Source organism: Streptomyces kunmingensis, from assembly GCF_039533535.1.
GTDB lineage: Bacteria > Actinomycetota > Actinomycetes > Streptomycetales > Streptomycetaceae > Streptomyces > Streptomyces kunmingensis.
In genome coordinates, this window is sequence record NZ_BAAATS010000040.1 from 1 (window position 1) to 207610 (window position 207610).

Annotated in this window: 183 protein-coding genes and 4 pseudogenes; 96 read left to right on the forward strand and 91 right to left on the reverse strand. The window is 71.5% G+C overall.

Features of this window, described 5'->3' with window-relative positions:
* Positions 1 to 280: 280 nt before the first annotated feature.
* On the reverse strand, positions 281 to 787 hold the full coding sequence (locus ABD366_RS37090) for a flavin reductase family protein (protein WP_324768757.1): 507 nt from the start codon (positions 785 to 787) through the stop codon (positions 281 to 283).
* A 173-nt stretch (positions 788 to 960) separates the two neighbouring features.
* Entirely contained in the window at positions 961 to 1305 is a 345-nt protein-coding gene (locus tag ABD366_RS37095) for a thioredoxin family protein (protein WP_411293696.1), read from the reverse strand.
* Between the two features lie 239 nt (positions 1306 to 1544).
* On the opposite strand from ABD366_RS37095, the gene ABD366_RS37100 reads away from it, so the two are divergent.
* Positions 1545 to 2273: a lysophospholipid acyltransferase family protein gene (locus ABD366_RS37100; protein ID WP_324768760.1), complete on the forward strand. Its 729-nt coding sequence runs from the start codon at positions 1545 to 1547 to the stop codon at positions 2271 to 2273.
* A gap of 11 nt (positions 2274 to 2284) precedes the next feature.
* On the opposite strand, the gene ABD366_RS37105 is transcribed toward ABD366_RS37100, so the two are convergent.
* The 5 genes from ABD366_RS37105 to ABD366_RS37125 form a co-directional block, all read right to left on the reverse strand.
* On the reverse strand, positions 2285 to 2971 hold the full coding sequence (locus tag ABD366_RS37105; protein ID WP_324768762.1) for a B3/B4 domain-containing protein: 687 nt from the start codon (positions 2969 to 2971) through the stop codon (positions 2285 to 2287).
* A 23-nt stretch (positions 2972 to 2994) separates the two neighbouring features.
* On the reverse strand, positions 2995 to 3594 hold the full coding sequence (locus ABD366_RS37110; protein ID WP_324768763.1) for a transglutaminase-like domain-containing protein: 600 nt from the start codon (positions 3592 to 3594) through the stop codon (positions 2995 to 2997).
* 86 nt (positions 3595 to 3680) lie between these two features.
* Positions 3681 to 4751, reverse strand: coding sequence for a threonine aldolase family protein (locus ABD366_RS37115; protein ID WP_324768764.1), 1071 nt, complete (start codon positions 4749 to 4751; stop codon positions 3681 to 3683).
* 11 nt (positions 4752 to 4762) lie between these two features.
* Positions 4763 to 5548 (reverse strand): SDR family NAD(P)-dependent oxidoreductase, encoded by a 786-nt coding sequence (locus ABD366_RS37120; RefSeq protein WP_411293697.1) that lies wholly within the window; start codon positions 5546 to 5548, stop codon positions 4763 to 4765.
* On the reverse strand, positions 5545 to 6954 hold the full coding sequence (locus ABD366_RS37125) for a DUF6421 family protein (RefSeq protein ID WP_324768766.1): 1410 nt from the start codon (positions 6952 to 6954) through the stop codon (positions 5545 to 5547). Before ABD366_RS37125 ends, ABD366_RS37120 begins: the two co-directional genes overlap by 4 nt.
* A 238-nt stretch (positions 6955 to 7192) precedes the next feature.
* On the opposite strand from ABD366_RS37125, the gene ABD366_RS37130 reads away from it, so the two are divergent.
* Together ABD366_RS37130 and ABD366_RS37135 are read left to right on the forward strand one after the other, a co-directional pair.
* Positions 7193 to 7738 carry a nitrobindin family protein gene (locus tag ABD366_RS37130; RefSeq protein ID WP_324768767.1) on the forward strand — a complete coding sequence of 182 codons (546 nt, stop codon included), beginning with the start codon at positions 7193 to 7195 and terminating at the stop codon, positions 7736 to 7738.
* Positions 7739 to 7961: 223 nt separating this feature from the next.
* Positions 7962 to 8645, forward strand: coding sequence for a glycerophosphodiester phosphodiesterase (locus tag ABD366_RS37135; protein ID WP_324768774.1), 684 nt, complete (start codon positions 7962 to 7964; stop codon positions 8643 to 8645).
* Positions 8646 to 8648: 3 nt separating this feature from the next.
* On the opposite strand, the gene ABD366_RS37140 is transcribed toward ABD366_RS37135, so the two are convergent.
* Positions 8649 to 9200 carry a GNAT family N-acetyltransferase gene (locus ABD366_RS37140; RefSeq protein ID WP_324768768.1) on the reverse strand — a complete coding sequence of 184 codons (552 nt, stop codon included), beginning with the start codon at positions 9198 to 9200 and terminating at the stop codon, positions 8649 to 8651.
* A gap of 140 nt (positions 9201 to 9340) precedes the next feature.
* Between ABD366_RS37140 and ABD366_RS37145 the strand changes: the two genes are divergently transcribed.
* The gene (locus tag ABD366_RS37145) at positions 9341 to 9733 is read left to right on the forward strand and encodes a VOC family protein (protein WP_324768769.1); all 393 of its coding nucleotides are present in this window, start codon (positions 9341 to 9343) and stop codon (positions 9731 to 9733) included.
* A 142-nt stretch (positions 9734 to 9875) separates the two neighbouring features.
* A complete protein-coding gene (locus ABD366_RS37150) occupies positions 9876 to 11288 on the forward strand; it encodes an NAD(P)/FAD-dependent oxidoreductase (RefSeq protein ID WP_324768770.1) in 1413 nt (470 codons plus the stop codon).
* A gap of 14 nt (positions 11289 to 11302) precedes the next feature.
* Here ABD366_RS37150 and ABD366_RS37155 read toward each other — a convergent pair whose 3' ends face one another.
* Both ABD366_RS37155 and ABD366_RS37160 read right to left on the reverse strand, forming a co-directional pair.
* Positions 11303 to 11839 carry a MarR family winged helix-turn-helix transcriptional regulator gene (locus ABD366_RS37155; RefSeq protein ID WP_324768771.1) on the reverse strand — a complete coding sequence of 179 codons (537 nt, stop codon included), beginning with the start codon at positions 11837 to 11839 and terminating at the stop codon, positions 11303 to 11305.
* Positions 11840 to 11873: 34 nt separating this feature from the next.
* The gene (locus ABD366_RS37160; RefSeq protein WP_344443270.1) at positions 11874 to 13574 is read right to left on the reverse strand and encodes an FUSC family protein; all 1701 of its coding nucleotides are present in this window, start codon (positions 13572 to 13574) and stop codon (positions 11874 to 11876) included.
* Positions 13575 to 13728: 154 nt separating this feature from the next.
* On the opposite strand from ABD366_RS37160, the gene ABD366_RS37165 reads away from it, so the two are divergent.
* From ABD366_RS37165 to ABD366_RS37185, 5 genes are all read left to right on the forward strand, one after another.
* Positions 13729 to 14280 carry a DUF5134 domain-containing protein gene (locus ABD366_RS37165; RefSeq protein WP_324772957.1) on the forward strand — a complete coding sequence of 184 codons (552 nt, stop codon included), beginning with the start codon at positions 13729 to 13731 and terminating at the stop codon, positions 14278 to 14280.
* Between the two features lie 114 nt (positions 14281 to 14394).
* Positions 14395 to 15330: a M56 family metallopeptidase gene (locus ABD366_RS37170; RefSeq protein ID WP_324772955.1), complete on the forward strand. Its 936-nt coding sequence runs from the start codon at positions 14395 to 14397 to the stop codon at positions 15328 to 15330.
* 34 nt (positions 15331 to 15364) lie between these two features.
* Positions 15365 to 16036 (forward strand): phosphatase PAP2 family protein, encoded by a 672-nt coding sequence (locus ABD366_RS37175; RefSeq protein ID WP_324772953.1) that lies wholly within the window; start codon positions 15365 to 15367, stop codon positions 16034 to 16036.
* A gap of 33 nt (positions 16037 to 16069) precedes the next feature.
* Entirely contained in the window at positions 16070 to 16765 is a 696-nt protein-coding gene (locus ABD366_RS37180) for an HAD family hydrolase (protein ID WP_324772951.1), read from the forward strand.
* A gap of 227 nt (positions 16766 to 16992) precedes the next feature.
* Positions 16993 to 17706 (forward strand): TetR/AcrR family transcriptional regulator, encoded by a 714-nt coding sequence (locus ABD366_RS37185; RefSeq protein ID WP_324772949.1) that lies wholly within the window; start codon positions 16993 to 16995, stop codon positions 17704 to 17706.
* Here ABD366_RS37185 and ABD366_RS37190 read toward each other — a convergent pair.
* Positions 17694 to 19229 carry an LVIVD repeat-containing protein gene (locus ABD366_RS37190; RefSeq protein WP_411293828.1) on the reverse strand — a complete coding sequence of 512 codons (1536 nt, stop codon included), beginning with the start codon at positions 19227 to 19229 and terminating at the stop codon, positions 17694 to 17696. The genes ABD366_RS37185 and ABD366_RS37190 overlap by 13 nt on opposite strands.
* Positions 19230 to 19273: 44 nt before the next feature.
* Here ABD366_RS37190 and ABD366_RS37195 point away from each other — a divergent pair, with 44 nt between their 5' ends.
* A complete protein-coding gene (locus ABD366_RS37195) occupies positions 19274 to 19942 on the forward strand; it encodes a DUF305 domain-containing protein (protein ID WP_324772945.1) in 669 nt (222 codons plus the stop codon).
* A gap of 100 nt (positions 19943 to 20042) precedes the next feature.
* Positions 20043 to 21392 (forward strand): ferredoxin--NADP reductase domain-containing protein, encoded by a 1350-nt coding sequence (locus ABD366_RS37200; RefSeq protein ID WP_324772944.1) that lies wholly within the window; start codon positions 20043 to 20045, stop codon positions 21390 to 21392.
* Between the two features lie 16 nt (positions 21393 to 21408).
* On the opposite strand, the gene ABD366_RS37205 is transcribed toward ABD366_RS37200, so the two are convergent.
* Entirely contained in the window at positions 21409 to 21783 is a 375-nt protein-coding gene (locus tag ABD366_RS37205) for an ArsR/SmtB family transcription factor (protein WP_324772943.1), read from the reverse strand.
* Positions 21784 to 21883: 100 nt separating this feature from the next.
* Between ABD366_RS37205 and ABD366_RS37210 the strand changes: the two genes are divergently transcribed.
* Positions 21884 to 22963, forward strand: a complete 1080-nt coding sequence (locus ABD366_RS37210) for an NADH:flavin oxidoreductase/NADH oxidase (protein WP_324772942.1) — start codon at positions 21884 to 21886, stop codon at positions 22961 to 22963.
* A 30-nt stretch (positions 22964 to 22993) separates the two neighbouring features.
* Here ABD366_RS37210 and ABD366_RS37215 read toward each other — a convergent pair whose 3' ends face one another.
* Genes ABD366_RS37215 through ABD366_RS37225 form a run of 3 tightly spaced genes read right to left on the reverse strand, consistent with a single transcriptional unit; the run spans position 22994 to position 25364 of the window.
* Positions 22994 to 23236, reverse strand: a complete 243-nt coding sequence (locus ABD366_RS37215; RefSeq protein ID WP_324772940.1) for a non-oxidative hydroxyarylic acid decarboxylases subunit D — start codon at positions 23234 to 23236, stop codon at positions 22994 to 22996.
* 45 nt (positions 23237 to 23281) lie between these two features.
* Positions 23282 to 24709, reverse strand: a complete 1428-nt coding sequence (gene vdcC / locus ABD366_RS37220) for a non-oxidative vanillic acid decarboxylases subunit C (protein WP_324772938.1) — start codon at positions 24707 to 24709, stop codon at positions 23282 to 23284.
* Positions 24710 to 24764: 55 nt separating this feature from the next.
* Complete coding sequence (locus ABD366_RS37225) at positions 24765 to 25364, reverse strand: non-oxidative hydroxyarylic acid decarboxylases subunit B (RefSeq protein WP_324772936.1); 600 nt, start codon at positions 25362 to 25364, stop codon at positions 24765 to 24767.
* A gap of 83 nt (positions 25365 to 25447) precedes the next feature.
* On the opposite strand from ABD366_RS37225, the gene ABD366_RS37230 reads away from it, so the two are divergent.
* The 4 genes from ABD366_RS37230 to ABD366_RS37245 all read left to right on the forward strand — a co-directional run bounded on the left by ABD366_RS37230 (position 25448) and on the right by ABD366_RS37245 (position 29072).
* Positions 25448 to 26353, forward strand: coding sequence for a helix-turn-helix transcriptional regulator (locus tag ABD366_RS37230; protein ID WP_324772934.1), 906 nt, complete (start codon positions 25448 to 25450; stop codon positions 26351 to 26353).
* A 37-nt stretch (positions 26354 to 26390) separates the two neighbouring features.
* The gene (locus tag ABD366_RS37235) at positions 26391 to 26834 is read left to right on the forward strand and encodes an RrF2 family transcriptional regulator (protein ID WP_324772932.1); all 444 of its coding nucleotides are present in this window, start codon (positions 26391 to 26393) and stop codon (positions 26832 to 26834) included.
* Between the two features lie 74 nt (positions 26835 to 26908).
* Positions 26909 to 28117 (forward strand): globin domain-containing protein, encoded by a 1209-nt coding sequence (locus ABD366_RS37240; RefSeq protein ID WP_324772930.1) that lies wholly within the window; start codon positions 26909 to 26911, stop codon positions 28115 to 28117.
* 127 nt (positions 28118 to 28244) lie between these two features.
* Complete coding sequence (locus ABD366_RS37245) at positions 28245 to 29072, forward strand: transporter substrate-binding domain-containing protein (protein WP_324772928.1); 828 nt, start codon at positions 28245 to 28247, stop codon at positions 29070 to 29072.
* A gap of 31 nt (positions 29073 to 29103) precedes the next feature.
* Here the strand turns inward: ABD366_RS37245 and ABD366_RS37250 are convergent, their stop codons facing one another.
* Complete coding sequence (locus ABD366_RS37250; RefSeq protein WP_324772926.1) at positions 29104 to 30669, reverse strand: M81 family metallopeptidase; 1566 nt, start codon at positions 30667 to 30669, stop codon at positions 29104 to 29106.
* Positions 30666 to 31898, reverse strand: coding sequence for an ROK family transcriptional regulator (locus ABD366_RS37255; RefSeq protein ID WP_324772924.1), 1233 nt, complete (start codon positions 31896 to 31898; stop codon positions 30666 to 30668). Before ABD366_RS37255 ends, ABD366_RS37250 begins: the two co-directional genes overlap by 4 nt.
* A gap of 247 nt (positions 31899 to 32145) precedes the next feature.
* Between ABD366_RS37255 and ABD366_RS37260 the strand changes: the two genes are divergently transcribed.
* From ABD366_RS37260 to ABD366_RS37280, 5 genes are all read left to right on the forward strand, one after another.
* Complete coding sequence (locus ABD366_RS37260) at positions 32146 to 33987, forward strand: peptide ABC transporter substrate-binding protein (RefSeq protein WP_324772922.1); 1842 nt, start codon at positions 32146 to 32148, stop codon at positions 33985 to 33987.
* Positions 33984 to 34934: an ABC transporter permease gene (locus tag ABD366_RS37265; RefSeq protein ID WP_324772920.1), complete on the forward strand. Its 951-nt coding sequence runs from the start codon at positions 33984 to 33986 to the stop codon at positions 34932 to 34934. The genes ABD366_RS37260 and ABD366_RS37265 overlap by 4 nt, the downstream gene beginning before the upstream one ends.
* Positions 34931 to 35833 carry an ABC transporter permease gene (locus tag ABD366_RS37270; RefSeq protein WP_324772918.1) on the forward strand — a complete coding sequence of 301 codons (903 nt, stop codon included), beginning with the start codon at positions 34931 to 34933 and terminating at the stop codon, positions 35831 to 35833. Before ABD366_RS37265 ends, ABD366_RS37270 begins: the two co-directional genes overlap by 4 nt.
* A 31-nt stretch (positions 35834 to 35864) precedes the next feature.
* Positions 35865 to 37898 carry an ABC transporter ATP-binding protein gene (locus ABD366_RS37275; RefSeq protein WP_324772916.1) on the forward strand — a complete coding sequence of 678 codons (2034 nt, stop codon included), beginning with the start codon at positions 35865 to 35867 and terminating at the stop codon, positions 37896 to 37898.
* 92 nt (positions 37899 to 37990) lie between these two features.
* Positions 37991 to 39079, forward strand: a complete 1089-nt coding sequence (locus ABD366_RS37280) for a WD40/YVTN/BNR-like repeat-containing protein (protein WP_324772914.1) — start codon at positions 37991 to 37993, stop codon at positions 39077 to 39079.
* A 21-nt stretch (positions 39080 to 39100) separates the two neighbouring features.
* On the opposite strand, the gene ABD366_RS37285 is transcribed toward ABD366_RS37280, so the two are convergent.
* Positions 39101 to 39778, reverse strand: a complete 678-nt coding sequence (locus tag ABD366_RS37285) for a uracil-DNA glycosylase (protein WP_324772912.1) — start codon at positions 39776 to 39778, stop codon at positions 39101 to 39103.
* A 151-nt stretch (positions 39779 to 39929) separates the two neighbouring features.
* Here ABD366_RS37285 and ABD366_RS37290 point away from each other — a divergent pair, with 151 nt between their 5' ends.
* Positions 39930 to 40931 carry an N-acetylglucosamine kinase gene (locus ABD366_RS37290; RefSeq protein WP_344443277.1) on the forward strand — a complete coding sequence of 334 codons (1002 nt, stop codon included), beginning with the start codon at positions 39930 to 39932 and terminating at the stop codon, positions 40929 to 40931.
* Between the two features lie 330 nt (positions 40932 to 41261).
* A complete protein-coding gene (locus tag ABD366_RS37295) occupies positions 41262 to 42197 on the forward strand; it encodes a sirohydrochlorin chelatase (protein ID WP_324770033.1) in 936 nt (311 codons plus the stop codon).
* Positions 42198 to 42339: 142 nt separating this feature from the next.
* On the opposite strand, the gene ABD366_RS37300 is transcribed toward ABD366_RS37295, so the two are convergent.
* The 5 genes from ABD366_RS37300 to ABD366_RS37320 all read right to left on the reverse strand — a co-directional run bounded on the left by ABD366_RS37300 (position 42340) and on the right by ABD366_RS37320 (position 48568).
* A complete protein-coding gene (locus tag ABD366_RS37300) occupies positions 42340 to 43374 on the reverse strand; it encodes a lactonase family protein (protein ID WP_324770032.1) in 1035 nt (344 codons plus the stop codon).
* A gap of 135 nt (positions 43375 to 43509) precedes the next feature.
* Entirely contained in the window at positions 43510 to 44775 is a 1266-nt protein-coding gene (locus ABD366_RS37305) for a nitric oxide synthase oxygenase (protein ID WP_324770030.1), read from the reverse strand.
* A gap of 245 nt (positions 44776 to 45020) precedes the next feature.
* A complete protein-coding gene (locus ABD366_RS37310; RefSeq protein ID WP_324770029.1) occupies positions 45021 to 46520 on the reverse strand; it encodes an FUSC family protein in 1500 nt (499 codons plus the stop codon).
* A 285-nt stretch (positions 46521 to 46805) separates the two neighbouring features.
* Positions 46806 to 47588: a DUF3152 domain-containing protein gene (locus ABD366_RS37315; protein ID WP_411293731.1), complete on the reverse strand. Its 783-nt coding sequence runs from the start codon at positions 47586 to 47588 to the stop codon at positions 46806 to 46808.
* A 113-nt stretch (positions 47589 to 47701) separates the two neighbouring features.
* A complete protein-coding gene (locus ABD366_RS37320; protein WP_324770034.1) occupies positions 47702 to 48568 on the reverse strand; it encodes an NAD(P)H-binding protein in 867 nt (288 codons plus the stop codon).
* Positions 48569 to 48787: 219 nt separating this feature from the next.
* On the opposite strand from ABD366_RS37320, the gene ABD366_RS37325 reads away from it, so the two are divergent.
* A complete protein-coding gene (locus ABD366_RS37325) occupies positions 48788 to 49495 on the forward strand; it encodes a TetR/AcrR family transcriptional regulator (RefSeq protein ID WP_324768678.1) in 708 nt (235 codons plus the stop codon).
* 140 nt (positions 49496 to 49635) lie between these two features.
* Here ABD366_RS37325 and ABD366_RS43700 read toward each other — a convergent pair.
* Positions 49636 to 49766 (reverse strand): annotated as a pseudogene (locus ABD366_RS43700) (MerR family transcriptional regulator); the annotation flags it as partial.
* A 247-nt stretch (positions 49767 to 50013) separates the two neighbouring features.
* Between ABD366_RS43700 and ABD366_RS37330 the strand changes: the two are divergent.
* Positions 50014 to 51312: an SGNH/GDSL hydrolase family protein gene (locus tag ABD366_RS37330; RefSeq protein ID WP_324768677.1), complete on the forward strand. Its 1299-nt coding sequence runs from the start codon at positions 50014 to 50016 to the stop codon at positions 51310 to 51312.
* Between the two features lie 63 nt (positions 51313 to 51375).
* Here ABD366_RS37330 and pulA read toward each other — a convergent pair whose 3' ends face one another.
* On the reverse strand, positions 51376 to 56706 hold the full coding sequence (gene pulA, locus ABD366_RS37335; RefSeq protein ID WP_411293691.1) for a pullulanase-type alpha-1,6-glucosidase: 5331 nt from the start codon (positions 56704 to 56706) through the stop codon (positions 51376 to 51378).
* 270 nt (positions 56707 to 56976) lie between these two features.
* Between pulA and ABD366_RS37340 the strand changes: the two genes are divergently transcribed.
* The gene (locus ABD366_RS37340) at positions 56977 to 59049 is read left to right on the forward strand and encodes a carbohydrate-binding module family 20 domain-containing protein (protein WP_324768676.1); all 2073 of its coding nucleotides are present in this window, start codon (positions 56977 to 56979) and stop codon (positions 59047 to 59049) included.
* A gap of 58 nt (positions 59050 to 59107) precedes the next feature.
* Here the strand turns inward: ABD366_RS37340 and ABD366_RS37345 are convergent, their stop codons facing one another.
* The 4 genes from ABD366_RS37345 to ABD366_RS37360 all read right to left on the reverse strand — a co-directional run bounded on the left by ABD366_RS37345 (position 59108) and on the right by ABD366_RS37360 (position 64137).
* Complete coding sequence (locus tag ABD366_RS37345) at positions 59108 to 60769, reverse strand: glycoside hydrolase family 13 protein (RefSeq protein WP_324768675.1); 1662 nt, start codon at positions 60767 to 60769, stop codon at positions 59108 to 59110.
* Positions 60770 to 60831: 62 nt separating this feature from the next.
* On the reverse strand, positions 60832 to 61752 hold the full coding sequence (locus tag ABD366_RS37350; RefSeq protein WP_324768674.1) for a sugar ABC transporter permease: 921 nt from the start codon (positions 61750 to 61752) through the stop codon (positions 60832 to 60834).
* A gap of 19 nt (positions 61753 to 61771) precedes the next feature.
* Positions 61772 to 62764: a carbohydrate ABC transporter permease gene (locus tag ABD366_RS37355; RefSeq protein WP_324768673.1), complete on the reverse strand. Its 993-nt coding sequence runs from the start codon at positions 62762 to 62764 to the stop codon at positions 61772 to 61774.
* A 98-nt stretch (positions 62765 to 62862) separates the two neighbouring features.
* Positions 62863 to 64137, reverse strand: a complete 1275-nt coding sequence (locus ABD366_RS37360) for an extracellular solute-binding protein (protein ID WP_324768672.1) — start codon at positions 64135 to 64137, stop codon at positions 62863 to 62865.
* A gap of 391 nt (positions 64138 to 64528) precedes the next feature.
* Here ABD366_RS37360 and ABD366_RS37365 point away from each other — a divergent pair, with 391 nt between their 5' ends.
* The 7 genes from ABD366_RS37365 to ABD366_RS37395 all read left to right on the forward strand — a co-directional run bounded on the left by ABD366_RS37365 (position 64529) and on the right by ABD366_RS37395 (position 70892).
* Positions 64529 to 65563 (forward strand): LacI family DNA-binding transcriptional regulator, encoded by a 1035-nt coding sequence (locus ABD366_RS37365; protein WP_324768689.1) that lies wholly within the window; start codon positions 64529 to 64531, stop codon positions 65561 to 65563.
* Positions 65564 to 65693: 130 nt separating this feature from the next.
* Positions 65694 to 66047, forward strand: a complete 354-nt coding sequence (locus ABD366_RS37370; protein WP_324768671.1) for a hypothetical protein — start codon at positions 65694 to 65696, stop codon at positions 66045 to 66047.
* A 184-nt stretch (positions 66048 to 66231) separates the two neighbouring features.
* Positions 66232 to 66717, forward strand: coding sequence for an Lrp/AsnC family transcriptional regulator (locus tag ABD366_RS37375; protein WP_324768669.1), 486 nt, complete (start codon positions 66232 to 66234; stop codon positions 66715 to 66717).
* Positions 66718 to 66760: 43 nt separating this feature from the next.
* A complete protein-coding gene (locus ABD366_RS37380; RefSeq protein WP_324768668.1) occupies positions 66761 to 67486 on the forward strand; it encodes an HAD family hydrolase in 726 nt (241 codons plus the stop codon).
* 80 nt (positions 67487 to 67566) lie between these two features.
* Complete coding sequence (locus ABD366_RS37385; protein WP_324768667.1) at positions 67567 to 68568, forward strand: Ppx/GppA family phosphatase; 1002 nt, start codon at positions 67567 to 67569, stop codon at positions 68566 to 68568.
* 111 nt (positions 68569 to 68679) lie between these two features.
* Positions 68680 to 69537: an AAA family ATPase gene (locus ABD366_RS37390; protein WP_324768687.1), complete on the forward strand. Its 858-nt coding sequence runs from the start codon at positions 68680 to 68682 to the stop codon at positions 69535 to 69537.
* Positions 69534 to 70892 carry a VWA domain-containing protein gene (locus ABD366_RS37395; protein ID WP_324768666.1) on the forward strand — a complete coding sequence of 453 codons (1359 nt, stop codon included), beginning with the start codon at positions 69534 to 69536 and terminating at the stop codon, positions 70890 to 70892. Before ABD366_RS37390 ends, ABD366_RS37395 begins: the two co-directional genes overlap by 4 nt.
* Here ABD366_RS37395 and ABD366_RS37400 read toward each other — a convergent pair.
* Positions 70889 to 72145, reverse strand: coding sequence for an amidohydrolase (locus tag ABD366_RS37400; RefSeq protein ID WP_324768664.1), 1257 nt, complete (start codon positions 72143 to 72145; stop codon positions 70889 to 70891). The genes ABD366_RS37395 and ABD366_RS37400 overlap by 4 nt on opposite strands.
* 277 nt (positions 72146 to 72422) lie before the next feature.
* Here ABD366_RS37400 and ABD366_RS37405 point away from each other — a divergent pair, with 277 nt between their 5' ends.
* Entirely contained in the window at positions 72423 to 72902 is a 480-nt protein-coding gene (locus ABD366_RS37405) for a response regulator (protein ID WP_324768663.1), read from the forward strand.
* 30 nt (positions 72903 to 72932) lie between these two features.
* Here the strand turns inward: ABD366_RS37405 and ABD366_RS37410 are convergent, their stop codons facing one another.
* The 5 genes from ABD366_RS37410 to ABD366_RS37430 are packed head-to-tail and all read right to left on the reverse strand — an operon-like array spanning position 72933 to position 78327.
* Positions 72933 to 73502, reverse strand: coding sequence for a hypothetical protein (locus tag ABD366_RS37410; RefSeq protein WP_324768662.1), 570 nt, complete (start codon positions 73500 to 73502; stop codon positions 72933 to 72935).
* A gap of 35 nt (positions 73503 to 73537) precedes the next feature.
* Positions 73538 to 74659, reverse strand: coding sequence for an XdhC family protein (locus ABD366_RS37415; RefSeq protein ID WP_324768661.1), 1122 nt, complete (start codon positions 74657 to 74659; stop codon positions 73538 to 73540).
* Positions 74652 to 76787: a xanthine dehydrogenase family protein molybdopterin-binding subunit gene (locus ABD366_RS37420; RefSeq protein WP_324768659.1), complete on the reverse strand. Its 2136-nt coding sequence runs from the start codon at positions 76785 to 76787 to the stop codon at positions 74652 to 74654. The genes ABD366_RS37415 and ABD366_RS37420 overlap by 8 nt, the downstream gene beginning before the upstream one ends.
* Positions 76784 to 77776: an FAD binding domain-containing protein gene (locus ABD366_RS37425; RefSeq protein WP_324768658.1), complete on the reverse strand. Its 993-nt coding sequence runs from the start codon at positions 77774 to 77776 to the stop codon at positions 76784 to 76786. The genes ABD366_RS37420 and ABD366_RS37425 overlap by 4 nt, the downstream gene beginning before the upstream one ends.
* A complete protein-coding gene (locus tag ABD366_RS37430; protein WP_324768656.1) occupies positions 77773 to 78327 on the reverse strand; it encodes a (2Fe-2S)-binding protein in 555 nt (184 codons plus the stop codon). The genes ABD366_RS37425 and ABD366_RS37430 overlap by 4 nt, the downstream gene beginning before the upstream one ends.
* A gap of 206 nt (positions 78328 to 78533) precedes the next feature.
* Between ABD366_RS37430 and ABD366_RS37435 the strand changes: the two genes are divergently transcribed.
* Entirely contained in the window at positions 78534 to 79154 is a 621-nt protein-coding gene (locus ABD366_RS37435) for a TetR/AcrR family transcriptional regulator (protein WP_324768654.1), read from the forward strand.
* Positions 79155 to 79166: 12 nt separating this feature from the next.
* Here ABD366_RS37435 and ABD366_RS37440 read toward each other — a convergent pair whose 3' ends face one another.
* Entirely contained in the window at positions 79167 to 79955 is a 789-nt protein-coding gene (locus tag ABD366_RS37440) for a LysR family substrate-binding domain-containing protein (RefSeq protein WP_324768652.1), read from the reverse strand.
* Positions 79956 to 80023: 68 nt separating this feature from the next.
* On the opposite strand from ABD366_RS37440, the gene ABD366_RS37445 reads away from it, so the two are divergent.
* Positions 80024 to 80425 carry a DUF5997 family protein gene (locus ABD366_RS37445; protein ID WP_324768651.1) on the forward strand — a complete coding sequence of 134 codons (402 nt, stop codon included), beginning with the start codon at positions 80024 to 80026 and terminating at the stop codon, positions 80423 to 80425.
* On the opposite strand, the gene ABD366_RS37450 is transcribed toward ABD366_RS37445, so the two are convergent.
* Both ABD366_RS37450 and ABD366_RS37455 read right to left on the reverse strand, forming a co-directional pair.
* Positions 80422 to 81648 (reverse strand): MFS transporter, encoded by a 1227-nt coding sequence (locus ABD366_RS37450; RefSeq protein ID WP_324768650.1) that lies wholly within the window; start codon positions 81646 to 81648, stop codon positions 80422 to 80424. The genes ABD366_RS37445 and ABD366_RS37450 overlap by 4 nt on opposite strands.
* A gap of 43 nt (positions 81649 to 81691) precedes the next feature.
* On the reverse strand, positions 81692 to 82261 hold the full coding sequence (locus tag ABD366_RS37455) for a helix-turn-helix domain-containing protein (RefSeq protein WP_324768649.1): 570 nt from the start codon (positions 82259 to 82261) through the stop codon (positions 81692 to 81694).
* Here ABD366_RS37455 and ABD366_RS37460 point away from each other — a divergent pair.
* Positions 82260 to 82781, forward strand: a complete 522-nt coding sequence (locus tag ABD366_RS37460) for a GNAT family N-acetyltransferase (protein WP_324768648.1) — start codon at positions 82260 to 82262, stop codon at positions 82779 to 82781. The two genes, ABD366_RS37455 and ABD366_RS37460, sit on opposite strands and share 2 nt — an antisense overlap.
* Positions 82782 to 82820: 39 nt before the next feature.
* Here ABD366_RS37460 and ABD366_RS37465 read toward each other — a convergent pair whose 3' ends face one another.
* Positions 82821 to 83108 (reverse strand): ANTAR domain-containing protein, encoded by a 288-nt coding sequence (locus ABD366_RS37465; RefSeq protein WP_411293690.1) that lies wholly within the window; start codon positions 83106 to 83108, stop codon positions 82821 to 82823.
* Between the two features lie 227 nt (positions 83109 to 83335).
* On the opposite strand from ABD366_RS37465, the gene ABD366_RS37470 reads away from it, so the two are divergent.
* Together ABD366_RS37470 and ABD366_RS37475 are read left to right on the forward strand one after the other, a co-directional pair.
* The gene (locus ABD366_RS37470) at positions 83336 to 84295 is read left to right on the forward strand and encodes an AraC family transcriptional regulator (protein ID WP_324768646.1); all 960 of its coding nucleotides are present in this window, start codon (positions 83336 to 83338) and stop codon (positions 84293 to 84295) included.
* A gap of 48 nt (positions 84296 to 84343) precedes the next feature.
* Entirely contained in the window at positions 84344 to 84781 is a 438-nt protein-coding gene (locus tag ABD366_RS37475; protein WP_324768645.1) for an ANTAR domain-containing protein, read from the forward strand.
* A gap of 7 nt (positions 84782 to 84788) precedes the next feature.
* On the opposite strand, the gene ABD366_RS37480 is transcribed toward ABD366_RS37475, so the two are convergent.
* From ABD366_RS37480 to ABD366_RS37520, 9 genes are all read right to left on the reverse strand, one after another.
* The gene (locus tag ABD366_RS37480; RefSeq protein ID WP_324768685.1) at positions 84789 to 85982 is read right to left on the reverse strand and encodes an MFS transporter; all 1194 of its coding nucleotides are present in this window, start codon (positions 85980 to 85982) and stop codon (positions 84789 to 84791) included.
* A 67-nt stretch (positions 85983 to 86049) separates the two neighbouring features.
* A complete protein-coding gene (locus ABD366_RS37485; RefSeq protein ID WP_324768644.1) occupies positions 86050 to 86634 on the reverse strand; it encodes a GNAT family N-acetyltransferase in 585 nt (194 codons plus the stop codon).
* Positions 86631 to 87809, reverse strand: a complete 1179-nt coding sequence (locus ABD366_RS37490; protein WP_324768643.1) for a type III PLP-dependent enzyme — start codon at positions 87807 to 87809, stop codon at positions 86631 to 86633. The genes ABD366_RS37485 and ABD366_RS37490 overlap by 4 nt, the downstream gene beginning before the upstream one ends.
* Positions 87806 to 89134: a DUF6271 family protein gene (locus ABD366_RS37495; RefSeq protein ID WP_324768642.1), complete on the reverse strand. Its 1329-nt coding sequence runs from the start codon at positions 89132 to 89134 to the stop codon at positions 87806 to 87808. The genes ABD366_RS37490 and ABD366_RS37495 overlap by 4 nt, the downstream gene beginning before the upstream one ends.
* Positions 89116 to 90192 carry a phytanoyl-CoA dioxygenase family protein gene (locus ABD366_RS37500; RefSeq protein WP_411293689.1) on the reverse strand — a complete coding sequence of 359 codons (1077 nt, stop codon included), beginning with the start codon at positions 90190 to 90192 and terminating at the stop codon, positions 89116 to 89118. The genes ABD366_RS37495 and ABD366_RS37500 overlap by 19 nt, the downstream gene beginning before the upstream one ends.
* Positions 90193 to 90590: 398 nt before the next feature.
* Entirely contained in the window at positions 90591 to 91625 is a 1035-nt protein-coding gene (locus tag ABD366_RS37505) for a hypothetical protein (protein ID WP_324768641.1), read from the reverse strand.
* Positions 91622 to 92893, reverse strand: a complete 1272-nt coding sequence (locus ABD366_RS37510) for a CHAT domain-containing protein (protein WP_324768639.1) — start codon at positions 92891 to 92893, stop codon at positions 91622 to 91624. Before ABD366_RS37510 ends, ABD366_RS37505 begins: the two co-directional genes overlap by 4 nt.
* A gap of 5 nt (positions 92894 to 92898) precedes the next feature.
* Complete coding sequence (gene fxsT / locus ABD366_RS37515) at positions 92899 to 98391, reverse strand: FxSxx-COOH system tetratricopeptide repeat protein (protein WP_324768638.1); 5493 nt, start codon at positions 98389 to 98391, stop codon at positions 92899 to 92901.
* Positions 98392 to 98944: 553 nt separating this feature from the next.
* Positions 98945 to 99370, reverse strand: coding sequence for a YjbQ family protein (locus ABD366_RS37520; RefSeq protein ID WP_324768637.1), 426 nt, complete (start codon positions 99368 to 99370; stop codon positions 98945 to 98947).
* Between the two features lie 143 nt (positions 99371 to 99513).
* Between ABD366_RS37520 and ABD366_RS43705 the strand changes: the two genes are divergently transcribed.
* The 5 genes and pseudogenes from ABD366_RS43705 (at position 99514) to ABD366_RS37540 (ending at position 102756) form a co-directional block, all read left to right on the forward strand.
* The gene (locus ABD366_RS43705; RefSeq protein WP_351373514.1) at positions 99514 to 99597 is read left to right on the forward strand and encodes a putative leader peptide; all 84 of its coding nucleotides are present in this window, start codon (positions 99514 to 99516) and stop codon (positions 99595 to 99597) included.
* A 155-nt stretch (positions 99598 to 99752) separates the two neighbouring features.
* Positions 99753 to 100049 (forward strand): annotated as a pseudogene (locus ABD366_RS37525) (ABC transporter permease); the annotation flags it as partial.
* Positions 100050 to 100054: 5 nt separating this feature from the next.
* Positions 100055 to 100405, forward strand: a pseudogene (locus ABD366_RS37530) (ABC transporter substrate-binding protein); the annotation flags it as partial.
* A 4-nt stretch (positions 100406 to 100409) separates the two neighbouring features.
* Complete coding sequence (locus tag ABD366_RS37535) at positions 100410 to 101573, forward strand: LLM class flavin-dependent oxidoreductase (RefSeq protein WP_324768636.1); 1164 nt, start codon at positions 100410 to 100412, stop codon at positions 101571 to 101573.
* Between the two features lie 61 nt (positions 101574 to 101634).
* Entirely contained in the window at positions 101635 to 102756 is a 1122-nt protein-coding gene (locus tag ABD366_RS37540) for an NAD(P)-binding domain-containing protein (RefSeq protein ID WP_324768682.1), read from the forward strand.
* Between the two features lie 50 nt (positions 102757 to 102806).
* Here ABD366_RS37540 and mltG read toward each other — a convergent pair whose 3' ends face one another.
* Positions 102807 to 103646 carry an endolytic transglycosylase MltG gene (mltG, locus tag ABD366_RS37545; protein WP_324768635.1) on the reverse strand — a complete coding sequence of 280 codons (840 nt, stop codon included), beginning with the start codon at positions 103644 to 103646 and terminating at the stop codon, positions 102807 to 102809.
* A 75-nt stretch (positions 103647 to 103721) separates the two neighbouring features.
* Positions 103722 to 105533 carry an ABC transporter ATP-binding protein gene (locus ABD366_RS37550; protein WP_324768634.1) on the reverse strand — a complete coding sequence of 604 codons (1812 nt, stop codon included), beginning with the start codon at positions 105531 to 105533 and terminating at the stop codon, positions 103722 to 103724.
* A 113-nt stretch (positions 105534 to 105646) separates the two neighbouring features.
* Here ABD366_RS37550 and ABD366_RS37555 point away from each other — a divergent pair, with 113 nt between their 5' ends.
* The 3 genes from ABD366_RS37555 (at position 105647) to ABD366_RS37565 (ending at position 110814) form a co-directional block, all read left to right on the forward strand.
* Complete coding sequence (locus ABD366_RS37555) at positions 105647 to 106114, forward strand: MarR family winged helix-turn-helix transcriptional regulator (RefSeq protein ID WP_324768633.1); 468 nt, start codon at positions 105647 to 105649, stop codon at positions 106112 to 106114.
* Between the two features lie 105 nt (positions 106115 to 106219).
* Positions 106220 to 109141, forward strand: a complete 2922-nt coding sequence (locus ABD366_RS37560; protein ID WP_324768631.1) for an FAD-binding and (Fe-S)-binding domain-containing protein — start codon at positions 106220 to 106222, stop codon at positions 109139 to 109141.
* Between the two features lie 221 nt (positions 109142 to 109362).
* Positions 109363 to 110814, forward strand: a complete 1452-nt coding sequence (locus ABD366_RS37565; protein ID WP_324768630.1) for a Gfo/Idh/MocA family oxidoreductase — start codon at positions 109363 to 109365, stop codon at positions 110812 to 110814.
* A gap of 346 nt (positions 110815 to 111160) precedes the next feature.
* Here the strand turns inward: ABD366_RS37565 and ABD366_RS37570 are convergent, their stop codons facing one another.
* On the reverse strand, positions 111161 to 111895 hold the full coding sequence (locus tag ABD366_RS37570) for a L,D-transpeptidase family protein (RefSeq protein ID WP_324768628.1): 735 nt from the start codon (positions 111893 to 111895) through the stop codon (positions 111161 to 111163).
* A 228-nt stretch (positions 111896 to 112123) separates the two neighbouring features.
* On the opposite strand from ABD366_RS37570, the gene ABD366_RS37575 reads away from it, so the two are divergent.
* Together ABD366_RS37575 and ABD366_RS37580 are read left to right on the forward strand one after the other, a co-directional pair.
* Positions 112124 to 114034, forward strand: coding sequence for an ABC transporter ATP-binding protein (locus ABD366_RS37575; protein ID WP_324768627.1), 1911 nt, complete (start codon positions 112124 to 112126; stop codon positions 114032 to 114034).
* Entirely contained in the window at positions 114031 to 115830 is a 1800-nt protein-coding gene (locus ABD366_RS37580) for an ABC transporter ATP-binding protein (RefSeq protein ID WP_324768626.1), read from the forward strand. Before ABD366_RS37575 ends, ABD366_RS37580 begins: the two co-directional genes overlap by 4 nt.
* Before the next feature lie 29 nt (positions 115831 to 115859).
* Here ABD366_RS37580 and ABD366_RS37585 read toward each other — a convergent pair whose 3' ends face one another.
* A complete protein-coding gene (locus ABD366_RS37585) occupies positions 115860 to 116654 on the reverse strand; it encodes a metal-dependent hydrolase (protein WP_324768625.1) in 795 nt (264 codons plus the stop codon).
* 157 nt (positions 116655 to 116811) lie between these two features.
* Here ABD366_RS37585 and ABD366_RS37590 point away from each other — a divergent pair, with 157 nt between their 5' ends.
* Positions 116812 to 119325, forward strand: a complete 2514-nt coding sequence (locus ABD366_RS37590) for a DEAD/DEAH box helicase (protein ID WP_324768624.1) — start codon at positions 116812 to 116814, stop codon at positions 119323 to 119325.
* Between the two features lie 82 nt (positions 119326 to 119407).
* On the forward strand, positions 119408 to 120280 hold the full coding sequence (locus tag ABD366_RS37595) for an acyl-CoA thioesterase (protein WP_324768623.1): 873 nt from the start codon (positions 119408 to 119410) through the stop codon (positions 120278 to 120280).
* 77 nt (positions 120281 to 120357) lie between these two features.
* On the opposite strand, the gene ABD366_RS37600 is transcribed toward ABD366_RS37595, so the two are convergent.
* Positions 120358 to 121242, reverse strand: coding sequence for a DUF6397 family protein (locus ABD366_RS37600; protein WP_324768622.1), 885 nt, complete (start codon positions 121240 to 121242; stop codon positions 120358 to 120360).
* Positions 121243 to 121386: 144 nt separating this feature from the next.
* Positions 121387 to 121809, reverse strand: a complete 423-nt coding sequence (locus tag ABD366_RS37605; RefSeq protein WP_324768620.1) for a roadblock/LC7 domain-containing protein — start codon at positions 121807 to 121809, stop codon at positions 121387 to 121389.
* A gap of 118 nt (positions 121810 to 121927) precedes the next feature.
* Here ABD366_RS37605 and ABD366_RS37610 point away from each other — a divergent pair, with 118 nt between their 5' ends.
* A complete protein-coding gene (locus ABD366_RS37610; protein ID WP_324768618.1) occupies positions 121928 to 122356 on the forward strand; it encodes a PPOX class F420-dependent oxidoreductase in 429 nt (142 codons plus the stop codon).
* A gap of 146 nt (positions 122357 to 122502) precedes the next feature.
* On the opposite strand, the gene ABD366_RS37615 is transcribed toward ABD366_RS37610, so the two are convergent.
* From ABD366_RS37615 to ABD366_RS37635, 5 genes are all read right to left on the reverse strand, one after another.
* Positions 122503 to 123102, reverse strand: a complete 600-nt coding sequence (locus tag ABD366_RS37615; protein ID WP_324768616.1) for a GTP-binding protein — start codon at positions 123100 to 123102, stop codon at positions 122503 to 122505.
* The gene (locus ABD366_RS37620) at positions 123083 to 123499 is read right to left on the reverse strand and encodes a DUF742 domain-containing protein (protein ID WP_324768681.1); all 417 of its coding nucleotides are present in this window, start codon (positions 123497 to 123499) and stop codon (positions 123083 to 123085) included. The genes ABD366_RS37615 and ABD366_RS37620 overlap by 20 nt, the downstream gene beginning before the upstream one ends.
* 164 nt (positions 123500 to 123663) lie before the next feature.
* Positions 123664 to 124101, reverse strand: a complete 438-nt coding sequence (locus tag ABD366_RS37625) for a roadblock/LC7 domain-containing protein (protein WP_324768615.1) — start codon at positions 124099 to 124101, stop codon at positions 123664 to 123666.
* On the reverse strand, positions 124098 to 126599 hold the full coding sequence (locus tag ABD366_RS37630) for a sensor histidine kinase (protein WP_324768614.1): 2502 nt from the start codon (positions 126597 to 126599) through the stop codon (positions 124098 to 124100). Before ABD366_RS37630 ends, ABD366_RS37625 begins: the two co-directional genes overlap by 4 nt.
* An 84-nt stretch (positions 126600 to 126683) precedes the next feature.
* On the reverse strand, positions 126684 to 127457 hold the full coding sequence (locus ABD366_RS37635; protein ID WP_324768613.1) for an MHYT domain-containing protein: 774 nt from the start codon (positions 127455 to 127457) through the stop codon (positions 126684 to 126686).
* 215 nt (positions 127458 to 127672) lie between these two features.
* Here ABD366_RS37635 and ABD366_RS37640 point away from each other — a divergent pair, with 215 nt between their 5' ends.
* The 4 genes from ABD366_RS37640 to ABD366_RS37655 all read left to right on the forward strand — a co-directional run bounded on the left by ABD366_RS37640 (position 127673) and on the right by ABD366_RS37655 (position 131262).
* The gene (locus ABD366_RS37640) at positions 127673 to 128272 is read left to right on the forward strand and encodes a class I SAM-dependent methyltransferase (protein ID WP_324768612.1); all 600 of its coding nucleotides are present in this window, start codon (positions 127673 to 127675) and stop codon (positions 128270 to 128272) included.
* 140 nt (positions 128273 to 128412) lie between these two features.
* Positions 128413 to 128751, forward strand: coding sequence for a hypothetical protein (locus ABD366_RS37645; RefSeq protein WP_324768611.1), 339 nt, complete (start codon positions 128413 to 128415; stop codon positions 128749 to 128751).
* Between the two features lie 156 nt (positions 128752 to 128907).
* Complete coding sequence (locus ABD366_RS37650; protein ID WP_324768610.1) at positions 128908 to 129756, forward strand: hypothetical protein; 849 nt, start codon at positions 128908 to 128910, stop codon at positions 129754 to 129756.
* A gap of 111 nt (positions 129757 to 129867) precedes the next feature.
* Positions 129868 to 131262 (forward strand): tannase/feruloyl esterase family alpha/beta hydrolase, encoded by a 1395-nt coding sequence (locus ABD366_RS37655; protein ID WP_324768609.1) that lies wholly within the window; start codon positions 129868 to 129870, stop codon positions 131260 to 131262.
* On the opposite strand, the gene ABD366_RS37660 is transcribed toward ABD366_RS37655, so the two are convergent.
* Together ABD366_RS37660 and ABD366_RS37665 are read right to left on the reverse strand one after the other, a co-directional pair.
* Complete coding sequence (locus ABD366_RS37660; RefSeq protein WP_324768607.1) at positions 131259 to 131441, reverse strand: hypothetical protein; 183 nt, start codon at positions 131439 to 131441, stop codon at positions 131259 to 131261. The two genes, ABD366_RS37655 and ABD366_RS37660, sit on opposite strands and share 4 nt — an antisense overlap.
* A 169-nt stretch (positions 131442 to 131610) precedes the next feature.
* Positions 131611 to 132678 carry a fatty acid desaturase family protein gene (locus tag ABD366_RS37665; RefSeq protein WP_324768606.1) on the reverse strand — a complete coding sequence of 356 codons (1068 nt, stop codon included), beginning with the start codon at positions 132676 to 132678 and terminating at the stop codon, positions 131611 to 131613.
* A 346-nt stretch (positions 132679 to 133024) separates the two neighbouring features.
* Here ABD366_RS37665 and ABD366_RS37670 point away from each other — a divergent pair, with 346 nt between their 5' ends.
* Both ABD366_RS37670 and ABD366_RS37675 read left to right on the forward strand, forming a co-directional pair.
* Entirely contained in the window at positions 133025 to 135820 is a 2796-nt protein-coding gene (locus tag ABD366_RS37670; protein WP_324768605.1) for a DEAD/DEAH box helicase, read from the forward strand.
* On the forward strand, positions 135817 to 137184 hold the full coding sequence (locus tag ABD366_RS37675) for an SWIM zinc finger family protein (protein WP_324768604.1): 1368 nt from the start codon (positions 135817 to 135819) through the stop codon (positions 137182 to 137184). Before ABD366_RS37670 ends, ABD366_RS37675 begins: the two co-directional genes overlap by 4 nt.
* Before the next feature lie 65 nt (positions 137185 to 137249).
* On the opposite strand, the gene ABD366_RS37680 is transcribed toward ABD366_RS37675, so the two are convergent.
* Positions 137250 to 138476: an acyl-CoA dehydrogenase family protein gene (locus ABD366_RS37680; RefSeq protein WP_324768603.1), complete on the reverse strand. Its 1227-nt coding sequence runs from the start codon at positions 138474 to 138476 to the stop codon at positions 137250 to 137252.
* 163 nt (positions 138477 to 138639) lie between these two features.
* On the opposite strand from ABD366_RS37680, the gene ABD366_RS37685 reads away from it, so the two are divergent.
* Positions 138640 to 139293 (forward strand): TetR/AcrR family transcriptional regulator, encoded by a 654-nt coding sequence (locus ABD366_RS37685; protein WP_324768602.1) that lies wholly within the window; start codon positions 138640 to 138642, stop codon positions 139291 to 139293.
* Between the two features lie 29 nt (positions 139294 to 139322).
* Here ABD366_RS37685 and def read toward each other — a convergent pair whose 3' ends face one another.
* Complete coding sequence (def, locus tag ABD366_RS37690; protein WP_324768601.1) at positions 139323 to 139859, reverse strand: peptide deformylase; 537 nt, start codon at positions 139857 to 139859, stop codon at positions 139323 to 139325.
* Between the two features lie 139 nt (positions 139860 to 139998).
* On the opposite strand from def, the gene ABD366_RS37695 reads away from it, so the two are divergent.
* The 7 genes from ABD366_RS37695 (at position 139999) to ABD366_RS37725 (ending at position 146510) form a co-directional block, all read left to right on the forward strand.
* Positions 139999 to 141237, forward strand: a complete 1239-nt coding sequence (locus tag ABD366_RS37695; RefSeq protein WP_324768600.1) for a MurT ligase domain-containing protein — start codon at positions 139999 to 140001, stop codon at positions 141235 to 141237.
* 36 nt (positions 141238 to 141273) lie between these two features.
* Positions 141274 to 142005: a type 1 glutamine amidotransferase gene (locus ABD366_RS37700; RefSeq protein WP_324768599.1), complete on the forward strand. Its 732-nt coding sequence runs from the start codon at positions 141274 to 141276 to the stop codon at positions 142003 to 142005.
* Between the two features lie 164 nt (positions 142006 to 142169).
* Entirely contained in the window at positions 142170 to 143195 is a 1026-nt protein-coding gene (locus ABD366_RS37705; RefSeq protein WP_324768597.1) for a 6-phosphofructokinase, read from the forward strand.
* A gap of 119 nt (positions 143196 to 143314) precedes the next feature.
* Positions 143315 to 144268, forward strand: coding sequence for a cytochrome c oxidase assembly protein (locus ABD366_RS37710; protein ID WP_324768596.1), 954 nt, complete (start codon positions 143315 to 143317; stop codon positions 144266 to 144268).
* Between the two features lie 98 nt (positions 144269 to 144366).
* Entirely contained in the window at positions 144367 to 144525 is a 159-nt protein-coding gene (locus ABD366_RS37715) for a hypothetical protein (RefSeq protein WP_324768595.1), read from the forward strand.
* A gap of 132 nt (positions 144526 to 144657) precedes the next feature.
* Positions 144658 to 145374 (forward strand): lysophospholipid acyltransferase family protein, encoded by a 717-nt coding sequence (locus ABD366_RS37720; RefSeq protein ID WP_324768593.1) that lies wholly within the window; start codon positions 144658 to 144660, stop codon positions 145372 to 145374.
* Between the two features lie 101 nt (positions 145375 to 145475).
* A complete protein-coding gene (locus ABD366_RS37725; RefSeq protein WP_324768591.1) occupies positions 145476 to 146510 on the forward strand; it encodes an NAD-dependent epimerase/dehydratase family protein in 1035 nt (344 codons plus the stop codon).
* A gap of 75 nt (positions 146511 to 146585) precedes the next feature.
* Here the strand turns inward: ABD366_RS37725 and ABD366_RS37730 are convergent, their stop codons facing one another.
* The 8 genes from ABD366_RS37730 to ABD366_RS37765 form a co-directional block, all read right to left on the reverse strand.
* The gene (locus ABD366_RS37730) at positions 146586 to 148202 is read right to left on the reverse strand and encodes an alpha/beta hydrolase (protein ID WP_324768590.1); all 1617 of its coding nucleotides are present in this window, start codon (positions 148200 to 148202) and stop codon (positions 146586 to 146588) included.
* A 159-nt stretch (positions 148203 to 148361) separates the two neighbouring features.
* Complete coding sequence (locus ABD366_RS37735) at positions 148362 to 149141, reverse strand: urease accessory protein UreD (RefSeq protein WP_344443296.1); 780 nt, start codon at positions 149139 to 149141, stop codon at positions 148362 to 148364.
* Positions 149129 to 149824, reverse strand: coding sequence for an urease accessory protein UreG (gene ureG, locus ABD366_RS37740; RefSeq protein ID WP_324769858.1), 696 nt, complete (start codon positions 149822 to 149824; stop codon positions 149129 to 149131). Before ureG ends, ABD366_RS37735 begins: the two co-directional genes overlap by 13 nt.
* Before the next feature lie 101 nt (positions 149825 to 149925).
* Positions 149926 to 150600, reverse strand: a complete 675-nt coding sequence (locus tag ABD366_RS37745) for an urease accessory protein UreF (protein WP_324769860.1) — start codon at positions 150598 to 150600, stop codon at positions 149926 to 149928.
* A gap of 11 nt (positions 150601 to 150611) precedes the next feature.
* Complete coding sequence (locus ABD366_RS37750; RefSeq protein WP_324769862.1) at positions 150612 to 152333, reverse strand: urease subunit alpha; 1722 nt, start codon at positions 152331 to 152333, stop codon at positions 150612 to 150614.
* Positions 152326 to 152637, reverse strand: coding sequence for an urease subunit beta (locus ABD366_RS37755; RefSeq protein WP_324769863.1), 312 nt, complete (start codon positions 152635 to 152637; stop codon positions 152326 to 152328). The genes ABD366_RS37750 and ABD366_RS37755 overlap by 8 nt, the downstream gene beginning before the upstream one ends.
* A 16-nt stretch (positions 152638 to 152653) precedes the next feature.
* Entirely contained in the window at positions 152654 to 152956 is a 303-nt protein-coding gene (locus tag ABD366_RS37760) for an urease subunit gamma (protein WP_324769865.1), read from the reverse strand.
* A 287-nt stretch (positions 152957 to 153243) separates the two neighbouring features.
* Positions 153244 to 153534: a type II toxin-antitoxin system Phd/YefM family antitoxin gene (locus ABD366_RS37765; RefSeq protein WP_324769867.1), complete on the reverse strand. Its 291-nt coding sequence runs from the start codon at positions 153532 to 153534 to the stop codon at positions 153244 to 153246.
* 95 nt (positions 153535 to 153629) lie between these two features.
* Here ABD366_RS37765 and ABD366_RS37770 point away from each other — a divergent pair, with 95 nt between their 5' ends.
* The 3 genes from ABD366_RS37770 to ABD366_RS37780 all read left to right on the forward strand — a co-directional run bounded on the left by ABD366_RS37770 (position 153630) and on the right by ABD366_RS37780 (position 155589).
* Positions 153630 to 154265, forward strand: coding sequence for an ATP-dependent Clp protease proteolytic subunit (locus ABD366_RS37770; RefSeq protein WP_324769868.1), 636 nt, complete (start codon positions 153630 to 153632; stop codon positions 154263 to 154265).
* A 7-nt stretch (positions 154266 to 154272) separates the two neighbouring features.
* On the forward strand, positions 154273 to 154581 hold the full coding sequence (locus ABD366_RS37775; RefSeq protein ID WP_324769869.1) for a hypothetical protein: 309 nt from the start codon (positions 154273 to 154275) through the stop codon (positions 154579 to 154581).
* A gap of 534 nt (positions 154582 to 155115) precedes the next feature.
* Positions 155116 to 155589, forward strand: a complete 474-nt coding sequence (locus ABD366_RS37780; RefSeq protein ID WP_324769870.1) for a C40 family peptidase — start codon at positions 155116 to 155118, stop codon at positions 155587 to 155589.
* 91 nt (positions 155590 to 155680) lie between these two features.
* On the opposite strand, the gene ABD366_RS37785 is transcribed toward ABD366_RS37780, so the two are convergent.
* A complete protein-coding gene (locus ABD366_RS37785) occupies positions 155681 to 156139 on the reverse strand; it encodes an ATP-binding protein (RefSeq protein WP_324769871.1) in 459 nt (152 codons plus the stop codon).
* Between the two features lie 285 nt (positions 156140 to 156424).
* Here ABD366_RS37785 and ABD366_RS37790 point away from each other — a divergent pair, with 285 nt between their 5' ends.
* Together ABD366_RS37790 and ABD366_RS37795 are read left to right on the forward strand one after the other, a co-directional pair.
* Entirely contained in the window at positions 156425 to 157276 is an 852-nt protein-coding gene (locus tag ABD366_RS37790) for a helix-turn-helix domain-containing protein (RefSeq protein WP_324769873.1), read from the forward strand.
* Between the two features lie 64 nt (positions 157277 to 157340).
* A complete protein-coding gene (locus tag ABD366_RS37795) occupies positions 157341 to 157574 on the forward strand; it encodes a DUF397 domain-containing protein (protein ID WP_324769875.1) in 234 nt (77 codons plus the stop codon).
* Here the strand turns inward: ABD366_RS37795 and ABD366_RS37800 are convergent.
* Positions 157555 to 158727: an 8-amino-7-oxononanoate synthase gene (locus ABD366_RS37800; protein WP_344443303.1), complete on the reverse strand. Its 1173-nt coding sequence runs from the start codon at positions 158725 to 158727 to the stop codon at positions 157555 to 157557. The genes ABD366_RS37795 and ABD366_RS37800 overlap by 20 nt on opposite strands.
* A 143-nt stretch (positions 158728 to 158870) precedes the next feature.
* On the opposite strand from ABD366_RS37800, the gene bioB reads away from it, so the two are divergent.
* From bioB to ABD366_RS37845, 9 genes are all read left to right on the forward strand, one after another.
* Positions 158871 to 160007, forward strand: a complete 1137-nt coding sequence (bioB, locus tag ABD366_RS37805; protein WP_324768435.1) for a biotin synthase BioB — start codon at positions 158871 to 158873, stop codon at positions 160005 to 160007.
* A complete protein-coding gene (locus tag ABD366_RS37810) occupies positions 160000 to 161286 on the forward strand; it encodes an adenosylmethionine--8-amino-7-oxononanoate transaminase (RefSeq protein WP_324768434.1) in 1287 nt (428 codons plus the stop codon). Before bioB ends, ABD366_RS37810 begins: the two co-directional genes overlap by 8 nt.
* Before the next feature lie 5 nt (positions 161287 to 161291).
* Positions 161292 to 162017 carry a dethiobiotin synthase gene (bioD, locus tag ABD366_RS37815; RefSeq protein WP_324768433.1) on the forward strand — a complete coding sequence of 242 codons (726 nt, stop codon included), beginning with the start codon at positions 161292 to 161294 and terminating at the stop codon, positions 162015 to 162017.
* A 258-nt stretch (positions 162018 to 162275) separates the two neighbouring features.
* Entirely contained in the window at positions 162276 to 162974 is a 699-nt protein-coding gene (locus ABD366_RS37820) for a class I SAM-dependent methyltransferase (RefSeq protein ID WP_324768432.1), read from the forward strand.
* Between the two features lie 108 nt (positions 162975 to 163082).
* A complete protein-coding gene (locus ABD366_RS37825; protein WP_324768431.1) occupies positions 163083 to 163877 on the forward strand; it encodes an ABC transporter ATP-binding protein in 795 nt (264 codons plus the stop codon).
* Between the two features lie 2 nt (positions 163878 to 163879).
* Positions 163880 to 166453 carry an ABC transporter permease gene (locus ABD366_RS37830; RefSeq protein WP_324768430.1) on the forward strand — a complete coding sequence of 858 codons (2574 nt, stop codon included), beginning with the start codon at positions 163880 to 163882 and terminating at the stop codon, positions 166451 to 166453.
* An 81-nt stretch (positions 166454 to 166534) separates the two neighbouring features.
* Positions 166535 to 166999: a GNAT family N-acetyltransferase gene (locus ABD366_RS37835; RefSeq protein WP_324768429.1), complete on the forward strand. Its 465-nt coding sequence runs from the start codon at positions 166535 to 166537 to the stop codon at positions 166997 to 166999.
* 184 nt (positions 167000 to 167183) lie between these two features.
* Positions 167184 to 168518 carry a hemolysin family protein gene (locus ABD366_RS37840; protein WP_324768427.1) on the forward strand — a complete coding sequence of 445 codons (1335 nt, stop codon included), beginning with the start codon at positions 167184 to 167186 and terminating at the stop codon, positions 168516 to 168518.
* The gene (locus tag ABD366_RS37845; RefSeq protein ID WP_324768425.1) at positions 168515 to 169528 is read left to right on the forward strand and encodes a hemolysin family protein; all 1014 of its coding nucleotides are present in this window, start codon (positions 168515 to 168517) and stop codon (positions 169526 to 169528) included. The genes ABD366_RS37840 and ABD366_RS37845 overlap by 4 nt, the downstream gene beginning before the upstream one ends.
* A 101-nt stretch (positions 169529 to 169629) precedes the next feature.
* Here the strand turns inward: ABD366_RS37845 and ABD366_RS37850 are convergent, their stop codons facing one another.
* Complete coding sequence (locus tag ABD366_RS37850) at positions 169630 to 169893, reverse strand: holin (protein WP_324768423.1); 264 nt, start codon at positions 169891 to 169893, stop codon at positions 169630 to 169632.
* 117 nt (positions 169894 to 170010) lie between these two features.
* Here ABD366_RS37850 and ABD366_RS37855 point away from each other — a divergent pair, with 117 nt between their 5' ends.
* Complete coding sequence (locus ABD366_RS37855; RefSeq protein ID WP_324768421.1) at positions 170011 to 170784, forward strand: SGNH/GDSL hydrolase family protein; 774 nt, start codon at positions 170011 to 170013, stop codon at positions 170782 to 170784.
* A 30-nt stretch (positions 170785 to 170814) separates the two neighbouring features.
* Here the strand turns inward: ABD366_RS37855 and ABD366_RS37860 are convergent, their stop codons facing one another.
* Positions 170815 to 171393, reverse strand: coding sequence for a Dps family protein (locus ABD366_RS37860; protein WP_324768420.1), 579 nt, complete (start codon positions 171391 to 171393; stop codon positions 170815 to 170817).
* Between the two features lie 266 nt (positions 171394 to 171659).
* Between ABD366_RS37860 and ABD366_RS37865 the strand changes: the two genes are divergently transcribed.
* Positions 171660 to 172640, forward strand: a complete 981-nt coding sequence (locus ABD366_RS37865; RefSeq protein WP_324768419.1) for an alpha/beta hydrolase — start codon at positions 171660 to 171662, stop codon at positions 172638 to 172640.
* Positions 172641 to 172698: 58 nt separating this feature from the next.
* Positions 172699 to 173421: an alpha/beta fold hydrolase gene (locus ABD366_RS37870; protein ID WP_324768418.1), complete on the forward strand. Its 723-nt coding sequence runs from the start codon at positions 172699 to 172701 to the stop codon at positions 173419 to 173421.
* A gap of 52 nt (positions 173422 to 173473) precedes the next feature.
* Here ABD366_RS37870 and ABD366_RS37875 read toward each other — a convergent pair whose 3' ends face one another.
* Both ABD366_RS37875 and ABD366_RS37880 read right to left on the reverse strand, forming a co-directional pair.
* Entirely contained in the window at positions 173474 to 174436 is a 963-nt protein-coding gene (locus tag ABD366_RS37875; protein WP_324770317.1) for an AraC-like ligand-binding domain-containing protein, read from the reverse strand.
* A 240-nt stretch (positions 174437 to 174676) separates the two neighbouring features.
* On the reverse strand, positions 174677 to 176947 hold the full coding sequence (locus ABD366_RS37880; RefSeq protein WP_324770316.1) for an ATP-binding protein: 2271 nt from the start codon (positions 176945 to 176947) through the stop codon (positions 174677 to 174679).
* Between the two features lie 182 nt (positions 176948 to 177129).
* Here ABD366_RS37880 and purB point away from each other — a divergent pair, with 182 nt between their 5' ends.
* Together purB and mug are read left to right on the forward strand one after the other, a co-directional pair.
* Complete coding sequence (purB, locus tag ABD366_RS37885; protein ID WP_324770314.1) at positions 177130 to 178569, forward strand: adenylosuccinate lyase; 1440 nt, start codon at positions 177130 to 177132, stop codon at positions 178567 to 178569.
* A complete protein-coding gene (gene mug / locus ABD366_RS37890; protein WP_344443333.1) occupies positions 178566 to 179150 on the forward strand; it encodes a G/U mismatch-specific DNA glycosylase in 585 nt (194 codons plus the stop codon). Before purB ends, mug begins: the two co-directional genes overlap by 4 nt.
* Positions 179151 to 179195: 45 nt before the next feature.
* On the opposite strand, the gene ABD366_RS37895 is transcribed toward mug, so the two are convergent.
* The 4 genes from ABD366_RS37895 to ABD366_RS37910 all read right to left on the reverse strand — a co-directional run bounded on the left by ABD366_RS37895 (position 179196) and on the right by ABD366_RS37910 (position 182332).
* On the reverse strand, positions 179196 to 180002 hold the full coding sequence (locus tag ABD366_RS37895; protein ID WP_324770453.1) for an SAM-dependent methyltransferase: 807 nt from the start codon (positions 180000 to 180002) through the stop codon (positions 179196 to 179198).
* Between the two features lie 205 nt (positions 180003 to 180207).
* Complete coding sequence (locus tag ABD366_RS37900) at positions 180208 to 180627, reverse strand: hypothetical protein (protein ID WP_324770452.1); 420 nt, start codon at positions 180625 to 180627, stop codon at positions 180208 to 180210.
* A 44-nt stretch (positions 180628 to 180671) separates the two neighbouring features.
* Positions 180672 to 181412, reverse strand: coding sequence for an ABC transporter permease (locus tag ABD366_RS37905; RefSeq protein ID WP_324770461.1), 741 nt, complete (start codon positions 181410 to 181412; stop codon positions 180672 to 180674).
* Complete coding sequence (locus tag ABD366_RS37910) at positions 181409 to 182332, reverse strand: ABC transporter ATP-binding protein (RefSeq protein WP_324770450.1); 924 nt, start codon at positions 182330 to 182332, stop codon at positions 181409 to 181411. The genes ABD366_RS37905 and ABD366_RS37910 overlap by 4 nt, the downstream gene beginning before the upstream one ends.
* A gap of 108 nt (positions 182333 to 182440) precedes the next feature.
* Here ABD366_RS37910 and ABD366_RS37915 point away from each other — a divergent pair, with 108 nt between their 5' ends.
* From ABD366_RS37915 to ABD366_RS37925, 3 genes are all read left to right on the forward strand, one after another.
* The gene (locus ABD366_RS37915) at positions 182441 to 183658 is read left to right on the forward strand and encodes a sensor histidine kinase (protein ID WP_324770449.1); all 1218 of its coding nucleotides are present in this window, start codon (positions 182441 to 182443) and stop codon (positions 183656 to 183658) included.
* 26 nt (positions 183659 to 183684) lie between these two features.
* Positions 183685 to 184335 carry a response regulator transcription factor gene (locus tag ABD366_RS37920; RefSeq protein WP_324770448.1) on the forward strand — a complete coding sequence of 217 codons (651 nt, stop codon included), beginning with the start codon at positions 183685 to 183687 and terminating at the stop codon, positions 184333 to 184335.
* 130 nt (positions 184336 to 184465) lie between these two features.
* Entirely contained in the window at positions 184466 to 185623 is a 1158-nt protein-coding gene (locus tag ABD366_RS37925) for an ROK family transcriptional regulator (protein WP_324770447.1), read from the forward strand.
* A 269-nt stretch (positions 185624 to 185892) separates the two neighbouring features.
* Here the strand turns inward: ABD366_RS37925 and ABD366_RS37930 are convergent, their stop codons facing one another.
* Both ABD366_RS37930 and sigJ read right to left on the reverse strand, forming a co-directional pair.
* Positions 185893 to 186654, reverse strand: a complete 762-nt coding sequence (locus tag ABD366_RS37930; RefSeq protein ID WP_324770445.1) for a GntR family transcriptional regulator — start codon at positions 186652 to 186654, stop codon at positions 185893 to 185895.
* Between the two features lie 303 nt (positions 186655 to 186957).
* Complete coding sequence (gene sigJ / locus ABD366_RS37935; RefSeq protein ID WP_324770443.1) at positions 186958 to 187839, reverse strand: RNA polymerase sigma factor SigJ; 882 nt, start codon at positions 187837 to 187839, stop codon at positions 186958 to 186960.
* Between the two features lie 153 nt (positions 187840 to 187992).
* Between sigJ and ABD366_RS37940 the strand changes: the two genes are divergently transcribed.
* On the forward strand, positions 187993 to 188823 hold the full coding sequence (locus ABD366_RS37940) for an alpha/beta fold hydrolase (protein WP_324770442.1): 831 nt from the start codon (positions 187993 to 187995) through the stop codon (positions 188821 to 188823).
* 84 nt (positions 188824 to 188907) lie between these two features.
* Here the strand turns inward: ABD366_RS37940 and ABD366_RS37945 are convergent.
* Positions 188908 to 189696 (reverse strand): annotated as a pseudogene (locus ABD366_RS37945) (DMT family transporter); the annotation flags it as partial.
* An 82-nt stretch (positions 189697 to 189778) separates the two neighbouring features.
* On the opposite strand from ABD366_RS37945, the gene pdxR reads away from it, so the two are divergent.
* The 3 genes from pdxR to ABD366_RS37960 all read left to right on the forward strand — a co-directional run bounded on the left by pdxR (position 189779) and on the right by ABD366_RS37960 (position 194337).
* Positions 189779 to 191194 (forward strand): MocR-like pyridoxine biosynthesis transcription factor PdxR, encoded by a 1416-nt coding sequence (gene pdxR, locus ABD366_RS37950; RefSeq protein WP_324770441.1) that lies wholly within the window; start codon positions 189779 to 189781, stop codon positions 191192 to 191194.
* Positions 191195 to 191361: 167 nt separating this feature from the next.
* Entirely contained in the window at positions 191362 to 192945 is a 1584-nt protein-coding gene (locus ABD366_RS37955; protein WP_324770439.1) for an alkaline phosphatase D family protein, read from the forward strand.
* Between the two features lie 141 nt (positions 192946 to 193086).
* A complete protein-coding gene (locus ABD366_RS37960) occupies positions 193087 to 194337 on the forward strand; it encodes a GNAT family N-acetyltransferase (protein WP_324770438.1) in 1251 nt (416 codons plus the stop codon).
* Here ABD366_RS37960 and ABD366_RS37965 read toward each other — a convergent pair.
* Positions 194270 to 195505: a trans-sulfuration enzyme family protein gene (locus tag ABD366_RS37965; RefSeq protein ID WP_324770437.1), complete on the reverse strand. Its 1236-nt coding sequence runs from the start codon at positions 195503 to 195505 to the stop codon at positions 194270 to 194272. The genes ABD366_RS37960 and ABD366_RS37965 overlap by 68 nt on opposite strands.
* 59 nt (positions 195506 to 195564) lie before the next feature.
* Between ABD366_RS37965 and ABD366_RS37970 the strand changes: the two genes are divergently transcribed.
* Complete coding sequence (locus tag ABD366_RS37970; RefSeq protein ID WP_324770436.1) at positions 195565 to 196056, forward strand: Lrp/AsnC family transcriptional regulator; 492 nt, start codon at positions 195565 to 195567, stop codon at positions 196054 to 196056.
* A gap of 19 nt (positions 196057 to 196075) precedes the next feature.
* Positions 196076 to 197776 carry a DUF885 domain-containing protein gene (locus ABD366_RS37975; protein WP_324770434.1) on the forward strand — a complete coding sequence of 567 codons (1701 nt, stop codon included), beginning with the start codon at positions 196076 to 196078 and terminating at the stop codon, positions 197774 to 197776.
* 279 nt (positions 197777 to 198055) lie between these two features.
* Here the strand turns inward: ABD366_RS37975 and ABD366_RS37980 are convergent, their stop codons facing one another.
* Positions 198056 to 198568, reverse strand: coding sequence for a rhodanese-like domain-containing protein (locus ABD366_RS37980; RefSeq protein ID WP_324770432.1), 513 nt, complete (start codon positions 198566 to 198568; stop codon positions 198056 to 198058).
* A gap of 134 nt (positions 198569 to 198702) precedes the next feature.
* On the opposite strand from ABD366_RS37980, the gene ABD366_RS37985 reads away from it, so the two are divergent.
* Positions 198703 to 199170, forward strand: a complete 468-nt coding sequence (locus ABD366_RS37985; protein ID WP_324770430.1) for an Lrp/AsnC family transcriptional regulator — start codon at positions 198703 to 198705, stop codon at positions 199168 to 199170.
* A gap of 5 nt (positions 199171 to 199175) precedes the next feature.
* On the opposite strand, the gene ABD366_RS37990 is transcribed toward ABD366_RS37985, so the two are convergent.
* The 5 genes from ABD366_RS37990 to ABD366_RS38010 all read right to left on the reverse strand — a co-directional run.
* Positions 199176 to 199490: a hypothetical protein gene (locus ABD366_RS37990; protein ID WP_324770428.1), complete on the reverse strand. Its 315-nt coding sequence runs from the start codon at positions 199488 to 199490 to the stop codon at positions 199176 to 199178.
* 43 nt (positions 199491 to 199533) lie between these two features.
* Entirely contained in the window at positions 199534 to 202974 is a 3441-nt protein-coding gene (locus tag ABD366_RS37995; RefSeq protein ID WP_324770427.1) for an AAA family ATPase, read from the reverse strand.
* Positions 202971 to 204134 (reverse strand): exonuclease SbcCD subunit D, encoded by a 1164-nt coding sequence (locus ABD366_RS38000; protein ID WP_324770425.1) that lies wholly within the window; start codon positions 204132 to 204134, stop codon positions 202971 to 202973. The genes ABD366_RS37995 and ABD366_RS38000 overlap by 4 nt, the downstream gene beginning before the upstream one ends.
* Before the next feature lie 86 nt (positions 204135 to 204220).
* Complete coding sequence (locus tag ABD366_RS38005; protein ID WP_324770424.1) at positions 204221 to 205507, reverse strand: ThuA domain-containing protein; 1287 nt, start codon at positions 205505 to 205507, stop codon at positions 204221 to 204223.
* A 24-nt stretch (positions 205508 to 205531) separates the two neighbouring features.
* Positions 205532 to 207610: RICIN domain-containing protein (locus ABD366_RS38010; RefSeq protein ID WP_344443314.1), on the reverse strand; the 2079-nt coding region annotated here is incomplete at its 5' end.

Genomic DNA, 207610 nt, shown 5'->3' on the forward strand with positions numbered 1-207610 from the left:
GGCGTCGGGCACGTACTTCACGGTGACAACGATCCTCAAGCTCACGCCGGCTCTCCTACTGCAATCGTCTTTTACTGGGCGGCTCTGCTGCTGCGGCTGACAGCGCCTTCTAGCAGGCAGCATAGGCGCCTGAAGCGGACTCCTCCGGTCGGGGCGGCCCGCGCTCCGAACAGAATATTACTCGTCAGTACATCCACTTCTTGCCCACTGAGCAAGCGCTTTGAACTGTGACCTTGCCAACGCTGAGTAATCGTCCGGAGCAGGAACTTTCAGGGGCTCTTCAGTCCCGCAGCCCATTGAAGCGGCCCTGGTGGTAGAGGAGCGGGCGGCCCGCTCCCGCCGGGTCGCCGCAGACCGCCTCCGCGAGCACGATCCGGTGGTCCCCGGCGGGCACCCGCGCGATGACCTTGCAGACGAGCCAGGCCAGGACGCCGTCGAGGACGGGGACGCCCTCGGGGCCCTCGAACCAGCGGGTGGGGGCGCCGAAGCGGTCGGCTCCGCTACGGGCGAACGTGCCGGCGAGATCGGCCTGGTGCTCGCCGAGTATGTGCACGCCGATGTGGTCGGCCTCGGCGACGGTGGGCCAGCTGGAGGCACCCAGGCCGATACCGAACGAGATCACCGGAGGTTCGGCGGAGACGGAGGTGAGGGAGGTGGCGGTGAAGCCCACGGGGGCGCTGCCGGCCGCCGTGATCACCGCGACACCGGCGGCGTGCTGCCGGAAGACCGAGCGAAGCAGTTCGGGGGTGGCGGGACGGGCGGTGCGCAGGTCGGGCGTGGCCGTCATGGAGTTGTCCTTCTGCCGGGGGGTTCGAGCGGGGGCCGTGGCTGCGTCAGGAGACGGGACAGCGCGCGCTCGAACAGCGGGCCAGGTCGACATGGACCCGCTGGTAGAGAAGGAGTTCCGAAGGCATACGGTCAGACTGACGATACGTGCTGCGTGCAGTCAAGTGCGTTCCGTCATCTGGAAGGCGTCGCACGGAAGGTGACCGCTTCACCGAGAGCGGCGATGATGTCCGCCTTGCGCGGTTGTCCGGCCGCCCGTCGCACCTCACTGCCGTCCGCCGCGAGGACGAGCACGGTCGGTGTCCGCACGACTCCGCTCCGGCGTACGAGGTCGAGTCTGGCCTCGGCGTCGATCTCGACATGGGAGACACCGGGCACCATGGCGGCGACCTCCCCGAGGACCCGCCGGGTGGCCCGGCAGGGCGCGCAGAACGCGCTGGAGAACTGCACGAGCGTGGCCCGCTTCCCCAGGTCATGGCCCAACTGCTCGGCGTCGAACGTCATTTCACCCACCGTCATCCTGTGCCTCCCGGATCCTCCGCTTCCCGTGCAGCGCCGGAGCGCTCCGGCGTATTCCCGGACCACGTGACGAGGATTACGCGCACGGCCGGAACCAGGACTGGTCACTCGGCCGTTCTTGGGGCACGATCTGCGCAAGCCGGAAAACCTACGGCTGCGTAACTTACCGCTGGGAGCCACCTCCTCCGGAATCCTCCGGAAGAAACTCCCCACGGCAATAAGAAGGGTCCACCCCCTCCATGGCAGAGCTCGTCTACCGTCCGGTCATCGGCGCCGCTAAAACGATGTTCAAGGCGCTCGACCTGAAGATCGACTGCAAGGGCTCGGAGAACATTCCGCGCTCGGGCGGAGCCGTCCTGGTCAGCAACCACATCAGCTACCTGGACTTCATCTTCGACGGCCTCGCAGCCCTGCCCCAGAAGCGCCTTGTCCGCTTCATGGCGAAGGAGTCGGTGTTCCGGCACAAGATCTCCGGGCCGCTCATGCGCAGCATGAAGCACATCCCGGTGGACCGCGCGCAGGGTGAGCACGCCTACCAACACGCCCTGCAGTCGCTGCGCTCGGGCGAGATCATCGGGGTCTTCCCCGAGGCGACGATCTCCGAGTCGTTCACACTCAAGAGCTTCAAGACCGGCGCCGTGCGCCTCGCGCAGGAGGCCGGGGTCCCGCTGATCCCCATGGCGCTGTGGGGCACCCAGCGCGTGTGGACCAAGGGCCGTCCGCGCAACTTCAAGCGGCAGCACCTCCCGGTCACGATCCGGGTGGGCGAGGCCATGGAGGCGCCGCGCGACCAGTTCGCCGGGGCGATCACCCGCCGGCTCCGCGACCGGGTGCAGGAGCTCCTCGAAGCGGCGCAGCGCGCCTATCCCGTACGCCCCAAGGGGCCGGACGACACGTGGTGGATGCCCGCGCACCTCGGCGGGACAGCCCCGACCCCCGAAGAGGTCAAGGCCGCCGAGGCCCGCTGACCCCGCTCGTCTCAGACCGCCGGGTGGACGGTGAGCCGTGCGCCGGGGCTGAACTTCCGCAGCAGTTCGGCCAGTTCGGCGCCGGCCGCCTCCAGGCCCGCGTGCGCGCCCATGCCCTCCAGGAGGAACAGGGCGTCGACGGAGCTGTCGGTGAGGCGGGTGCGGGTGCCCTGGCGCCAGTTCCACCGGCGGCAGGTGACGCCCTCGTCGTCGCACCAGACGACCTCGCCCGCGTCCGGGTGCTCGACCGTCTCCTCGCCGGAGGCCACGGTGACGAAGTCCTCGGCCCCCGTGGCCCTGATGAGCCGCATGCCGCCCTTGATGTGGCCGAGGTCCTCGCCGCCGACCGGGATCAGATGGGCGACGCTGATGGCGTTGTAGACGTCCACCAGCGTGTTGATGCGCGGCAGGCCGCCGTCGGCGAGGGCCCGCTTGGCGAGCGCCTCCGCCGAGTTGCGCGTGCGGTTGGGCTTGGCGCCGAAGGCCGTGTACGCGGCGCGCCAGGCCACCATGTGCGGGTCCTCGTGCGGGGCGCGCCCGTCCAGGCGCTCGGCCAGGCGCCGCGCGGCGTCGTCGAGGAGGGCCGACGTCTCCGGTGTGCTGGGCGTGTTGACGAGTCCGTACGCCTCGATGGCGATGTGGTGGAAGTCCGGGGCGATCGCCCGGACGTCGTCGGAGACGGTGAGCTGGAGGGGCATGGGCTGCCTTACGGGTCGAGCGGTCACAGATCGAGCGAGTCGGGGAGGTTCTCCCAGAGGTACGGGCGGTCCGGGACGCTGCGCATAACGTCGAGCACCGCCGGATGCGGTACATCAAAGAGTACTGGATAGTCCATCTCACTGGACTCGACGTCGGGTATCCAGGCGAGCCGCTCCCCGTCGAGCGAGAACTGGGCGTCGACGCCCGGCTTGTTGCCCCGCACGTCCTGGCGGTGCCACGAGCCGTGGAAACGTACGGCGACCAGCCCGTGGACGCACCAGCCGGTGCCCGCGTCGTACGCGAGCCGCTGGTAGCAGAGCGCCGTGGGGATGTCCTCGGCGCGCAGGAGCGCGGTCAGCGCGTGGGCTTTCGCGTGGCAGATCCCGGTGCGCTTCTCCAGGACGTCCGACGCCCGCCAGGTGACCCGCAGGTCCCCGCTGTCCGCGGAGTGCGGCACGGTGTCACGGACGAACTCGTAGGCGGCGCGAGCGTATGCATATGAATCGACGGCGTCCTTCGCGAGGCGCGCGGCCGTCTCCCGCACCAGCGGGTGATGATGGTCGATGACGTCGTCCGCGGCCAGATAGGCCGACAGATCCGGGTTCTGCTGGATCAGCTGCATGATTCGGAAGCATAGAAATGCGACCGGCCGTGGTCAATGGATTTACGGCCGATCGCATATCTATGCAGACTTTGCTCGGTAGGCGGCTAGCGCGCCATCTCCTCCTTGAGCGCCGCCACGAACCCGTCGACGTCCTCCTCACGGGTGTCGAAGGCACACATCCAGCGGACGTCGCCGGCCGTCTCGTCCCAGAAGTAGAAGCGGTAGCGCTTCATGAGGCGCTCGGAGACGTCGTGCGGGAGGCGGGCGAAGACGCCGTTGGCCTGGACCGGGTAGAGGATCTCGACGCCGTCGACGGCGCGGACGCCCTCGGCGAGGCGCTGGGCCATCTCGTTCGCGTGGCGCGCGTTGCGCAGCCACAGGTCCTTGGCGAGCAGCGCCTCCAGCTGCACCGAGACGAAGCGCATCTTGGAGGCGAGCTGCATGGACAGCTTGCGCAGGTGCTTCATGTGGCGGACGGAGCTGTGGTCGAGGACGACGACGGCCTCGCCGAACAGTGCGCCGTTCTTCGTGCCGCCGAGCGAGAGGATGTCGACGCCGACCGCGTTCGTGAACGTACGCATCGGCACGTCGAGGGAGGCCGCCGCGTTGGCTATGCGCGAGCCGTCGAGGTGCACCTTCATGCCGCGCTCGTGCGCGTGGTCGCAGATCGCGCGGATCTCGTCGGGCGTGTAGAGCGTGCCCAGTTCGGTGGACTGCGTGATCGAGACGACCTGCGGCATCGCGCGGTGCTCGTCGTCCCAGCCGTACGCCTGCCGGTCGATGAGGTCGGGGGTGAGCTTGCCGTCGGGGGTCGGGACGGTGAGCAGCTTGAGGCCGCCCATGCGCTCGGGGGCGCCGCCCTCGTCGACCTGGATGTGCGCGGACTCGGCGCAGATCACCGCGCCCCAGCGGTCGGTGACCGCCTGGAGCGCGACGACGTTGGCGCCCGTGCCGTTGAAGACCGGGAACGCCTCGGCGGTCGGGCCGAAGTGGCTGCGGATGATCTGCTGGAGATGGTCCGTGTAGTCGTCCTCGCCGTACGCGACCTGGTGCCCCCCGTTGGCCAGGGCCAGGGCGGCCATGATCTCCGGGTGGGCGCCCGCGTAGTTGTCGCTGGCGAAACCCCGGATCGTGGGGTCGTGGTGCCTGCGGGCATCGGTCCTGGGCGGATTCACGGCTTCGCTGTCTACTCTGCCAGCCACAGACGGGTCCCGTTCACTTCGGCGGCGGGCTTGTTCCAGACGTCGGCGATGGCGTCGGCCAGCTCCTTGACGTCGGTGAAGCCCGCGAACTTCGCGTTGGGGCGTTCGGCGCGCATCGCGTCGTGCACCAGTGCCTTCACCACCAGGATCGCAGCCGCCTGGCGGGGCCCCGCGTCACCCCCCGCCTTGCGGAAGGCGTCGCCGAGGGCGAGCGTCCACGCCTCGGCCGCGGCCTTGGAGGCGGAGTACGCGGCATTGCCCGCGGTCGGCTTGCTCGCACCGGCGGCGCTGATCAGCAGGTAGCGGCCGCGGTCCGAGCGGCCGAGCCCCTCCTGGAAGGCGAGCGAGGTGTGCTGCACGGTGCGGATCAGGAGCTTCTCGAGCAGGTCCCAGTCGGCGAGGTCGGTCTCGGCGAAGCTCTTGCTGCCGCGCCAGCCGCCCACGAGGTGGACCAGGCCGTCGATGCGGCCGAAGTCCTTCTCGACGCGGCCGGCCCACTCGCGCGTGGCCCCGAGGTCGAGCAGGTCGACGGTGTCACCGATGACGGTGGCGCCGCCGTGCGCGTACCGCGCCTCGTCGACGGCCTCGGCGAGCCGCTCGGCGTCCGCGTCGGCGCCGACGACCGTGGCACCCGCCTCCGCGAGCCGCTTCAAAGTGGCGCGTCCGGCGGGCCCGGCGGCTCCGGCGACCGCGATCACGGCGCCGTCGAGGGAGTCCCTAATGGCGTCGGTGTCAGTCATGGCAGTCGCCTCCTGTACGGAATTGCTCATGCGGCGGTCCGCTCCGGGGCCGCCGCCCGGATGCCTTTGGTCGAGGCGACCACGGACTTGAGCTTCTTGGACAGGGCCTCATAGAACATGCTGAGCGGGAACTCGTCCGGAAGCACGTCGTCCACGAGTTTGCGCGGCGGCAGGCTCATGTCCAGGGCATCGGGGCCCTTGGCCCAGCGGGAGCCCGGGTGCGGGGCGAGGTAGGTCGACACCAGGTCGTACGCGGCGAACCAGTGCACCAGCTTCGGGCGGTCGATGCCGTCGCGGTACAGCGTCTCGATCTCGGCGCACAGCTGGTTGGTGACCTCGGGGGCGCGCTGCCAGTCGATGTGCAGCTTGTTGTCCGTCCAGCGCACGACGTCGTGCTTGTGTAGGTAGGCGAAGAGCAGCTGGCCGCCCAGACCGTCGTAGTTCTTGACGCGGTCGCCGGTGACCGGGAAGCGGAACATCCGGTCGAAGAGGACGGCGTACTGCACGTCGCGCGCCTGCGGGACGCCCTCGGCCTCCAGCTTCACGGCCTCCTTGAAGGCGGTGAGGTCGCAGCGCAGCTCCTCCAGGCCGTACATCCAGAACGGCTGGCGCTGCTTGATCATGAACGGGTCGAAGGGCAGGTCGCCGTGGCTGTGCGTGCGGTCGTGGACCATGTCCCACAGCACGAACGCCTGCTGGCAGCGGTCCTGGTCGCCGACCATCTCCGCGATGTCCGCGGGCAGTTCGACCCCCAGGATGTCGACGGCCGCCTCGGTGACGCGGCGGAAGCGGGCCGCCTCGCGGTCGCAGAAGATGCCGCCCCAGGAGAAGCGCTCGGGGGCCTCGCGCACGGCGATCGTCTCGGGGAAGAGCACCGCCGAGTTCGTGTCGTAGCCCGAGGTGAAGTCCTCGAACGTGATGCCGCAGAACAGCGGGTTGTCGTAGCGCGTGGCCTCCAGCTCGGCCAGCCACTCGGGCCAGACCATGCGCAGCACGACGGCTTCCAGATTGCGGTCCGGGTTCCCGTTCTGCGTGTACATCGGGAAGAGCACCAGGTGCTGGAGGCCGTCCTCGCGGCGGGCCGCGGGCTGGAAGGCGAGCAGCGAGTCCAGGAAGTCGGGGACCCGGTAGCCGTCGTCGGCCCAGCGGCGCAGGTCGCGGACGAGCGCCTCGTGGTACGCGGCGTCGTGCGGCAGCAGCGGGGCGAGCTGCTCGACCGCGGCGGTGACGCGGTCCAGGGCCAGGTCCGCGGCGGCCCGCGCGGGGGCGCCCTCGGCGTCGAAGTCGATCGACCCGTCCTTCTGCTGCCAGGTCCTGATCTCCTCCACGGCGTCCTTGAGCGCGGGCCACGCCGGGTGGTCCACCACCCTGTCGCCGCCCGTCCGAGCCGAAGGAACGATTCCCTCCGCGCCCGCCTGCACAAGAATTTCCGTCATGTCCCATCCTCCACGGGAGAACCTCGCGTCAGCCCACCGTATGCGCCCCAGGTTCTCCAGGACAAGGGGGTTCTCGGGAAATTATCCTGCGCACCCCCCGGTAGCACCGCTGTTTTTCCTGTCCCTCGCGCTTGAAACGATGACCTGTGCCACATGCTTCCGGGCCCGGCCCGGACGTCCCCCAGGGGCCGGGCCCCTAGGCTGTGCTCCCCGGCCACCCCGACCCCTGGAGCGCCCCGTGTTCGACCCCGTACCGGAGTACCCGTACCGCGACAGCGAACGGGCGGACGGAGCGCCCGCGGCGCACGAGCTGCTCACGCCCGTGCTCGGGCTGCTGGGGAGCTGGCACGGGCGCGGGCGCGGTGGATATCCCACGATCGACGGGGAGTTCGCGTACGCGCAGGAGGTCACCTTCCAGCACGACGGGCGTCCTTTCCTGCGGTACGACGCCCGGGCCTGGCTGCTCGGCGAGGACGACACACCGCTGCGCCCCGCGGCGCGGGAGAGCGGCTGGTGGCGGCTGCGGCCGGACGGCATCGTTGAGGCGCTGATCACCCAGCCCACCGGCATCGCGGAGATCGCGGTCGGACGCGTGGGCGACGGCACGATCGACCTCGCGACCGACAGCGTGGCGCTCACGCCCACGGCCAAGAAGGTCGAGGGGACCCGGCGCTGCTACACCCTCACCGACGCCGACACGTTGGCTTTCGAGCACGATCTGGCCGCGGTCGGACAGCCGTTGCAGCACCATCTGTCGGCGCGGCTGCGGCGCAGGACCGCGTGAGCACGCACGCGTCAACTCCCGCCGAAAAGGCGCCCTGACGAGTGATCCGGCGGCGCCTCCACCGCGCCTGCGCACGCACCGGGCGCCGCTCACCAGCGCGGAACAGAGCCGGGTCCGCAACGTGCGTCCCGACCCGCCGGACAGGCTCTAGGCTCGGACACCTGTCGCGTGTGTGACGCGTGCGCGCGGCAGCCGAGTCGCCGTCGACGGAAGCGAGACCACCTTGAACTTCCTCACCATCGGGCATCGCGGAGCCATGGGTGTCGAACCCGAGAACACTTTGCGTTCCTTCGTCGCCGCCGAGCGGGCGGGACTCGATCTCATCGAGCTCGACCTGCATCTGAGCAAGGACGGCGCGCTCGTCGTCATGCACGACGCCGACGTGGACCGGACCACGGACGGCAAGGGCCCGATCGCCGAGAAGACCCTCGACGAGCTGCGCACGCTCGACGCCGGACGCGGCGAGCGGGTGCCGGTCTTCGAGGAGGTCCTCGACGCGGTGGACTCCCCGCTCCAGGCGGAGATCAAGGACACGGCGGCCGCCCGGGCGCTCGCCGAGGTGCTGCTGCGCCGCGATCTCGTCCACCGGGTCGAGGTGATCTCCTTCCACGACGAGGCCGTGGCGGAGATCGCGCGGCTCGTGCCGGGGGTCCGTACGGCGCTCGTCGCCAGCCGCTACGGCACCGATGTCGTGCAGCGGGCCGTGGCCGTCGGCGCCACGACCCTCGTGCTGAACATCCGGCGTCTGACGCAGGAGATCGTGGAGCACGCCCGCAAGGCCGACCTGCGGATCATCGGCTGGGTCGTGAACACCCAGGACGATCTGCGGCTCGTCCGCGCGCTCGGCCTGGACGGCGCGACCACCGACTACCCGGAGATCAAGCGGACCGGTCGCTTCACCGCGTAGGGCTCACACCAGCGGCTTGACCAGCAGCTCGAACTGCAGGTCGGTCCGCTGCGGAATGCCGAAGCGCTCGTCGCCGTACGGGAAGGGGCTCATCTTTCCCGTACGGCGGTAGCCGCGGCGCTCGTAGAAGGCGATGAGCTCCTCGCGTACGGAGATCACCGTCATGTGCATCTCGCGCACGCCCCACGTCTCGCGCGCCGTGCGCTCCGCCTCCGCGATGATCACCTTGCCGAGTCCGGCGCCCTGGAGGGCGGGGCTGACCGCGAACATGCCGAAGTAGGCGTGATCGCCGCGGTGCTCCAGCTGGCAGCAGGCGACGACCGTGCCGTCGCGCTCGACGGTCAGCAGACGGCTGTCGGCGGCCTCGATGACGTCGAGCACGCCCTGCGGGTCGGTCCGCTGCCCCTGGAGGATGTCCGCCTCCGTGGTCCAGCCGGCCCGGCTGTCGTCCCCGCGGTAGGCCGACTCGATCAGCGCGACGAGCGCGTCGACATCGGCCTCGGTGGCCTCGCGAAAGCTCAGGCCATCGGTGGCGGGGTGCGGGGCGGCGGTCATGGGCGGCTCTCCGATCTCTTACGGGTACGGGTCCCGTACGGGGACGGTTCGCATACGGCTACGGGTCGCAACGTGTCGCCTACGGGTACGGGCCTGTCGGCGCCGTCGAGGTTAACCCGGTCGCAGTACTCTCCGTCGTCATGGTTCACGTACTGAGCAGCAGGGTCCTCATCAGGCCCGGTGACCCCGAGCGGTCCCGGGCGTTCTACGGCGAGGCACTGGGCCTCGCCGTCTACCGCGAGTTCGGGACCGGCCCCGAGCGGGGCACGGTCTACTTCCTGGGCGGCGGTTTCCTGGAGGTGGCGGGGCGGGCCGAACCGCCCGTGAAACCGGGGCTCCAGCTGTGGCTCCAGGTGGCGGACGTGCACGCGGCGCACGAGGAGCTGTCGGCGCGGGGCGTGACGGTGCTGCGGGAGCCGCTGACCGAGCCGTGGGGTCTGGTGGAGATGTGGATCGCCGATCCGGACGGCACCCGGATCTGTGTGGTGGAGGTGCCGCAGGAGCATCCGATCCGTTATCGGCCGGGCATCTGACATGCGGTGACGCCCGGTGCGACGCAGGATGGCGCGGGACAGGCCTTGTGTCAGGGGATTCGGCGGCGCTGATCCGGATACATGTCCGGGGCAACGCTCCTCGCCTGTCCGCACACCGTCCAGCCCAGGAGAGATCCGAACCATGACCGCTCCCCGTACCTCGACCGTGCCCCGGATTCTGATCATCGGCGGTGGGTTCGCCGGGATGGAGTGCGCCCACAAGCTGGAGAAGGAGCTGAAGCCCGGCGAAGCGGTGCTGAAGCTCATCAGCCCGATGGACCATCAGCTGTATCTGCCACTGCTGCCCCATGTGGCGTCGGGTGTCCTCACCCCGCAGTCGGTCGCCGTGCCGCTGCGCCGGATGCTGCGGCGCACCTCGATCATTCCCGGCGGCGCCATCGGCGTGGACCCGAAGGCGAAGGCCGTCGTCGTCCGGAAGATCAACGGCGAGACCGCCGTCGAGCACTACGACCAGCTGGTCCTCACCCCGGGCAGTGTGACGCGGCAGTTCGACATTCCCGGCATCGACGAGCACGCGGTGGGCGTCAAGACGCTCGCCGAGGCGGCCTGGATCCGGGACCACGTCATCTCGCAGCTGGACCTCGCGGCGGCCAGTTCGGATCCGGCCGAGCGGGAGGCGCGGCTGCAGTTCGTGGTGGTCGGCGGCGGGTACGCCGGTACGGAGACGGCGGCGTACTTGCAGCGGCTGACGACCTCGGCTGTGAAGCGGTATCCCGGGCTCGATCCGCGCGGGATCAAGTGGCACCTGATCGACGTGGCGCCGAAGCTGATGCCCGAGCTGGGCCCCCGGCTGGGTGACAAGGCGATGGAGATCCTGAACAAGCGCGGGGTCCATGTCTCGCTCGGGGTGTCCGTGGCCAAGGTCACCGAGGACCGGGTGACCTTCACCGACGGGCGTGAGCTGCCCTGCCACACGCTGATCTGGACGGCGGGCGTCGCGCCGAGCCCGCTCGTCGCGACGCTGGAGGCGGAGACGAACCGGGGCCGCCTCGTGGTCACGCCCGAACTGACCGTGCCGGGGCTCGACGGCGTCTTCGCGCTCGGCGACGCCGCGGCGGTGCCGGACCTCGTCAAGGGCGGCGACGCGATCTGCCCGCCGACGGCGCAGCACGCGATGCGGCAGGGCTGGGCGGCGGCGCGCAATGTGCTCGCGGCGGTCCGCGGGACGCCGATGACGCCGTACCGGCACAAGGACCTCGGGCTCGTCGTCGACCTCGGCGGCATCCAGGCGGTGTCGAAGCCGATGGGCATCCAGCTCACCGGGCTGCCCGCCCAGATCGTGGCCCGCGGTTACCACCTGGGGGCGCTGCGGACCCTGACGGCGCGCTTCCGTACGGCGGCGAACTGGGGGCTGAACGCGCTGGCGGGCGACGACTTCGTGCGCACCGGCTTCCAGCGGAACCGGCCCGCCACGCTCAAGGACTTCGAGATGACGGACGCGTATCTGTCGCCCGAGGAGATCCGCGCGGTGATGGCCTCGCAGGTCGCAGGGCGCTCGATGACGCCGGAGAAGCCGGAGCTTCCGATCAACTGACGCGCGCAAACGCTTCAGGCTCGGGGGCCGCCCAGGCGGCCCTCGAGTTGGGAGAGCAACTCTCCGAGCAGGGTGCTGAGTTGCGTGTCGCGGCCCTGGTCGAGGCCGGCCAGCACCGTCGACTCGTACGCGAGCTGGCGCGGCAGGATGTCGTCGACGAGGGTCCGGCCCTCCTCCGTGAGGCTCAGGTGCGACACCCGCCGGTCCCGGGTGTCGCCGCGGCGGGCCACCAGGCCCCGCTCCTGCAACTGCTTGAGCCGCTTCGTCACGGCCGCGCCGGACGAGAACGTCTCCCGGGCCAGATCGCCGGGGGTGAGTTCCCGTCCCGTGCGGCGCAGGGTGCCGAGCAGGTCGAACTCGGGCCGGGTCAGTCCGGCGTGCCGCAGAGGCGCGTCCTCGGCCTGCTGGAGCAGCGCCGCGCACCGGTTGATGCGGCCGATGATCTCCATCGGTCCGGTGTCGACGTCGGGGCGCACAGCCTGCCACTGCTGTACGACCGAGGACACGGTGTCGGGCGGCCGCGCTGCCGCCGTCTCGTCCTGCGTGCTCATGCTGCCCTGACCGGACCTTCCTCGAGCGATGCCGCTATCCGCGGGCGCCGCTGGGGTCGCCCGCCGTGTCACCAGTGTCCTCGACGGCGGCGGGCGACCCGAGCGCCTGCCTGCGGACCGTCGCCGCGAGCGTACGGTGTCCGCTCCGCTCGGCCGCGACCACCCGGTCCTCCGGCAGGGCGCGCTGCCACCATTCGCCGGCCGCGGTGTCGGCGGCGGAGCGCAGGTCCACCAGGGCCGCGGCGAGCGAGCGCCGGGCCGTCTCCAGGGCGGCGGGCCCGGGCGTGGCCGAGGCGAGGGTCCGCTCGGCGGCCTCGCGGGCGGCAGCGACGCGGCCGAGGGCCTTCTCGATGTGGTCGCCGGCGCGCCGGTTCGTCACGGCGACGGCGGCGACGACCCCGAGGAGCGCTCCGACGAGCGTGTCCACGACCCGGTCGGTGATCAGCTCGCCGGGTTCCTGGAACCGGGCGAACTCGGTGACGAGCAGCGCCATGGGCGTCACGCACAGGCTGCCGAGCCAGTAGTTGCGGGTGATGAGCGCCTCGGCCCCGAAGCTGAAGGCCATGCAGCACAGCACGAGCGCGACGGAACTGAGGTGCGCGAGCGGGACGACGGCGGCGAAGACGAGCACCCCGGCGAGGTTGCCGACGACGCGCTGGACGCCCCGGTTCCAGGTCAGCGTCACGTTGGCCTGGTAGAGCGAGGCGGCGGTGACGAGGGCCCAGTAGGGCCGTCCGATGCCGAGGGCGAGCGAGGCGTATCCGGCGAGGGCGCAGCCGACGAAGGTGCGCAGGGCGACCGGGAGCAGGGGTGAGCCGGGGCCGAGGCGCCGCCACAACGACGGGGTGCCGTCGGCGAGTTCGGCCTCGATGCCGAGCAGTTCGTCGTCGATCCCGGCGATCCGGGCGGGCCGCGGTACGGCTCCGGCGCCGCGCAGTCCGGCGGCCCAGGCGCGCAGTTGCGCCGCGTCCGCGTCGCCCGGCGCGGCGAGGGCCACCTCCGCCCGTACGACGAGCCGCTCCAGGGCGCGCCGCGCGGCGGTGCGGGCGCCGGTGGCGAGCAGGGACTGCCAGGCGGCGTGCACGGCAGCGGCGGCGGCGCCGCGGGCGGGGGTGTGCTCGGGCCGCTCCGCGTAGGCGGCGGCCGCGTTCAGTGCGCGCGCGGTGGCCCGGCGCTCGGGGCCGTGGGGGCGTACGAGCGCGGGGGCCATGCCGACGAGCCAGGCGACGGCGCCGGCGCCGAGAGTGAGGGCCAGATGGCCCGGTACCTGGCCGATGCTCTGGGGCGCGAACAGCGACGCGGAGCTGATGAACGTGAAGATCAGGTGCCCGGGCGGGCCGATCCTGGTGGCGTCGCAGAGCGTCTTCTGGGCTGCGGCGAGCACCGCGCCGATCGCCACGAGGGCCGCCGGGGACGAGAGGAGCGAGGCGGCGACGAGGGCGATCGCGATGCTCGCGAACATGCCGAGCACCACGCCGGCGAGGGCCCGGGCCCTGGCCGCGTAGGGCAGGTTGTGCCCGTACAGGGCGCAGAAGCTGCCGGCCATCGTGTACATCATCAGGTCGAGCCGGCCGAGGGCGAGCAGCGTCAGGTTCGGGAGCGCGGCGGAGACGACGACGCTCGTCGCCGGTTTGAACCAGATGTCCGACGGTTTGTTCGGACGCAGCACTCCTGCCAGCGGGAGCCGGCGGACGCTGGTGCGCGGGGAGGGAGGGGCCGGAGGTGTACTGCTCATATCTAAAACCTTAACAGGTGTTTTACTCGTAAACGATATCGGCGGTACGGGGCGCCTCCGCGCGGCTGCGCTACCGCCAGTGCTCCCCTGCGCCGCCATAAGCTCCCGTGTGCCCGGGCATCTCCACGAGAGCCGCAGAAGAGGGGGACCCGGGGTGCACGGACCGCTGTCGGCCGCCTGGCTGCTCGTCGCGCTGTGCGCGGCGACCGGCGCGTACTGCCTGCTGCGCATGCGCAGCAGGGTCGAGGAACAGCGCCGCACGGCCGGTGACGAGGCGCTCATGGGGTTCGGCATGGCGTTGATGGCCCTGCCGGCCGCGGTGCTCACACCGCCGCCCTGGGCCTGGCTGCTCTACGCGACCGTGTTCGGGGCCGCCGCCCTGCGGGCCCTGTGGGCGGCGCGCCGCGGGGCGCGCCATCTGCACCACCTGGTGGGCACGTTCGCCATGGCGTACATGGCGGTGGAGATGGCGGCGCGTCCGGCGGCGCACGCGGAGCACGGCACGGCGGGCACCCCGGCGCTCACCGGAGTGCTGCTCGGATATTTCGCGGTGTACGTCCTCTGGTCGGGGGCCCGCCTAGTGCCTGCGGCGACCGGCGCCGTGGGCGGCCCCTCGCTCGGCGGCTGGGGCGACCGGCCGGAGCTGGCGCGGGCCTGCCGGCTCTCGATGGGGATCGGCACACTGGCGATGCTGCTGACGATGTAGAGCGGGCGGGACCGCGTTCCGGACGCCACCGGGCCCCGCGCGAAACCGTGTCGTAGGTCACTTGGGACGCCAGGTCGTATCCCTGGCGTGGACCTGCCTCATAGGCTGACGACCATGACGGTCCCCGTAGCGCTGTTGCTGCTCGGCACCCTTCTCGCTGTTGTCGCCCCGCGCCTTCTCGCGCGCGCCGACTGGCCGGAGCGGGAGCCGATCGTCGCGTTGTGGGTGTGGCAGTGCGTCGTGGTGGGTGTGCTGCTCTGCTGCACCCTGTCGATGGTGCTGAGCGCGGCCTCGGCCTGGCAGGCGGTGCGCGGCCATCTGTTCGCGCCCGCCCCGCACGGGGTCGTGGACGCCTACGCGCTGCGCACCACCGGGCCCTGGGCGGCCACGGTCGCCGTGGTCCTCGCGCTCGGCGGGGCCTGGACCGCCGCCATGCTGGTCCGCGAGGTGCGCCGGGCGCGGACCCGGCGCAGGCAGCGGCGGACCGAACTGCAGGTGCGCGCACCCCTGTTGCCCGGCGAGGAGCCCGGTTCGGACCGGCTCGTGGTGCTGGAGGGCGAGCGGCCCGACGCCTGGTGGCTGCCCGGCCAGACGCCTCAACTGGTCATCACCACGGCCGCTTTGCGCCGCCTGAAGGGTCGTCAGCTCGACGCGGTGCTCGCGCACGAGGAGGGACACGCGCAGTGGCGGCACGACTGGCTGCTGCACTCCTCGGGCGCGCTGGCCGCCGGATTCCCGCAGGTGCCGGTGTTCGCCGCGTTCCGCGACCAGATGCACCGGCTGGTCGAACTGGCCGCCGACGATGTGGCCTCGCGCCGCTTCGGCCGCCTCACCATCGCGCTGGCCCTGGTCGAACTCAACGAGGACCGCGGGGTGTTCGGGCCCTGCCCGACCCCGCACACGCACGTTCCGCAGCGCGTGCACCGGCTGCTCACGCCGCCGTCGCGGCTGACCCCGGCCCGCCGGCTGCGGCTGACCGCGGCCGCCGCGCTGGTGCCTCTCGCCCCGCTGCTGGTGACGTTCATGCCGGGTCTGCGCGCGTTGGGATAGTGTGCGCGGCCCGTTTCGGGTGAGGATCACAAGCATGCACCCGGCGCGACTCGACTCCCCGTCCCGGCCGCGCGCCCCGCTCACGGCGGCGCTCGCGACCGCCTGCCTCCTGCTGCTGCTTCTCGTGGCGGCCGGCTGGAGCCCGCTCCTGGACCTGGACGGCTCCATCGTCCGGGCCCTGCACCGCAGAGCGGTCGCCGACCCCGGGCTCACCCACACCAACCGCATCCTCTCGGACTGGGTGTGGGATCCCTGGGCGATGCGGGCCGCGTGCGCGGTGATCGTGGCGCTCTTGGTGTGGCGGCTGCGCGACCGGGTGCTCGGGATGTGGCTGCTGGTGACCTGCGCGCTCGGCACGCTCGTCCAGCAGGCCCTCAAGGCGGCCGTCGGCCGGCCCCGGCCGGTGTGGAGCGATCCGGTGGACTCGGCGCACTTCGCGGCGTTCCCCTCGGGGCACGCGATGACGGCGACCGTCGTGTGCGGCCTCGCGCTGTGGCTGCTGCGCCGGTACGGGGCCGGGCCCGTCCTGTGGGGCGTGGCCCTGGCCGTCTCTGTGGTGTCGGTGCTCGGCGTGGGCCTGACCCGGCTGTGGCTCGGGGTGCACTGGCCCTCGGACGTACTGGGCGGCTGGCTGCTCGGGGCGCTGACCGTGGCCCTGTCCACCACCGCGTACGAGAAGTGGCGTGGCCCGAACAGCCGCCCTTGACCAGTGACTTCGCCGCCGCGCAGGATCGGACGCATGACGATCAAAGCGGTGCTCTTCGACTTCTCAGGGACGCTCTTCCGTATCGAGTCCACCTCCTCGTGGCTGCGCGCGGTGCTCGACGAGACCCGGCTGACGCTGCCCGAGGCCGAGTTCACGCGCGCGGCGCAGGGGCTGCACGACGCCGGGGCGCTGCCCGGCGGCACGACGACCCACGTCACCGTCCCCGAGCACCTCGCCGAGCTGATGGCGGTGCGGGACGTGGACGCCACCCGGCACCGGGCCGCGTACACGGGCCTGGCCCGCGAGGTGCCGCTCCCCGACGAGCGGCTCTACGACGCCCTGTACGAGCGCCACATGCTCCCGGCCGCCTGGCACCCCTACCCCGACGCGCTCGACGTGCTGTCGGCGCTGCGCGAGCGCGGGATCCCGGTGGCCGTCGTCAGCAACATCGGCTGGGACCCGCGCCCCGTCTTCGTGGAGCACGGGCTGGACCGTTACGTCGACGCGTACGTCCTGTCGTACCGGCACGGCGTCACGAAGCCGGACCCGCGTCTGTTCACGGCCGCGTGCGAGGCGCTGGGCGTGACCCCGGGCGATGCCCTGATGGTCGGTGACGACCGGCGGGCGGACGCCGGTGCCGCGGCGCTGGGCTGCGCGGTGCACTTCGTGGACCATCTGCCGGTGGACGAGCGGCCCGATGGACTGCGTCCGGTGCTCGACCTGCTCTGAGCGCCTGCCTTCGAGGCGGCCGAGCGTCCGGCACGCGAAAAGCCGGCCCCCGGGCAGCGCCGACACTGTCCGGAGACCGGCGGTCAGCTCTGTGACACGGCCGTATCGGACGATCCCCCGCGTCGCCCGATACGACCGGCCCACCCGTGCACACCGCACCCAGAAGGCCGACGGCCGGGAAGCGCTGAGTATAGTTGGCTGCGAGCCAGTCAACGCAGGAGTCAAGGATGTCCCCCCGAAGCGCATCGGTCAATGAGGAGTTGCGCCGACGTTCCCGCGAACGGCTTCTGCAGGCGACTCTCGAACTCGTCGGGGAGCACGGGTACGACGCGACGACCCTCGGCGACATCGCGGACCGCGCCGGTTCCGCACGAGGTCTGGTCTCGTACTACTTCCCGGGCAAGCGCCAGTTGCTGCAGTCCGCGGTGCACCGGCTGATGCACCGCACCCTCGAAGAGGCCCTGGAGCGCGAGCCGCGCACGCAGGACGGGGACGAGCGCCTCGCCAGGGCCGTCGACGCGATCCTGGGTCTGGCCAGGGACCAGCCGGTGCTGATGCGGACGCACATGGCGGGGATCCTGCAGGCCGAGGGGTTCGTGCAGTGTCCGGAGCAGCAGCGGCTCGCGGCGCTGCTGCGCGACACCGTCCTGCGGCACGGCACGCTCGACGTCGACCGGGACTATCCGCTGCTGCGCGCCGTACTGATGGGCGCGGTGTTCGCGATGCTGGTGCCGGGTGCGCCGATGCCGATGGTGGCGCTGCGCACCGAGCTGTTCAAACGCTACGAGCTGGGCTGGGAGCAGGGTTTCCCGCCGGACGACAGCGACGAGGAGTCGCCCGGTGGAAGTCCCGCGCACGGCCGGCCGGCCGATTTCTCCCGCTACTTCGAGCGGTTGCGGCCGGCCGCCGACAGCGACGGTCCGTCGACTCAGTCGAAGTAGTCCGGCTGCGTCTGGACGTTGAGCTCGTCCATACGGATCCGCTTGGCCGGATCCGTCCGCTTGTCGCTGAGCTTCAGGACGTCGAAGCCCTTCTGGATGTCGTTGGAGTAGATGTAGCCGTTGTAGTAGTACGCCGACCACGAGCCGCCGAGGGTGAGCGTGTCGGTGCTCACCGGGCCGCGCTCGAAGTACCCGATCTCCTTGGGCTTCGAGGAGTTCGTGAAGTCCCAGACCGAGACGCCGCCCTGGTACCAGGCCTGGACCATGAGGTCCTTGCCCTTGACGGGGATCAGCGAGCCGTTGTGCGCGACGCAGTTCTCGGTGTCGGCCTGGTGGCGCGGGATCTTGAAGTAGCTGCGGAAGACGAGCTTGCGCTTGTCGCCCTTGCCGACGATGTCGTAGATGCCGTCCGCGCCGCGGTCCTGGCCGATCTCGGCGTTGCAGGTGGCCGCTCCGCCGCCGCCCAGCTCGTCGGTGAACACAACCTTGTTCGCCTTCTGGTTGAAGGTCGCCGAGTGCCAGAACGCGAAGTTCACGTTGTCCTGGACCCGGTCGATGACCTTCGGGTTCGCCGGGTCCTTGATGGAGAACAGGATGCCGTCACCCATGCAGGCACCGGCGGCGAGGTCCTCGGAGGGCAGCACCGTGATGTCGTGGCAGCCCGTGGTCTTGGAGACGCCGGGGTTGGTGGGCGCACCCGGGTTGCCGCCGCCGTCCGCGCCCTCACCGGGGAACAGCACGGGGAAGTTGACCACGGCCGCCTTCTGCGGGGCCTTGCGCGGCACCTTGATGACCGAGATGCCGTCGTGCGGCGGCTGACAGTCGGGGAACGAGGCGCTCGGCGAGTACGAGGAGACGTAGACGTAGACGTCCTTCTTCTCCGGCACCAGGGTGTGCGTGTGCGAGCCGCACGCGGTCTCGACGGCGGCGACGTACTTCGGGTTCCGCTTGTCGCTGATGTCGAAGACCTTCATGCCCTCCCACGACGACTTCTCGGTCGCGGGCTGGGTGGTGGAGGCGCAGGAGTTGTCGCTGCGGGAGCTGTCCGTGGACAGGAACAGCAGGTTCCCGGAGACGGAGATGTCGTTCTGCGAGCCCGGGCACAGGACCTGCGAGACGGTTCTGGGAGCCTTCGGGTTGCTGATGTCGAAGATGCGGAAACCGTCGTAGTTCCCGGCGAAGGCGTACTTGCCCTGGAACGCGAGGTCCGTGTTGTAGTTGGGCAGCGCGTCCTTGGGCAGGTTGGCGAGGTGCTGGATGTTGTCCGAGTGGACGATCTCGTCCTGGCCGGGTATCTCACCGGCGGCGATCGCCGCCTCGGCCTCGGTCTCGGCGCTCTTCGAGACGCTCTTGGGCGCCGTGGAGCGGTCGCCCGGGTCGGGCGTCGCCGACACCGGTCCCGCGGCCAGAAGTGCCGCGAGGAGTCCGGCGGCGGCCGCCCCGACTCCCAGGCGTCTGCGGCGCGTTCGGGTGGAGTCCTGCAACAGGGTCACTGTTGTCTCCCTGACTGACGATGACGTCATTGATACGTGAACGGTTCACGGATCCCCCGAGTATCGTCTTCATCATGCTCAGATCAACAGATGGCAACAGACTCGTCATCAAAGTTGCTGTTCCCGCGCTGCTCGCGGCGCTCGCGCTGGGTTTGACCGGGTGCGACTCGAAAGGGGCGGAACAGGCCAACTCCGCCGCGTCCAGTGGCCCTTCGGTCATCGCGCCGGGCAAACCCGGCGAGGCCGCGGAGACCCTGTCGGCGCAGGACGCGCAGCGGCGCGGCGCGGACGACAAGCCGAATTCGGCCGATGTCCGCTACGCGCAGATGATGATCCAGCACCACGAGCAGGCCCTGAAGATGACCGGACTCGCCCCTGAGCAGGCCGAGTCGGGCGCGCTGAAACGGCTCGCCGAGCGGATCGCCGCCGCCCAGGGACCGGAGGTCGCCGTGATGCGCGGCTGGCTGAAGCAGCACGGGCGCGGCGCGGAGCCCGAGGGTCACGACGGGCACGAGGCGATGCCGGGGATGGCGAGCGAGGCGCAGCTCAAGAGCCTGCGGGCGGCGCGGGGCAAGGCGTTCGACACGTTGTTCCTGAAGTTGATGATCACCCACCACCAGGGCGCCGTGACGATGGCCACGGACGTGAAGAGCCAGGGGAACGACGTGCAGGTGGAGGAGATGGCGGACGACGTGATCGCGCAGCAGACGACGGAGATCAGCCGGATGCGCGACATGTCCTGAACGGCGGCGGTTCGCGCGGAGATGGCGTCCGGGATCTCCCCGGAGGCGGCCGCCGGTGTCATGCTGGAAAACAGCAGCGCACCTGCGGAAGGAGCCGCCTGTGCCGCACATCGCCGTGGTCGGATCAGGGCCGAGCGGGGTCTACACCGCGCAGAGCCTCATTCAGCAGAGCAGTCTCCCCGCCGTCCGTGTCGACGTGCTCGACCGGCTGCCGTGCCCGTACGGACTGGTGCGCTACGGCGTCGCGCCCGACCACGAGAAGATCAAATCGCTCCAGGGCACGCTGCGGACGGTGTTGCAGGACGAGCGGATCCGCTTCCTGGGCGGCGTCGAGGTGGGCCCCGCGCTGCCCCCGGCGAAGCTTCTGGAGCTGTACGACGCGGTCGTCTACTGCGTGGGGGCCGCGGCCGACCGGCGGCTCGGAGTGCCCGGCGAGGAGCTGCCCGGGAGCTGGTCGGCGACCGACTTCGTGGCCTGGTACAGCGCGCACCCGGACGCCCGCGACGACGGCTTCGTCACCGGCGTGCGCACGGCCGTCGCGATCGGTGTGGGGAACGTGGCGGTCGACGTGAGCCGCATGCTGGCCCGCGGCGCCGCCGAGCTCACGCCCACCGACATACCGCAGGCCGCGCTCGGGACGCTGGCCACGAGCGCGGTGCGGGACGTGTACATGGTGGGCCGGCGCGGCCCGTCGCAGGCCCGCTTCACCACCAAGGAACTACGGGAGCTGGGCGCCCTCCCGGGGGTCGGGATCGTCGTGGACGAGGCCGAGCTGGCCCTCGACGCCGGTTACCGGGACCCCGCCGCGATGCCCGCCGCGGTCCGGCGCAACGTGGAAGTGCTGCGCGACTGGGCCGTCCGGCCGCGCCACAGTGCTCCCCGCCGGATCCATCTGCGGTTCTATCTGCGGCCCGTCGAGATCGTCGAGGGGCGTGGGCGGGTCGCGGGGGTGCGGTTCGAGCGGACCCGGCCGGACGGGCTCGGGGGCGTCGTCGGCACGGGCATGTACGAGGAGATCGGGGCGCAGCTGGTGCTCCGGTCGGTGGGTTATCGCGGGGTGCCGCTGGAGGGGCTGCCGTTCGACGCGGTCTCCGGGACGGTGCCGCAGGCGGCGGGCCGGGTGCTGCGCGCGGGCCGGGTCTCCCCCGGCGAGTACGTCGCGGGCTGGATCAAGCGCGGCCCGACCGGTGTCATCGGTACGAACCGGCCCTGCGCCAAGGAGACCGTGACGTCCCTGACCGCCGACCTCCGCGCTTTCGCGGGCACGGAAGCCGGCCGGGATCCGCTGGACGGGCTGGTCGCCGCCGGAGTCCGGCCCGTGGAGTGGGACGGCTGGCAGGGGATCGAGCGGGCCGAGGCGGCGCTCGGGCGCTCGCTGGGACGCGGCTCCGTCAAGATCGCCGACTGGGCGGGCCTGCTGGACGCGGCGCGCGGCGCGCCGGAAGCGTGAGGCAGGCTGTTGCGGATCAGTGCTCGCTGAGCCGGTCGGCCTGGCGGGTGGCCGCGTCGAGGACGCTGTCGAGCAGGCCGGGGAAGAGCGCGTCCAGATCGCCCCTGCGCAGGCCGTTCAGCTTCGCCGTCCCCCGGTAGACCTGCTCGATCACACCGCTCTCGCGCAGCACCCGGAAGTGGTGCGTGGACGTGGACTTGGTGACGGGCAGGTCGAAGTGCGAGCAGGACAGCCCCGGGGAGTCGGGCCCCTGGGACGCCGCCATCTCACGGACGACCGCAAGACGCATCGGGTCGGACAGCGCGTGCAGCACCGCTTCGAGGCGGATCTCCGCCCGCTCGGGGTGCGCGAGGGCGCGGCTGCCGGTGGTGTGCGCTGCGACGGTCGTCATGCGGCTCATTGTACGAGATCCCTCGTAGTTTGACAGCTGCCGTACTACGGTGCCTATCGTACTAGGAGAGAATCCGAGCCCCGTACGAATGGAGTCCGCCGTGAGCGCGCTGTTCGAGCCGTACACCCTGCGGTCGCTGACTGTCCCGAACCGCGTCTGGATGCCGCCGATGTGCCAGTACAGCGCCGCCCCCGAGGGCCCGCTGACCGGTGCCCCCACGGACTGGCACCTCCAGCACTACGGCGCCCGGGCGGCCGGCGGCACCGGCCTGATCATCGTCGAGGCCACCGGGGTCAGCCCCGAGGGCCGGATCTCCCCGTACGACCTGGGGATCTGGAACGACGAGCAGGTGGACGCGTTCCGTCGGATCACCTCGTTCCTGCGGTCCCAGAACACGGTGGCGGGCATCCAGCTCGGTCATGCCGGGCGCAAGGCGTCGACCGAGCGTCCCTGGAAGGGCGGCGCGCCCCTCGGCCCCGAGGAGCACGGCTGGCAGGCCGTCGCGCCCAGCGCGGTGCCGTTCGACGACCGGCACGCGGTGCCGACCGAGCTGACGGTCGAGGGCATCTCCGAGATCGTCCAGCAGTTCGCGGACGCGGCACGACGGTCCCTCGACGCCGGGTTCGAGGTCGTCGAGATCCACGGCGCGCACGGCTATCTGATCGGCGAGTTCCTGTCGCCGCACAGCAACCGCCGCACCGACGCGTACGGCGGCTCGTACGAGAACCGCACCCGGTTCGCGCTCGAGGTCGTCGACGCGGTGCGCGCGGTGTGGCCCGACGGGCTCCCGCTGTTCTTCCGTATCTCCGCCACCGACTGGCTGGAGGAGAACGGCTGGACCGCGGACGACACCGTGCGCTTCGCCGCCGAGTTGCAGGCGCACGGCGTGGACCTGATCGACGTGTCGACGGGCGGCAACGCCGCGGGCGTCCGCATCCCGGTCGAGCCCGGTTACCAGGTCCCGTTCGCGGCGCGTGTGCGCGGCGAGGCCGGCGTACCGGCCGCCGCCGTCGGTCTGATCACGGAGCCGCAGCAGGCCGAGAAGATCATCGTCGACGGTGAGGCCGACGCGGTGCTGCTCGGCCGCGAGCTGCTGCGCGACCCGTCGTTCGCCCGCCACGCGGCGCGTGAACTGGGCGCCGACGTGCACGTCCCGGACCAGTACCACCGGTCCGTCTGAGACGCGGGGCCGTTGCGGGTCGCGCTGTCCTCAGACGGCCCGCAGCGGCGGTATCGCCGGCACCTCGATCGCGCTGTCGATGTCGTCCTGCGTCAGCTTGAAGAGGTCCGGGTAGGCGTCGCGCCGGGTCCGGCGGGCGGGTTCGATGGTGCGCCACGTGTAGAGGCAGCGGTCGCACTGGAGCACGTCCCAGACGCCGGGCACGGGCGAGGTGGCGAGCCTGCCGACCGCCTCGAAAGCACAGCGGGGGCACTCAAGGTGCTGATCGTTCACGGGAGTTGACCTTCCTGAAGACGGTACGGGTACAGAGACAGGCCCTCAGTGGCGGGCCGCGATGAGGCGCTGGAGGCGGGCCGCCCACTCGGCGGTCTCGGGCAGGTCCTTGGCCGGGGTGGAGAAGTTGCCGCGGATGTCGGGGGCGACCGGCGTCGTCGCGTCGATGATCATCTTGCTGGTGATGCCGGCGGGCTGGGCGGCGGGCGCGAGTTCGAGGACCGACAGGTTCGGGATGACGACGACGTCGTCCTTCGGGTTGACCTTCGCGGACATCGCCCACATGACCTGCGGCAGGTTGAAGGGGTCCACGTCCTCGTCGACGAGGATCACCTGGGAGACGTAGCCGAGTCCGTGCGGTGTCGTCATCGCGCGCATGCCGACGGCCTTGGCGAAGCCGCCGTACCGCTTGGCGGTGGAGATCACCACCATCAGGCCGTGGGTGTACATGGCGTTGACGGCCTGCACCTCGGGGAACTCGGCGCGCAGCTGCTTGAGCAGCGGGACGCAGGTGTTGGGGCCGACGAGGTAGTCGACCTCGGTCCACGGCATGCCGAGGTAGAGCGACTCGAAGACGGGGCTCGTCCGGTACGAGACCCGGTCGACGCGGATGACCGGCATCTTGCGGCCACCCGAGTAGTGACCGGTGAACTCCCCGAAGGGGCCCTCTATTTGGCGCGTGCGGGACTCGATGACGCCCTCGATGACGACCTCGCTGCCCCAGGGCACGTCGAAGCCGGTGAGCGGCGCCGTGGCGATCGGCGCAGGCGCGCCGCGCAGGGCGCCGGCCATCTCGTACTCGCTCTGGTCGTACGCCATCGGCATCCCGGCGACGATCGCCATCACGGGGTCGTTGCCGAGGGTGATCGCGATCGGCAGGTCCTCGCCGACCTCCTCGGCCTTGCGCAGGTGCTGGGCCACGTCGTGCATGGGGACGGGCTGGAAGGCGAGGCGGTCCTTGCCGATGACCTGGATGCGGTAGGTGCCGACGTTCTGCTTGCCGAAGTCGTCCGGGTCCTCGGGGTCGCGGGAGACGACGGCGGCCTTGTCGAGGTAGAAGCCGCCGTCACCGTCGTTGAGGCGGAAGAGCGGCAGGACGGAGAAGAGGTCGACGTCCGCGCCCTCCTGCGTGTTCTCGCGCCAGGGCGCGTCCTCGCGGCGTTCGGGCGCGACGGGGAAGGCGTCCCAGCGGCGGGCGAACTCCTCGACCTGCTCCTTGACCGGCGTGTTCCTCGGCAGTCCGAGGGCGAGCGCGTGGTTGGCCCAGGAGCCGTGCACGTTCAGGGCGATCCGGGCATCCGTGAAGCCCTTGACGTTGTCGAAGTAGAGGGCGGGGGCGTTCTCGCCGATGCGGCCCGTCGCGTTGGCGGCGGCCGCCAGATCGGGTTCGGGCAGCACCTCGTCGGTGATGCGCAGCAGCTGCCCCTCCTGCTCCAGAGTGGAGAGGAAGCTGCGCAGGTCGTCGTAAGCCATATGTCGATTCCTTGTGCGGTGCGTGCAGTGCGTGCAGTGCGTGCGGTACGGGAGGTCAGGCGGCGTCGCGGTCGGCGCGGTCCGCGCGGGCGGCGCGCATGCCCGCCCAGCGGCGGGCGGCGGGCGCGAGCAGCTCGAACTGGTCGAGGATGCGGGCCGTGACGTGGTCGACGATGTCGTCGACGCTGCGGGGGTGGTTGTAGAAGGCGGGCATGGGCGGCACCAACTGCACGCCCATGCGGGCCAGTTCGAGCATGTTGCTCAGGTGGATCTCGCTCAGCGGCGTCTCGCGCGGGACGAGGACGAGCTTGCGGCGCTCCTTGAGGACGACGTCGGCGGCGCGCGCCACGAGCCCTTCGGCGTACCCGGTCCTGATCCCCGCGAGGGTCTTCATCGAGCACGGCACGATGACCATGCCGTCGGTGCGGAACGAGCCGGAGGAGATGGTGGCACCCTGGTCGTCCGGATGGTGCGTGACGTCGGCGAGCGCGGACACGTCGGCGACGGAGAGGCCGGTCTCCAGCTCGATCGTGGTGCGCGCCCAGCGCGAGAGGACCAGATGCGTCTCCACGTCCGGCAGCTCCCGCAGGTTCTCCAGGAGACGGACACCGAACGGCGCGCCCGTCGCCCCCGTCATACCTACGACCAATCGCACAGACCTCTCCTCACACGTCGCTGACCTGTGCTTTCACGGTAGGCGGCAGGACGGACCCGGCAGCGGTACGCTCGGGACTCGGCATGGGGAAAAACGGACAGGATGCGCGGACCGCAGCGGGCGCGGACGTCAGGGAGCTGGCGTACACGCCCAGTGTCGGCGCGCCCGCCGGGGTCGAGGTGATGGAACTCGCCGGCCTGTACGAGCGGGCCCGGCGGCACGACAACGACCCGTACGTCCCGCTGCGCCCCGCCTTCCACCAGTTGATCGGGGCCCGCGGCCGTCCGGTGCGGATGTGGGTGGACTTCGTCGAGCAGGAGTTGCGGCCCGGGGCGTGGCTGTGGCTCCGCGCGGGGCAGGTGCAGCGGTTCGGTGCGGACCTGGCGGCGGCGGACGGGGTGATCGTGCTGTTCCAGGCGGGCTTCCTGCCGCCCGCGACGGTCTCGGCCGCGCACATGGATCCGCCGTACGAACAGCGCCCGCTGGAACCGCGGGGGCCCGACGCCGAGGCGGTGGCCCGGGCGCTCGACCACCTCCGGTTCGAGTACGGGGCGATGGCCTCGCTGCCGCTGGCGGCCCATACCGAGGTGCTGCGCGCCCTGCTGTCCGTGCTGGTCATGCGCCTGGCGGCGGTGCGCGGTCCGGCGCCGGACGCGGCGGGCGCCTCCGGCACGTTCCGCCGTTTCCACGCGGCCGTCGAGCGGGACCACGCGGTGACCCGGCGCGTCGAGGACTACGCGGCGGCGCTCGGCTACAGCCCGCGCACGCTGACCCGGGCGGCGCTCGCCGCGACGGGCCGTACCGCGAAGCAGTACGTCGACGACCGGGTCCTGCTGGAGGCGAAGCGGCTGCTGTGGCACAGCGGCCTGCCCGCGCGGGAGGTGGCGGACCGCCTCGGGTTCGCCGATCCGAGCGACTTCACCAAGTTCTTCCGGCTGCGGGCGGGCGAGACACCGGGCGCGTTCCGCGAAGGTTCGCGGAACGGTTAACTTGCCTTCCATTTGCAAGTTTCAATACCGTGTGATCATGCGGCTGACGCGATTCACTGACCTTGCCCTGCGCATACTGATGCGCCTGGCGGTGGAAGAGGGCGAGACCCCGACCACGCGCGAGGTCGCGGGCGCCATGGACGTGCCGTACACCCATGCCGCGAAGGTCGTCGCGAAGCTCCAGCACCTCGGCCTCGTCGAGGCGCGGCGCGGCCGGGGCGGCGGCCTCACGCTCACCTCAGCCGGCCGCGATGCCTCGGTCGGCGCCCTGGTGCGGGAGCTCGAAGGGCCGGGGGACGTCGTGGACTGCGAGGGGGCCAACCCCTGCCCCCTGCGCTCGGCGTGCCGGCTGCGGGGCGCGCTCCGGCAGGCACAGGAAGCATTCTTCGCCTCCCTCGACCCCGTGACGCTCAACGAGCTGGTCGAGGCGCCGACCGGGCCGCTGCTCATCTCCCTCTCCCCCACGCCTTCGGCGGACTGACCCACCCCCCGTGCGGTCCATGGCGACCCACCTCATAAAATATGAATCCCGGATGCAAGATTAAGGATTCAACGATGCTCACCGAACCCTCGGCCCTCGTCGTCCGCGCCACGCTGCCCGCCGTCGGCGCGGCCATCGAGGACATCACCGGCCTCTTCTACGAGAAGCTGTTCGCCGCGCACCCGGAGCTGCTGCGCGATCTGTTCAACCGCGGCAACCAGGCGGCGGGCTCCCAGCGGCAGGCGCTCGCGGGCTCCATCGCGGCCTTCGCCACGTATCTCGTGGACCACCCCGACGAGCGGCCCGACGCGATGCTCCGGCGCATCGCGCACAAGCACGCCTCGCTGGGCGTGCGGGCCGAGCAGTACCCGGTCGTCCACCAGCACCTGTTCGCCGCCATCGCCGAGGTCCTGGGCGACGCGGTCACGCCGGAGGTCGCGGCCGCCTGGGACGAGGTGTACTGGCTCATGGCGAACGCCCTGATCGCGAGCGAGAAGCGGCTGTACGCGGAGCAGGACGTGACCGAGGGCGACGTGTGGCGGGAGTGGGAGGTCGTGGACCGCACCGAGGAGACCCCCGAGGTCGCCTCCTTCCGGCTGCGCCCCGCCGACGGCCGCCCGGCGCCCGCTTTCCGGGCCGGGCAGTACGTCTCCGTGCAGGTCCAACTGGCCGACGGGGCACGGCAGATACGCCAGTACAGCCTGACGGGCGCGCCCGACGCGGCGACCCGGTCGATCGCGGTCAAGCGGGTCGGGGACGGCGCCGCGACACCCGAGGGCGAGGTCTCCGCGCACCTGCACGCGCGGGTACACGCGGGCGACCGGCTGCGCGTCTCGGCGCCGTACGGGGATCTGGTCCTCGACTCGGCCGAGGCGCCCCTGCTGCTCGCCTCCGCGGGGATCGGCTGCACCCCGATGCTGGCGATGCTGGAGCAGTTGCACGCCGACGGGCACCCCGGTCCCGTGACGGTCGTGCACGCCGACCGCTCCCCCGACACGCACGCACTGCACGGCCACCACGAGGCGCTGACCGGCAAGCTCGCCGACGCGTCCGCGCACTTCTGGTACGAGAGCGACGCGAGCTCCGAGACCACGGCCTCCGGGTACCGCACCGGCCGCGTCGACCTCAAGGACGTCCCGGTCGCGGCCGGCACCCGCGCCTACCTGTGCGGCCCGCTGCCGTTCATGCGCGCGGTGCGCGAGCAGCTCCTCGGCAAGGGCGTGGCCGCCGCCGACATCCACTACGAGGTCTTCGGCCCGGACCTCTGGCTCGCCCGGGCCTGAGAGCCTGTCTTTGCAGACAGACTCCGAGCGTCGGCCCCCGCCCGCGCGCCGGACGCCGTCTTCACCGGCGCGAACTCTTCTGTCAGGGTGACCACTTCATGGTGCAACCACTCTGCGAGGAGCCGCGATGAGCCGCCGCGCGTCCAAGAAGCGTGCCGTCACCCTGTCCGCGCTGGTCTGCCTGCTGGCCCTGACCGCCGCCGCGCCCGCGGCGCCCGGGGCCACGCGCCGTCCGCCGCAGAAGCCGGGCAGCCTGCTGGACTCCGTACCGCGGTCGGGGGTGCTGCGGGTGTGCACGACGGGCGACTACCGGCCGTTCACGTACAAGGACCCGAAGGACGGGGCGTACAGCGGCGTCGACATCGAGATGGCGGGCGATCTCGCGAAGAGCCTCGATGCCGAGGCCCGCTTCGTGGACACCACGTGGGCCGGCCTGGTGGACGATCTGTCGGCGGGGAAGTGCGATGTCGCGGTGGGCGGCGTCTCCGTCACCCTGCCGCGCGCCCGCCGGGTCCACTTCAGCGAGCCGACCCGCGAGGACGGCAAGACGCCGGTCGTGCGCTGCGCCGACAAGGACACGTACAAGACGATCGCGGACATCGACAAGCCCGGCACCGAGGTGATCGTCAACCCCGGAGGGACGAACGAGGAGTTCGCCCGAGCGAACATCGAGAAGGCCACCATCACGGTCCATCCGGACAACACCACGATCTTCGACGAGATCGTGGCGGGCCGGGCGGACGTGATGATGACCGACGCGAGCGAGACGCTCTACCAGGCGAAGATCCACCCCGAGCTGTGCTCGGTCCACCCCGACGAGCCGTTCACGTTCTCCGAGAAGGCGTACGCGACGCCGCGCGGCGACCGCGACTTCCAGGAGTACGTGGACCGGTTCGTGCACCTGGCGACGCACGACGGGACGTACGCCAAGTACGAGGCGGAGTGGATGAGTTGAGGCGTGTGAATTCCGATGGACGGGTTGCGTTTCAGAGAAGTACCGGCGTGAGGTCGGGGCGCTCCCCGGCTTCGTACGCGTCCTCGTCGAAGGGGTAGAGCGGGCGCTCGACCCGGTGGTGGCCCAGGCGCAGCAGGTCCTGGTCGACGCCGCCGGGGGTGAGGGCGAGCAGCCAGTCGGCGGCCATGTCGTACAGCTCGGGCTCCAGGTAGCCGATCTTGACGACGACGAGGTCGTACGTGCGCGGGTCGATGCCGAGGCCGCCCTCGGCCGGGCCCGTGAAGTCGGCGAGCGTGTGGAAGGGCTTGCGGCGCTCGACGAGGATAACGGTGAGGCCGCCGACGCGGACGGCCGCCATGTCGACGCCGCGGTCGTAGGCGCCGCCCGCTGCCGGGTACGCCTGGTCGGCGGCGCGCTGCAACGCCTCGACGGTGCCGGTCAGTTCGTAGGGGCCGCCGTGGTTCGCGTCGACCTTGCCGCCGACCGAGAGCGTCACCTCGGCGCCGACCCCGGCCGCGAAGCAGGCGGCGACGGCGGCCGGGTCGGTGATGCCCGGGTGGACGGCCGTCACCTCGCCGCTGCGGATCGCGTCGTGTTCGAGGAGCCTGGCCAGCATGTAGGCGAGGTCGCCCGCGCCGCCCGCCGTCGGGTTGTCTCCGGAGTCACTGATGAGGAAAGGGCGCTTGTCGGAGGCGACGGCCTTGTCGATGCATTCCTCGGCGCTGCCGGTCGGGCCGACGAACACGAAGTCCTTGCGGGCGTCCCAGTAGCGGCGGGCGAGCAACTCGGCTTCGCGGGCGGCGAGTTCGGCATCCTCGCCGGTGACAACGATGGCGGCCTTGCAGCGCGGCTCGTCGGCCCAGGCGTAGCCCACCCACATCGCGGCGTCGAGGATGCCGTCCTTCTTCTCGATGTCGGCGAGCGAGGCGTAGAGGGACTTGGCGGGCTCCAGGCGGGTGCTGGTCTTCTCGCCGGGCAGGAGGACCGGGACCTGGACCCAGGCGCGGTGCGGGCGGACGTTCTCGCGCAGGCAGTGCACGAGGTTGCGGGCGGCGCGCTCGCGGGTGTCCCAGGCGTCCTCGTGCGGGGCGAGCCGGTGGGCGGTGAGCAGGTCGATCGGCTCGGCGAACCGGCGCGAGACGTTGCCGTGCAGGTCCATGGCGGTGGAGATCATGGGGCGGCCGCCGTCGGGGGTGCCGACGTGGTCGAGGGCGGCGCGGACGGCTTCGGTCAGGTCGCCCTCGGCGTCGGTGAGGCCGATGACGCTCATGGCACCGTGGATGTCGTAGACCAGGCCGTCGAGCGGGCCCGCTTCCCGTATCCGGGTGACCAGTTCGTTCTTCAGGGTCAGGTACGACTCGGCCTCCACCGGGCCGCCGGGCAGCGACGTCGCGTGCAGCAGCGGCACCCACTCGACGAGACCGGCGAGGTCGCTGTCCGCCCGCGTCCACGTGTAGCGGTCGAGCAGGTCCTGGCCGCGGGTCTGCCGGAAGTCGTCGGCGGTGGAGCGGTGGGGGCAGAACGTGGAGGACTCGATGCCGATGCCGCCGATGCCGATACGCAGACGGCGGGCGGGTGCGGGGGTGGTGCCGGTCATGCGGGGGCGCTCTCTTCCTGAGGTACGGAGGTCCGAGGTGCGGAGGTCTGAGGTGCCGACGTCCGAGGTGCGGGGGCGGCTGTCGAGAGGTTCTGGTGCAGCGCCGTCAGGCCCGCGCCGAGCAGACCCGCGTCGGGTCCCGCCGTCGTGGTGGTGATCTCCAGGTCCGCGGTGGCGAGCGGCAGGCAGCGCTCGTAGAGCACACCGCGGACGGCCGCGACGAGGGGTTCGGCGGTGGCGAGGACGCCGCCGAGGGCGACGGCCTGCGGGTTGAAGAAGTTCACGACGACCGACAGGACGGTGCCGATGTGGCGGCCCGCGGTGCGCACGAGGGTGGTGGCGACGGGGTCGCCGTCGGCGACGAGCTGGAGGAGTTCGCTCGTGTCCGCCACGTCGATGCCCTGCGCGGCGAGTTCGCGGATCAGGGCGGCGCCGCTGGCGACGGTCTCCAGGCAGCCGATGTTGCCGCAGCTGCACGGCCGCTCGCCCGCCGCCTCGACGCGTACGTGACTGATGTCGCCGGCGCTGCCGGTCGCGCCGTCGTGCGGGCGGCCCGCGACGACGATGCCGCTGCCGATGCCGCGGCCCGCCTTGACGACGACCATGTGGTCGAGGTCGGGCCGGGTCGTGCGGTGCTCGCCGACGGCCATCATCGTCGCGTCGTTGGCGACGGTGACGGGCATGCCGAGCCGCTCGGCGAGGACGTCGCGCAGCGGGAACCGGTGCCAGCCCGGCATGCGCGAGGGGCTCAGGACGCGTCCGTCGGCAGGCGCGACGGGGCCCGGGAAGGCCACGCCGAGCGCGCGGACCGTACGCCCGGACTCCCGCTGCGCCGCGGCGAGCCGGTCGACCTGCGCACACAGCCAGTCGACGGCCGAGTCGGGGCCCGCGGTGATGTCGTGCGGCAGGTCGACGGCGTCGTGGACGGTGCCGCCGAGGTCGACCGCGCCGAGCCGGGCGTGATGGCTGCCGAGGTCCGCGGCGAGCGCGACGCCGCCCTGCGCCTTGACCCGCAGCAGGCGCGGCCGGCGCCCGCCGCGCGACGCGCCCTCGCCGGATTCGGTCAGGACGCCGGCCGTGACGAGCTCCTGCACGCGCAGCGAGACCGTGGACGGGGCGAGCCCCAGCTCCCGGACGAGATCGGCGCGGGAGGAGGCGGCGCCGGACGAGACGAGCCCGAGTATGTGCTGCGCCGAGCCCGGCTCACCGTCGTGCGCTGTGTCGGCCATGCCGCCCCCTGGTCCATCTGCTGCGGTGCGTTCGGTCGCTTGGTTCGTGAAGTTGGTTCGAGATGTTGCTTCGATCCCGGACCGAACAGTAACCATCATCGAACCAAGTTGACCAGCCTCTCTCATTTTTGAAGTACTTTCCGAATGAACCTATTGACTTGATTCGAACGGTCGACTTAGCGTTCGGGCGCCCCTCCGTCGATCCGTGGCACGGAGCCGGCTCCTGTCCCCTTGGAGGCCCTTCGGCATGCGTTCCCTCAGGTCAACGGCGTCCGCCGCGCTCGCCCTCGCGGCGACGCTGGTGGCGCTCACCGGCTGCACGCACGAGGGCGGCCGGATCGCGATGGGCCCCACCGGCGGCACCCCCGTCGAAGGCGGCACGGCCACCATGGCGCTGCCGCCGGCGGCCACGCCCAACTGGATCTTCCCGATCGGCGCACCCGGCTACGGCGGCTCGTACAACTACGGGATCCAGACGCTTCTGTACATGCCGGTCTACGACGCCGTGCAGGAGAAGGGCGAGCTGACCACGACCGGTCCGAGCACGCTCGGCCTGAAGCCGGCGTACGCCGACGGGAACACGACCGTCACCGTGCCGCTGCGCCAGGGCGTCACCTGGTCGGACGGCACGCAGGTCACCGCCCGTGACCTGGAGTTCTGGTTCAACCTCGTCAAGGCGAACAAAGCCGACTGGGGGAACTACTCGGTCGGCACGATGCCCGACAACGTGAAGAAGTTCGAGGTCGTCGACGACCACACGGTGCGCCTCCACCTCGACCGCGCGTACAACCCGGACTGGTTCACGGCGAACCAGCTCACCTTGATGCGCGCGCTGCCGCAGCACGCCTGGGACGCCACGCGGGACGGCGGGAGGATCGGCGACCACGACCGGACGACGAAGGGCGCCAAGGCGGTCTTCGCCCGGCTCACGCAGCACGCGAAGAGCCTGGGTTCGTACGGCAGCGACCCGCTCTGGAAGACGGTCAACGGGCCCTGGAAGCTGGCCGGCTGGCGGGACACGGGGCAGGTGACGATCGTCCCGAACGAGAAGTACACCGGGCCGAAGTCCGAGCGGCCGCACCTGGACAAGGTGGTCTTCAAACCGTTCACCACCTCCGACTCCGAGTACAACGTGCTGCGGGCGGGCGGCGTCGACTACGGCTACATCCCGCCGTCGGTGATGGCCCAGAAGGAGAAGTTCGAGGGCAAGGGGTACCGCGTCGACCCGTGGGAGGGCTGGGCGGCCACCTACATCGTCTACAACTTCAACTCCACGCACGCGGGCCCCGCCATGAACCAGCTCTACGTCCGGCAGGCGATGCAGCACCTCGTCGACCAGAACGCGATGACCAAGGTCATCTGGCAGGGCAGCGCCACGGCGACCCTGGGCCCGGTGCCGGTCACGCCGAAGAGCCAGTACCTGTCGAAGGAGATGGAGCACAACCAGTACCCCTTCTCCGTCGCCAAGGCCACGTCGCTGCTGGCCGAGCACGGTTGGAAGACCGTGGACGGTGTCGCGCGCTGCATGCGTCCCGGCTCCGGAGACGACGAGTGCGGCAAGGGGATCGGGAAGAACGATCCGCTGGAGCTGACCCTGCTCTCGCAGTCCGGTTCGACCGAGACGACGAACATGATGCAGGAGCTGAAGTCGTCGCTCAGCAAGGCCGGCATCGACCTGACCGTGCGCCAGCAGCCGCTCAACTCCGTCCTCGGCAACTCCGTGCCGTGCAAGGCGAAGGACTCCGGCTGCGACTGGGACATGTCCTTCTTCGGCACCGCCGGCAGCTGGTACTACCCGCTCAACCCGAGCGGCGAGCAGCTCTTCTCGACCGGCGCGTCCGCCAACTTCGGCAACTACAGCGACAAGAAGGCCGACCGGCTCATCCGGGCCGTGCAGTACGCGCCCGACATGACGGCCGTCCACGAGTACGGCGAGTACCTCGCCGAGCAGCTCCCGGTGATGTGGATGCCGAACCCCGCCTACCAGGTCTCCGTCATCCGCAACGACCTGCGGGGCATCGAGCAGAACCCGACGGTCACGTTCGCGCCGCAGCACTGGTACTACGTCAAGAAGGGAGCCACCAAGTGACCGGCTTTCTGGTCAAGCGTTTCCTTCAGGCGCTCGTCGTCCTGTTCCTCGTCTCGATCATCGTCTTCACCCTGCTGCATCTGCTGCCGGGCGGCCCGGCCCGCGCGATCCTCGGCCCGAAGGGCACGCCGCAGCAGATCGAGCACTTCAACCACCAGCAGGGCTACGACCGTTCGCTGCCGACGCAGTACTTCATGTACCTGAAGCGGCTGTTCACCGGTGACCTCGGAGACTCGTACAAGCTGAACTCCCCGGTCTTCGAGCTGCTGAAGCAGCGGCTGCCCAAGACGCTGCTCCTCACCGTCCTGTCGACGGTGCTCGCGGTCGTCATCGCGGTCCCGCTCGGCCTGCTCCAGGCGGTACGGCGCGGCAAGGCGTCCGACTACGCGCTCACGGGTCTGGCCTTCCTGCTGTACGCGACGCCGGTGTTCTTCCTCGGCCTCATCATGATCATCCTGTTCGCGCAGGTGCTGCCGATCTTCCCGGCGGAGGCGCCCCAGGGCGAGACGATCGGCCAGCTCCTCGGCGACTTCACGGGGTTGATCCTGCCGGTCGTGACGATGGCGTTCGGCATCGTCGCCATGTTCAGCCGCTACATGCGCTCCGCCGTCCTGGACAACCTCACCGAGGAATACGTGCGCACGGCCATGGCGAAGGGCCAGTCGAATCGCCGGATCATGGTCAAGCACGTGCTGCGCAACGCGCTGATCCCCCTCGCGACCCTGCTCGGCCTGTACCTGCCGACCCTCTTCAGCGGCGCGCTCGTCGTCGAGTCGATGTTCAACTACCCGGGCATGGGCCTGCTGTTCTGGAACGCCGCGCAGGGTTCGGACTTCCCCGTGCTGCTCGGTGTGACCCTCGTCGTCGGCATCGCGACCGTCCTCGGCTCGCTGCTCACCGACATCCTGTACGCCGTCCTCGACCCCCGGATCCGGAGCGTGGCATGACGACCGCTGTGACCCCCCAGATACCCGGGCACGAAGAGGCCGCGCAGGCGACCCCGTCCCTCGCCCGCCGCACGCTGCGCGTCTTCACCGGCAACAAGCTGGCCCTGTCCGGTGTCGTCCTGCTCGTCCTGCTGCTCGCCTTCTGCTACCTGGGCCCGCTGGTGCACCCCACCGAGCAGGTCCTGACGAACCTCTCGCAGGCCAACCTCGCGCCGGGCACCGCGGGGCATCTCCTCGGCACCACCGACCTCGGGTACGACATGGTCGGCCGGCTGATGGTCGCCGGACGGACCTCGCTCGAGATCGGTCTGGCGGCAGGGCTGCTGGCCACTCTCTTCGGGACCGTGTACGGCGCCGTCGCCGGGTACTTCGGCGGCTGGGTCGACGCCGCGATGATGCGGATCACGGACGCCGCGCTCGCCATCCCCGCGATGTTCCTGCTCGTCGTCGTCGCCGCGATCATCACGCCCAGCAAGGGCGTCCTCATCCTCATCATCGCGGGCGTCGCCTGGCTCTCCCCCGCCCGCCTGGTGCGCGGCGAGGCGCTGTCGCTGCGCAACCGGGAGTACGTGCAGGCGATGCGGATGATGGGCGGCGGCGGCGCCCGCGCGGTCTTCAAGCACATCGTGCCCAACGCCATCGGCACGGTCATCGTCAACTGCACGTTCCAGATCGCCGACGCCATCCTCTACGTCAGCTATCTCGCCTTCCTCGGCCTGTCCATCCCGCCGCCGTCCGCCGACTGGGGCTCGATGCTGTCCGCCGGCATCACCTACACGCAGAACGGCTACTGGTGGCTGATCTTCCCGCCGGGCATCGCGATCGTCCTCGTCGTCGCCGCGTTCAACTTCATCGGCGACGGGCTGCGGGACGCCTTCGAAGTACGGCTGCGCAAGTAGGAGCCAGATCGTGAACTCTAGGGAAGCTGACATGACCGAGCCTCTGCTCAGGATCGACGACCTGCGGGTCGACATCGCCACGCGCGACCGCACCGTCCACGCCCTCGACGGCATCTCGCTCGACCTCGCGCCCGGCGAGGCGCTGGGCGTCGTCGGCGAGTCCGGCTGCGGCAAGACCATGACCGCGCTCAGCGTGCTCGGCCTGTTGCCGCCCGGCGGCGCCGTGACCGGCGGCCGGATCCTCTTCGACGGCCACGACCTGGCCGCCGCGCCCGCGCCCGTCCTCCAGGACGTCCGCGGCAACACCATCGGCATGGTCTTCCAGGACCCGCTGACCTCCCTCAATCCGACGATGACGATCGGCGCGCAGGTCGCCGAGCCGCTCCTGCTGCACCGGGGCGTCACGAAGAAGGAGGCGTACGCGCGGGCCGAGGAGACGCTGCGGCTCGTCGGCATGCCGCAGCCGGCCGAGCGCATGTCGGCCTATCCGCACCAGCTGTCCGGCGGCATGCGCCAGCGCGTCGCCATCGCCATGGCGCTGGTCTGCGAGCCGAAACTGCTCATCGCGGACGAGCCGACGACCGCGCTCGACGTGACGACGCAAGCCCAGATCCTGGAGCTCATCGACGATCTGCGGGCGCGGCTCGGCATGGCGATGATCCTGGTCACGCACGACCTCGGCGTCATCGCCAACCGCGTCGACCGGGTGGCCGTGATGTACGCGGGCAAGGTCGCCGAACAGGCGGACGTACGCGGCCTGTTCGCGCGGCCCCGGCACCGCTACACCGAGGCGTTGTTCGCGGCGCTGCCCGAGCGCGCCGCCGACAACGACACCGAACTGCACACGATCGCGGGGCTGCCGCCGAGCCTCACGGTGCGCCCGACGGGCTGCCGGTTCGCGCCGCGCTGCTTGTTCGCGACCGACGAGTGCCGCGAGAGGGAGCCGGTTCTCGTCGACGACGAGGCGCAGGGCGCCGAGCACCGCTTCGCCTGCTTCCACCCGGTGCCGGACGTCCAAGAGGCGGCGCCGGACGCGGTGGTGGCGCCCGCGCCGCTACCCGCGCAGGACACGGCGACCGATGACGTACTGCTCGAACTCGACACGCTGGTCAAGGAGTTCCCGCTCAAGGGCGGTCCGTTCTCCCGCTCCAAGGGGACGGTCAGCGCGGTCGGCGGGGTGTCCCTCACCGTGCGCAGAGGCGAGACGTTCGGCATGGTCGGCGAGTCCGGCTGCGGCAAGACGACCCTCGGCCGGATCGTCGCGGGCCTGGAGGAGCCGACCTCCGGCGCCGTCCGCTTCGAGGGGCGCGACCGCGCGGAGCTCTCGCGCGCCGAGCGCCGGGCGCACCGCAAGCGCGTCCAGCTGATGTTCCAGGACTCGACGGCGGCGATGGACCCGCGCATGCGGGTCGGCGAGATCCTGCGCGAACCGCTCGTCATCCAGGGCGTCGGCAACCGTGCCGAGCAGGAGAAACTGATCGGTGAGCTGCTCGACGCGGTGGGTCTGCCGCGCGGCGCGGTGCACCGCTATCCGCACGAGTTCTCCGGCGGCCAGCGTCAACGTCTGGGCCTGGCACGGGCGTTGACGCTCTCGCCCGAACTGGTGGTGGCGGACGAGCCGGTCTCCGCACTCGACGTGTCCGTGCAGGCGCAGATCCTCAACCTGATGCGGGAGCTGCAGCGCGAGCGCGGCCTCACGTACCTGTTCATCTCGCACGACCTGGCCGTCGTCCGCTACCTCGCGGACACGGTCGGCGTCATGTACCTCGGCAAGCTGGTCGAGGTCGGCCCCGCCGAGCAGGTCTACAACCGTCCGCTGCACCCGTACACGCGCGGGCTGCTCGACACGGTGAACGTACCCGACCCGGAGGCCGCCGCCTCCGGTACGCCGCTGACGGGCGAGACCCCGTCGGCCGCGCGGCCCCCGTCCGGCTGCCGGTTCCGCACGCGGTGCCCGATCGCCCAGGACGTCTGCGCGACGGTCGAGCCGCCGGTGTCGCGCCCGGACTCGCCGGACCACCAGGTGGCGTGCCACTTCCCGCTGGGGGTCGCGGTGCCCGCCTGACCTGCGACACAGCCGCGTCGGGCGGCCATTGTCAGTGGCGGGGTGCAGACTGACGGACACCTGGAGACAACGACGTTTCGGAGGTGTTCGGCATGAGTGATGTGCTGCTGGCCGTGGGCACGCGCAAGGGGCTGTTCCTGGGGCGCAGGCGCGGTGGCGGGCCCTGGGAGTTCGACGAGAGTCCGTACTTCAACGCGCAGGCGGTCTACTCCGTCGCCCTGGACACCCGGACGGACACGCCCCGGCTGCTCGTGGGCGGCGACAGCGCGCACTGGGGGCCGTCCGTCTTCCACTCGGACGACCTCGGGCGTACCTGGACCGAGCCTTCCTCGCCCGCCGTCAAGTTCCCGAAGGACACCGGGACCTCGCTGGAGCGGGTGTGGCAGCTGCACCCGGCGGCAGCCGAACCGGACGTGGTGTACGCGGGCACGGAGCCGGCGGCGCTGTACCGCTCGGCGGACCGGGGCGAGACGTTCGAGCTGTGCCGCCCGCTCTGGGAGCATCCGACGCGCTCCCAGTGGGTGCCGGGCGGCGGCGGTGAGGGCCTGCACACGGTCCTCACGGACGCGCGGGACCCGCAGGCGCTGACGGTGGCGGTGTCGACCGCCGGGGTGTTCCGCTCGGCGGACGGCGGGGCGAGCTGGGCCCCGTCGAACTCGGGGGTGTCCGCCGTCTTCCTGCCCGACCCGGACCCCGAGTTCGGCCAGTGCGTGCACAAGGTGGCGCGGGACGCCGCGGATCCGGACCGGCTGTATCTGCAGAACCACTGGGGCGTGTACCGCAGCGACGACGCGGGCGCGAAGTGGACCGACATCGGGGCGGGGCTGCCGTCGACGTTCGGCTTCGGTGTCGCCGCGCATCCGCACCGCGGCGACACGGCGTACGTCTTCCCGATCACCGCGGACGCGGACCGCGTCCCGGCCGACCGCCGCTGCCGGGTCTACCGCACCCAGGACGCCGGTGCGACCTGGGAGCCGCTGAGCAAGGGGCTGCCCCAGGGCGACCACTACGGCACGGTCCTGCGGGACGCGCTGTGCACGGACGACGCGGACCCGGCGGGCGTGTACTTCGGCAACCGGAACGGGGAGGTGTACGCGTCGGCCGACGACGGCGACAGCTGGCGGCAGGTGGCGTCCCATCTGCCGGACGTGCTGTGCGTGCGCGCGGCGGTCGTGGGGTGAGGCCGTAGCGCCGGGCGGGGGTCAGGGCAGGCGCCAGTCCACCGGCTGTGCGCCGAGCCCTGTCAGCAGGTCGTTGGTGCGGCTGAAGGGGCGGGAGCCGAAGAAACCCCGGTCCGCCGACATGGGCGAGGGGTGCGCGGACTCGATCGCCGGCAACTGCCCGAGCAGGGGGCGCAGGTTACGTGCGTCGCGCCCCCACAGCACGGAGACCAGCGGCTTGTCCCGGGCGACCAGCGCCCGGATCGCCTGCTCGGTGACCTCTTCCCAGCCCTTGCCGCGGTGGGCGCCCGGGGAGCGCGGCGCCGTCGTCAGCGCCCTGTTGAGCAGCAGTACGCCCTGCCGCGTCCAGGGCGTGAGGTCGCCGTTGGAGGGCCGGGGCAGCCCGAGGTCCGCGTGCATCTCCCGGAAGATGTTCTCCAGGCTGCCGGGAAGCGAGCGCACCTCGGGCGACACCGCGAAGCTCAGCCCGATCGCCATACCCGGTGTGGGGTAGGGGTCCTGGCCGACGATGAGCACCCGGACGTCGTCGAACGGCTGCTGAAAAGCCCGCAGGACGTTCGCCCCGGCCGGGAGGTAGGTACGGCCCGAAGCGATCTCGGACCGCAGGAAATCCCCCATGGTCGCGATGCGTTCGGCCACGGGCTCCAGGGCCTTCGCCCAGCCCGCTTCGACAAGTTCGTTCAGAGGTCGTGCTGCCACGACGCGTCACTCTACTGCCACACGGCCGGCCCGCTCCCGACGGGGAAGCCCCCGTACGCGAGGGCACCGCGCAGCGCTAGTCTTCCTCCTCGTCCGTTCCTCCCCGCAGGGGGCCGGAAGCGGGAACAGGCAGCAAGGGAAAGGGATCCGGGTGCGTTCAGCGAGCCAGACGCGGGCTGCCGGGGCGGCGCCGGACGCGGAACGCTGGGTGCTCGGCGTCGACTCCGGCGGCTCCGGCCTGCGCGTCGCGCTCGCCCCCGCCGACGACCTGGCCGGGGCCGCGACCACCGTGTCCCACGAACCGGTGCGCACCGTGGCATCGGGCATCGACCCGGCGCACCTTCTGGAGCAACTCCTGCCCATGGCAGGGGTGTTGCTGGACGCGGTGGGCGGACCGGCCCCGGCCGCGGTCACCGTCGGTGCCGCCGGTATGGCGACCCTCGGAGACGGTCTGCGGGCCGAGCTGCCGGACGCGCTCAAGCGTGAACTGGGCGTCGTACGGCTCGCGTTGGCCGCAGACGCCGTGACCGCGTACGCGGGGGCACTCGGTCAGCGGCCCGGCGCGGTCGTCGCCGCGGGCACCGGCCTCATCGCCCTCGGTACCGGCCTCGACACCTGGCGCCGGGCCGACGGCTGGGGGCATCTGCTCGGCGACAGCGGCGGCGGTGCCTGGATCGGGCGGGCCGGACTCGACGCGGCGATGCGGGCGTTCGACGGGCGGCGCGGCGGCAGCCCGGCACTGCTCGCGCTGGCCGAGGAGCGGTTCGGCCCCGCGGGCGAACTGCCCGGCCGGATCTATCCGCGCACCGACCGGCCCGCCGCGCTGGCCTCGTTCGCCCCGGACGTGGCCCGCTGCGCCGCGTACGACCCGGTCGCCGCGGGGATCCTGCGGGACGGCGCGCGGCACATCGCGGAGGCGGCGGCAGCCGTCTGCCCGGCGGGCGGTGGTGAAGTCGCGCTCACCGGCGGCCTGTTCAAGATGGGCGAACCGCTCCTCGCGCCGCTCAGAGAGGAGCTGGCGGAGCTGCTCCCCGGCGTCACCGCGGTCACCGCCACCGGCGACCCCCTGCACGGTTCGCTGGTGATCGCCGGCGCCCTCGCCGCGGACGGCCTCCGGCTGCCGAGGGAGGGGCGGCTGCTGCACGTCCCGTAGCTCTCGTGTCCGCACCGTCCCGTGGCGGCCGCGCATACGTCCCGTGGTTTTCACGTGCACGTCCTGTAGCTGCCGTGTGCGCGTCCCGTAGCCGTCGCGTGCGCGTCCCGTAGCCGTCGCGTGCGCGTCCCGTAGCCGTCGCGTGCGCGTCCCGTAGCCGTCGCGTGCGCGTCCCGTAGCCGTCGCGTGCGTGCCCTCGTGGCTCTCGTGCACCCCCGCGGACCAGGACACTTGAAGCATCCGTAACTGAACGGACAATCGCGGACGGATACCGCTCAGCTGCCCCCTGACCGAGCACCGGATACCGGCGAGCCAGTAGCATGCGGCGCCATGAGCTCCCCCAACGGGCCCGCTTCCGGCCTGCCTGTACGAATGCCGCGACCTCGCCAGCCCGGACGCCACCGCCGTCCGGAACCCGTGGCCGCTCCCGAGGGCGCACCTGCCCTCGTGCTGGCCGTGCCCGGCACGCCCAGCGCCGCGACGCGCATGCTCGCCGACGAGGTCGTGAGCATCGCACGCTCCGAGCTCCCCGGTCTGGACGCCCGCGTAGGCTTCGTCGACGGGGAGACCACCGATTTCCCGGTGTCCGCCGAGTTCCCCGCCCTCGCGTCCGTGCTCGCGCACGCCGCGAAGGAGCGCACGGCCCGCTTCGAGCAGGCCGTCGCCGCCGGTGTCGAGGCCCCGGCGCCCGAAGGCCCTGTCGCGGTCGTCGTGCCGCTGCTCGCCGGCCCCGACAGCGCGCTGCTGCGCCAGATCCGCCAGTCCATCGCCGACAGCCGTGTCGCCGCCGAGCTGACCGATGTCCTCGGCCCGCACCCGCTGCTGGCCGAGGGGCTGCACGTACGGCTCTCCGAGGCCGGTCTGGCCCGCGCCGACCGGGCCCGCCTGTTCACCGTGGCGACCGCCGCGGACGGCATCATCCTCGCCTCCGTGGGCGGCGAGGAAGCCGTGCAGGCCGCCGGGATCACCGGAATGCTGCTCGCCGCGCGGCTCGCCGTGCCGGTGATCGCCGCCGCGCTCGACGAGGAGGGCGCCATCGCGGCGACCGCCGAGCAGCTGCGCGGCTCCGGCTCGCAGCAGCTGGCGCTCGCGCCGTACCTCGTCGGGCCCGAGCTGGACCCGAGCGTGTGGGAGGCCGCCGCCAAGGATGCGGGGTGTGCTGCCGCGGAGCCGCTGGGGGCGTATCCGGCGATGGGGAAGCTTGCGCTGGGGAAGTACACGGCTGCGTTGGGGATCACTCCCCAGCCGGTTGCCTCCGGCGGTTGAGGCTGGACGACTGCGGGCCCGGGGCTTTGGCCTCGGGCCCGCTGTCGTTTGCCCTTCGGGCTTGTCCTCAAGCGCCCCGGACGGGCTCAAGCGTGTCCTCAATCGCCGGACCGGCTTGGATGGCGCGTCCCGGGCTTGGGCGTCAGTCGAAGATCACGCAGGACGGGGCCGGGGTGCGGATCGAGGCTGTGCGCGTCGGGGTGCCTGTTTGGGGGTTCAGGGTGAACCAGGTGATGTCGCCGGAGCGTTCGTTCGCCGCGTAGAGGTGGCGGCCGGAGGGGTGGAGGGCCAGGTCGCGGGGCCAGTGGCCGCCGCAGGGGGTCGTCGAGCTCAGGGTGGGGTGTTCGCCCGACGCGTCCAGGGTGAAGTGGGAGATGACGTCCTCGCCGCGGGTCGCCGTCCAGAGGAAGCGGCCGTCGGAGGAGATGACGATCGCGGAGGGGTGGGCGTCACCGCGCGGGGCGTCGGCCAGGACCGCGTATTCCGCCAGCGGCTTGAGGATGCCGGTCGTGGCGTCCCACTGGCAGACCGTGAGCGTGGGCGAGAGTTCGTTCAGGACGTACGCATGGCCGCCGGACGGGTGGAAGACCAGGTGGCGGGGGCCCGAGCCGGGGCGCAGGGCCGTCTCGTGGTGCACGGCGAGCCGGCCGTCGGTGAGGGTGCAGACCCGGACCGAGTCCGTACCGAGGTCGACGCTGACCGCCCAGTTGCCGCTCGGGTCCGCCACGACCTGGTGGGCATGCGGGCCCTGCTGGCGCTGCGGGTGGGGGCCCGAACCGGTGTGTCGCAGCACGTCGCGGCCGGATGCGTCCACCGTGCCGTCGGCGCGCAGCGGGAGCGCGGTGACGCTGCCGGAGCCGTAGTTGGCCGTGAGCACGTGGCCGCCCCAGAGGGACAGATGCGTGGGGCCGTCGCCGTCGACCGGGGCGGGCTTGCCGGTCTGGGTCACCGGCGTGGTGTCCGTGCGGAACGCGGCGACCGACCCGTCCGGGGTCTCGCTGACCGCGTACAGCAGTCCGCCCGCGACCGTCAGGTACGAGGGGTCGGCGAGCGCGTCCGTGGCGGCGAGGAGGGTCAGCGAGCCGTCCGTGGCGTCCACGCCGGCGGTGGTGATGCCTGGGCCGCCCGCCGCGGTGAAGGATCCGATGTAGGCCCGCCCTGACTGTGCGCCGGTCACTGCTTCCCCTTTCGGCATGCGGGCCGGGTGCCCGTGCGCCGACCGTAGCAGCCGGTCTAGACCAGGTCCTGACAGGCAGTGGGCCTTTCTTCACACCTCCGGCGTTCGCGCGCGGCCCGGGCGCGGGCGGGGTTCTCAGAGGAAGGCTCTCAAGTGCCGCGACGGGCTGCGTTCCTCGCCGCGGGCCCGTGCGTGGGCGTCGGGGTGGTGGACGTAGGCCGGGGTGCTCTCGACGGTGTCGTACGTGCGGTGGAAGACCGGGGTCGCGGAGCCGGAGATCGGCGGCACGATCCACGACCAGTCGGCGCCGACGGTGCGGCCGCGGGACTCCTCGCGGGCGAGGTGGGTCAGGAAGCGGGTCGACTCGGTGTGGTGGTCGCTGACGGTGACGCCCGCCTGGTCGAAGGAGTGCAGGACCGAACGGTTGAGCTCGACCAGGGCCCGGTCCTTCCACAGGCTGCGGTCGGTGCTCGTGTCGAGCCCGAGTCGGCGGGCGAGGTAGGGCAGGAGGTTGTAGCGGTCGGTGTCGGCGAGGTTGCGGGCGCCTATCTCGGTGCCCATGTACCAGCCGTTGAAGGGGGTCGCGCCGTAACAGATGCCGCCGATCTCCAGGCACATGTTCGACAGCGCGGGTACGGCGTGCCAGCGCAGGCCGAGCTCGGACCACCAGGCGAACTCCGGGTGGTGGAGCGGGACTTCGAGAATCGCGTCCGGTGGCAGTTCGAACCAGCGGGGCGGCTCGTGCGGGACCCGCTGCACGATCAGCGGCAGCACGTCGAAGGGGGTGCCGGCGCCGCCGCGCCAGCCCAGGGCGCGGGCGTACTCCGTCAGGCCCACGCCGCGCGGGTCGCCGATGACGTGACCGTCGCGCTGGACGTAGCCGGCGTAGCGGATGAGCTGTTCGTTCCAGATCCGCGGGCCGGGCCTGCCGGGTGCGTCCGGGGCGAAGACGGTGATCAGGGGGCGGATACGGCCGTCGGTGGTGGCCTGGCGGAGGTGGTCGGCGCAGGCCTCGGCGATCTCCTCGGCGCCGGTGAGGTGGCGCAGGTCGCGCACCCGCAGGGAGCGCCAGTACAGGCGGCCTATGCAGCGGTTGGCGTTGCGCCAGGCGACGCGGGCGCCGAAGACGAGTTCCCGCGAAGTGTGCGTGTAGGTGCCCGTGGCGGCGAGTTCGGCGTCGATCTCGGCGAGCCTGGGGGCCGGGTCGCCCAGCTCCTCCTCGGCATGGTGGCGGAGGACGAAGTCGGCCGCCGCGCGGGCGACCGCACCGGTCGGTCCGCCGCCGCGCCCGGTACGGACGCCGTCGGCGGGCACCGTCCTCCGGTCGTGGCGGGGCGCGTCGGCGGCGGACAGCCAGCCCTCCACGTCCCGTGGCCCGTTCCTGCGCAGGTCGCTTCGCATGACACACCCCAGCGGCTCGACAACGGCGCACGGCTCGCTCCCGCGCGGCCGTGTGCCCAGGTGTCCGATGGCGCGGGGTTACCCCTGGGGCGGTCTGATCCACCCTGTACGTGCCCCGGGAAAGTGCCTCACTCGGGACCGGGTTGTCCACGCCGATGCGAGACAACCACAAGTCGGCCCCGGTGGGCGCCGGGTCACGGACGTACGGGGAGCGTGGGGAACTGCGCGGCGGAGCGCAGGATCCGCTATGCGCTCAGGCTCGCGCGCCGGTCTCCGCGCAGCGGGACGGCGAGGTCGACGAGGGCCTGCTCGAGGGCGTGCAGATGGGCGAGGACGGGTTCGGCCTCGGCCGCCCGGGGCGGGGTGTCGACGCCGCGGGTGTACGGGGCGGGCGCGGTCAGCGCTTCGACCGCGCTCTCCACGCGCCAGCAGGCGGCGGCGAGCCGGGCGTCGTGCGAGGCCTCCGGGTCCGCGGCGACGGAGGCGAGCCCGCGCACTTCGCGTGCGCAGTCGTCGAGGAGGGCGAGCACCTGCCGGGCCCGGCCCTTGCGGGCCCGCAGCGGGCTGAGCGGGTGGACGAGCGGGGCGAGCGAGAGCCGCACGCGGCCGAGCAGGGCCTCCAGCTCGGCGACGCGGGGGGCAGGGTCGGCGGTGGTGGACCCGGCGAGCCGGGCGGCGGCCTCTGCGGTGCAGGCGTGGACGCAGCGCAGGGCGCGTTCGACCCAGGCGTCGGTGACGGAGTGCGTGGTCACCGGCAGGACGAGGAGGACGGCGAGGACGGCGCCGAGCGCTCCGACGGCCGTCTCCCCCACCCGCAGGACAAGGAGGGCGGGATCGAGGACGCCGAGAAGCCCGTACAGCATGCTCGCCATGACGGTGACGGAGAGCATCATCCAGGTGTAGGAGACGGCAGCCGTGTAGAAGATGCCGAAGACGCCGGCCGCGATCACCACGGCGGCCGCGACCTGCTCGTCGTGCAGCGGCACGGCGACCAGGAATCCGAGCACGATGCCGAGCAGGGTGCCGAGGAACCGGCGGAATCCGCGCACCAGCGTCTCGCCGCGCGAGGTGGTGTTCACGAACACCCACCAGGTGGCGCCCACCGCCCAGTACCACCGCTGGTCGGACAGCAGCTGCCCGACGGCGAGCGCGAAGGCCGCGCCCGTGGTCGCCTGGACGGCCTGCCGGGTTGTGATCCGGGCCAGTCCCCGCCCGGTGGCGGGCGCGGGTACCGGGGCGGGCACGGGGGCCCGGCGCTCGTAGCACCACGCCCCGAACCGCACCGCGGACGCGGCGGCGAGCGACATCAGCACCGCCGCGTACAGCTCGGGCAGTTGGCCGGGGGTGGTGTGCAGGAACTGCGCCGCGAAGAAGGTCATGAACGCGAACACGCCGAGCGAGTGGCCGCGCGGCCCCCACCGCCGCGCGTACACGCCCGCTCCTACGACGGTGAGGAACGCCAGGTCGCGGGCGAGGGGCGTCTCGTGCAGCAGGGCGGCGAGAGCCAGCACCGGGAGCCCGACGACCGGCAGCAGCGCCGTCGTCACGGCCTGGCCGCGTACCGTCGGATCGGTCACCGTGAACAGGGCGAGCAGCGCGGCCAGGCCGCCGGTGACGGCCGCCGTCAGCGAATGTCCGGCCGCCCCGCACACCGTCACGGCGAGACCGATGCCGAGCACCGCCCGGCTCGCGAACCGCAGCCGCGCCCGGCCCGGGTCCGGTGCGACGAACGCCCTCTTCAGCAAGTTGCCCCGCTCCTGTCCTGAGTGAGTCCTGAGTGAGTCCCGAGTGGGTCCCGTATGTGCCCTACGCGGGCCGAGTGAGGCCCGGCACGAGTCCCCGCATGAGTCATCACATACGTAAGGCGCCGCGGAGATCCCTTTCGGGATCCGCAGCGCCATCGACATGCGTATCTCAGCACCTGTGGGACTGATGGTTCAACAGGGGCCGAACGTCCTGGGCCAATGGCACAGGACGCGGGGTCCCTCGGCGGCCGGTGGAGGGCCAACGGACCACCACCGGCCGCTCCGTCAGGCCACGTGCGGTCCGCCGAGGTAGGTGCCCGCGCGGTCGTAGGGCCAGGCGTTGGCTGTGCAGCCGTGCAGGCCCTTGATCTGCTGCATCATCGCGGGGGCGGGCCGGCCGGCCCCCGGGCACGTCTCGTGCCCGTGGCCGATGCGGTGGCCCACCTCGTGGTTGACGATCAGAGCCCGGTACTCCCCTATCGGTCCGTCGAACTCCGGCGAACCATCCACCCAGCGGCGCAGATTGACCACCACCGACTCCCCGATGCTGCAGTTCACCTCGCCGCCGGTGTCCAGGCCCGCGGAGCCGCAGAGGCAGTCCACCGTGTGCGGAGTGGCGATCTTGATGATGAAGTCCCGCGGGCCCGAGTCGACGAGCTGGAAGGAGTCGACCCCGTCGCGGCTCCAGCCGCGCGGGTCGCCGAGGATGCCCGCTATCTGGCGCGCGGCGGCATCGGCCTTGACGCCGATCCCGTCCTCCACCAGCACTTTGTAGCGTCGCAGCCGGTGTCCCGGGCCGGCCGCCTCGCCCTCGCCGCGCGCCACGGTGAAGGTGCCCGGGCCGACCACGGGCAGCGCGCCGGGTACGGCGCCCATCGCGGCGGCGCTCGGCCCGCCCCCGGAGCGCACGCACCGTGTGACGGCGAGCTCCTTCGTGTGCTGCCAGTACGCGTACGCGGCGCTGCCCGCGACGAGCACGGAGGCGATCACCGCGCTCGACAGCAGCAGTTGTGTCAGGTGTCTTCGTGCCCTCCCGGCACGGCGCGCCCCATGGCGTCCTCGGTTCACCCTGGCCCCCCCTGGATCGTGAACCCCCTGATCCTGCCACTTGGTTCGGACCAGCTCCCGACCGGCCCGGTGGTTTCAGCCGTCGCCGCCACGCATCACCGCCGGCTCTCCCGTCACCGCGCCGCCGCGATCGCCGCCTTCAATACGTCGCGCAGAGGCGTCGGCTGACGCCCGGTCAGGGAAGCGAGCGCCGGGTCGACCGCCGCGAACTCCCCCTGGCGGCTGGCCTCGAACAGGCCGAGGAGCAGATCCGCCTGCGCCGTCGGCACCCCGTGGGCGACGAGTCCTGCGTGGTACTCCTCATCAGGGACGACGACCCGTTCCACGGTGCGTCCGGCGAGGTCCGAGGCGAGCGCCGCGATGTCCGCGAGGTCGAGGGAGTCGGCGCCGGTGAGCGCCGGGGTCGGGCCGTCGAAGCAGCCCTCGTCGGCCAGCACGAGCGCGGCGGCCTCCGCCAGGTCGGCGTGGGCCGTCCAGGAGACCGGGCCGTCCTGCGGGGCGATCAGGCGCCCGGTGCGGACGGCGTCGCCGAGCATCATGACGGCCGACGTCGCGTAGAAGCCGTTGCGCAGGGTGGTGTGGGCTGCGCCCGACTCCCGCAGGGCCTGCTCGGTGGCGGCGTGGTCGGGCATGGGCGCGAAGGGCGATGTCGGGCTCGCGCCCATGTGGCTCGTGTAGAGGACACGGCGGGCGCCCGCGGCCACGGCCGCCGAGATCGCGGCGCGGTGTCCGGCGACCGTGGCCTCGCCGGTGGAGTCCGCGGAGACGATGAGGACCTGCTCGGCTCCTTCGAAGGTGTGGGCCAGCGTCGCCGGTTCGGCGAAGTCGCCACGGCGCACACGTATGCCGCGTTCGCGCAGGTCTTGGGCTTTGTCGGGGGTGCGGACGCTGACGCCGATCCGGTCGGCGGGGATCCGGTCGAGCAGCCGCTCGACGGTCTTGCGGCCGAGCTGGCCGGTGGCTCCGGTAACGATGATCATGACGCCTCCAGGCGAGGAGTAAGAGCAGGGGCAGGGGTGGCGGCAGCAGACGGCCAGGACGGCCAGGACGGCCAGGACGGCCAGGACGGCCAGGACGGCCAGGACGGCCAGGACGGCCAGGACGGCCAGGACGGCCAGGACGGCCACTAACGACGCTAACGCCATCACGCTAACATCGATAACTTATCGGCGCTAACGCCATGCTGTTACCGTTGCCACATGAGCGTCCACGAAGTCACCGCCGAGGGCGGCCCCCGTGAGCGGATCCTCGCGGCCACGACCAGGCTGCTGACCGAGGGTGGCGAGGAGGCCGTGTCGACGCGCGCGGTCGGCGCGGCGGCCGGGGTGCAGGCCCCGACGATCTACCGGCTCTTCGGTGACAAGCAGGGGCTGCTCGACGCGGCGGCGGCCGAGGGCTTCGCCGCGTATCTCAGCGACAAGACGGAGGTCGAGCCGACCGACGACCCGGTCGCGGATCTGCGCGCCGGCTGGGATCTGCACCTCGACTTCGGGCTCGCCAACCCGGCGCTCTACCTGCTCATGTTCGGCCGCCGGCGCCCCGGCACCGTCCCGCCGCCGGCCGCCGTGGCCGGTTTCGAGGTGCTGGCCACCCACATCCACCGGATCGCCGAAGCGGGCCGGCTGCGGGTCACCGAGGAGCGGGCCGCGCAGTTGGTGCACGCCGCGGGCAGCGGGACGACCGTCACCCTGATCGGGCAGGACGCCGGTCGGCGCGACACCGAGCTGTCGGTGCTCGCGCGCGAGGCGGTCATCGCGGCGATCACCACGGACGCCCCGGCGGCCGAGGCGCCGGGACCGGTCGGCGCGGCGGTCGCGCTGCGCGCGGCACTTCCGGGGACGACGGCGCTGACCGAGACGGAGCAGGCGCTGCTGCGCGAGTGGCTGGACCGGATCGCCCGGCAATAGCGACGGCGCGGACCCGGTCGGCCCTCGCCGCGACTGGGCCGGTCGGGCCCGCGCCTTGGTAGCCATGCGCGTCGATCCAGCGGGCCAGCGCCTGCACCGCGGGCAGGACGGCCTCCATCGGGCCGCGGTGCACAAGGGTCGCTGCCCGTGGAGTGGCGGTAACCGCCGGCGGGGTCGGCCTCGGCCGGGTGCAGCAGTCCCGTCGCGTCGTGGTGACGCAGCATGCGGACCGAGACCCGGCCGTGGCGGGCGAATCTCCGATGGCGGACATGACGTCTCCCACTCCAATGGCCCACACGGTGTCAGGGTCGACCCCGCCACGCGGGCGCATACTTTTGGCCACCTGACGCGTCCGACGTCCCATTGACGGGCCCCCGTCCCACCCGTACGTTCCGACGCGCCGTCATCCCTTCGGCACTCCGAGCCAACCCGAGCCGACCCGAGCCACCTCGAACCACCTCGAGCCATCCGAACCACCCCGCACCGCCCCGAACCACCCCGAGGAAGGAACGACATTCATGCGAAGACGCTTCTGGCCCCGGCAGCCGCTGGCCCTTCTGGCCCTCCCCCTCGCGGGGCTCCTCGCGACCGTCGCCCTGCCGTCCGCCGCGCAGGGTGCGAGTACCGGCTTCACCGGCACTTGGGCCGCCGCGCCCACCGGCGTGCCCGCCTCCGACAGCACCTCGTTCGCCGATCAGACGCTGCGGCAGATCGTGCACACCAGCGTCGCGGGGCGCACGGTGCGTGTCCGGTTCACCAACGAGTTCGGCTCCACCCCGCTGACGATCGGCGAGGCACATGTCGCGCGCCGCGCCGCCGACGGGCCCGCCACCGCCGTCGACCCGGCCACCGACCGGTCGCTGCGGTTCGGCGGCCGCTCCTCGACGACGCTCGCCGCCGGCTCCCAGCGCTGGAGCGACCCGGTCGCCCTGCCCACACCGGCCGGCGGCTCCCTCGTGATCAGCCTCTATCTGCCGCGCCGGGCCGCCGGCACGGTCCACTCCTCGGCGTTCCAGCACGGCTACGTCGCGGCGGGCAATGTCGCGGGCAAGCCCGATGTGACGCCGACCGCGACCATGACGAGCCGGTACTTCCTGTCGGGTGTCGCCGTCGACCGGCACCGGCGCACGGCGGACTCGGCACTGGTGGCGTTCGGCGACTCCATCACCGACGGGTCGAACACACAGATCGACGCCGATCACCGCTGGCCCGATCTGCTCGCCGAACGGCTGCGCGGGGACCGGCGCCTCGCGGGTACCGGCGTGCTGAACGCGGGTATCGGCGGCAACCGCCTGCTGCGCGACCCGAACCCGCCTGCCGGTTCGGGCGCGGAGTCCTACGCCGCCTACTTCGGCGAGAGCGGCCTGAAGCGGTTCGACCGGGACGTACTGCGCCAGCCGGGCGCCCGCGCCGTCGTCGTACTGCTCGGCGTCAACGATCTGGGCCACCCGGGCACCACAGCGCCCGCCTCCGAGGAGGTGTCGGCCGCCGAACTCATCGCCGGATACCGGCAGTTGATCCGCCGGGCCCACGACCGTGGGCTGCAGATCTTCGGGGCGACGATCCTGCCCTTCGAGGGTGACACCCTCGGCTTCTACACACCCCAGCGGGAGGCGGTGCGGCAGGCCGTGAACCGCTGGACCCGCACGAGCGGCAGCTACGACGGAGTCGTGGACTTCGACGCCGCGCTGCGCGACCCCGACGACCCGGGGCGGCTGCTGGCCGCGTACGACAGCGGCGACGGTCTGCACCCGAACGACGCGGGCATGGCCGCGATGGCGGGAGCGTTCCCGCTGCGGCTGCTCCTGAAGCACTGAGCGATCAGCACAGGACACCGAGTGCGACGGTGCCCCCGCCGAGGGGGGCACCGTCGCACCGGATCACTTGCTCCGGAACACCGCCACCGTACGGGCGGGCACCTCGAAGGTCCCCGAACCGGCCGCGTACGAAGCCGACTTGACGACGCTGTCCGAGCCGCCGGACTGCGTCGGATGCAGCCGGTATCCGGACCCGGCGAGCGCCGCGACCGTCTGGCTCTGCCGCTGCGGCGTCGCGTTCAGGACGATCACGAGGTCGCCGAGGCGCATCGTGATGACGCCCGGCGTCTCGTCCTTGCCGGAGAGCGGGAAGGAGAGCTCTTTCTGGACCTGACCCGCCGTGTCCAGACGGAAGGCCGGCTCGGCCGTACGGATCCTCAGCAGGTCCTGGTACGCGGCGGACGTGCCGTTGATGGACGCACAGCCCGGCACCGGAACCGACGTCAACAGGGGCTTGGCGTACGGCCACTTCGGCTGATTGTCGGCGGCCGGGGGCAGCCCGCGCCCGAACCCGTTGCCCGCCCGGCAGTCCCAGTGGATGGCGTTGAACCAGTCACCGCTGTCGAACGAGTTCCGGTCCAGGGACTTGGACCGCAGCAGGTCGGTGCCCGCCTGCGACAGGGCCGGGCCCTGCGACAGTGCGGCCGTGGCCATCGCGAGGACCTGCATGCGCGAGCGGTCCGCCGCACTCGTCGTCGCGGGCAGTTTGTACGTCAGCGTGTCGTACAGGGACTCGTTGTCGTGCGCGTCCGCATAGGCCAGGGCGTCGCCGGGGGCGGCCGCGTATCCGGCGGGCGCGCCGTTGTAGTCGACGTCGGAGCCCTTCACCTTCTTCCCGTCGCTGTCGGTGAACTCGTAGGCCGCGAGGTTGCCCGACAGGCCGACCTTGATGAGGTCCTGGTAGTGCAGCAGGCGGGCCTTCTGCTCGGCCGGTGTGCCGTTCGCCGTCGAGGAGTTGGGGTCGGTGTAGAGGCCGGAGGCGAAGCCCTGCACGCCCGGGTCCTCGTCGAAGGGGCCCCCGCCGCGCACGGCGTCACGTGCCCGGTCGGAGAAGGTGGCGATGCCGGTGCCCGCCATGTTCTTCTGCGTGGCCTGCTCGAAGCGGGCGTCGTCGGCGATCTCGCCGAAGTTCCAGCCCTCGCCGTACAGGATGACGCTCTTGCCGTCGACGCCGTCCTTCTTGAGGGTGAGCGCGTCGAGGGCCCCCCGGACCGCGAGGATGTTGGCCTTGGGGTGGTGGCCCATCAGGTCGAAGCGGAAGCCGTCGACCTTGTACTCCTTGGCCCAGGTGACGATCGAGTCGACGACGAGCTTGCCCATCATGGTGTTCTCGGTCGCGGTGTTCGCGCAGCACGTGGAGTTCGCGACGGAACCGTCCTCCATGAGCCGCTGGTAGTAGCCCGGCACGATCCGGTCGAGCACGGACGTCTTCTCCTGGCCCGCGGCCGCCGTGTGGTTGTACACGACGTCCATGACGACGCGCAGCCCGTCCTCGTTGAGCGACTTGACCATCTGCCGGAACTCGACGGTGCGCCGGGTGCCGTCCGGGTCGGTGGCGTACGAACCCTCCGGAACCGTGTAGTGGTACGGGTCGTAGCCCCAGTTGTACGCGTCCTTGGCGGCGGTCTTGCCCACGCACTCCTGCTGCCGGTCGCTGTCGGGGGCGTAGGACGTCAGGTCGCAGTCGGGCGTGGCCTGGTCGGACTTCTTCTCGGGGATGGTGGCGATGTCGAAGGCGGGCAGCAGGTGCACGTACGAGGTGCCGGAGCCGGCGAGTTCGCGCAGGTGCTTCGAGCCGTCGCTGTTCTTGTCGGTGAAGGCGAGATAGGTGCCCCGGTCCTTCGCGGGGGTCGTGCTGTCCGCCACCGAGAAGTCGCGGATGTGCAGCTCCTGGATCTGCGCGTCCTTCATGGCGACGGCCTTCGGCTTCGCCAGGCCCGACCAGCCCTTCGGGGCGAGGGCCTTGTCGTCCAGGTCGACGACGAGGCTGCGCTCCGAGTTCGCGGTGAGGGCGACCGAGTACGGGTCGGTGACCTTGTTCGTGACGAGCTTCTGGACGCTCGGCGCCCAGACGCTCACGGCGTAGCGGTACTGCTCGCCGCGCCAGGCCGCCGCGGAGCCGGTGACCGACCACACGCCGCTCGTGGCGTCGCGGCGCATCGCCCGCTCCTTGCCGCCCAGTTCGAGGCGGACGTCCCGCGCGGTCGGCGCCCATACGGAGAGCGTGACCTTGCCGCCCTTGAAGACCGGGCCGAGGGAGGCCTTCGCGGCGCCGGACGCGTACACGTCGTCCAGGACGCCCGGGACCTGGACCCCCGTGGCCGCGAGCAGGGCGCCGTTGGCCGCGCGCTGGGTCGCTATCAGCTGGCCGCGCAGTGCGTCGCGCACCCGGTCACGGTCGCGCGGGTCGACGGTGAACGCCGGATAGTCCTTCAGGTGCGGGTACTTGGCCTTCTGCGCGTCCGTCAGCGCACCGGGAGTCAGTCGCAGCCAGTGGCCCTCACTGCTCAGGGCGCCGTCCTGGACGGTGATGCCGCCCTCGGGCGCGTAGACGAGCTGCTGGCTGGTGGCTGCGGTGGGCGCCACCTTCCAGACGACAGTGTCGGCGTCGATCCACTGTGCCTGCGCCTTGGACAGGTCGAGGTCGCCGCCCGAGCCGACGGACGGGAGGAGGTAGCCGCTCTCTCCCGAGTTCAGCCACACCTCCTTGCCGTACGTGGCGAAGTCGAGGACGCGGTCGCTGGCGATGTCCTTTTCGTCGCCCTTGTGCAGGATGTAGTTCAGGGTGGTCGCGCCGTCGGCGAGGGGCACCTCGAAGATCAGTCCGTAGGCGTCCTTGCCGGTGGGCTCGAGCGGCTTCGACCAGTCGGTGGGGGTGGCGGCACCGGTCCAGGTGTGCAGGCCCCAGCCGTCGTAGGCGCCGTCGGCGCGGTGGACGTGGACGACGGCCTTCTTCTCGTCCTGCGGCGGATAGACCCCGTCGGGCCTGGCTGCCGTCTGCTCGTCCTTGCCCTGTTCGACCCAGACCTCGCCGGTCTTCGCCAGGTCGACGGTGCGCTGCGGTCCGTCGGCGGCGCCGCCCTTCTCGACGGTGTACGCCAGGGAGCCGGCGCCGTCCGGAACCTTCACCCAGGCGAAGGCGCCATAGGCGTCCCGACCGGTGAACTCGGCGGTCTGGGAGCCGGACTTGAGGGTCCAGCCGTCGTAGTCGCCGCCCTTGCGCTTGTAGTGGACGACGGCGTGGTCACGGTCGACGGCGGTCGGCTTCTCGGGCGCGGGCGGCTGCCCCGCCGTCGAGCCGGCGAGGGCGCTGGCGGTACGTCCGGCACGGTCCACCACAACTGCCTTGTACCGCAACGGCGTTCCGGCATCCACCGTGTCCGGCAGGTTCTGCGTGATCCGGTACGGGGCGTGGTCGACGGAGCCGAGGGTGCGCCACGCGCCGTTCCCGACCTGAGCGGCGAAGACCACGCGGGCCGAGGCCGTCGTAGCGGGGTCGGCGGAGAGCGTGACCGTACCGGTGGCGCCGGCTTCCGGGGCCGTCAGCGACAGCGTGGGCTTCGCGCTCGGCGCCGGGAGCTTGCCGGAGGCCCGCAGGACGAGCGACGACAGGGCCGGGACGGTGACCTCGATGTGCCCGCCGGACGCCTTGACCGTGCCCGAACCCCCGTACAGGGCACGGTACTTCGCGGACTCGACGGGCAGCTCGACCGTCTTCGCCACGGTCGCGTTGTTGACCGCCACGACGTAGTCGCGGTTCGCGCCGGTGCGCGAGAAGGCGTACACCGAGTCCTTCGCGTACAGCTCCCGCTGCGCGCCGTCGGCGAGCGCCGGGTTGTCCTTGCGGAGCTCGGAGAGCTTGGCGATCGCCTTGAACAGCGGGTGCTTGGTGTCGTACGCGTCGTCGGCGTGGGTGCGGGCGGTGCCGATCTCGTCGTCGTCGAGGTAGTCGGCGACCTTCGAGCCGAACATCGTCTGCCGGGAGTCCTTGTCGCCGCCGGGGCCGGTGAAGCCCTGCTCGTCGCCGTAGTAGACGACGGGGTTGCCGCGCGACAGGAACATCACTTCGTTGGCGAGCTTGTCGCGTTGCAGCAGCTCGGCGTCGGACGCGGCCGGATTGTCGGCTTTCAGAAAGCTGCCGATGCGGCCCATGTCGTGGTTGCCGAGGAACGTGACCTGCTCGTACGCGTTGGCCTTGTCCGTGGCGTACTTGTAGTCGTCGGCGAAGACCTTGGCCAGCTTGTCGGCCGACGCGCCCTGCGAGGCATAGGCGCGGGCCGCGTCCTGGAACGGGAAGTCGAGCGTCGCGTCGAGCCGGCCGCGCGTCACGTACGGGGAGGTGACGTCCGTGTCGGCGGAGTACACCTCGCCGAACATGAAGAAGTCGTCACGGCCCTGCTTGGCGGCATATGTGTCGAGCGCGGTCGCCCACTGGGCCCAGAAATCCAGGTCGACATGTTTGACGGTGTCGATGCGGAAGCCGTCGATGTCGAAGTCTCGCACCCACGTCTTGTAGATGTCCTCCATGCCCTTGACGACCTCGGGCCGCTCGGTCCACAGGTCGTCGAGCCCGGAGAAGTCGCCGTACGTGGTCGACTCGCCCTCCCAGGTCGAGTCGCCGCGGTTGTGGTACATGGCCGGGTCGTTGAGCCAGGACGGGACCATCTCGCCCGTGTTCTTCGGCGTGTACGGGAAGGAGTCCGCGTCGACCTTCGCCGTCACGCCCTTGCTGTCGTCGAAGGGGCGGCCCTCGGTGTCGAGGTACGGGTAGGCGCCCTTGGGACGGTAGTTGTACGTCTTCTCCGTGTAGTCGACCGTGTCGGCGGTGTGGTTCGTGATGACGTCGAAGAAGACCTTCATGCCCTTGCGGTGGGCCTTGGAGATGAGGGTCTTCAGGTCGGCGTTGGTGCCGAAGTGCGGGTCGACCTGCGTGAAATCGGTGATCCAATAGCCGTGGTAGCCGGCCGAGGCGTTCTCCCCGGTGCCCTGTACCGGCTTGTTCTTGAAGATCGGCGCCAGCCATATCGCGGTGGTGCCGAGGTCCTCGATGTAGTCGAGCCGCTCGGTGAGGCCCTTGAGGTCGCCGCCCTGGTAGAAGCCCTTGTCGCCGGGGTCGTAGCCGGTCGCGAGGCGGGAGCCGGTCAGGCCGCCCTTGTCGTTGGCGGTGTCACCGTTCGCGAAGCGGTCGGGAAGGACGAAGTAGTACTGCTCGCGCGTCAGGTCGTGGCGGGCGGGCTCCGCGGCCAGCTTCGCGTCGGACGGCGGCGCGGGAGGGGTGGCGGCGCGGGCCGCGAGCGGCTGGGCCAGGGTCAGCAGGAGCGCGGCCGCCGCGGTGTACGCGGCGGCCCGTCTGTGCGGGACGGAGCGGGTGCGGCTCGAAAGGGTGCGGCTCAAGGCGGAACTCCTCGCGGAAACAGGGCTCTTGAAGTGCGTGAATCCGGGGCGCGACAGAAGGGCCTTGGCGAACACGGCCTGGAGCGGCACCGGTCCGCCGCGTGACCGTATCGCTTGCAGGAACTTTGCTGCAAGAGTTCTGCAATCAACAGCAAGAACTTTCAACCAAGTTATTGACGCGGCCTTGGAAGCTCCCTCACTCTCACGGTGCGCCACCCGTCTCCCCCTTCGTCGCAGACGGGTCGGAAACCCCACATACAGGAGCCGCACATGCGCCCGTCCCCCACCCGAGCACTCAGGAGAAAGCACCGCACCGCCGTCGCCGTCGCCGTCGGAGCCCTGGCGCTCGGCGGCGTCGTCGCCCTGCCCGCCCAGAGCGCGTCCGCCGCCGACACGGGCGTCAAGAACGGCGACGTGATCGCCAACCTGTGGTCGTGGAACTGGAAATCGGTCGCCAAGGAGTGCACCGACGTCCTGGACCCGGCCGGCTACGGCGCCGTACAGGTCGCGCCGCCCGAGGAGTCCCTCAAGCAGGCGAACTACTTCTGGTGGGACGTCTACCAGCCGTACTCGTACAAGCTGGACAGCCGGTTCGGCAGTGCGGGCGACTTCAAGAGCATGATCGACACCTGCCACTCGGCGGGTATCGAGGTCTACACGGACGCCGTCATCAACCACACGGCCGCGCAGACCGGCACCGGCTACGCGGGCACCACGATCGGCAACAAGTACGACACCCCGGACTACGACCCGGCCGACAGCGACGACTGCACGAAGACCATCTCCAACTGGTCCGATCAGTACGAGGTGCAGCACTGCGAGCTGCTCGGCCTGCCCGACCTCGACACATCCGAGTCGGGGGTCCGCGCGAAGATCGTGGGCTTCCTGAACAAGCAGATCGACCTCGGTGTGGACGGCTTCCGCGTGGACGCGGCCAAGCACATCGAGACGGGCGACATGAACGCCATCAAGGGAGCGCTGCACACCACGACGGCGGGCGACGCCCCGTACCTCACGCAGGAGGTCTACCCGGGCAATCCGCCCGCGCTGGGCGACTACTACAACAACGGCGACGTCCTCGACTTCACGTACGCGGCCGCCATGAAGTCCCAGTTCGGCGGCGGTGACATCGCGAACCTGGCGTCGTTCGGCAGCAGTTGGGGGCTGGCGAACGAGGCGAACTCCAACACGTTCGTCACCAACCACGACACCGAGCGCAACGGTTACACGCTCAGCTACAAGGACGGCGCGACGGCGGTCCTCGCCAACGTCTTCCAGCTGGCGCGCGGGTACGGCCGCCCGTCGGTGTACGCGGCCTGGAACTTCGGCCAGAGCGACGAGGCGCCGCCCAACAACGGCGGCTTCGTCACCGACACGAACTGCTCCTCCGGCTGGTCCTGCCTGGACCGGGACACCGCCGTCTCCGGAATGATCGCCTGGCACAACGCGGTCGCGAACGCCTCCGTCGCCAACTGGCAGTCCCCGGCCTCGAACGTCATCGGCTTCGCCCGCGGCACCGGCGGCTTCGTCGCCCTCAACAACAGCTCGTCCGCTCACACCCACACGTACACGACCGGTCTCAAGGACGGCACGTACAAGAACGTGATCAACGGCGGCGCCACCTCCGTCACCGTCTCCGGCGGCAAGGCCGCGCTCACCGTCCCGGCGAAGGGCGCGGTCGCGTTCTACGACGGCTCGTACATCTGCACCGTCAACTGCGGTGGTGGCGACGGAGGTTCGGACGGCGGTTCCACCGTCACCGCCTCCTTCAACGAGTACGCGCCGACGACCTCCGGCAGCGATGTCTACGTCGTCGGCTCGACCTCGGCGCTCGGCTCCTGGAACACGGCGAACGCGGTGAAGCTCTCCTCCGCCGGCTACCCCGTCTGGAAGAAGGACATCGCCGTACCCGCCGCGTCCTCGATCGAGTACAAGTACCTGAAGAAGGACGCCTCCGGGACCGTCACCTGGGAGTCGAACGCCAACCGGAAGCTGACCACCGGCACGTCGTCGGCCGCGGTGAACAACACGTGGAACGTGGCGGACGCCGACGCCACCGACGTCCGGTTCACGGCGAACGCCACGACCACCCAGGGCACGAACGTGTACGTCGTCGGTTCGCTCCCCTCGCTCGGCTCCTGGAACCCGGCCGACGCGATACCGCTGTCGTCTGCCGCGTACCCCTCCTGGGGCAGGACGGTCATCGTCCCCAAGAGCACGGCCTTCACGTACAAGTACCTGAAGAAGGACGCCTCCGGGACCGTGACCTGGGAGTCGGGCGCCAACCGCTCCTACACGACGGGATCGGGCGCCGGATACACGGTGAGCGACACCTGGAAGTGACACACGTATGAGGAAGGGGGCCGGTGTGCACCGGCCCCCTTCTTCAGGTCTCAGCGGGTCAGACCGTCTCCCACCACACCGTCGTGTCGGCGGGCAGCTCGACGGAGCCGTCCTCGACCGTCACCGGGCCGGAGGAGAGCAGCACCCGGCCGGGCGCGGTGACGGAGACGGGGCCGCCGGTCGTGTTGACCGTGCACGCGAACCCGGGCCGCTCGAAGAAGAGCACGCCGTCGGGGACGTCGTCGTGCCACGTCACGTCGGCGCCGGCGCCGAGGCCCGGCTGGGCGCGGCGCAGGGCGAAGGCCGAGCGGTAGAGCTCCAGGGTGGAGTCCGGGTCGCCGGTCTGCGCCTCGACGCTGAGGGCGCCCCAGCTCTCCGGCTGCGGCAGCCAGCTGCCGCCGTCACCGAAGCCGTACGACGGGCCCTCCACGGTCCACGGGATCGGTACCCGGCAGCCGTCGCGGAACCCGTCCTGGCCCTGGGCGCGGAAGAACGACGGGTCCTGGCGCACCTCGTCGGGCAGGTCGGTGACGTCGGGCAGGCCGAGCTCCTCGCCCTGGTAGACGTACGCGGATCCGGGCAGCGCCAGCATGAGCAGCGTGGCGGCGCGGGCGCGGCGCAGGCCGAGTTCCCGGTTGCCCGCGGTGCGGATCTGGGTGCCGCCGGGCGGGTTGGCGTAGCGGGTGGCGTGCCGGGTCACGTCGTGGTTGGAGAGCACCCAGGTGGCCGGGGCGCCGACCGGGCGCATCGCGTCGAGGGAGCTGTCGATGATGGCGCGCAGCTCGGTCGCGTCCCAAGGGGCGCCCAGGTACTGGAAGTTGAAGGCCTGGTGCAGTTCGTCGGGGCGCACGTAGTTGGCGGTGCGCTCGACGGTCGGGGTCCAGGCCTCGGCGACGAAGACCTTGTCGCCGTCGTACTCGTCGAGGATCGTGCGCCAGGAGCGGTAGATCGCGTGGACGCCGTCCTGGTCGAAGAACGGCATGACGTCGTTGCCGAGCAGCTTCAGCTGGTCGTGCGCGCCGAGGTCGGGCAGGCCCTCGGCCTTGACGAGACCGTGGGCGACGTCGATACGGAAGCCGTCGACGCCCATGTCCAGCCAGAACCGCAGGATGGAGCGGAACTCGTCGGCGACGGCCGGGTGCTCCCAGTTGAAGTCGGGCTGCTCCGGCGCGAAGAGGTGGAGGTACCACTCGCCGTCCGGCAGCCGCGTCCAGGCGGGGCCGCCGAAGATGGACTCCCAGTCGTTGGGCGGGAGTTCACCGTTCGCGCCCTTGCCGGGGCGGAAGTGGTAGCGGTCGCGCGAGGGCGAGCCGGGGCCCTCGGCGACGGCCCGCTTGAACCACTCGTGCTGGTCGGAGGAGTGGTTGGGCACGAGGTCGACGATGACGCGCAGGTCGAGCCCGTGCGCGTCGCGGATCACGGCGTCGGCGTCCAGGAGCGTGCCGTACATGGGGTCGACGGCCCGGTAGTCGGCGACGTCGTAGCCGCCGTCGGCCTGCGGGGAGGCGTAGAAGGGTGACAGCCACACGGCGTCGACGCCGAGGTCGCGCAGGTAGGGCAGGTGACGGCGGACGCCTTCGAGGTCGCCGGTGCCGTCGCCGTCGCTGTCGGCGAAGCTGCGCGGGTAGACCTGGTAAATGACCGCGTCGCGCCACCAGTCGGTGGTCTCGCGGGTCGTGGTGGCGAACGCCGGGGACTCGTCGGTGGAGTGCTGAGTCATGGTGTCCTTGCTGCGTAAAGGAGCCGGCTACTGGTCGGTGTGCGTAGGGGTCTTCTTGGGCCTCAGCCCTTGGTCCCGCCTGCGGTGAGGCCGGTGACCAGGTGCTTCTGGACAAGGTAGAAGAAGGCGGTGACGGGGATGGCGATCAACACCGCGGTGGCGGCCATGAGGTTCCACTGCGCGTCATGCTCGCTGATGAAGCTCTGCAGGCCGACCGCGAAGGTGTACTTCGAGTCGTCGAGCAGGAACGTGGAGGCGAACGCGACCTCGGCGAACGCGGTGATGAAGGCGTAGAACGCGGCGACCGCGATACCGGGCTTGGCCAGCGGCAGGATCAGCCGCCAGAACGTGCCGAACGGCGAGAGTCCGTCGATGCGGCCCGCCTCGTCGATGTCGACCGGCACGGTGTCGAAGTAGCCCTTCATCAACCAGGTGCAATACGGCACGATCGTCGTGCAGTTGACCAGGATGAGGCCGAGGTAGCTGTCGATGAGGCCGAGTTCGGAGAAGATCTCGTACATCGGCACGATCAGGACAGCGATGGGGAACGCCTGTGTGAGCAGCAGCACCCACATCAGCGGCCGGTAGCCGGGGAAGCGCATCCGGGAGACGGCGTACCCGGTCGTGGCGGCGAACAGCACGCCGACGAGGGTGGTACCGAGGGCGACGACCAGCGTCGACTTCATCCAGTCGAAGAAGCCGGTGTGCTGGAGCACGTACGCGTAGTTGTCGAGCGTGGCCTTGCCGGCGATGCCGCCGGGGTGCAGGTAGTCGTCCTTGTCGGGTCCCGCCGACAGGTAGACGAGCCACACGATGGGGAACAGGGCGATCAGGCTGGCGACGGCGAGGACACCGTGCGACAGGGCGGTCGCCAGTGGGCCGCGCTCGCCGCGCCGGCGCACCCGGCGCACCTTCGTCGGGGCGGTCTGCGGCGTGGAGCGCTGCGCGGGGACCTTCGAGGCAGCGGCGGTCGTGGTGCTCATGGTGGTGGCTCCTGCGGCGTCAGACGGCGAGCTGCTCATTGCGCCTCAACCAGCGGTAGTAGAAGGACGTGAAGACGGTGAGGATCGACAGGAGCAGCACGCCGTACGCGGCGGACTGCGCGAAGTCGCGCGGCTGCTGCCCGAAGCCCAGGCGATAGGCCCAGGTCACGAGGATCTGTGCGTCGGGCGCCGTGTTGCCGAACAGCAGGAAGATGATCGCGAACTGGTTGAACGTCCAGATCACGCCGAGCAGGACCACCGTCGAGCTGACCGAGCGCAGACCGGGCAGGGTGATGTGGCGGAACCGCTGCCAGGCGCTCGCGCCGTCCATCTCCGCGGCCTCGTACAGGGAGGCGTCGATGGACTGCAGGCCGCCGAGCAGCGAGATCATCATGAACGGCACGCCGCACCAGGTGTTGACGAGGACCGCCGCGGCCTTCTGGAAGAAGGGGTCCTCCAGCCAGGCGGGCTGGGGCAGATGGAGCGAGCCGAGCGTCGAGTTGATGATCCCGGAGTCGGCGAGCATGATCCGCCACGCGAAGACGGTGACGAACGTGGGCACCGCCCACGGCAGGATCAGCATCAGCCGGTAGAAGGTGCGTCCGCGCATCTTCTGGTTGAGCAGCAGGGCGAGGCCGAGCCCGATGCCGTAGTGCAGGGCGACACAGAGCGCCGTCCAGACGACGGTCCAGATGAAATGTGACCAGAAACGGTCGTAGGAGGCCGGGCCCCACAGGATGTCGGCGTAGTTGTCGAGGCCGATGAACTTGTAGGTGGCGTCGATGTGGTTGACGCCGATGGTGCGCGCCGAGTTGAGGCTGTTGGCGTCGGTGAGCGTCAGATAGAAGCCCCGCACCAGCGGGTAGCCGACGAGAACGCCGAGGACCACGACGACCGGGGCGATCATCACGTACGCGTACCAGTACTTGCGGTACGAGTCCTTCAGGCGCCGGATCGGTCCTGGGCGCGGCTCACGGCTCGTGGTGGCCGGTCGGTCGACGGCGATGGTCATGGCGGGGCACCTTCTGATCAGGTCGACGCCGGCCCGCGCCCTCCCCTCCGGGGCGCGGACCGGTCGAACTACGAAGCCGAACTACTGGGCTGAGCCCGTTACTTGCTGAAGTCGGGCACGAGCTTGGTGAACGCGGTCTCCACGTTGCCCAGGCCCTTGTCGAGGGGCTCCTTGCCGGTGGCGACCTTCGGCAGTTCCTGATCCATCGGCGTCCACAGCGAGCTGTACTCGGGCAGCTCGGGGCGCGGCTGGGCGGCGGGCAGCACCTTCTGGTAGCCGGCGATGCCCGGGTCGGCAGTGACCTTGTCGGTGTAGGCGTCCGCGCGCGTGGGCAGCGTCGAGTTCTTCAGGGCGATCTGCTCCTGCGTCTTCGCCGACGTCATCCACTTGACGAACTTCAGCGACGCCTCCTGGTGCGCCTTGTCGGAGCCCGCGTAGACGGAGAGGTTGTGGCCGCCGGTCGGGGCGCCCGCCTTGCCGGCCGAGCCGGCCGGGACGGTGGCGATGCCGAGGTTCGCCTTGTCCTTGAACGCGGAGCCCTTGTAGAAGTTCGTGATCTCCCACGGGCCCTGGATGATCGAGGCGACCTTGCCGTTGACGAACGCGTCCTGGATGTGGGCGTACGCGTCGGCGGTGGCGTCGGCCTTGTGCAGACCCTTGCCGTCGAACAGGCCCTGCCAGGCGGTCATGCCCTTCTTGGCCTCGGCGGAGGCGATGGTGATCTTCTTGCCGGCGGCGTCGACGGTGTCGGCGCCCTCGCCGAACAGGAACGGCTGGGCGTAGTAGCCGGCCGTGGAGCCCCAGTAGCCGTCGGCGCCGGTCTTGTCCTTGACCTCGGCGGCGGCCGACTTCAGCTCGGCCCAGGTGGTGGGCGCCTTCGTGACGCCCGCCTTCTTGAAGAGCTCCTTGTTGTAGACGAGGGCGAGGGTGTCGGTGACCAGCGGGACACCGTAGGTCTTGCCGTCGAACTGGGCCTGCTTGATCAGGCTCGCCTGGAACTTGTCCTGCTCCGAGAGGGCGTCGGTGCCGTCCAGCGGCAGCAGGTAGCTCTTCTTCGCGAACGCGGGGGTCCAGCCGACCTCGGCGCGCAGCACGTCCGGGGCGCCACTGGCGCCGGCCGCGGTGTCGAACTTGTTCTGCGCCTGGTCGAAGGGCACGTTGACGTACTTGACCTTGATGTCGGGGTTGGCCTTCTCGAAGTCCTTGACCAAGGCCTTGTACGTGGGCGCCTCGTTGGTGGCGTTCGACGTGTCCCACCACGTGATGGTGGTCGGGCCGGACGCCTTGCCGCCGTCGTCGTCGCTTCCGCCACACGCCGTCGCCGAGAGAGCGAGGGACGCCACCACCGCGGTGGCCGCTATGCCACGCCGCATGAGATCTCCTAGAGGGTGAATGCCCGTGAGTGGGCGAGGAGAGGTCCCGTCCGCTCCTCTGGCCTACTTGCCGACCGCGCCGTCGCCGCCGCCGGGCGACGTGAACGTAACAGTGCGGCAAGCCCGGCGAAAGACCTTGCAGCAAAAAATTGCAGCCACTGTGGCGAGTTATCGCTTCGTGACCCACAAGAGACGGACAAAAGTGGGGTGTTATGCCCTATAGTTGACCACTTCATCGCCTTGCAAGGCTCTGCAAGCTCTTGCCACGAGGTCGCAGCGCGGGGATCATCGGGACTCTTGCCATCAGGCTTGCCAGCAGGATGTCCCCCCAAGGAGTGCGATGACGCAGCTGCCCGCACAGGCTGCCCGGCGACCGGCCCAGTCCCCACCCGTGACCGCGCGCCTGGCCGACATCGCGGCACAGGCGGGCGTCAGCGAGGCGACGGTCAGCCGGGTCCTCAACGGCAAGCCGGGCGTCGCGTCGGCCACCCGCCAGTCGGTGCTCGCCGCCCTCGACGTCCTCGGCTACGAGCGGCCCGTGCGGCTGCGCCGGCGCAGCGAGGGACTGGTCGGACTGATCACCCCCGAGCTGGAGAACCCGATCTTCCCGGCGCTCGCCCAGACCATCGGGCAGGCGCTGACCCGCCAGGGCTACACACCGGTCCTGGCCACCCAGACCCCCGGTGGCTCCACCGAGGACGAGCTGACCGAGATGCTCGTCGACCGGGGCGTCACCGGCATCATCTACGTGTCCGGGCTGCACGCCGACACCACCGCCGACCCCCAGCGCTACGAGCAGCTGCGCGCGCAGGGCGTGCCGTTCGTGCTCGTCGACGGGTTCTCGCCGAAGGTGCAGGCGCCCTTCATCTCACCGGACGACCGGGCCGCGATGCAGCTGGCCGTCACGCACCTCGCGTCGCTGGGCCACGACCGGATCGGGCTCGCGCTCGGGCCGAAGCGGTTCGTGCCGGTGCAGCGGAAGATCGAGGGTTTCGTGCGCTCGATGCAGGAGCGTTTCGGCCTCTCCCCTGACGAGACCGAGCGCGACCTCGTCCAGCACTCCCTCTACACCTTGGAGGGCGGCCAGGCCGCCGCGTCCGATCTGATGGACCGCGGCTGTACGGCCGTCGTCTGCGCCAGCGACATGATGGCGCTCGGCGCGATCCGGGCGGCCCGGCAGCGCGGCCTCGAGGTGCCCGACGACATCTCGGTGGTCGGATTCGACGACTCGCCGCTGATCGCGTTCACCGATCCGCCGCTGACCACGGTGCGCAAGCCCGTGCAGGCCATGGGCCAGGCGGCGGTCCGCGCGGTCCTGGAGGAGATCGGCGGCACGCCCGCGCCGCACACGGAGTTCGTGTTCATGCCCGAGCTGGTGGTGCGCGGCTCCACGGCGTCGGGCCCCGGAGTCACGGGCAGACGCTGAAAGCCCCCTGTCCTTCGCACACTTGCTGAACGCCGCCGACCCCCGGTCCGTATGCTGCGGTGAGTCCGGCCGCGGCCGGAGCGACGGGGGACCGGACGCGCGCTGCGTCGCGGCCTGGGCGGGCCGGGCCGTGCTCGCGTTCGACGCGGGCCGGGCCGGTGACGCCGTCGCCGACCTGGACTCGGCTCTCGCCCTGAGCGACGACGCCGAGCTGCGCGCCAACCGGGCGCTGGCGCTGCAGTCCCTGGGCGAGCACCGGCGGGCCGTCGCCGACCTGGACCGCGCCCTCGCGGTGCTCGACGGTGACGCGGACCCGGAGCTGCTGTATCTGCGGGGCGTCAGCCGCTTCGGCCTGGCCGACGATGTCGGGGGCGCCGCGGACTGGCGGGCGTACTGCGCGGCGTACGGTCCGGGCGACACCACGCCGCACGCCGAGGCGATCCGGGCCCGCGCCGGGGCCGCGCCGCGGGAGGGGGCGGCGTGATCCCGGCCGCTGCCACCCGGCGCCCGACGCCGGTACCGGTGGCCGGGCCCGTGGAGCCGGCCGGGACGGACCTCGTGCGGTCCGTCCCGCGCCGACCCGGCACCTGGCTCACGTACGGCGCGGAGACTGGGCCATTGGTACTGTCGGCCATGATCGACCGCGTCACGAAGGAGCACGTACGCCCATGGCCGTGGACCAGCTCGACACCCGCATCCTGCGCCTGCTCCTGGAACAGCCCCGGACCAGCGTCCGCGAGTACGCCCGCATCCTCGCTGTCGCCCGCGGCACGCTCCAGGCACGCCTCGACCGGCTCGAACGGGACGGAGTGATCACGGGAGTGGCGCCGTCCCTCTCCCCCGCGGCGCTCGGCCACCCGGTGCTCGCCTTCGTCCACATCGAGGTGACACAGGGGCATCTGAGCGAGGTCGGGGACGCCCTCGCCCAGGTGCCGGAGATCATCGAGGCGCACTCCATCACCGGCGGCGGCGATCTGCTGGCCCGGGCCGCCGCGCGCGACGCCGGGCATCTGGAGGACGTGGTCCAGCAGCTCAACCGGCTGCCCGGGGTGGTCCGCACCCGCACCGAGGTCGCGCTGCGCGAGCGGGTCCCGCACCGGCTGCTGCCGCTGGTCGAGGCGATCGGCCGGGCGGCGGCCGCGGATCGCGGGTGACCGGGGACGGGCCCGGGACCACCTGTCCGGCATGCTGAACGGCATGAACACCCCGCACCACGAGACCCCGGCGTCCCCTTACCGCTTCGGCTCCACGGCGGTCGTCTTCGACCTCGACGGCACCCTCGTCGACAGCGAGCCCAACTACTTCAAGGCGTCGCTCGGCACCCTGGCCCGCTACGGCGTCACCGACTTCACCTGGGCCGACCACGAGACGTACGTCGGCATCTCCACGCTGGAGACCATCGGGATGTGGCGGCGCACGTACGGCATCGAGGACCCCGACCACGTGCTCCTCGACGATCTGAACGCCCGCTATCTGGAGTTGGCCCGCGCCGACACGCACGTCTTCCCGCAGATGCGGCTGTTCGTGGAGCGGCTGCACGAGGCGGGCACGCCGATGATCGTGGCGTCGGGCTCGTCGCCGGAGGCCATCGAGGCGATCCTGAGCGGCACCGGCCTCGGGACGCTGCTGACGCGCTACGTGTCGGCGGACGAGGTCGAGCACGGCAAGCCCGCCCCGGACGTGTTCCTGGAGGCGGCTCGCCGCCTCGGCGTGCGGGCGGCGCACTGTGTGGTCCTGGAGGACGCGGCGCCCGGCGCCGCGGCGGCGCACGCGGCGGGCATGCGGTGCATCGCGCTGCCGTACGTCGCGGCGCAGGCCGGCGATCCGGCGTTCACCACGGCGGATCTGCTGTTCAGGGGCGGTCAGGAGGAGTTCACGGCGCGCGCCGCGTGGGAGTGGCTCGAGCGGTCGGCTCTGTCCTGATCCCACGATCGGGGTGTTTGCCGCAAAGGAACACGGCCCTCCGGCTTTGCCCGGCACCTGCGACGGGTACCCGAACGATCATGCGGATCAGTGTGGTGGATGTCGGGTCGAACACGGTGCGTCTCGCGGTCGCGGACGCGCGCAACGGAGCACCGCTGCCGGTGCACACGGCCAAACGAAGAGTGCGGCTCTCGGAGGAGGTCGGCGGTGACCGAAGACTCGGGCCGCGGGCCGTGGAGCGGATCGCCGAGGCGGTCGCCGACGCGTACGAGGAGGCCGAACGGTGGGGCAGCGACGAACCGTTCGCCTTCGCCACGGCGATCGTGCGGGACGCGCCCAACCGGGACGAGGTACTGCGCGCCGTGGAGGACCGCACGGGCACGCGGCTGCGGGTACTGCCCGGTGAGGTGGAGGCCGAGCTGACGTTCCTCGCCGCGCGGCGCTGGATGGGCTGGCGGGCGGGCCCGCTCGGCGTCCTGGACATCGGCGGCGGCACACTCGAAGTCGCTTTCGGGCGGGGCCGGTTGCCGGACTTCGCGATCTCGCTGCCGCTGGGCGCCCGTCGTCTGACGCGTGAGCACCTGCCCGGTGCGGACGCGCCCACGGAAGCGGAGCTGAAGGAGCTGCGCCGCCATGTACGGCACCAGTTGCGGGATGTCGCGGCGCGGGTTCGCTGGGAGGGGCCGGTCACGATGACCGCCACCTCTCGTACGTTCACGCAGCTGGCGCGGCTGTGCGGGGCGCCGGCCGGCCGGCACGGCCCGTTCGTCGACCGGGCGCTCACCCGCAAGGCGCTGCGTACCGCCGTCGGGGAGCTGGCGTCGCTGCCCGCGGCGCGCCGGGCCGAGCTGCCCGGTATCTCGGCGCCGCGCGCGACCCAGTCCCTGGCCGGCGCGCTCGTCGGCCATACGGCGATGAAGCTGATGGACATCCGCGAACTGACCATCTGCCCGTGGGCGATCCGCGAGGGCATCCTGCTGCGGCGCATAGAGGGCGACATGGAGTGGTGGTCCGGCGAGCCCGTTCCTGCCCGGCAACAGCCCGCGGCGGCGGCGAAGCTGAGGCTGGCGGCGCAGGTCTGAGGTCCGGGCCACAGGGACGTGACGTTCGCCATGAACGGCGCCGGCCGGTTGTGGGGGCCGCGGGGAGCTGATCAGCTGAAGGCTCCGCACCACATCCAGCTGGAGGCCCCGTTGTTCACTTCCGTGGACGATGTCACCGCACGTCTGGCCGAAACCGGTTATCTGGCCTCGCCCGCGGTCGCGACCACCGTGTTCCTGGCGGCCCGGCTCGGCAAGCCGCTGCTCGTGGAGGGCCCCGCGGGCGTCGGCAAGACGGAGCTGGCGAAGGCGGTCGCCGCGATCAGCGACGCGCGCCTCATCCGCCTCCAGTGCTACGAGGGCGTCGACGAGTCGCGCGCGCTGTACGAGTGGAACCACGCCAAGCAGCTGCTGCGCATCACCGCGGGCCGCGACGAGTCGTGGGACCGGACGCGCACCGACATCTTCAGCGAGGAGTTCCTGCTGGCGCGCCCGCTGTTGAGCGCGATCCGCGGCGACGACGCGAAGGTCCTGCTCATCGACGAGATCGACAAGGCGGACGTGGAGGTGGAGGGGCTGCTGCTCGAAGTGCTCTCCGACTTCCAGGTGACGGTGCCGGAGCTGGGCACGATCAGCGCGACGCGCCGCCCCTTCACCGTCCTCACCTCGAACGCGAGCCGTGAGCTGTCGGAGGCGCTGCGCCGGCGCTGTCTGTTCCTGCACATCGGCTTCCCCGAAGAGGACCTGGAGCGCCGGATCGTCGCGCTGAAGGTGCCGGAGCTCGACACGGTCCTCGCCGAGTCACTGGTCCGGGTGGTGGGCGCGCTGCGCGCGATGGATCTGCGCAAGGCGCCGTCGGTGGCGGAGACGGTCGACTGGGCGCGCACGCTGCTCGCGCTCGGTGCGGACCGCCTCGACGAGGAGGTCGTCCGGCAGTCCCTCGGCGTCGTCCTCAAGCACCAGGAGGACGTGACGACGGCCACGGCCAAGCTCGACCTGGACACGGTGTGAACACACCCTCGGTCGCGGACCGGGTGACGTCGCTGGTCCGGACGCTGCGCACGCACGGCATCCGGATCGGCACGGGCGAGAGCGTGGACGCCGCGCAGGCCGTGGCGGCGCTCGGCCTCGACCGGCGCGAGCATCTGCGCGAGGGGCTCGCCGCGGCGCTCCTGCACGACCAGGGCCAGCGCGCCGTCTTCGACCCGGTCTTCGACCTGTACTTCCCGCGCGAGGTCGGGGGGCCGGGGCTCGCGGACGGCGCGTTCGACCGGGAGGGTCTGCGCGAGCGGCTCGCCGAGGCCCTGGCCGCGGGTGACCGTGCGGCGATGGAGCGGCTGGCCGCCGAGGCGGTCGAGGGGCTCGGCCGGTACGACGCGGACGGTTTCTCGTCGATGCAGGCCCTCGACCGGCTGCGGCCGCAGACCCTGCTCGCCGGGATCATGGCCGGTCTCCGGGGGGCGGGCGGTGGGGGTGGCTCCGGCGCGTTCACCGACCGTATCGAGGCCGACGAGATCCGGCGCCGTATCGAGGAGTTCCGCGAACAGGTCCGCTCCGAGGCACGCCGCCGGGTCGCCGAGCGGCGCGGCACGGACGAGATGGCCCGCCGCGTCCCCGTACGGACCCCCGACCGGACCGTGTTCCTCTACGCGGGCAAGGAGCAACTCGCCGAGCTGCGCCGGACCGTGCATCCGCTGGCCCGCAAGCTGGCGACCCGGCTCGCGGCCCGCAGGCGCCGGGCCGCGCGCGGCCGTATCGACCTGCGCCGTACGCTGCGCGGCTCGCTGTCCACGGGCGGTGTCCCGATGCGTCCGGTGCTGCGCAGGCGCCGCCCGGCCCGCCCCGAACTCGTGCTGCTCTGCGATGTGTCGGGCTCGGTCGCCGGGTTCGCGAACTTCACGATGCTGCTGGTGCAGGCCCTGCACGACGAGTTCAGCAAGGTCCGGGTCTTCGCCTTCGTCAACCGGATCGACGAGGTCACCGACCTCATCGCCCGCGGCGCCGCCGACCCTGAGGGCCTGGGCGGGCGCATCGCCACCGAGGCGACCGTCACCGGCTGGCACGGCAGCAGCGACTACGGCACGGCCCTCGGTGAGTTCGTCGAGCGCTACGAGTCGGCCGTCGGCCCGCGCACCTCGGTCTTCGTCCTGGGGGACGCCCGCACGAATCAGATGGACCCGAACGTCCCGGCTCTGCGCCGCATCGCCCGTGCGGCCCGCCGCGTCCACTGGTTCAACCCCGAGCCCCGCTCCCTGTGGGACACGGGCGACTCGGCGGCCGGTGCGTACGGGGACGTCGTGGCGATGCACGAGTGCCGTACGGTGCGTCAACTGAGCACGCTGGTGGGGCGGTTGCTGCCGGTCTAGGCTGCTTCACCGAGCCAGGTGAGGGCCGCGACGACGAGTGCTTCGACGCCGGTGTTCAGGGTCGGCTCGACGAGCGGCGCGAAGTGCGGCGAGTGGTTGCTCGGCAGCGCGTCGAGGCGGCCCTCCTGGAGGGCGCTGACCACCGTCTGCGTCTCGAGTCCGCCCCAGAACCAGAACACCGTGGGCACGCCGAGCGTCTCGCCAAACACGCCGACGTCTTCACTGGCGTTGACCTGCGGCATCGTCATCAGACGCTCCTGCCCGAAGTGCGCGGCGAACGCGGCCATCGTGGTCCGGGTGCTGTCGGGGTCGCTCACGAGGGCGGGCGCGCTGGCGCCCCACCGGAAGGTGGGCTCGGCGACGGCGGCGCTGGCCTGGGACTCCGCGCGCACGACACGCTCCAGGGCCGCGCGGACCACGGTGCGGACCTGCGGGGTGTAGGTGCGGATGTTGACACCGAGCTCGGCCGTGGCCGGGATGATGTTCTCCTTCGTGCCGGCCTGGAGACGGCCGACGGTGACCACGGCCGTCTCGGCCGGGGGCACCTCCCGGCTGACGATGCCCTGCAGCCGGGTGACGACGTTCGCGGCCATCAGCACGGGGTCCACGGACGCCTCCGGGCGCGAGCCGTGGGCGCCGCGGCCGTGGAGGGTGATGTCGACGGAGTCCGAGGCCGCCATGACCGGCCCTGTGCCGTAGCCGATGAAGCCGGCGGGCAGCGGGCCGACATGCTGGCCCAGCACGATCTCCGGCTTCGGGAAGCGCTCGAAGAGGCCGTCCGCGACCATGTCACGAGCGCCGCGCACGAGTTCCTCGGCGGGCTGGAACACGACGAGCAGCGTCCCCGACCACTGGTCGCGAGCCTGGGCCAGCAGGGCGGCGGCGCCGACCAGGCAGGTGGCGTGCATGTCGTGCCCACACGCGTGCATGACCGGTACGTCACGGCCGTCGGCGTCGACGCTGCGGACCCGGCTCGCGTAGGGCAGGCCGGTCAGCTCCTCGACGGGCAGGGCGTCGATGTCGGCGCGGAGCATGACGACCGGCCCGTCCCCGTTGCACAGCACCCCGGCGACGCCGGTCCCGCCGAGCTTCTCGGCGACCTCGTCGAAGCCCGCGTCGCGCAGCCGCCGGGCGAGCAGGCCGGCCGTCCGCGTCTCCTGGAGCGACAGTTCCGGGTGCTGGTGCAGGTCCCGGTAGAGGGCGGCCAGATCGTCCTGCATCGTGGCCAGCCCCGCGGTCACCGTGTGTGCCATGCTCCAGCCTCCTCGCGCGCCGATGGGGGGCACGCTACTCCCGTGATGATCATGTCGCCAACGCTCCGCAAGGGGCCACTGCTCACCGGTCGGGGGCCGACCGGCCCCTGTTGCGGGGCGCCGGGGACCCAGCATCGTGGGGGAAAGCCTTTTCCCGCACGCACCACTTCAGCCCCTGCACACGGCACCAGCGAAGAGTCGGCCGCGGCTGCACCCGACGGTCTGCCCTGCACGCCGGGCGGGCCCGTACGTGAAGCAGCCCACCAAGGACGGTGACATGCCGACGGAACTCACGGTTCTCCTCGTGGACAATCACGAGGAATCACTCTTCGCCCTGGAGGGCGCCCTCGCCCCGCTCGGCTGTCCCACCGAGCGGGCGCAGAGCGGCGAGGAGGCGCTCAAGGCGGTGCTGCGCGGCGGCATCGACCTGATCATCCTGGATGTCGTCATGCCGGGCATCACAGGGCTCGAGGTGGCCCGGCATCTGCACCGCCTCGACCAGACGGCCGACATCCCCGTGATACTGCTGACCGGCCTGTTCCGGCACGCGCAACTCGCCGAAGAGGCCTACGAGTTGCAGGTGACGGACATCCTCACCAAACCGCTTGACCCCTGGATGCTGCGCGTCAAGGTCGCCTCCCATCTGCGGTATCTGCGCCGCATCAGATCACTGGAGGCGCAGGTCGCGGCGGCCACCCCCGCTGAAGACGCCGCACGTCGCCCGCGTAGGCCCAGCCCTTCGACCCGTCGGGGCTGACCGACCGGGCCATCAGGCCCGTCCGCCCGGTCAGTACGTCACGCGCCGGCGGCTCGCCCGGCTCGCACTGCCGTCGGCCGCGTCGCTGCGGTCCGCGGGGGCCGAGCGCCCGGCCAGGGTCCGGAGGGCGGCAAGGCCCGCGAGGACCGTCTCGCGGTGGGCCGCCGACGTCATCCAGTCGGGCAGCCTGGGGAACATGTCCCAGGACGACGGCGTGCACCCCCGTTCCCTGAGGCGCGCGCCGATGTACCCGGTGAGCGCGTCGACGTGCTCGGCGTCGTACGCCCACAGGACGCGGCCCGCGCAGCGCGTCTGCAACCACAGCGGGCGGCCGAAGTACGGTTCGGCCGGGCCGCCGAGGGTCACTCCCACCCGGGCCCCTGCGCGCCGCTCGGGCTCCCACTCCCCCGTCGCCCCGCACCCCGCGCAGGCCAGCCGGCGCGGCAGGAACAACAGATCCGAGTAGTACCTCAGCGGGCCCCCGCCGGGCCGGGGCACGACGACGGCGCGGCCGCCGCAGCGCGGGCACACCACGAGGATGCGGCTCGCGAACCGGGCCAGTGGTGTGCCCCTGTCGGCGTGACGGTGCTCGACATCCATGCGACCTCCCGAGGACGCCCGGATCGTACGCGACGCTACGTCCCGGCGCCCCCGTGGATCGGCCCCCGCGCCTCCGCCAGGGGCGCGCCGGTGCCGCCCCGTCGCACGGCGACGATCTCCGCTCCGATCGACATCGCCGTCTCCTCCGGTGTGCGGCCGCCGAGGTCGAGGCCGATCGGGGAGCGCAGGCGGGCGAGGGCGGGCTCCGGGACTCCGGCTTCCCTGAGCCGGGCGAGCCGGTCCTCGTGCGTACGGCGTGAACCCATCGCGCCTACGTACGCGGCGGGCAGTCGGAGCGCCACTTCGAGCAGCGGCACGTCGAACTTGGCGTCGTGCGTGAGGACGCACAGCACCGTCCGCTCGTCCGTGTCGGTGGCGCGGAGGTAGCGGTCGGGCCACTCCACGACCACCTCGTCCGCCTCCGGGAAACGGGCCCGCGTCGCGAACACGCCCCGCGCGTCGCACAGCGTCACGTGGAAGCCGAGGAGCTTGCCCACCCGGACCAGCGCGCCCGCGAAGTCCACCGCGCCGAACACGATCATCCGGGCGGGCGGCACGCTCGACTCGACGAACAGGATGACGTCGCCGCCGCACCGCGCCGAGCTCTCCGGCACCTCGCAGACCCCCGTCGTGCCGAGATCGAGCAGGGCGCGGGTCTGCGCGGCGAGCCCGGGGTCGTCGCCCGAACCCAGAGCGCTCTCGTACGAGCCGTCGGACCTGACCAGCAACAGGCCGCCGCCGCCCGCCAGTTCACCGGGCCCGTCGAGGACCCGCGTGAGCGCCACCGCCTCCCCGCGCGCCGCCGCGCCGAGCGCCGCCTCCACGACGGCCCGGGACGGGGAGTCGGAGCCGACCGGGACGACGTGCACCTCCACGGCGCCGCCGCAGGTCAGCCCCACCGCGAACGCGTCGTCGTCGCTGTAGCCGAACGACTCGCGCCGCACCGTCCCGTCCCGCAGGGCGTCCACGCACAGCTCGTAGACCGCACCCTCGACGCAGCCGCCGGAGACCGAGCCGATGACCTCGCCTGCGGAGTCGACGGCGAGGGCCGCGCCGGGCGGCCGGGGCGCGCTGCCGCTCACCGAGACGACGGTGGCGACAGCGAACTCCCGGCCCTGCGCGGCCCATTCACTCAGCTCGACGGCGAGGTCAAGCATGCGTTCCGTCCCGCCGCGCCTCGCCGAGCAGCACCCGGTCGGGGCGGATCGGCAGATCGCGGTGGCGGACGCCGGTCGCGTGCCACACCGCGTTGGCGATCGCGGCGGCCGTGCCGACGATGCCGATCTCGCCGATGCCCTTGATCCCTACGGGGTCGTCGGGGTCCGGGTCGTCGATCCACTCGGCCTGGAGGTCCGGGACATCGGCGTTCGCGGCGACGTGGTAGCCCGCGAAGTCGGCGCCGACGTGCCCGCCGCTCGCCTCGTCCCGCACCGCTTCCTCGTGCAGCGCCATGGAGATGCCCCAGGTCATACCGCCGGTGAACTGGCTGCGGGCGGTGAGCGGGTTGATGATCCGGCCCGCCGCGAAGACACCGAGGAGTCGCCGTACCCGTACCTCTCCCGTGGCGACGTCCACCGCGACCTCGGCGAACTGCGCCCCGTAGGAGTACCGCTCCTTCTGCGCGAGAGCGGCGATCAGCTCGGCGGTGTCGGTCCGGGCGGTGATCCCCTCCTCCGGGATCTCGCCGGGGGCCAGCGGCAGGCGTTCGCGCAGTTCACGCGCGGCCGCCATGACGGCCCAGCCCCAGGACCGGGTGCCCATCGAGCCGCCCGCGACCCAGGCGGGCCCGAAGTCGCTGTCGGCGATCCGCACCCGGACCCGCTCGGGCGTCACGTCGAGGGCGTCCGCGGCGATGAGGGTGAGGGCCGTACGGGCTCCGGTGCCCACGTCGGACGCGGTGATCCGGACGGTGAAGGTGCCGTCCGCCTCGGCGGTCACGGACGCCGTGGAAGGCGCCGCCCCCGCGGGGAACGTGGACGCGGCCGTACCCGTGCCGATCAGCCAGCGGCCCTCGCGGCGCACCCGCGGGCGCGGGTCGCGGTCCGCCCAGCCGAACCGGCGCGCGCCCTCCTCGAAGCAGCCGAGCAGATTGCGGCTGCTGAACGGCAGCCCCGACACCGGACCCACCGAGGGTTCGTTGCGGGCGCGCAACGCGATCGGGTCCATGCCCAGCTTCTCGGCGAGTTCGTCGAGCGCGGACTCCACGGCGAACGAGCCCGGGGCCTCGCCCGGCGCCCGCATCCAGGTGGGCGTCGCCACGTCCACCGGCACGACCCGGTTGACGGTGTGGTGCGCGACGGCGTCGTACATGCTGCGACCGAACCCGGCCCCGCCCTCGACGAACTCCCGCAGGTTCGACGTGAGGTTCTGGTGCTCGTGCCCGAAGGCGCGCAGCCGGCCGTCCGGGTCGGCGCCGAGCCGCACCCGCTGCGCGGTGGGGCTGCGGTAACCGGTCGTCGCGAACACCTGACGCCTCGTCAGCACCACGCGCACGGGCCGCTGAAGCTCCGTCGCGGCCATCACGGCGGCCACGTGGTGCGCCCGCAGACCCTTGGAGCCGAAGGCGCCGCCGACGTGCTCGGAGCGGACGTGGACGGCGGACAGGTCCAGGGAGAACAGGTTGGCGAGGTCGTCGGCGATCCACTTGCTGCCCTGGTTGGAGTCGAAGAGCTCCAGGCGCCCGCCCTCCCAGCGCACGGTCACCGCATGCGGCTCCATGGCGCCGTGATGCTGCTCGGGCGTCGTGTAGGAAGCGTCCAACACCACGGCGGAAGCCGCGAGTTCGGCGTCCAGGTCACCCTTGACCGCCTCCATCTCCTCGGGCGTGTAGACACCCGGCCGGTCGGCGTAGAAGGCGACGTCGTGCGGCTCCTCGTCGTACCCGACGACGAGCGCCTCGGCGGCCTCCCGGGCCTGCTCCGGCGTCTCGGCGACAACCAGGGCGACCGGCCAGCCCGCGTGCGGCACCCGGTCGTGCTGGAAGACCTCGACGATCGGGTCCGGGCGGCCGAGCGCGCCGACGACGTCGTCCTTCACCCGCGGCGCGTTCTGGTGATGCAGGACGGTCAGGACGCCGGGCAGGGCACGGACCGCCTCGTCGTCGATCGCGGTGACGCGGCCGCGGGCCACGGGCGACAACACCAGCCAGCCGTGGGCGAGTTCGGTGAAGGGGATCTCGGCCGCGTAGCGAGCGGCGCCGGTGACCTTGTCGACACCCTCGATCCGGGTGTGCGCGACACCGACCGCGTCCGATTTGGAAGTGGTGGACTTGGTCTGCGTAGTCATCGGGCTGCCTCCTGCGTGAGTTCGGTCAGCTGCGCCACGACGAGGTTGCGCAGCAGCGTCACCTTGTACGCGTTCTGCGGCAGCGGCTCGGCCGCGGCGAGCTCGGCGTCGGCGGCGGCCGCGAAGGCCGTCTCGTCCGCGGGCCCGCCGATCAGCGCGCGCTCCGCGGCGCGGGCCCGCCACGGCCGGGACGCGACCGCGCCGAAGGCCAGGCGCACGTCCCGTACGACACCGTCGTGGACGTCGAGGGCGGCGGCCACGGACCCGATGGCGAAGGCGTACGAGGCGCGCTCGCGGACCTTGCGGTAGCGGGAGTGGGCGGCGACCGGCGCGGGCGGCAGGGTGATCCCCGTGATGAGCGCGCCGGCCGGCAGCGCGGTCTCCAGGTGCGGGGTCGAGCCGACGGGCAGATAGAAGTCGGCCAGCGCCAACTCCCCGGCCCCCTCGGCCGTTTCGTAGTGCACGACCGCGTCGAAGGCGGCGAGCGCGACGCCCATGTCGGACGGGTGTACGGCCACGCACGCCTCGCTCGCGCCGAGGATCGCGTGGTTGCGGTGCTCGCCCTTGATCGCGGGGCAGCCGCTGCCGGGAACCCGCTTGTTGCACGGCTTGCTGACATCGGTGAAGTAGCCGCAGCGGGTGCGCTGGAGCAGATTGCCGCCGACGGTCGCCATGTTGCGCAGTTGTCCGGACGCCCCGGCGAGCACGGCCTGCGTCAGCGCCGGGTAGCGCCGCCGCACGTCGGGGTGCGCGGCCAGTTCGCTGTTGGTGACGGTGGCCCCGACGCGCAGCCCGCCGTCCTCGGTCGACTCGACGCGCCCCAGGGGCAGTTCGCGTACATCGACCAGACGCGCGGGGCGTTCCACGCCCGCCTTCATCAGGTCGACGAGGTTGGTGCCGCCGCCGAGGAAACGGGCGTCGGGGTCGGCGCCGAGCACCGCCACGGCGCCCGATACGTCGAACGCCCTCTCGTAACCGAACTCCTTCACGCCACCGTCTCCTTCGTGTTCTCGGCGGCCTGGGCGACGGCCCGTACGATCGACACGTACGCGCCGCAGCGGCACAGGTTCCCGCTCATCCGCTCCCTGATCTCCTCGGGGGTCAGGGGTGGCGGTCCGGCCTCGGGCCGGACGTCCTCGGTCGCGGCGCTCGGCCAGCCGTCGGCGTGCTCCTGGAGGACGCCGAGGGCCGAACAGATCTGGCCGGGGGTGCAGTAGCCGCACTGGAACCCGTCGAGCTCGACGAACGCCTGCTGCACCGGGTGCAGTTCGTCGCCGTCCGCGACGCCTTCGATGGTGGTGATCTCGCGGCCCTCGGCGGCGACCGCCAGCGTCAGACAGGACACGGCGCGGCGGTTGTCGACGAGCACCGTGCAGGCGCCGCACTGGCCCTGGTCGCAGCCCTTCTTCGTGCCGGTCAGATCGAGCCGCTCACGCAGGGCGTCGAGCAGGGTGGTGCGGTGGTCGACGGGCAGCGTGTACTTCTCTCCGTTGACGTGCAGGGTGATCGAGCTGGACGTAGAGATGCCCGCTGGAGCCATGAGCAGCCTTCTTTCGCGTATCCGGTGCGAGGAGAATCAGCGCTGTGCAGAGAGGATGGGTGGGGTCAGGCGTCGGATCCGGCCGTGGTCGCCGCTATGGTGGGGTCGGCACGAAGCGGACACCTGTCCACTCTGTGGTCACGACCGTAGTGGACAACTGTCCGGTCAGCAAGGACTTAATCCGCGCCACGGCCGAAGGAGGAGGCGTGCACCATCCGAAGAAGCAGTCGGCACTGCGCTCCGACGCGCAGCGCAACCGTGAGCGCATCCTCGAGGTGGCGCTGGCGGAGCTGACACGCTCGGCGGACGCGCCGCTGAGCACCATCGCGCGCAAGGCGGGCGTCGGCCAGGGCACGTTCTACCGCAACTTCCCGAGCCGGGAGGCGCTCGTCCTTGAGGTGTACCGGTACGAGGTGCAGCAGGTCGCCGAGACGGCGGGCCAGCTGCTGTGCTCCCGGCCGCCGGAGGTGGCGCTGCGCGAGTGGATGGACCGGCTCGCCCAGTACGCCATGGCCAAGGCGGGGCTCGCCGACGCGCTGCGCGAGGCGACGACGGCCCGCGGCACCTTCAAGAGCCTGTCGCACGGCCCGCTGACCGAGGCGGTCACGCTGCTGCTCGCGGCGAACGCGCGGGCGGGCACGATCCGGCCCGGTGTCACCCCGGACGACTTCATGCTGGCGATCGCCGGCCTGTGGCTGGTCGACCCGCACAGCGACTGGCAGTCCCGCGCGGGGCGTCTGCTGGACCTGGTGATGGACGGGCTGCGGGCGGGGGCGCCGGGGCCCTCCGGATCTCCGGGGACTCCGGGGACTCCGGCGGACGAGTAGCGGCCCGACGTCCTACGACCGCTTGCGGGGCTTGCCGCGCTTGCCGGCCTGCTGCTTGCCGGTCTGCTGCTTGCCGCCCTGCTTGGTGCCGGGCTTGGGGCGGCCGGAACCGCGGGCGGGCGCCCTGCGGGCCCCCGCGGCGGCGGGCTTCTTCTTCTCCTGCGGGGCCGGTGCCTGAGCGCGCCCGCGGGAGCTGTTCACCGTCCGGCCGCGCACGATCCCGATGAAGTCCTCCACCTGCTCGGTGGTCCGCTCCTCGGGCCAGGCCAGCGCGATGTCCGAGCCGGGCGCGTCCGTGACCGTCCGGTAGGTGAGGTCGCGGCGGTGATGCAGCCGGGCCAGCGACTGAGGCACGACGAGCAGGCCCACGCCCGCCGCGACCAGCTCGACGGCGTCGGCCGTGGTGGCGGGGCGCTCGAAGGCGGGCTGCCCCGGCGGCCGCTCCCAGTCCATGACGTCGTCGAGGGGATGCTGCACGATCTCGTCGGCGAGGTCGGCCAGGGTGATCTCCTCCACCGCGGACACGACGTGGTCCTTGGGGACCAGCACGACGGTGGTCTCGGTGTAGAGCGGGATCGCGCTGAAGAACGTACGGTCCACGGGCAGGCGCACCAGGCCCGCGTCGGCGTCACCGCGCCGCAGCACGTCCGCCGCCTCGGCGGCGGCCACCGGAACCAGGGTGAGCGGGGTGTCGGCCAGCCGCTCGTTCCAGATCCGGACCCACTTGGCGGGGGTCGCTCCGGGAACGTACGCGAGCCGGAACGAAGGGGTCGCCGCGGGGGTCTTTTCCGTGCCTGTCACGGAGCAAGGCTACCCGGCCCGGCCGGGCGTGGTCGGGCGTGTCCCCCGCGCTCGATACCCTTGACCTCATGAGTTCGCATCAGAGCGCCCAGACCATGAAGCCCGCCACGGCGGCGAAGAAGCTGGGCGTGTACCTCGAGGCCACGCCCGCCGAGTTCCGTGAGGGCGTCGTCTCCCGCAGTGAGCTGAGCGCGCTGCAGGCCGAGCCGCCGCAGTGGCTGCTCGATCTGCGGGCGAGCGGCCCGCACCCGCGTCCGGTGGTCGCGGAGAAGCTGGGCATCTCCATCGCGGGCCTGGCCCGCGGCGGTGTCACCGAGCCGCTCACCACGGAGCAGATCGACGCCCTCAAGGACGAGAACCCCGAGTGGCTGCAGAAGGAGCGGGCCACGCAGTCGGAGGTCCGCAAGGAGAACGTCCGCGTCAAGAAGCTCCACGCGGAGCAGGCGGAGAAGCGGGCCCAGCAGTCCTAGAGCTCCGTACCTGTACGTGCAGACCGGCCGGGACATTCGTGTCCCGGCCGTTCTGTCGCGTCCCCCGGGTCGTCGGTGTCGCGGCGCAGCGCCAGCAGGCCCGCGAGGAGCAGTGCCACGAGCACCGCGCCGGACGCGGCGGTCCAGCCGCCGGACTCGATGAGGGGCGCGGCGAGCGCGGAGCCGACGACACCCGCAAGGAAATAGAGCAGCAGATAGACGCCGCTGAGGCTGCCGGCGCGGCGGGGGTCGACCCCGAGGATGCGGGTCTGGTTGGCGGCCTGCGCGGTGAAGCAGCCCGCGTCGACGAGGGCGAGGCCCACCGCGGTGACGGCCGGCCGGTCCAGGCCGGTGCAGAGCAGCGCGGCCCCGGTGGCGGCCACGGCCATGCTCGCGCAGATCACCAGCCGCGGCCCGAACCGGTCACCGAGCCGGCCCGCCACCGGCAGCGCGGCGAAGCCGAGAGCCCCGGCCAGGCTGTAGAGGCCGATCGCGGCGGCGTCGAGCCCGTACGGGGGCTGGGCGAGGCGCACGGTGAGCGCGACCCAGACGAGGCTGAACGCGAAGTACCAGAGGCTGCCGGTGAGCACGGCGCGGCGCAGCGTCCGGTGGCGGCGCAGCAGTCCGGGCAGCGCCGTCAGCGTCGCGAGGTAGCTTCCCGTCGGCGCGGGCCGCTCGTCCGGGAGCCGCAGCCAAGCCCCGGCCGCGCACAGCAGGACGAGTCCGGCGAAGGTGAGCAGCATGCCGCGCCAGCCGAGCGCGTCGGAGAGGGCCCCGCCGACGAGACGGCTGAGCAGTATCCCCGCGGACATTCCGGCGGCCACGAGCGCGACGGCCGCTCCGCGCCGCTCGGCGGGCACGCCGCGACCGGCGATCGTCGAAGCCCCCGCGCTGACGCTCGCGCCCGCGCCGATGACCCCGTACGCCACGAGCAGCAGCCCGAGTCCGCCCGCGCTCGCGGCGAGCACGAGACCGGCGGCGAGGAGGACGAGCTGACCCGTGACGAGGCGGCGGGGCGCCGCGCGGTCGGCCAGCGGCAGCAGGAACGCGAAGCCCGCGATGCAGCCGGTGAGCGCGGCGGTGGTGACGAGGCCGATGGCGGCGGCGGAGGTGCCGGTGGAGCGGGCGACGTCGCCGAGGGCGGGCTGGACGGCGTAATTGTTGGCGAGGGCGATCCCGGCCGTGCAGGCGAGCAGTCCGACGCCGCCGCGGCGCAGGCTCATGACGCTCCCCCGCGCACCCTGCGGCCGGCGGTCGGCCGGGGGCTCACGGCGCCTCTCCGCGGACCAGGACGACGGCGTACCGGCACTCGCGGTCCGTGGCGTTGATGAAGGCACACGGCGCGGGCCGACCGAGTTCGACGGTGTCCCCGGCGTCCAGTTCGTGCACGGTCTCCCCCTCGTGGAAGGTGAGACGGCCGTCGATGACCCAGACGATCTGCCGGTGGAACGCGAACGCGGCGGCGGGATACGGGACATGGGCCCCGGCGGGCAGCCGGATCTCCGCCACCTCGGCCGGGAATCCGGGGCCCGAGAGCTGGCGTCGGACGTACCCGGTCTCCGGGTCGAGCCACCGCGGGGTCGCGTCCGCACGCCGCACCCGCTCCGGGCCGTCGTCCGGGTCGAGCAGCGTGGCGACGCTCAGCTGAAACGCCGCCGACAGCTTGCCGAGGACCACGGCGGTCGGATTGCTCTCGCCCCGCTCGATCCGGTTGATCATCGCGCGCGACACCCCCGACGCCTCGGCCAGCTCCGACAGCGTCCAGCGGCGCCGGTCCCGCTCCGCCCGGATACGGCTGCCGATCCGCGCGACCAGGGGGTCTACGATGTTGGACATGAATCCACCATACGAGACGGGGGCCCGGGCGGTGACGGTGCGCCCGGCGCTTTCCCGGGACCTCGACGCGGTCCTCGCCATCCGCAACCACGCCATCGAGCACGGGACGGCTCTGTGGACGGACACGCCGCAGACACGCGAGGAGGGCGCGGCCTGGCTCGGCGCGCACCTGGGGCGCGGTTCGGCGTACGTGGCCGAGCGCGGTGGCGAGGTCGTCGGGTTCGGCGTCTACGGCCCCTGGAAGGACTACTCGGGCTTCCGGCACACGGTCGAGAACTCGGTGTACGTGGCCGACGGCCACCACGGCAACGGCATCGGCTCCACCCTGCTCGGCACGCTCGTCACCTCCGCCCGGGCGGCGGGCCTGCACGTCATGATCGCCGGGATCGAGGCGGGCAACGCGGCGTCGGTCCGGCTCCACGAGCGCCACGGGTTCGAGCACGCGGGCACGGTGCGTGAGGTCGGCACGAAGTTCGGGCGCTGGCTCGATCTGACCTTGATGCGGCTGCAGTTGAGCTGACCGCCGCACGGGCTGCTTACCGGGGCGGCGTGTCTGTCGCTAGCGCGCGCGGTCGAGCGCCGTGTCCAGGGCCCGTCGGGTGGTCTCGGGCAGCGGCCCGCCGTTGGCCCACTCGACCACCTGCCCCGCGACGTCCCGGAGCTTGGTGTTGGTGTGCTGCGAGACGTCCTTGAGGACGTCCCAGCCCTGCTTCGGCGCGAGGCGGCCGACCACGATGACGACGCCTATCGCCTGGTCGACGACGATGTGCGACGCGATGGCCTGGCGCAGCTGCCGCACCTCGGCCTGCAGCATGGTGATGCTGTCGACCTGCTCGTCCCCGTCCACCGCTGCTCACCACCCCTGCTGTACCCCTGCTGTCGCCGACCGAAGTCCCGACGATCCCGGGCCGGGGGCAGCTTCCGCGACACAGTCAGCGAACAGTTCCGTGGGCGGCTGTCCAGAAAACGAACTTTTCGCGCCCGTTCCCTCCTCTGCGGCGTACCGGAGAGCTGTCCGGGAGCCGTAGGCTCATCGAAGAAGTACCGGAACGATGCGCACGAGGTGAAGGTGTCATGCAGAGCTTGCACTTCGACAGCAGTGACATCGGGGAGACCGAGGAGTTCCTCAGCAAGGCCTACGCGCGGATGCGCATCGGCAACGGGACCCCGGACGCCAGCCGTGCGCAGATCCGGCGCGACACCATGCCCGGGGTGAGCGTCGACGAACTCGATCTCGACTTCGACATGAACTACGCGGTCACGCCGCTGGGCAAGATCTGCCTGTGCGTCGTGCACGAGGGCACGATCCAGGACCACGGCTTCGCCGGGGTCGAGGACGCGTTCGGCCCCGGTGACGTGGTGTCCTTCGCCCCGCCCGAACTGCCCTACCAGGGCCGTATCTGCGGCGCCCGCTACAACATCACGATGCTGGATCCGGCCCTGCTGAGCCAGGTCGCCGGCAACGACCCGAACGCGAAGCCGGGCCCCGTCCGCCTCACCGGGCACCGGCCCACGTCCGCCGCGGGGGCCCAGCACCTCAAGCGCACGATCATCCACGTACGCGATGCCGTCCTGGGCGATCCGGAGGTGGCGGCGCAGCCGCTGGTCGCGGCCACCGCGAGCCAGCATCTGGCCGCCGCCGTGCTGGCCGCGTTCCCCCACACCGCGCTCACCGAGCCGACCTCCACCGACCGCAACGACGCGCGTCCCGCGTCCCTGCGCCGCGCCCTGGCGTACATGGAGGAACACGCGCACGAGCCGATCGGCCTGGCCGAGATCGCGGCCGTGGCGCATGTCACGGTCCGCGGCCTCCAGTACGCGTTCCGCCGCCACCTCGACACGACGCCGCTGGCGCATCTGCGCCGGATCCGGCTCTCGCTCGCCCATCACGAGCTGCTGAACGCCGATCCGTCGAAGGGCGCCACCGTCACGGCCGTCGCGGCCGGTTGGGGCTTCTACCATCCCGGCCGGTTCGCGTCTCTTTACCGCGCGACTTATGGGTACTCGCCTCACCGCACCCTCGTCGGCCACTGAGGAACACCGGCCGCGCCCGTCCCCACTCCCCTGCCCCCGGAGGACTACTTGACGTCACATGATCCGCGCCCGCAGCCCGCGACGGACGAGCAGGTGTCCGCCGCCCGGGAGAAGGCATACCTGGAAGCCCAGGTCGCCCACCTCAGCCAGGTGGTGCACGGCCGCGCGGTCGTGGACCAGGCCGTCGGTGTCCTCCTCGTGCTGGGACGGATCACACCGGCCGGAGCATGGGACGTCCTGCGCGAGATGTCCATGCGGGCCGGTATCCCGTTGCGGCAGGTGGCAGGGCATCTCGTCGCGTACGCGCGTACCGGCGAACTCCCGGACGCGGTCCGCGGGGAACTCGAGCGGCACATCGGCGCGGCACGCCAGCCGGGCCGGATGCGCGCCGCCCCCCGCAGCGCGCCCGACGGCCCCCCAAGCGTGCCCGACGCGGCGGAGGGCGGACCGATGAAGACCGTCGGCCCGCCGTCAACGCACCAGTGACCGCGGCTCACCCCGTACCGGTGACCGGGGCGGTTTCGGGTGGGAGCGCCCCGGCGTTCTCCGGCGGGGTGTCCTGCCACCGGATGCGGGTGCCGCACAGGCAGACGACGGCCGCGGCTCCCGCGACGACGCCCAGGCCCCACACCAGGCTGCTCGCGTTCGCGACGAACCCGATGAGCGGCGGCCCGGCGAGCAGCCCCGTCGTCCCCATGGCCGCCACGAGGGCCAGTGCGTCGGAGCCCTGCCGGGCCGCGGCGACGTAGACGCAAGGGGTGACGGCCGCGATGCCGAGGCCCACACAGGCGAAGCCGGCCAGAGCCGTCGCGACGCCACCGCCGACCAGGGCGAAGGCGAGCCCCGCGGTGGCCAGCGCGCTGCCGGCGACGACGACCCGGCCGTCGCCCCAGCGGCCGCGCCAGCCGTCGGCGAAGACCCGGGCGAGCACCATCATGGCGGAGATCACGGCGATGCCGAGCGGCGCCAACTGGTGCGAGGCGTCGGCGACATCCTGCATGTAGAGCGTCGACCAGTCGTTCATGGCGCCTTCGGTGACCGTGCCGAACACCATGGCGCAGCACATCCACAGCACCGCGCGCGAGGGCATGGCCCGCTTGCGGCGCCACCCCTTCTTCTCCTTCTCCTTCTCCTTCTCCTTCTCCGTCGGCTGTGCGGGGGCGTCGTCGGTGAGCAGCCCGGTCCTGGCGTACACGCCGAGCAGCAGGAGGAGGACGGCGGCGACGGCGAAGTGCGCGGGGACCGAGGAGGTCCAGGCGTTCATCCGGGAGGCGAGCAGGGCCGCGAGCAGGGACCCGCCGCTGAACGTGGCGTGCAGACGGGCCATGGTGGTGCGCTCGAACCGGACTTCCAGGGCGGCCCCCTGGGCGTTCATGGCGACGTTCAGGCAGCCGACGAGGACGCCGTCGACCCCCAGGACGAGGAGAGCGAGGGGGTAGTTCGGTGCGGCGGCCAGCGCGAAGAGCAGCACGGCGAGGCCGAGCGCCGACAGCAGGGCGAGCCGCCGCGAGCCGAGCCGCCGCATGAGCGGGTCCACCAGCGGGAACGAGACGACCGCGCCGATCCCCGCGGCCATCAGGAGAACGCCCACCTCGGCGGCGGAGAGGCCGAGTTCGTGCTTGAGGGCGGGGATGCGCGAGGCCCAGGTCGCGTACTGGAACCCGAGGGAGCAGAACAGCGCGGCGATCGCCCACTGATGGCGGCGGAAACCTTCCGGGGCGGCGGGAACAGCGCCGGCCGCGCCAGCGGAGACGTCAGAGACAGGGGACACGCGCACCACTCACTTCAGCACCGCTCACTCCGACACCACTCACTTCGACAGCACTCGTTTTCAGGGACAGGGACATGTAGACGGCGTTCGCGCCGTACTCGCCGCCGGGGGCCACGACCCCGGGATGCGGGGTGAAGCCGCGCGCCGACCAGAACGCCTCCGTGCCGCCGACGGAGACCAGGGAGACGCGGTCGTACGCGCGGGAGCGTGCGGCCGCGCAGAGGTGGCGCAGGAGATGGCGGGCGAGGCCTCTGCGGCGCAGTTCCGGTGCGATCACGAGGTCGTGGAGGTGCAGATTGCGGGTCGGCACGGCAGTCCGTCCGGCGGCCGACCGGGCCCGCCGCAGATCCGGATAGGCACCGTGCGGATACGGCAACGCCAGTACGTAACCGCCGAGTTGACGGCCGGCGTACAGGGCGAAGCAGGTGTCCGGCGAGGTGTCCCGCCACGCGCGCAGTGCGGCCTGCCCCTCCGTCAGCCCGAGCCGGCTGTACGCCCGTGCCTCCAGGGCGGTGATGGCGGTCCAGTCGCGGTCGGCGATTAGACGGACGCGGACGGCGTCGTTCATGGGCGCCCGCCGACGCAAGCGTGCGGGAGCGGCGCGAAGCCGTTGAAGCCGCGGGTCATGTAGCTGGTCGCGTAGGCGCCGCTGGAGCGCACCTGCACGGGGTCGCCGGAGCGCAGGTCCTTCGGCACCCGGACCAGGCCGGGAAAGGCGTCGTCGCTGTCACACGTGGGGCCCGCCACGCGGGCGAGGACCTGCTCGGCGCCCGGGTGCGTGGGAAAGACGAGCGGGTACTGCAACGCGTCCGTCTCGTAGAGACCGTTGAACCGGCCCACGCTGAGGTACAGCCAGTGCCGGTCCACGCCGTCGGGGCCGCGGCGCCGGGTCAGGCGCACCACCTCGGCGTGGACGGTGCCGTGGTCGGCGACGAGGTGACGGCCAGGCTCCACGACGAAGGCGAGGTGGTCGCCGTGCAGGTCCCTGAGCTGCCGCATGCCGTCGCGGAGCACGGCGAAGATCTTGTCCAGCGGCGGGTCGAGGGGCGTGCCGTGCCGGTCGGCGTAGCCGAAGGCGGGCAGGCCGCCGCCGAGGTTGACGTGGTCGAGGACGAGTCCGTGCCGGCGCGCCGCGGTCAGTGTCCCGGCGAGGTCGGCGAACGCGTCCTGCCAGGCGTCCGCCGTCATCTGCTGCGACCCCACGTGCACGGACAGCCCGGCGGGAGCAAGCCCCAACTCACGTGCTGTGCACAGCACTTGGACGGCATCCTCCGGGGAGCACCCGAACTTCTCGCTCAGACCCCACAGCGCCCCGGCGCCCGAGGTCGCGAGCCGGCAGAAGACGCGGGCCCCGGGGGCGTGCGCGGCGACGGCCCGCACGTCCTCGACGCTGTCGGTGGCGTAGTCGCGGATGCCCAGGCGGTGGGCGTGCGCGATGTTCCCGTCGGACTTCACCGTGTTGCCGTAGTGGATCCGCTCGATCGGGACACCCGCGCTCAGGGCCTGCGCGATCTCCTGGGGACTGGCCGCGTCGGCTCCGATCCCGCGCCCGGCCAGGTACCCGAGGACGTCGTCGACGGGGCACGCTTTCAACGCGAACCGCACGCGTACGTCCGGGAGTTCGCGCAGCAGCGCGTCGCACTGGGCGCCGATCCCGTCGAGGTCGTAGACGAGCCGGTCGTCGGCGGTGGCGGCGGCCGGCTCGCGGTGGAGAGGGCCCGTCGCCACAGTGGTCGCCGTCATCGGGCCGGCTCCGCCACATGTATGGACGCGGGTACGGGTGTGACGCGGGCCGCCCGGACCAGTGCCTCCCAGTTCTCCGTCAGCAGGGCGAAGTCCTCCATGTCGCGGCGTGCCTCGTCGAGCAGCCGCTCGCGCCGGTCCGCGAGGTGGTCTGCCAACTCCGCGTACCGGCCGCCGAGTTTGCGGTACGCGGCATCCAGGACGTCGAGCCGCCGTATGTTCTCCGCCTGGTCGAGTCCGGTGCTCTCGCGGACGAGGCCGGCGATCACCTCGGCGCGCACCTGCCCCCGGTCGTCCAGGAGCGCTTCGCCGGCCTCGGCCATCCGCTCGTAGACGTGGTGGAGATACAGCATCGACAGCAGGAACTTCGCGTAACGCGTCTGGTAGGCGAGGAACCCCGGGCCCGTTCTGCGTTCGCCGGTATAGAAGTTGACGATGTCGCGGTTGTGGAGCACCCCCGGCAGCGCGGCGTCGTGGACGAGGTGGATGAGGAAGTAGTCGCTGCCGATGGTGTCGGTGGCTGGCGGCAGGGGCACGCGTTCGTGCACGTCGTGGAAGGCGATGTTGCACATGTCGACCCGCATCGGATCGACGAGCGTGAGCAGCGAACGGTCGTGCGTGAACGGCTCGGTCCCGGCGCCCAGGAACGATTCGGCCGCGAGCTCCGCGCGCTGCTCGGCCGTCCAGTGTCCGGGCGCCCACAGACCGACGATGTCGGCGTAGACGGCGGGGTCGAGCGCCTGGATCTCGGCGATGTCCACGGACGGTTCACCGACGAAGGAGGCGCCGACCATCGCGACACGGCGGTCCTGGGCGGCGGTGGTCAGGGCCGTCTCGTCGACCGCGGTGGCGGCGTCGGCGGCCCGGCGGCCGAGGGTGCGCAGTTCGTGATGGACGGGGAAGACGGGGGCGCCGCTGACGCTCTGGTAGCGGCTGTCCGAGTCCCTGCGGTGCACGGAGGCGCAGCCGAGAGCGGCCGCGACCAGGAAGGCCCGGTTGGTGCAGGCCCCGTAGGAGACGCGGTCCGGAAGCATGAGGTCGAGCAGGAGGTCGGGCTTGGGGGCGTCGGCCCGCGCGATGACCCTGCGGAGGAAGTCGCGCTGCCGCTCCTCGTCCAGGTGGTGGACGGTGATGCGCGGATCGGCGGGCAGGCCGCGCAGAACGTCCTGGTGCTGTTCGCGTTCGGCCGCGTCGCAGGAGTCCAGGACCAGCAGCCGCACCTCGGCGTCGAAGGTCCCGGCCGCGTACGCCGCTTCCTCACCGAGGGCCGAAAGGGTGTCGGAGCAGGACCTGTTGGTGGGCAGCGTCAGACAGATACGGCGCACGCCGCCTCCTCCGCGACCGCGTCCCGCTGCCGTCCGCTCCAGGACTCCAGGCCGAGCAGCCGGGAACCCAGGTCGGTGAGGTCGGCGGTGCCGTACCGGAGCGCTTCGGGGCGGACCGCGTCGCCGAGCAGGGTCGCGTTCCAGTCCGGGGTGCTGAGCGTGCGCCAGGAGTCGACGCGGGAGCGGCGCAGCGTCTCGTGCGTCTCCAGGGCCGGCATCATCGACAGGTACTGGACGGCCCGGACGCTGGATTCGGAGGTGTTCGGTGCCACGCCGTGCGCCAGCATCCCGTTGAAGATCAGCAGATCACCGGCTTCCAACTCCGGCCGTACGACCGGCATTTCATCCCTGTCGATGCGCGGCCGAATGGGGTCGCGACCCTCGGGCTGCAGGGCGGCCCACCGGTCGAAGCGGCGGAACAGTTCGGGGCAGCACTGGAATCCCCCGGTCTCCGGACTCGTGTCGTTCAGCGCGATGATCCCCTGGACGCGCTGCGGCAGCACGCTGGACGTGGTGTCGACGTCCCAGTGCAGCTCGATGTCGAAGCCCTCCTCCGTCGGCGCGATCAGCTCGCGGGAACGGTTCTTGACGTTCGGCGGGTTGAGATTGAGCCGGTCGAGGGTGACCCACAGCTCCTCGCTGTCCCAGACGTCGACGAACGCGTCGTACACGCGCTGCGCCTGGCGGCTGTCCCACAGGAGCTGATGGTGGTACGCCTCCACGAAACCGTAGACGTGCAGGTCACGGTCGAGATCCGTACGGAACTCCCGCTCCTGGTACCAGGTGTCGGGCCGGTCGGGGTCGAGCCCCTGGAACTCCCACGTGAAGTCGAGGAGTCGCCGCGCTGCCGAGGCCGGTATCGCCTGCTTCACGATGACGTAGCCGTACGTCTGCCAGAACGCGAAGTCCGCCGCGGAGAGCACTCTGAGCGGCCGCGTCTTGCTCAGATGCCGCAGCTGGGTCTGCGCCAGATAGGTCTCACCGTCCGCACTGAGGTACGGGACCTCGCCGGGGGCGCGGTGGAGGTAGGGGGCGGTGGGTGACACGGGGTGTTCCAAAGCTCGTTCCTTCGGTGCGACCGCGTCGGCCGTGAGGCCGACAGGTACGGGAGTACGGGCATCAGGAGGGGCGGCGTCGCGGGGAGGGCGATGGGTGGCCGGCACCTCGGAACGCTCGCGGGGGTGACGGCGCGGGGTGGCCGCGGCGGAGTGCGAACACCTCCGTCGGCGGACCGGCGCCCCCTCAATTTGGACTAGACCAACTGAGGCTGTCAACACTGAGCTTGATGGCGCCACCCCCCGGGCCAATCCGACATGCGCACGTCAGGCACTCTTCCGGAGGGCTTCAACTCGCACCTTGACAAGGCGAGTTCAGGAGGGCGATGTTAGTGGTCTATACCAGGAGGGCGGGCATGCCGCTCCCCGAGAACCCCAGGTCGATCGAGGAAGGCAGGCCTCTACCGTGCATGCTCCGCCAGCGTCACCATCAAGTGCGCGGATTCCGGCCGGATGAAGTCGGAATGGGCTCCGGCCGGCGAGAGACGGACGCGGCTCTGCCCCCGGTAGAGCCAGTCGGCGCTGACGTTGACTATCCGGTGGTCCAGGACCTGGTGCGGGTACGGCACGCCCGTGGGGAGCAGCCGTGTCGAGAACTGTGACACCGGCGCCGGCCCCGTACCGGAATGCCCGATTCCCGGTTGTCCTTCGGCCCTCAGGTGCCAGAAGCCCGTGGCTCTGTCCCAGCGGGAATGTGTCAGCACGAGCGGTCCCCTCAACGGGGCGCCCGGGTTGTCCTCGGAGGGGAAGAGCCCCGCGAAGTGCCGGACGAAGGCATCCCGCGGCGCCGCCATCTGGAAGATCAGCGCGCTGTCGACGGTGAAGGGCTGCCCGGGATCGTACGGCGCGCTCCACGAGAGCACCGGTGGGGTCTCGGCGGCACGCTGCACGGCCTCGCACAGGAAGCGGCCGCCGAACGAGTGGCCCACGAGATGCAGGTACTGGCCGTTGCGATTGGCCAGCACCTCGGGCGCTCGCGGGTCGACGCGCTCGGCGTCCAGATAGCCGAGCAGATGCCCGATGACGTACGGAGCGTGGCCGGCGCCGTCGGCGCTCATGACGTGCGCCCTGTCCCGGATCAGCCGGTAGCCCCCGAGGGTGGGGCGGCTCGACGAGGGCCAGCGCACCACGACAGCCCAGGGCCGGTGTCCGCCGGCCAGCCCGGGATAGTCCCCGGGGTGGGCGGTCGTCAGCTCCACCGCCTGGCCGAGGAGCTTCGTCGCGCTCCGCACGGCGGTCGTGGGAGGGGTCCGCCATCCGTGCACGTACACGTAGATGTCCGTCGCCCACTCGGGGACGCGGAGTCGCCGGTCCAGATGTTCGGCCACTCGCTCCACGGGAACGGGCACGTCCTCCGGCGTCCGCAGCCGGCCCTCTTCGTCGAGGTCGATCACCACCGGTTCCGGAATCATGGTCCGTCGGGCGCCGGCCGTCATGAGGCGAGGTTCAGCCGGCTGTGGAGACCACAGTGCAGCGAGTAGGTGAGCGCCAGCGGGTTGTGGAACTTCTCGGAGAAGCGCTTCACGAGTGCCTGGCTGATCTCGCCCGCGGTGTGCCGCCCCTCCAGGTACAGGTCGAGGAAGGAGTAGGCGTACTCCGACGCGAAGATCTGCGGTATCTCGATCTGCGGACCGAGGACACCGTCCGCCCCGAGATCTATCAGCGCCGCCCCGAGGTGGCCCACGTGCAGATCGGTGGCGGCCTGGCCGGTGTGGCAGGCGTTGAGCAGCACGAACGGCTTGAAGCGCTGCTGACCGCCCCGCAAGCGGCGGCGTCTGCGGGTCACTTTGGCGCCGTCGATCAGATCCGGGTCGGACAGCTTGATGACCAGTCGCCGGTTCCGGGTTCCCTCCTCCAGGAATTTCCCGTGGCACCAGAAGTACATCAGGTCCTCCAGCAGGAACTCATTGCCGAGAGCTTCCAGGAGGTCCTTCGCCTCGGTCCGGACGGTGAGTTCGGACCGTGCGGCCAGAAGGTCGCGTACGTCCGACGCCCGGCCCACTTTGTCGAGGGTGGAGTCCGTGTTCAGACTGGTGACGGCCCTCAGACGCGGCGACACCTTCGCCTGGTCGACCCAGTCGTAGCCGGAACTGGTCTGTTCGACCTGGTGACGATGGCCGAGAAACGCGTCCCACGGATCGATGCCCACGGACGGATCGACGGCCAGCATGGGCCACGGCATGGGGAGATCCGAATCGAAACTGATCCGCAGGTCCTTCTCCTCGGCCAGCGCCCCGAGAAGGAACTCGCGAAGGCGACCCAGGCTTGAGCCCCTTCCGTCGAGCATCACGTCGAGAACGTCGAAGCCCTCATCGGCCAGGCTCTTCACCACGGTCTCGACGAGGGTCGCGTGGTGCGTCAGGTCGGCCTGCTCCGACAGCGGCCGGCCGCCCACGCGCATGCCCGGTCCCGGGGTGCCGTTCGTGTGGTCCACGACCAGGCGCTTCCACTCCGAACGCAGCGTGCCCGCCCGGTCCAGCAGGGTCTGCGGCGCCGTCTCCAGGCGGGCATTGAGCCACTGTTCCCGCGGAGGAAGCCAGGAGGCGTACGTGGTGATCGTCAGACCGTCACGATCGGCATGACGCAGCAGCACGCGCAGATCGCGGTGCACGCCGCCACCCACGGCCTGGCCGGCCCGCGGAGGGGGAATGGTGTACCCCGATGAGGGGTTGCGCACTATTTCGACGGTGAGTTCCTGTGCCATCCGCGTCAGTCGCTCCCCTGCTTCCGCACGCTGTCGCGCTCGTCGCCATCGGGTACGTGGACCACCGTCTCCAGCTCCTGCAAGGCGAACCCGGAAGCGTGGTCGTACAGAGTGAAACGGAGCTTGTGTGCTCCCGGTTCCCTCGGGGTGAAGGAGAAGACGGCCGGATCGCCTCCTGGGGTGTACTGCACGACGGTGGGGAGGACCACCGCGCCCGTGCGGCACTCCGCCACCACCTCGATGTAGGACAGTTCGGATGCCGGTACGTCCTCCTGCCGCTCCAGGCGCACTTCGACGGACGACGTGCGGTCGACAGCGGCTTCGTCGAGGAGACTGAGACGCGGCTGCCAGGCCGGCCTGGCCGTGCGCAGACGCCAGCGCAATTCCTCGGTCGCCGGATGGTCCGCCCCGAAGACGCGTGCCCATCGGCTCATCAAGTCGCTCTGCCAGTCGAGCGACAAGGGCGCGCCGTTCTCGAGGCGCACCAGGGCGAGTTCGGCGCCGCTCTCCAAGGTGTCCGGGTGGTCGGCGCCCAGCACCCGGCACCTGGCCGCGTGCACCGCCTCGAGCAGGGCTCCCGCGTCCTCGGAACGATCACTGTCGCAGAGCGCCCTGGCGAGTTCGACGGGCAGGCTGGGAAGCTGACCGCTCAGACGCACGGCATAGAACTCGATCACCAGCCCCAGCCGAACAGCCTCCTCGTCACCACCCGGGACCTGCGCGGCTGCCTGTGCCAAGCCGTCATCGGCCGAGACGACGCACACCGCCGCCCGTCTGTGGATCCGGACCAATTGATCCATGTCGGCAGGCCAGTCGGGGTCGCGCTGCAGTCGGCTCTCGGCGAGGAGCAGGTTCCCGATCACCCGCAGAGCCCCGTCCGGGTCTCCCGCCTGTAACAGCGTGTGCGCCAGAACCGCCGACGGACTCCAGGTGCGTCGATGCCCGGCGCCGAACAGGCGCGCGGCGTCGTCCGCCGCTTGCCGAGCCAGTTGCACAGCACGCTGGGCCAGGCCGGTGTCGGCGAGGATCCGTGCCCGGCTGCCGCGCACGGCGGACATCCACTCGTTCTCCTCCGGCAGGATCTCGACGCACCGCTTGAGGAGTTCCTCGAAGAGAGAGGCCGCCCAGACAAGATCGCCGGTCTCCCCGATGGCGAGCGCCAGGCTCTCGCGGCATGCCACCGTGGACAGATGGTCCGCACCCCGGAGCCGATCGCTGTCCGCGACCAGTTCGGTCAGGTGCAGTACGGCCCGCTGTCGCTCGCCCGTCAGGCGCAGGGAGCGTGTCCAGGCCTTGCGTGCGGCCAGTGTCAGGGCGTGCTCCGCGCCCAGGACCCTGCTGTGGTCCTCGACCAGTTCTTCGCGCAGCAGCAGCCCTCGCCGGATGTCCCCGCCCGCGGTGTGGGCCGACGCGAGTTTGACCCGGGCACTGAGTGTGCGCGGATGGTCCGCGCCGAGGATGCGCGTGCAGTCGGCCACCAGTTCCTCGGCCGCCCGCACTGCCCAGCGGGCGGTGGACCCGCCCATGAGGACCCACACGATCGAGTCGCGCACGTCGAGGGTGTCGGTGTGTTCGGGTCCCAGATGCTCCTCGTACTGCTGGAGCAGCGGAAGCAGCTCGTGCAGGGCGCCTGCCCGGTCATCGGCGAGCTCACGCCGCTGGGCCAGCGTCGAGCGGGCCGCCAGCGTGCTGGGGTGGAAGTCGCCCTGGACGCGCGTGCGTTCTGCCACCACGCGCTCGCCCAGCGCTATGGCCTGCTCGTAGTCGTCCCCGTACTCGAAGGCGGAGGCGAGCAGGTTCTGTTCGCTCAGCACCGCGACATGTGTGTCCCCCTGAACCCTGGTGCGGTCGGCCACGAGGGACCGCAGGCCGGTGACGGCCTGCCGGACCCGCCCGGAGCGCATCCACGCGTAGCACAGCCAGGAACGGGCGTTCAGGGTGTCCGTGTGGTCCTGGCCGCGGACCCGGACGTAGTCCTCCACCAGGTGTCCGGCGAGTTCTTCGGCGAGGGCGTAATAGCCCGCGACGATATGTCCCGCGACGAGGTCGAGCCGGACCGCGAGTGTCGCGGGATGGTTCTCCCCGTCGCGCTCAGTCCTCTTCTCGAGCACCGTCATCAGCGTCGACAGCGACTTCTCGTGCCGTCCGGCCGCTCGCTGGATCAGCCCCAGGTCCCTTCGGGCCAGCAGGCTGCGCCAGTGGGAGGGCCCCCACAGTCCGTCCCAGGCCGTGGCCGCGGCCTCGTACAGGGCCACGGCCTGTCGGTGGTTCTGGGCCGCGGAATACGCGTCGGCCAGGTTCTCGCACATGAGCAGCGTGCCCGGAGCGGTCTCCCCCAGCAGCCGGCCGCGAATCTCCCGGAGCCGGGTGAACTCGTCGATGGCCTGCTGGTGGTTGTCGGCCGCCAGGTGGGCCAGTGCCGAACCATTGCGTGCGTCCAGCGTTTTGGGGGTTTCGGCACCGAACAGCCGCGTCCGGTCCTCGATCAACTGCCGGTATTCGTCGATGGCCCGGTCGTGCTGACCGGCAGAGCGCAGAACTCCCGCGCGTAGTTCGCGTGTGTCGATGGTGTGGGGGTGCTCAGGACCCTCGACCCGGGTGCGGTCGGAGATGAGCTCGTCCAGGACGGTGAGCGCCCGGTCGAAGTCGGCGGCCGCCTGGTAGGCCTCCGCGAGTCGCTCGCGGACGCGCAGTGTGCCGGGATGGTCAGGGCCGTGCGCCCGTCTGTGGTCCTCGACCAGTTCCTCGTAGGATCGGGCGGCCTCCTCGTGTCGGCGCTCCGCCGTGAACAAGGCGGCCAGGGACTGCCGTATCGACAGCACACGCGAATGGTCGGAGCGGAGAAAACCCTCCATGTCGGCTAGCAGCCCGCGCAGTTCGTCGACCGCCGTCGTGTGCCGGCCGGCCTCCTGGTGGGCGAAGGCCAGGAGCTCGCGTACCCGGAGCACATGAGGATGTTCCGGTCCGAGCAACTCGACCCGGTCGTTCAGGACTTCGTTGTAGTGCCTGACCGCCTCCCTGACCCGGGCCGCCGCGCGCAGGGTGTTGGCCAGGTTCACACGGGCGGTCAGCGTCTCCGGGTGATCCGCGCCCTGCGCCGTCGCCCGGTCGGTCACCAGCTTCTCGCGTTCGCTCAGGGCGCGCCGGAGATCGCCGGACATCCGCAGCGTGTGGGCGAGTGCTCCGCGGGCCCGCAACGTGTCCTTGTGCAACGCGCCGCGGACCCTCGTGTAGCTCTCGATCACCGCTTCGTAGCAGCGAGCGGACTGGACGTGGTCTCCGCGGAGCGTATGGACCTCCGCGATGTCGTCGCGGTAGTCCAGCGTCGCGGGATGGTCCGGGCCCTGGGCCCGCGCGCTGTCCTTGGCGAGCACCTCGAACAGGCGCAGAGCGGCCTCGGGGCCTTCGGCGTCGACGACGGCGTAGCCGAGCTCCTTCCTGCTGCGCAACGTGTCCGGGTGGTCCGCCCCTTGTACGCGCGTCCGGTCGGCGACCACCTGCCTGTAGATCTCGACGGCCTTCTTCGGGTCCCCCGCGGCCAGGTGCGCCGAGGCGAGCCAGCCCCGGCCGGTGAGCGTGTCGGGGTGGTCGGTGCCGTGTATGGAACTCCTGTCCCGGACGGCCTGTTGGTACAGACGCAGGGCCGTGGGATGCTCGCCGGCCGAGCGATAGGCGTAAGCCAAGTTGGTCCGGCTGTTCAGGGTGTCCTTGTGCTCGATGCCCAGGACGCGCTCACGGTCGGCGACGACCCGCTCGAACTCCTCGACCGCCTTCACATGGCGTCCCGCTGTCTGCAGCGCGTATGCCAGATCGTTGCGGCTCTGGAGGGTGTCCTCGTGGTTGGGGCCCTGAATGCGCAGGCGGGCTTCGACGACCTTCTGCAACTCCTGGACCGCGCGCACCACTTCGCCGGCCTTGCGGTAGGCGTACGCCAGCCGTTGCCGGCTGGTGAGTGTCTCGGGGGCTTCGGCGCCGGAGACGGCGGTGCGGTCGAGGAAGAGGTCCTTGCACAGGCCGACGGCGGTCACCGGGTCTCCGGCCTTGGCGTGGAGCCCGGCGAGTCGATCCCGATGGCCGAGGGTGCTTTCGTCGTCTATGCCCCGTAATTGCGTACTGCAGTCGACAACTCGTTGCATCAGCGGAATGGCCAGAACATGTTGTTCGCGAGCAATCAGTTCTTCCGCTCCCTGGCGGTACATGGCCACGAACTGGGCGTCGGCCTCGGCGTCCTGGGCCGTGCCGGTCTCCGCCAGGGCCTGGATATGGGTGAGGAACGGACTGACGCCGTCCGGTGTCGCGGCGACCGCCGCGGCAAGGGCCTGCTCCGCCCGGCCGCGGGCGGCAGGACCTTGCGGGGCCTGACGCAGGGTGCGCTGCAGAAGCCGGTGCAGGGCGATCCCTTCGGGCCCGACGGCGACCAGGTGGTAGTCGGTCAGCGCCTGTAAGGCCGCTTGGGTCTCCCCGGCCGTACCGCCCATGTGCTCGAGCACCGTCGTGGGAAGTGCCTCGGGGGCGTACCACGCCAGCGAATGCAGCAGTGGGGCCGCCAAGGGGCGGCGGGGCCGGATGGCCTCCAGACTGGTGCTGCAGATCCGGGCCACCGCGCGGGCCGCGCCGCCGTGCAGGCGGTCTCCGGCTTCCTCCGCCGTCCGCCACAGCTTCGCCCGGTAAGCGCCGACCTCGGTTCGTGTCTCACGCAGATAGGCGCGAGCCTGGGCCAGCGCCAACGGCAGCCGCCCCAAGTCGAAGGCGAGCAGCTCCGCCTGCTCCCGGTCGTCGACGCCGCCGCCGGGGGCACACAGCAGATCCACCGCGGCCTCATGACTGAGTACATCGAGGCTGATCAGTTCGGCACTCTCCGGCCAGCCGGTACGGCGTCTGCTCGTCACGAGCTGGTGGCCACGGTCCAACAGCCGGCCGAGGAAAGGAGTGAGGTGCTCCGGCCGTTCGACGTTGTCGTAGACGACAAGCCAGCCGGGGTGCTCCTCCAGCCAGAACAGGGCCCACTCCGTGCGTTCCTTGGGCGTCGCCCACCTCGCCCAGTCCTGATACAGGGTCAGCGCGAGATCGGCCAGGCCGGAGGCGATCTGTTCCTCGCTCTCCGCGGTGATCCACCACACGAGGCTGTACTGATCCCTGTGCTCGTGCGCGTAATGCAGCGCCAGCGCCGTCTTGCCGATGCCGCCCAGTCCGCTCACCGTCATCGCGGACTGCTGGGTGATGACGCCGCCGCCGTCCGCCAGCGAGGCGGCCAGCCGGGCCAGGGCCTCGGCACGGCCGACGAAGGGCTGCTTCGAACGGGTCGGCAGGTTGTTCAGCCCATCCTGAGGAGAGATGCGGACAGCATCCCGTTTCACCTCGGCCGACAGAAAAGTCGCGTGCTGCTCGGCATGCGGATCACTGCCCGGGCGCGAGCTGTCGTCTTCCTGCCCCAATAGCACCGAGCCGCGCTGCACGACTTCTGCGGGCGCGGCGAGTCTCTGCTCTGTGATGATCACCGCTCCCCCAGGCTGCTGATCACCTAGTCCCGTACGTCCCCGCCGACGTCGAACACCCCCGGGCACCCCGGACACCCGTCGGACAAGGGAGGGCCACCGTAGGGACATCCCACGGAATTGTCATCCCCGAGAGCTACGCACCGCCGAAACTCGGCCACTGCGCCGGGGCATGCCGCACGCTTTCGCGCAGCGCCAACCCGGCCTGGGCGCAGGGGATTTGGAGGGCCTCATGCCGGAGCCGTCCACCGAGTTCGGCGAGGAACCGAGGAAGCGGCGACTGCAGACCGACCGAGCCTCGGAGCCGCGCCGGGAAGCACCTGTGCCGCGCGGTGCCCCGGCGGGCTCCACGCGGACGAGCCGACCGATACCGAGTTGCCGCAGGCGACCGTGTTCCACTGCACCTCGGACGGCGCCGAACTGGTGCGCCTGCGCACCCCGGACCTGCTCACCAGGCAACCGGACGCGGTCGTCGGCATCGCCCACGACGTCGACCTGCCGATCCACGACGGCGCCCTGACCGGCCGTCGGCGCCGACGGCCCGACGGGCCTGCGCTCAGGTGCCCAGGAAGGACAACCGGACCTTCCGCTCCGGGTTGTCCTTGTTGGTGTCGACCAGACACACCGACTGCCACGTACCCAGCTCCAGCGCTCCCCCGACCACGGGCAGCGTCGCATGCGGCGGTACGAGCGCCGGGAGTACGTGGTCGCGGCCGTGGCCGGGGCTGCCGTGGCGGTGCTGCCATCGGTCGTCCGCGGGGAGCAGAGTGCGCAGGGTCGCGAGGAGGTCGTCGTCACTGCCCGCGCCCGTCTCCAGGACGGCGATACCGGCCGTGGCGTGGGGCACGAAGATGTTGAGCAGGCCGTCACGGCCTTCGGCGGCTTCCCGCAGGAAGGACTCGCAGTCGCGGGTCAGATCGAAGACCTGTTCCGTGGAGCCGGTGGTGATGTTCAGGACTCGGGTCGTGAAGGTGTCGGACATGGGGCCATTGTCGCCCCGTCGCGCCTTCCGTCCGCCTACGGCACGGCAGCGGCGGCCGCACGTACCGCCCGCAGGGTGATACCCGGGTCCGGACGGTGAGACGGTATTGACCGAGTGTCGACAAGCTGGCTACGTTCTGCCGCATGTTGCGTTCAGTCCTGCTCACCACGCGCGGTCACATCGACCTGCTGCGGGTGGCCTCCGCCGCGTGTCGTCGCGGCCACTGACGCCCTCTCACCTCCCTCGCCTCCTTCTGCCGTCCCGGCTGTCCTTCGCGCCGACGCTTCATTGACGCGCGCCCGTTGACGCGCGCCCACTGACGCGCGCCCGTTGACGCGCGCCCGCTGACGTTGGGGCGCGCCCTCCCCTGCCATGGAGTGCCATGAGCATCAGCCATGCCCCGCCCGCACCCTCTTCACCCGACATATCCGTAAAGCCGGATACGTCGAACCGCTCGCCGGAGCTGGAGGCCCTCGCCCCTTCCTCCGCCCGCCGCACCCGCGTCCCCCGCTGGCTGCGCCGCACCTCCGGCCCGCTCCTCCTGCTGCCCGTCTGGCAACTCCTCAGTTCCACAGGCGCGTTGACGCCCGAGGTGCTGGCGTCTCCGGGCACGATCGCCCGGGTCGGCCGGGATCTCCTCGCCGACGGCTCCCTGACCGGCGCGATGGGGGTCTCCCTGCCACCGCCCTCGCCGACACGAAGAAGTCCGCCGTGATCAAGGACTACCTCGGCCGGCTGCGGCGCGCCCAGGACTGGGGCTACCGGCACCCCGAGGAGTGGGCCAAGGTCTGGGCGAAGGACCCCGGGCTCCCCTACGAGGTCGCGCTCGACGCGGTCAAGCGCACGAACGGCACCCGCGTGACCGTCGCCGTCGACAAGGACGCCGTCGCCTCGGAACAGCAGATCGCCGACGCCTTCATCAAGCTGCAGCTCATCCCCGGCAAGCTCGACTTCTCCTCGTTCGTCGACCCGCGATTCAACGGCGAGCTGCCCGCCTCCACCACCGCCCCCCGCACCTACGGCAAGGAGTCCTGACCTCATGACCGTTCATCTGCACTGGTTCCTGCCGACCGGCGGCGACGGCCGCACCCTCGTGGACCGGCATGCCTTCAGCCAGGGCGCACTGGAACGCACACCCGGCCGCGCCGTCGCGGGAGTGCGCGCACCCGATCTCGACTACCTCGTCCAAATAGCCAAGGCCGCAGAGCAGTTGGGCTTCGAAGCGGTCCTCACTCCGACCGGCACCTGGTGCGAGGACGCGTGGCTGACGACCGTCGCGCTCGCCCAGCACACCGAGCGGCTCAAGTTCCTCGTGGCGTTCCGGCCCGGCGTCATCTCCCCCGTCCTCGCCGCCCAGATGGCATCCACGTATCAACGCCTCACGCAGGGACGGCTGTTGCTCAACGTCGTCACCGGCGGCGACTCGGCCGAACAGCGGCGCTACGGTGATCACCTCGACCACGACCGCCGCTACGCCCGCACCGACGAGTTCCTCTCCGTCGTCCGCGGCGTGTGGGCCGGGAAGCCGTACGACTTCGACGGGGAGCACTATCAGGTCGACGGTGGGTTCACGGCTCTGCCGCCCGACCCGCTGCCGCAGATCTTCTTCGGGGGTTCCTCGGCCGCCGCGGGGCCGGTCGCGGCGCGGCACACCGATGTGTATCTGACCTGGGGCGAGCCGCCGGAGCAGGTCAAGGAGAAGATCGACTGGATCCGGGCGCTCGCCGAGAAGGAGGGACGCACGGTGCGGTTCGGGATCCGGCTGCACACGATCTCGCGCGACTCGGCGCAGGACGCCTGGGCGACGGCGAACCGGCTCCTCGACGACCTCACCCCCGAGACGGTCGCCGCGGCGCAGGCCGCGCTCGGCCGCAGCGAGTCGGTCGGGCAGCAGCGGATGCTGGCGCTGCACGGCGGCACGCGCGAAGGGCTGGAGATCTCGCCGAATCTGTGGGCCGGGGTCGGCCTGGTGCGCGGCGGCGCCGGAACCGCCCTCGTGGGCAGTCATGCGCAGGTCGCCGACCGGATCGAGGAGTATCACGCACTCGGCATCGAGCACTTCGTGCTCTCCGGCTACCCGCACCTGGAGGAGGCGTACTGGTTCGGCGAAGGCGTGATCCCCGACCTCGCCGCGCGCGGACTGCTGCCCGACGGCGCACCGGCCAGGCGGGCCGCTCCGCTGCTGGTCGCGGGCGGACGCTGAGCCCGGCGCGGGGCACGGGAAGATCCCGGGCCCCCGCCGGGTTGGTAGAAGCGTGAACGAGATCGGGGCAGTCGCAGCGGCCGGGGCGGAAGACGGCACCGGCGCGGCGGGCGTACGGCAGGTCGACGTGGTGGTCATCGGCGCCGGGCAGGCCGGGCTGTCCGCCGCCCACCATCTGCGGCGGGTCGGATTCGAGCCCGAGCGGGACTTCGTCGTCCTCGATCACGCGCCCCGGCCCGGCGGCGCCTGGCAGTTCCGCTGGCCGTCGCTCACGTACGGCAAGGTGCACGGGATGCATGCCCTGCCGGGCATGGAACTGACCGGCGCCGACCCCGCGCGCCCCTCTTCGGAGGTGATCGGCGCGTACTTCGACGCGTACGAGAAGAGGTTCGACCTGCGCGTACGGCGTCCGGTCGAGGTACGGCAGGTCCGTGAGGGGGACGGGGGCAGGCTGCTCGTCGAGACCTCCGCCGGGGTGTGGGCGGCGCGGGCGCTGATCAACGCGACGGGCACGTGGGACCGGCCGTTCTGGCCGCGCTATCCCGGCCAGGAGACGTTCCGGGGACGGCAGTTGCACACCGCGCAGTACCCGGGCCCCGAGGCGTTCGCGGGGCAGCGGGTCGTCGTGGTGGGCGGCGGGGCGTCCGGGACGCAGCACCTCATGGAGATCGCTCCGTACGCCGCCGCGACGACCTGGGTGACGCGCCGCCCGCCGGTCTTCCGCGAGGGCCCTTTCGACGAGAACCGGGGGCGGGCCGCGGTGGCGATGGTCGAGGAGCGGGTGCGGCAGGGGCTGGCGCCGTTGAGCGTCGTCTCGGTGACCGCGCTGCCCGTGAACGACGCGATCCGCGAGGCCCGGGCCAACGGCGTCCTCGACCGCCTCCCGATGTTCGACCGGATCACACCGACGGGCGTGGCCTGGGACGACGGTCGGGAGATCGAGGCCGATGTGATCCTGTGGGCCACCGGGTTCCGGGCGGCGATCGACCATCTGGCACCGCTGAAGCTGCGGGAGCCCGGCGGTGGAATCCGGCTGGAGGGCACTCGCGCGGCCCTGGATCCGCGGGTGCATCTGGTCGGGTACGGGCCGTCGGCGAGCACGATCGGCGCGAACCGTGCGGGGCGGGCGGCCGTACGGGACATCCAGCGTCTGCTCAACCAGGGCGCTCCGGTGGCGGCCTGAACCCCCTCAGAGAGCGGCGAGTTGAGCCGCTCCCCCGGGCCGCGGCCCGCTCACCCGTTCTTCTTGGCCTCTTCCTGGTTCTTGTTGAACTCCGCGACGTTCCTCCGCTGTTCCGCGTAGTCGGCGGTGAAACGGGTGTCGCCCGGCTTGACCGTCACGAAGTACAGCCAGTCGCCCCGCGTCGGGTTGATCGCCGCCTCCAGCGCCGCGTCGCCCGGGTTGCCGATCGGCGAGGGCGGCAGTCCTCGACGCGCATAGGTGTTGTACGGGTTGTCGATCCTGGTGTCCTTGGAGCTGGTGTCCAGCGTGGACCGGCCGAGCGCGTAGTTGATGGTGGAGTCCATCTGCAACGGCATGCCGTGTGCCAGCCGGTTGTAGACGACCCGGGCGACCCGGCCCATGTCCACCTGGTTGTCGGCCTCTGCCTGGACGATGCTCGCGACGGTGACCGTCCGATAGGCGCTCACCGCGCTCCCGTCGGCGCCGCCCGTGACCGTCTTGCCACTGTGGAACTTCTTGGTGGCTGTGTTGACCATGTACGACAACACGGACCGCGGGGTCGACTTGTCGTCGAGGGGATATGTCGCCGGGAACAGATACCCCTCGGGGTTGCCGTCCGCGTCACCGGGCAGATCGAGGTCGGCCTTGGGGACGGCCTTCTTGGTGGTGCCGGCCGGTAGCTCGAGCGCCTTGTCGACCGCGTCGTAGACCTGGCCCGAACGCCAGCCCTCCGGAATGGTCAGCGTCGTCGGCTGCTTTTCGTCGTCTCCGGTCAGGGCCAGCGGCACCACGACGGCGGCGGCCACCGCGACGACCCCGGCCGCGATCAGGGCGACGCGGCCTCTGCGCGTGAGTCGGGCCGTGCACCGTCGCGGAGTCTCGTTAGGCATATGAGCACGATAACCCGCTTATCAAAACAAGTAGGACATACAGGGCAGCCAGGTCAGAGGACCGCCCCGATGCCCTCACGCCGCAGTCTCCAGCTGGGCGTCACGCCGGACCAGGGCCGCGTACCGCCCCTCGTGGGCGAGCAGCTCCTCGTGCGTGCCGCGCTCGGCTATTCGCCCGGCTTCCAGGACCACGATCTGATCGGCGTCGCGGATCGTGGAGAGGCGGTGCGCGATGGTGAGGGTGGTGCGGTCGGCCGACAGCGCGTCGATGGCTTCCTGCACCGCGTGCTCGGTTCGGGTGTCCAGGGCGCTGGTCGCCTCGTCGAGGATGAGGATCGGCGGGTCGCGCAGGATGGTGCGGGCGATGGCCAGGCGCTGCTTCTCGCCTCCGGAGAAGCGGTGGCCGCGCTCGCCGACCACGGTGTCGTAGCCGTCGGGCAGGGCGGCTATGTGGTCGTGGATCTGGGCGGCCGCGGCGGCCGCGTACAGCTCCTTGTCGGTGGCGTCCGGCTTGGCGAACCGCAGGTTGTCGGCGACGGAGGCATGGAAGAGGTACGTCTCCTGCGAGACGACTCCGACGGCACGCGCGAGCGTGTCGAAGTCCAGGTCGCGCACGTCCACCCCGTCGACCGTGACCCGGCCGCCCGTGACGTCGTACAGGCGTGGCACGAGATAGCTGAGCGTGGACTTGCCGGAGCCGGTGGGTCCGACGACGGCGAGGCTGCCGCCGGCCGGGACGGTGACGTCGATGCCGTCGAGGATGAGGCCCTGCCGGTCGTCGGCGTCGTAGCGGAACTCGACGTCCTCGAAGCGGACCTCGCCCTTGACGGTGTCCAGGCGGACCGCGTCCTCGCGCTCGGTGATGTCGACGCGCAGGTCGAGGTATTCGAAGATGCGCTGGAACAGGGCGAGCGAGGTCTGGATCTGGACGCCGGTCTGCAGCAGGCTCACCGTCGGCCGGAACAGCCCCTGCTGGAGCGAGACGAACGCGACCAGGGTGCCGATCGAGACGCTCGGGCCGCCGAGCTGGAACGCGATGCCCGCCGCCCAGTAGATGACCGCAGGCATGGCGGCCATGACGATGCTGATGACGGCCATGCGCCAGCGCCCCGCCATGTTCGACCGGACCTCGAGGTCGACCAGTTGGTCCGACTCGTCGGAGAAGGACTTGGTGAGGGAGTCGGCGCGGCCCATGGTGCGGCCCAGCAGAATCCCGCTGACGGAGAGGGATTCGGTGACGGTCGCGGCCATCGCGGCCATCTGCTTCTGCCGCTGAGTGGCGATCTTCTTTCGCTCACGTCCGACGCGACGGGCTATCCACACGAAGACCGGCAGCAGAAGGAGAGAGACGATCGTGAGGCGCCAGTCGAGGGCGGCCATGGCGACGATCGTGGCGACGACGCTCGTCAGGTTCGAGACGAGGGATGTCGCGGTGGAGGTCACGGTCGCCTGCATGCCGCCGATGTCATTGGCAATGCGGGACTGGACCTCGCCGGTGCGGGTCTTGGTGAAGAAGGCGAGCGACATGCTCTGCAGGCGCCCGTAGACCGCCGTGCGCAGGTCGTGCATGACGCGCTGCCCGACGGTCGTCGAGATCAGGGTCTGCAGAACGCCGAAGACACTGGTGACCACGGCGCTGAGGATCATGCCGAGGGCGAGCAGGCTGAGCAGCCCGGTGCGGCCCTGCGGGATGGCGACGTCGAGGATCTCCTTGAGCAGGAACGGCGTCGCGACCGTGACCAGCGAGGCGGCGCCCACGAGCAGGCCGACGAGGGCGAGCCGGGCGCGATAGGGACGGAAGAGGGACAGGATGCGGCGGATCTGCCGAGGCTGGTCCGATGTCCTGGCATCGGGCGGCGGCGTCCAGGTGATTTCGTCGCGGGGCATGGGCCTCCTAGAGAGGGGAGAGCTCGGCCGGCACGGGCCGGGCTCGACTTTGAGGAGCATAGCTCATTGTTACCTATACTCACAATGCACAAAGTTCTGCTAATGTTCCCGCCATGAGTACCCCGGACGCAGACGGCTTCCTCGCCGAGCAGTTGCTGCGGCTCACCCGCCGCTTGCAGCGCATACAGAAGCGCCAGCTGGAGCCGGTCGGGATCACACCCGCGCAGTCCCGGCTGCTGCGCACGCTCGTGCACTACGAGACGCCGCCGCGGATGGCCGATCTGGCCGAGCGCCTGGAGGTCGTGCCGCGCGCCGTGACCAGCGTCGTGGACGGCCTCGAGGCCGGTCAGCTCGTGCGCCGCGTGCCCGATCCCGTCAACCGCCGTGTCATCCGGATCGAGCTGACCGGCAAGGGACGGACCGCCCTGTGGGAGCTGCGCAGCGCGCGCCGCGCGGCTGCGGAGGAGATCCTGTCCCCGTTGGACGCGCGGCAGCGCGCCCAGCTGACGATCCTGCTGAACGCGCTGTTCGAGGCCCCGAGAGACATGAGAACCGAGTGCCCGCGCGAACATGAGAACTGACCGAGCCACACGCTGAGGCGGCCGGCGAACCAACCGCGTCACCTGACGATACGAACCGGCCGGACAGACAGAGCCGTCGGACAGAACGAGGAGAGGCGAGAGGCCATGCCGCTGCTGGAGCCGAAGCCGGAAGCCCTGCGCCCTGGGTCCCGTCCGTCGGGCCCGGCGCCCGACCGGGTCACGGACGGGCAGGCGGGCGGCACACCGGAGCCGCTGCGTTCCGAGCTGACGCGGCTGCTCGGCGCGGACAAGGTCCTCACGAAGATCTCGGACCTCGTGCGATACGCCTCGGACGCGAGCCCCTACCGCTTCGTGCCCCGGGTCGTGGTGGTCGCCGAGGACATCGACGACGTGTCGGCCGTGCTGTCGTACGCACACGGCAAGGGCCGTGAGGTCGTCTTCCGCGCCGCGGGCACCTCGCTGAACGGGCAGGCGCAGGGCGAGGACATCCTGGTGGACGTCCGTAAGTTCTGGTCGGGCGTCGAGGTCATCGGCGACGGCTCGCGGGCGCGCATCGGCCCCGGCACCACCGTCGTACGGGCCAACGCGACGCTGGCCCGGCACGGCCGTGTGCTCGGTCCGGACCCGGCCAGCGCCATCGCCTGCACGCTCGGCGGCGTCGTGGCGAACAACGCGTCGGGTATGACAGCCGGCACCACCCGGAACTCGTACCGGACACTCGCCTCGCTCACCTTCGTCCTGCCGTCCGGGACCGTCGTGGACACCGCGGACCCGGCCGCCGACGAGGAGCTCGCGCACGCCGAACCCGAGCTGTGCGAGGGCCTGTTGGCGATCAAGCGGGAGATCGAGGCGGACGCGGAGCTGACGCGCCGGATCCGCGCCAAGTACGAGATCAAGAACACGAACGGGTACCGGCTCGACGCCTTTCTCGACGGCGGGACACCGGTCGAGATCCTGCGCGGCCTGATGGTCGGCTCGGAGGGCACCTTCGGGTTCATCTCCGAGGTCGTCTTCGACACGCTGCCGCTGGACCGGCGCGTGTCGACGGCGCTCCTCTTTTTCCCGTCGCTGCCCGCGGCCGCCGCGGCGGTACCCGTCTTCAACGAGGCGGGAGCGCTGGCCGTCGAGCTGATGGACGGCAACACGCTGCGGGCGTCGGTCAGCGTGCAGGGCGTACCGCAGGACTGGGCCGAGCTGCCGAAGGAGACCACGGCGCTCCTCGTGGAGTTCCGGGCACCCGACGAGGAGCGCCAGGCCGCCTACGAGGAGACGGCCGCGAAGGCGCTCGAAGGGCTCGACCTCGTCGCACCGGTCGCGTCGGTGACCAACGTCTTCACGCGCGACGCGAAGACGATCGGCGGTTACTGGAAGGCCCGTAAGGCGTTCGTGACGGCGGTGGGCGGCGCCCGCCCCTCGGGCACGACGCTGATCACCGAGGACTTCGCGGTGCCTCCGTCGCGGCTCGCGGAGGCCTGCGAGACCCTCCTGGAGCTGCAGACGCGGCACGGTTTCGACGCCGCCGTGGCCGGCCATGCCGCGCACGGCAACCTCCACTTCCTGCTGGCCTTCGACGCGGCGCTGCCCGCGGACGTGGACCGGTACGCGGCCTTCATGGACGAGTTCTGCCGCCTGACGGTGGAGCGGTTCGACGGCTCCCTGAAGGCCGAGCACGCCACCGGTCGCAACATCGCGCCCTTCCTGGAGCTCGAATGGGGTCCCAGAGCCACGGAGTTGATGTGGCGCACGAAGCAGATCATCGACCCGGACGGGGTCCTCGCGCCCCGCATCGTCCTCGACCGCGATCCGATGGCGCATCTGCGCGGCCTCAAGACGATCCCCAAGGTGGAGCTGATCGCCGACCCGTGCATCGAGTGCGGCTTCTGTGAGGACACCTGCCCCAGCGAGGACCTGACCACCACACCACGCCAACGCATCGTGCTGCGCCGCGAGATGATGCGTCAGTCGCCGGGTTCGCCGGTCGAGGACGCGCTGATCGACGCCTACGGGTACGACGCCGTGGACACCTGTGCCGGGGACTCCACCTGCAAGCTTGCCTGCCCCGTCGGCATCGACACCGGAGCCTTCATGAAGGGGTTCCGGCACGCGCGCCACTCGCCGCGCGAGGAGAAGGTGGCCGCGCTCACCGCGAAGAACTTCAAGGCCGTCGAAGCCTCCGCTCGGCTCGCCGTGGCGGCCGCCGACAAGATCGGCGACAGGCTGCTCACCGCCGTCACGAACACCGCCCGCAAGGCGATCAGGCCGGACCTGGTGCCCGAGTGGCTGCCGGAGATCCCGGGCGCGGCGGCGCGAAAGCTGCCCCGCACCGCGCGCGTGGGCGCCACCGCCGTGTACTACCCGGCCTGTGTGAACCGCATCTTCGGCACGCCGGGGGACGTTTCACTCCCGCAGGCCGTCGTCGCGGTCTCCGCGCGCGCGGACCGGCCGGTGTGGATCCCGTCGGACGTCGCGGGCACGTGCTGCGCCACGATCTGGCACTCCAAGGGCTACGACGAGGGCAACGTCGTCATGGCGAACCGGATCATCGAAGCGGCCTGGGGCTGGACCGCGGGCGGCCGCCTGCCGCTCGTCGTCGACGCGTCGTCCTGCACCCTCGGCATCGCACACGAGGTGGTGCCCTATCTGACCGACGACAACCGGCAGTTGCATGCGGAGCTGACCATCGTCGACTCCCTCGTGTGGGCGGCCGAGGAGCTGCTGCCGCGTCTGACGATCGAGCGCACGATCGGCTCGGCCGTGCTGCACCCCACCTGTTCCATGGAGCACCTCGGCGATGTCGCCCAGTTGAAGGCGGTCGCCGAGGCCTGCGCCGACGAGGTGGTGATCCCGGACGACGTCGGCTGCTGCGCCTTCGCGGGCGATCGCGGCATGCTGCACAAGGAGTTGACCGAGGCCGCCACCCACAAGGAGGCCGCGGAGGTCACGTCCCGCGCCTATGACGCGCATCTGTCGGCGAACCGGATGTGCGAGGTGGGCATGGACCATGCGACAGGCCGCTCGTACCACTCCGTACTGGTGGAGCTGGAGCGGGCGACGCGTCCCGCGTAGATCCGCAGCCGCACCTACGACGTACGTACGTACGTCGTAGGTGGCGAGCGGCGTAGGGGGCCGGGCGGCGTCGAGGGCGGGCGCGTCACCACGTCAGTCCAAAAGGTCGGCGAAGGAAGTCCAACTCCCTGACCCCTCCTGTCCCTTGCGTCCCCCGACTCGGTCCCTTCAAGGTGGCAAGCGTTTGCCCCGGCACCGCACCCGCCAGCCTTGGAGGTCCGATGCACGACGACAGCCTGCCCTTCTACGAAACCGATGAGACCGAGGAGACCGGATCCGACGGTCACTCGCGACGCGACGTCCTGCGCACCGCAGGCGTGGCGGGGGCCGGACTCGGCCTTGCCGCGTTCGGCTCGGGCACGGCCCGCGCCGCCGAACCGGACAGCGCGCCCGCGCACGCGACGGCCGCCACCCCGGCCCGGCAGGGCACATCGATGATCGGGGTGCCGTTCGAACGGCGCTCCACGGTACGTGTGGGGATCATCGGGCTCGGCAACCGCGGCGGCAGCATGATCGATCTGTTCCTGGCGATGCCGGGTGTCCAGGTCGTCGCACTGTGCGACCCGGTGAAGGACAAGACGGCGAAGGCCGCTGCCAAGGTGACGGCCGCGGGCCGGCCGGCCCCGGCGACGTACACCAAGGGCGATCACGACTTCGAGAACCTCTGCAAGCGCGGCGACCTCGACTTCGTGTACGCGGCGACGCCCTGGGACTGGCACTTCGAGATGGCGAAGACGGCGATGCTGAACGGCAAGCACGTCGGCGTCGAGTGTCCCATCGCGCTCCAGCTCGACCAGTTGTGGGAGCTGGTGAACCTCTCCGAGGGCACCCGCAGACACTGTATGCAGCTGGAGAACTGCTGCTACGGCCGCAACGAGATGCGGGTGCTGCGGATGGCGCACGCGGGCAAGTTCGGTCAACTCCTGCACGGTGCGGGTGCGTACAACCACGACCTGCGGGGCCTGATGTTCGACCCCGACTACTACGAGGGTCCCTGGCGCCGCCTGTGGCACACACGGCTGCGCGGCGATCTGTACCCGAACCACGGCTTCGGCCCGGTCGCCAACTACATGGACGTCAACCGCGGCGACCGCGTCACCCATATCTCCAGCTTCGGCACACCGTCCCTGGGCCTGGCCGAGTACCGCGCGGCCCATATGCCGAAGGGCGACCCGAGCTGGAAGGAGTCGTACATCGAGTCGGACCGCACGATCAGCCTGGTCCAGACGGCGAAGGGGCGGGTGATCCGCCTGGAGCACGATGTCAGCACCCCGCATCCGTACTCACGGATCAACCAACTCGGCGGCACCAAAGGCGTGTTCGAGGACTATCCGGAGCGCATCTACATCGAGCCCGACCACAAGGACGACACCTGGGGCGACTTCGCGAAATACGCCGACTGGGACCACTGGCTGTGGAAGGAGCACGCCAACCCGCCCGGCGGCCACGGCGGCATGGACTACATCATGATCTACCGGCTGATGCAGACGATGCGGCTGGGTCTCGTCCCCGATTTCGACGTGTACGACGCCGCGACCTGGACGTCTCCGGTGCCGCTGAGCCATCTGTCCATCAAGGCGAAGGGCGCGCCGCAGCAGATCCCCGACTTCACGCGGGGCGGCTGGCGGGAGCGGCGCGGCGGCGTGGACTCGGAGAAGCCCGCCGAGGAGTGACCCGGGTGGCGCGGGGCCTCGACCGTTTCCCGTGCCGCCAGCACGCTCCCGGCGCACCGGGGGCAGGCGGGAACATGGGCGAAGGTGCCGCGCCGACGGGGCAGGACGGGGCGACGCTCGCGGTCCCGGGGATCGGTGTGCAGAACAAGTAGCTGGTGGTACTGCTCGCCGGGGTACTGATCGTGTCGATCGGCTGGGTGGGACCGCGTGGGCGCCGTACTCAGGCCGTATGAGCTACGCCGACTGGGGCCCTCCGCCCGATTCCGCGAACGGGCCCGTCCTGCTCGCCCGGATGGCCGACGCCTCCGGCATCGAGCGGCATTTCACCGGGTCCGCACGATCGCCGTCACGCCTTCAGTTCGGCCTTGTCCCCCATCACGACGACCGGGTGCTGCTTGGGGTCGAGCGTCTTGAGCAGGTACTCCATGTTCGCCTTCGACTGGCTCACGCAGGCCGACGTCCCACTGCCGTGGTCCATGTGCAGCCAGATGCTGCCGCCCTTGGACTGGCCCTGGGGCCGGTTCGGGTCGTTGGGCGGGGTCCCCTTGACGCGGTTGTAGTCGATGGCGATGACGTAGTCGAAGTCGTGCCAGTGCGACTTGGCCCAGTAGTGCGGGGCCTGGATCGACGCGGTCTGCGTGTAGGGCAGCTTCGCGCCCGGGTCCGCGAGCACGCCACCGGCGTCGCTCAGCGTGAACACACCCACCGGGCTGCGCTTGTCGTTCTCCCTGTGCTCCGTCGTCCAGCCCTTCTTGCCGTTGTGCCCGGACCAGGCGCGCTCCTTCTTCCAGGTGTCGCCGGTCCTGGTGAAGAGGGCGATGGTCGAGTCCGCCGAGTTCTCGCCGTCGCCGTAGACGGCGACGACCTGCCGCGCGTTCGCGGGGATCTGCTTCTGGTAGCGGTCGCCGACGTCGGGAATGCGCTTGAGGTCGACGGCGCGGGCCTCGTCGCTGCGCGCGTCGTCCCCGGAGCTGCGCCCGCTCGACGTGCCCCCATCGGCCCCGCACGCCGCCAGCGTCGTCAGAAGGACTCCACACGCCGCCATCGCGACACCCGCTCGAACCGCTCCCGCATTACGCATGCGCTCCATGGTCGCACCACGCGACGCGAACTCCGACTGCGGGCCCGGAGACCGCCGTTGATCCGGGCCGAAACTTTGCTCAGCACCGGAAAACCGTTTGCCTCCGGTCACGGTGGGACGCGAACCTTTCACGGTTTGTTGCGCCGCCCCGATTCCTCACCCACCCGCTCCCCCACTCCTGCTCCGGTGCACTCCTTCTCCGGATCCCCTTTCGAGCTCTGGGACATCATGCAGATCTCCGACCTTCCGTATCCCGATCCGGGCGTGCCCGACGCGCGCTCCGGCCCCCGGTTCCTGCTCTGGCTCGGCCGTAATCAGCTCGGCGGCCAGCTCAAGTCCCTCGCCTGGGGTCTGCTCCACTTCACATCGGTCGCCAGCCTGCCGTACGGCGTCGGCTACGCCGTCCAGGCCGTCGTCGACGGCTCCGGCGCCCGGCTCGCCGCGGCGGGCGGGCTGATCGTGCTGCTCGGTCTCGCCATCGCGTGCGGCGACACGATGCTGCACCGCACGGCGGTCACGAACTGGATCACCGCCGCCGCCCGCGTGCAGCAGTTGCTGGCTCGCCGGACCGCCGCGCTCGGCGCCGCACTGACCCGGCGGGTCGCGGCGGGCGAGGTCGTCGCCGTGTCCACCGGGGACGTGGAGAAGATCGGCTGGTTCGTCGAAGCGCTCTCCCGCTTCGCCGCCGCCGCGCTCACCGTCGTCCTCGTCTGTATCGGCCTGGTCGTCTACCAACCCGCCCTCGGGGTCGTCGTCGCGATCGGCATGCCGGTGCTCGCCCTCGCGGTGCTGCCGCTGCTGCCCCGCGCCACCCGGCGCGCGGACCACCAGCGCGAGAAAGCGGGCCGGGCCACCGAACTCGCCTCGGACACCGTCGCCGGTCTGCGTGTGCTGCGCGGCATCGGCGGTGAGGAACTCTTCCTCGACCGCTACCGCCACGCCTCGCAGGAGGTCCGCAGGGCCGCCGTACGCAGCGCCCGCATGTGGTCGCTGATCTCCTCGGTCCAGGTTCTCCTTCCGGGGCTCCTGCTGATCGTCGTCGTCTGGTACGGCGTCCACCTCGCGCGCGAGGGCCGGATCACCGTCGGTGAGCTGGTGACCGTGTACAGCGCCGTGATGATGCTGAACTACCCGCTGCGGCACTTCGAGGAGATCGCCATGGCGTACTCCTTCTCCCGCCCCTCGGCGCAGCGTGCAGCCCGGGTCCTGGCCCTGGAGCGTGTCATCGAGCCGTCGGGCGGGCTGCGCGACGCAGTCGCTCCGTCCGGGGATCTGTACGACCCCGCGACCGGTCTGCTCGCCCCGGCCGGCCGACTCACCGCCGTGGTGTGCGGCGACCCGGACCTGGCAGGACGCCTCGCCGACCGGCTCGGGGGCCACGCGACCTCCGACGACGGTGACCGTGACGGCGAGTCCGTGAAGACGCCGTCCGCGCTGCTGGGCGGGGTGCCGCTGGACGAACTGCCACTGGACGTGGCGCGCACAGCGGTATTCGTCCAGGACAAGGACCCGGTGCTGCTGTCGGGCACACTGGGCGAGCTCCTCGACGTACCGTCCGGCGGATCCGTCCGGCCGGACGAGGCGCTGGCCGCGGCACAGTGCTCCGACGTACTCGACGCCCTCACCCAGGCGTCCCTGGACGACGACCCGCTGAACGCCCGCATCACCGAACGCGGCCGGTCCCTGTCCGGCGGCCAGCGCCAGCGCCTGGCCCTGGCGCGTTCCCTCGTCACCGACCCCGAGGCGCTGGTCCTCGACGAGCCGACGTCCGCCGTCGACTCGCACACGGAGGCCCGTATCGCCCAGGGCGTACGCGCGCTGCGGCGTGGTCGCACGACGGTGGTCCTGAGTTCGTCGCCGCTGCTGCTCGACCGCGCCGACCGCGTCGTGTTCGTGCACGACGGCGAGGTGGCGGCGGTCGGCGAGCACCGTGAGCTGGTGCGCACCGAACCCCGGTACCGCGCCGTGGTCACGCGTGAGACGGACGAGGAGGCAGCCGCCGTCAGCGCCGGTTCCGGGACGCGAACCCCGCCCGGCACCGCGCCAGGCACGAGGCCGGGAAGCACGTCCGGCTCCGCGCCGGGCACCAGGCCGGGCATCACGTCCGGCATCGAGATCGACATCGAGGAGACGGCATGATCGGCGTAGCGCCTCCGGCCTACGACCCGGCGGCCCCCACCACGGCGAACACCCTGCCGGTCGGCGCCCCGGCCACGGTCCGCGCCTACGTACGCGAGCTGTACCAGCGCCACCGGCGTGCCTTCCTGCTGCTCATCGGCGTGAACACGATCGCCGTGGTCGCCTCGATGGCCGGCCCGTACCTGCTGGGCGACGTCATCCAGAGCGTGGCGGACGGTACCGACGGCGCCTCCTCTCTGCAGGACCTCCATCTGGAACGCACCATCGGTCTCTTCGCGCTCGCCCTGGTGATCCAGGCGCTCTTCGTCCGGCAGGTGCGGCTGCGCGGGGCGATGCTCGGCGAGCGGATGCTGGCGGACCTGCGTGAGGACTTCCTGGTGCGCTCGGTCGGGCTGCCGCCCGGTGTCTTGGAGCGGGCGGGCACGGGAGACCTGCTGTCCCGGATCACCACCGACATCGACCGGCTCGCGAACGCCATGCGGGAAGCCGTGCCCCAGCTGTCCATCGGCGTCGTGTGGGTGGGGCTGCTCATCGGCGGCCTCGCCGTGACCGCGCCGCCCCTGGCCCCGGCGATCCTCGTCGCGGTACCGGTGCTGGTGCTCGGCTGCCGCTGGTACTTCAAGCGGGCGCCTTCGGCATACCGCTCGGAGGCTGCCGGCTACGCGGCCGTCGCGGCCGCGCTCGCGGAGACCGTGGACGCCGGGCGCACCATCGAGGCGCACCGGCTCGGCGACCGGCGTGTGGAGCTGTCCGAGCGCCGGGTCAAGGAGTGGACGGCCTGGGAGCGCTACACGCTCTATCTGCGGTCCGTCCTCTTCCCGGTGATCAACGCCGTGCACGTCATGGTCCTGCTGTCCGTCCTGCTGATCGGCGGTGTCTTCGTCCTGCAGGGCTGGATCGGAGTGGGCCAGCTGACGACGGCCGCGCTCATCGCGCAGATGCTGGTGGACCCGGTGGGCCTGATCCTGCGCTGGTACGACGAGCTGCAGGTCGCCCAGGTGTCCCTGGCCCGTCTCGTCGGCGTGCGCGACATCGAGCCGGAGGCGGGCGACGCCTCCGTGCGGCCCGACGGCCGTGACGTCCAGGCCGACCAGGTGCACTTCGGCTACCGCGAGGGCGTCGACGTGCTGCGCCAGGTGACCCTCGACGTCGCTCCTGGCACCCGGCTCGCTCTGGTCGGTCCGTCCGGCGCGGGCAAATCGACGCTCGGCCGGCTCCTCGCCGGGATCTACGCGCCCCGGCGAGGACAGATCACACTCGGCGGCGCGGAACTCTCCCGAATGCAGGCCGAGCGGGTCCGCTCGCACGTCGCCCTGGTCAACCAGGAGCATCACGTCTTCGTGGGCTCGCTGCGGGACAACCTCCGGCTTGCCAGGACCGGCGCCGAGGACACCGAGCTGTGGGCGGCCCTCGGCGCGGTCGACGCCGACGGATGGGCGCGTGGCCTGGCCGACGGCCTCGACACGGAGGTCGGCTCCGGCGGGGTGGCGCTCACTCCGGCGCAGGCGCAGCAGATCGCGCTGGCCCGTCTGGTCCTTGCGGACCCGCACACGCTGGTCCTGGACGAGGCGACGTCGCTGCTCGATCCGCGCGCGGCCCGCAATCTGGAGCGCTCGCTGGGCCGGGTCCTCGACGGCCGCACCGTCGTGGCCATCGCGCACCGGCTGCACACCGCTCACGACGCGGATGTCATCGCCGTGGTCGAGGACGGCCGGATCCGGGAGCTCGGCAGCCATGACGAGCTGGTCACGGCCGACGGCGCGTACGCGGCGCTGTGGCGGTCCTGGCACGGGTAGCCGCCCGCGGGGGCGGTGTGCGGCCGCGTTCAGATGAAGTTGAGCGCGGCCGCACACCCCACGCCGCCGAGCAGCATGAAGACGGGCATGAGCACCTTCAGCTCGATCCAGCTGCCGGCCCGGAACCGCATCGCCTTGGGCGGCCCGATCGGATACCAGCGCTTGCGGCCGATCGGGATGGGCCACAGGATCGGGCAGCCCGAGACGGTGAGCGCGTCCCCGATGTCGTGCACCAGCGCGCCGAGCACGATCGGCAGGCCCAGCCACAGGTACTCCTGGCCCGGCGCGTCGAACAGCCAGCCCGCTCCGTTGCCCGGCTCGTCCAGGATTCCGGCCAGGATCCAGGCGCTGGCGGCCGCGAGCAGCCACACCAGGATGTCGCTGCTGGAGCCCCGTGCGGCCCGCCACAGCAGGCCTTCGATGGCGAGCACCATGTGCACGAACAGGATCCCGAGGACGGTCCAGCGTCCTCCGGTTATCGCCGCGACGGACGTGCCCGCTCCGATCAGGACCGCCCACAGCCACGTATGGGTGAGTGTGCGGTGGCCGCCGGAACGGCGCGGGTCGCCCTTCATGCGGGTGGCCTTGTAGACGGCGTACGACAGCTTGTCGACGATGCCGCAGACCGCTCGGGAGATCGGCCCGAAGGCGCGCGAGATGGTCGCCGACTTGTGGTCGAGGTCGGGGGCGAGTGCCGCGCCCGCGCAGATCAGCGCTCCCACGAGGACCACCGGCCACGGCATCGGATGTCCGGCGGCGGCCGCCGCCGCGCCCACCCCCAGCCAGGCCGCCGCTCCTGACAACGAGTGTGCCGGTCCCATCATGGTGGTGTTCCGCCTCATTCTTCTTGTGTCGACGCTCAGTTGTCCCCGTCGGGCCGTGCGCGTCCTGACGCCCCGTCGGCGACTCAGCGTAGCGTTCGTGATCTTCGTACGGGCATCCGATTCCCTGATCGGGACACAAGCCAGGCAAGATGGTGACGTGACCCTTATCGATCAGCTCCCGCAGACCGCCGACCCGGATGCCCTCTACGACGCCTTCGAGTCGTGGGCCGTGGAGCGTGGGCTCACCCTCTATCCGCACCAGGAGGAGGCGCTGATCGAGGCGGTGTCGGGGGCGAACGTGATCGTTTCGACGCCCACCGGGTCCGGCAAGAGCATGATCGCGGCCGGCGCGCATTTCGCCGCCCTCGCCCGCGACGAGGTCACTTTCTACACGGCCCCCATCAAGGCACTGGTCTCCGAGAAGTTCTTCGAGCTGTGCAAGCTGTTCGGCACGGAGAACGTCGGCATGCTGACCGGCGACGCGTCCGTGAACGCGGACGCGCCCGTCATCTGCTGCACCGCCGAGGTCCTGGCGTCGATCGCGCTGCGGGACGGCGCGCGGGCCGACATCGGCCAGGTCGTCATGGACGAGTTCCACTTCTACGCGGAGGCGGACCGCGGCTGGGCCTGGCAGATTCCGCTGCTCGAACTGCCGCAGGCCCAGTTCATCCTGATGTCGGCGACGCTCGGCGACGTCGCGATGTTCGAGAAGGACCTGACGCGCCGCACCGGCCGTCCGACCTCGGTGGTGCGCTCGGCGACCCGCCCGGTCCCCCTCTCCTACGAGTACCGGCTCTCCCCGCTCACCGAGACCCTGACCGAGCTGCTCGAGACCAGGCAGGCGCCGGTCTACATCGTGCACTTCACGCAGGCGCAGGCGGTCGAGCGGGCGCAGGCGCTGATGAGTATCAACATGTGCACGCGCGAGGAGAAGGACAAGATCGCCGAGCTGATCGGCAACTTCCGCTTCACCACCAAGTTCGGCCGCAATCTGTCCCGTTACGTACGGCACGGCATCGGCGTCCACCACGCCGGCATGCTGCCGAAGTACCGGCGCCTCGTCGAAAAGCTGGCCCAGGCGGGCCTGTTGAAGGTGATCTGCGGCACCGACACCCTCGGCGTGGGCGTCAACGTGCCCATTCGCACGGTGCTGTTCACCGCTCTCACCAAGTACGACGGCACCCGCGTCCGCACGCTGCGCGCCCGCGAGTTCCATCAGATCGCGGGTCGCGCCGGACGTGCCGGCTTCGACACGGCCGGCTTTGTCGTGGCGCAGGCGCCTGAGCACGTCGTCGAGAACGAGAAGGCGCTCGCGAAGGCCGGTGACGACCCGAAGAAGCGCCGCAAGGTGGTCCGCAAGAAGGCTCCGGAGGGCTTCGTCGGCTGGACCGAGAGCACCTTCGAGAAGCTGATCTCCTCCGACCCGGAGCCGCTGACCTCCCGTTTCCGTGTCACCCACACGATGCTTCTGTCGGTCATCGCCCGCCCCGGCAACGCCTTCGAGGCGATGCGCAAGCTGCTCGAGGACAATCACGAGCCGCGCAAGGCACAGCTCCGGCACATCCGCCGCGCCATCGCGATCTACCGCTCCCTGCTGGACGGCGGCATCGTCGAGAGGCTGGACCAGCCGGACCCGACGGGCCGCATCGTGCGGCTCACCGTCGACCTCCAGCAGGACTTCGCGCTGAACCAGCCGCTGTCGACGTTCGCCCTCGCCTCCTTCGACCTGCTCGACCAGGAGTCGCCGTCGTACGCGCTCGACATGGTGTCGGTCGTGGAGTCCACGCTCGACGACCCGCGGCAGATCCTGCACGCCCAGCAGAACAAGGCGCGCGGTGAGGCCGTCGCCCTCATGAAGGCGGACGGGGTCGAGTACGAGGAGCGCATGGAGCGTCTCCAGGACATCTCGTACCCGAAGCCGCTGGAGGAGCTGCTCTTCCACGCCTACAACACGTACCGCACGAGCCACCCGTGGGTCGGCGACCACCCGCTGTCGCCGAAGTCCGTCATCCGCGACATGTACGAGCGGGCGATGACGTTCACGGAGTTCGTCTCGTTCTACGAGCTCGCGCGCACCGAGGGCATCGTCCTGCGGTACCTGGCGAGCGCGTACAAGACGCTCGATCACACCGTGCCCGACGACCTCAAGTCGGAGGATCTGGAGGATCTGATCGCCTGGCTCGGCGAGATGGTGCGCCAGGTCGACTCCAGCCTGCTGGACGAGTGGGAGCAGCTCGCCAACCCCGAAGTGATGACGGCCGAGGAGGCCCAGGAGAGGGCCGACCAGGTCAAACCGGTCACAGCCAACTCCCGGGCGTTCCGCGTCCTCGTCCGCAACGCCATGTTCCGCCGCGTCGAACTCGCCGCGCTCGACGATGTCGAGGAGCTGGGCTCGATGGACGCCGATTCGGGCTGGGACGCGGACGCCTGGGGCGACGCCATGGACAAGTACTGGGACGAGTACGAGGACCTCGGCACGGGTCCCGATGCCCGCGGCCCCAAGCTGCTCATGATCGAGGAGGATCCCGAGCACGGCTTGTGGAAGGTCCGCCAGACGTTCGCCGACCCCAACGGCGACCACGACTGGGGCATCAGCGCCGAAGTCGACCTCGCGGCCTCCGATGCCGAAGGCCGCGCCGTCGTCCGGGTCACGGACGTCGGTCAGTTGTAGATCCCGGGCAGGGCGGACGGTCGTGTCCGCCCGCGTCCACGCGCCGGAGCACTCCGGCCGCGCACACGAGAGAGAACCACGCATGACGAATCCTGCGGAGCGACTCGTCGACCTGCTCGACCTGGAGCAGATCGAGGTCAACATCTTCCGCGGACGCAGCCCGCAGGAGTCCCTGCAGCGGGTCTTCGGCGGACAGGTCGCCGGCCAGGCACTGGTCGCGGCCGGCCGTACCACGGAGGGCGACCGGCCCGTGCACTCGCTGCACGCGTACTTCCTGCGTCCGGGCCGCCCGGGCGTACCCATCGTGTACCAGGTCGAACGGGTCCGTGACGGCCGCTCGTTCACCACCCGCCGGGTCACCGGCGTGCAGCAGGGTCGCACGATCTTCAATCTCACCGCCTCCTTTCACAAGCCCGAGGAAGGGGCCTTCGAGCATCAGTTGCCGCCGGCCCGTGAGGTGCCGGACCCGGAGTCGCTGCCGACCATCGCCGACGAGATCAGGGGCCATCTCGGCGCCCTGCCCGAGGCGTTGGAGCGCATGGCGCGCCGTCAGCCCTTCGACATCCGGTATGTCGACGGACTGCGCTGGACCCCCGAGGAGGTCGAGTCCGCGGAGCCGCGCAGCGCCGTGTGGATGCGCGCGGTGGGCCCGCTGGGCGACGACCCGCTCGTGCACACCTGCGCGCTCACCTACGCGAGCGATATGACCTTGCTGGACGCGGTGCGTCTGCCGGTCGAACCGCTGTGGGGTCCGCGCGGCTTCGACATGGCCTCGCTCGACCACGCCATGTGGTTCCACCGTCCTTTCCGCGCCGATGAGTGGTTCCTCTACGACCAGGAGTCGCCGATCGCGACCGGCGGCCGGGGCCTGGCCCGCGGTCGCATCTACGACGTCGAGGGACGCCTGCTGGTGTCCGTGGTGCAGGAGGGTCTGTTCCGCAAGCTCCAGGGGTGACGGACCCGGCGGTCGACCTCACCTGAGCGCAGTTGAAGGCGTCGCACGGTCCTGCCGCCGGCCCTGCCTCCCGCGCCTCACCCTCGTCTGCCGAGCAGGCGCCTCCACAGTCCTCGTGCCGGCTCGGCGACCGGGGGCTGTGGGCCGGGCGCGTGCTCGCCGACCGACTCGGACTCGGACAGCGGTACCGGTCCGGCTGCCGCTTCCTTTGGCGCGGGCCTGGGGGCGGGTCGCAGGACCCGCGCTTCCGCCAGGCTCAGCAGCAGGTTCGCCCGCAGCCAGCTGACCTCGTCGGGATCGTCGGCGACAAGGATGCGCTCGACGACGCGCGCCGTCGGGGACTCGGGCACCCCGTACCAGGACTCCTCGGGCCGCAGACGCCGCAAGTAGGCGCGCTCGTAGGGGTTCTCGACGAGGTCGGCGAGCTGCGTCGGGTCCAGGAGGGTCGCCATCGCGGCGGCCCGGTCCCAGGGGTCGCTGCTCTGTCCCAGCAGATACCCCGCGTGTCGGGACCGCCACCTTCGCGGCCGCAGATCCTCACCGGCCGAGAGCCGGGCGCGCATCTTGTCCGGCGCACGGCCGGTCAGCAGCGGTGCGTGGAGCTCGGAGTCCGCGAACTCACGCAGCTCCTGGGCGAGGTAGAGCCACACCACGGTGCGGTAGCGGTTGAGGTAGAACTTCGCCGGGATGAGCAGGCCGGCTCGGGCGAGCCGGGTGAAACGGGTCGGCGGGATGTCCATGAGGAGGGCGCCCTCCGCCGTTCCCACCACCCTGACCTGCTCGCGCAGCGCCTCCGGGAAGCCTTCTGCCTCGCGGATCCGCTCGATCTCCTCGCGAGGGACGCGGCGCCGTCCCCCGTCGGACGCCGCGACCGTCCGGATGCGCCCAAGACGTACGGCGAGGTCGAACTCGCCGCGTTTCAGGCCCAGTTCGCGGGCTGCACTGCCCTGGGGCCTGGTCATGATAGAGCCTTGCACGATGGTTCTCCCCCGTCGGTCGATGACCCGCGGTCACGCTCCGTGACCGCTCGGGAAAACCGTAGCCCGCATCGGCGAACTCCGTCCGAGCCTGTGGATAACTCTGCCGAGCCCCGCCGATTACCCTCGTTACCGCAGGTCGGGATCGTCGAGAGGGGATCGGTCGGGCTGCCGGGCGTCGACGGCCAAGTGCTCCCCGACCCGGTTCACCAGCAGCGTCATTTCGTACGCGACCTGACCGATGTCGGCCGCGGCGGAGCTGAGCACGCACAGGCAGCTCCCGTCGCCCGCCGCGGTGACGAAGAGCACCGCGTCGTCGAACTCGATCATCGTCTGACGCACGCCCCCGGCACCGAAGTGCCGGCCCGATCCCTTGGCGAGGCTGTGCAGTCCTGAGGAGACCGCGGCCAGATGCTCGGCGTCCTCGCGGCGCAGACCCGCGCTGGCTCCGGTCACGAGGCCGTCGTTGGACAGGACCAGGGCGTGCTGCACGTGTTCGACGCGCTGCGTCAGATCGTCCAGCAGCCAACCGAGTCCTATGTTCTGCCCCATGTCCTGTCTCCCCGCTTCCTCTGGCTCCCCATGCCCCGGAGGGGACCTCTCCCCTGCCCGGAGGATCTCTTTCGCCAGCCTTCCCCACGGTCGGCGTCCGGGCAAGCAGGATGGCCTCATGGCACACAAGATGACCGATGAGGAATGGCAGGCCTTCGTCTCCGAGGGCACCCGCACCGCCAAGCTGTCCACTGTGCGCGCCGACGGCAGTCCGCACATCGCACCCGTCTGGTTCGTCCTGGACGGCGGCGACATCGTCTTCAACACCGGCAAGGACACTGTCAAGGGCCGCAACCTGGCGCGGGACGGGCGGGTCGCCCTGTGCGTCGACGACGAGCGGCCGCCGTTCTCGTTCGTGACGATCCAGGGCCGTGTGGAACTGAGCGAGGACCCGGCCGCGCTGCTGGACTCCGCCACCCGGATCGGCGGCCGGTACATGGGCGAGGACCGCGCCGAGGAGTTCGGCCGGCGCAACGCCGTGCCGGGCGAACTCGTCGTCCGCGTACGGGTCGAGAAGGTTGTGGCGATGGGCGACGTAGCCGACTGATCCGGCTACGTGTCGACCGACGGAGCCCAGCAGCCGGGCGGCCCCGTCGGCCAACGTGATCGCGCAACCGGGCGGCCCCGTCGGTCAACACGAACGCGCAACCTGCCGCTCGCGTCGGCCGACGCGAGCGTGCGGCGGGCGGCGCGTCAGCGAACAGAGTCGAGCAGCCGGGCGGTGTACATCCGCCCGGCGTACTCGACCAGCCTGATCAGCACCTCCTTGCCGGAGTCCCGGTCGCGCGCGTCGCACAGCACCACCGGTGTCCCGCGTTCGAGATCGAGGGCGCCTGCCACGTCGTGCGCCCCGTATGCGCGGGCGTCCGCGAAGCAGTTGACCGCCACGACGAACGGGATGCACCGGTGCTCGAAGTAGTCCACTGCGGGAAAGCAGTCCTCGAGCCGTCGGGTGTCCGCGAGGACGACGGCGCCGAGCGCGCCCGTTGCCAGTTCGTCCCACAGGAACCAGAACCGGTCCTGGCCCGGTGTGCCGAACAGGTAGAGCGACAGGCCGGACCTGATGGTGATGCGGCCGAAGTCCATGGCGACGGTCGTGGTGGTCTTGCGGTCCACGGCTGCCGTGTCGTCCACGGACTGGCCGACCTCGCTGAGTTGTTCCTCGGTCCGCAGCGGGCGGATCTCGCTGACCGCGCCGACCAGGGTGGTCTTGCCCACCCCGAATCCGCCCGCGACCAGAATCTTCAGGGCCAGGTCGTCGGAGGCCGTGGTGTCAGAGTGCTCGGAGTCCATCGATGACTTCTCTCAGGATCTTCTCGTCCGGTAGCTGGGCGGGTGGCACCGGTCTGCCGACCTTGACGCAGGCCAGTTCCAGCAGGTCGCCGAGGAGCACCCGGACCACGCCCACGGGCAGGTCGGTGCCGGCGGCGACCTCGGCGACCGACTGCGTCTCGGTTCGGCACAGCTCGATGATCGAACGGTGCTCGGGCCCGAGGGCGGTGTCGTCGTGGGCGGCGGGCGCGGCGCAGTCGAGCGAGACGAGGGCGATCAGGTCGAAGTGCGCCGCCTGAGGACCGGCCGTGGTCCGTCCGCCCGTCATCGCGTAGGGGCGGACCAGCGGTCCGGCCTCCTGGTCGAACCATTGGCTGCCCGGCTCACGGAGACTGCCACGTCTCTCGTGACCCGGCAGGCGGTCATGGCCCGGTAGGCGGTCGTGGCCCGACAGCCAGTCGTCGCTCTGTAGCCGGTCTCGACCCTGTGGGCGGTCGTGACCCTGTAGGCGGTCGCTGTCGTACGCCCCCGCGCCCCGGCACGTTTCTTCGAACACGTCCTCCTCCATGTCCGCCGTTCCCGTCAGCCCGCGGTGGGCGGGTGTCCGGTGGACCGGGGCGCTGTGCGCAGGTGTTCGCCGACCCTTTTGACGAGCCGTGCCATCTCGTAGGCGACGAGTCCGATGTCGGCGCTGACCGTGCTCAGGACGGCGAGGCAGGAACCGTCGCCTGCGGCTGCCACGAAGAGGAAGCCGTCGTCCATCTCGACCATCGTCTGCCGCACTCCTCCCGTCCCGAAGTGCCGTCCCGCCCCTTTGGCGAGGCTGTTGAAGCCGGAGGCGACGGCAGCCAGGTGCTCGGCGTCCTCTCGGCCGAGCCCGGTGGACGCGCCCACGGCCAGACCGTCGTTGGACAGGACGACGGCGTGCCGCAGTTCCGGGTCCCGCAGCACCAAATCGTCGAGAAGCCAGTCGAGTTCGTTGGAGCCGCGCGCGGTGCCCGTGGCCGGGTCCTTGATCATGTCGGGTCTCCTTCACTGCTGTCGCTGCCGGGCGGACGTCCGCCGCCTCTGACCCAGCCGTCCCGGAAGGACGCCATACGGTCTCTGACCTGTTCGGGGGTGCGCTTGCCCGGCTCGGGGTCGCGCGCGGGTACGGCCTTCGGCTCGGGGCGCGCGCGGAGTTGGGGCGCGAGGCTGGCCTGGCGCACGCGGCGAGGGAGGTGCCCGTCCCCCGGCGGGGCCTCCTCCTGCTCCCCGGGCGGCGGTCGCCGCAGCCGCAGTGCGGTGACGCCCGGAGGCTGCGGTGCGTCCTCGGGACCGGCGAGCGGTGAGGGCGCGAGGGCGGGACGTGGGGTGCGTGCGGGGACGGGATTCTTGTTCATGGGCGCCGCTTCGGGCTCGGGCACGCGCGCGTAGCGGCGCTTTTCGTCGGATGGTGAAGGGGCGTGCTCGTCCTGTGGGGCACTGTCCTTGTGCAACAAGGAGGTGGGCAACAGGACGACCGCGTCGGTACCTCCGTACGGCGAGGTACGCAGCTGCACTTTGATGTCGTGCCGATCGGCGAGCCTGCTGACCACGTAGAGGCCGAGCCGGTCGCTGTCGAACAGGTCGAGGGTTTCGGAGTGGGTGATGCGGTGGTTCGCCTCGGCCAGGGTCTCCTTGCCCATGCCGAGGCCGCGGTCCTCGATCTCGATGACGTATCCGTTGCCGACGGGTTCTCCGCTGATACGCACCTTCGTGTGCGGCGGGGAGAACTGGGCCGCGTTCTCGATGAGTTCCGCCAACAGGTGCGTGAGGTCGGCGACCGCGGCGCCCGTCACGTCCGTGGCGGCGAGCCGGCGTACCTCCACGCGTGCGTAGTCCTCGATCTCGGAGACCGCGGCCCGGACGACGTTCGTCAGCGGGACCTGTCTGCGCCAGGCCCGGCCCGGCGCGGCTCCGGAGAGGATGATCAGGCTCTCCGCGTGGCGCCGCATACGGGTCGTGAGGTGGTCGAGGCGGAAGAGGTCCCCGAGTTCGTTCGGGTCCTCGGCGCGGCGCTCCATGATGTCCAGGAGGCCGAGCTGACGGTGGAGGAGGGTCTGGCTGCGGCGGGCGAGGTTGACGAACACACCGGAGATGCCGCCTGCGAGTTCGGCGCGCTCGGCGGCGGCACGCAGGGCCGAGCGGTGCACCGTGGTGAGCGCCTCGGAGACCTGCCCGATCTCGTCCTCGGCCGGAGTTCCCTGCGGCGCCTCGGCCGCTACGTCGACCTCCTCCCCCGCGCGCAACTTCCGCATGGCCCGCGGGAGTTTGTGGCCGGCGATCTCCAGTGCGGTGTTGCGCAGGCTGACCAGTTCGACGACGAGGCCGCGGCCGATGCGTACGGAGATGAACAGCGAGGCGGCGACAGCCAGGAGGCCGAACAGGGCTGCTGCCCCCGCGGGCGTCAGCAGGCCCCTGGTGAACGGGTCGGCCCGGTCCGCGGCGCCGCGCGCCGCATCCGACGCGAGGGCGCGCATGTCGTCCTGTACGGCCGTGTGCGCCGTGTCCCAGGTCCCCGCGGGCGCGGCCGCGAGTGCTTCGCGCCCCGGCTGCGCGATGAGCGTCCGGTCCTCGACGGCGCGTACGGCGACGTACGCACTCCCCTGCACGAGGTGGTTCCAGGCGGCTCGATCGGGCCCGCGCAGATCGGCGGCGGCCGTGTCGGTGAGGGCCCTGCGGGTGTCGACGGCGCCGGTGAACAGGCGCAGCCGTTCGCCGTCCAGGGTGCCGGCGAGCCGGGCGCTCGTCACGACCGCGTCCTCACGGGAGAGCATCTCGGCGGACCGGTCGAACTCCAGCAGCACACGCGCGGCAGAGCCCGGTTCGCTGCCCTGTATGCCGGTCAGCGCTCCGCTCACCGTGTAGGCGACGGTGAGGGTCTTCGTGTACTGGCCGTATGCGGTGTCCCAGCCCGCGTGCTGCTCCAGTACGGCGGCGCGCAGGGCCCGTAGCTGTTCGGCGTCATCGACGAAGGCGCCGAGACGCGCGGCCACTTCGCGGGGCAGGCCGGCGCCGTCCGCGACCGTGTGGTCCTCGCCGATGCTCAGGGCTGCCACAGCGTGGTCGGTGGCGATGGCGAGCTTCTTGAGGTCGTCGCCGCGGTCGGGGGCCGGACGGGTCGCGTAGCCGACGGCGGCGGTGCGCTCCGCTTGCAGGGCCGCCACAGCGGCGGCCACGGGTTCGCGCACCGAGGAGTCGACGCGCCGCAGTTGCTGGAGCCGCGCGACATCCTGTGCGGTGCTCACGGTGGCGTAGGCCCACAGGGCGAGCAGGGAGACCGCGGGCACCATGAGGAGGCAGACGATCTTCGCCCGGATGGTGCGAGGGCGCAGCCTGCTGCGGCCCGCGCGCGTGGGTGTCCCGGTGTCGGCCGAGGTCGCCTCCGTATCGGTGTCCTCTTCAGCGGGTGGCCCGGCGTGCGCGCGACGTCCGCGCGCCGAGGGCGCGGGTATCTGCGGCGGGCCGGAGCTGGGCGTTGAGCGGGGCGGGCGCATGGCCTCCTCGATCCGGGGTCGGGGGGCGGGTCGGCGCGGGCCGGGGCAGGTTCCGAGTTCTGCACCCGGGTCCGCGCGAGCCCGTCAGCGGGTCGGGCTCTCCACCGGCGGCGGGGCCGGCGCGGCGGCCTCCCTCGCGTCCGCGGTCGGGGACAGCGCGACGAACGCCGAGGTCAGGAACAGGTAGGAGCCGAGTCCCACGGCGAGCGGGAAGATGAACTGCATCGCCGTCGCGCCGCGCAGCGCGGTCGGGGAGGGCGCCACCCGTACGCTCACGGCGAGCATGCCGGTGTAGTGCATGCTGCTCACGGCGCCGCCCATCACCAGGGAAGCGACGGCTACGGCCGCCGGAGTCCTGATGTTGAGCCCGGCCCACAGGGCAGCGGTCGCCGCGACTACGGCGATCACCACGGAGAGCGCGACCATGAACGGGTCGTAGCCGATGTGTCCGTGCAGGCGCAGGGCCGCCATACCGAGGTAGTGCATGGCGGCGACGCCGAGTCCTGTGGCGAGGCCGCCGAGGGCGAGGGCGCGCCTGGTGTCGCGGCCGTATCCGACGGCGAAGACCCCCGCGCCCACCACGGCCACGGCGACGACGAGGCTGAGGAGGGTCAGCGGCACGTCGTAGCGCACCTCGGTGCCGCTGACGTCGAAGCCGAGCATGGCGATGAAGTGCATCGTCCAGATGCCGGTGCCGAGGGCGGTGGCCGCGGTGGCCAGCCAGTTGCGGCGGGCCCGCCCCGTGGCGCCCAGGGCGCGAACGGTGCAGCGCAGTGCGAGCGCCGCGCCGACGCACGCCATCACGTACGACAGCACGGGGGTAAGCCAGCCGAGAGCGGCGTGGTCCAGGTGTCCCATGGCCCGGCAAGCTAGTCGTGAAGGGGGCGCACAACTGGGGCGCATTCCGAAAGCTGTTGGAATATGGCGGAGATGCTCTCTGCACGATCGCATCAGGATCGAACGCGTGCACCGCACGCGCATGCGACGCTTTCGGTTCGGACAAGGATTTTTCGACCAGGGTTCCCTCGATCGGGTCACCGCGTCTGTCAGTGGGCTGCGCAATCATGGAGCACATGAGCGATGACGCCACACGCGTGCAGGAGTTCTTCGCGGCCCGGGCCGCCGACTGGGACTCCCGCTTCCCCGACGACGGCCCGGCCTACGCCTCGGCGGTCGCCGCGCTGGGTCTGCGCCCCGGCGACCGGGTGCTCGACGCGGGTTGCGGCACCGGCCGCGCGCTGGCGCCGCTGCGGGCGGCCGTGGGGCCTTCCGGGGTGGTGCTCGGCGCCGACCTGACGTCGGCCATGCTGCAGGCCGCGGTCCGGGCCGGCCGGGAGCGGGAGGGGCAGTTGCTCCGCGCGGACGTGGGGAGACTGCCCCTGCGTACGGGGACGCTGGACGCGGTGTTCGGCGCGGGCCTCATCTCTCACTTGCCGCAACCCGCGGAGAATGTCCGCGAGTTGGCGCGCGTGGTGCGCCCTGGCGGCCTGCTCGCGCTGTTCCACCCGATCGGACGGCGGGCCCTCGCCGCGCGCCATGGGCGGCAGCTCACCTCTGAGGACCCACGGGCCGAGCCCAATCTGCGGCCTCTGCTGGCCGGTTCGGGCTGGCGCATGACCTCGTACGTCGACGAGGACGCGCGCTTCCTGGCACTGGCGGTGCGCGAAGGCTGACCTGCGACCGGGCCGACCCTCGTCAGGGCAGCGCCGCCCCGGCCCACGTCTGCCACCATTGGAGGCAACTCCTCGACGGGTGAGGGCAGTTGGTGGGCCACCAGTAACCCGGAGCCATCAGCAAGGGGGCGGGGACGCGCATGCTCGACAGAGTCCGGAAATCCTGGAGCATCTGGCGCAAGAGGGTCGCTCGACGCGAGGAGCGCCTGAACGACGAGCGCGCGGCCCGCGACGCGGGCCGGTCCGCCGACCGGCAGCGAAGGGCGCACAACCTCTTCGAAGCGGCGGCCGCCTACGTGGCGGCCTGCATCGAGGACGACCAGGACCGCATCGACGAGGCCGAGGACTGGGTGGAGCCGAGCGCGCTGGTCTTCGGCGTCAACGAGTTGGCGTGCCGCGCCCTCATCGTCCTCGCACGCGAGCGGGACGAGTCGCCGCGGGCCGTGGCGAGAAACCTCCTCGGCCTGCCCGCCGCCTGACGTCCACACGAAGTGCACACGGTATGTCGACACACCGTCCACCGAAGGCGCGGGCGACCTGAGTGACCATGGATTTTCCTGTTCATCGCCCCTGTACGGCATCGTCCGCGACTGACTAAGGTCACGCCGACGGAACGAAGCTCAGGGGAGGCTGGCATGGCCGGGACGGACGACGCTGTCGCCACCGGGGACGACGCGCTGTACGTACTCACTGCGGTACTGCTCACGCCGGCGAAGTTCCCCAGCGTGCTGGGCGACGACTACCCCGAGGCGTGCGCCGCTCTGGGGCTCCCGCCTCTGGCCGACGGGTACGGCCTGGTCCTCGGCCAGGACGCGCAGGGCGCACGCTGGACGGTGGTCGTCGACGACGTGTCCCTGGTCGCCGTGGCCATCGCCTCCTGGGACTGCGGCATGGAGTACGAGCTCTCCCCCGACGAGAACAGCATGGTCGCCGCGCTGCCGGGCTGGCCGCTCGCGCTGGCGGTGGCGGCGCCGGGCGTCCCGGCGCCCCACGACCCCGTGCCGGGCCCGGAGACGGACGGGATGACGTCCCTGCGCCCGCCCGACACGGAGAAGTGGGGCCCGGCGCAGCGACGCCTGGGAGCGGACGAGATAGCCCTCCAGTGGGCTTCGTGGCGCGGGCAGATCGACGACGACCAGTTCGTCACGAACGCCCAGGACGGCAAGGAGCGGGAAGGCGCCGACGCGGACAGCGGACAGGTCCTGTCCGGCAGTTCTCGTCAGGGCGTTCAGCGCGTCCTGGCCGAGGCACGCGCCTACGTGGACGCTCCTCCCCCGCTGGGGCGGGTGCGCTCCGCGTTCGCGTCGGGCGACGCCCGGACGCTGCGCGCCGACGGGCCCGGCTGGTCGATGGTGGCGCGCACGGACGACATCGCCTTCATCCTGCTCGACGACGAACCGGGCGAGGTGCTGCCGGTCGGCCGGGGCGCGGAGCTGCCCAGCCTCCTGGAGGCGCTCGACAAGATGGCTGTGCGGCCGGTCTGAACCGCGCACGCCACATACGGTGTGCGCGCCGCATGTGGCCCCGACCCATGGATGAGCACGGGCTCCCCCTCCACGATGAGGCCCTTCCCGCCACTTCGAGGAGGCCCTCTCATGCGCACGCCCGGAACCGTTCCCCTGTTGGCCACAGCGCTCGTTGCCCTGGCCGCTTCTGGGCCGCAGGCCGCGAGCGCGCTCGCCCCGCAGGAGGCCCGTGCCGCACCAGGGGCCCACTGCGCGCATCAGACGCACGCGCGCGTGCCGGGCGCCCAGTTCCAGCAGCGGGTCTGCCTGGAGGACCTGACGACCGCCGGTCTCGCGGGCACCCCGTACACCGACACGGCCGACCAGGCCGGTCTGACCGCGACAGGGACGCGCCATCCGGCCGGTGTCCCCGGGGTGCAGATCGACGGCTACTTCAAGGACGACTCCCGCACCAACACGACCCACGGCTGGGACCACGACGCCCAGTTCGTACTCCGGCTGCCCGACCACTGGAACGGCGGCCTGGTGGTGACCGCCTCTCCCGGCAACCGTAAGCAGTACGCGACCGACGCGGCGATCTCCGACCGCGTCCTCGCCCAGGGCTACGCGTACGCGGCGACCGACAAGGGCAACACCGGCCCGGACTTCTACCGGGACGGCGTGCGTCCCGGGGACGCCGTCGCCGAGTGGAACGCCCGCACGACGCAGCTCACCCGGGCCGCCAAGAAGGCCGTTGCCCTGCGCTACGGTTCCACGCCGCGTCACACGTACATGACCGGTATCTCCAACGCCGGGTACCTCACCCGTTGGCAGTTGGAGAACCATCCGGAGCTCTACGACGGAGGCGTCGACTGGGAAGGTGTCCTCTGGACGGCGGACGGGCCCAACCTGTTGACCTCCCTGCCCACGGCTGTCGCGTACGGACAGGGGGCGGCCGGCGCGGACGACATGTATGCGGCCGGTTTCGCGCGCGGCTCGGAGTTCCTGTGGCCGTACCACCAGAAGGCGTACTGGGGGCTCACGCAGAAGGTGTACCGCGCGGAGTTCGACCCCGCGTACGACCCCGACTGCCCGGGTGCGTCCGCCGGTTCGACGACGGCGGAGATCCTCGCCCCGTGCGCCTCCGACGCCTCGTACGACTACAGGGCCCGCCCTGCGTCGGTACGGCGGGCCGTCGCACGCGTGGCTCTGACCGGACGGGTGGGGAAGCCGCTGATCACTCTCCAGGGCGACCTGGACACCCTGCTGCCGATCGCGACGGACGCGGACGTGTACGCGCGCATGGTCGAGGAGCAGGGGCGCGGCCGGCTGCACCGCACGTACACGATCCGGGGCGGCACGCACACGGACGGTCTGTACGACACCTATCCGGACCGGCTGCGGCCGATCCTGCCGTGCTACCGGGACGCGTTCGACACGCTGACCCGGTGGGCGCGGAGCGGCACGAAGCCGCCCGCGGACCGGACCGTCGGACGGCCCACGGACGGTGACGTCGTCAACTCCTGCTCGGTGCGCACTTCTTAATGGCCGATCTCCTTGCGCGTGACCCGGCGCAGCCGGCGCCGCTGCGAGGAGTCGAGCATCAGGTACGCAGCGGTGGGTGCGCCGAGCACGATGAGCAGGGCCGCCCACCACGGCAACCAGATCAGCAGGATGATCCCGGCAACCACGCCTCCCGCGGCGATCTTCGCGTTCCTCGACATGTGTGTGGCCTCCTTCGGAGCGGCTCACCCTCGGCTGGGTGGGGCGAGTTCGCCTCTGTACTGAGAAACGGGCCCGCGATGTCCACGGTTCCGGCACCCGACCCTGATACGACCCTGATCCGTGTCCCTGGGGAACCCCGGGGACGGCGTACCACCGTCGGGCGGTATGTCAGATGTCGGCGCGCAGCGGCTCTCCCACTTCATACATGTGCTGCAGCGCCTGGCGATAGGAGTCGATGAGCCCGGTCTCCACGAAGGGGATGCCGAGATCGCGGCAGTGGGCCTTCACCATGGGCTGCGCGAGGCGCAGGTGGGGCCGGGGCATGCTGGGGAAGAGATGATGCTCGATCTGGTAGTTGAGGCCGCCGAGGAACCAGTCGGTCAGGATGCCGCCCTTGATGTTGCGCGAGGTGAGGACCTGGCGTCGCAGATGACCCCACTTGTCACCGTCGGGGTCGGGCATCTCCATGCCCTTGTGGTTGGGGGCGAAGGCCATGCCCAGGTGCAGCCCGAACAGGGCCTGGTGCAGTGCGGCGAAGGCGAGGGCGTGGCCGAGCGGCATGGTGGTCAGCAGCAGTGTCACGTAGCCGGCGACGTGGGCGACGAGGAGGGCGCCCTCCACCACGCGTTCCCGTCCGGTCTGCCGGCGCAGGTCCTGGAAGCCGGACAGTTTCAGTGCGAGGCCTTCGAGCAGGGTCAGCGGGAAGAAGAGCCAGGCCTGGTGGCGGGTGAGCCAGCCGCGGAAGCCGACGCGGGTCGCCGCCTGCTCGCTGGTGAAGACGAGGACGTCGGCGGCGACATCGGGGTCCTTCTCGATGTGGTTCGGGTTGGCGTGGTGCCTGTTGTGTTTGTCGTTCCACCACGCGTAGCTCATACCAAGGAGCAGGTTGCCGTGGATCAGGCCGATGGCTCGGCTCACGGAGCGGTTGCCGGTGATCTGGGAGTGACCCGCGTCGTGGCCGATGAACGCCGTACGTGCGCCCAGGACCGCCAGGACGGGCGCCAGGGCGAGCACCCACCACGAAGTGCCTATGAGCGCCATACCTGTGGCGACGGCGGCCAGGGCGAGGGCGTTGACCATGATGGTGCGCATGTACCACCCGGTGCGCCGCTCGAGGAGGCCCTGCCCCTTGATGTCGCGCAGCAGCGGCGTGAACTCGCTGCCTCCTTCGGGTGGGCTCTGCCGCGAGGCGGCTTCTGTGGCGTGTTCCGGGAGGGTTCCGACAGCCAGGGCCATGGCAGTTCTCCGGTCGTTGGAGGGCGAGGTCGATGCGGCGGGCTACGCGTCGGCCCGGCCCGAGAAATCTACGAATCGGCGGCCTTCGGCGGCCATGGCGCCACCACCCGACCGCGGAAGGGGGCCAGCCCGCACCGAGAGGGGGGTTAGCCACACCCTTAGGGGTCGGGTGTTTCAGATCACGACCTGAAGGCGTCCGTCCGGTGGAGACGGCCGTGTACCCTCGCCGACTCCAGGGCGAGTAGTCAAAATTGAGGAATACGAGGAAGCTGCCATCCCCGAGTACACGCATTCCGCACCCACCCCCGCCGAGACCGCCGAACTTGCCCGCTGTTCCGCCGTGTTCATGCCGAGCGATCCGGCGCGCACCTCGACCGTCGCTTTCTGGCGGCCCGACGGCGGCGAGCCGCCCCTCCTGGAGGCCGGCACCCGTGTCGAGCTCCCGCTGGCGCTGTCCGGGGACGAGGGTGTCGAGCCGGTGACGGTCGCCGCGGTCGCCCTGCCGGTGCGCGCCGCGCTGCCGGTCCTCACCCGCGCGCGTGCCGCCGCAGGGGCGGATCCGACGACCGCCTTCTGGGGAGCGGCCGCGCTGCTCGCACTGCAACTCGCCGCGCGGGGCCTTCTTCTGCCCGGCCTGAGCGCCGACGACCACGACGCGTGGCGAGCCGGGCCGCTGCGGCCCCAGGACCTGGAGCGCCTGCGGGAGCTGGCCGCCGCGATGCCTCCCGAGGCGCACGCGGTTCCCCTGGACGGGCCCGAGCCGCTCCGGCTGCACGCTCCCGAGCGGCTGCTGCGCGCCTTCCTCGACGCGGTGGCCGACACCCTGCCCCGCTCCCCCGCCGCGTCGCTCGCGGCGGGCGCCCCGGCGTTCGCGGCCCGCGCACCGCACCGGGCGCCGGAACTGCGCGCGTGGGCGGCCGATGTGGCGGCCGGGCACGACGCCGGCGTGCGGATCTCGCTGCGCGTCGAGGTGCCCGGGCTCGCGCAGGTCACGGACGACGAGCCCCGTCTCCCGTTCCGCGCGGTGCTACAGATGCACAGCGTCAGCGACCCCGCTCTGGTCGCGGACGCGGCCGAGGTGTGGGCGGGCGCCGGTGTGTCCGGCAAGGCGTTCGGGGCGCGGGCCCGGATGGACGCGCTCCTGGCACTGCGCCGCGCCGCGCGCGCGTGGGCGCCGCTGACCCCGCTGCTGTCGGCTTCCGTCCCGGACGCGGTCGAACTTGCCGACGAGGAGGTCACCGAACTCCTCGGGGAGGGCGCGCGAGCGCTGTCGGCGGCCGGCGTCGAGGTGCACTGGCCCCGGGAGATGGCCCGCAAGCTGACGGCCCGGGCGGTGATCGGCCCGCCCCGGGGCGACGGTCCCGACGCGTTCTCGTCGGACACCCCGTCGTTCCTGTCCGCCGACGCGCTGCTGGCGTTCGACTGGTCGTTCGCCGTCGGTGACCAGGAGTTGAGCCGCGAGGAACTGAACAGGCTCGCGGAGGCGAACCGGCCCGTCGTGCGGTTGCGCGACCAGTGGGTGCTCGTCGATCCCGAACAGGCCCGCCGCGCCCGCGCCCACCAGGACCGCAAGGTGACCCCGGTCGACGCACTGAGCGCCGTCCTGACGGGCTCCACCGAGGTCGACGGCCACCGCGTGGAGGTCCGGCCCACCGGCTGGCTGACGGGGCTCAGGGACCGTCTCGCGGACCCCGAGGGGATGGATCCGGTCGGGCAGCCGGCCGCACTCGCCGCCCATCTGCGCGACTACCAGCTGCGCGGTCTGAACTGGCTGGCCCGCATGACCTCGCTCGGCCTCGGCGCCTGTCTCGCCGACGACATGGGGCTCGGCAAGACGATCACCTTGATCGCACTGCATCTGCACCGCCAGGGCGCACAGGAGACAGCGGGCCCCACCCTCGTGATCTGCCCGACGTCCCTCATGGGCAACTGGCAGCGCGAGATCGAGAAGTTCGCGCCCGGCACTCCCGTACGACGCTTCCACGGCGGCCGGCGCTCCCTGGAGGACCTGGCCGCCGGGGAGTTCGTGCTCACCACGTACGGCACCATGCGCCTGGACGCGGCTCACCTGGCCGAAGCGTCCTGGGGGATGGTGGTCATCGACGAGGCCCAGCATGTGAAGAACCCGCACTCGGCCACGGCCAAGGAGCTGCGCACCATCGGCGCCCGCGCACGCGTGGCGCTCACCGGCACCCCCGTGGAGAACAACCTCTCCGAACTGTGGGCCATCCTCGACTGGACCACGCCCGGTCTGCTGGGCCGCCTCGGCACCTTCCGTACCCGCTACGCCAAGGCCGTCGAGGGCGGCAAGGACCCGGCCGCCGCGGAGCGCCTGGCGAAGCTCGTACGCCCCTTCCTGCTGCGGCGTCGCAAGTCGGACCCGGGTATCGCTCCCGAACTGCCGCCGAAGACCGAGACCGACCGGGCCGTGTCACTCACCAAGGAGCAGGCGGGCCTCTACGAAGCAGTGGTGCGCGAGACGCTCGCGGAGATCTCCGGAGCGGACGGTTTCGAACGGCGCGGCCTGATTGTCAAATTGCTGACGGGCCTCAAGCAGATCTGCAACCACCCGGCGCAGTACCTCAAGGAGGACAAGCCGCGCATCGCCGGCCGCTCCGGGAAACTGGAGCTCCTCGACGAGCTCCTGGACACGATCCTGGCCGAGGGCGCGAGCGTGCTGGTCTTCACCCAGTACGTGCAGATGGCGCGCCTGGTGGAGCGGCATCTCGCCCGCCGGGGCATCGCGTCGCAGTTCTTGCACGGAGGTACCTCGGTCGCGGGGCGCGAAGCCATGGTGCGGCGTTTCCAGGACGGTGAGGTGCCCGTCTTCCTGCTCTCCTTGAAGGCCGCGGGCACCGGGCTCAACCTCACGCGCGCGGAACACGTGGTGCACTACGACCGCTGGTGGAACCCGGCGGTGGAGGCACAGGCCACCGACCGCGCGTACCGCATCGGACAGACCCGGCCCGTGCAGGTGCACCGGCTGATCGCCGAGGGCACCATCGAGGACCGCATCGCCGACATGCTGCTGCGCAAACGGGAGTTGGCGGACGCCGTGCTCGGGGCCGGCGAGTCGGCGCTGACCGAACTGAGCGATGCCGAACTGGCCGATCTGGTCGAGCTGCGAGGGGGCGCCCGATGAGCGACATGTATGGCGAGCACGTCGAGTCCTACGAGGACCACGACGAGTCCTTCGAGGACACAGAAGCAGCCACGGATGAGGACGCGGAAGAGGCCGGCACGGGCGCGGACCCGGAGGAGCGCACGTTCGCGGCGCTGCCGCCCGCGCACGGCCGCGGCTTCGCGCAGACCTGGTGGGGGCAGGCCTGGCTGAAGGCCCTGGAGGACACGGCGCTCGACCTCGCGCAGCTCAAGGCGGGCCGCCGCCTGGCGCGTGCGGGGGCGGTCGGCGCCGTGTCGGTCAGGCCCGGGCGCATCACCGCTGTCGTGAAGGACCGCGGGGGCGTCCTGCACCGCTCGGACGTGACGCTGCAGCGGCTGGGCGAGGACGACTGGGACCGCTTCCTGGGCATGGCCGTCGAGCGGGCCGGGCACATCGCGGCGCTCCTGGACCGCGACATGCCGCCGCATCTGGTGGAGGACGCCGCCGCAGCCGGAGTGGAACTCCTTCCGGGCATCGGCGACTTGGAGCCGCACTGTGACTGCGAGGCCTGGGACCACTGCGCGCACACGGCCGCGCTGAGCTATCAACTGGCGCGGCTGCTCGACCAGGATCCGTTCGTACTGCTTCTGCTGCGCGGCCGGGGCGAGCGGGCGCTGCTCGACGCACTCCAGGTGCGCAGTGCCGCCCGCGCCGAACCGGAGGCCGCGCCGCCGCGGGAGGCCGAGGGCGTGGACGCGGCCGAGACGTACGCGTCCGCGCTCGTGCTGCCTCCGCTGCCGGACCTGCCCGGACTGCCGCCCGAGCCGGGCCTGCCGCCCTCCCTGGACACGGAGACACCGCCGCCCGCGGGTACCGATGTCGCCGCGCTGGCGTTCCTGGGCGCGCAGGCTGCCGTAGAGGCACACCGGCTGCTCGCGGACGCACTCGCCGCGGGGCACGAACAGCGCGCCGCGTGGCCGGAACCGACCGTGTCGCAGGACGCCGTACGGCTGGCCGCCGCCCTCCCGGAGCGGCACATCGCCGAGCGGCTGGCCCAGGGGTCGGGCCGGGATCGCGAAGGTCTGGCGCTTGCCGTGCGCGCCTGGGAGCACGGGGGCGCGGCCGGGCTCGCCGTCCTTGAGGAGGAGTGGGCCCCGGACGCCGAGTCCGCCGCACGCGCGCGTGCGGAGCTCGCGTCGGCCCGGGAGCCGGACGAGCAGCCGGCGCTCAAGGCGTCGCACGGCCGCTGGACCGTGTCCGGTACGGCCGCCCAACTGCGCCTGGGACGCGACGGACGCTGGTGGCCCTATCGCAAGGAACGGGGCCGCTGGGCCCCCGCGGGACCGGCCGCGTCCGATCCGGCGTCCGCCCTGGCCACCGCGCTGGACAGCGGCGAGGAGTAGCCCCACCGACGTCCGGGCCCGCAGGGGGATGTCCCCGTGCGGGCCCGGAGGTCGGGCTCTTGTGCCTAGCGGATCGGCATCCCGGAGAGGGTGCGGGCGATGACCAGACGCTGGATCTCGCTCGTGCCCTCGAAGATCGTGTAGATCGCCGCGTCGCGGTGCATGCGCTCCACGGGGTACTCACGCGTGTAGCCGTTGCCGCCCAGGATCTGGATCGCCTGCGCAGTGACCTTCTTGGCGGTCTCGCTCGCGAACAGCTTCGACATGGAGCCCTCGGCGTTCTCGAACTTCTTGCCCGTGGTCCCCATCCAGGAGGCACGCCACACCAGAAGCCGCGCGGCGTCGATCTGCGTCCGCATGTCGGCCAGTTGGAAGGCCACACCCTGGTTGTCGATGATCGGGCGGCCGAACTGCTCGCGCGTCTTCGCGTACTCCAGCGCCTCCTCGTAGGCGGCGCGGGCGGTGCCGACCGCCATGGCGCCGACGGCCGGACGCGACGCCTCGAAGGTCGCCATCGCGGCGTTCTTCACGCGCTCGCCGCCCTTCTTGGCCTTCTCGCGCGCGCGGGCGAGGCGCTCGTCGAGCTTGTCCTTGCCGCCGAGGAGGCAGGAACCGGGCACGCGCACGTTCTCCAGGACGACCTCGGCGGTGTGCGAGGCGCGGATGCCGTGCTTCTTGAACTTCTGTCCCTGGGACAGACCCGGCGTGTTCGGCGGGACGATGAAGGAGGCGTGGCCCTTGGAGCCGAGCTCGGGGTCGATGGAGGCGACCACCACGTGGACGTTGGCGATGCCGCCGTTCGTCGCCCACGTCTTGGTGCCGTTCAGGACCCACTCGTCCTTGGCCTCGTCGTAGACGGCCCGGGTGCGCATGGCGGCGACATCGGAGCCCGCGTCGGGCTCGGAGGAGCAGAAAGCGGCCACCTTCACGTCGTTCACATCGCCGTACATCTGCGGGATCCAGGTGCCGATCTGCTCCTCGGTACCGTTGGCGAGGACGCCCACCGCGGCGAGGCCCGTGCCGACGATCGAAAGGGCGATGCCCGCGTCACCCCAGAAGAGCTCCTCCATGGTCATCGGGATGCCGAGACCGGTCGGGTCGAAAAACTGCTGCGCATAGAAGTCGAGGGAGTAGATTCCGAGCTTGGACGCTTCCTGGATGACCGGCCACGGGGTTTCCTCGCGCTCGTCCCACTCGGCGGCCGCGGGGCGGATCACATCGGCGGCGAAGCCGTGAAGCCAATCACGGACTTCTTTCTGCTCGTCGTTGAGATCCATTGCGAACTCGGCCATGACCCCTCCAGGGCTGCGTACACTGCAAATGTTACCTACGGTAACAGGAGTCTGTTACCAGCCAGTAGCTCATGTCAACCTCCGAGTGCGCGTTCGATACCGGCCCAGGGGCGGGTGTTACCTTTCGCGTGCGTCAAGCCATCGCACGGGCGGGGAGATCCTCATGGAGACCACACAGCTGACCGATCAGCGCGCGGACCAGATGTCCGCCGCCGAGCGGCGGCGACGCGAGCTGCTCGAGGCCGCGGACCGCGTGGTGCTCCGGGACGGCCCGGGTGCCTCGATGAACGCGATCGCGGCCGAGGCCGGGATCACCAAGCCGATCCTGTACCGGCACTTCGGCGACAAGGGCGGGCTCTACGCGGCCCTCGCGACGCGCCACACGGACGCCCTGCTCGCCTCGCTGCGGGCCGCCCTGGACGCCCCCGCGGCGCGTCGTGAGCGCGTGGAGGCGACGCTCGACACCTACTTGGCGGCGATCGAGGCCAGGCCCCAGGTCTACCGCTTCCTGATGCATCCGGCGGAGGGCTCCCCCGGAGACTCCGGGTTCGACGTGGGCCGGCACTCCGCACCCTTGCTGCGGCGCATGGGCGAGGAGCTGGCGGAGGTCATCGAGGAGCGGGTCGACCTCGGTCCCGGCAGTCAGCAGCTCGCCCGCGTCTGGGGCCACGGAATCGTCGGCATGATGCACGCGGCCGGCGACTGGTGGCTGGGCGAACGGCCGTGCACCCGCGCCGAACTGGTCCAGGGCCTCGCCGACCTGCTGTGGGGACGGCTCGCCGCCGCGGGCGACAAGGCGGGCGGGCCCGGGTTCTGAGCCCCGCCCCGCAGAAGCGCCGGCAGACCCTAGGACCAGGACGCCCGCGCCGCCTGACGCAGCACCCGGCGCCGCCGCCAGCCCGTGACCCGGTCCGTGTACGTACGGCCCTCCAAGTGGTCGCACTCGTGCTGGAGGCACCGCGCGAACCAGCCTGTGCCATGAATCACCACAGGGGCGCCCGTCACATCGAGGCCCTCCACGCGCGCGTGGTCGAAGCGAGGCGTGCCCGCTTCGAGGCCGGGCAGCGACAGGCAGCCCTCCGGTCCCCGGATCACGACACCGTCCGCCTCGACCAGACGCGGGTTCACGACGTGTCCGACGTGGCGCACATCGTCGTCGTCCTCGCAGTCGTAGACGAAGACCCGCAGGCCTTCGCCGACCTGGTTCGCGGCGAGGCCGACGCCCTGGGCCGCGTACATCGTGGCGAACATGTCCTGCACCAGGCCCGCGAGCGACGGGCCGAAGTCCGTGACGTCCGCGCAGGGTTGGTGCAGCACGGGATCGCCGAGCAGGGTCAGGGGTCGTACGCGCCCGGAGGCGCCCTGGATCGAGCCGTGTCGCATGGCCGTAAGGGTACGGTCCGACCTGCACCCCGATCCGCTGGTGGTGCCGCAGTTCGGGCTTGTCGGAGGATCTCGATAGGCTGAGCCGGAAAACGATGCCCGGGGCAGGCGCGGCGCCGTACGCAAGGAGGACCCAACAATGTCAGGCAACTCGGAGTCGATGACTCCGCGGGCCAAGCTGGCCGTGACGGCCGGAAAGGCCGCGGCCGCGGTGTCGCGGGCGGCGGGCCGCGGCAGCGGATCGGTGATCGGCGGCAAGGTCGCGCTCAAGTTCGACCCCGAGCTGCTCGGACGGCTCGCCCAGCACCTCGACGTGGTGCTCGTCTCGGCCACGAACGGCAAGACGACGACCACGCGCCTGATCGCCGAGGCTCTGCGGGCCAGCGGCCCGGTCGTCTCGAACGCGCTGGGGGCGAACATGCCGGCGGGCATCACGTCCGCCCTGGCGGGCGGCTCCGACGCCAAGTTCGGCGTCATCGAGGTCGACGAGAAGTACCTGGCGGGCGTGGCCCGTGACACCGCTCCCAAGGCGATCGCCCTGCTCAACCTGTCGCGTGACCAGCTCGACCGCGCCGCCGAGACCCGCATGCTCGCCGAGAAGTGGCGCGAGGGGCTCGCCGGTTCGAAGGCCATCGTGATCGCCAACGCGGACGACCCGCTCGTGGTGTGGGCCGCCTCCTCCTCGCCGAACGTGGTGTGGGTCGCCGCGGGCCAGGAGTGGAAGGACGACGCCTGGTCCTGCCCGGCGTGCGGCGGCGTGATGCAGCGCCCCGGCGACGACTGGTTCTGCGGCGATTGCGGCTTCCGGCGCCCCACCGCGAGCTGGGCGCTCCAGGGCGACTACGTCCTGGACCCGCACGGCTCCGCCTGGCCCATCCACCTCCAGTTGCCGGGCCGCGCCAACAAGGCGAACGCGGCGTCGTCGGCCGCCGTCGCCGCCTGCTTCGGCGTGCCGCCGCAGGTCGCCCTGGAGCGCATGTACCAGGTGCAGGCCGTGGCCGGACGCTACGACGTCGTGCAGTTCCAGAACCGGGACCTGCGACTGCTGCTCGCGAAGAACCCGGCGGGCTGGCTCGAAACGTTCACTCTGATCGACCCGCCGCCCACGCCGGTGATCCTTTCCGTGAACGCGCGAGGCGCGGACGGCACCGACACCTCCTGGCTGTGGGACGTCGACTACACGCGGCTCGCCGGGCACCCGATCTGCGTGATCGGTGACCGCAAGCTCGACCTCGCCGTCCGCCTGGAGGTCGCGAACCTGGACTTCCGGGTCTGCGAGACGCTCGACGAGGCCGTGCAGATGTCCCCGCAGGGACGGATCGAGCTCATCGCCAACTACACCGCGTTCCAGGACGTCCGCCGCCGCGTGGGCAACTGACCGGATCGGCACGAGGACCAGCTAAGGATCATGAGCATGAGCGACAACAGCCTGCGTCTGGTGTGGGTCTACCCCGACCTGCTGAGCACCTACGGCGACCAGGGCAACGCCCTCGTGGTGGAGCGCCGCGCGCGCCAGCGCCGCCTCCAGGTCGAGCGCTACGACGTGCGCAGCGACCAGCCGGTGCCCACCTCCGGCGACATCTATCTGATCGGTGGCGGCGAGGACCGGCCGCAGCGCCTGGCGGCCGAACGGCTGCGCCGCGACGGCGGTCTGCAGCGCGCCGTCGCCAACGGCGCGATCGTGTTCTCCGTGTGCGCCGGATACCAGATCCTCGGCCATGAGTTCATCAACGACCTCGGTGAGCGCGAGCCCGGCCTCGGCCTGCTCGACGTCGTCTCCACCCGCGGTGAGGGCGAGCGGTGCGTCGGTGACGTACTGGGCGACATCGACCCGCAGTTGGGGCTGCCGCCGCTGACCGGGTTCGAGAACCACCAGGGCGTCACGCACCTCGGCCCGTCGGCCAGGCCGTTCGCCCGCACCCGGATCGGCAAGGGCAACGGCACGGGGGACGGCACCGAAGGCGCCTTCAACGACACGGTGTTCGGTACGTACATGCACGGTCCCGTGCTGGCCCGCAACCCGCTGATCGCCGATCTGCTGCTGAAGCTGGCGCTCGACGTGAACGCGCTTCCTCCGGTGGACGACCAGTGGTACGAGGCGCTCCGCAACGAGCGGATCGCTTCCGCCACCGCGCAGCCCGCCTAGCCGTTCCGCGTCCCTTCGGGGCGCGTGCGTGCCCATCTGAGCGGGGCTGTCCATCTGGCGGACGGCCCTTGGGGAAGGGCCCCCGGGCGCCGATAAGGTACGGGGAATCCTGTCGGACGACGCGGTCCGGCCATCGGCCCACTTTGCAAAGGTTCTCCGGGCTTATGCGTATTGGTGTCCTCACCTCCGGCGGCGACTGTCCCGGTCTGAACGCCGTGATCCGTTCGGTCGTGCACCGTGCCGTCGTCGACCACGGCGACGAGGTCATCGGCTTCCACGACGGATGGAAGGGCCTGCTCGAGTGCGACTACCGCAAGCTGGACCTGGACGCGGTGGGCGGCATCCTCGCCCGCGGCGGCACCATCCTCGGCTCCTCCCGGGTGCAGCCGTCGCAGCTGCGGGACGGCGTCGAGCGGGCCAAGGGGCACGTCGCCGATCTCGGTCTTGACGCGATCATCCCGATCGGCGGCGAGGGCACCCTCAAGGCGGCCCGGCTGCTGTCCGACGGCGGCCTGCCGATCGTCGGTGTACCGAAGACCATCGACAACGACATCGCCGTCACCGACGTGACGTTCGGCTTCGACACGGCCGTCGGGGTCGCCACCGAGGCCCTCGACCGTTTGAAGACGACCGCCGAGTCGCATCAGCGGGTGCTGATCGTCGAGGTCATGGGGCGCCACACCGGCTGGATCGCGCTGCACTCGGGCATGGCCGCGGGTGCGCACGCGGTCGTCGTGCCGGAGCGGCCCTTCGACATCGAGGAGCTGACCAAGAAGGTCGGCGAGCGCTTCGAGGCAGGCAAGAAGTTCGCGATCGTCGTCGTCGCCGAGGGGGCCAAGCCCCGGTCCGGTTCGATGGAGTACGACGAGGGCGGCAAGGACGTCTACGGCCATGAGCGCTTCGCCGGGATCGCCCGCCAGCTCTCCATCGAGCTGGAGCAGCGCCTCGGCAAGGAGGCGCGCCCGGTGATCCTCGGCCATGTGCAGCGCGGCGGCACGCCCACCGCGTACGACCGGGTCCTTGCGACGCGGTTCGGCTGGCACGCCGTGGAGGCGGTGCACCGCGGCGAGTTCGGCAAGATGACCGCGCTGCGCGGCACCGACATCGTGATGGTGTCGCTCGCCGAGGCCGTCGAGACGCTGAAGACGGTGCCGGCGGAGCGCTACGCCGAGGCGGAGTGCGTGCTCTGACCGCCTTCTTCTTTTAGTCGTTGTTCGCAGTAGAGCTGCCCCCGGCCGAAACCTCGGCCGGGGGCAGCTCTACTCTGGTCCAGCACAATCCGTACGAAACGAGCAACGGGAGCCGGCGGATGGATCACAGCGGGCACGGCATGAACATGGATCTGCCGCCGTTCACGCTGGGGCGCGGCCTCGAATGGTCGGCCGACCCCTTCTTCCTCGTCGGCTGCCTCCTGGCGCTCGCCCTCTACGGATGGGGCGTGGTCCGGCTCGCACGGCGCGGCGACTCCTGGCCGGTGTCGCGGACCCTCGCCTTCGTCGTGGGTGTGCTGACCATCGGGCTCGTGATGTGCACCAAGCTGAACGACTACGGGATGGTCATGTTCAGCGTGCACATGGTGCAGCACATGGTCATCAGCATGCTGTCGCCGATCCTGCTGCTCATGGGCGCCCCGATCACGCTCGCGCTGCGGGCCCTGCCGGTGGCGGCGCGGCGTGGCCGCAAGGGGCCCCGCGAACTGCTGCTGATGCTGCTGCACAGCTTCTACATGCGGATCATCACGCACCCGGCGTTCACGATCCCCCTCTTCATCGCGAGCCTGTACGCGCTCTACTTCACGCCGCTCTTCGACTTCCTCATGGGGTCGAAGGTCGGGCACATCGCGATGATGGTGCACTTCCTCGCCGTCGGCGTGGTGTTCTTCTGGCCGATCATGGGTGTGGACCCGGGGCCGCACCGTCCCGGCTATGTGATGCGGATGCTGGAGCTGTTCGCGGGCATGCCGTTCCACGCCTTCTTCGGGATCGCGCTGATGATGGCGAGCACGTCGATGGTCGGTACGTTCGACAACCCGCCGGCCTCGCTCGGTATCGATCCGCTCTCCGACCAGACGGCGGCGGGCGGCATCGCGTGGGCGTTCAGCGAGGTGCCCTCGGTGCTGGTGCTGCTCGCGCTGCTCTTCCAGTGGAAGAAGTCCGACGACCGGCAGGCCCGCCGCAAGGACCGGGCCGCGGACCGGGACGGCGACCAGGAGCTGGCGGCGTACAACGCCTATCTCGCCTCGCTGAACGCGCGCGGACAGTAGCGCCACCAGCCCCTCACGGGTGACTATGGCCTTCTGGCCGCGGCTCGGGCACCGCACCGCGCGGTACGCCGTCCGGGCTGCCGGGAGGAGCGTGCGTGATGCCCGGTTCCACGAAGACGATGGGTGTGTTCACCGTCGGCGGCCTGGTGGCCGTCACCGCCTACACAGTTGCGCTCGGCAGCAACGGCTGGCTGTGGTTCGGCTGGGTCGTGCTCGGACTGATCACGGTCGCGATGGTGGCCTCGCGCAGCGCCTGACGCGGCCGGATCGGGCTCTCGCGCGCGAGCTGATCATTGACTACTGTGCGCACGCATCACATCCGCGCTGTTGATGCGGCACACGGGCTCCGCGCGCTTCATCAGGGCGCTGCATGGGGGAAGGCGACCGGCATGTTCTACCGTCTGCTCAAATACGTGATCCTCGGGCCGCTGCTGCGGCTGATGTTCCGGCCCCGGATCGAGGGCCTGGAGCACATCCCGGAGTCGGGAGCGGCGATCGTCGCGGGCAATCATCTGTCGTTCTCCGATCACTTCCTGATGCCGGCGATCATCAAGCGGCGGATCACGTTCCTGGCGAAGGCCGAGTACTTCACCGGGCCGGGCATCAAGGGGCGGCTGACGGCCGCCTTCTTCCGCAGCGCGGGCCAGATCCCGGTCGACCGCTCGGGCAAGGAGGCGGGGCAGGCCGCGATCCGCGAAGGGCTCGGGGTGCTGCGCCGCGACGAACTGCTCGGCATCTATCCGGAGGGCACGCGCTCGCACGACGGGCGCCTCTACAAGGGCAAGGTCGGCGTCGCCGCGATGGCGCTGAAGGCGCAGGTCCCGGTGGTGCCGTGCGCGATGATCGGCACGTTCGAGGCCCAGCCCCCGGGCCGGAAGATCCCGAAGATGCGGCGCGTGACGATCCGTTTCGGCGAGCCGCTGGAGTTCTCGCGCTATGCCGGGATGGACGGGGAGAAGACGATCCTGCGCGCTGTCACCGACGAGATCATGTACGCGATCCTCGAACTGTCCGGGCAGGAGTACGTCGACAAGTACGCGGCGCTCGTGAAGGCGGAGGCCGAGGAGGCCAAGGCGCGGAAGTTCCCGAGGATGCCCCTGAGCTGACCCGCTCTGCGCTGAGCTGACCCACTCTGCGCTGAGCAGACCCGCTCTGCGCTGAGCAGAATCCGCCGGACCCGCCGCCCGCGCCGACGTACGGTCCGCTCATGAAGACGGCTTTGGTGATCGGTGGAGCAGGGCAGATCGGGCGCCCCTCGGTGCGGGCGCTCGCGCAGGACGGCTGGGCGGTGACGGTGGCCTCGCGACGCGGCGCCCGGGACGCGGCCTGGCCCGACGAGGTGCGCTCGGTGCGGCTCGACAGGGACGACGACGCGGCGCTCGCCGAGCTGGTCGGGGGTGGTGTCGACCTGGTCGTGGACCTGGTGGCGTTCACCCGGCCGCACGGGCAACAGCTCGCGGCGCTCGCCGACCGGATCGGCTCGGCGGTCGTGATCTCCAGCGCCGCCGTGTACGAGGACGACCGCGGGCGCAGCTTCGACACGCAGGAGGAGCCGGACGGGAAGCCGCGTTTCCCGGTGCCGGTGCCGGAGACCAACCGGACGGTCGCGGCGGGCGACTCCACGTACGCGACGCGGAAGATACAGCTGGAGCAGGACCTGCTGGCGCTCGGCGAGAAGCTGCCGACGACGCTGCTGCGTGGGGGCGCGGTGTACGGCCCGCACTGCCGCACGCCGCGTGAGCTGTACTTCGTGAAGCGGAACCTCGACGGGCGGCGCACGCGCGTGCTCGCGTACGGCGGGGAGAGCCGTTTCCATCCGGCGAGCGCTTCGAATATGGCGGAGCTGGTGCGGCTCGCGGCTGCCCGGCCGGGTTCGCGGGTGCTCAACGGCGCGGACCCGGGCTGCCCGACAGTCGCCGAGATCGGCGTCATGATCGACACGCTGATGGGCGTGGAGACGGAGACGGTCCTGGTCGACGGGCCGCCCCCGGCGCCGACGGTCGGGGACACGCCGTGGTCGCTGCCGTATCCGGTGATCTTCGACATGGCCGCCGCGGAGCGGGAGCTCGGGTACCGGCCCGTCACCACGTACGCCGAGGCGCTCCCGGAGACGGTGGAGTGGCTGGCCGAGCGGCTGCGGCAGCAGGACTGGGTGGACGGCTTCCCGACAATGGTGGCGAACTACACGACGGGCCTCTTCGACTACGCGGCCGAGGACGCGTGGCTGGCCTCGCGAGCCTGATGTCATGAACGAGGCCCGGCCCTCGCCGTTGCGGCGGGGGCCGGGCCTGCTGTTCCGTGTGCGCTCAGGCGGAGGTCACGGCTTCGGGGTGGCGTGCGGGGCGCACGTCACGTCCTTGCTGTCGGTCTTGCCGGTGAGCAGGTAGGTGTCGACCCGGTCGTTGATGCAGGGGTTGGTCAGACCGGTGACACCGTGGGAGCCCGCGTCCTTCTCGGTGATCAGGCGGGATCCCTTGAGGCGCTTGTGCAGCTCGACGGCGCCCTCGTACGGAGTGGCGGCGTCGCGCTCGGACTGCACGATCAGGACGGGCGGCAGACCCTTGCCGGTCTTGACGTCGATCGGCGTCTGCTGCTTGGTCTTCCAGGTGGCGCAGGGCAGGTTCATCCACGCGTTGGCCCACGTCATGAACGGGTAGTCCTTGTGGAGCCGCGAGTTGTCCCTGTCCCACTTCTGCCAGCTGGTGGGCCACTTGGCGTCGGCGCACTCGACGGCGGTGTAGACCGCGTTGCTGTTCTCCGAGGCGGCGTTGCCCGCGGTGTCCGACATGTCGGGGGCGATGGCGTCGACCAGGGCCTGCGTGTCACCGGCGACGTACTTGCTCCACGTCTGGGCGACCGGCACCCACGACGAGTCGTAGTACGGCGCGCTCTGGAAGAAGCCGATCAGCTCGGCCGGACCGACGACCCCGCCCAGAGGCGCCTTCTTCGCGGCGGCACGCAGGGTCAGCCACTGCTGCTGGACCTCGGCCCGCGTGGAGCCGAGGTGGAACGTGGCGTCGTTCTTGGCGACCCAGTCCTGCCAGTCCTTCCAGCGGCCCTCGAAGGCGATGTCCTGGTTCAGGTTGGCCTGGTACCAGATGTTGGACTTGGCCGGGTTGACGACGCTGTCCACGATCATGCGGCGGACGTGGCCCGGGAAGAGCGTGCCGTAGACGGCGCCCAGGTAGGTGCCGTAGGAGACGCCCAGGTAGTTGAGCTTCTTGTCGCCGAGGGCGGCACGGATGACGTCGAGGTCGCGTGCGGTGTTCGGCGTCGTCATGTGCGGCAGCATCTCGCCGCTGCGCTCGTAGCAGCCGTCGGCGTACTCCTTGGCGAGCTTGCGCTGGGCGCGCTTGTCCGCCTCGTCGTCCGGGACCGGGTCCGCCTTGGGAGCCTTGACGAACTCCTGCGGGTCGATGCAGGAGATCGGCGCCGAGTGGCCCACACCGCGCGGGTCGAAGCCGACGAAGTCGTAGGCCTTCGCCATCTTCGCGTAGATCGGGTTGTTGGTGGTCACGCGCGTGGGGAAGCGCATCCCGGAGCCGCCGGGGCCGCCCGGGTTGTAGACGAGGGAGCCCTGGCGCTCGCCCTTGGTGCCCGTGTTGCCGATGCGGTCGACGGCGAGCTTGATCTGCTTGCCGTACGGCTTCGCGTAGTCGAGCGGCACGGTGACATAGCCGCACTGGATGGGCTTGGCGAAGCCCCAGTCTGCGGGGCAGTCCTTCCAGTCGACGCCCTTCTTGGCGGCCCGGGCCGCGGCGACGGCGGCGCCACCGGCCTCACGGTCCTGGCTGTGGCTGCCGGTCTTGCGCGGCTCTGCGGTGGCGGCGGGGGCGGCGACCGCGCCCGCTATCAGCGCCGCGGCGGCGACCGCGCTCGCGGAGCCGATCGCCACCTTCCGGCTGCCGCGACTCGTCTGTCGAGTCTGTCTCACGTGAGGCCTCCGCACATCGATTCGATCGTTACGTCGATCGTGTTGTCGATCGGTACGCGGATCCTGTCGCGTGGAGGGTCCCTGACAACAGAGAGGACGGGCGTTCTTTACCAATCCGATAAACGGTATAACTCGTCCCGGTGAGCGGTCGGCCGACCGTCAGGCCAGTCGGCCCAGTGCGGCGTCCAGGATCCGGCGCAGCCGCAGCGCGTCCGGGGCGACCGCGGTGACCAGCACGGCGGGCCCCGCGAGCGGGGTGAGCGCGGCGCTGCCGTCCGCGTCCAGCACAGTAGCGGACGGCTGATCGGTCGCGAACTCCGGTCGTACGACGACGAGTTGCCCCAGCGCGCGGTGTCCGGCCAGTACCGCGGGGCCGTCCCAGCCGCCGGGTGCGCCCGGGCCGCAGGCGAGTTCCTGGTCGAGCAGCGGGCGGCCGGCGCGGTACAGCGTGAGGCGGCTGGTGAGCCGGCCCGGCCGCTCCCCCACCCGGCCGAGCACCTGTTCCTCGCGCAGCACGAGGCGGGCGTCGGGGGCGAGATCGGCGCGTGTGGTGACGCGCAGATCGCTGCCGCCCGCCGAGATCAGCTGTTCCGGGAGCCAGTCGAGGCGGGCGCCGTCGGCGACGGTGAGCCGGACGTCGTAGCGGGCCTCGCCCTTGGCCTGGCCGGGCAGGGCGAGGGTGGCCGCGACCGCGCCGACGTGCAGGCGGGCGCCCTGCTCGGCGCGGGCCTCGACGGTGAAGTGGTCGCCGCCGAGGGGGCCGCTCATGGCGCCGACGAGCAGGACGCGGGCCTCGTCGGCTCCGGCGCCCCGGACGCGCCGGAGCGCGACCGAGCCCTCGCTCTCCAGCACGGGCAGGGCGGTGCCGCCGCGGCCGTCGCCGCGCGCGGCGACCCGAGCGGTGGAACGAACGCCCGCTCGCACCGTCACGCGGTCCACTCGGCGAACCGTGCCCGCACCCAGGACGCGACCTCGCCGACCCCTGCCTCGGAGCGCAACGACTGGAGTACGACGGGGAGTTCGCCGCGCGCCTCCTTGGCGTCGGCGGCCATCCGGGCCAGGTCCGAGCCGACGTACGGTGCCAGGTCGGTCTTGTTGATGACGAGCAGGTCGGCGGTGGTGACGCCGGGGCCGCCCTTGCGCGGAATGTCATCGCCGCCCGCGACGTCGATGACGAAGACCTGCGCGTCGACGAGGCCCTTGGAGAAGGTGGCGGTGAGGTTGTCGCCGCCGGATTCGACGAGGATGAGGTCGAGCGGCCCGGCGCCCTCGGCGAAGTCGGTCTCCAGGTCCTCGACGGCTTCGAGGTTGGCGGAGATGTCGTCGCGGATCGCGGTGTGCGGGCAGGCACCGGTCTCCACGGCGGTGATCCGCTCGGGCGGCAGCACGGCCTCGCGCAGCAGGAACTCGGCGTCCTCCCGCGTGTAGATGTCGTTCGTGACGACGGCGAGGGAGAGCTCGTCGCGCAGGGCGCGGCAGAGGGCGGCGACGGTGGCGGTCTTGCCGGAGCCGACGGGCCCGCCGAGCCCGATGCGCAGGGCGCGGCGGGTCCCGTCGGGGCGATGGGCGTCGGCGGAGACGGCGGCGGGCCCGTCGTGGGAGTGGGAGTGGTCGAGGTGCATGGTCTACGGCTCCGGATTCGTGAGCGGGGAGAGCCGCCGGGGCTCAAGGAAAGAAAAAGGCACAGGGAAGACGCCCCAGAGGAACGCCCAGGGAGAACGGGTCACGACGCGAACAACCGCACCGGCCAGGCGGCATGCGCCTCCGCCCCGATCTCCAGGAGCGGCGCGGACGCGGCGGGCAGCGCGTCGACCCCTTCGTCGACGGCCCGTCTCGCCGCGTCCACCGCGTCCCGCACGACGAGGTCGAGCTCGGGCGCGAGCCGCGCGAGGGCCCCGGTCGCGTCGAACGGGTCGAGGCTCAGCAGGCGTACGACGGCGGTCGCGGGCCCGCTGACACCTTCGTACGCGGAGCAGTACGCGGCGTCCTCGGGGCCGAGTCCGGCCGCACGGGCGGTGAGACCGAGCACGACCGGCTGGTGCGCGCCCTTGGGGAACTGACGTGCCAGGGCGTCGAGTTCGGGGTGCGGCCAGGTGGCGCGAGCGGCCCGCATCAGCTGTCTGCCGAGTCTGCGCGCGGCCACGCGCAGAGCGGCCGACGGGGTGCGGGCGTCGGCCGCCGCGTCCAGGGCGACGGGGTCGACGCCGAGTGCCGCGGCGGCGGCGAGGGCCGCCGCCACGAGACCGCTGGTGTGCAGGCGGCCCCGGCAGAACTCCTCCAGGCTCGCCGCGTCGGTGATGCGGCCCGCCTTGACCGCGGCCTCCGCGCCGCCGGAGTGGGCGTGCCCTCCGGCGGGGAAGCGGCCGTCGGCCAGGACGAGCAGAGCTGCGCGTGTCATGACGTGGGCGCCTAGAACAGGAAGTACCGCTGGGCGAGCGGCAGTTCGGTGGCGGGGGCGGGTTCGACGAGTTCGCCGTCGATGGTCACGGCGAACGAGTCGGGGGCTACCTCGACCCGCGGCAGGGCGTCGTTGTTGCGCATGTCGGCCTTGGTGCGGCCACGCGTCGAGCGGATCGGGACGAACGCCCGTCCGAGCCCCAGGCGCTCCGGAAGGCCGTCCTCGAGGGCCCATTCGCTGGTGAAGTTGAACGAGTTGGCCGCGGGCGCCCTGCCGTACGCGCCGAACATCGGGCGCGGCAGCACCGGTTGGGGCGTCGGGATGGAGGCATTGGCATCGCCCATCTGCGCGTACGCGATCTGCCCGCCCTTGATGACGGCCTGCGGTTTCACGCCGAAGAACCTGGGGTCCCACAGCACCAGATCGGCGAGTTTGCCGGTCTCGACGGAGCCGACCTCGTGCTCGATGCCCTGGGCGATCGCCGCGTTGATCGTGTACTTGGCGACATAGCGGCGGGCGCGCTGGTTGTCGGCGCGGGTGTCGCCGGGCAGGAAGCCGCGGCGGCGCTTCATGACGTGGGCGGTCTGCCAGGTGCGCATGATGACCTCGCCGACACGGCCCATGGCCTGCGAGTCCGAGGACATGATCGAGATGGCGCCCATGTCGTGCAGGATGTCCTCGGCCGCGATGGTGGTGGGCCGGATGCGGGACTCGGCGAAGGCGAGGTCCTCGGGGACCGCGGGGTTGAGGTGGTGGCAGACCATCAGCATGTCGAGGTGTTCCTCGACGGTGTTGACGGTGTGCGGCCGGGTCGGATTGGTGGAGCTCGGCAGCATGTGGGGCAGCTGCACGGCGGTGATCATGTCGGGTGCGTGCCCGCCGCCGGCGCCCTCGACGTGGAAGGCGTGCAGCGTGCGGCCTCCGACGGCGTCGAAGGTGTCCTGGACGAAGCCGGCCTCGTTCAACGTGTCGGAGTGGACGGCGAGTTGAGCGCCGGACTCCTCGCACACGTCGAGGCAGGCGGAGATCACGGCCGGGGTGGCGCCCCAGTCCTCATGGATCTTGAAACCCAGGACGCCCGCGCGCAGCTGGTCGCGCATGGACTCCTTCGACATGGTGTTGCCCTTGCCGAGGAAGCCGATGTTGACGGGGCTGTGCTCCATCGCCTCGAACATCCGGGCGAGATGCCAGGTGCCGGGGGTGATGGTGGTGGCCTTGGCGCCCTCGGCCGGTCCCGTGCCGCCGCCGACGAGGGTGGTGACGCCCGAGGCGAGGGCCTCGTCGACGATGGTCGGCGAGATGAAGTGGATGTGGGTGTCGATGCCGCCCGCGGTGACGATCTTGCCGTTGCCCGCGAGGATCTCGGTCTCCGGACCGATGACGAGGTCCGGATGGACACCGTCCATGGTGTCGGGGTTGCCGGACTTGCCGATGCCGCTGATCCGACCGTCACGGATGCCGATGTCGGCCTTGACGACGCCCCAGTGGTCGATGATCAGAGCGCCGGTGATGACGGTGTCGGGGGTGCCCTGTGCGCGGGTGACGCGCGACTGGCCCATGGATTCGCGGATGACCTTGCCGCCGCCGAAGACGGACTCGTCGCCGGAGCGGCCGGGGCCGCCAGAGCGGTCCTCCTCGATCTCGACGAAGAGATCGGTGTCGGCGAGGCGGACGCGGTCGCCGGTGGTGGGGCCGAACAGGTCGGCGTAGGCGGCGCGGGACAGCTCAGGCATCGAGGGCACCTCGGGTCTCGCCGCGCAGGCCGGGGACGATCCGGTGGCCCGCGAGGGGCACGAGTTCCACGTCGACGGGGATACCGGGTTCGAAACGGACGGCCGTTCCCGCGGCGATGTTGAGCCGTCGGCCGCGGGCGGCGGCGCGTTCGAGTTCGAGGCCGGGATTGGCCTCGGCGAAGTGGTAGTGGGACCCGACCTGAATGGGCCGGTCCGCGGCATTGAGCACCGTCATACGTATGACGTCGCGGCCCTCGTTGTAGACGACCGGCTCGTCGGCGAAGAGGATCTCTCCGGGGATCATGGCTGCCGCTCCCCCGTCAGACGATCGGCTCGTGGACGGTGACGAGTTTGGTGCCGTCCGGGAAGGTCGCCTCGACCTGGACGTCGTGGATCATCTCGGAGATGCCCTCCATGACGTCGTCCCGGGTGAGCAGCGTGCGCCCGGAGGACATGAGTTCGGCGACGGTGCGGCCGTCCCTGGCGCCCTCCAGGACGTGCGAGGTGATCAGGGCGACCGCCTCGGGGTGATTGAGCTTCAGCCCCCGGGCCCGGCGTTTGCCGGCCACGTCGGCGGCCACATGGATGAGCAGTCTCTCCTGCTCGTGCGGGGTCAGTTGCACGCGTCCCACCTCACAGCTCTCCGCGCCGGGCCGTGCGGGGCCCGGCTGCCGCGGCCACCGCGACGGGTATAGATGTAACACACAACGAATGCGCATGATCTTGCGCACCCTGGTTACCAAAACCCCTGGTGACGTGCGGCGCAGGCTAGTTGGGCGGAGTTTCAACGAGGTTAACCGTCGCTTGACCACCGCATTGCCGTCAGCTGACCACACCCATACGCATGGGGACCTCCGCACGCATGGGGACGTCATCGCACACGGGGACGTCATCGCACATGGGGACGCCGCTAGCGGACGTCCGGGCCGCGGTGCTCCGCGGCGATCCCGAACCGCTGCCGTTCGCCCGGAGCGGACGGCAGGGTGCCGACGCGGGAGACGGACGTGACCACCGGCTCCTGCTCGGCGCCACCCGCGGCCTCCGCGAGCGCTTCGAGTCGTTCCAGGTCAGCGGCCGAGACGAGGCCGACGAGCGGCTTGCCGTGCCGGGTGACGACGACGCGCTCGCCCCCGTATACGACTCGGTTGATCAGTTCGGCGAGCTCAGCCCTGGCTTGCGTCACCGGAATCTCGTAGGCCATGCTCCCCATCGTACGTTAAGTACGTCCTGTACATTTTTTACAGAGGCGGCTTCCCGAGCGGTCGGGAGCCGTGACGAGCACAGGAGGCGCGAGCAATGAACCGTCCGTCCGGCCGTTATGTCCTGCCCGAGTTCACGGAGCGCACGGCGTCGGGGCACCGCACACTCGATCCGTACGGGAAGCTGCTCGAGGAGCGCATCGTCTTCCTCGGGACGCCGATCGACGACACGTCCGCCAACGATGTGATGGCGCAGTTCATGCACCTCGAATACACGGCGCCGGACCAGGACATCTCGCTGTACATCAACTCCCCCGGCGGCTCGTTCAGCGCGATGACGGCGATCTACGACACGATGCAGTACGTCAGTTGCGAGGTGGAGACGACCTGTCTGGGGCAGGCCGCGTCCGTCGCCGCGGTACTGCTCGCCGCCGGAGCGCCGGGCAAGCGGATGATGCTGCCGGGCGCGCGCCTGGTGCTCGACCAGCCGGAGCTGCCCGAGCCGGCGCAGGGCCAGCCCGCCGATCTGGAGATCCAGGCGCGCGAATTGATGCGGATGCGCGAGCAGCTGGAGGAGTTGCTCGCCGAGCACTCCGGCCGGACGAAGGACCAGGTCGGCCGGGACATCGAGCGGGACACCGTGCTGGATGCCCAACGGGCGCTGGAGTACGGCCTGGTGGACCGGGTCGTGCAGAGCCGCAAGGCCGCCCTCGGCGCACAGGGCCCGAGGTGACGTGGAGATGTATCCGCCCGAACTGCCGCCGCTGCCCGCGCTGACCCGGGCCGAGTGCGAGCTCGTGGACAGCTATCTGGCGGTGGTCGATCTGCTCGCGCGGATCAATCCGGCGCGCGGCGACGACACCTATCGGGGACTGCGGGCCGCACAGGCCCTGGTCAGCCGGGCGTCGGCGCTGCGCGACGCGCTGGAGCTGATGCACCGACGGGGCGAAAATGAGGTGCACGCGGGAACCCTGACCCGGGCCTTGCGCGTCCTCGATGGAGAGAGGCGAACACAGAGGGTCACATTGCCACCAGAAACGGTCAGTTGAAGTCACGGTGGATCCGAACCGTCTGCGCCTCGGTCGAAACGGCCCAGATGGTGTACCACCGGATGGCGTAGACAGACGTACAACATCGAGTCGGCCGCAGTTGCGCTTCAGCGGTACGCGGACAGCGGAATGAGTGGTTCCGCCCCTGGTACGAGCGTGGTCGGGTGTCACGGCCCCTGCCCGAAAGCCGCACTGTCCACCCGAACGGGTCAAGCGTGACGAGCCTCACTTACCGCCGGTTCAACTCGGTTTTCACTCCGCCCGTGCGTGAAGATCCCTTCCGACGACGACAAGCCCCCGCCGCCGCGGCGGGGCGGTCCGCGCGGACGCCGAATCCTGCCGCCGAGCGGATGCCAGGTCGACAGATGTGCATCGGCAGGAGTGGAGGACCCAGGCACGACGGGCCGCCGGCCCACCTCGACGGAGGTGGCGTCCGAGGGGCCCTTGGGGTGAAGCCGCACCACGCGGCCGGGCATCTTCGCCTGCCCGAACCCGACAGGTCACCCTTCACAGGCGGTTGACGAAGGGTTGCGCATGACCGCGCTCAATCGTGTTCCTTCGCTGCTGACCCGGGCCGGTACCGCATCGGCCCTGACCCTCGCCGTTGCCGGAGCCTCCCTCATGGTTCCCGGTACCGCGCCCGAGGCGTCGGCAGCCACGGCCTCGACCAAGGCACTGAAGGTCGCGGCCTCCAAGAAGGGATCGCCCTACAAGTGGGGCGCGACAGGTCCGCACCGGTTCGACTGCTCGGGCCTGACGCTCTACTCGTTCAAGCGGGCGGGCAAGAAGCTGCCCCGTACCGCCGCACAGCAGTACAACAAGACCCGTCATGTCGCCGCGTCCCACCGCAAGACCGGGGACCTGGTGTTCTTCCACTCGGGCCGGAGCGTGTACCACGTCGGCATCTATGCCGGGAAGGGACGGATCTGGCACTCCCCGAAGACGGGTGACGTGGTGCGACTGCAGAAGATCTGGACGAGGAGCGTCTGGTACGGCCGGGTGCGCTGACCCCGCCGCACGAAGCGGCCCGTGGGGACGGGCCGGGCGCCAGGCCCGTCCCCACGCGGCTGCCGGTACGCCCTCGCCGCACCGGCCGGACTCAACAGGGCCTGTGCGGCGTTGCGTTGTGTCCGTTCACGCGGGCGAACCAGGGCAGGGAGATCCATACGGTCTTGCCGCCCTCCGGGGTGGGCGACACCGAGAGTTTTCCACCGCACTCCGCGGTGAGGCAGCGGATGATCACCATGCCGCGTCCGTTGTCCTGCTGGACGGCGGCGGGCAGGCGCTTGGGGTAACGCGGATGGCTGTCGGTGACACCTATACGCAGCTGCTCGTCGCGTTCGAGTTCCAGGTCGACGGTGAAGGTGGGCGACAGGCCCAGGGTGTGCTGCACGGCGTTCGTGGCGAGTTCCGAGACGATCAGGCGCAGGGTGTCGGCCGTGTCGGTGTCCCCTGGCAGACCCCAGTCCGCCAACACGTTGCTCACGTACCTGCGGGCCGCGGAGACCGAGGCGGGATCGCTCGGCAGCGTGACGGATGCTTCCTGGTGGTCTGCCATGGCGACGTCGTCCCTTTCCCACCGGGGCCGCGCCTGCGACGCTGGCGGTTCGCTGGCGTACGGCTTCCGACTTCTGCTTCGCGCCAGAGTGCCACTTGGATGCACTCCTGCGGTGCCGATCCCCCAGGATATGCATATATCTGTCGCTCGAAGCGGTGAACTCTGCGACGGTAGACCGTATTTGGGCGCACGCACGCCGGTTCCTCTACCGTCTGCTCAGGGGTCATGCCGCACGGGCCGGGAAGGAGCCCGGTCGCGAGGCCCGTGGAGCATGGAGGAGTCGGCATGAAGTACGGTCCCGCGGTCCGCCGTCGCAAACTCGGTGCGGAGCTACGCGCGTTGCGGCTACAAGCCAAGCTGACCAGCGGTGAGGCGGCACGGCTTGTCGGCTGGCATCAGTCGAAGGTGAGCCGGATCGAGACAGGACGCAGTGGCGTGAAGGCGTCGGACGTACTGCGATTGCTCGACGCGTTCGAGACAGCCGACCCGCGGCGGCGGGAATTGGTGATTGCGCTGGCGGGTGCGGAGGAAGCGGGCGGACACAACTGGTGGCACGCCTATCGGGGGCTGCTGCCGCCGTCCTACCGCGATTTCATCAGCCTGGAGTCGCAGGCGTGCAGAATCCGGACGCTGGAGACGAGTGTGGTGCCGGGACTGCTTCAGACACCCGAATACGCGCGAGCGGTGACCCGTTCGGTGCTGACCGGGACACCCGAGCCGCATATCGAGGCGCTGGTGAAGGTACGGCTCGCGCGCCAGGAGGTATTACGGGCGCAGCCGCCGTTGCAACTGAGCGCGGTGCTCGACGAAGGGGTATTGCGCCGTGAAGTGGGCGGACCCGACATCCTGCGGCGACAGGTGGCACATCTGGCCGAGGTGGCGCAGATGCCACATGTCCGAATTCAGGTGCTCCCATTCTCCGCGGGTGGCCACATCGGCCTCACGGGCCCTTTCGTTGTGTTCTCATTTCCGAACACATCTGATCTGGATGTGGTTGTTCTCGACCATTTGACGAGTAGCCTCTACCTCGAGCGGAGGGAAGACCTCAAGGCGTACACCGATGCGTTCGATGCTCTTCTCCTTCGTGCTTTGTCACCCGAGGACTCGTTGGAATTCATCGGCCAGATCGCCGGGTAAACGAGCGGACGAGGACGCCGACGCCTCGCCCAGGGCCGGCACTGGCACTGCGTAAGGGGGCACCATGAATGCACTGCCTCGGCACGTTCCTTCCGTACCCTCGAGCTCGTCGCTCGACGGCGCACGGTGGCGGCGCAGCAGCCGCAGCACCGGCGCCAACAACTGCGTCGAGACAGCCCCCCTGACCTCGGGGCCCACGGCTGGACTGTTGGGCGTCCGCGACTCCAAGAACACCGCGGGATCCGCCCTGCTGTTCACCCCCTCCGCCTGGGAGGAGTTCATCGACTCCCTGCGGTAGAAGCGCCGTTCGGAGCCATGCGGCTGACCGTCCGCACCGCCTCGCCGAGTTGTGCATCGGTCAGGTCGGCGCGGGCGGTCAGCCGCAGCCGCGAGATCCCGTCGGGGACCGACGGCGGGCGGAAGCAGCCCACCGAGAGGCCCGCCGCGCGGCAGTCCGCGGCCCACCGCACCGCCTCGTCGGGCGAGGGTGCCCGCACCGAGACGACCGCCGCGTCCGGGCGTACCGCCGACAGGCCCGCCGCGGTGAGCAGCCGGTGCAGGGTCGTCGCGACCTCGCGGGCGCGGTCCGCGCGCCGCGGCTCGCGGCGCAGCAGCCGCAGGGCCGCCAGCGCGGCGCCGGCCGCCGCGGGGGCGAGCCCGGTGTCGAAGATGAACGTACGCGCCGCATTCACGAGATGCTCGATGACGTGGGCCGGGCCGAGGACCGCACCGCCCTGGCTGCCGAAGGACTTCGAGAGGGTGACGGTGGCGACGGTGTCCGGCGCGCCCGCCAGGCCCGCCGCATACGGGGCACCCCGGCCGCCGGCGCCGAGCACACCCAGACCGTGGGCGTCGTCGAGGAGCAGACCGGCGCCGAACTCCCGGCATGCATAGGCGAGTTGATCGAGGGGCGCCCGGTCCCCGTCGACGGAGAAAACGGTGTCCGAGACGACGACGGCCGGCCCGTCGTGGGCGGCGAGGGTCTTACGGACGGCGGCGGGGTCGGCGTGCGGCACGACCTGCGTGGCGCCGCGCGCCAGGCGGCAGCCGTCGATGAGGGAGGCGTGGTTGGCCGCGTCGGACACGATCAGCGAGCCGTGCGGGGCGAGCGCGGTGACGGCCGCGAGGTTCGCGGCATAGCCGGAGGACAGGACGAGCGCCGCCTCGAAACCGCAGAACTCCGCCAGTTCCCGCTCCAGGTGCGTGTGCAGCTCGGTGGTGCCGGTCACCAGCCGGGAGCCGGTGGCCCCGCCTCCCCAGACACGCGCGGCCTCGGCGGCACCCTCGACGACCTCGGGGTGGCGGGCCAGGCCCAGATAGTCGTTGCTCGCGAGGTCGAGCAGCGGGGAGTCGGCCGGGCGGGGGCGCAGGGTGCGCACGAGGCCGGCGGCTTCGCGGGTGCGGCGCTCCTCGTCGAGCCAGTCGAACGCGCGGGCGGAGGTCGTGGCCATGACTCCCTCTGTTTGTAGGTAACGCACAGACCCTAGTCGTCCCGCCACAAGGTCAGGGTGTGGTAATACCCACACGTCGAACGCGGTCCTTTGTACGAAGTCTCCTTTCGCGGGGGTGTCCCGATAGGCCAGGATCAGACGCCATGGAGCTGCTGAACACGCTGGTGGACAAGGGGCTGCGGCGCGAGTTGCCGAGCCGTGAAGAGGCGCTCGCCGTACTGGCGACGTCGGACGACGAACTGCTCGACGTGGTGGCGGCGGCGGGCAGGGTGCGCCGCACCTGGTTCGGGCGCCGGGTCAAACTCAACTATCTGGTGAACCTCAAGTCGGGGCTCTGCCCGGAGGACTGCTCGTACTGTTCGCAGCGCCTCGGTTCGAAGGCGGAGATCCTCAAGTACACATGGCTGAAGCCCGACGAGGCGTCCAGGGCGGCGGCGGCCGGGGTCGCGGGCGGCGCCAAGCGGGTCTGTCTGGTGGCGAGCGGGCGCGGCCCGACGGACAAGGACGTGGACCGGGTCGCGAAGACCATCGACGCGATCAAGTCCGACAACGAGGACGTGGAGGTGTGCGCGTGTCTCGGTCTCCTCTCCGACGGGCAGGCGGAACGGCTGCGCGGGGCGGGCGCGGACGCGTACAACCACAACCTGAACACGTCCGAGGCGACGTACGGCTCCATCACGACGACGCACACCTATGCGGACCGGGTCGAGACCGTACAGAAGGCGCACGCGGCCGGTCTGTCGGCCTGTTCCGGCCTGATCGCCGGTATGGGCGAGAGCGACGAGGACCTCGTCGACGTCGTGTTCGGGCTGCGTGAGCTGGACCCGGACTCGGTTCCGGTGAACTTTCTGATTCCCTTCGAGGGGACCCCGCTGGCCAAGGAATGGAATCTGACGCCGCAGCGCTGCCTGCGCATTCTGGCCATGGTCCGCTTCGTCTGCCCGGACGTGGAGGTGCGGATCGCGGGCGGGCGCGAGGTGCATCTGCGCTCGATGCAGCCGCTGGCCCTGCACATCGCCAACTCCATCTTCCTGGGCGACTACTTGACCAGTGAGGGTCAGGCCGGCAAGGCGGACCTGGAGATGATCGCGGACGCCGGGTTCGAGGTGGAGGGCGCGGGTGAGGTGACGCTGCCGGAGCACCGGGGCGGCGGCTGCGGTTCGGTGTGCGCGAGCGGCCCGGACGACACCGCCGAGGCGCCGGAGGCACCCGAGGCACGTACCGATCTTGTGGCCGTACGCCGCCGGGGCGCGGGGACGGATGTCGCACCCAATGCCTGAGCTGCCCGGCCCCCGCCTGGACGAGCTGCTGGCGCTCGACCGGCAGCACGTCTGGCACCCGTACGGTCCGATGCCCGGACGGCAGCGGCCCCTGGTCGTCGAATCGGCGGCCGGGGTACGGCTGCGGGTCGCAGGCCACGGTGAGCTGGTGGACGGCATGTCCTCGTGGTGGTCGGCGATCCATGGCTACAACCACCCGGTGCTCAACGAGGCGGCGTACGCCCAGCTGGAACGGATGAGCCATGTCATGTTCGGCGGGCTCACGCACGAGCCCGCCATCGGGCTCGCGAAGCGGCTTGTCGACATGTCTCCGGACGGTCTGGAGCATGTGTTCCTCGCCGACTCCGGTTCGGTGTCGGTGGAGGTCGCGCTCAAGATGTGCCTGCAGTACTGGCGCTCGCTCGGCCGGCCCGAGAAGCGGCGGATGCTGACCTGGCGCGGTGGGTACCACGGTGACACCTGGCAGCCGATGTCGGTGTGCGACCCGGAGGGCGGGATGCACGGGCTGTGGGCGGGGGTGCTGCCGGAGCAGGTGTTCGCGGACGCGCCGCCGAGCGCGTACGAGGAGTCGTACGCGGAGCGGCTGCGGGAGCTGATCGGGCGGCACGCGCACGAGCTGGCGGCCGTCGTGGTGGAGCCCGTGGTGCAGGGCGCGGGCGGGATGCGGTTCCACTCCCCCGCGTATCTGCGGGTGCTGCGGGAGGCGTGCGACGCGCACGACGTCCTGCTCGTGTTCGACGAGATCGCCACCGGGTTCGGGCGGACGGGAGCCCTGTTCGCGGCCGAGCATGCCGCGGTGACGCCGGACGTGATGTGTGTCGGCAAGGCGCTGACCGGCGGCTATCTGACGCTGGCGGCGACGCTGTGCACACCGCGGATCGCCGACGGGATCTCGCGGGGCGAGGTGCCGGTGCTCGCGCACGGGCCGACGTTCATGGGCAACCCGCTGGCCGCGGCGGTGGCCTGCGCGTCGATCGATCTGCTGCTCGGCCAGGACTGGCGGGCGGAGGTCAAACGGATCGAGACCGGACTGCGTGACGCGCTGTCAGATGCGCTTCTCCTGCCGGGAGTTCGTGACGTTCGGGTCTTCGGCGCCATCGGTGTCGTGCAGTTGGACCACGACGTGGACATGGCGGCGGCGACACGGGCGGCGGTCGCGGAGGGCGTCTGGCTGCGGCCGTTCCGGGACCTCGTCTACACCATGCCGCCGTACGTCACCGGTGACGAGGATCTGGCACGGATCGGCCGCGCGGTGTGCGCTGCCGCGCGGGAGGGGTGAGCGGGATGACGGATGCGACGGTGCTGGTGGTCACGGGGACCGGGACCGAGATCGGCAAGACGGTGACGACGGCCGCGGTGGCCGCCGCCGCGGTGCGGGCCGGCCGTTCGGTGGCCGTGCTCAAGCCCGCGCAGACTGGGGTCGCGCCGGGTGAGCCCGGGGACGTCGACGAGGTGGTGCGGCTCGCGGGGAGCGCGGTGACGCCGGTCGAGCTGGGCCGGTTCCCGGAGCCGCTGGCGCCGGGGACGGCCGCGGCTCGGGCCGGGCTCGCTCCGGTGCGGCCCGCTCAAGTCGCCGAAGCGGCGCAGAAGTTGGCGGCCTCGCACGATCTGGTGCTGGTCGAGGGCGCGGGCGGGCTGCTGGTGCACTTCGACGCAGAGGGTTCGACGCTGGCCGATGCGGCGCGGCTGCTCGGGGCGCCCGTCCTGGTCGTCGCGCGGGCGGGGCTCGGCACGTTGAACTCGGTGCAGCTGACGGCCGAGGCGCTGCGGGCCCGTGGCCTCGTGCAGGCGGGTGTCGTCATCGGCAGCTGGCCGCGGGAGCCGGGGCTCGCGGAGCGGTGCAATGTCGGGGACCTGCCCGGGGTCGCCGGAGCCCCACTCCTTGGGGCGGTACCGGCCGGGGCCGGGGAACTGGACACCGCGTTGTTCCGGACGCGGGCTCCCCAGTGGCTCGGCCCGGAGCTGGGCGGGACGTGGGACGGCGAGGGGTTCGCGCGGGGAGTCGGGTGAACGCGGCGGCGGTCGCTGCCGACGCCCCATGAGGCGGGGAGGAGTTCCTTCCGGCTGCCGGAGGGAGTCCTTTCCGGCAGCCGGAGGGACGCGGGGAAGAGTTCGTTCCGGCTGTCGGAAAGGGCGCCCCGGGGCCGGTGGGCCGCGCGGGGCGCCAGGGTGCTCACGGGACCGGCCCCGTGACCCGCGGGGCAGTTCGCCGCGGCCCGGGATGGGAAGAATCGGCGTAACCCAGTCGGCCCGGCCTAGGAGGGTCCCATGGTGGACCGGATACCGTCCCCCGATGGAAAAGCGGCGCGGCGGGCGTCGCGCGACATGGTGAGCCACCCCGTGTTCGCCCGGTACTACGCCCGGTTCAGCGAACGCGCCGAGCCGTCCATGGCCCCGGTCCGCAAGGAACTGCTCGCCGGTCTGCAGGGGCGGGTCATCGAGGTCGGCGCGGGCAACGGACTGAACTTCGCCTACTACCCGGGCACCGTCTCCGAGGTCGTCGCCATCGAACCGGAGCGCATGCTGCGGCAGCTGGCGTTCGAGGCGGCGCAGCGCGTCGAGGTGCCGGTGGATGTCGTGCCGGGGGCGGCGGAGGCGTTGCCGGTGAAGAGCGAGGGGTACGACGCGGTCGTCCTGTCCATCGTGCTGTGCAGTGTGCGCGATGTGGCCCGGACGCTCGCCGAGGTGCGCAGGGTGGTGCGGCCCGGTGGAGAGGTGCGGTTCTTCGAGCACGTACGGGCGCCGAAGCGCGGCATGCGGGGCGTGCAGACGGCGCTGGACAGGACGGTGTGGCCCCGGCTGTTCGGCGGCTGCCACGTGGGGCGGGACACGGTGGGGGCGCTGGGGGACGCCGGATTCGAACTGGGCACGTATCGCGAGGTGTTGATGCCGGAGAGCGGGCCGCGGCTGCCCACCTCGTACTGCGTGCTGGGCGTGGCACGGCGCCCGGAGCTCGGCGACGCGTAGCCCTCACCGGCATCACGTGCGCGCCGACTCCATGTGCGCCCCGGCCGGTGCGGGCTATTGTCATACCCGACCCGAAGTACAACTGGCTTACACTGTAAGGGAGTTGGGGTGGGGGATGCGAATGTGGTCACGGATGTGGTCGCCGCGCGGGCCAGAGGCCTGACGAAGGCGTACGGCTCCGGCGAGACCCAGGTGCTCGCGCTCGACGCGGTGGACGTGGACATCGCACGCGGCCGTTTCACGGCGGTGATGGGCCCTTCGGGCTCGGGCAAGTCCACGCTGATGCACTGCCTGGCGGGCCTGGACACCGTGTCGGCGGGGCAGGTGTGGCTGGGCGACACGGAGATCACGGGCCTCAAGGACCGGGAGCTGACGCGGCTGCGGCGCGACCGCGTCGGGTTCATGTTCCAGTCCTTCAACCTCATCCCGACGCTGAACGCGGCGGAGAACATCACGCTGCCGATGGACATCGCGGGCAGGTCCCCGGACCAGAAGTGGCTGGAGCAGGTCATCGACACGCTGGGCCTGCGGGACCGGCTGAAGCATCGGCCCGCGCAACTGTCCGGCGGGCAGCAGCAGCGGGTGGCGTGCGCGCGGGCCCTCGCGGCGCGGCCCGAGCTGATCTTCGCCGACGAGCCGACGGGGAACCTGGACTCGCGGGCGGGCCTGGAGGTGCTGGGTTTCCTGCGCGAGGCGGTCGTCGATCTCGGGCAGAGCGTGGTGATGGTGACGCACGATCCGGGCGCCGCCGCCCATGCCGACCTGGTGCTCTTCCTCGGTGACGGGCGGCTCGTGGACGAGATGCGCGAGCCGACGCCGGAGGCCGTTCTGGAGCGGATGAAACGCTTCGATGTCACCGTCGCCCGGGGCGCGGTGGCCGACCGGCACGGCCCCGGGCAGTAGCCGTGCTGCGGGCGACGCTGCGGAGCTTTCTCGCGCACAAGGGGCGTCTGGTGCTGTCGGCGCTGGCCGTGGTCCTGTCGGTGGCGTTCGTCGCGGGCAGCCTGATCTTCTCGGACACGGTGGCCCGGACGTTCGACCGGCTGTTCGCCTCGACCTCGGCGGACGTGCGGGTGAGCCCGAAGAAGGACGACCTCGACGACCTCGGGGAAGCGGTGCCGTCCGGTGAGGTGCGTACGCTGCCCGCCTCCCTCGCCGTCCGGCTCAGGGGTGTCGAGGGTGTCGCCGCCACCCACGTCGACGCCGAGGTCGAGAACGTCACCGTCGTCGACCGGCGCAACGAGTCGGTCGGGCCGACCACCGGCGCCCCCACCATCGCCACCAACTGGGAGCCGACCGACCGCAGTCCGGTCCGGCTGACGTCGGGCCACGCGCCGCGCGGCGACGGCCAGGCGCTGCTCGACGCGGACACCGCCGACGCGAAGCACGTACGCATCGGGGACACCCTCACCGTCCTGGCGCGCCCCGGCTCGTTCAAGGTCGAGGTCGTCGGCATCGCGACGTTCCGTACCACCAACCCCGGTGCGGCCCTGGTCTTCCTGGACACGCGCACCGCCCAGCGCCGGCTGCTCGGCGGCCCCGGCCGGGCGACGAGCATCTCCGTCGACGCGGCGGCCGGCGTGAGCGACGCGCGACTGAAGCAGAATGTGGCTCAACGGCTGAATTCAGGCTACGAGTTGCAGACCGCCGACGAGGACGCGAAGTCGGCCGCGGAGGATCTGGGCGGGTTCCTCGACGTCATCAAGTACGTGATGCTCGGCTTCGCGGGGATCGCCGTGCTCGTGGGTGTGTTCCTGATCGTCAACACGTTCTCGATGCTGATCGCCCAGCGGACCCGGGAGTTGGGGCTGCTGCGGGCGCTCGGCGCCGACCGGCGGCAGGTGCGGCGCTCGGTCCTCACGGAGGCGGTCCTGCTCGGCCTCGTCGGTTCCGCGGTCGGCCTCGGCGTCGGGGTGGGGCTCGCCGCGGGGCTCATCAAACTCATGAGCGTCTTCGGGATGAACCTGAAGTCCACGGAGATGGTGGTGGGATGGGGTACGCCGGTCGCCGCGTTCGTGGTCGGGGTCGGGGTCACGTTCGTGGCCGCGTATCTGCCGTCGCGGCGCGCGTCCCGCGTCTCCCCCATGGCGGCGCTCGCCGACGCGGAAGTCGCCGGTGTGGGACGGCCGTTGAAGGTGCGCGCCGTCGTGGGGCTGCTGGTCGCCCTCGCGGGTGCGGCCGCGCTCGTCGGATGCGTGACGGCCACACGGACCGGTACGGCGGGCTCGCTGCTCGTGCTCGGGATCGTCCTGACACTCCTCGCGACGGTGATCGCGGGCCCGCTCCTGGTGCGTCCCGTCATCCGCGTGCTGGGCGGCGCGTTCCCCGCCGTGTTCGGCTCGGTCGGCCGGATGAGCCAGCGCAACGCGCTGCGCAACCCGCGGCGCACCGGAGCCACGGCCGGCGCCCTCATGGTGGGGCTCGCGCTGGTCGCGGGCATGTCCGTGGCGAGCGCCTCGATGAGCAAGTCGTTCGACGAGCAGATCGACAAGACGCTCGGCGCCGACTTCACCGTGCAGAACGCCAACTTCGCGCCGTTCCCGCAGGAGGTCACCGAGAAGATCGAGGCCACCGACGGGGTCGGCCTCGTCGTACGGCAGCGCTTCACCCCGATCGCGGTGCGCATGCCGGACGGCGAACGGATCGAGACGACCGCGGCCGGGTACGAGCGGCGGCTCGACGATGTCGCGCACGTGCCCTACGCCCGGGGCGGCACGGCGGCGGCGCTCGCGCCCCGGCACCTCGCGCTGCAGAAGGACTTCGCGGACGACCACGGGGCGCGCGTGGGCAGTGTGCTGCCGGTGGAGCTGCCGGGCGGGCGGCGCGCCGACTTCACCGTGGGCGCCCTCACCGACCAGGAGGGCGGTGGCTTCGGCATGCGGGGCGGCTTCTTCATGGGGCTCGCCACCCTGGAGAGGTACGTGCCCGGCGGCCAGGACTCGGCGGTGTACGTGAACGCGGCGCCCGGCGTCCCGGCGGACACCCTGCGCAGCCGGCTGGAGCAGACGCTTGACTTGTATCCGCAGGTGCAGGTGCGCGACCTGGCCGACTACAAGAAGCTCGTCCACGACCAGATCGCGGTGCTGCTCTACCTCGTGTACGCGCTCCTCGGCCTGGCGATCGTCATCGCGGTCCTCGGCGTGGTCAACACCCTGGCGCTGTCGGTCGTGGAGCGCACTCGGGAGATCGGGCTGCTGCGGGCGATCGGGCTCGCGCGACGGCAGTTGCGCCGCATGATCCGCCTGGAGTCGGTGGTGATCGCGGTGTTCGGCGCGGTCCTCGGGCTCGCTCTGGGGCTGATCTGGGGTGTGTCCGCGCATCACGTCCTCGCACTGGAGGGCATGGAGGCGCTGGCGGTCCCGTGGCCGACGATCGCCGCGGTGGTGATCGGTTCGGTGCTCGTGGGGCTCGCGGCGGCGCTGCTTCCGGCGCTGCGGGCGTCGCGGATGAACGTCCTGGCGGCGATCGCGCACGAGTGAGCACCACATGACCCGGGTGGCGGGACGTCCGCCATGCGAAACGGGCGGTGTCCCCCAAGGGGCCGGTGATGGGATCAGGGCATGAGTGATCTTCGTATCCGGTCCCTGTCCCCCGCCGATCCCGACTCCGGCCTCGACTCCGGCCTCGACGCCGGTCTCGACGCCGTGCTGGCGTTCTGGAGGACGGCCGCCGAGGGCACGAGCATCAGCGACGACCGCGCCGGCGTGGAGCGCCTCGTCGCACGGGACCCGGGCGCCCTGCTGCTCGCGGAGCGCGACGGGGAACTGCTGGGCACGGTCATCGCCGGGTTCGACGGCTGGCGGTGCCATCTGTACCGGCTCGCGGTCCGCCCGGACGCGCGCCGGCAGGGCATCGGATCGGCACTGCTCGCCGCCGCGGAGGAACGGTTCGTGGCGCTCGGCGGGCGGCGCGGCGACGCGATGGTCCTGGACCGCAACGAGCGGGCGCACTCCGCCTGGCGGGCCGCCGGATACGCGCCCCAGCCGCAGTGGTCCCGCTGGGTGAAGCCGCTGGCCGAGGAGTGAGCCCGCCGCGGGACGCCCCTCGCTTTGCTGATCCTTTACCATGGAGGGGTCATTCGAACTTCTGCGAAAGGTGTGAGCGTCCGCCCATGGGCGAGCCCCCTAGTACCCGGTCCGTTCCCCTGCCCGCTCCACGCGAGCGCGCGTCACTCCCCGTCCTGGCCGATCATGGGACGGAGGTGACCCGATGACCGAAGTGCTTCTGCTCGCCGCCGCAGTGCTGCTCTCGCTGGCCTGTGGCGCTTTCGTCGCGGCGGAGTTCTCGCTCACCACCGTCCAGCGCGGCGACCTCGAGCTCGCCGCCGAGCGGGGTGAGCGCGGCGCCGTCGGCGCCCTCAAGGCCGCCAGGAACCTGACCTTCCAGCTGTCCGGCGCCCAGCTCGGCATCACCGTCACCAATCTGGTCGTCGGCATGCTCGCCGAGTCGTCCATCGCCAAGCTCATCGCCGGTCCGCTCGAAGCGATCGGCATCCCGGCCTCGGCGTCGACGTCGGTCGCGCTGGTGCTCGGGACCGCCCTGTCGACCGTGTTCCTCATGGTCGTCGGCGAGCTGGTGCCGAAGAACTGGGCGATCTCCTCGCCGCTGGCCGTCGCCAAGCGGGTGGCGACGCCGCAGCGCTGGTTCAGCGCCGCGTTCCGCCCGTTCATCACGCATCTGAACAACACCGCGAACCGTCTTGTACGCCGCTTCGGCATCGAGCCGACCGAGGAGCTTGCCTCCGCGCGCGGACCGCAGGAGCTGATGGCGCTCGCCCGGCATTCCGCGAAGGAGGGCGCCCTCGAGGCGGACACCGCGGAGCTGTTCGTCCGCACCCTCAACCTGGCGGACCTGACCGCGGAGAACGTGATGACGCCCCGCGTCCAGGTCATGGCCCTCGATGTGCAGGCCACCTGCGAGGACGTGGCGAACGCGACCCGGGCGACCGGTCTGTCCCGCTTCCCCGTCTACCGCGGCAGCCTCGACTCCGTCGTGGGCGTCGCGCACATCAAGGACGTCCTGGCGGTGCCCGCCGAGCAGCGGGCCCGCAAGCGCGTGTCCGATTTGCTGCGCGAGCCGCTGCTCGTCCCCGAGACGCTGACCGTGGACCGGTTGCTCGACCGGCTTTCCGGCAAGCGCACCATGGCCGTCGTCATCGACGAGTACGGCGGCACCGCCGGTGTCGCCACCCTCGAGGACATCGTCGAGGAGGTCGTCGGTGAGGTCCGCGACGAGCACGACCCGCACGAGACGCCCGACATCGCCGCCGCGGGCACCGACGAGGAGGGCCGCACGCTCTACTCGGCCGACGGGGCCGCGCGCACCGACCGGCTCGCGCGCGTGGGACTGCGGGTGCCGGACGGGCCCTACGAGACGCTGGCCGGGCTCATCGCCGCCGAGCTGGGGCGGATCCCGGACGTCGGTGACAGCGTCGAGGTCGCCGGCTGGCGGCTCGACGTCGTGGACGCGCACGGCCACCGCGCCGCCCGCGTCCTGCTGCACGCGCCGGCCGACCGCACCACCGAGCGGGAGGACGCCCGATGACCGCCATCCAGTTGCTGATCGGCCTGGCGACTCTCGTCGTCAACGCGTTCTTCGTCGGCGCCGAGTTCGCGCTGATCTCGGTGCGCCGCAGCCAGATCGAGCCGTACGCCGAGAACGGCGACCGGCGGGCGCGCAGCGTCCTGTGGGGCCTGAAGCACGTGTCGGCCCTGCTCGCCGCGGCGCAGCTCGGCATCACGCTGTGCACGCTGGTGCTGGGCATCGTCGCCGAGCCGGCCATCGCGCACCTCCTGGAGCCGCTGTTCGACGCGGCCGGGGTGCCGCACGGCCTGGTCCACCCGATCTCGTTCGTGATCGCGCTGGCCGTGGCGACGTATCTGCACATGCTGCTCGGCGAGATGGTGCCGAAGAACATCGCGCTCGCCGAGCCGGTGCGTTCGGCGCTGTTGCTCGGCCCGCCGCTGGTGGCTCTGGCGCGGGCCCTTCGCCCGGTCATCTTCACGGTGAACGCCTTCGCGAACACACTGCTCAAGCTGTTGCGCGTGGAGGTCAAGGACGAGGTGACGGCGACGTTCTCGGACGACGAGCTGGCCCGTATGGTCAAGGACTCCTCCGAGGCCGGCCTGATCGACGACCGGGCGCAGGAGCGGCTGCACGACGCCCTCGAACTGGGGCGTCGCCCCATCAAGGACGTCGTCCTGCCCCTGGAGAAGGTGGTCTACGCGCGCGTGGGCGTCACGCCCGAGCAGCTGGAGCACCTGTCCGCGGAGTCCGGGTTCTCACGGTTCCCGGTCGTGGACGAGGGGCGGCGCATCGTCGGCTACCTCCATGTGAAGGACGCGCTGGACGCGATGCCGCGCGATCTGCCGTTCCGGGTGCCGGACATGCGCTCCATCGCGCGCGTGCGGGAGACGACGCCGCTGGACGACGTCCTCACTGCGATGCGCGGCAGTCGTACGCATGTGGCGGCGGTCCTCGGCGCGGACGGCCGGCTCGCCGGCATGGTGACCATGGAGGACGTCCTGCGAGAGCTGTTCGGTCAGCCTGTGTGAGGCACCCGCCCGTGTGAGGTGACAACCCGTATGAGGCACCCGCCCGTATGAGGTGACAACCCGTGTGAGGTGACCGCCCGTGTGAGGTGACCGCGGGCCGGCTACAGAGCCGGTCCGCGGGCGTGGGTGTGCGGCCCGCTCTGTGTGGGTGTCTCCAGGACGCCCGGGCCGCGCGCGCCGACGCCCGCCGTGCCGACCGCGGTGAGGACCGCGAGCACGGTGGCGAGACCGGCGGTGCCGAGCGCCGCGGCCCAGTCGACGTCGAGCAGGTTCGTCGCCCCGGCGACGAGGACGGCGGCCAGGGCCTGGGCGAAGGTCCTGATGGCGCGTTCGGCGGTGGCCTTCCAGAAAGAAGCGGTCCACATGGTGTACTCCCCCGTGCTGCGGTGGTGCTGCGTGTGTTCTTGGCATACCGCCGCCGGGGGCCGCTGCCCAGACCTGCCGCGCGGGCGCCGGGCGGCCGGGATACGATTCCTGGCGCCATGCAGATGAATGCCAAATACACCAGTCTCGTCGCGGTCGGCGACTCCTTCACCGAGGGCATGTCGGACCTGATGCCCGACGGTTCCTACCGCGGCTGGGCCGACCTGCTGGCCGCCCGCATGGCGGCGCGCAGCCCCGGCTTCCGGTACGCGAACCTCGCCGTGCGCGGCAAGCTCATCCAGCAGATCGTCGACGAGCAGGTCGACGTGGCCGCCGCCATGAAGGCCGACGTGGTGACCCTCGTGGGCGGTCTCAACGACACCCTGCGGCCCAAGTGCGACATGGTCCGGGTCCGGGACCTCCTCACGGAGGCCGTCGAGAAGCTCGCCCCGTCCTGCGAGCGGCTCGTCCTGATGCGCAGCCCCGGGCGCGACGGTCCGGTGATGCAGCGCTTCCGGCCCCGCATGGAGGAGCTGTACACCTGCATCGACGAGCTCGCGGTACGGCACGACGCGCTGGTCGTCGACCTGTACGGGGTGCCCGTCCTGGGCGACCAGCGGATGTGGGACGTGGACCGGCTGCACCCGACGGCGGAGGGCCACCGGCGGATCGCCGAGGCGGTGTGGCAGGCCCTCGGCCACGACGCCGAGTCGGACTGGCGCACGCCGCTGGCGGCCGCGGTGCCGCCGGGCTGGGTGGCACGGCGCGTGGCCGACGCCCGTTTCGCCAAGCAGCATCTGATGCCGTGGATCGGGCGCCGGCTGACCGGGCGCTCGTCCGGCGACGGACGACCGCCCAAGCGCCCCGACCTGGCTCCCTGGGAGCAGGACTAGATCCCCCGCGTCCTGAACACGGGGACGCTCTCAGGCACGTACGAGCGGGGTGTCCACCAGGTGCTCCGCGAGGAACCATGCCTGGCGCTCGCCGGTCCTGATCACCTGCGAGACCAGTACGTCGTTGGTGCCGTCGTCCCCCAGCTCCGCGGTGCGGGCGGCGGCGTCATGGGCGTCGACGAGGATCGCCTCGTGGGCTTCGAGCAGCCGTGACAGCATCGCCGGGACCTCCTCCACGCCGTCCGGGGGCCGCGGGATCGAGGTGACCTCGGCGACGTGCCGGGGGTCGCCGATCGCGACGCCGCCCAGGGACTGGACGCGTTCGGCGAGGGTGTCGACGAGTTCGAGCTGTTCCCCGGCGTGCTTGTCCAGGACGATGTGCAGCTGGTAGAAGGTGGCGCCGCGCATCAGCCAGTGGTGCTTCTTGTAGAGGCCGTAGAGGATCTGCGTGTCCGCCAGGACCCTGTTCAGGCGCTGGCACGCGTACATCCGGGCCTCGTAGGACAGGCCGACGGGGAACTGCTTGACGGTTCCGAACTCCTGGATGACCTCGCCCTTCTGGTGCAGCCACGGCTGACTGCCGTGCGCGGGCTGGGAGTTGCTGGTCATGATCCGCCTCCTGTGGTGCTGTGTGCTGACTGCACCGGTGACGCTAGGCGGCCTCGGCGAAGGCGAGTTGTCGTCGAGCGCATGGGCAGATGCCTGCCAGTGCACTGTCACTCGAACGCCGTGCGCCGACCCTCTTGCGGGCACTGTGCGCTGTCAGGTCACATGTGGTGCACCAGCAGGCAATTCGGCCGGCTCCTTCCCCTCTAGCTTTGCGGCATCGCCCGCCGGACTGTCCGGTGGGCGACGCAATCGCTGAGGAGTCAGTCATGTCGGATGTCGTGCAGCCGGTCGAGCCCGTCGTACCGGTACTGGAGCCGGCGGCGGCCGCGTTCGCGGAGGCCACGTCCCGTTCCCCGTTCCTGTTCGAGCTGGCGCCCGCCGAGGGGCGCAAGGCGGTCGACGAGGTGCAGTCAGGACCGGTGGAGCTGCCGGAGGTCGACGAGGAGTGGGTGACGGTCCAGGGCGGCCCCACGGGCAGTGTGCGGGCCCGGATCGTGCGGCCCGCGGGCGTCACCGGAACGCTTCCGGTGATCTTCTACATCCACGGCGCGGGCTGGGTCTTCGGCAACGCGCACACCCATGACCGGCTGGTGCGCGAGCTGGCGGTGGGTGTCGGCGCCGCCGTGGTGTTCCCGGAGTACGACCTCTCGCCGGAGGCCCGCTACCCGGTGGCCATCGAGCAGAACTACGCGGTGGCCCGCTGGGTCGTCACCGAGGGCGCCTCGCACGCCCTGGACGGCCGGCGCCTCGCGGTGGCCGGCGACTCGGTGGGCGGCAACATGAGCGCCGCCCTGACGCTGATGGCCAAGGAGCGCGGCGATGTCGCCCTGCTGGGTCAGGTGCTGTTCTACCCGGTCACCGACGCGAGCTTCGACACGGGCTCCTACCGCCAGTTCGCGGAGGGCTACTTCCTGCGCCGGGACGGCATGCAGTGGTTCTGGGACCAGTACACGACGGACGAGAGCGAACGCGCGCAGATCACCGCGTCGCCGCTGCGGGCGAGCACCGAGCAGCTGGCCGGGCTGCCGCCGGCCCTGGTCATCACCGGTGAGGCCGATGTGCTGCGCGACGAGGGCGAGGCGTACGCGAACAAGCTGCGCCAGGCTGGGGTCCCGGTCACCGCGGTCCGGTTCCAGGGCATCATCCACGACTTCGTGATGCTCAACGCCCTGCGTGACACGCACGCCGCCGAGGCGGCCATCGCGCTCGCCGTCAGCACGCTGCGCACCACCCTCGACGCGCGCTGACGCGCCGCCCGTTCCGTCTCTTTCCATTTCAGGTTCCATTTCAGGAGAAGCACGCATCATGGCCGCTGAAGCCACCCCCACCGTCGTCCTCGTGCACGGCGCCTTCGCCGACGCCGCCAGCTGGTCCGGCGTCATCACCGAGCTGCAGAACCACGGCGTGCCCGTGGTCGCACCGCCCAACCCGCTGCGCGGTCTGGCCTCCGACTCCGCGTACATCGCCTCCGTCGCCGCCCAGATCGAGGGCCCCGTCGTCCTCGTGGGCCACTCCTACGGTGGCGCGCTCATCACCGTCGCCGGCACCACGGAGAACGTCGTCGGACTCGTCTACGTCGCTGCCTACGTCCTCGAAGAGGGCGAGAGCCTCGGCGAACTGCAGGGCCGCTTCCCGCTCTCGCCGCTCGTCAGCAACCTGAAGGAGGCGACGTACCCCGTCGCCGGCGCGGCACCCGCGACCGAGGTCACCATCGCCCCCGAGGCGTTCCCGGCGATCTTCGCGGCGGACGTGCCCGCCGCCGTCACCAAGGTCCTTGCGGTGGCCCAACGGCCGCTGGCCGCCGCCGCGTTCGAGGAGAAGGCCACGGCCGCCGCCTGGCACACCAAGCCGGCCTGGGCCCTCGTCGCCGGCGGTGACCAGGCCATCAACCCCGAGGTCGAGCGCTTCGGCGCCGAGCGTGCGGGCGCGACCGTCGTCGAACTCGACGGCGCCTCGCACGCCGTCGCCGTCTCCCGCCCCAAGGACGTCGCCGACCTCATCCTCGGCGCCGTCCGCGCCACCGGCTGACCGCCGGGTCGTGCGGACCCGCTTCCTCGCGGGTCCGCACGGCCGGTCCCGCTCACGGAGTGGCCGCGGTACGCGAACTGCGCCACTCCCGCGGGGAGATGCCGTAGGCGCCACGGAACACCCGGCTGAAGTGGGCCGGATTGACGAACCCCCACCGCTGCGCCACGGACGACACGGACGGCATTCCCCGTCCCCCGCGGGCCAGTTCACGGGCGCACTCCTCCAGTCGGCGGCGCTGGACAAGCCGGCCGACGGTGATGCCCTCGTCCTCGAAGATCCGGTGGAGGTAGCGAACGGAGATGTGGTGCGCCTTCGCGATATCCTCGGGCGACAGGGCCGGATCCGCCAAATTCCGGTCGATGTGGTCGCGGATACGCGTCACCAGGTGGCCGCGCGAGCTGCCCGCCCCTGCCCCCGCGTCCCGGGCCCTCTCGGCCACCAGGACGGCGACGAGATCGACGACGCTGGAGGCCAGCCGACCCGCGAGGCCCGGGGAGTACGCGTCCGCGGAGTCGACCAGCGTGGTCAGGAAGGGCCGCAGGACCGCCCCGCAGCCGTCCCCGGTGCCGATCACGGTTCCGGTGACGCGGTTCAGGTCCTCGTCGGGGAGGCCGAGAGCGCGGCGGGGGATGTGCACGAGCCGGGTGGCGAACCGCTCCGGGTACTCCAGGAAGCAGGGACGCGCGGTGTCGTACACGAAGAGGTCGCCGGGCTCCGCGATGGCCCTTCGGCCGTCCTGGGTCAGGGTGGTCCGGCCCGACATCTGGACGCCGATCACCACGAACCGCTCGGCGGAGCGTGCGATGTGCGACGCCGTGCGGCCGGCCCGGTGCGCGTCCGCCTCCATGGCGCAGACCCCGAGGAATCCCACCTGCGCGGTGGTGATGCGGCCGGTGAACGGGCCCTCGCCGCTCCGTGTGACGCTCATGGGCACCCGGGCCCTGGTCAGCGCGGTACGCCAGTAGTCGAGCCGCTCGTTCTCGGACACCGCGTCAGTGGTCAGCACCGGGTTCATCCGGCTCTCCTCTCCCTGCACACCCAAGGCGGAGAGCTCGGATCCGCAGCGCACATGGATCCGGGCCGGGGTCGGTGCCTGGGTCCTGCACGGATGTCCCGGCGGCAACGTCGACGCCCGGTTTTCTCCGCCATGTCCAGACAAGCAGTGAGCTGTGCCGTACTCCAGGCAGGAAGCAGGCAGAAATACTGCCGGACCGCGGGAACCGTGTCGGTGGCCGGGCCGACTGTGGCCAGGCCCCTACTGCGGCTGCGCCATCTCGGCGAGGTGGCGCCGGGAGTCCGTGAGGGCCTGTGGAGCGGCGTCCGGGCCGAGGGCGAGACAGCGGGCGAAGGCCTCGCGCGCTGGTGCCTCCTGCCCGGCGGAGAGCAGCAGGCGGCCGAGACGGACGAGTTCGCTGCTCTCCTGCGTGGTGTTGCCGGCGTCGCGCCAGAGGTCCGCCGCGATACGGCGCTGCTCGACGGCGTCCTCCCACTTCTCCAGTTGGGTGAGGCCGTGCGCGATGCCGGAGTGCAGCCCGGACCGCACGAAGTCCCCGATGTTCGGGGCGATGCGATCGCCCGCCGCGTCCAGGAATTCGAGCGTGCTGCGGAACGTCGCCAGGGCCGCTTCGACCTGGCCGGCCTCCGACAACGTGAGGGCGTGTCCGTGCTGGGCGTTGAGGCTGCCGTGCAGATCGCCGGCGGCTTCGAAGAGACGGCCGGCCCGCTCCAGGTGGTCGACGGCCGCCGCGTACTCCTTCAGCTTGCGCAGCCCCCAGGCGCTGTAGAAGTGGGCCCACGCCTCCTGGGTGACGTCGCCCGCTCGCTCGGCGGCGGCCAGCGCCTCGGCGGACCTCTCGAGGCTGTCGTGGAAGCGGCCCTCGCACAGGAGGAGGGCCCAGGCGTGGTAGTTGAGCTGCGTCGCTTCGAGGAGCGGGTCGTCCAGAGCCCGGGCGGCTCGCACGGCGGCGCCGAAGACCTCCGGCCAGTGCCCCCAGAAGATCCAGTGGTCGGAGAACCAGTGCAGCGCCTCGGCGACCTCCACCACCCGGGCGTGCTCGCCGGCCGCCGCTGCGGCGTGCAGGGCGGCCAGCCAGTTGGTGCCTTCGGTCTTCAGCCACTGAAGCGCCTTGTCGGCGGAGGACAGATCGACCGTCCCCTGCCAGTCGGCGGGAGGTGCGCCATGACCGGGTTCGAACCAGCGGCCCGCCACCACGGTCGTCTCGAGCAGCCAGCGGTACAGGTCGGCGCGGGCCCGGTGAATGTCCTCGGCGCTCTCCTCGGCCGCCAGCCGCGTCCGGGCGAACAGGCACACCAGGTCGTGCAGGCGGTAGCGCTCCAGGTCGGTGCCGAGCAGCCCGACCTCCACCAGCTCCTCCAGGGTGTCCTCCGCGTCGTACAGCCGCTGACCGGTCAGCCGGGCGGCGGCGGGAGCGCTGGTGTCCGCGCCCGGGACGAGGGAGAGGCGCCGGAACAGACGGGCGGCCGTCGGTGTGAGCTGCCGGTAGGACAGGTCGAAGGCGGCGGAGACGCGCAGGTCACCGGCGGCCAGCGCGTCCAGGCGCCGCTCGTCGTGCGCGAGCCGGTCGGCGAGGCGGCGCAGCGACCAGCCGGTGCGGGTGGCCAGCCAGTTACCCGCCACCCGCAGGGCCAGCGGGAGATGCCCGCAGCGGTACGCGACGTCGGCGAGGGCCGCAGGGTCGGCCGCGGCACGCTCCTCCCCGACCAGGGTGGTCAGGAACGCGGCGGCCTCCGCGGGGCTCAGTTCGCCCAGCTGGAGCCGGTGCACGCTCTCCAGGCCGGTGAGCATGCGCCGGCTCGTCACGACGACCATCCCGGTCCCGGCGCTCGGCAGCAGCGGACGTACCTGCGCCTCGTCGCGGGCGTTGTCCAGGACCAGCAGGACCCGGCGGTCGGCCAGCGTCTGCCGGTACAACCCGGGGCGCCCCTGCGGTCCGGCCTTCGCGAGGTCCCGGTCGGCCACCTGGAACGCCTTGAGCACGCTGAGCATGAGCTCGTCGGAAGCGGGCGGCTCGTCGTCCATGCCGCGCAGGTCGAGGACCAGCTGCCCGTCCGGGAAGTGGTCCGCGAGGTTGCGGGCTGCGTGCAGCGCGAGCGTGGTCTTGCCCGTGCCCGGCGGCCCGGAGACGGCGACCGTCGCCGGGTGTCCGGCCGAACCGTCCTGGGTGGTGTCCCTGGCGAGCGCGACGAGCTCCGCGAGCTCGCGCTCCCGGCCCACGAAGTCGTCGATGCCGCGGGGGAAGGTCCGCACCCCCGCCGGGTCGTAGCCGGCGCTGCGCCCGCTGCGGGCGACGGCCAGCAGCCGCTCCCGCTCCGCCTCGTTCAGCCGCAGTCCGTCCGCGAGGGCGGCCACCGTGCGCCGCTGCGGAGCGGCCCGCCGCCCCCGTTCGAGATCGCCGATGCCCCGTACGCTGACGCCCGACGCCTCCGCCAGACCTTCCAGGGTCAGCGACGCCGCGAGCCGCAGTTCCCGCAGCGCAGCTCCGAACGCTCCGCGCCCCTCGCTCACCTGCCCGCTCCTTCCCGCCCGCCCTTGCCACCCCCCGGCGTGCCCTCCCGGATTTTACGAGAGGTCGGGAGCGCCCCGGGCCGTCGCGGGTGGTGGCCTCCACCGATCGGCTCTGACCTGGAGGTTCCTACATCTCCGGGATGGTTCGGAGCCTGTAGGGACGCCCGGTAAACTCCGTACACGTGACTGCGCCTGCCAAGCCCCGTATCCCGAACGTTCTCGCCGGACGCTATGCCTCCACCGAGCTCGCCACCCTCTGGTCGCCGGAGGAGAAGGTGAAGCTGGAGCGCCGGCTCTGGCTCGCCGTGCTGAAGGCCCAGAAGGACCTCGGGATCGAGGTGCCGGACGCCGCGATCGCCGACTACGAGCGGGTGCTCGACCAGGTCGACCTCGCGTCGATCGCCGAGCGCGAGAAGGTCACGCGGCACGACGTGAAGGCCCGGATCGAGGAGTTCAACGCACTCGCCGGGCACGAGCAGGTCCACAAGGGCATGACGTCCCGCGACCTGACGGAGAACGTGGAGCAGCTGCAGATCCGGCTCTCCCTCGAACTGGTCCGCGACCGCACCGTGGCCGTCCTCGCCCGGCTGGCGAAGCTGGCCGGCGAGTACGGCGAGCTGGTCATGGCGGGCCGCTCGCACAACGTGGCCGCGCAGGCGACCACGCTCGGCAAGCGCTTCGCGACCGCCACCGACGAGCTGCTCGTCGCGTACGGCCGGGTCGAGGAGCTGCTGAACCGCTACCCGCTGCGCGGCATCAAGGGCCCGGTCGGCACCGCGCAGGACATGCTGGACCTGCTCGGCGGAGATGCGGACAAGCTCGCGGACCTGGAGCAGCGGATCGCCGCGCACCTGGGCTTCTCGCAGGCGTTCACGTCGGTCGGCCAGGTCTACCCGCGCTCGCTCGACTACGAGGTCGTCACCGCCCTGGTGCAGCTGGCCGGGGCGCCCTCCTCGACCGCCAAGACGATCCGGCTGATGGCCGGGCACGAGCTGGTCACCGAGGGGTTCAAGCCGGGCCAGGTCGGCTCGTCGGCGATGCCGCACAAGATGAACACCCGCTCCTGCGAGCGTGTGAACGGCCTGATGGTGATCCTGCGCGGCTACGCGTCGATGACCGGCGAGCTGGCGGGCGACCAGTGGAACGAGGGCGACGTGTCCTGCTCGGTGGTGCGCCGGGTCGCGCTGCCCGACGCGTTCTTCGCGCTCGACGGTCTTCTGGAGACGTTCCTGACGGTGCTCGACGAGTTCGGCGCGTTCCCCGCCGTCGTCGCCCGTGAGCTGGACCGCTACCTGCCGTTCCTCGCCACGACGAAGGTGCTCATGGCATCGGTGCGCGCGGGCGTGGGCCGCGAGGAGGCCCACGAGGCCATCAAGGAGAACGCGGTGGCGTCCGCCCTCGCCATGCGTGAGCAGGGCGCCGAGCGCAACGAGCTGCTCGACAAGCTCGCCGCCGACGCGCGCATCCCGCTGGACCGGGCGCAGCTCGACGAGCTGATGGCGGACAAGCTGTCGTTCACGGGCGCGGCCGCCGGTCAGGTGGCGCAGATCGTGGCGCGCGTCGAGGAGATCGTGAAGCAGCACCCGGAGGCCGCCGGTTACACGCCCGGGGCGATCCTCTGACCCGGCCGACCCCCGCGGAGTTGGAGGCCGCTCGTGACCGTCTGGTGCCGGACGTCGTCGCGAGCGGCCTCTCCGTACTGTTCTGCGGCATCAACCCGGGCCTGATGACGGCGGCGACCGGGCATCACTTCGCCCGGCCGGGCAACCGGTTCTGGCCCGTGCTGCATCTGTCCGGCTTCACACCGCGGCAGCTGCTGCCCGCCGAGCAGGAGGAACTGCTGTCGTACGGGCTCGGCATCACGAACGTCGTCGCGCGGGCCACCGCGCGGGCCGATGAGCTGAGCACCGAGGAGTACCTGGAGGGCGGGCGTCTCCTGGCGGAGAAGGTCGCCCGGTTGCGGCCCCGGTGGCTCGCGGTGGTGGGCGTGACCGCGTACCGCTCGGCCTTCCAGGAGCCCAAGGCGCGCATCGGGCCGCAGGAGCGGACGATCGGCGGCGCCCGGGTCTGGGCGCTGCCCAACCCCAGCGGCCTGAACGCGCATTGGACGGCTCGGACGATGGCGGAGGAGTTCGCCCGGCTGCGCGCCGCCGCGTCCTCCTCCCCCTCCTCCGACGACGACGCCGCCGCCGCCGGTCAGTAGGTCAGTAGGTCAGTAGGTCAGTAGTAGGTCAGTAGGTCAGTAGCTCTACGGCTTGCGGGCCACGGCTCCGAACTGGGCGACCAGGGGTGCCTCCTCCGTGTCCTCGGCGCGCCAGCGGGCGCAGGAGACGAGCCCGGGCTCCAGGATCTCCAGTCCGTCGAGGAACGCCGCGACCTCGGCGCCGGTGCGCGCGGTGATCGGGGGCGTCGCGTTCTCGTTCCAGAACTTCATCGCCTCCGCGTTGCCCTCCCCGCCCAGCTCGAGGGTCGGGTGGGTCAGGACGACGTAGCTGCCCGAGGGGATCGCGTCGACGAGACGGCGCACGATGGAGGTGGCCTTCTCGGTGTCGACGACGAAGTTCAGGATGCCGAGGAGCATGACCGCGACGGGCCGGTCGAAGTCGAGGGTCCCGGACGCGGCTTCGACGATCGCCTGCGGGTCGTGCGCGTCGGCGTCCACGTACTGGGTGGCGCCCTCGGCGGAGCTGGTGAGCAGCGCGCGGGCGTGGGTGAGCACGATCGGGTCGTTGTCGACGTAGACGATACGGGCGTCGGGGGCGATGCGCTGGGCGACCTCGTGCGTGTTGTTCACCGTCGGCAGGCCCGTACCGATGTCGAGGAACTGGCGGATGCCCGCCTCACCGGCGAGGAAGCCGACGGCGCGGCCCAGGAAGGCGCGGTCGGCGCGGGCGACCTCGCCGATGCTCGGATACATGGACGTGACCATGGAGCCGACCTGCTCGTCCACCTCGTAGTGGTCCTTGCCGCCCAGCCAGTAGTTCCACACACGGGCGTTGTGCGCGATGTGGCTGGAGATCCGCTCCCCCGGCTGCTGCGCGCTGTCGTCGCTCATGTGCTCTCCTTCGTGCGGTGTGCGGCGGTGGTGTGGGCCCGGGCCGGGCTCAAGATCCCATGGTGGCACGGCAGTTCCGCACACGCGTGCCATGAGCGGGTCACGGAGCGGCGACATCCGTGATCACAGCAGGGCTCACGGCGGGGCGACGTCCGCGACCACGGCAAGGGTCACGGAGGGGCGACGTCCGTGACCACGGCAAGAGTCACGGCGGGGCGACATCCGTGACCACGGCGAGGAGCTGGTACGGCTGCTCGTCGCCCTGGTGGGAGACGGCGAGGGCCACCCATCGCTCGCCGACGCTCCACAGATGGAGGTCCTGGGCGCAGGCGCTGAGCCAGCCCCAGGGCTCGGGTATGGACTCGCCGTGCTCGAGCGCGCGGGTGTGCACGCTCCACAGGCTCAGTCGGTAGGGCTCGCCCCAGCGCGCGGTGAGCAGCGCGGACAGCCCGTCCCGGTCGGCGTCCGCCTGGGCCTCCGCCAGGTCGCGCACGCCGCTCCGCTCGGTCAACTCGGCCATGACGAACCCGGGTCCGCCCCAGCCCGCGGCCGATCTGCCGTGGTCGGCCGGGAAGGGGCCGGTCCACAGCAGGTCGATCGTCGCGAGCTGCTCCGCGATGTTCATGCCTCCAGTAAAGCGGCCGCCACTGACAACGGGCCGACTGACCGTCAGGCGTCCCTGCGGCGCACCGTCCACCAGCCGGCGAGGACGGCGGTCGCGGCCCACAGCGCGGTCACGGCGAGCCCCGCCCAGGGGCCCAGGGAGCCCACGGGGTCCTGGCGCAGCACTTGTTGGCCGGCGCGGTCGGGCAGGAAGTCGGCGCCCGCCCCGGCGAGATCCCCGACGACGAAGGACACGATCAGCAGGAACGGGACGAGGATGCTCAACACCAGGACGGCGCTGCGCAGTACGGCGGTGAGTCCTGCCGCGAGCAGCGTCATCAGCGCGAGGTACACGCCACCGCCGAGGCAGGCCCGCAGCACGCCCGGGTCGCCCAGGGCGAGCGCGTCGGGCCCCATGAACGCCTGTCCGGCGAGGAACGCGGTGAAGGTCGTGGCCGTGCCGACGGCGAGGCCGCAGCCGCCGATCACCCCCATCTTCGCTCCGTAGAAGAGCGTTCGGCGGGGCACGGCGGCGAGGGACACCCGCAGGGCGCCGTTGAGGTACTCCCCGGAGACGGAGGTGGCGCCGAAGGCGAGGGCCGCGATCTGGCCGAAGTTGAGGGCGTAGAAGGCGCCGAAGAGGGGGTCCTCACCGTTGTCGGCCTCGGCGCGGCCGACGGTGGCGAAGACGAGGGTCGTGATCGCGACGGTGGCCGCGAAGACGGCGAGGAGTGAGCCGAGGGTGCCGCGCAGCGACCTGATCTTGATCCACTCGGAGTGCAGTACGGCGGTGGTGGACACGGTCAGGCCTCCTGGAAAGGGGTGGTGGTGAACTCGGTCTCCGCCGCGGTCAGAGCGAGGTAGGCCTGCTCCAACGAGGCCTGTTCGTCGGTGAGTTCGAGAACGGGGATGCTGTCGGCCGCTGCGAGTGCGCCGATGTCGGCGGCGGTGGCTCCCGTCACGGTGCAGCGCCCGTCACCGGTGACCGTGACCGTGTGGCCCGCGCGCGTGAGTGCGGCCCGCAGCCGGTCGGGCTCGGTGGTGCGTACCCGGGCGCGGCGGGTGCTGTTGGCGGCGATGAAGTCCGGCATCGAGGTGTCGGCCAGCAGCCGTCCGCGGCCCAGGACGACGAGGTGGTCGGCGAAGGTCGCGGTCTCGTTCATGAGGTGGCTGGAGACCAGGACGGTGCGTCCCGCGCGTGCGAGGTCGCGCATCAACTCGCGGATCCAGACGATGCCTTCGGGGTCGAGCCCGTTGGACGGCTCGTCGAGCAGGACCACGGCGGGGTCGCCGAGCAGGGCCGCCGCGATGCCGAGGCGCTGGCGCATCCCGAGCGAGTACGTCCGCACGCGCCGCCCGGCCACCGCGGCGATGCCCGCCTGTTCCAGCACCTCGTCGACGCGGCGCGCGGGGATGCGGTTGGCGGTGGCGAGCACCCGGAGGTGGTCGCGCGCGGTGCGGGCGCCGTGGGCGGCCTGCGGGTCGAGCAACGCTCCTACTTGGCGCAGCGGTTCGTCGTACGTCGCATACGGGCGGCCCCCGATGAGCGCGCTTCCGGAGGTGGGGCGGTCGAGGCCGAGGGCGAGGCGCAGGGTGGTGGACTTGCCGGCGCCGTTCGGCCCGAGGAACCCGGTGACGCGGCCGGGCCCGACCCGGAAGGTCAGCCGGTCCACGGCGCGCTTGATGCCGTACTCCTTGGTGAGGTCCTGGACGTCGATGCTGGTCATGGCAGCAGCCTGGCCCGCCGATGGGGCTGTGGGCCTCCCCCGCCGGTGGGGATCGTCTCCCTCGCACGGGGGAGCCGCCGGCGCCGGTGCGGCTGGCACGATGGCCGCATGCCCCGCCTCCTGCGCCCGCTCACGCGTGCCGTCACGTACACCCGCTGGCTGCATCTGCTGTGTGCCTCGGTGTTCGCCTTCGTGTGCGGCGCGGTCTACCCGGGGCTGTCCTCGCCTTCCGTGCAGGAATGGGCGCTCGTCTACGTCCTTCCCGTACCGCTGCTCGTCCTGCTGGCGATGGTGCCGGGGGTCCGGCGTGCGGAGGGGTTGCAGGCGCGGCTCATGCTGTTTCCCGGCGGGCACGCGCGCGTGGCGGGCGACGGCGCGGAGGGCCGTGTCTCGGTCGCCCCGTCGGCCTCGTGGCGGGACCGGGGCAGGACGGCGGTGTGGCTGGTGCTGCGGCTGTTCCTGGGGCTCTCCGTCGCGCTGGCGACAGGTCAGTTGATGCCGTTGGTGCTGGAGTTGCTGGGCGCCGCCGCCGGACAGCCGGTGGGCACGGTGTCACCGCTGCCGCTGCCCGCACAGGGTTGGTGGTGCGCGCTGCTCATCCCGGTCGCCCTGCTCGCCCTGCTGTACGTGGTGGAGGGGGCGGGACTGCTGATGGCGCGGGCCGCCCTGCTGTTGCTCGGTCCGTCCGCGGCCGAGCGCCTGGCCGCCCTGGAGGAGCGCACCGAGCGGCTGCTGGAGCGCAATCGCATCGCGCGGGAACTGCACGACTCCATCGGCCATGCGCTGACGGTCGCGGTGGTTCAGGCGGGCGCGGCGCGGGCGGCGGGCGATCCGGCGTTCACCGACCGGGCCCTCGACGCCATCGAGGAGACCGGCAGGGCGGCCCTGGAGGACCTGGAGCGGGTCCTGGTGGTGCTGCGGGAGGCGGAGCAGCCGGTGAGCTCCCGGCCCACGCTGCGGGACGCGGAGCGGCTGCTGGACTCGGCGCGGGCCTCGGGCGCGACGGTGGACGTGACCGTTGAGGGCCCGCTGGAGACGCTGCCCGGCCCCGTCTCCCGGGAGGGCTACCGGATCCTTCAGGAAGGGCTCACGAACGTCCTGCGGCACTGCGGCACCGTTCGCGTCCGCGTGGCCCTCGTCGTCGCCGACGGCCGGCTGAGCCTGGACGTGCGCACTGACCTGCCTACAGGCGCGGCGTCCGCAACCGGCGGTACGGGCAGTGGGCTGCGCGGGATGCGGGAGCGGGCCGCGCTGCTGGGCGGGCGTGCCCGCACCGGACCGGTCGGCGACGAGTGGCAGGTGCATGTCGACCTGCCCGTGGCGTGAGCCTGGACGGGCCCTAGGCTGGCCGGGTGCCGCTCACCGTGCTCCTCGTAGACGACGAACCGCTGGTCCGCGCCGGTCTGCGGGCCGTCCTGGACGCGCAGCCGGACATCGAGGTGGTGGGCGAGGCCGCCGACGGCGCGGCGGTGATCCCCCTGGTGCGCACGCTGCGCCCCGATGTCGTCGCCATGGACGTACGGATGCCGCTGCTCGACGGGATCGAGGCCACGCGCGCTGTGTTGCGTGCCGTGCCGCGGCCGCCGAAGATCCTCGTCATCACCACCTTCGAGAACGACGAGTACGTGTACGGGGCGCTGCGCGCGGGCGCCGACGGGTTTCTGCTGAAGCGGGCGCGGCCCGCCGAGATCGTGCACGCGGTGCGGCTCGTCGCGGCGGGTGACTCGCTCCTCTTTCCGGCGGCCGTGCGCAGACTGGCCGCCGAGTACGGCAACGCGTCGGCGCGCTCGGCGATGGAGCGGGCCGCGCTGACCGAGCGCGAGGCGGCGGTGCTGCGGCGGATGGCGCGGGGCCTGTCGAACGCGGAGATCGCCGCGGATCTCGTCGTCGGTACGGAGACGGTCAAGTCGCATGTCAGCGCCGTGCTCGCCAAGCTCGGGGCCCGCGACCGGACCCAGGCGGTGATCGCCGCCTACGAATCCGGTTTCGTCGCGCCGAACTGAGGCATTCGTGGCCGCCGCGAGGCATGCCCGGGTGAGCGTCCGCCACCACAGAAGTGCACCCGACCCTCGCCGGTACCGGCTGCGGCGAGTACCATCCGGCGAACACGCGCAACTGCTGGGAGGACGGACGTTGGGGCAGCTGACCGGCGGAGATCCCTCTCTGCTCAGGCGGATAAACAGCGCAGTGGTGCTGCACGCGCTGCGCTCGACGGATTTCGCGACGCTCACCGAGATCACCCGGGTGACGGGCCTGTCGCGGCCGACCGTGGAAGGTGTCGTCGAAGGGCTCATCGAGGCCGGGCTCGTCGTGGAGACGACCGTCGAGGAACCGGGCGCCCGGCGCCAGGGACGGCCCGCGCGGAAGTTCCGCTTCCGGGCCGAGGCGGGGCATCTGCTGGGGCTGGAGATCGGGCCGCACCGGGTCGCAGCGGTGCTCTCGGCGCTCGACGGGAGGATGGTCGGCTCGGCGTCCAAGGACGTCGACGAGACCGCGTCGGCGGACGAGCGCATCGAGCGGCTGCGCGGGACGGTCGCGGATCTGCTGCGGCGGGCCGGGGTGGCGCGCAGTTCGCTGCGCGCGGTCGGCGTGGGCAGTCCGGGCATCGTGGAAGCCGACGGCACGGTGCGGCTCGGTACGGCGCTGCCCGGGTGGACCGGACTGCCGCTCGGCGAGCGGCTGCGGCGCTCCTTCAAATGCCCGGTGATCGTGGAGAACGACGCCAACACCGCGGCCGTGGCCGAGCACTGGAAGGGCGCCGGGGTCGACTCCGACGACATGGTGTTCGTGATGGCGGGGCTCAGTCCCGGGGCCGGCGCGCTGATCGGCGGGCGGCTGCACCGGGGGTACGGGGGCGCCGCCGGGGAGATCGGGGCGCTGCATCTGCTGGGCCGTGAGGTGCGGCCGGAGGCGCTGCTCTCGACGACGGGCGAGCCGCTGCATCCGCTGGACGAGCCGGCCGTGGCGAAGGTGTTCGCGCTGGCCCGGCAGGGCGATGAGCGGGCCGGGGCGGCGATGGAGCGGTTCATTCAGCGGCTCGTGCACGATGTCGCCGCGCTGGTGCTGGCGTTGGATCCGGAGCTGGTCGTCGTCGGCGGGTGGGCCGCGGGCCTCGACGGGGTGCTGGATCCGCTGCGGCGCGAGCTCGAACGGTACTGTCTGCGGCCGCCTCGGGTTGCCTTGTCGTTGCTCGGGGAGGCCACGGTTTCCACGGGGGCGCTGCGCTTGGCTCTTGATCATGTGGAGGGGGAGTTGTTCGCCACGGAGGGGGCGGTTTCGGCTCGCCGGTGACCCAAGGCCCTGGGGCCGGGTTCGGTACATCGGCGGCCGACCCGTCGTGGGGGGCTGGTCGCGCAGTTCCCCGCGCCCCTAGCGGGGGCGCCGAAGCGGCTGCCCCCGTGGCGTCGTGGGCGAGCGACCCCTGTATGTGTGGCTGAGCGCGCCGTTCCCCGCGCCCCCCTACAGGGGCGCCTATACAGGTGCCCCTGTGGCGTCGTGCGCGAGCGACCCCCGTACGTGGCTGAGCGCGCCGTTCCCCGCGCCCCTTGCGAGGCGCGGCTTCAGGACGCCTGGGAGTGCGGCGTGTGGTGGATTTCCACGCCTGTCGTGTCGCCGAAGGTGAGGCGGCAGGTGTCCGCTCGGTACGTGGCCTTGGAGACCGCCGCAGTGAGGCCGTCGCTGAAGTAGCGGGTCGTGACGACGAGGACCGGGGCGCCGGGCAGCCGGTCGAGCTCCTTCGCGTCCTCGGCGCGGGCCGAGCCCAGTTCGACCGCACGGTCCTGGCCGTCGAGGCCGAACCGCTGGAGCTCGCGCAGGACGGCACGCGCGCGTGCGGCGCCGGACGGAGCGTCTATGGCGGTCAGGTCGGGCACCGAGGCCGACGGTACGTAGAGCAACTCCGCCGCGACGGGCTGCCCGTGCGAGACGCGCGTACGGCGCAGCACATGCACGGTCTCCCCCGGGTCGGTCCCCAGCATCTCGGCGACCGCGGCCGGCGGCACGTCGGGCGTGCAGTCGACGGCCTGCCACGCGTCCCCGCTGGCGCCCGGCCAGTCCTGGTCGGTGGCGGCGACGGGAACACCCACCCGGGGCGGCGCGACCGTGGTGCCGACGCCCCGGCGGCGCTGTAGCCGTCCTTCGAGTTCGAGCTGCTCCAGGGCCTGGCGGAGGGTGGCTCGGGCGACGCCGAAGCGGGCCGCGAGATCACGCTCGTTCGGCAGGATCTCCCCCACGGCGAACTCGGAGTCGAGCGCGTCGCTGAGCACGGTCTTCAGATGCCAGTACTTCGGCTCCGGTGCCGCTTCCAACTGCGTGGTCCCCACCCTGTCCTCCGCAACAGCCGTGCCCCGGCGGCTTTTTAGCGCCCTTGTTTATTAAAGGTTCCTGCACTATCTCTGCGAGAGTAGGGCCGCCCCCGAACTTGGTCAAGACCAATCCTCGATCGGTTACCGCCCGCACAGGGGCTCTGCCGCAGAGCGTTCATGACGGGCCGCACTCCGTTCACGCCGTGTTCGCACGACACGCGTGAGGGCCCGTCGTCCGCGGCGAACGCGCACGACGGGCCCTCGTGACGCGCTTTCTGCAAAGACGCGACTTCTACAGAAGCGACGGAAGTTTGCCCGGCCCTAAAGGAGCGAATGTAGTTTGTCCGGGTTGCGCACGATGTAGACGTACTGGACCTTGCCGTCGGAGATGCCGAGCTGGAAGACGGAGTCGACCTTGCCCTCGGCGACGACGAGCAGCCCGGGGCCGCCGTTGATCTCCGTGAGACGGAACTCGAACGCCTCGGCGCTCCCCTGTCCCGCGACTCCCGCCAGGAACCGGCCCACCTTGTCGGCGGTCTCGATGACGCGCACGGGCGCCTTCGACTTGCCGCCGCTGTCGCCGACGAGGCGTACGTCCGGGGCGAGCATCGACATCAGGCTTTCGAGGTCGCCCTCGGTCGCGGCGGCGAGGAACCGCTCGGTGAGGTCACGCTGTTGCACCGGGTCGACGTCGAAGCGGGGCCGCCGCTCGTCCACGTGCTTGCGTGCGCGGGCGGCGAGTTGCCGCACCGCCGCCTCGCCGCGCTCCAGCGTGGCCGCGATCTCCGAGAACGGCAGTCCGAACGCCTCCCGCAGGACGAACACGGCGCGTTCCAGCGGGGAGAGCGACTCCAGGACGACGAGGACGGCGAGCGAGACGGAGTCGGCGAGGACGGCCCGCTCGGCGGTGTCGGGGACGGTGGGGCCGAAGTCGGTGACGAGCGGCTCGGGCAGCCAGGGGCCCACGTAGGACTCGCGCCGGGCCTGGGCCTGGCGCAGCCGGTCGACGGCGAGGCGGGTGGTGATGCGCACCAGGTAGGCGCGCGGTTCGCGCACCTCGCCACGGTCGGCCTGGGACCAGCGCAGCCATGCGTCCTGGACCACGTCCTCCGCGTCGGCGACGCGGCCCAGCATGCGGTAGGCCACGCCCATCAGGACGGGGCGGTGCTCTTCGAAGACGTCGATCCCTATGTCGGTGGCCACGCCCCCATCCCAACGGACGAACCCCGCGCTGTCCAGGCGGAAATGACAGCGGCGGCCGCTCCCCTCTTGAACTGGACGCTACTGAGCGGTAATTGTTGCTGACAAGGTGTCTAAGGAACCGTCGAGGCGTGGCGGGGACAGGGAGCGAGCGACATGGCGGCACAGGCGTCCTTCAGCATCGAGAGCCCCGGCGGGCCACGTACGGTGAGCGTCGCGTACGAGCGCGCGGGCGCCGGTGAACCCCTCCTCCTGCTGCACGGCATAGGTCACCACTGGCAGGCCTGGGAGCCGGTGCTGCAGATCCTGGCGGCCGAGCGCGACGTGATCGCCGTGGACCTTCCGGGGTTCGGAACGTCGCCCGCCCTGCCGGAGGGACTCGCGTACGGACTGTCGGGCGTGGTGCCGGTCCTGGACGCGTTCTGCCGCGAGCTGGGGATCGAGCGGCCCCATGTCGCGGGCAACTCGCTGGGCGGGCTGCTCGCCCTGGAGCTGGGCCGCGAGAAGCTCGCCCGGTCCGTGACGGCGCTGTCCCCCGCCGGATTCTGGACCGAGGCCGAGCGGCGCTACGCCTTCGGGACGCTGCTCGCGATGCGGCAGGGCGCACGGACGCTGCCGCTGCCGCTGGTCGAGCGGCTGTCCCGGTCGGCCGCCGGGCGGGCCGCGCTCACCGGCACCATCTACGCGCGGCCCGGTCGCCGTTCACCGGACGCCGTGGTCGCCGAGACGCTGGCGCTGCGCCACGCGACCGGGTTCCGCGAGACGCTCGACGCGGGCCGTGGCGTGCTCTTTCGCGACGACGTCCCCGAGATCCCCGTCACCGTCGCCTGGGGCTCCCGCGACCGGATCCTCGTGCGCCGCCAGGGCGTCCGCGCCAAGCGCGTCCTGCCCGGCGCGCGGCTGGTCAGGCTCCCCGGCTGCGGCCATGTGCCGATGAACGACGACCCGGCGCTCGTGGCCCGCGTCATCCTCGACACCAGCCGGTGACCGACGGCTGAACACACCCGACCCCAGGGCGACGCCGGCCCCCACGAGGGTGCTGCCGACGCCCTGGGCGAGTCCGTAGGCCCCCGAACCGACCAGCGGCGCCGTGCAGGCGGCCGCCACCGGGATGAGCCCGGAGAACAGCGTGGCGCGCTCCGCGCCGATCCGCTGCATGCCCATGTACCAGCACACGAAGCCGATCACGGTGACGATGACGGCCTGCCACACCAGGGCCAGGCCCTCCGCCCCGTCGGGCACGCGCAGCCAGGACGTGCCGTCGACGACGAGGCCCACGACGGCCGCCTCCAGCGCGGCGATCGCGCAGACGACGCACGACAGGAGCCGGGGGCCGAGCGGGCGCAGCACCGGTACCGCGAGGACGGCGAAACCGACCTCGCCCGCGAGGGCGCACACGGAGTAGGCGATACCGACGGCGTCCGTACGTCCCCACCCCTGGACGCTGAAGGCACCGGCCGCCACGAGCAACGCACCGTAGAGCACGATCCGCCTCGGCCGCCGCCCCGCCGCCAGGGGGACCAGGACGGCGACGATCACGGGCGCGCATCCTACGAAGACGCCGGGTACCGCGGGTTCGGCGGTGCGTTCCGCGGCGAGGACCGCGAGGTTGAAGCCGACCATGCCGACGGCCGCGAGCAGGGCGAGGCGTCCCCACTGGCGCGGCTCCAGATGGCGCAGCGGGGCCGCGCCGCCCCGGCCGACCAGCGGCAGGAGCAGCAGGAAGGCGATCCCGTAGCGCAGGAACTGGCCGCCCGCGTACGGATAGTCGCCCAGGACGCTGTTGGCGGTGAAGGAGCCGCCCACCAGGACGCACGCGAGTGCGGCGAGCAGGGAGCCTCTGAGGGATGTGGCTTTCATGGCGTCGACGCTAGGAGGGGTGGTGGTCCGGTTCGAGGTCCACTCAGGGGCCGCTGTCGGAGACCAATTAGGGTCCCTGCGTATGACGTTCTCGTCCGATCCTCCGTCCGCCGCCTGGGAGTTGCTGCTGCCGGCCGCGTCCGCTCCGGCACGCGCGCGTGGACGTACGTTGCAGTCGGCGCTGCGCGAGGCGGTGCGTTCGGGGCGGCTCGCGGCAGGGACGCGGCTGCCTTCGAGCCGGGATCTGGCGGGCGACCTCGGGGTGTCGCGCGGGCTGATCACCGAGGCGTACGAGCAGTTGACCGCTGAGGGCTATCTGCGCAGCGGGCGTGGTTCCGGGACCTGGGTGGGCGAAGCGGTACGGGCTTCGGCACCGGGGGTGCGGGACCTGGCTCCGGGCCCCTCCCCCGATATCCGCGCCGACTTCGTGGCGGGCAGCCCGGACCTGTCGCTGTTCCCGCGCTCCGCGTGGGCGGCGGCGCAGCGCGGTGTGCTCTCCGAACTGCCGCACCCGGCCCTGGGGTACCCGGATCCGCGCGGGCTGCCCCGGCTGCGTACGGCCCTCGCCGAGCTGCTCGCCCGGCGCCGCGGCGTGGTGACGGACCCGGAGCGGATCATCGTCTGTTCCGGGGTGACGCAGGCGGTGACGCTCCTTGCCGTCGTGCTCCACGCGCGTGGGCAGTCCGCCATCGGCGTGGAGCGCCCCGGCAGCCCGCAGTACGAGGAGTTGTTCGCGACGGCCGGGCCGCGGGCGGTGCGGCTGCCGCTGGACGGCGAGGGACTCGACATGACCGCCTTGCGCGCTTCCGGGGTGCGCACGGTGGTCACGACACCCTCGCACCACTTCCCGTCCGGCATCGCGTACTCGGCGTCGCGCAGGGTCCAACTCCTCGACTGGGCACGGCAGATGGACGGGCTCGTCGTGGAGGACGACTACGACGGGGACTTCCGCTACGACCGCGCCGCTGTAGGCGCCCTGCAAGGACTCGACCCGGACCACGTCGCTTATACGGGCTCGGTGAGCAAGTCGCTGGTGCCGGGGCTGCGGCTCGGCTGGCTGGTCGTGCCCGACGCGCTGGCCGACGAGATCGTGGCGCGCAAGCGGTACATGGATCTCGGCAACCCGGCGCTCGACCAGGCGGTACTGGCCCGTTTCATCGAGCGCGGCGACCACGACCGGCACCTGCGGCGCTGCCAGCGCGCCTACAAGGAGCGACGCGACACCCTGGTCGCCGCCCTGGACGCGTACCTTCCCGGCACCGAGGTCTCCGGGATCGCGGCGGGTCTGCACGCGATCGCCACGCTGCCCGGACGCTGCGGCCCGCAGGACACCCTCCTGGCCCGGCTGACGGCGTCCGGAGTGGCCGTCCGCCCGCTGAGCCACTACGGAGGCGACGCGGCCGGCGACCGGGTTCCCCTGGTGCTCGGGTACGCGCATCTGGCGCCGGCCCGCATCACCGAAGGTGTCCGTCTGCTGGCGCGCGCCGCCGCCGGGTAGGGACGCGGTGACACGTGTGCCGCAGCGCGCCCGGTTCCCTAGGGCCGGAGCCGGTTGTTCACTTGGGGTTCGTGTGCGCGCCGCGGTGAAACAGTTGGGTGGGGTTCCGCGGCGTCGCGCACGGTCCAGGCACCGCACCGTCGTCGGAACCGTCACTGGAGGCGCCCATGTCACACCGTCCGCCGAGTCCCCTGCCCGGCCGCCGTGGAGTGCTGCGGGGTTCGCTCGCCGCGTCGGCGGCGCTCGCGCTGCCCGCGATCGGCGGCGCGGTGGCCCCCGCGTTCGCCCTGTCCGGGCGCCCGAAGGCCGGCTGGGGTGTGCAGAGCGGTGACGTCACCGCGCACTCGGGCCTGGTGTGGGTGCGCTCGGACCGCCCCGCGCGGATGATCGTCGAGACCTCGGCCACCGAATCGTTCAAGCGGGTGACGCGGTGGCGCGGCCCGCTCCTCGGCCCGGGCACCGACTTCACGGGCACGACCCGGCTGCGCGGTCTGCCGCCCGGCGAGCAGGTCCACTACCGGGTGCTGCTCGCCGACCCGGACGATCCGCGCCGCACGAGCGCGCCGGTCCCCGGCACGTTCCGTACCGCCGCCGCGGGCCGCAAGGGCGGGGTGCGGTTCCTGTGGTCCGGGGACATCGCGGGCCAGGGCTGGGGCATCAACCCCGACCGCGGCGGCAACCGCGTCTACGAGGACATGCGCGCCCTGGACCCGGACTTCTTCCTGTGCAGCGGCGACAACATCTACGCGGACGGGCCGATCCTGCCCAGCGTGACGCTGCCCGACGGGCGGGTGTGGCGCAATGTGACGACCGAGGAGAAGTCCAAGGTCGCCGAGACGCTCGCGGAGTTCCGCGGCGCGTTCCGCTACAACCTGCTCGACGAGAACGCGCGCCGGTTCAACGCCCAGGTCCCCACCATCACCCAGTGGGACGACCACGAGGTGCACAACAACTGGTACCCGGGCCAGATCCTGGACGACGCCCGCTACACCGAGAAGAGCACCGACGTGCTGGCGAAGCGGTCGCTGCGCGCGTTCAGCGAGTACTACCCCGTCTCGACGCTGCCGCCGGGTGACGCGGACGGGCGCGTGTACCGGGTGCTGCGGCAGGGCCCGCTGCTCGACGTGTTCGTCCTGGACATGCGCACGTACCGCAACGCGAACTCGCCGAACCGGCAGGCAGACGACGCCACCGGCATCCTCGGCGCCGAACAACTCGCGTGGCTCAAACGTGAGTTGTCGCGCTCACGTGCCGTGTGGAAGGTGATCGCCTCCGACATGCCGCTCGGCCTGGTGGTGGCGGACGGGGCGGTGAACTTCGAGGCGGTGGCACAGGGCGACCCGGGTGCGCCGCTCGGCCGTGAGCTGCAGATCGCCGAGCTGCTGCGGCACATCAAGCACCGCAGGATCACGGGCACGCTGTGGCTCACGACCGACGTGCACTACACCTCGGCGCAGCACTACGAGCCGTCTCGCGCCGCGTTCCAGGACTTCGAGCCGTTCTGGGAATTCGTGTCGGGGCCGCTGGCCGCGGGCGGGTTCCCTGCGGCGAAGCTCGACGGGACGTTCGGCCCGCAGCAGGTGTTCATCAAGGCGCCGACCCGGTCGAACACCTCTCCCCTGGAGACTCCGCCGTACTTCGGCGAGGTCGACATCGACGGCGGCAGCGGGGAGTTGACCGTACGGCTGCGGCAGGAGGGCGGCGATGTGCTGTTCACCAAGACGCTTCAGCCGGGGCGGGTCGGACAGTGAGCGGGACGGGAACGAGGCGGCACCCCGAGGCCGACACCCAGAGGCCGACACCCATAGTAAATAAATCGGGCATAGGCCGTCTTTACCCATCGGTCACAAACCGTTCGTGATCACGCAACACCGTTCCTTCACAGTGGATGCATGAGTCGAGACATGTCTGATGTGACGCACGTGAAGAACGACCGCCCCGCCCGCCGCCGGCGCGGAGCCCTGGTGGAGCGGGCCACTCAATGGTGGTCACGCCGCCAGGGCCACGCGCCCCCGGCACCGGCGCCCGCACCGGACGCGGGCGCACCTCTGGATCCCGCGCACAGCGCCCTGTGGCGGATGCGCACGACGGTGCGGGACGAGCCGGGCTCCCTCGCCGCCCTGTGCACGTCGCTGGCCCGCCACCGGGTGGACATCCTGAGCCTGCAGACGCACCCGCTGGCCGACGGCACCATGGACGAGTTCCTGCTGCGCGCCCCGCAGGAGCTGCCCTCCGCCGATCTGGCCCGGGCCGCGGCCGAGGCCGGCGGGACCGGCACCTGGATCGAGCGGGCCGACGCCCACGACCTGGTGGACGCCCCCACCCGCATCCTGGGCCTGGCCACCCGCACGGCCCTGGACGCGGCGGAACTCCCGCTTGCGCTCAGGCAGTTGCTGGGACGGTGCACCATCAGGTCGCTGCCCGCGACGGCCGCGGCGAGCGACACGACCCCGGTCGGGGGCAGCTTCGACGAGACGGCGATGCGGCTGCGAACCCCGGAGGGCGGTGTCATCACCGTGGAGCGGCCGTATCTGCCGTTCACCCCGACCGAGTTCGCGCGGGCCCGCGCCCTCGTCGAGCTGGACGCGCGCCTCGGCAGCCGTGTGCCGCGCAGCCAGGACGTACTCACGCTACCCGAAGGCAACGAGATCACCGTGCGGCGCGCGCGGCCGACGGACCTCGCGGCGTCGAAGGCCATGCACGAGCGGTGCTCGCAGCGCACGCTCGGCCTGCGCTACCACGGCCCCGTCGGCGACGCGGACCGCTACCTGAACCACCTGCTCAGCCCGCGCTTCGGCCGCACGCTCGCCGCGCAGACCGCCTCCGGGCGCATCGTCGCGCTCGGCCATCTGCTGTGGGACGGCGACGAGACCGAGATCGCGCTGCTCGTCGAGGACGACTGGCAGCGCCGTGGTATCGGCGCCGAACTGCTGGAGCGCCTGGTCGCCCTGGCCGTCGAGGCGGGCTGCGAGAGCGTGTACGCGGTCACCCAGGCGTCCAACACGGGCATGGTCGCGGCGATGCGCGGCCTCGATCTGCCCCTCGACTACCAGGTCGAGGAGGGCACGCTGGTGATCACCGCGCGACTCGGCGCGACGCCGGAGGCGGCCCGTCCGCCGTACGAGCAGGCCGAACAGCACTGAGAGCCGGCCTGCGCACGTCGTGTCGTCCCCGGCCTTCGGCTCCCAGGGCCCGGTCGAGATCCGCCCACAGGTCCTCGACGTCCTCCAGGCCGGCCGACAGACGCAGCAGCCGGTCGCTGACGCCCGCCGCCCTGCGGTCGTCGGCGGCCACGACGCGGTGGCTGATCGAGGCCGGATGCTGGATGAGCGAGTCGACACTGCCGAGGCTGACCGCGGGGGTGATCAGCTCGACCCCGGCGATCACCGCGTGCGGGTCCCCGGCCACCTCGAAGGCGACCATGGCGCCGCCGATCCTCGGATAGTGGACGCGGGTCACGCGCGGGTCGGCGGTGAGACGGCGGGCCAGTTCCGCCGCGGTCGCGGACGCCGCGCGCACCCGCACCGGCAGCGTCGACAGTCCGCGCAGCAGCAGGTACCCGGCGAGCGGATGCAGGACGCCGCCCGTCGCGAAGCGCACCTTGCGCAGCTCCCGCGCGAACAGTTCGTCGCACGCCACCACCCCGCCCAGCACGTCCCCGTGTCCGCCGAGGTACTTGGTCGCACTGTGCAGCACGAGCCGTGCCCCGCTGTCCAGCGGCCGTTGCAGCACGGGCGTGGCGAAGGTGTTGTCGACGAGCAGCGGTACGGAACCGCAGGCGTGCGCGACGGCCCGCAGGTCGACCTCGGCGAGCGTCGGGTTGGCGGGCGACTCCACCATCACCAGGCCGGTGTCGGGCCGGATCGCGTCCGCGATGCCCGCCGCGTCGACCCAGGTCACTTCGGAGCCGAGCGCGCCGGCCGTCAGCAGATGGTCGCTGCAGCCGTACAGCGGGCGCACGGCCACGACATGGCGCAGGCCCGCCCCGAGGCGCGCGAGGAGCACCGCGGTCAGCGCCGCCATGCCGCTCGCGAACGCGACCGCGGTGTCCGTCCCCTCGAGGCGGGCGAGGGCCGTCTCGAAGCGGGCGACGGTCGGGTTGCCGAGGCGGGCGTAGACCGGCGGCCCGTCGTCGAGGACGCCGTGGGCGGCGAACGCGTCGACACGGGCCGCTTCCGCGCGGCTGTCGGCGGACGGATATGTGGTCGACAGGTCGATGGGCGGCGCGTGCAGACCGAGGCCGGCGAGGTCGTCGCGGCCCGCGTGCACGGCCTCGGTGGCGAGGGCCCTGGGGCGGGAGTGGTCGTCCATGGACCCAGGCTGAACATCGGGCGGGCTGCATGGGTCAACTCCCGTGCTACGTTCGACAGATGCCCGATTCCGTCGTACTGGATCCGATCGATCTGGAGATACTGCGGCTGCTGCAGAACGATGCCCGCACCACGTACCGCGATCTGGCCGCGCAGGTCGGTGTCGCACCCTCGACGTGTCTGGACCGGGTCGGCCGGCTGCGCCGCTCGGGAGTGATCCTCGGGCATGTGCTGCGGCTCGACCCGGCCAGGCTGGGGCGCGGGTTGCAGGCTCTGCTGTCGGTGCAGGTGCGCCCGCACCGCAGGGAGCTGGTCGGCCCGTTCGTGGACCGGATCCGCGCGCTGCCCGAGGCCCGCACGGTGTTCCATCTGACCGGCCCCGACGACTACTTGGTGCACGTGGCCGTGCGGGACATGACGGATCTCCAGCGGCTCGTCCTCGACGAGTTCACGGCGCGGCGCGAGGTCGCTCGCGTGGAGACGCGGCTGATCTTCCAGCAGTGGGAGTGCGGTCCGCTGCTGCCACCACCGGAGGGTGACGCGGCCCCCTGACTCGTACGAGGATGTGCGCATGCCAGCCACACCGAGCAACCAGCACACCCGGAGCCAGCTGCCCCGCCAGGTCGCCGACGCCTACGTCGACGCCTACATCGCTCTCGACCCCGTCAACGGTACGTTCCTCGGCGACCCCGCGTCCCACAGCAGACTGCCCGATCTCTCCCCGGCGGGCCTCGAGGCCGTCGCCGAGCTGGCCCGCGAGACGCTCGCGCGGCTCGACGAGGCGGAGCGCGCGCCGGGCGCCGACAGCGATGTGGAGCGGCGGTGCGCGCGGCTGCTGCGGGAGCGGCTGACGGCCGAGCTCGCCGTCCACGACGCGGAGGAGCCTCTGCGGGCGGTCTCCAACCTCGGCTCGCCCGTGCACAACGTGCGTGAGGTCTTCACCGTCACCCCGACCGACACCGACGAGGACTGGGCGGCGGTCGCCGCGCGGCTGCGGGCGGTGCCGGCGGCGTTCGCCGGGTACCGCGAGACGCTCGACCTCGGCCTGCGCCGCAAGCTGCACGGAGCGCCGCGCCCGACGGCCACGTTCGTCGGGCAGCTCACCGAGTGGGCGGGACAGGGACGCGGCTGGTTCGAGGAGTTCGCCGCCGACGGGCCCGAGGCGTTGCGCGGCGAGCTCACCGAGGCGGCGCGGGCGGCGGACGCGGCCACCGCCGAGCTGCGCGACTGGATGCGGGACGTGTACGCGCCCGCGATCGAGGGCTCCCCCGAGGTCGTGGGCCGTGAGCGGTACGCGCGCTGGTCGCGCTACTACAACGGCACGGATCTCGACCTGGACGAGGCGTACGCGTACGGCTGGAGCGAGTTCCACCGGCTGCTCGGCGAGATGCGTGCCGAGGCGGAGAAGATCCTGCCGGGCGCGGCGACGCCGTGGGTGGCGCTCGCGCACCTCGACGAGCACGGCCGGCACATCGAGGGCGTCGACGAGGTGCGCCAGTGGCTCCAGGGCGTCATGGACGAGGCGATCGAGGCGCTCGACGGCACCCACTTCGAACTCGCCGAGCGGGTACGGAAGGTGGAGTCCTGCATCGCGCCGCCCGGCGGTGCCGCGGCGCCCTACTACACGCCTCCGTCGGTGGACTTCTCGCGGCCGGGCCGCACGTGGCTGCCCACGATGGGCGCGACCCGCTTCCCCGTCTACGACCTGCTGTCCACCTGGTACCACGAGGGCGTCCCCGGCCATCATCTGCAGCTGGCGCAGTGGGCGCACGTCGCGGAGGACCTCTCGCGCTACCAGGCGACGCTCGGCGGGGTCTCCGCCAACGCGGAGGGCTGGGCGCTGTACGCGGAGCGCCTGATGGACGAACTCGGCTTCCTCACCGACGCCGAGACGCGCATCGGGTACCTGGACGCGCAGATGATGCGTGCGGCCCGCGTCATCGTCGACATCGGGATGCACCTGGAGCTGGAGATCCCGGCGGACTCGCCGTTCCACCCGGGCGAGCGGTGGACGCCGGACCTGGCCCAGGAGTTCTTCGGGGCGCACAGCAGCCGTCCCGCGGACTTCGTGGAGAGCGAGCTGACCCGCTACCTGTCGATCCCCGGCCAGGCCATCGGCTACAAGCTGGGCGAGCGGGCCTGGCTGCTCGGCCGGGCCAACGCGCGGGCGGCGCACGGCGATGCGTTCGACGCGAAGGCGTGGCACATGGCGGCGCTGTCGCAGGGGTCGCTGGGGTTGGACGACCTGGTGGAAGAGCTGTCCAGGCTGTAGGCCGGCGGGGTCGGGGCGGGGCGAGGCGGGTGGAAAACCACTGGCCCCCGCGGCCCCGCCCGGCCCATTCTGAGCCGCATGAGCACGCCCCGCACCCTCTTCCTCTCGCCCCGCCTCACGGCCACCGGCCGGGCTGCCGCTCGCAGCACCGCGTCGAGCACCACGTCCGGGTCGCTCGCGTAATGGCCGCTCGCCCAGGCCGCGTTGGTCATACCCGGTGCGCTGACGCCCGCAGGAAGCGCGCGTCCCGGTGGCCGACGGAGTCCACCGGACCCGCGGTCAGCAGCCGCAGTCCTCCGCGTCGACGGGCGCGGTCAGCGGGTCGGGGACCTTGCGGGCGGGGCCTTCCCACGTCTCGTAGGGGAAGCCTTCGCGGGCCCAGTACTCGAAGCCGCCGAGCATCTCCTTGACCCGGAAGCCGAGTTCGGCGAGGGCGAGGGCCGCGCGGGTGGCTCCGTTGCAGCCGGGGCCCCAGCAGTAGGTGACCACGGGGACGGACTTGTCGAGGAGGCGCTCGGCCTGCTCGGCGATGAGCGCGGTCGGCAGGTGCAGTGCGCCGGGGAGGTGGCCCTGGTCCCAGGACGCGGTGGAGCGCGAGTCGACGACGACGAATCCGGGATCGCCCTCGGCGGTGAGCGCGGCGGCCACGTCGGACACGTCGGCGTGGAAGGCGAGTTGGGCGGCGAGGTAGGCGGCTGCGGTGGCGGGCGGGGCCGGGGCCACTCGTAGGACCGGGTTGGTTGTGGCCGTGGTCGTGATGGTGCCGGAGTCCGTAGCCGTGGTCGTGGTCACCGGTTCCCCTTTCGTTCGTTCGGGGCTCGTGTTCTTCCCTGACCGGAAATCTACGGGCGCCGATCCGCGTCCTGAAGGGCCGATCCCCGGCGTTCCCCTTGTTCCGCCGGGGATCCCCCTGCTATCTCTCGACCATGACCGTCGATTCCACAGCCGCGTCCGTCTACGCCCCGGACGCCACCGACTGGCGCATTCTGGAGGTCCTGCAACGCGAGGGCCGGGCGAGCTACGCCGAACTGGCGCGGGCGGTGTCCATGTCCGCGAGCGCCGTCACCGAGCGGGTGCGCAGGCTGGAGGAGGCCGGGGTCATCGCGGGCTACACGGCGGTCGTGGTGCCGGAGCGGCTCGGGCTGCCGATCCTCGCGTACGTCCGGCTGCGCTACCCGAACGGGAACTACAAACCGTTCCACGACCTGGTCGAGGCGACACCGGAGATCCTCGAGGCCCACCACGTCACGGGCGACGACTGCTTCGTCATCAAGGTCGCGGCCCGCTCCATGAGCCACCTGGAAGAAATCTCCGGCAAGATCGGCACGCTGGGCTCGGTGACGACGAGCGTGGTGTACTCGTCGCCGTTGCCCCGCCGGGCCATCGGACACTGAGGCCGTCAGGACGGCTGGTCGGGCGGGTCCTGTGCCGTTTCCGTCGCGAGGGCCCGGCGCGCGAGGTCGCGGGTGAGCGCCCAGGCCGGTGCGGCCAGGGCCTCGCGGGACCACAGGTCCGGATCGCCCGCGTGCGTCATCGCGGCCAGCTGTGCGTCGATCCTCCGCAGGATCGGCAGGGTCTGCGGGCGCAGCCTCCCCTCGGACAGCAGCCGGTCGGCGAAGTGGTACATGTCGTCGTATTGCAGCGCGACCTCGTCCACGCCGACGCCGAGCCGCTCCGTCCAGGCCCGCTGCTCCGGAGCGTCGGCTCCCAGCACGTCGAGCGCGGCCAGAAGAAGCCGGCGCGCACCCGGCCCGCGACTACCCGAGGTGCGCTCCGCGCTGCCGCACCACCGAGCCCGCCCGCCCCTTCACAACCTCCAACTGCGCATGCACCCGGCGGCGCAGGTCGGCGACGTGGCTGACGATGCCCACGCTGCGGTCGCGCTCGCGCAGGGAGTCGAGGACGTCGAGGACCTCGTCGAGGGTCTGGTCGTCGAGGCTGCCGAAGCCCTCGTCGATGAAGAGGGTGTCGAGGCGGACGCCGCCCGCCTCGTCCGTGACGACGTCGGCCAGGCCGAGCGCGAGGGCGAGGGAGGCGAAGAACGTCTCGCCGCCCGAGAGCGTGGCCGTGTCGCGCTCTCGGCCCGTCCACGCGTCGACGACATGCAGCCCGAGCCCCGAACGGCCGCGCCCCGCAAGGGAGTCGGAGTGCACCAGGGTGTACCGGCCGGACGACATCCGGCGCAGCCGCGCGGTCGCGGCGGCCGCCACTTGTTCGAGGCGGGCGGCGAGGACGTAGGACTCCAGGCGCATCTTGCGTTCGTTGTCGGCCGAGGTGCCGGCCGCGAGGGAGGCGAGCCGGGCGATGCGGTTGTACGTGGCGCGCAGCGGTCCGAGGCGGCGGGCCTCGGCGGCGACGCGCCGGGAGAGCCGGTCGAGTTCGTCGCAGCGGCGCGCGGCCGCGTCCCGCGCGGAGCCCGCCGCCCGGACACGCGCGTCGGCCGCCACGGCCGCGGCGCGGGCCGCGGCGACATCGGCCTCGGGCCTGCGGGAGGCCGCGGCTGTGTCCTCCCCGGCGAGCATGGCGCGTACCGTGGCCTGCTCCGACTGCCAGGCGTCCAGGCGGCGTTGCAGGTCCCGGTGTCCGGCGTCGTCGATGAGGGCGACGGCCGCGGCCCGCGGCGTGTCGAACCCGGCACGGAACGCCGCGTCGGCGAGTCGCGCGTCCGTGTCCTTGAGGCGGGTCGCGGTGGACTCGACGGCGCGGGCGGCGTCGGCGGCCTCCGTGAGCAGACGGGTGTGCCACTCCAGCTCCGCGGCGCGCGCTTCGACGCTCTCGGCGCTGCCGCGCGCCTGCGTCAACTCGCCTTGCAGCCCGGCCTGTTCGCGCTCCAGCGCCTCGCGCAACGAAGCACGGGCGGCGGTGCGGGTGGCGGCTTCCTGGCGGGCCGCGAGCCGTCGCTCGTGCTCGCTCTCGGCGCGGGCGAGGGTCTCGCGGGCCGCGTGCAGTCCCGTCGCCACGGCGCGCGCCTCGGCGTGGCGAACCTCCAGATCCCGGGCGGCCCCGGCGAGTTGCGCGGCGTCCTCCTCCCCGGCGGCGGCCCTGGCGGCGGCCAACTCCTCCCGTACGGCACTCAGAGCGCGCTCGGCGTCGCCGCGGTGCCCGTCGGCGGTGCGGTAGGCGGCGAGGGCGCTCTCCTCGGCGGCGCGGTCGACGTGCCCCTCGGACTTGCGCATCGGAGCGGGGTGTTCGGTCGCGCCGCACACGGTGCAGGGCGCGCCGTCGACGAGGCCCTCGGCGAGTTCGGCGGCGACATCGCGCAGGCGCTGCTCCTTCAGGCCGAGCCAGTGCTCGTGCGCGGCGGCCGCGTCCTCGCGGGCCCGCACCACCGCGGCCCGGGCGTCCTCCGCGTGTGTGGTGAGCCGGTCGCGTTCGACCGCGGCGCGGGCCTGCCGGCGTGCGGGATCCAGCTGCCCCGCGAGGTGTTCGGCGCGGGTGGCCGCCTCCTGGGCGTCGTCGACGCCGGTCTGGAGCGCGGCGCGGCGCGCGTCCCAGGCGCCGAGCCAGCCCTCCGCCTCGTCGAGGAGTTCGGCGTCGGCGCGCTCCTCACGGTCGAGTCCGGCCCGTTCGTGCGCGAGCCCGGCGAGTCTGCGCTCGGCACGGCGCGCCGAGTCGAGCCCGCCGAGTTCGTGGGCGACACGGCGTGCGGCTTCGGCGAGGACGGCGGGGCCCGCGTCGGCGAGCGGCTCGGGCGCGAGGCCGTCACCGGTGCGGCCGGAACCGGATCCGTCCGCTCGCTCCCCGCCCGGCGGGCCGGGATCGCCCATGTGCGGGCCGGGATCACCCATGCCAGGGGACAGCTCGTCCGGGGCGCGGGCCATACCCGGCTCGGGAAACAGCTCGTCCGGGCCGCCGACCGCACCCTGCTCGGGAAACAGCCCCGCCGGGCCGCCGACCGCACCCGACTCGGGAAGCAGCCCCGCCGGGCCGCCGACCGCACCCGACTCAGGAAACAGCCCCTCCGGGGCACTGGCCGCACCCGGCTCGGCAATCAGCCCCTCCGGGCCGCTGGCCGTCCCCGGCCCAGAAGACGGCCCGCCCACCCCGGGCAGCACCCCACCCGGCTCACCCGGCACGCCCACCCCGGGCGCCCCCTCCGCACCCCGCCCCAGGGCACCCCGCAACTCCCGCCGGGCCCGCTCCTCCTCCCGCAGCGCGGCCCGGTGCTCCTCCTCCGCCGCGTCCCGCAGGGAGAGCGCCGGTGCGACCGTCTCCGCCTTGCGGGCCCGCTCCATCCGCTCCTCGACGGCCCGGTACTCCTCGGCCCGCTCCGCCAGCGCGGCGGCCCGCGCCTGTGCCTCCGCGTGCCGGCGCTGGAGCCGCTCCGTCTCGGTGACGTCGGTCAGCGCACGCTGCGCCGCCGTGCGCGCCGACTCGGCCGCGCCCAGGGCGAGATGAGTGTGCGTGAAGTGTTCGCGGGCGGTGGAGCGAGCCGTCGCGGCCCAGGCCAGGACGGCGTCCGCGAGGCCGGGATCGCCGGGCGCCGCGTCGACCGGGTCCAGCTCCACGATGCCGCCCGCGGCCTGCTGCATACGATGCGCGTCGGCCAGCAACTCCGCGTCCCCCGCGGTCACTTGCCGCTCCGCGCCGCGCCGGTCGTCGGCGAGCCGCTGTTCCACGGCGGCGAACCGGTGCGTGTCGAAGAGGCGGCCGAGGAGCTTGCCGCGGGCCTCGGCGTCGGCGCGCAGGAACCGGGCGAAGTCGCCCTGCGGCAACAGCACGACCTGGCAGAACTGGTCCTTGCTCATGCCGAGCAGCTGCGTGATCTCCTCGCCGATCTCCTGGTGGGAGCGGCTGAGGGCCTTCCACTCCCCGGCCACGGCGTCGTACTCGCGCAGCCAGCTCTGCGCCTTCTCCGTCGTGAAACCGATGCCGCGCTTCTTGGGGCGGGCGAAGGGCGGCTGCCTGGTGAGTTCCAGGCGGCGGCCCGCGACGGTCAGGTCGAGAGCGACCTCGGTGCGCACGCCCGGTTCGGCGTGGTCGCTGCGCAGGTTCTGTCCCTGGCCGCTGCCGCTCTGCCGGGCGCCGGGCACGGATCCGTACAGGGCGAAGCAGACCGCGTCGAGGACGGAGGTCTTGCCCGCGCCGGTCGGCCCGTGCAGCAGGAAGAGGCCCGCGGACGACAGCGCGTCGAAGTCGATCTCCTGCGTCCCGCCGAAGGGGCCGAACGCCGTGACGCGAAGGGTGTGCAGTCTCACCGGGCGACCTCGCGCACCACGTCGTCGGTGCGGACGGTGTCGAACGCGGCCCGCAGCACCGCCCGCTCCTCCTCGTCGGGCCCGGCGCCCCGGACATGGGTCACGAAGTCCTCCGCGATCTCGTGGTCGTCCCGCCCCTTGAGGCGCTCCGCGTACGTGGCGTCGGGCCGGGAGTCGGTGCGGCGCGGTTCGAAGAGCAGGCTGAGGGTGTGCGGGAAGCGGTCGGCGAGCTTGGCCATGGGGTCGTCGGGCCGGATCTCGTCGGTGAGGGTCGCCTCCACCCAGGACTCTTCGTGGACGGTGAGGTCCGGGTCGGCGAGGAGATCGTCCAGGTCGCCGCGGATCCGGGCGAGCGGCCGGGGCACGGGGCAGTCGATCCGCTCGGCGGCGACGGCACCCTCCTCGTCGAGGTCGACGAGCCACATGCTCTTGCGGTGGTCGGCCTCGGAGAAGGAGTACGGCAGCGGCGAGCCGGAGTACCGGACACGCTCGGAGATGACCTGGCTGCCGTGCAGATGCCCGAGTGCCACGTAGTCGACGCCGTCGAAGACTCCGGAGGGGACGGCGGCGACGCCGCCCACCGTGATGTCGCGCTCGCTGTCGCTGGGCGCGCCGCCGGTCACGAAGGCGTGCGCGAGGACGACCGAGCGCCTGCCGGGCGCGCGCCCGGCCAGATCGGTGCGGACCCGCTCCATCGCGGCGGCGAGCACCTGCTCGTGACCGGCCTTGGCGACCCCGAACTCGCCCTTGACCAGCGCCGGTTCGAGATACGGCAGCCCGTAGAAGGCGACGTCACCGTGGGTGTCCGGCAGGACGACGGGCTCGCCGCAGCGGCTCGGTTCGGTCCGCAGATGGATGCCCGCGCGGCCGATCAGTCCCGCGCCGACACCGAGGCGGCGGGCCGAGTCGTGGTTCCCGGAGATCATCACCGTGGGCACGCCAAGGTCGGCGAGCCGGTGCAGCGCGTCGTCGTACAGCTCGACGGCGGCGAGCGGCGGTACCGCGCGGTCGTACACGTCGCCCGACACGACCACCGCGTCCACGTCCCGCTCGCCCACGGTGGCGACGAGATGGCCGATGAACGCGGCCTGGGCATCGAGCATGCTCACGCGGTGGAACGCGCGGCCCAGATGCCAGTCGGACGTGTGCAGCAGTCTCATGACACACGAGGCTAACGGCTGGGTCGGACATCACGTGCGGACCGTCCTGATCAGGCGTCCCGCACGTGATGCCGGTCACGGGCCCGTCAGGCCGCGGTCACCGTGAAGCTCTGCGCCGGCGAGCCGTCGCAGGCGCGCTGGGTGAGCTGCACGCTGTTGGTGGCGGCGCCCGCCGACGTGAGGCACTTGCCGCTGTGCCGGGCCGTGAAGCGGTAGCGGCCTGCGGCTTCCTTCACCGGGAGCCACTGCTGGTTCTGTCCGCCTCCGTACGCCCACAACTGAAGCGGCGCACCATCGGCCGCGGAGACGTCCGTCACGTCGATGACCTGCTGCGGAGCGGGACGCACACCGATCCGCCGGTAGCCGCCGTCCGTCGAGGTGAGCCGGAACTGCTGCGCCTGGGTGCCGTTGCAGGCGTACTGCTGGACGGCGGTCCCGTCAGCGGTGGCGGCCGAGCGGGCGTCGACGCAGGTGCCGTTGCCGACGTTCTTCAGGGAGTAGTACGACGTCTCGGAGAGGGAGTCGTCCGGCGGGGTCGTGGAGCCGCCCCCGCCGAGCCACTTCAGCCCGTCGAGCAGGAACCGGTTCTGGGTCGCGCTCGCGAAGGTGGACGACGTACGGGTGTTGGTCTCGTAGTTCATCGCGTTGTGGCCGAAGTTCGCGTAGAGCATCTTGTACTTCGTGTTGGTCCACAGGATCGGGTAGTAGCCGCTGTACCAGGACTGATCGGGGTCGGTGCCCAGCGGGAAGCTGCTGGGGTCGACGGAGGCCAGGATCTTGATGTCCGGGTTCTGCCGCAGGTCGTTGGACCAGCTGTACCACTCGCTGACCGACGAGGTGAACGTGGCGGGCAGACCGGTGGTCGACGGGTGGGTGCGGTCCTCGACCTTGAGGGTCGCGGACGTCGGACCCCAGGTGTTGGACCTGAAGTTGCCGCTGCCGAGGAACTGGTTGTGGTACCAGGACCAGCTCGCCGCGTCCGTGGTGAAGGCGGAGACGTGGAAGCCCATCCAGGCGCCGCCGCCGCGCATGTACTGCTCGAACCCGGAGCGCTGGGCGGCGGTCTGCGGCAGGTCGTCGAGGAAGAGGACGACCTGGTAGGCGTTGACGCCGCCGTTGGCGAGGAGGTTCCAGTCATTGCTGGCGGTGTAGGTGAAGCCGTTCGCGGCGGCCTGCTTGGGGAACCAGTCGTTGGCTTCCTTCTCGAAGTCGATGTGCGCCGCGTCCCAGGTGCCGCTGTAGAGACCGAGCACCTTGAAGGGGGCGGCTGCCGCTGTGCCGCTCGTATGGGCGGTGGCCTGTGGTGCCGCAAAGCCGATCAGGGCCGCGAGCAGCACAAACACGACGCGTATGGACCGTATGTACTGATGCATCGCCTATCCATCCCTTTCGGTCGTTTACGGGTAATTTGTGAGATAGGCGACATTCGTACTGGAGTTGGAAGGGCCTCCCGTGTTGTTGATGACGTGGCTGATGGTGCCGGTGCCGCCGAGCGAGACGGTCACCATGTCGTGGAACCTGACGCCGGACGCGTTCGGCACCTCGAAGGCGCGGTCGGCGACCACGCTGGAGTTGGTGCTGAAGTAGCAGTAGCTGCCGAGCCCCCAGGCCTCGTGGCTCGTGACGGAGGCCGCGACCTTGTAGGCGGGGTGGCCCTTGCCGCCGCCGTTCATCCAGGCGGCCTGGTTCGGCGGGTCGTAGGGCATCTCGTTCTGGAAGAAGTACGTACGGCCGCCGTTGCCGTTCCAGACGACCTGCGTCTTCTGGAAGTGCTCGACGAACAGTCCGTACGCGGTCACGTCGGCGCCGTTGACGATGAGCCCGGTGTCGGCCGTGTTGGTGCTCCAGCCGACCGTGCCGCCGTTGCCGTGGTCGGCGCGCCAGATCCAGGTGTGGTCGATGACCGTGTCCGGGCTGTTGATCACCACGGAGTTCGTCGCCCTGCCGACGGTGGCGCCGCCGATCCGGACGAAGAAGTCGGTCAGCTGGACGGGGTTCGCGGCGTGGTCGGCGGAGGCGCCGGCCGGGCCGATCCGCACCAACGTGTCGGAGTTGGTGGTGCCCGCGTCGATCAGCAGGCCCGCCAGCTGGATGCCGTCGACGTCGGCGGTGCTGATCGCGGTGATCCCGCCGTCCGGTACGAGGGTGGCGAGACCCATGCCGAGCACCACGGTGTCGGGCCGCGTGACGTCGAGGGTCTGGTCGAGATGGTAGACACCGGGGGTGACCAGCAGGTTCTTGCCCGCTGCCAGAGCCGCGTTCATGTCGGCGGCGGTGGCGCCCGGCTTGACGACGAAGAACCGGTCGAGCGGCAGCGACGTGCCCGCCGGTGTCTTCCCGCTCCATGTCGTGCCGACCGCGTTCGACCGCAGTGCGGGCACGAACACCTTGTAGGCGCCCGCGCTGTCCACGTAGAGAAACGGCTTCTCGCGGATCGTCGGGGTGCTCGCGACGTTGGTGTACGTCGGGAAGGACTGGGCGGGTGCGCCCTGGTCGCCGACGAAGACCATGTTCCAGTTGGACCCCGACCAGCTCGCCATCTGCGAGTTGCGGGTGAGGAACTGCTGCTGGGAACCGGACCGGATCTGCCCGTCGACCTTCGTGTCGGAGATGAAGCCGCCGCTCGACCAGCCGCCGTCGTCGAGCGCGAGGTTGCCGCGCACGTGCATACGCCGGTACGGGGCGGCCTGTGAGACGGCCCAGCGGTCGGTGCCACCGGTCGGGTTGACCGACAGGTTCTCCGCGTCGCGCCAGAAGTTCTGCGTGGCGTTGCCCTGGAACCAGTCGGCCTCCGCGTGCACGGAACCGTTGATCGTCACGTCGTCCGGCGACAGGCCGAGCCCCGCGACCTGCGTGTAGAAGCCGACGTTGGCGTTGGCGCTGTACGTGCCGGGCTTGAAGAGGAGGGCCTGGCGGGCCGAGCCGAACTGGTTGGTCTGCTGCTGGGCGAAGACGGAGTCCAGCTTGGACTGGATGGAGCCGGCCGACATCGACGGGTCGAACACCGTCACGTTGGGGCCGAGGTCCGGGGTGCCCGGCGGGTTGGTCGTGCCGCCGCCGAGCCGGAAGGACTGCGCGGCGGTGCCGTTGCACGTGTACTGCGCCAGCTGCACGCTGTCCGCACTCGAAGCGCCGGGGACGTCCAGGCACTTGCCGCTGTTGCGGTTGACGAAGTGGTACGCGCCGTCGGACTCGGCGACGGGCAGCCACTGCTGGTTGTTGCCGCCGGAGTACGTCCACAGCTGCACGGGCGCGGAGTCGGCGGTGGAGACGTCGGTGACGTCCCAGGCCTTGCCCGCGTCGAGGTTGCTGTTGATGCGGTAGTAGCCGCCGCTGGTGGGTGCCAGCTGCCAGTTCTGGGCGGCGCTGCCGTTGCAGGCGTACTGCTGGACGGCGGTGCCGTCGCCGCTCGCGGCGGCGCGGGCGTCGACACACTTGCCGCTGCCCTTGCCGACGACGGTGGTGAAGCCGGTCGG

Coding starts and splice junctions, on each gene's coding strand:
- ABD366_RS37400 (WP_324768664.1), bottom strand. CDS start 72,145: ATGGCACACACGGTGACCGCGGGGCTGGCCACGATGCAGGACGATCTG.
- ABD366_RS37235 (WP_324772932.1), top strand. CDS start 26,391: ATGCGGCTGACGCGATTCACTGACCTTGCCCTGCGCATACTGATGCGC.
- ABD366_RS37105 (WP_324768762.1), bottom strand. CDS start 2,971: ATGCCCCTCCAGCTCACCGTCTCCGACGACGTCCGGGCGATCGCCCCG.
- ABD366_RS37240 (WP_324772930.1), top strand. CDS start 26,909: ATGCTCACCGAACCCTCGGCCCTCGTCGTCCGCGCCACGCTGCCCGCC.
- ABD366_RS37255 (WP_324772924.1), bottom strand. CDS start 31,898: ATGGCCGACACAGCGCACGACGGTGAGCCGGGCTCGGCGCAGCACATA.
- ABD366_RS37605 (WP_324768620.1), bottom strand. CDS start 121,809: ATGGGGCAGAACATAGGACTCGGTTGGCTGCTGGACGATCTGACGCAG.
- ABD366_RS37625 (WP_324768615.1), bottom strand. CDS start 124,101: ATGATCAAGGACCCGGCCACGGGCACCGCGCGCGGCTCCAACGAACTC.
- ABD366_RS37595 (WP_324768623.1), top strand. CDS start 119,408: ATGACGAATCCTGCGGAGCGACTCGTCGACCTGCTCGACCTGGAGCAG.
- ABD366_RS37630 (WP_324768614.1), bottom strand. CDS start 126,599: ATGCGCCCGCCCCGCTCAACGCCCAGCTCCGGCCCGCCGCAGATACCC.
- ABD366_RS37615 (WP_324768616.1), bottom strand. CDS start 123,102: ATGGACTCCGAGCACTCTGACACCACGGCCTCCGACGACCTGGCCCTG.
- ABD366_RS37245 (WP_324772928.1), top strand. CDS start 28,245: ATGAGCCGCCGCGCGTCCAAGAAGCGTGCCGTCACCCTGTCCGCGCTG.
- ABD366_RS37090 (WP_324768757.1), bottom strand. CDS start 787: ATGACGGCCACGCCCGACCTGCGCACCGCCCGTCCCGCCACCCCCGAA.
- bioD (WP_324768433.1), top strand. CDS start 161,292: ATGACGGATGCGACGGTGCTGGTGGTCACGGGGACCGGGACCGAGATC.
- ABD366_RS37900 (WP_324770452.1), bottom strand. CDS start 180,627: ATGAACATCGCGGAGCAGCTCGCGACGATCGACCTGCTGTGGACCGGC.
- ABD366_RS37915 (WP_324770449.1), top strand. CDS start 182,441: ATGCCCCGCCTCCTGCGCCCGCTCACGCGTGCCGTCACGTACACCCGC.
- ABD366_RS37095 (WP_411293696.1), bottom strand. CDS start 1,305: ATGACGGTGGGTGAAATGACGTTCGACGCCGAGCAGTTGGGCCATGAC.
- vdcC (WP_324772938.1), bottom strand. CDS start 24,709: ATGGCTTACGACGACCTGCGCAGCTTCCTCTCCACTCTGGAGCAGGAG.
- mltG (WP_324768635.1), bottom strand. CDS start 103,646: ATGCCTAACGAGACTCCGCGACGGTGCACGGCCCGACTCACGCGCAGA.
- ABD366_RS37510 (WP_324768639.1), bottom strand. CDS start 92,893: ATGGCACAGGAACTCACCGTCGAAATAGTGCGCAACCCCTCATCGGGG.
- ABD366_RS37320 (WP_324770034.1), bottom strand. CDS start 48,568: ATGATCATCGTTACCGGAGCCACCGGCCAGCTCGGCCGCAAGACCGTC.
- ABD366_RS37750 (WP_324769862.1), bottom strand. CDS start 152,333: ATGCCTGAGCTGTCCCGCGCCGCCTACGCCGACCTGTTCGGCCCCACC.
- ABD366_RS37785 (WP_324769871.1), bottom strand. CDS start 156,139: ATGGCAGACCACCAGGAAGCATCCGTCACGCTGCCGAGCGATCCCGCC.
- ABD366_RS37275 (WP_324772916.1), top strand. CDS start 35,865: ATGACCGAGCCTCTGCTCAGGATCGACGACCTGCGGGTCGACATCGCC.
- ABD366_RS37965 (WP_324770437.1), bottom strand. CDS start 195,505: ATGGACGACCACTCCCGCCCCAGGGCCCTCGCCACCGAGGCCGTGCAC.
- ABD366_RS37560 (WP_324768631.1), top strand. CDS start 106,220: ATGCCGCTGCTGGAGCCGAAGCCGGAAGCCCTGCGCCCTGGGTCCCGT.
- ABD366_RS37810 (WP_324768434.1), top strand. CDS start 160,000: ATGCCTGAGCTGCCCGGCCCCCGCCTGGACGAGCTGCTGGCGCTCGAC.
- ureG (WP_324769858.1), bottom strand. CDS start 149,824: ATGCACCTCGACCACTCCCACTCCCACGACGGGCCCGCCGCCGTCTCC.
- ABD366_RS37360 (WP_324768672.1), bottom strand. CDS start 64,137: ATGCGGCGTGGCATAGCGGCCACCGCGGTGGTGGCGTCCCTCGCTCTC.
- ABD366_RS37875 (WP_324770317.1), bottom strand. CDS start 174,436: ATGAACCCGGTGCTGACCACTGACGCGGTGTCCGAGAACGAGCGGCTC.
- ABD366_RS37355 (WP_324768673.1), bottom strand. CDS start 62,764: ATGACCATCGCCGTCGACCGACCGGCCACCACGAGCCGTGAGCCGCGC.
- ABD366_RS37555 (WP_324768633.1), top strand. CDS start 105,647: ATGAGTACCCCGGACGCAGACGGCTTCCTCGCCGAGCAGTTGCTGCGG.
- ABD366_RS37260 (WP_324772922.1), top strand. CDS start 32,146: ATGCGTTCCCTCAGGTCAACGGCGTCCGCCGCGCTCGCCCTCGCGGCG.
- ABD366_RS37345 (WP_324768675.1), bottom strand. CDS start 60,769: ATGACTCAGCACTCCACCGACGAGTCCCCGGCGTTCGCCACCACGACC.
- ABD366_RS37295 (WP_324770033.1), top strand. CDS start 41,262: ATGAGCTCCCCCAACGGGCCCGCTTCCGGCCTGCCTGTACGAATGCCG.
- ABD366_RS37865 (WP_324768419.1), top strand. CDS start 171,660: ATGTCGGATGTCGTGCAGCCGGTCGAGCCCGTCGTACCGGTACTGGAG.
- ABD366_RS37160 (WP_344443270.1), bottom strand. CDS start 13,574: ATGAGCAGTACACCTCCGGCCCCTCCCTCCCCGCGCACCAGCGTCCGC.
- ABD366_RS37840 (WP_324768427.1), top strand. CDS start 167,184: ATGACCGAAGTGCTTCTGCTCGCCGCCGCAGTGCTGCTCTCGCTGGCC.
- ABD366_RS37170 (WP_324772955.1), top strand. CDS start 14,395: ATGACGGTCCCCGTAGCGCTGTTGCTGCTCGGCACCCTTCTCGCTGTT.
- ABD366_RS37410 (WP_324768662.1), bottom strand. CDS start 73,502: ATGGATGTCGAGCACCGTCACGCCGACAGGGGCACACCACTGGCCCGG.
- ABD366_RS37380 (WP_324768668.1), top strand. CDS start 66,761: ATGAACACCCCGCACCACGAGACCCCGGCGTCCCCTTACCGCTTCGGC.
- ABD366_RS37720 (WP_324768593.1), top strand. CDS start 144,658: ATGTTCTACCGTCTGCTCAAATACGTGATCCTCGGGCCGCTGCTGCGG.
- ABD366_RS37600 (WP_324768622.1), bottom strand. CDS start 121,242: ATGACCAGGCCCCAGGGCAGTGCAGCCCGCGAACTGGGCCTGAAACGC.
- ABD366_RS43705 (WP_351373514.1), top strand. CDS start 99,514: ATGTTGCGTTCAGTCCTGCTCACCACGCGCGGTCACATCGACCTGCTG.
- ABD366_RS37385 (WP_324768667.1), top strand. CDS start 67,567: ATGCGGATCAGTGTGGTGGATGTCGGGTCGAACACGGTGCGTCTCGCG.
- ABD366_RS37860 (WP_324768420.1), bottom strand. CDS start 171,393: ATGACCAGCAACTCCCAGCCCGCGCACGGCAGTCAGCCGTGGCTGCAC.
- ABD366_RS37800 (WP_344443303.1), bottom strand. CDS start 158,727: ATGGCCACGACCTCCGCCCGCGCGTTCGACTGGCTCGACGAGGAGCGC.
- ABD366_RS37640 (WP_324768612.1), top strand. CDS start 127,673: ATGAGCGATGACGCCACACGCGTGCAGGAGTTCTTCGCGGCCCGGGCC.
- ABD366_RS37635 (WP_324768613.1), bottom strand. CDS start 127,457: ATGGGACACCTGGACCACGCCGCTCTCGGCTGGCTTACCCCCGTGCTG.
- ABD366_RS37415 (WP_324768661.1), bottom strand. CDS start 74,659: ATGCTTGACCTCGCCGTCGAGCTGAGTGAATGGGCCGCGCAGGGCCGG.
- ABD366_RS37330 (WP_324768677.1), top strand. CDS start 50,014: ATGCGAAGACGCTTCTGGCCCCGGCAGCCGCTGGCCCTTCTGGCCCTC.
- ABD366_RS37155 (WP_324768771.1), bottom strand. CDS start 11,839: ATGAGCACGCAGGACGAGACGGCGGCAGCGCGGCCGCCCGACACCGTG.
- ABD366_RS37270 (WP_324772918.1), top strand. CDS start 34,931: ATGACGACCGCTGTGACCCCCCAGATACCCGGGCACGAAGAGGCCGCG.
- ABD366_RS37650 (WP_324768610.1), top strand. CDS start 128,908: ATGGCCGGGACGGACGACGCTGTCGCCACCGGGGACGACGCGCTGTAC.
- ABD366_RS37685 (WP_324768602.1), top strand. CDS start 138,640: ATGGAGACCACACAGCTGACCGATCAGCGCGCGGACCAGATGTCCGCC.
- ABD366_RS37725 (WP_324768591.1), top strand. CDS start 145,476: ATGAAGACGGCTTTGGTGATCGGTGGAGCAGGGCAGATCGGGCGCCCC.
- ABD366_RS37140 (WP_324768768.1), bottom strand. CDS start 9,200: ATGACCGCCGCCCCGCACCCCGCCACCGATGGCCTGAGCTTTCGCGAG.
- pdxR (WP_324770441.1), top strand. CDS start 189,779: ATGACGTTCTCGTCCGATCCTCCGTCCGCCGCCTGGGAGTTGCTGCTG.
- ABD366_RS37795 (WP_324769875.1), top strand. CDS start 157,341: ATGAATGCACTGCCTCGGCACGTTCCTTCCGTACCCTCGAGCTCGTCG.
- ABD366_RS37340 (WP_324768676.1), top strand. CDS start 56,977: ATGCGCCCGTCCCCCACCCGAGCACTCAGGAGAAAGCACCGCACCGCC.
- ABD366_RS37145 (WP_324768769.1), top strand. CDS start 9,341: ATGGTTCACGTACTGAGCAGCAGGGTCCTCATCAGGCCCGGTGACCCC.
- ABD366_RS37280 (WP_324772914.1), top strand. CDS start 37,991: ATGAGTGATGTGCTGCTGGCCGTGGGCACGCGCAAGGGGCTGTTCCTG.
- ABD366_RS37970 (WP_324770436.1), top strand. CDS start 195,565: ATGCCCGATTCCGTCGTACTGGATCCGATCGATCTGGAGATACTGCGG.
- ABD366_RS37745 (WP_324769860.1), bottom strand. CDS start 150,600: ATGACACGCGCAGCTCTGCTCGTCCTGGCCGACGGCCGCTTCCCCGCC.
- ABD366_RS37110 (WP_324768763.1), bottom strand. CDS start 3,594: ATGCAGCTGATCCAGCAGAACCCGGATCTGTCGGCCTATCTGGCCGCG.
- ABD366_RS37765 (WP_324769867.1), bottom strand. CDS start 153,534: ATGGCCTACGAGATTCCGGTGACGCAAGCCAGGGCTGAGCTCGCCGAA.
- ABD366_RS37850 (WP_324768423.1), bottom strand. CDS start 169,893: ATGTGGACCGCTTCTTTCTGGAAGGCCACCGCCGAACGCGCCATCAGG.
- ABD366_RS37755 (WP_324769863.1), bottom strand. CDS start 152,637: ATGATCCCCGGAGAGATCCTCTTCGCCGACGAGCCGGTCGTCTACAAC.
- ABD366_RS37695 (WP_324768600.1), top strand. CDS start 139,999: ATGTCAGGCAACTCGGAGTCGATGACTCCGCGGGCCAAGCTGGCCGTG.
- ABD366_RS37190 (WP_411293828.1), bottom strand. CDS start 19,229: ATGACGTCATCGTCAGTCAGGGAGACAACAGTGACCCTGTTGCAGGAC.
- ABD366_RS37350 (WP_324768674.1), bottom strand. CDS start 61,752: ATGAGCACCACGACCGCCGCTGCCTCGAAGGTCCCCGCGCAGCGCTCC.
- ABD366_RS37325 (WP_324768678.1), top strand. CDS start 48,788: ATGAGCGTCCACGAAGTCACCGCCGAGGGCGGCCCCCGTGAGCGGATC.
- ABD366_RS38005 (WP_324770424.1), bottom strand. CDS start 205,507: ATGCATCAGTACATACGGTCCATACGCGTCGTGTTTGTGCTGCTCGCG.
- ABD366_RS37655 (WP_324768609.1), top strand. CDS start 129,868: ATGCGCACGCCCGGAACCGTTCCCCTGTTGGCCACAGCGCTCGTTGCC.
- ABD366_RS37845 (WP_324768425.1), top strand. CDS start 168,515: ATGACCGCCATCCAGTTGCTGATCGGCCTGGCGACTCTCGTCGTCAAC.
- ABD366_RS37120 (WP_411293697.1), bottom strand. CDS start 5,548: ATGAGCAATTCCGTACAGGAGGCGACTGCCATGACTGACACCGACGCC.
- def (WP_324768601.1), bottom strand. CDS start 139,859: ATGCGACACGGCTCGATCCAGGGCGCCTCCGGGCGCGTACGACCCCTG.
- bioB (WP_324768435.1), top strand. CDS start 158,871: ATGGAGCTGCTGAACACGCTGGTGGACAAGGGGCTGCGGCGCGAGTTG.
- ABD366_RS37580 (WP_324768626.1), top strand. CDS start 114,031: ATGATCGGCGTAGCGCCTCCGGCCTACGACCCGGCGGCCCCCACCACG.
- ABD366_RS37175 (WP_324772953.1), top strand. CDS start 15,365: ATGCACCCGGCGCGACTCGACTCCCCGTCCCGGCCGCGCGCCCCGCTC.
- ABD366_RS37585 (WP_324768625.1), bottom strand. CDS start 116,654: ATGATGGGACCGGCACACTCGTTGTCAGGAGCGGCGGCCTGGCTGGGG.
- ABD366_RS37855 (WP_324768421.1), top strand. CDS start 170,011: ATGCAGATGAATGCCAAATACACCAGTCTCGTCGCGGTCGGCGACTCC.
- ABD366_RS37985 (WP_324770430.1), top strand. CDS start 198,703: ATGACCGTCGATTCCACAGCCGCGTCCGTCTACGCCCCGGACGCCACC.
- ABD366_RS37680 (WP_324768603.1), bottom strand. CDS start 138,476: ATGGCCGAGTTCGCAATGGATCTCAACGACGAGCAGAAAGAAGTCCGT.
- ABD366_RS37490 (WP_324768643.1), bottom strand. CDS start 87,809: ATGACGGCGACCACTGTGGCGACGGGCCCTCTCCACCGCGAGCCGGCC.
- ABD366_RS37660 (WP_324768607.1), bottom strand. CDS start 131,441: ATGTCGAGGAACGCGAAGATCGCCGCGGGAGGCGTGGTTGCCGGGATC.
- ABD366_RS37470 (WP_324768646.1), top strand. CDS start 83,336: ATGCAGAGCTTGCACTTCGACAGCAGTGACATCGGGGAGACCGAGGAG.
- ABD366_RS37670 (WP_324768605.1), top strand. CDS start 133,025: ATGCCGAGCGATCCGGCGCGCACCTCGACCGTCGCTTTCTGGCGGCCC.
- ABD366_RS37645 (WP_324768611.1), top strand. CDS start 128,413: ATGCTCGACAGAGTCCGGAAATCCTGGAGCATCTGGCGCAAGAGGGTC.
- ABD366_RS37375 (WP_324768669.1), top strand. CDS start 66,232: ATGGCCGTGGACCAGCTCGACACCCGCATCCTGCGCCTGCTCCTGGAA.
- ABD366_RS37675 (WP_324768604.1), top strand. CDS start 135,817: ATGAGCGACATGTATGGCGAGCACGTCGAGTCCTACGAGGACCACGAC.
- ABD366_RS37700 (WP_324768599.1), top strand. CDS start 141,274: ATGAGCGACAACAGCCTGCGTCTGGTGTGGGTCTACCCCGACCTGCTG.
- ABD366_RS37405 (WP_324768663.1), top strand. CDS start 72,423: ATGCCGACGGAACTCACGGTTCTCCTCGTGGACAATCACGAGGAATCA.
- ABD366_RS37460 (WP_324768648.1), top strand. CDS start 82,260: ATGAATCCACCATACGAGACGGGGGCCCGGGCGGTGACGGTGCGCCCG.
- ABD366_RS37205 (WP_324772943.1), bottom strand. CDS start 21,783: ATGACGACCGTCGCAGCGCACACCACCGGCAGCCGCGCCCTCGCGCAC.
- ABD366_RS37305 (WP_324770030.1), bottom strand. CDS start 44,775: ATGCGAAGCGACCTGCGCAGGAACGGGCCACGGGACGTGGAGGGCTGG.
- ABD366_RS37770 (WP_324769868.1), top strand. CDS start 153,630: ATGAACCGTCCGTCCGGCCGTTATGTCCTGCCCGAGTTCACGGAGCGC.
- ABD366_RS37975 (WP_324770434.1), top strand. CDS start 196,076: ATGCCAGCCACACCGAGCAACCAGCACACCCGGAGCCAGCTGCCCCGC.
- ABD366_RS37910 (WP_324770450.1), bottom strand. CDS start 182,332: ATGACCAGCATCGACGTCCAGGACCTCACCAAGGAGTACGGCATCAAG.
- ABD366_RS37895 (WP_324770453.1), bottom strand. CDS start 180,002: ATGAGCGACGACAGCGCGCAGCAGCCGGGGGAGCGGATCTCCAGCCAC.
- ABD366_RS37505 (WP_324768641.1), bottom strand. CDS start 91,625: ATGACGGCCGGCGCCCGACGGACCATGATTCCGGAACCGGTGGTGATC.
- ABD366_RS37450 (WP_324768650.1), bottom strand. CDS start 81,648: ATGAGCCTGCGCCGCGGCGGCGTCGGACTGCTCGCCTGCACGGCCGGG.
- ABD366_RS37125 (WP_324768766.1), bottom strand. CDS start 6,954: ATGACGGAAATTCTTGTGCAGGCGGGCGCGGAGGGAATCGTTCCTTCG.
- ABD366_RS37790 (WP_324769873.1), top strand. CDS start 156,425: ATGAAGTACGGTCCCGCGGTCCGCCGTCGCAAACTCGGTGCGGAGCTA.
- ABD366_RS37230 (WP_324772934.1), top strand. CDS start 25,448: ATGGGGAAAAACGGACAGGATGCGCGGACCGCAGCGGGCGCGGACGTC.
- ABD366_RS37520 (WP_324768637.1), bottom strand. CDS start 99,370: ATGTCCGACACCTTCACGACCCGAGTCCTGAACATCACCACCGGCTCC.
- ABD366_RS38000 (WP_324770425.1), bottom strand. CDS start 204,134: ATGAGACTGCTGCACACGTCCGACTGGCATCTGGGCCGCGCGTTCCAC.
- ABD366_RS37185 (WP_324772949.1), top strand. CDS start 16,993: ATGTCCCCCCGAAGCGCATCGGTCAATGAGGAGTTGCGCCGACGTTCC.
- ABD366_RS37100 (WP_324768760.1), top strand. CDS start 1,545: ATGGCAGAGCTCGTCTACCGTCCGGTCATCGGCGCCGCTAAAACGATG.
- ABD366_RS37445 (WP_324768651.1), top strand. CDS start 80,024: ATGAGTTCGCATCAGAGCGCCCAGACCATGAAGCCCGCCACGGCGGCG.
- ABD366_RS37570 (WP_324768628.1), bottom strand. CDS start 111,895: ATGCGTAATGCGGGAGCGGTTCGAGCGGGTGTCGCGATGGCGGCGTGT.
- ABD366_RS37780 (WP_324769870.1), top strand. CDS start 155,116: ATGACCGCGCTCAATCGTGTTCCTTCGCTGCTGACCCGGGCCGGTACC.
- ABD366_RS37250 (WP_324772926.1), bottom strand. CDS start 30,669: ATGACCGGCACCACCCCCGCACCCGCCCGCCGTCTGCGTATCGGCATC.
- ABD366_RS37715 (WP_324768595.1), top strand. CDS start 144,367: ATGCCCGGTTCCACGAAGACGATGGGTGTGTTCACCGTCGGCGGCCTG.
- ABD366_RS37705 (WP_324768597.1), top strand. CDS start 142,170: ATGCGTATTGGTGTCCTCACCTCCGGCGGCGACTGTCCCGGTCTGAAC.
- ABD366_RS37955 (WP_324770439.1), top strand. CDS start 191,362: ATGTCACACCGTCCGCCGAGTCCCCTGCCCGGCCGCCGTGGAGTGCTG.
- ABD366_RS37940 (WP_324770442.1), top strand. CDS start 187,993: ATGGCGGCACAGGCGTCCTTCAGCATCGAGAGCCCCGGCGGGCCACGT.
- ABD366_RS37550 (WP_324768634.1), bottom strand. CDS start 105,533: ATGCCCCGCGACGAAATCACCTGGACGCCGCCGCCCGATGCCAGGACA.
- ABD366_RS37575 (WP_324768627.1), top strand. CDS start 112,124: ATGCAGATCTCCGACCTTCCGTATCCCGATCCGGGCGTGCCCGACGCG.
- ABD366_RS37960 (WP_324770438.1), top strand. CDS start 193,087: ATGAGTCGAGACATGTCTGATGTGACGCACGTGAAGAACGACCGCCCC.
- ABD366_RS37535 (WP_324768636.1), top strand. CDS start 100,410: ATGACCGTTCATCTGCACTGGTTCCTGCCGACCGGCGGCGACGGCCGC.
- ABD366_RS37565 (WP_324768630.1), top strand. CDS start 109,363: ATGCACGACGACAGCCTGCCCTTCTACGAAACCGATGAGACCGAGGAG.
- ABD366_RS37665 (WP_324768606.1), bottom strand. CDS start 132,678: ATGGCCCTGGCTGTCGGAACCCTCCCGGAACACGCCACAGAAGCCGCC.
- ABD366_RS37775 (WP_324769869.1), top strand. CDS start 154,273: ATGTATCCGCCCGAACTGCCGCCGCTGCCCGCGCTGACCCGGGCCGAG.
- ABD366_RS37195 (WP_324772945.1), top strand. CDS start 19,274: ATGCTCAGATCAACAGATGGCAACAGACTCGTCATCAAAGTTGCTGTT.
- ABD366_RS37870 (WP_324768418.1), top strand. CDS start 172,699: ATGGCCGCTGAAGCCACCCCCACCGTCGTCCTCGTGCACGGCGCCTTC.
- ABD366_RS37150 (WP_324768770.1), top strand. CDS start 9,876: ATGACCGCTCCCCGTACCTCGACCGTGCCCCGGATTCTGATCATCGGC.
- ABD366_RS37430 (WP_324768656.1), bottom strand. CDS start 78,327: ATGGCTCCAGCGGGCATCTCTACGTCCAGCTCGATCACCCTGCACGTC.
- ABD366_RS37820 (WP_324768432.1), top strand. CDS start 162,276: ATGGTGGACCGGATACCGTCCCCCGATGGAAAAGCGGCGCGGCGGGCG.
- ABD366_RS37420 (WP_324768659.1), bottom strand. CDS start 76,787: ATGACTACGCAGACCAAGTCCACCACTTCCAAATCGGACGCGGTCGGT.
- ABD366_RS37455 (WP_324768649.1), bottom strand. CDS start 82,261: ATGTCCAACATCGTAGACCCCCTGGTCGCGCGGATCGGCAGCCGTATC.
- ABD366_RS37610 (WP_324768618.1), top strand. CDS start 121,928: ATGGCACACAAGATGACCGATGAGGAATGGCAGGCCTTCGTCTCCGAG.
- ABD366_RS37485 (WP_324768644.1), bottom strand. CDS start 86,634: ATGAACGACGCCGTCCGCGTCCGTCTAATCGCCGACCGCGACTGGACC.
- ABD366_RS37835 (WP_324768429.1), top strand. CDS start 166,535: ATGAGTGATCTTCGTATCCGGTCCCTGTCCCCCGCCGATCCCGACTCC.
- ABD366_RS37180 (WP_324772951.1), top strand. CDS start 16,070: ATGACGATCAAAGCGGTGCTCTTCGACTTCTCAGGGACGCTCTTCCGT.
- ABD366_RS37710 (WP_324768596.1), top strand. CDS start 143,315: ATGGATCACAGCGGGCACGGCATGAACATGGATCTGCCGCCGTTCACG.